Here is a 230,686-nt window from a genome sequence, read left to right on the forward strand (position 1 = left end):
GGGTTTTGATATGAGATCAAAAGTAGTAAAAGTAATTCTACTCATTACAATTGCATCTTTCTGTTTATTTGCATATGGCTTTGTTTCAGGTGTAAATGATGTATTAAATCCGAAAGCTTCAAATTTAATTAAAAAGACCGATGTAGTGGCAAAAGAGAAAAAGAAAACGGGAACGTTACAAATCGTTAGTTTAGGTGATTCATTAACGCGTGGCGTTGGTGATAAAGAAGGAATTGGCTATGTTGGGCGAATGAAAGAGGATTTACAAAAAGATTATAAGCAAAAAATTGCATTAACAAATTTAGCAGTTAGTGGTGCAAAAATGCCCGATTTATTAAAACAAATTGAAAGTAATGGCGCTCAATATTCAATTAAGCAAGCAGATGTAATTGTGTTAACGATTGGTGGAAATGATTTGTTCCCAGGCTGGGAATCACTTGGGAAAATAGATTTAGAGACGTATCGTCCTGACACAGAGACGTTTCAAAATGAAGCAAAGAAAATTATAGAAGAAATTCGTAAATTAAATACAGATAGTCCGATTTTTTGGCTTGGTTTATACAATCCTTTTGAAGATGTAGAAGATTTAAAAGGGTCTTCAAACATTGTTGTGGACTGGAATGCATCTTTAGAGAAATTAGCGCTAAACGATAAAAATGTGTATATTACACCGACATTTGATTTATTCCAAAACCGCGGGAAAGATTTATTATACTCTGATCATTTTCATCCGAACGAAGTAGGTTATACGTATATGGCAGAACGTTTAGTTCAAAATGTTGTAAGTAAATTAAAACTAGAACAAGGAGGGGTAAAATGACGACGATACTTTCCGTACGAGACTTGAAGAAGGTAATTGGAAAGAAGATTCTTGTAGAGAATATTTCCTTTGATGTAAAGCAAGGAGAAGTGTTCGGGTTCTTAGGACCAAATGGTGCTGGAAAGACGACTACCATTCGAATGTTAGTCGGATTGATTAAGGCGACAGAAGGTACGATTTCTATCGGTGGTTATTCGATTAAGGAAAATTTCAGAGAAGCGATGCGTCAAATTGGGAGTATCGTTGAAAACCCAGAGTTGTATACATATTTAACGGGATGGGAAAATTTAAAGCAATTTGCTCGTATGTTAGGTGATATATCAGATGAACGTATTATTGAAATTGCTGAAATGGTTCATTTAGATGAAAGAATTCATGACAAGGTAAAAACGTACTCACTTGGTATGAAACAACGCCTTGGAATTGCGCAGGCGCTCCTTGGAAATCCGAAATTGCTCATATTAGATGAACCAACGAATGGTTTAGATCCAGCAGGGATTAGAGAACTTAGGGAATTTATACATAAGCTTGTAAAAGAAGAAAATATGAGCGTGTTTATTTCAAGCCACTTGCTAAGTGAAGTGCAAATGATATGCGATCGCGTTGCTATTATTCATAAAGGAAAGATGATAACAGTTGCCAAGGTTGAAGAATTAATTAAAACAGCAAGTGATCGTGTAGAATGGATTGTTACACCGATTTCTAAGGCGAAAGATATGCTAGAAGCGGCCGAAGAAGTAAGGGAAGTGAGTGTAGAAGGCGATCGATTACTATGCCGCATGGATATTGCATCTATAAGTAGTTGGAATAAACACTTTGTCGCAAATGAAATAGATGTACATAGCGTTAAGGAGCTTGTATTTACGCTAGAAGATTTATTTATTGAACTCACAAGGGGTGAGCAGCATGCGTGAATTTGCGAATCTAGTTTTAAATGAATCAGAAAAGATTTACCGCAAGAAACGTATTTTTGTTGTCATGCTTATTTTAGCAATCTTGATCCCGCTTTTTGTGTATGCGCAGTATCGTGAAATAGAAACGACACAAAAAAGACTCGGTACAACTGATTGGAAGGTTTCATTGCAACAGCAAATTGTTGATTCTCAGAACCGGTTGAACAATTCTAGGTTGCCAGAAGAATGGCGTGATTGGTTAAAGGTAAGAGTTGAGCAACAACAATATTATTTAGATCATGATATTAATCCGATGGCACCGGGTGCACCGACTTTTGTCAGAGCATTTATTGAACAAGGAATTACATTATTTATTCCGCTTCTCGTAATGATTGTCGCCATTGATATCGTTTCAGGAGAACGAAGTGATGGGACGATGAAGATGTTACTTACGCGGCCGATTCGGCGCTGGAAAATACTCCTTAGTAAATACGTGACGATGTTATTTTTCATTTCGCTCATACTGTTTCTTGTAGGTTTGTTTGCTTACATATTATCAGGGCTTGTATTTGGGTACTCGGGATGGAATTTACCTGTTTTAACAGGATTCGTCATTGATAAGGAAACGTTAAATACGAACTTTGTGCATCTTATTCCGCAGTGGCAATACATCTTAATGGCGTATGGACTAGCCTGGTTTGTTGCTATCGTTGTCGGAACTATATCATTTATGGTCTCTGTTTTAATTCGTAATACACCAGCTGGTATGGGCGTTATGCTAGCTGCATTAATTGCAGGCGGTATTTTAAGCTCGTTCGCAACATCTTGGGAAGGCGCCAAATATATTTTTAGTGTGAATTTATCATTAACGGATTATTTATCAGGAAAATTACCTGCATTACAAGGTTTATCGATGGGATTTTCTTTGATGAATTTAACTGTTTGGGCAGTTGTTTCTCTTGTTATTTCGTTCGTAGTATTTACAAGACAGGATATGGTGAATTAATTAGACAGGAAGTGACAGTATGGAAAATGTTTTAAAGAATGATTGGGAGCCACTATTGGCACCAGAATTCGAGAAAGAGTATTATCTTACTCTATCCAGTTTTTTGACAGAAGAATACAGCACGCATGTTGTTTATCCGAAGGTAGAAGATATTTTTAACGCTCTTCAGTATACAAGTTATGAAAATACAAAGGTTGTCATTTTAGGGCAAGATCCATATCATGGACCGAATCAAGCGCATGGTTTAAGCTTTTCTGTGCAACCTGGTGTTAAAACACCACCGTCATTGTTAAATATGTATAAAGAACTTCGAGATGAATATGGTTATGAAATCCCGAATAACGGTTATTTAGTAAAATGGGCGGAACAAGGAGTATTATTACTAAATACCGTATTAACAGTTCGTCAAGGCGAAGCAAATTCTCATAAGGGAAAAGGATGGGAGCACTTCACAGATCGTGTAATTGAACTGTTGAACGAACGTGAAAAGCCAGTTATTTTCATATTGTGGGGGCGCCATGCGCAGGCGAAGAAGAAATTAATTACGAATCCGAATCATCATATTATCGAATCTGTACATCCAAGCCCATTATCGGCAAGACGTGGTTTCTTTGGTAGTAAGCCATATTCTAAAATAAATACGATTTTAGCTAATATGGGCGAAAGAGAAATTGATTGGGAAATTCCAAATTTATAAATAGAAAAGGTAGTTAACAGTTGTTAACTACCTTTTTATTATCATTGTTGCTCGTTCTTTAATTTTGCATCTAGTACAAAAGTACCAAATGGGATAACTGATGAAACGAATGCTCCAAGTGCCCATAAAATTGATTTACGGTGTACGATTGTTACTTGAATTACTGCAAAGATGAATAGAATAAATAGAACACCATGAGCCATGCCTGTAATTTTAACAGCTGTTGCAAATCCTGCGAAATATTTCAATGGCATTGCTACAAATAATAGTAATAGGAAAGAAATACCTTCAACTAGTCCAATTGCTCTTAATCGTCCGATTGGTGTAGATAACATAAAGTAGCCTCCTTTAACGTATGCTTGTATATAGTAAATTTGTATTCTTTTTCAAAATAAAATAGTCTATTTTGTTTCATTATATACAAAAAGAAAGTTTACACTACGAGAATAGTGCAAAGTTCAAAATATAGTCACAAAAGCATGAGAATTTAAATAAAAACCTATTTGAAGTATTTGACTTCAAATAGGTTTTGTGAATGAAAATATTAAACAAGTACATCCGTTTTTAAAACGAATTTCTCTACAACTTTTGCAACACCATCGTTCATATTTGTATCTGTTACGTAGTTTGCAATTTCTTTAATATCCTCAGGTGCATTTCCCATTGCAACGCCAAGACCAGCAAATTCAATCATTGCTTGGTCGTTATAGCTATCGCCCATTGCGATAACTTCTTCACGCTTAATGCCAAGCTTTTGAATCAGTTTGTTTAAGCTCGTTCCTTTTGTAACACCGGCTTCTGTAAATTCTAAGAAGAATGGTTTCGAACGCATCACGCTTAATTGGCCTTCTAGTTGTTTTTGTAGTTTCTTTTCAACTTCAACAAGGCGTTCAGCCTCTTTATTCATTAATACTTTTACTACAGGCTCTTTAACTGCGGCTTTAAAGTCATCTACTACAACAATTGGCATACCGGTAATATCGCCCTCAATTTCAGTATAAGGATTATTTTCTTCCGTTACGATATCATCGCCCATATAAGTATGAATCCATACATCTTCAGTTTGACTAATTTCAAATAGGTTGTGAACGATTTCAGGAGATAGCGTACTACTAAAGATTTCTTCGTTTGTTTTACAGTTAATAATTTTTGCACCATTAAAAGATAGAATGAAACTGCCGTATTCTTCTAAACGAAGTTCTTTGGCTACATTGCGCATACCAAACGTTGGACGTCCAGAAGCAAGTACAACCTTTACACCTTGCTCTTGTGCAGTCATTAACGCTTCTTTCGTACGAGGTGAAATAGTATGGTCATCACGTAATAAAGTATCATCTAAATCTAAAACAATCATTTTATAAGTCATATAGAAAATTCCTTTCTTTAATTGAAATCAAAATACATGTTCATGAAGATGTTGAGGAATAATAGTAAGACATCAAACCTCTTTGAAAAGAAGTAGATAAATTATTATGAGTTGTTGCTCATAATATTGGTTAATAATCATTGGGGAAGAATAAAACCCCAATGATTAAAGTTTGATTTTATCGTAACAACTCTAAAGGTAGAGTGCAATAATGGAAGTTTTCCAATTTAAGATATTTGTTTTGCAGCGGAACGAGAAAATAGTATTTCTAGCAAGATTGCCATTACAGATCCAAGAACGAGACCATTACTTAAAAACGATGCTAGAAATGGTGGAAGTGTGGAATATGCTCCTGCTGGAACAAACATAACTCCGACTCCTGTAAAGATTGAAAGACCGGCTACTTTAAATAATCGTTCTTTATCCTGGACAGTTTCGTATTCTCGAAAGGCGAGACCAATCATGCTTGCGAATACAGGATAAATAGCGGCATAACCAACTGCAACAGGGATTGCTGCAAAGAATGAAGTAATCTTTGGAAATATACTAACGACAATAATAAAGCTTGACCCTAATATAAACGGGAGACGTTTATAAATATTAGTCGTTGCAATAAAACCTGCTGATCCAGAAATAGCGACAGGCCCAATAGCTGAAAATAGGCCGCCTAGCAATTGGTTGATTCCTGTTATAATGCCAGCTTGTTTAAAACGATCTGATGCAGCGTTTTCTTCATATTTAGAGACAACCTTTTGTACAACGCGAATGCTTGCTAACATATTTGTTAGAAGTAAGAGTGTAACGAAAATGACCGTAATTACCATGTTCCATTCAACACGAGGCATTCCGAAAACAAATAAGGATGGAAAACGGATTATGTCTGTCACTGGTGTTATTGGATTAGATAATCCGAAACATGCGAATAATATCCAGCCGCATACGATACTGAAAAGAACGGAATATTGTCCAATAATAGGTAGCTTCATGATGAAAAAGGATAGTAAAATAACAATGAGTGAAAGAATAAATACGTTAGGTTGTACTTCTGTATGTTTTCCATCAAGGCCAAACATTCCCTTTAAGAAGGAGCCACTAAGCTGCGCGACAAGAAGAAATAAATACGTTCCAATGACTGTCGGTGTAAAATAGCGAACAAGTTTATCAATAAGTCCAAAAACGCTAAGAATAATACAAATAATACCGCTTAATAAGAAAGCATATTGAAGAACTTTAAGTGTCTCATTGCTTGATCCAAATAGCACGACGCCTAAACTTGCGTAAAGGGAGAAAATTCCCCACCAAAGGCCAGCAGGACCTTCTTGAATAGGAAGTTTATGCCCAAATATAGCTTGCAAGAGACCAGCAAAACCTAGAACAAATAACGTTCTTTGTACGAATGCGATAGCTTCAGCACCATCAAGACCATAACTAGTTGCGACACTAATTGGTACAATAAGGCTTCCAGCTAAAATAAATAGTGCCCATTGTAAGGCGGAAAGAAATGTCTTCATTATATCAACCTCTTTCATAGATTCCGTATCTAGTATATACGTATTTTATTTCCACTGGCAAAGATTGTAGATAGAGAAAAGAGTTGAAACACGGTATGAATGCACGTAAGCAATTATGGATAGCAGTTATATGTATGACTTTTGTTGTAATTCTAGGAACGATAGGATTTATGACGATTGAAGAGATTAGTTTGTTTCAAGCATTTTGGATGACAATGATTACTGTATTGACTGTTGGATACGGAGATGCCGTTCCTGTAACGCAAGCGGGGAAAGTATTTGCGCTTCTTATTATTCCTGTTGGCGTAGGTATTGTTACGTATGCAATTGGGGTAGTGGCAGCTATGATTATTGAAGGGAATTTATTTCATGCAGTACGGAGGAAGAAGATGGATAAACAAATAGCGCAGTTGAAAAATCATATTATAGTATGTGGTTGCGGTAGAGTGGGGCTTCAAGTTGTACATGAATTGCAAGAAAAGAATATTCCATTTGTCGTTGTTGATAAAGATGAAAGTATATTGGAGCAGGAAAAGCTTTTATTTGTACATGGAGATGCAACGGAAGATCAAGTATTACATAATGCCGGAATTTTAAAAGCGGCTGGTTTAGTTGCTATTGTTGCAAATGATGCCGAAAATGTATTTATTACATTAACAGCAAGAGGATTAAACGATACGATTAAAATTGTTGCGAGATCTGAAAAGCCAGAAACTGAAGAAAAATTAAGGCGCGCCGGTGCAAATAAGGTTATTAATCCATCTAGTATGGCAGGTATTCATATCGCAAAAGGTATTGCAAATCCATTAACCGTTCATTATATTGATACAGTGTTGTATGGAGTAGAACAGTCATTTGTCATTGAAGAAATTCTAGTTGGAAAAGATTCAATATTAGTTGGTAAATCGTTACTAGAGAGTAATGTAAGGAATCAGTTTGATGTAACAATATTAGCGATTTCAAGAAATGGGAATATTATACATAATCCGACAGGGCAGGAAAAATTGAAAGAACGTGATATGATAATAGTATTTGGTTCAGTAGAGAAATTGGGACAATTCGAGAAAGAATTACAAAGTACGAGGTGAGAAGGAATGCAAATATCTAGCGACAAGATTTTAAATAAAATGGCGAATGAAATTGCGAAGGCGAAAAGTAGTGAAGGACAAAAGTCAAAAGAACATTTATTAGTTGTGCGTGCTTTATGTGACTTATTATTAGATGAACAAGTTGAAACATCTACATATAGAGAACCGCAAATTCCATCGCAAGTAATTGGATCACAACCAGTAACAACTATGCAACCAATTGCACCTGTTTCTGGGGAGCCGGTATATATAAAAGAAAGTGATGCAAACGGTAATTCTTTATTTGATTTTTAGAAGATAAATCGTTTGGCTTATATGCAAAAATTGCTTATGATAAAGGTAAAAAAGGGGAATTAAGATGAAAATTTTCTTTTTACTAGGTTGTATTGCAGCGGGGCTATCTGTTGCATTAGGGGCCTTTGGAGCACACGGTTTAGAAAATAAAATTTCTGCAAAAATGTTAGAAGTGTGGAAAACAGGCGTTACATATCAAATGTTTCATGCAGGTGGACTATTCGTAGTTGCTTTATTGATGGATAAGGTTCAATCATCACTTTTAACTACTGCTGGTTGGCTAATGGTAGCTGGAATTATTATGTTCTCAGGTAGTTTGTATGCATTAAGTACGACAGGTATTAAGTTCTTTGGTCCAATTACACCTCTTGGTGGTGTAGCGTTTATTGTGGCGTGGATTCTAGTAGGGACTGCAGTTGTAAAAGGATTATAAAAAAACAAAAGCTGGCATTTGCCAGCTTTTTTTATGGTCTTGGAGTATAAGTTGCTTGTTGACTAGGTAAATACGTAATTTCTTCTGGAAATTCTACGTAATCTAAGTAGATCATTAGTAGTAAATAGCGTTTTCCTGATTGCGGTTCACTAATAACGATATGGTCACGGCCAGCTGCTTCAATAATACCTGTATAAGATTGTGTGCCAAGGGAACTGCCACGTTCATAGGTCATTACAACCGTAGCTTGCTTACCTTTGTTTAAACGAAGGATATTTTCAATATAGGATTGCTCTAGAGGTAACATGCCTTGAGAAATTGCATATTGAGCTTGCGCAGCTTGAGCTGTTTGTTGTTGCATCGCTTGCTGTTGTTGAGTCATTTGTTGCGGTTGTACATAAGTTCCAGATGGTTGATAAAAACCTGTTCCATAGTACGGATTTTGTTGCTGTGCCATTCAAAAATCCCTCCTCATTTTTATTCCTTAATATACGCTAGGGCAGTCTCCAGCAGATGGCTGGAAGAAGCAGTGCTTTTTAAAGCGACCAGAGTTTTGTTGGTTATACCAAGTTGGTGGACATGCACCTTCAGGTCTAAAGAACCATAAGGCAAAGTTGGCAGGCCAAAAACGTTGCCCTTGAATGGTCCGTCTCGCTAGGGCAATATCTTGTTCGCGTGCCCGTTGATAAAAATATCCTTTTTGCGTTGCTTCAAAACCGCCGGGGTTTTGATAAACCATTTGACGTAAATTACGAATGCTTTTAAAGTCTAAACAATTTCCGCGGACACGATTTACCCCAACGTTTCCGACCATTAACATTCCTTGTTGCCCTTCTCCTTCGGCTTCAGCACGCATCAGTCTAGCCAACAACTTTACATCTTCTTCGTTATAAGCAATAACGCCCATTATGTGTCACCTCTCTTTTTGTAATACCTTTTGGAAAGAGGTTTATCCCGCATTAACGGGCAGTGAGACTCCTGCCCTAAAATTTGGTTGAAGTAAAGAAATTAGATGGGAGATCAAACTGCCCGTAAACGCCCGATTAGTTCAACTAATAATCAGCGGGTGATTCCCCCACTGATTAAAGTTTCACTTTATCTCTAGATGAAGTGTGTAACAATTACTAGTTCATACGTATGAGGAAAAGGACTCAGATATGACAACCAAACGAAGTTTTACATTGAGAGTGGAAAATAAAAAAAGCTAGCGTGAGCCAGCTTTTTTATTAAAAAACTTTAGACCATAAGTTTGAGAAGAAATCACCAATAGAGCGCATTGTTAACACAAACCAATTTGCTTTTTCAACTTCCTCTGTCGTTTTTGCAGTAACTTTCATACTTTTACTACCGTCTAAGAAACCATATTTATCAGTTGATTCTAAAGTAATTGAGCCTACTTTGGTATCTTTCTTAATAGGAGCAACTAAATGTCCATCTTCAGAAAGAGATTTATCTAATTCAGTTCCAATTTTATAAGGCTCTTTGCTACCTTTTTTCGCAATTACTGTTATTTCTTTTTCGGGTGCAACAGTTACTTGGTCTTCTTTCCCTTTTACTACAGAGATTGTATTGTTTTTATTAACTTTTAGTTTTTGTTTTTCAAAGTTATTAAATCCATATTCGATTAATTCACGAGATTCCGTGAAACGTTCATCCATTGATTTTGTTTTAATAATAACCGAGATAAGACGTACATCACCACGTTTAGCAGTAATGGTAAATCCGTATCCAGCTGTATCAGAACTTCCGGTTTTTAAACCATCAGTACCTTCATAAGCGAAAGCAGCTCCTGGTAACATCCAATTCCAGTTTTCCATACGAATTGGTTTTGGGTGATTGTCTGGGAAGTTTCTAAATCTTTGTTTTGTATCCTCTAGCATTTCTGGATACTTTGTAATCATTGCTTTTGAAAGCATACCCATATCACGAGCTGACATAGAGTTTTCTGCATTTGGATCAGTACCCTCAGGATGTTTTCCTTTTAAGTCAGCGTTATTTAAGCCAGTAGCGTTTACAAATTTATATTTCTTTAATCCTAGCTTTTTAGCATGTTCATTTGCAAGATTTAAGAAGTTTTTCTCACTTCCTGCAAGAAGTTCTGCTAAAGCAATACTAGATCCATTTGCAGAGAATATAACAATAGAATGATATAATTCTTTTACAGTATATTGACGTCCTTTTTCGAACGGTACATTAGAGAATTCATTATTACGAGAGACTTCATAAGCGTAATCAGAAATATTTACTTTCGTATCCCATGTGATTTTTCCTTCTTTAATTGCTTCTAAAACAGCGTAAACAACAATTAATTTTGACATACTAGCAATAGCTAGCAATTCATCTGGATTTTGCTCGTGAAGTATTTTTCCTGTATCTGCATCAAATAAAAGTGCAGCCGCCGCCTCAATATGTATTTTTTCTTCCGCATGGGATGTTGTTACTCCTAAGGAAGAAATTGACAATACAAGCAATAGTAAAATAGACAAGATTTTTTTCATATAGATTATCACCTTCGCATCGTTATTTAGCATATAGCTCGTATCATTTTAGCATATCTTTACATATAAAAAGGTTACAATTTTACAAGAAATTTGAAAAAATGTTGGTTTTTCTTCAAAAGTGCAGAAAAAAGGAGATTTTTGAGGATAAATATAGAGAAGAATAAAAAAAGGAACGAATTTCGTTCCTTTTCACCATTTATATGTGTAAAAATTTCTCTACTTTTTCGTCTTGTAAAATGTTTCCAACGAAGAATGTTCCAAATTCACCATAACGAGCACTTACTTCATCGAAGCGCATTTCGTATATAAGTTTCTTAAATTGAAGAACATCGTCAGCGAATAATGTTACGCCCCATTCGAAATCATCGAATCCAACAGATCCTGAAATCACTTGGCGTACTTTACCTGCGTATTGACGACCAATTTTACTATGGCTGTACATCATTTTTTTACGTTCTTCCATAGGAAGCATGTACCAGTTGTCATCACCTTGGCGACGCTTATCCATTGGATAGAAGCAAATATGATTTGCTTTCGGTAATTCAGGATATAAACGAGCTAAAATTTGCGGGTTTTGGTATGGATCCTCATCAGCTGGAAGGTAGTTGCTTAATTCAACAACAGATACGTAAGAATATGCAGGAACCATATATTCAGCTAAAGTTGTTTTATTCAATTCTGTCTCAATTTCATTTAACTCTTCCATTGTTGGACGTAAAATCATAAGCATAATATCAGCTTTTTGGCCAACAACTGTATACATTGCGTGACTACCTTTTTTCGCAGTAGCTACTTCGTTCCATTTTTCAACGACATTTAAAAATTCAGACACTGCTTGTCCGCGTTCGTCGCTAGATAATGTTTTCCATGCAGCCCAATCAATAGAACGTAAATCATGTAAACAATACCAGCCATCTAACGTTGTTGTTGCTTCACTCATTCTATTCACCTCAGTTAATGATAGTTTTACACGTTAACTATAGCATATATAGTTTTAAAATCATCTATATAAAACCTTGGCGCATAAAATTGTCACATTTAAGTGTTTAAGCAAGGTGAATTTAACGGCTGAATTTTATGAAAATATAATCATTTTTATTTTATCTATTTTTTGGGAGCTATAAGTTTAAAATATAGAAGAAAAGCAGTATTCTTAAAGATAGAGTTTTTTTAACATATGTAGGAGGGTTTATTCGTGAGCAACTTATTTACAACAGTAAAAGAAAAAGTTCAAGGAAAAGGCATTTCTATCGTACTTCCTGAAGGAACTGATGAAAGAATTTTAGGCGCTGCAGAGCGTTTAGCAAAAGAAGAGTTAGTAAAACCAATCTTAGTTGGTAATAAGGAAGAAATTAGCGCAAAAGCTGCTAGCATGAATTTAACATTAGCAGGCATTGATATTTACGACCCAGCTACATACGAAGAAATGGATGCAATGGTAGCATCTTTCGTTGAACGCCGTAAAGGTAAAGCGACTGAAGAAGACGCTCGCAAAATCCTTAAAGACGAAAACTACTTCGGTACAATGCTTGTATACATGGGCAAAGCACACGGTTTAGTAAGTGGTGCAGCTCACTCTACAGCTGATACAGTTCGTCCAGCACTTCAAATTATTAAAACAAAACCAGGCGTTACAAAAACTTCTGGCGTATTCATCATGGTACGTGAAGAAGAGAAATATGTATTCGCTGATTGCGCAATTAACATTGCACCAAACAGCCAAGATTTAGCTGAAATCGGTATCGAAAGTGCGAAAACTGCTGAGTTATTCGGCATTGATCCACGTGTTGCTATGTTAAGCTTCTCTACAAAAGGTTCTGCGAAATCTCCAGAAACAGAAAAAGTTGTAGAAGCAACTCGTATTGCAAAAGAAATGGCTCCTGAGTTAACTTTAGATGGAGAATTCCAATTCGATGCTGCATTCGTACCATCTGTAGCTGAGAAAAAAGCTCCAGGTTCTACAATTAAAGGTGATGCTAACGTATTCGTATTCCCAAGCTTAGAAGCTGGCAATATCGGCTACAAAATCGCTCAACGTTTAGGTAACTTCGAAGCAGTAGGACCAATCTTACAAGGCTTAAACATGCCTGTAAATGATCTGTCTCGTGGATGTAACGAAGAAGAAGTGTACAAGTTAGCTTTAATTACAGCAGCTCAAGCACTTTAATTCTATAATGAATTGAAATAAAGACCGTCGCTATTATAGCGACGGTCTTTATTTTTCTAAGCCAAGTGCTTTATTATTACGATCAATAATACGTTGTAAATTCGTCTCATATAAAGGAATCTCGTCTATTGTTAATTGAGATGTTGTTAACTTTGGAGCGAATTGCTGCAATGTTTTTAAAAGACGCATCATTAAATCTTGTACTGTAATGGTTTCGCCAAGTAATTCTGAGAGTGAGGCCATCGTACTTGGTACAATTTCAGGGTACGTAAAGCGTGTTTCTTCCCCTTGAATTGCTAGGTTGTAGAAATCACGAACGAGTGCGGCACGCTCAGAGCCACTTCCGGTAGCACAGAGGTAAATTTGGACAGCGACACCCCCGCGAATACGACGTTGTGAAATACCAGCGAATTTTTGATCGCGAATACTTAAGTCATAACTACCAGGACAGTAAGAGCCAACAATTTCTTTTGCCTCGATAGTAACGTCGTAATCCTTTAACATCTCCTTAATCAAATGCCACATTGTATCGTATCCAAGATCGATATCGATACCTTTTTCTGTTTCTTGAAATAAAAGTGATACATTTAAAACACCTTCATCAAGCACGACCGCAAGCCCGCCAGAATTACGAACAATGACATTGAAGTTGTTTTGTTTTAAAAAAGAAATACCTTCTTCTAAATGCGGAAGGCGTGAATCTTGAATGCCAAGGACAATTGTATTGTGATGAACCCAAGAACGCATTGTTGCGGCTGACTTGCCATTTCCAATGCTTGTGCATAATGTGTCATCCATTGCGAATGACTGAAGTGCATGGAATGTTGGTCCTAAACTAGATTGATCTACAATGCGCCACTCTGGCTGAGATAAAATGGAACGGGAATTGCTCATATAACTAACCCCTTATCTTTAAAATGACAATCTCTATTATAGCAAAAAATGAAGAATGGAGTTTTCTCACATATAAAGGGGGAGCTTAGAGGTGAAATAATAAAAAGGATGCATTACATGCATCCTTCTTATTCTGCAATTTTTTCTAAATTACCGTTTCGGTCCATTCGGAAAGATGTTTGAGAACGTTCTTCGTCATCCATGACTGCCAATTTACGAGCACGGTTCATAATGTTCATAAGTGTTTCGTAATCTTCTTGTACAGTATGAGATTGCTTTTCTAATTTTTCTAGTTTCTTTTCTAGTTCCTCATTCCGAAGGATTTGTGCTTTAATTTCTTGTTTCAATCTCGTATTCTCGTTTTCAAGAGCTGTCACTTTTATATTTGAAGATCCGACTGTTTGTAAAAAATAAATAACATCTTGCATTGTCATAGAGCTTCTTGCAGCAGGAGCAGTAGATTCTTGATATGGAATAGCTTCTTTATATTGTACGATTGATTCTTCTTGTACTAATTCTTCATAATCAGTTATCGAATCTGAAGCTGGTGGTGTATAAAGTAAACGTTTTTTCGCTTGTTCACCGCTTGCAGCACGCATTTTATCTTTACGATGTTTTTTTGCTAGTTGAAGAGCTTGTTCATAGCTATAGCGAACAACGGCATTCCAGCGGAAACCACAAGCAGCAGATGTACGATTTAACTGATCCCCTACTTCCTCAAATGCATTTAATTGCGTACTTCCTTCTCTAACATGACGAAGTACCGTTTCAGCAAGTAATAAATCATCCTCATCTGTCCAAGCATCTTGTCTTACTTTCATAGATTCAACTCCCTTTCTTTTTATGAACTTCCTATTTTTATAATGGGCAAAAAAATAAACTTTTATACAAAGCTTTTAAAAATATGGTAGATTTCGATGAAAGGTAAAAATTTTCCCATGAATGGTGAGCGCTTCTGTAGGAGAGCATATAAATATGTAGCAATATGTAGAGAATAGGCTTTGTAGGGAAACTTGCAACGAGCTTCAAAGAGCGGTAAAATACCATTTAGTGTTTATTTTTAAATGTACTTGAGAAAAGTTTAAAATAGAGGAAGTGTTATATAATGGGAAACGAGTTTCGCGTGTGCGATGACTGTCAGGCAACGAACGTTAAAACGTTAGTTCCGAAGCTAAAAAAAGTAGATTCATGTGCAACGATTGAAGTTGGATGTCAGTCTTACTGTGGTCCTGGTCGTAAAAAATCATTCGCATTTGTAAATAACCGTCCAGTTGCGGCTCCAACAGAAGATGAGTTAATCGTGAAAATTGAAGCAAAGTTAAATAAGTAAGAAAAAGAAGAGTGAAAAGATTCCTCTTCTTTTTTTATGCCCATAAGAGGAATGGTTTATTCTGCGAAAGTAATCTTGTGTGGATGAACGTTTTCTAAAGGATGGACATAACTTTTGTATTAAAATTCCAGTTTATATAAATTTATATTTCAAAATAATGGTTGACAGTCTTTTAAAGCGATAGGTAGAATAGAAGTGTCTGATTCTGAGAATCATTATCAGGGAAATAACAATTCACCTAATTTTTTTATTACTATTTGAGAATAAATTTCATTTCAATAAATATATGTTGTTGGTTAGGATGGTTGAGGGATGGAAGCGAGCGCAAGCAGTATAGAACAGCAAGAAGAGAATGTTAAAGAGATTAAGAGCAGACCGCTCATCGCTTCTATTATTTTAGTAGCGGGTACAATTTTGTTAGCTTTAAGCATGGCAGTTTCTATTTCTTTTGGGGCTGCAGATATTAGTTTAAAGACTGTATGGCAAGCTGTATTTCAGTTTGATGGATCTATTACACATCATAACGTAATTCAAGAGCTTCGCATGCCTAGAGCAATAGGGGGCGTAGTTGCAGGTGCCTTTTTAGCGGTATCAGGAGCAATTATGCAAGGTATGACGCGAAATCCACTTGCTTCACCATCGTTAATGGGGATTACAGATGGAGCTGTATTTGGAATTGCAATTATGTATGCATTTTTCCCTAATTCACCTTATTTAATGTTTGTTATCGCATCTTTTATTGGAGCTGCGTTTGGTGCAAGCATTGTATATGGAATTGGATCTTCTTCACCAGGTGGATTAACACCTGTGAAATTAGCTTTAGCAGGTGCAGCTATTAGTGCTTTATTAGGGGCAATTTCATCTGGAATCGCATTGTATTTCAATCTTGCCCAAGAGGTGAGTATGTGGAATGCAGGCGGAGTCGCTGGAGTGAAATGGCAAAGTATTAATATGTTAGTGCCAATTGGCCTTGTTTGTCTTTTTATCGCAATTATGATGTCGAGATATATTACAATTTTGAGCTTCGGTGAAGAAATTGCAATTGGACTTGGTCAAAATACGACATTGATTAAATTTATCGGAACAGTACTTGTTCTTGTTTTAACGGGTTCCGCAGTTTCCATGGCAGGATCAGTTGGATTTGTTGGTCTTGTAATTCCGCATATGACTCGTTTCCTCGTAGGCTCGGACTATAGATGGGTTATTCCATGTTCTGCGGTCTTAGGTGGGCTGTTAATTGAATGTGCAGATATGTTATCTCGCGTTATTAACCCGCCATTTGAAACGCCAATTGGAGCAATTACAGCGCTAATTGGGGTTCCATTCTTCCTCTACTTAGCACGTAATGAAGGGAGAGGAAAGATGTGAGGACGAGTGTCTTAACAAAAAAGAACATTTCTATATTAACGATTTTAGTAGGACTAATCGTTTCTATATTTCTTATTAGTTTAAATACAGGAACTTTTAAAATCCCGCCAATGGACGTATTAAAGTCATTGGTTGGACTAGGGGCTGAAGATCAGTCTGTTATTTTATTTGAATTCCGTATGCCGCGTATGGTAATTGCTATACTAGTCGGATCTGCTTTAGCTATGTCAGGCGCGATTTTGCAAGGTTTATCACGAAATCCGCTTGCTGATCCAGGTATTATAGGTATTAATGCTGGAGCGGGATTAACAGTTGTTATATTCGTCTACTTCTTCTTCGGAAAAGTAGGGACTGGTACATTTTTATCTGTATTCATTCTTCCATTCTTCGCACTAGTTGGAGCGATATTAGCAGCGGTAATTATTTATTTACTAGCATGGAAAGACGGCGTTTCATCGACTCGATTAATACTAGTCGGTATTGCCGTTGCAGCTGGATTTGGAGCTGTTAGTTTAATTTTCTCTATGAAGATGACATCTAACGATTTTCGTTTTGCTACGATTTGGCTGGCGGGAAGTCTATGGGGGACAGATTGGAAATTCGTATTAAGTGTACTTCCATGGATGGTTATTTTCTTACCACTTGCTATAAGTAAAGCACACATATTAAATGTAATGAACCTAGGCGATTCTACAGCAGTTGGCCTTGGTGTAAACGTAGAAAAAGAAAGACGTAAATTATTATTTATTGCAGTTTGTTTAGCAGGTGCATCTGTTGCTGTTGCCGGCGGAATTGGCTTTATCGGTTTAATGGCCCCGCATTTAGCAAGACGCCTTGTTGGTGGTAAACATCAAATTATGTTGCCCACAGCTGCGCTAATAGGAACGTTTTTACTTTTATTCGCAGACGTAATTTCAAGAAGTGTACTAACAACTTCAGAAATACCAGTCGGTCTTGTTATTTCAGTAATTGGTGCACCGTATTTCATTTATTTACTTATGAGGACAAAATAAAGGGAGGCTTTTCGTATGGCAACTTTAGCGGTGGATGCGGTATCTGTTGGCTATAATGAAGGTTTAATTATTGATGGGTTAACAGTTGAAATTCCGGAAGGGAAAATTACAACAATTATTGGACCAAATGGTTGTGGGAAGTCCACATTATTAAAAACGGCGTCTCGTATTTTGAAGGCAAAGCAAGGTACTGTTTATCTTGACGGAAAAGCAATTGAGAAACAGCCAACGAAAGAAATTGCAAAGAAAATGGCGATTTTACCACAAACTGCAGAAGTGCCAACGGGTCTTACTGTATTTGAGCTTGTGTCATATGGAAGATTCCCTCATCAAAAAGGGTTTGGCACGTTGAAAGAAGAGGATTATCGCTACATTAACTGGGCACTTGAAGTGACAGGAATGAAAGAATTTGCGAATCGTCCAGCAGAAGCGCTATCAGGCGGTCAACGTCAACGTGTTTGGATTGCAATGGCTCTTGCACAAGGAACAGAATTACTTGTATTGGATGAACCAACGACGTACTTAGATATGGCTCATCAATTAGAAGTATTAAACTTATTGAAAAAGTTAAATGAAGAAGAAGGTAGAACGATTGTTATGGTTATCCATGACTTAAATCACGCTTCTCGTTTCTCAGATCATATGATTGCATTAAAAGCAGGTAAGTTAATGAAACAAGGAACGCCAGATGAAGTTATGACAAGTGAAACACTTCGTAACGTATTTGAGATTGAAGCTCAAATCGTTCCATGTCCAGTAAACTGTAAGCCAATTTGTTTAACATATGATTTAGCGATGATTAGTAATCAATTGCGTAAAAAAGCATAAGTAGAACCCCCTCGTGAAGAGGGGGACTTCTAATGGACGTTGAGCTTCTTATATAAGAATGGGAAGTTGAACGCCCGTTAGAATGGGTTATTAACAACAATTAATAAATATATATTAATTAATTGTTATCTTTGTTTCTTATAGTTCGTTGTAACTTATAAGATAAATACAGCTAGAAGGAGTGGGAACATGAAGAATTTTAAAATGGCACTATTAGCAATGGTACTAGTTGTGACTTCTGTACTATTTGCAGCTTGTTCTAACAAAGAAGAAGAAAAGAAAGCAGATGCAAAGACTGAAGAGCGCACTGTAAAACATGCAAAAGGGGAAATTAAAATTCCTGCAAACCCAAAGAAAATTGCTGACCTTAGTGGTTCAACAGAAGAATTATTAATTTTCGGTATGAAACCGGTTATTACTGCTAATACATCTCAAGAAAAAATTGATGCACATATTGAAAAGAAACTAAAAGACGTTAAACCAGTTGGTTCTGCTTGGGGCGATAAAATTAACATCGAAGCAGTAGCTGCTGCAAAACCAGATTTAATTCTTGTAAATAATCGTCAAGAAAAGATTTATGATCAATTATCTAAAATTGCACCAACAGTTATGTTAAATACTCCATTAGATCAATGGCGTCCAAAATTTGAAGAAGTAGGTCAAATCTTCGGTAAAGAAAAAGAAACAAAAGAATGGTTCAAAAAGTATGATGAAAAAGCAAGCAAATTACATGACAAAATCGTTGCTAAAACTGGTGAAGCAACATTTATGAAAATGGCTGCATATCCAAATGCTTTCCGCGTATACGGTGACTACGGTTACGGTAGCGTAATCTTTAATGATTTAAAACTACCAGCAGTTAAAGGTACACCAACTGATAAACCGTTAGTACAAGTACAAAAAGAAGCTTTAATCGATTACAACCCAGATTACTTATTCGTGTTTACAACTGGTGACGGTTCTCAGCGCTTGAAAGAATTCCAAGAAGAATCAATTTGGAAAAACATGAACGCTGTTAAAAACAACCACGTATTTACAATTAAAAATGAAGACTTAAACAAAGGTTACTTCCCACTTGGGAAAGATATGATCTTAGACGAAGTTGCTGAATTCGTTTTAGGTAAATAATGTATAAAGGAAATCACTTTTACTTCGGTAAAGGTGATTTTTTCTTTTTATAAAGGGAATTAATACAGTCTTTCATTTCTTTCTGTTTCTCATTTCGTTTATAATATAAAGTAAGAATGTAGTAAAGAAAGGGGGATGTCGGAAAGTGGTATATTTAAACGACAAACTCAGCGAAACAAAAGTGTTTAAAGACCCAGTACATAAATATGTGCACGTGCGTGATCGTGTTATTTGGGATTTAATCGGAACGAAAGAATTTCAACGCTTGCGCCGTATTAAGCAGCTTGGAACGACATTTTTTACATTTCACGGTGCAGAGCATAGTCGCTTTACTCATTCGTTAGGTGTATACGAAATTATTCGTCGTATGATTGATGATGTGTTTGATGGCAGACCAAATTGGAATGCTGAAGATAGATTGTTATGTTTATGTGCGGCATTACTTCATGATGTCGGCCACGGCCCATTTTCTCACTCGTTTGAAAAAGTATTTTCATTAGATCATGAGAAATTTACGCAAAAGATTATCGTTGGCGATACGGAGATTAATGATGTATTAAGTCGTGTTGATAAGGAGTTTCCACAAAAGGTAGCAGATGTAATTGCAAAAACGTCTACTAATAAATTAGCGATTAGTATGATTTCGAGTCAAATTGATGCGGATCGTATGGATTATTTATTAAGAGATGCTTATTTTACAGGCGTAAAGTACGGAAACTTCGATATGGAACGTATACTGCGTGTAATGCGTCCGTATGGGAATCAAGTAGTCATTAAAAATAGTGGTATGCATGCTGTTGAGCATTACATTATGAGTCGTTATCAAATGTATTGGCAAGTATATTTCCACCCGGTAACGCGAAGTGCAGAAGTTATTTTAACGAAGATTTTACACCGTGCGAAATCACTGCACGAGAAGTATTATACATTTAAAAATCATCCTGTTCATTTCTATTCTTTATTTGAAGAAGAAGTAACAGTAGAGGATTATTTAAAGTTAGACGAGAACGTTATGTATTACTACTTCCAAGTATGGCAGGAAGAAGAAGATCCAATTTTAAGCGATTTATGTCGCCGTTTTATGAATCGAAATCTATTTAAATATGTAGAGTTTACAGATAAACACGGTTTAGATAATTGGATGGAATTAAGTAGTTTATTTAAAAAGATTGGACTTGATCCGGAGTATTATTTAGTAGTTGATTCAACATCAGACTTACCGTATGACTTTTATCGTGCAGGAGAAGAAGAAGAGCGTCTACCAATCCTACTTCTTATGCCAAACGGAGAGCTTAGAGAGCTTTCACGTGAGTCGGATATTGTTGAGGCGATTACAGGTAAGAAAAGAACGGATCAAAAGCTATTCTATCCACATGATTTAATCTATGAAGATGGAAGAAAAGGAAAATATAAAGAGAGAATTATTGAGTTGTTAGAAGGAAAGAAATAAGAAGCAGCTAATGGCTGCTTCTTATGAAAAAACTTGAAATTATTTGTCGCTTAAGCGTTTTCCGCCAACTGCATAATGGTTTTTGGACATTTCTTCGATGAAAACAACGATGTTTTCTTCAGGAGCACCAGTTGTTTCGCTTACTGCTGCTGTTACTTTCTCAGCAAGAGCTTTCTTTTGTTCTTCTGTGCGTCCTTCTAGCATTTTCACTGTTACGTATGGCATGTACAATCGCTCCTTTTATGTAAGTTACACTCTTATTATAGCGGATTATGGGGAAGAACAATCGAAAAAACAAATAATTTCTTTTTTGACATATGGAAGAGGAGATGAAGTATGGATCAGTTATTTAGATATCCATTGCACGAAATTCCGTTAGTAGCAATGGCAATTATTATTGCACTATCCGTTCATGAATTTGCACATGCATATGTTGCATATAAATTTGGGGACGATACAGCAAAGAGACAAGGGCGTTTAACGTTATCACCGATGGCCCATTTAGACCCTATCGGTTTGATTGCAGTATTAATTCTTGGATTCGGTTGGGCAAGACCAGTTCCTGTTAACCCATATAACTTTAAAAGACCGCGTCTGGCAGGTATATTAGTTTCAATTGCAGGGCCGATTAGTAACTTAATTTTAAGTGCAATTGGTTTAATTATTTGGTATAGCTTATTAAAATTTGGTGTATTATACTCAATTCCATCTGCAGTGGCAGATACGTTAGCTCAATTTTTCCAGATTTTTATTATGCTGAATATCGTTTTACTTGTATTTAACTTATTACCAATCCCGCCACTTGATGGATATCGAGTTGTGGAAGATTTAGCGCCAGCAAATATTCGCGCGAAAATGACACAGTATGAAAAATACGGGGCAATTGCGTTATTAATTCTCGTTATTACACCGCTTAGTAATTATACAATTCAACCTATTTTTCAGGTAGTTATTCCGCATGTATTTGTATTTTTAGATAGCATCATTGCGCCTATTTTTGGCCTTTTATAATTTTTAAGTGAGGAGGATTTTACATATGACAGAGAAAAAGAAAAAAATCGGTTTTAATATCGTGAAAAATGATTCAACAGATGGACATGGTGGATTTGGTGTTGGGGCATTAAGCTTAGAAAACATTTCACCTGTATTTGTTGATGTACTAGAGAAGACTGCATTCGTTGATATCGGTGCGATGCATGCGCGTAGTACAGTAGAAAAAGGTATTAAGTTTTTAACAAATAAAGATGAAGTTCCAAATGGAAAACCATTTTGGCTTGTATGGGTAACAATTGAAAGAACTGCGACAGGTGCGTATTACGCAGGTGTAACAGCTTGTGAAATGACAGTTGACCGTGAGATTCGCCGCGGATATAAATCACTTCCAGAACACGTAAATAAAATGGATAAATCATTGAAGCGTCACATTATGGTTGACCATATGGATGAATCATCTAAAAAGGTACTTGGTACGTTCTTGAAAGAACATAATGAAGCGATTTGGAACGAATCTAGTGAAGAATTGCGCCGTGCATTATTAAGTGAATAAAAAATAGCTGACGGGTGCCCGTCAGCTATTTTTTTTACCAAGGAAGATATTTGTTCCACCAACTTGTTTTTTTCTTTTCTTCAGTCGTTTTTTCAAATTCTTCTTTATCATCGACGTGATCCATACAATATTCAGTCGGTTCGGTACCTTTAGCGAAATACATTTTCACAGAAATAGGACAATTTTTTGTAGCAATTTTACCGTTCTCTGGATTGATATTAACCGCTACGACGTCACTTGGTTGTTTAAATTCTTTTTTAGGCTGTCCATCTAAGCCTTTCTCCATCGTATCAGTCCATATTTTCTTCGCATATCCTTGTTCTGCGACGTTTGAAATAGATTTAGGTTGATCATATCCGACCCATACACCTGTTACGATTTGCGGAGTAAATCCAATCATCCAACTATCCGTTTCAGTAGAACCAGATTTGCCGGCATATGTTCTTGATAATTTTGATAACATCGATTGGCCAGTTACAGCAGCATAACTGCTTAGTTTCTTATTAAACATACCAGTCATCATTTCTTCCATTACAAACGCTTTGCTCTTGTCGAGAACTTGTTTACTCTCTAAATGAGCATCGTATAATATATTTCCTTCATGATCCATAATGCGGCGAATGAAAGTAGGTTTTACTTCTTTTCCACCGTTTGCGAACATGCTATAAGCGTTAACCATTTCAATTGGTTTTACTGGTGATGTACCGAGAGCTAGAGAAGGTACATCTTTTAATGCACTTGTAATTCCAAATTGTTTCGCTGTTTTTGCAAGCGCGTCATCTCCTAAAAACAAATTCGTTTTCACAGCATATATGTTATCAGAGACTGCGAGAGCTTGTGCCATCGTTACGAAATCATCGGCATAATAATCTTTATAGTTCTTCGGTTTATACTTTGAAACGCCGTCACCTAAGGTGAATACAGTATATTCGCTTTTTAAGCGCGTAGCAGGCGTGAATCCTCGTTCTAATGCCGCATAATATAGAAATGGCTTAAATGTAGAACCAGGCTGACGAATGGCCTGTGTAGCCCTGTTAAATTGACTCGTAGTATAATCGGTTCCGCCAACAAGAGCAGCCACTTCACCTGTCGTTGGATTCATAGAGACGAGAGCAGTTTGTATGTTTGTTGTGTCAGGTATATGATCCTTTACAGCTTGTTCTGCTACAGCTTGTAGTTTAGGGTCTAGCGTTGTATAAATTCGTAAGCCACCTCGTTGTAAAGCTTGTTCGTCTAATCCGACATCACGAAGAAGCGAAGCTTGTACAGCATCTTGGAAATATGGTGCGACCTCTGCTACTTTTTTCGTATCTAATGAGGCAAAAGTTAGTGTTTCTTTCTTCGCTAAGGCTGCTTGTTGCTTCGTAATATATCCTTGCTTTACCATTTCATCTAATATGAGAGCTTGTCGTCCTTTAGCACGATCCTCTTTCAAAAAGGGAGAATAGACACTTGGCCCTTTCGGGATACCTGCCAGCATACTAGCTTCTGCTAATGTTAACTCTTTTGCCGTTTTATCGAAATATAGACGGGACGCAGCTTCGATGCCATAAGCGCCATGTCCGTAATAAATTGTATTTAAATATCCTTCTAAAATATGATTTTTATTATAGTTTACTTCAAGGCGGATAGTGTACATTGCCTCTAACAATTTTCGTTTCCACGTTTTATCATGATCTAAATACAGATTACGCGCGTATTGTTGTGTAATTGTACTAGCTCCTTGTACCTTTGCCATCGCTTTTAAATCAGCAACAATTGCACCTGCAATCCGTTTCAAATCGAAGCCGTGATGTTTATAAAATCTTTGATCTTCAATAGAAAGGGTCGCTTCTTTTACATAAGGTGAAATTTCATTAAGAGAGACATTGTAACGTTTTTGAATTTCGTTACTTTGTCCAATAACAGTATCATCGTTTGCGTAAAAGACGCTTGTTTGCGGGACCGCAACAGGAGGAGGTCCCATAATTTTTGCAACTATAATAATAACAAAAAAAGAAAAAACGAAGAAAAGGACGCACGAAAACATTGCGGTGAAGAAAAGACGTTTATATTTTTTAAGTTTTGGATTCATAGTTTGATCCATCTTTTTTCAGCCCCTCATTAATACAAGCGTTATTGTATTAGTATTGAGGGTTTTCGTTTATTTTAAACAATGAAATTTCGAAAATAAAAAAGCCCTTTCCATTAAGAAAGGAGCTCAAAGGCACGTGCTGGCCAATCGGTAATGATGACATCTACACCATAATCAATCATAGTTTGCAAATCTTTGTATTCATTAATTGTATATGGACGGAAAACATATCCTTGCTCTTGTGCTAACTGCACATATTCTTTCGTTAATAACTGGAAGTTTGGATGTAATCCACTTGCTTCTCTATGTTTTGCTTCGGAAATTGGATCAGCAAGTGGTGTATCATATAAAATTGCTCTTGGGATTTCAGGAGCAATTTCTGCTAATAATGAAACAGAGTCATGGTTAAATGATGAAAATACAATTTGATTAGAAAGATGATATTCACGCACAAGTGCAACAGCTTTTTCCTCAATATTTGGGTAATGAATAACATCTGTCTTTAATTCAATATTTAGTTGTAAATTCGTTGTGGAAAGCCAAATGAAAACCTCACGCAACGTTGGGATTTTTGCTTCATGGAAAGAAGGGTCTTTATAGCTACCAGCGTCCAATAATTGTAGTTCCTCTACCGTTTTTTCAGAAACAGGTCCAACGCCATTTGTTGTACGATCGACGGTTTCATCGTGAATTACGACAAGTTCACCATCTTTTGATAAGTGGACATCGAGTTCAATTCCGTGAGCACCAATGCGTTCTGCTTCTTGGAAGGCAATCATCGTATTTTCGGGATGTGTTCCTTTTACTCCGCGGTGAGCGAAAATAAGTGGTTTACTCATGTGAAATTCTCCTTATTATCTCTTTTCTTTTATTATGAAACTGCTTTAGGGAAAATACAATTGAATATGACAAACATTTACAAAAGTCTAACAGTTGCAGAAAAGTTAACGTTAACGTAAAATGTAATAATCAAGTGAAGGGAGGAATAAACATGTATAAAATTGATGAAGTAACAAAGCAAGTCGGTTTAACAAAACGTACACTTCGTTATTATGAGGAAATTGGTTTAATTCATCCCCCAGAACGTAGTGAGGGAAATATCCGTCTGTATACGGATGAGGATATTGCCAGAATTAAAAGAATTGTAGAAGCGAAAGAAGTGCTAGGAATCACACTTCAAGAAATGCAGCATTTCTTATCACTAAAAGAAAGAATGGAGCAAAGAAGAAATAGCGAAAACCCTCGTGATCGTGAAGTGATTCAAGAAATTAAAGATATGCTTGAAAAACAAGTGCAAACGTTAGACGAAAAAATGGAGCAAATGCAACGTGTAAAGGCAGAACTAGAAGATAGTTTACATCGTGCAGTAACATTTTTAGAGAGCACAAAAGGAGAGTAATCAAAATGGAGAGCAAACAAAAACTAGGGAGATTGATTACAGTGGTGGCTACCTTCCTTGCCTTTTCGGGTATAGGAGTAGTCGACCCAATTTTGCCGATTATTGCAGAGAAAATTGGTGCATCGCATTGGCAAGTTGAAATGTTATTTACCGCTTATATTTTAACGATGGCAATTATGATGTTACCAGCTGGTATATTTGCATCGAGATTTGGTGATAAACGGATGATGACAATCGGTCTTGCGATTGTGACTGTATTTGCGTTTATATGTGGTATGTCGCAAACGATTGCTCAATTATCTCTTTTCCGCGCTGGATGGGGATTAGGGAATGCGATGTTCTTCGCGACGGCGATGACTTTATTGATTGCATTAAGTAAAGAAGTTCATGAAGCAGTAGGATTATACGAAGCAGCTATCGGCTTAGGTATGGCTGGTGGACCGTTATTAGGCGGAATATTAGGTGGTCATTCTTGGCGTTATCCGTTTTTCGCGACGAGTATTTTAATTTTCTTAGCATTTATTTTAGTATTCTTTTTTGTAAAAGAACCAGAACGAAAAGTGAAGCGTAAGGCTGCTGGCGTAGGGGAATTACTTAACCTGGTGAAGTATAAACCATTTATGCAAGGTGCCATTTCAGGGATGCTATACTACTACGGATTTTTTGTCGTGTTAGCATATTCACCACTTATTATGCATTTATCAGCTATTCAATTAGGCTTTGTATTTTGCGGATGGGGACTCGCGTTAGCTTACGGTTCTGCAATTTTAGCACATAAGCTAGAAGGGAAATATGAACCAAAAACATTATTGAAGGGTAGTTTACTCGTATTTGCGATTTTCTTAATTGCACTATTCTTTGTGAAAATTATGTGGTTACAAATTACTCTTATCGTTTTATCAGGGTTGGCATCTGGCTTAAACAATGCATTATATACAAGTTATGTAATGGATATTTCACCTTATGAAAGATCTGTTACGTCAGGTGTTTATAACTTTGTTCGTTGGTTAGGTGGTGCGATTGCTCCGATTTTATCAGGAATTATCGGTCATACTGTTTCACCACAAAGTCCGTTTTTAGTAGGTGGAATTGTTGTGTTAGTTGGTTGTATTATGATCCTAATTCCAATTCGTAAACCATTAGAAATAGAGACAAAAACCCTTTCTTAAGAAAGGGTTTTCTTTCCTTTTATGGTGCAAACCCTTTCCACACATATGTTAGAACCCTCTGACTAAAATATATTTTCGGTATTTTTGTACTTTTAACTATACATTTTGGATGTTTTGTTTTATTTTTGTTAGGGGACATTAATGATGTCCCTATTATAAATTTGCATTGAAAGGCGTGATTGTACGATGGAACTATGGTTCACTGAGAAACAAACAAAACATTTTGGGATTACGGCGCGTATTAACCGCACATTACATACGGAGCAAACAGAATTCCAAAAACTTGATATGGTCGAAACGGAAGAGTTCGGAAACATGCTTATTTTAGATGGCATGGTTATGACAACAGAAAAGGACGAGTTCGTTTATCACGAAATGGTAGCACACGTACCTTTATTTACACATCCAAACCCTGAAAACGTATTAGTTGTTGGTGGCGGTGATGGTGGTGTTATTCGTGAAGTGTTAAAACACCCAAGTGTAAAGAAAGCAACTCTTGTTGAAATCGATGGAAAAGTAATTGAGTACTCTAAACAATACTTACCATCAATTGCAGGCGCATTAGATAATGAGCGTGTAGAAGTAAAAGTAGGAGACGGTTTCCTACATATCGCAGAAAGCGAAAATGAATACGATGTAATTATGGTAGATTCTACTGAGCCAGTAGGACCAGCAGTAAACCTATTTACAAAAGGCTTCTACGCTGGAATTTCAAAAGCGTTAAAAGAAGATGGTATTTTCGTTGCACAAACGGACAACCCTTGGTTTACACCAGAACTAATTACAACTGTGTTTAAAGACGTAAAAGAGATCTTCCCAATCACTCGTTTATACACAGCAAACATTCCAACTTACCCAAGTGGTCTTTGGACGTTCACAATTGGATCTAAAAAACATGATCCATTAGAAGTAAGTGAAGAGCGTTTCCACGAAATCGAAACGAAATACTACACAAAAGAATTACACAATGCAGCATTCGCATTACCAAAATTTGTTGGCGATTTAATTAAGTAAGAGAATTGTATCAAACAAATAAAGTGTAAGTAGCTCATTTAAGGTGTTTGTCCAGAAGACTTGAACATGCTAGCTACTTACACTTCTGTAGAGAAAATCGTCTTCTTGTTGTTAAAAAGAAGACCCGGTAAATCGAGAAAGAGGAGCAATTCGCTCCAAATTTGAGAAATAGTGAAAGGTTGGGATACCTTAAGTTCCACATAAGGAGGAAAAGAATATGCGTTTTGATGAAGCTTATTCAGGTAAAGTATTTATTAAAAGTCATCCAAGTTTTGAAGAGTCAAAGGTAGTTATTTATGGGATGCCTATGGATTGGACAGTAAGTTACCGTCCGGGATCTCGTTTTGGCCCTGCACGTATTCGTGAAGTATCAATCGGTCTTGAAGAATATAGCCCGTATTTAGATCGTGAACTAGAAGAGGTAAAATATTTTGATGCGGGTGATATCCCATTACCATTCGGAAACGCACAACGCAGCTTAGACATGATTGAAGAGTATGTATCAAAACTTTTAGATGCCGATAAGTTTCCACTAGGTCTCGGCGGTGAGCACCTAGTGTCTTGGCCAATTTTTAAGGCAATGGCAAAAAAATATCCGGATTTAGCAATCATCCACATGGATGCTCATACTGATTTACGTGAATCGTATGAAGGGGAGCCTTTATCCCACTCTACACCAATTCGTAAAGTGTGTGATTTAATTGGTCCGGAAAACGTATATTCTTTCGGAATTCGTTCTGGAATGAAGGAAGAATTTGAATGGGCGAAAGAAGTAGGTATGAACTTATACAAATTTGACGTATTAGAACCGTTAAAAGAAGTATTACCGAAACTTGCTGGCCGCCCAGTCTATGTCACAATCGACATTGATGTATTAGACCCAGCTCACGCTCCAGGAACAGGAACGTTAGAAGCTGGCGGTATCACATCTAAAGAATTATTAGATTCCATCGTAGCAATTGCAAATTCAAATATAAATGTAGTTGGAGCAGACTTGGTAGAAGTAGCTCCAGTCTACGACCATAGTGATCAAACACCAGTCGCAGCAAGCAAATTCGTGCGGGAAATGCTACTCGGTTGGGTGAAGTAAAAGCGGAATCGGCTCGCCCAGAATGTGAGGGGGATGGAGCTTCAGACATAGAGGCGTTTTTTGCCTCGAAGGAAGAAGCGAAGCCATCGATCATTCTAGCCGCTGCAGCTAGATAAAATAAAAGTGAAGCCGACTGTTTAGGCCCGGTGGCTAAGGTTCTTTCCTGCAAAAGGCGCTTTTTGCCTCGAAGGAAGAAGCGAAGCCACCGATCATTCTAGCCGCTGCAGTTAGATAAAGTAAGAGCCCCCTATATGATTAGAGGGCTCTTATTTTGTCGTTATGTGCTGGTAAGTCGATATATTTAAAAAACTGCCGATATAATTTCATTTACCGTTACGCGATACAAAAAAGAGCTATTCCTAAACGATGGGAATAGCTCTTTTTCTTATGCAACCTTCTCTTCCGAAGTAACTCCGCGAATTTCATCAGCAGAGCGGATCGGATATTTACGGAACACAATAGATCCGATGTATCCGACAATAGTGGTAACGATTCCACATAATATAGCAGCAATTGTTACTTTTACAACGTCATTAAATCCGAATAAGACAAGAAGTCCTGGGATTGGTGATGCTGTTCCTGGTGCATTATTAACGAGCTGGAACAGAGAGGTAATAATACCAGCAAGTGCACCGCCAACGAAGTTTGTCGCATAAATTGGAATCGGATTTGCTGAAACAACATCGGCTTGTGTTAAAGGCTCGATTGCTACAGCAATTGTATCTTTCTTTGAACAAATTTTTAATCGTTTAAAGAAAATAAAGTTCATTGGGGCTGAAGCTGCTACAGCCAGACTACCAATTGCCATTGGTAAACCTGTTAATCCAAGCATTGCAGTTAGTGCCATAGAACTCAGTGGAGAGGTAGAAATGACTGTTATTAATCCACCAAGCATAATACCCATAATGATAGGACTTTCTGTAGTTGCAACTGAAATCATAGAACCGATTTTACCAAGTGTGGCGTTAACGAGCGGATCCATAAGCATTGCCATTCCGCGTGAGATTGGTGCAGCGATAAATAGGATTGCTAAAAATTCCACACCAGCTGGTAATTTCTTTTCGAGAAATTTCACGACGAAGGCACAAACGTATCCAGCGAAAAATCCTGGTAAAATACCGAATCCACTAGTAGCGATACCAATTAAAACAGCATATACGGGGGAAACACCGATTGCTAATGCGACTAAAATCGCTGCTGCGACACCGCTCATACTACCGGAAGCTTCTCCTACTGATTGTAAAAAGTCATTATGAAACATTTCTCCACCTATATAACGGTGAAATGCTTCAATAAGAAAACTTACAATTGCTGCATTAGCTAAAGCACCCATCGCCTTCATTCCGTAAGGCGCACGGTAACTGAAAAGTGTAAATAGACAAAGTACAACAAGTAATAGTGCTAAACCTTGCAAGATAGCCATTTGAAAACTGTCTCCTTTGATTTTTGTAATAAAAATTCGTATCATTCAATAATAATATAAAAGTGTATGAAACGGAAAAATTTTTTCTTGGGAACTGGCTGTAAGAAAAAATCCCTTACAATAATGTAAGGAAAGTGTAAGACTTTTAGATAGAGTATAGTATGCTCTTTTCCGTATAATACAAGTATAGATATAATACTAGCGAGAAAGAAGTGCAAACAGGAGGTTCATGTATGAAATTGGTAATTAAAGTTTTAGCTGTATTCGCCATTATTCTAGGTGGAACAGCGTATTATTTGAACACAAAAACAGAAGGTGTACATGCTTTTGTAGACAACTTCTTTTCAAATAAAGAAATACAAGATTATTATGCGGTTATAGATAAAGGTGAGAAAAAAGACGGAGAATACTTGTATACTTTTAAAGGGTATACAGAAGATGGAAAGTTACAGGTTATTAAAAGAATGATGAACCGTGAATTGCATACGGGGGCGTTTATAAAAATTTATGCAAAAGGTATGCAAGGAAAAGGATGGGCTGAAATCCCGAAAGAATCCATTCCGCAAAAAGCGTTGGAAAAAATAGAAAAACCATAAAAGGAGCGACTCATTCGCTCCTTTTTTAGTACGTTAAAATAGTGATAGATGTCTTCTCTTTGTGAGAAATAATTTTTGCACGTCCACCAATTGGAAAAGTGAAAATCGGGGTTGTATGCCCGAAACTTGCGTTTGCAATGATAGGGATATGTGCAAGTTCAGGTTTTGAAGCAATCATTTCTTGAATGTCTTCTATCGTACATTCTGCACCTTTTTGCATCTTTCCTATAACGATTCCCTTTATGTATTCAAAACCTTGCTGCTGCATAAGGGAATGTAAATAACGATCAAAAGTTTTAAGAGTAGATGTTCCAGTTAAACTATCTTCTTCAATAAATAAAATTTTCTCCTTTAAATTTGGCATATATGGTGTACCTTGCAGTAAGTTAAATGTGCTCATATTGCCACCGATAATATCTCCCGTAGCTTCTCCTTCTTGAATTGAAACATATCCTTCATTTTTAATAAATTCTCGATTTTCCTGATCTATATACCAAGAATCATCGCTCCATGTTTCAGATGGAAGGACTTCAATAGGCTCATTAGAAGTTAAGCACTTTAAAAAGTAATCGGTTGTATACCCGAGCCCTTTCTCCATTCCAAACGAAGAGAAATGGGGTCCTGAGTATGTAACAAGCCCTGTTTTTGCGTAAATTGCATTATTTAAGGCAGTAATATCAGAATAACCACAGAAAAATTTCGGGTTTTCACGAATTAAATCATAATCGAGATGTTTCAATAAACCATTTGAGTTGTATCCGCCAAGTGTAGTCAAAATAGCTTTTACATTAGGGTCTCGAAATGCTTCATGGAGGTCTTGAATGCGGGAAGAAATAGAGGAGGAAGCAAATCGATCTATCTCATCAGCATATTTTGAGAATGTAACTTGAAAGCCCATGTCAGTTAATCTTTTTATAGCAAGTTTTCTATTTTCATTTGAAACAATACTTAAACTACACGATGGTGAAATCACTCGTATTTCAGCACCCTTTTTTAACTTTGTTGGTATCACTACATTCACCTCTTTAATTGAAAGAATATTTAGATTTAAAAAATATTTTATCATATGAAATAAAGTAGAAGTGAATTATTTTTTGAAATGGAGTTTTCCTGATTTTTCAGCAGACAGACAGAGTCTTTTTTTGATATGATAGGAAAAGTGATTTATTATAAGTAGTATTTAATATCTATAACATTTGAAAGGTGTGCAAGACGTGGAGAAACAACTTGCAGGCTTGCCGGTACACGTTCATTTCGTAACAGAAATCCGTGAAGGGGCGAGGAAGGAAACCGTTGCTTTTGAAGCAAATGGTCAATACTATGTAAAAGGTCAAGGTACATATGTAACATTCCAGGAGCCGAACGAACAAGGCGAAGTGAAAACAATTATTAAAATTCAAGATGAACAAGTTCTCATTATGCGTTCAGGGGCTGTTTCTATGCGTCAGACGCATGCGAAAGGTGAATGGACAACTGGTACGTATACGAGTGAACTTGGTACGTTTGCATTGCAAACAAAGACTGATAACGTTCTTTTTAAATGGTCGGATGAAAAGAAAAAAGGACAACTCTTCTTAACGTACGCATTGCTTCTAAGTGAACAAGAAGCTGGCAGATATACTATTACAATTAATTTGAAGGAGGCAAAATAATGAATTCCTTAGAACAGGTAAAAGGATTGATTAAAGAAGAAATTCAGGCTGCTGTATTAAAGGCAGAATTAGCGACAGAAGAACAAATTCCAAACGTTGTATTAGAATCTCCAAAAGATAAAACAAATGGTGACTTCTCTACAAATATGGCAATGCAACTTGCACGCGTTGCGAAAAAAGCACCTCGTATGATTGCAGAAGAACTAGTTGCAAACTTCGATAAAGCAAAAGCTTCTATTGAAAAAATCGAAATCGCTGGTCCTGGTTTTATTAACTTCTATATGGATAATAGCTACTTAACAGATTTAATTCCAACAATCGTAAACGCTGGTGAAGCTTACGGTGAAACGAATACTGGTAAAGGTGAAAAAGTACAAGTTGAGTTCGTATCTGCGAATCCAACAGGTGACCTTCACTTAGGACATGCACGCGGTGCGGCAGTAGGTGACACTTTATGTAACCTATTAGCAAAAGCAGGATACGATGTATCTCGTGAGTACTACATTAATGACGCTGGTAACCAAATTCATAACTTAGCTCTTTCTGTTGAAGCTCGTTACATGCAAGCTTTAGGCTTAGAAAAAGAAATGCCAGAAGACGGATACCATGGTGCGGATATCATTGGAATTGGTAAACGTTTAGCAGAAGAATTCGGTGATCGTTATGCGAAAGCTGATGAAAAAGAAAGCTATGAATTCTACCGTGAGTACGGTTTAAAATATGAATTAGCAAAACTTCAAAAAGACTTAGAAAGCTTCCGTGTTAAATTTGATGTATGGTTCTCAGAAACATCATTATACAAAAACGGGAAAATTGATCAAGCACTTGCTGTATTAAAAGAGCGCGATGAGATCTTTGAAGAAGACGGTGCAACTTGGTTCCGTTCAATGACTTACGGTGACGATAAAAACCGTGTATTAATTAAAAATGATGGTTCTTACACATACTTAACGCCAGATATCGCGTATCATCGTGATAAATTAGAGCGTGGTTTCGATAAGTTAATTAACATTTGGGGTGCTGACCATCACGGTTATATTCCACGTATGAAAGCTGCTATTCAAGCACTTGGTTACGATAAAGACACGCTTGAAGTAGAAATCATCCAAATGGTACAACTATACCAAAATGGTGAAAAAATGAAGATGAGTAAGCGTACGGGTAAAGCAGTTACACTTCGTGAGCTTATGGAAGAAGTAGGCGTGGACGCAATGCGTTACTTCTTCGCAATGCGTAGCGGTGACTCTCATTTAGACTTCGATATGGACTTAGCTGTATCAAAATCTAATGAAAACCCAGTATACTATGCACAATACGCTCACGCTCGCGTATGCAGCATCCTTCGCCAAGGTGAAGAATTAGGATTAGCTACAGGCGGAGATGTGAACTACAAACTTGTTACTTCTGAAAAAGAAGTAGAGTTACTGAAAAAACTTGGTGAATTCCCAGCGGTAGTTGCGGATGCAGCACAAAAACGTCTACCACACCGTATTACAAACTATGCATTTGAATTAGCAGCAACATTACACAGCTTCTACAATGCAGAAAAAGTATTAAACCAAGATAATTTAGAATTAAGTAAAGCTCGTTACGAGTTAATGAAAGCAGTACGCACTACACTTCAAAATGCATTAGCAATCGTAGGAGTATCTGCACCAGAAAAAATGTAATTAAGAAAAGCGGAAGCGGCTCGTTTAGAATAGGAGGGGGATGGAGCTCCTGAGAGAGAGGCGTACTTTGCCTCGGAGGAAGGCGCGAAGCCACCGAGTATTCTAGCTGCTGGAGCTAGACAATAAAGAAAAGCGGAGCCGACTGTTTAGTCCCGAAGGCTAAGGTTCTTTCCCACAGAAGATGCATTTTATCTTCTAGTGGGGAAGGTTCTTAGACAGAAGGGGCTAGGAGGCAGAGCTGGACATAAAGAAAAGCGGAAGCGGACTTTCGTTTTTAAATAAAAGGCAATCACACGATGTTGTGATTGCCTTTTTATGTGGAGATAATAAAAAAATAAAATTTTATCAAACAAAAAGGGAATTTGCGTCGTCTTATATAAATGACAGGAGGCTTATGATGGAAGAAAAGGTAGAAGAATTAATTGATATATATATAAGAAGCAAATATATTCCTTATGCTATAAGTTAGCGAAAACGAAAGAAGATGCGGAAGATATTTTTCAAGAGACGTGGATAAAGGTTTTTTCATCAAGGCACCAACTTTCTTATGTGGATAAAGGAGTTAAAGGAAATCTGTGAATCGAAAAAAGGTAGTTTTACAGTTACTTTAAAAGCAAATGAAGAGTATGTATTGAATATAAGTGGATTAAAAGTGAAAGATGGATTCGTAAAAGTGAATTGGCAAGAGAAATAAAAGGGGCCCTATAAAGGACCTCTTTTTTATTGAATAGTATAAGTAACAGAAAAACTAACAGGACTATAGTAAACGTAAGGTGCATGAAATTGAACATACATATTTCCATCTGTTTTTGCAGTGAAAATTCGGCCGTAACCATCAGAATAACGTCCAATTAGGTTATGATTTGAGTCATAAACACTGTAACTAGGAGTTTTGCTGTTAGGATGAATTGTTAGTTCTTGTCCTTTTTGAAGGAAAATAGGTTCTTGTTCAGAACTACCTCCAGTTTGCAAGGAATAAAATTTTGTAAAGCTTTGTTCTTGAGCGGCAGCAGCGACTTTTGTTTCAGGAATAAACGCAGTAGCTCCAGTAATTCCTGCTAAAGTTAATGCACCTGCTAAAATCATTTTTTTCATAATAGAAAAAGCCTCCTTATTAGTTGTAATCGGTGTTGTTACAGTTAATATTGTATACGATAATGGGTAGGATAAAATATGCTTTTATGCATATATATTTTTTCTCAATAAAAGACCACTGATAAAATCAGTGGTCTTTTAAATGATTAAGCAGCTTTCTGTTCAGTTTGAGGAACAGGTTTTTGAAGCGAGTTATAAACTCCTGTTCCGATAACGTCTAATGCCATTCTCATTCGTTCAGGTGAAATGTTTTCTAATACGTTATCTTGAGGTGTATGGTATACCTTCTCAATATGATAGATTAATGGATTCCAACTATCCACACCCATCCAAATGAATAGAGCAGCAGGAATACCAGCTTCAGCAAATGGAACATGATCACTAGAACCGAATTTACCTTGTAGGACGAGGTCATTATTTAGTTGTTTACCTGCTTGCAAGGCAGCGTCTGTTACAAAGTTTGTAGAGCCATCAGGTGTCATAGCGTATAAATTCTTTGCTTTATCATAATTTGTTGCAACCATGTCGGCGTTAAAGACACCTAAAATACGGTCGCGTTCTTTTTGGGATAGACTATTCACGTAATAATCCGAACCAAGTAATCCAGTCTCTTCAGAACCAAAGGTAATAAAGCGAATTTCTTTATCAGTTTCTACATTTTGAAAAGCACGAGCTAGTTCTAATACTAATCCAGTTCCAGAAGCATTATCATTTGCGCCAGGTGCTCCGACAACACTATCATAGTGCGAGCTTACAACGACTGCTTTTTCATTACCTGTACTCTTTTTTGGTTTCTTTTTGGCGATAACATTTAGAGATGTTAATTTAGATTCATGTCTCGCTTTTAGGGAAAGAATTGTTGTCCCTTTTTTAGCGATTTCTTCTTTAAATGCATTTCCTTGCGCATAAGCAAGACCAAAGACAGGGATAGATTGCTTTTTCGTTAGGCGGGGATTGAAGGTTTGTCCATAATTTCCGCGTCCGCCAATTAAACTGTATAAAAGAACACCTTTTGCACCTTTGCTAACAGCATTTTCAACTTGTTTATTATAGTCTGTAACTGTCGTTCCTCTTTCAAATAAAACAATTTTACCGTTTACTTCATTTGGAATATCTTCTAATTTTGTCCCACCTTGAACAAAGATAAGGGGAGCTGTAACAGCTTCTGTAGAAATGAGTGAATTAGGAGCAGCACCAGCTTGCCAATTACGTTTTGTTGATAGTGGTGATTCAATGAATCCAACGTATTGATCGGGCACCTGAAATGGTTGATATTCTACGTCATAGCCCATTGATTTAAGCTGCATACCAATGTAACGAGAAGCCCATTCTTCGGATTTTGTTCCACCGGGGCGAGGACCAATTGTTTCAGATAAGAAACGAACATGTTCAATCGCGCGGTTTGGATCAATCTGTTTTGTAATAGATGGAGTTTGTGTAACCTCTGACGTGGAATCCGCTTTTGCTTGCCCAATTGGAGCTAAGCTAACAGCGAGTGATACAGCAAGCAAAGAGCTTACTATTTTTTGTTTCAATGATTTTCTCATTTTTTCCTCTCCTATTCTTCTATTCTCTCTGACTGACAAAAGAAGACGGATAATGACTTTATTTTACCTTTGCACCTTTTATTTTTCAATATTCAGACATTGAGAAATAAAAACGATATATGCATATTTGCATATTTTTGAGGGAGATATGTATGCTATCATTTTAAACGAAGGTTCGCTTTCTACTCTGAAAGCTCCTACATTGCATGAATCTAGTGTACCCAAACTTTAGATTATGTAGAGGAATGGAATCACTGTAGGGTTTCATTTCTCATGTTTGAATCAGTTGATGGTAATTATGTTTCCGCATTTCATAATTATTATCAGTGATATATGTAAGGCATCCATATGAAAATAAGAGGCTGTTCAAAGGTTTTCCGTACTTTTGGGCAGCCTCACCCCGTTAAAAGGACGATACTTTATGTATCGTCCTTTTTGTATAAAAAAAACATCCAATCAATTGGGAGATTGATTGGATGTGAAAAAATTATTAATAATTTTTTTTGCGTTTTGTAGCCAAAATACTTAATAATCCAGCTAGTAGAAGAAGGATACCTACTGTTTGTGTAGGGTCTTCTTTATGACCTGTATTTGGAAGGTGTTTATCCGTATTTCGATCATCTTGCTGTTTGTTATCTGTTTTATTCGATGTTTCTTCGGAAGTTCCGTTTTCGTGTTTCTCAGATATTTCATTGCCTTTGTTTTCTTCTTTATTTGGAGGAGTAACTGGCTTGTCATCTCCACCTGAAGAAGATTCAATTTTTTTATTTGAAACTGTAATTTGTAGTGGCGTAGCTTGGGCTTTATCAATTGTAAAGTTTATTGGTGATGCATCTAATTGATAGCCTTTAGGAGCCTTTGTTTCTACTAATTGATAAGTACCAGGTTTCAAATCATTTACGATTACTTTTCCGTGTTGATCTGTTTTTAAACCTTCTCGGATAACTTTTCCATCTTGGTCTAAAATATTGAAAATGGCACCTTCAAGTGTTCCATGGTGATCAATATCAACTTTAGTTAACTCAATTGAACCTGTTGTTAAACTATTTAAGGCTGTAACAGAGGTAACCTGAGATTGTCCTTTCGTAATTATGAAAGGAATTGGTTTAACGTTTAAATCATAGCCAGTTGGAGCTTTCGTTTCAATGAACTGATAGTCACCTGGACGTAAATTAGAAACAGAAATCTTACCATCTTTATCAGTAGTTAAGTCGGTGCGAACGTCTTTGCCGTTCATATCCAAAATTTTAAAGATAGCCCCTTTAAGAGTAGTGCCATCGATGTCATCAACTTTAATTAATTCAACTGCACCTTTCGTTAAGCTATTCGTAGCAGTAACAGAAGCTTTAGCAGTTTGACTCTTTTCAATAGTAAACTTGATAGGATTTTGATTTAAGTCATAATGCTTAGGAGCTTTCGTTTCAATGAACTGATAATCTCCCGGACGTAAATCAGAAACAGAAATCTTACCATCTTTATCAGTAGTTAGATCAGAACGAACATCCTTGCCGTCCATATCTACAATTTTAAAGATAGCCCCTTCAAGAGTAGTACCATCGATGTCATCAACTTTAGTTAATTCAACTGCGCCTTTAGTTAAGCTGTTAGTAGCAGTAACAGAGGCGATTTTTTCTTGGCCTTTTTTAACTGTGAACTTAATAGGTGTGTCGTTTAAGTCATAGTGTTCAGGAGCTTTTGTTTCAATAAACTCATACTCTCCTGGTGGTAATTCATCCACAACTAAACGGCCGTTTTTATCAGTAGTTAAATCGGTACGAACATCGTGTCCATCCTTATTAACAATTTTAAATACTGCACCTTCAAGTGTTGTGTTTTGCTTGGTATCATCAACTTTAATTAACTCCACACTACCTTTCGTTAAGCTATTAATAGCTGTAACGAAGACATGCTTTGTTTGACTTCTTTCGATTGTGAACTTAATTGGTTCTTCATTTAAGTCGTAATGTTTAGGAGCTTTCGTTTCAATAAATTGATAGTCTCCTGGTTGTAGGTCTTTCGCGATGATTTTACCATCTTTATTTGTAACTAAATTCGTACGAATGTCGTTACCATTCATATCAGTAATTTTAAATACCGCACCTTCTAGCATCTCTTTTTTATCTACAGAGTCAATTTTCGTTAATTCCACGCCACCTTTTGTTAGGCCGTTCTTAGCAGTAACAGAAACGTGAGTTAGTTGACTTCTCTCGATAGTGAAATCGATAGGTGTTTTATTTAAATCGTAATCTTTCGGAGCTTTCGTTTCAATGAACTGATAATCTCCCGGACGTAAATCAGAAACAGAAATCTTTCCATCTTTATCAGTAGTTAAATCAGAACGAACAATTTTACCCTTCGCATCGATGATGTTAAACACTGCATCAGAAAGTTTTGTATCTGGATTTATATCATCCACTTTTATTAATTCTACAGTACCCTCAGTTAAGCTATTTGTAGCAGTAACTTGGAGCTTTTCTTTTTGGCTTTTCTTAATTGTAAACTTAATAGGTGTACTATCTAATTTATAGTGTTCAGGAGCTTTCGTTTCAACAAACTGATAGTCCCCAGGACGTAAGTCAGAAACAGAAATTTTTCCATGTACATCTGTTGTAAGCTCAGTGCGAATGTCGTTACCATTCATATCAGTAATTTTAAATATCGCATCTTTAAGAGCAGTACCATCTACATCATCTACTTTAGAAAGTTCCACAGCGCTTTTCGTTAAGCTATTTGTAGCTGTAACGGAGATAGGATCAGCTTGGCTCTTTGTGATTGTGAATGGAATTGGCTCTTTGTTTAAATCATAGTGTTTCGGAGCCGTTGTCTCGATGAATTGATAATCACCAGGACGTAGGTCAGAAACGCTAATTTTACCTTGTTGATTCGTAACAAGATCTTTGCGAATTACAGTGCCATTCATATCCACAATTTTAAATACTGCGCCTTCAAGAGTAGTGCCATCGACTTCATCCACTTTAGAAAGTTCCACGCCGCCTTTTGTTAAACTATTTTCCATAGTAACGGTAGCAATATCTTTTTGGCTTTTTTCAATTGTAAATATAATTGGTTTTTTGTCTAAATCATAGTGTTCAGGAGCCGTTATTTCAACGAATTGATACGTACCAGGACGTAAGTTTTCGATAACGATTTTACCTTCACTGTTTGTTTTTAAATCTGTTTTAAGTACTTTGCCATCTTGATCTAGTAAATTAAATACCGCATCGGCAAGTTTTGTTTGAGTGTTTAAATCATCAACTTTAAGTAATTCGACACTACCTTGTTTTAAGCTATTTGTAGCAGTTAAAGAAATATCTTTCTTCTGTCCTTTTTCAATAGTGAATTTGATTGGTGTTTCATCTAAAACGTAATGCTTAGGAGCTTTCGTTTCGATGAATTGGTAATCACCAGGACGTAGGTCGTTAATTTCGATTATTCCTTGTTCATTTGTAACAAGGTTTTTATGAACTACATCACCGTTCATATTAACAATTTTAAATACTGCATCTTTAAGAACAGTGCCATCAACATCGTCTACTTTAGAAAGTTTAACTGCACCCTTTGTTAAAGCATTTGTAGCAGTGACATGAAGGGTTTCAGTTTGGCTCTTTTTAATTGTAAATACGATAGGTTTTTTATCTAAATCGTAATGTTCAGGAGCAATTGTTTCAACGAATTGATACGTACCAGGACGTAGATTTTCAACAACAATTTTACCTTCATCATTTGTTTTTAAGCCTTCTTCAACTAGCTCCCCGTCTGCATCTAATAAATTAAATACGGCGTTAGCAAGTTTTGTATTCATATCAATATCGTCAATCTTTGTTAGTTCAACGCTACCGTTTTTCAAAGCATTTTTGCTTGTAACATTGATCTCTTTCGTTTGACTTCTTTCAATTGTAAATGGAATCGTTGTTTCATCTAATACATAGTGCTCAGGAGCTTTTGTTTCAATGAACTGATAGTCTCCAGGGCGTAAATCAGAAACAGAAATTTTACCGTTTTTATCTGTAACGAGATTCGTATGAAATTCCTTACCATTCATATCAACAATCTTAAAAATTGCACCTTCGAGCATCGTACGATCGATGTCATCAATTTTTGTTAATGTTACTGCACCTTTCTTTAAACTGTTAGTAGCAGTAACAGTAATATTCTCTTTTTGACTTTTTTCGATAGTGAACGGAATAGGGTCTTTGCTTAAGGTATAGTCTTTTGGAGCTTTTACTTCAATAAATTGATAGTCTCCAGGACGTAAATCAGAAGCAGAAATTTTACCGTTTTTATCAGTCGTTAAACCTTTTCGAATTACCTTTTTAGTATCATGAGCGTCAACGATTATAAATTCTGCACCTTCAAGAGTAGTGCTATCAATATCATCAACTTTTGTTAAAGTGACGCCACCTGTAAGTAAACTATTTTTTACAGTAACAGGGATAGGAAGATCTTCCTTACTACCTTTTTTAATTGTGAACTTAATAGGTGTTTTGTCTAATTTATAATGTTCAGGGGCTTTTGTTTCGATAAATTGATAATCCCCTGGTGCTAAATCAGGAATAACTAATACTCCGTGATCATCTGTTGTTAAATCTTTCATAATTTCTTTGCCAGTTGCGTCTTGCAATGTGAATACAGCGCCGGCAAGAGCTTTACTACTTTCCACATCATCTTCTTTAATCAGTTTAACTTTTCCTTTCGTTAAACTATTTTTAAATGTAAGTGGAAGAAGTTTTTGTTGTCCTTTTTCGATTGTAAATTCAATTGGTTCTACATTTACATCGTAATAAGTTGGAGCCTTTGTTTCGATAAGTTTATAGTTACCAGGACGTAAGTCATCTACAACTAGCATTCCTTTACTATTCGTAACAAGGTCCGTACGAACATCTTCATTAGTATCTCTATTAACGATTTTAAATACTGCACCTTCAAGTGTTTCCTTTTCATCTGCAGCATTCACTTTTGTTAACTCAATACCGCCTTTTGTTAAGCTGTTTTTAGCGGTAACAGTAGCCTGAGTTGTTTGACTTTCTGTAATCGTAAATTTAATTGGTTTTGTATTTTTGTCGTAATACTTCGGTGCTGTTACTTCGATAAATTTATAATCGCCAGGGCGTAAGCCAGTAGCGATAGCTTTACCATCCGCACCAGTTTTTACATTTTCGCGAATAACTTTCTTTTCATCATTTGCATCAACAATTTTAAATACAGCACCTTCAAGAGCTGTACCATCGATATCATCAACTTTTGTTAATTCAACATCTCCTGGTTTTAAAGCATTTTCAGCTTTCACAAGTAGAGTTTCTTTCTGACTTCTATCGATTGTAAATTCAATAGGTTCTGCTCGTAAAACGTAATGTTCAGGAGCAGCTATTTCAATAAATTTATACGTACCAGGACGTAGGTTACTAACTTTAACTTTACCGTGTTTATCAGTAGTTAAGTTAGTGTGAGGGGAAACGTCATTATTATTTGTATCGACAAGTTTGAATACAGCACCTTCTAGTGGTTTTTTCTCACCAAACTCATCAACTTTTAATAATTCAACCTCGCCCGTTTTTAAGCTGTTATTTGCCGTAACAGTAGCAAGAGCTTGTTGGCTTTTATCAATTGTAAACTCGATAGGGTTTGTACTTAACGTATAATCCTTAGGAGCTTCTGTTTCGATAAATTTATAAACACCAGGCTCTAGATCTTTAACGGTAACTTTTCCATCTGAACCTGTTTTTATATTTTCACGAATTACTTGTTTCTCGTCATTCGCATCGACAATTTTAAATACAGCACCTTCAAGGGCAGTGCCATCGACATCATCGACTTTTGTTAAAGTGACACCACCTTTAATGAGGTGATTCGTCGCAGTAACAGTAACTGCTTTCTTTTGACTTTTTATAATTGTAAACTCAATTGGTTTTTTATCTATGTCGTAATCTTTAGGTGCTTTTTCTTCGACAAATTGATAGTCTCCAGGGCGTAAATCTTTTGCTTCGATTTGTCCTTGATCATTTGTCGTTAATTTTTCATATCCACGAATTACTTTGTTATATCGATCGCGTACACTGAACTCCGCACCTGCTAAAGTTTTTCCATCTTTATCGAATTTTGTTAAAATGGCCGATCCTGGAATCAAACTGTTTATTGCAGTTCGGTTTATTACTGTTGTTTGATCTTCTTTGATTGTGAATTGAATAGGTGTACTGTCTAATTTATAATGCTCAGGAGCAGTTGTTTCTTGTAAGTAGTAAGTTCCTGGTTTTAAATTATCTACAGTAATTTGTCCTTGATCATTTGTTGTTAATTTTTCGTGTTCTGAAATTATTTTTTTGTCTTTATCAAGTAGTGTGAAAACGGCACCTTGCAGTGTGACGTTTTTATTCAGGTCATCAGACTTTGTTAAAATTACTTTACCGACAAACTTCTTATTTGCAAGTTTATATGTTGTAGTCTCTTGTGTACCAAGTTCAACAATTTTCCCTTGTTTTAAATCCCAGCTAATTACATAGCCTTCAGGAGCCTTTGTTTCTTTTAATAAATATTTATCGCGTTTTAAATTATTAAATTTAGCGATACCGTCTTTGTCTGTTGTAATTTTACGGATAACAGTTTTACCTGTACGATCGTATAAAGTAAATTCTGCCCCAGCTAATAGTGCGTTCTTATTGTCGTTATCTACCTTTATAATTTCAAGGTTTCCACGGCCTTTAGTAGCAGATCCTCCGCCTGAACCAGAAGACATTCTCACTTCAATCGTTTCAGTAGTTTCTGTGTTTTTAACTGTCAACTTATTGCCTGTGATTTTCGCTTTATTACTTACTTTTTCTTTATCGTCTGCATTAATAAGTGAGCGATATTCTAAAATATAAGCTCGATCAATTTTTTTCAAGAAGGCAATTTCGAAATGTTGCTTTCCGGTATTATTGTCTGTTGTTATTTTGAGTTTATAGTCTGTTCCTTCTTTTAATTCGTTTACTGTATCTTTTGTTAAATTTCCATATGGATCAACAGTTGTAGGATATAAGTGGAATGAATCTTCCACAATTACCTGATTTTCGGTTGGGTCATCTGTTACAACGGCATCTGCAATGGTTGATTGGCTTTCGTTAATTGCGATACTCCAATTAATATAGTTGTCGTCTTGCACAGCTTTTTTAGTAACGAAGCTACCACCTTTATTTACTTGAGTGTCACCTGTAAGGGTGTTTACGATTTTAGAGCCATCTTTTAAATCTGCCTCGTTTTTGTAGGTGCCTTGGATAAGTTCACCATCAAGGCTTGTTTTAAAGATAATATAGTAAGGTGAATTAATTGATTGTTTGAAATGAACCTTTAGGGTGTTTTTATTTTTCTCTGTAGGTTCTTCAAGTTCATATTTCTCAGTTGGTACAGCATTACCAGGTTGTGCATTATCAGGATTTCCATTTAGAATCATATCGCGCACTTCAATGGATCCAGGCACTAATTTTTGTTTATCTTGTATTACGTCTATAACATAAGGATCTTTAATCTCAACATTATTATAGTTAAAGCCTATTATCCAAGTAATTTCCTTCGTTTGGGCGTTATAAGAACCGTATTTATAACCATTTGCCTTTGTGAAAGTATCAGGATCGAAATTAGCTTCAACTTTATTTGATTGTGGATTAGAATCCGTATCTATCCAAGAAAGGTTACCTGTATTTTTAAATGAAGTTTTACCACTTTCTAGCTTTGTATAATCAAAGTCTGTCGTATATTTTACGACTAATGTCTTTGTCATATTAGACTGATACGTACCTATAAGAGTAATTTTGAAGCCTTTATCTGTTACATCTAAAACATAGTCAGTCCCAGCTTGAAGGGTATAATTTCCGTCTTTAATTTCTAGTTTCTTATCTTTTAATTGTAATCCACCATGATCAAAGGTGTCCGTAATAATCGCGTTGCTTAATGGATAGTTGTTATTATTTACTATAATTGTCCAAGTTGTTGTTTTGTCTTTATAATTTGTTTCAGCTTTATTATTAGATTTAATAATATTTTGCTGCTTGAAGCTAGCTTCATTTTCTTTACTTGAATCATTATCAGCTGTAACTTTATTTTTTACTTTTCCATCTTCTATAACTTTATTAGTTGGCTTGGTTTTATAGGTAATCACATAAGCACTATTAATATCATCATTAAACTGTAAATCGAATCCATTCTTCTTGTTACTTACAGTGTAATTATTAACAGCGTCTCCTGTTACAAGCGTTCCTTTTTCATTATATGAAGCGTTTTTTACAACAATAGAATTTGCATCTAGTTCGTGTGTATCGTCAAAAATATCTTTTAAAATCGCATCTGCTTTTTTGATCTCTCTTTGATCACCATTGTAAGTAATTGTCCACTCAATTGTTTGCGTCTTTGGATCATATTTACTTGTTTTATTTAAGTGTGTACCACGAGAAACCGTTACAGTAGAACTTGCGTTTTGTTGCTTTTGATTATCACTCGTTATCGTAACGTTATTTCGGAAACTTTTAATATTTTCATCAGTAATTTTTGTGGCATATTCGATTTGATATGCTTTATTGATAGAATCTTTGAAAGCAATCTCCAATTTTGAGCCATCTGATGAAATAATATTGTAATCTGTTGGCTCAGCTTCTGCACCACGCGTTACATTCCCATTAACATCAACTTCTAAATAATAAACTTTAATAGAATCTTTATTTAAGCTTGTACCCTGTGGAATGTTATCTTTAAAAACAGCGTTTTTAAGGGTGTCTTTCGTTTTGTTCATCTCTACTTTCCAATTAATTTCATTTGTATTAATTGGTCTATCAGGTAAACCCTTTTTATTCGTAGCTGTTTGTACATTAGGCTTAAAGTCAACTGTAATAGAAACATCCTTATCTTTAATCGGGAAAGGAATTTCTTGTGTTGTTGTACCTTTAATTTCAGCTTTATTAAATTCTGTCTTTAATTGTAGGTTACCAGCAACATCTGGATGCTCTTCAACATAATCGTTGAATGTCATCGTGACTTTTCTATCTTTTGTAACAGTAAAATTACCAATTTGATGGTTTTCACTATCATATAAAGGACTGTTAATTGTATTGTAAATCTTAAAATGTTTAGGAAGATCAAAAATATAGTAATCTCCATTTTTCACATTCATTGATTTTAAAAGTTCCCATGTAAACTCAATATTGGCAGGGGAATCTGTACTTGGACGGTTATCCTCTGTAAATGGTTTTCCGTCTTTATCCGTCAATTTTACACTGGTTAAAATGTTTGTTGTTATTTGCTTTGGACCTGAATTTGTATTCTCAGCAGGGTCTCTTGATAGCTTTTGTTCTGGATTGTCAGTAGCAATTTTAGCTGCTGGGTTTTGTTCCGGATTATCAGTGGCAGTTTTAGCTGCTGGGTTTTGTTCCGGATTATCGGTAACAGTTTTAGTTGCTGGGTTTTGTTCCGGATTATCAGTGGCAGTTTTAGCTGCTGGGTTTTGTTCCGGATTATCAGTAACAGTTTTAGTTGCTGGATCTTGCTCCGGATTGTCAGTAACAGGTTTAGTTACTGGATCTTGCGCTTGTTTATTAGTATCCTGTTTGGTGCCATCTTCTTTAGAGTTTTCTACTTGAACAGGAACTGATATAGGCTGAACCATTGTTCCTAAAGGAAAAGCGATTTGAACTGATTTTTCCCCAGGTTTTAAAGTTGAGTTAAACACGGTATCAACTTTAATTTTTCCTTTAGCGTCTTTCAAATTTTCTACTTGATCATTAAATATTAATTTTAATTTATTATCTTTAGCTGTTATAAAATATTGACCAATATTTTTTTGATCTGTTACTAAATCCCCTTGCAAATCTTTAGATACTTTTAATGCAAGTGGTATTTGAACTACTGCTGTATCATTTGCGTGTGCAACTTGTTGATCTTTTATTGACCAAGCGTATTCTACTTGAATGGTTGATCCTATCTTTATTAAATTGTTAGGATTTTTTGATTCGTCAATAATATGATTCGTTGCATCTTTCATTTCAACAGTGTCAAATAAGGAATCTCCTGTTAAGGTTTCCGCTCTTACTTGATTGTATGGAAAACTAGCAAGTTGCGAAAATAGTACGAATACAATTAAACATACATTAAAAAGTTTTTTCATTTTTCCTCCTCTGAACATTCATTTGTCCATTGGGGACTTATTCCACATGAACAAATGGAATATTAAAAGTATTTGTTATAAGCTATTTATTTTTGTTATCCCTCCGTTTCTATACGCGTTCTCAGACAAACAGAATTATGTTCAAAGCAATATTATTTAACGTAAAACAAAATGTATATTTACACAGTTCTATGGAAATATACACAATTCGACAAAAAATGTCGAAAAAAATACTGATATAAATAATGATATCAGACCTTTATATGTGAGATAGTTTTCATGTATATCTAGTAAAAAAGAATGGTTATAAAGGTAAGTTTTACGATACATACTAACCAAGGTAGTGTATCCCTTTGTGAAGGCTTATTTTTGCCTTAAAGTTATGTGGAAATAAAAATCTAGATAGGGTTGGTTTTGGTCAGAATGAAGACAATATGTACTTTGAAAATAGTCATTTATTTTGTCTAAAGAGAGTTGTGCGACTAGTGGACCGAAGTTGAAAGGTGATAGTTTCTTACATTGTTAGAGAAATATAAGGATTACAGAATATTCGACTAACACGTTACTACGGTCATTTTTGAGCCTGTTTAAACAATAAGAAAGAAGGTGTTTTACTCCTTAGTTACAATATCTTTTTAGTAAAGATAAGCTTAAGTAACCTCCGCTAAAGATTATATACTTAAATGATAAAGAGTTCAACAATGGTTCACATATTTTCCCAAAAATAAAAACGGCTGTTTTATGTGGAATAAATCTACAAAACAGCCGTTTTTGGTATTAGATTTCTGTTAAGATTATTGGCTCGCCGCGTGTTACGACAACAGTATGTTCACATTGTGCAACAAGACTTTTATCAGGTGTAACGAATGTCCAACCGTCGTCACCACGTTCAATAATATGATCAGCTTTCATAGAGATGAACGGTTCTACAGCGATAACAAGACCGTCTTTTAGAAGCGCATTATCCATTGGATCATAGTAACTTAAAATGTGATTTGGTGCTTCATGTAAGCTAAGACCAATGCCGTGACCAGTTAAGTTTTGAATAACATTGTATCCACTTTTATGTGCGAAGTTTGAAACAGCACGACCAATTTGATTTTGTTTTGAGCCAGCTCTAACCTTTTTCATTGCTGCCCAAAATGCATCAACTGCTGCTTGGCAAAGTTTTTCTTTTGCCTCGTCTTCTCCAAGAACAAATGAAATGCCTGTATCTGCATAATAGCCATCAAGTGCAGCAGATACATCGACGTTTACTAAGTCGCCTTCTTTTAATACACGATCTCCTGGAATACCATGAGCAACTTCCTCATTTACACTAATGCAAGTTACACCTGGGAAATCATATTCTTTTTCAGGTGCAGAAATAGCACCATGCTCATCTAATATTTTTTTACCGATCAAATCAAGCTCTTTCGTTGTCATACCTGGCTTCGCTTGTTTTTTCATTTCTTCACGTGCAAGCGCAACGATGCGGCCGATTTTTCGTAAGCCTTCTAAATCTTGTTCATTACGAATAATCATGAAAACCACTGTCCTTCCTCGAATATATATCTTATCCGATTGTATCATGTTTATTTTCGTCCTGCTACTCGCTTGCGGTATGGGGGTTGATTCCTCTCATAAAGAATACATGACAATTGTCATATCGATGTCATGACGCATCATACTGTTTCCTAAGTTTTCCAAGTAATACAATGTAAATATAAGAAACAGCGGGGGTGGAGAGATGGAAAAGATTATTGAAGTAAATGGTGTTTCTAAAACATTTAAACATAAAAACGCAGTAAATAATGTTTCATTTCATGTAAATAAAGGGGAAATAGTAGCGTTACTTGGTCCGAATGGTGCGGGGAAAACAACGACGATGTCGATGATGCTTGGATTAAAGGACCCAACAGAAGGTAAGGTCTTTATATTTGGAAAGAGTCCAAAGCATAGAGATGTTCGTAATAGCCTCGGTGCGATGCTGCAAGAAGTAAGTGTCATTGATAGTATTACGGTGGAAGAGGCAATTGAGTTATTCCGTAGTTATTATACGAATCCTATAGCGAAAGAAACGTTACTGCAGTTATCAAATTTAGAATCAGAGCGAAAGCAAAGATGTGAGAAGTTATCAGGTGGGCAAAAAAGAAGGTTAAACTTTGCGCTTGCACTTGCGGGAAATCCAGATTTGTTATTTTTAGATGAGCCGACAGTCGGAATGGATATTACGTCTCGAAGAACGTTTTGGGAAACGATTCGAAAGTTAGCAAGTGAAGGGAAAACGATTATTTTAACGACGCATTATTTAGAAGAAGCAGATGCTTTAGCAAATCGTATCTTATTATTTGCGAACGGAAAGATTATCGCAGATGGTACACCAGACGAAATGAAAGCAACAATTTCGAGAAAAACAATCACATTTTACTCAAAGGAAAGCATTCCTACAAAATTACTAAAGGAATTACCAAATGTAACAGAAGTAAAGTCAAACGAAGGACGCTTCATTTTAACAACGGAGGATACGGATGCAACTTTAAAAGCCATTTATCAAAGGAGTTTACCTGTAACAGATGTTTCAGTTGAACGTGGAAGTCTTGATGAGGCATTTGAACAATTCGTTGCAAATCAGAAGGAGGAAATCGCATGAGAGCGTTATGGATGCAGTGCAAAATAGAAATTTTACGTACATTCCGCAATAAATTATTTATCTTTTTCTCATTATTAATGCCTGTTATGTTTTACTACATTTTCACAAATGTTGTTCAAGTACCACAAAACGGAGATGCGTGGAAAGCACACTATTTAATTTCGATGGCAACTTTCAGTATTGTAGGGACTGCACTCTTTAGTTTCGGTGTGAGACTTTCTCAGGAAAGAGGGCAAGGATGGACACATCTTCTAAAAATTACACCGCTTCCAGAGGGAGCATATTTAACAGCAAAAATTATCGCTCAAACAGTAGTAAATGCTTTTTCAATATTAGTTATCTTTATTGCAGGGATACTAATTAATCATGTTGAGTTAACGGTAGGGCAATGGATAGGTGCGGGGTTATGGTTATTGTTAGGGGTAACACCATTTTTAGCGTTAGGAACAGTAATAGGTTCCATTAAGAAGGCGGACGCAGCTGCTGGCTTAGCAAATATTTTAAATATGAGTTTAGCTATAGTTGGCGGGTTGTGGATGCCGATTGAAGTATTCCCAAAAATATTAAGAACGATTGGTGAATGGACACCGACATACCATTTCGGAAGTGGTGCGTGGGATATTGTAGCTGGAAAATCAATTGGATGGGAAAATATCGCGGTATTAGGAGGTTATTTCCTTATATTTGTTGTAGTATCAATATATATAAGAAAAAGACAGGAAGCGGTATAAATGATAGAGAAGAAGAGGATTGAGATTTTTCCGAAACATATGGGATTTTTTCCGTACATGTGGTTTGTTTATCTATTATTTCCAATTTATCACTTAGCACAAGCATCAGGATGGAAGCTTGTGCTAGGAAGCAGTATGTTGATACTTTTTATTATCACATACCGTCAGCTATATTTTGTTCAGAAGACGTTTATTTTATGGGCATGCATTCAAATGATAATCATCTTTTTATTTGCTTTATTTTATAATCCTTTTATGATATTTTTTGGCTTTTTCACAGCAAGTGCGATGGGATTTGCGCCAAATAAGAAAGTATTTCGAGTGCTGTTATGCTCGTTAGTTATAATGCTTGGAGCATTTTTATTTGTAAATATGAATCAACTAACAACTACAAGTTTAGTAAATATCGTTCCGATGTTTATCTTAATGCTTCTTACGCCATTTGGTATGCGTAATTTTAATCAGAAAAAGATGTTAAGAAATCAATTAGATGAGGCGAACGAGCAAATTAAAGATTTAGTAAAACGTGAAGAACGGCAGCGAATTGCAAGAGATCTTCATGACACATTAGGGCATACCTTATCTCTTATTACTTTAAAAAGCCAGCTCGTTGAGAAGTTAATTGTGAAAAATCCAGAGCGTGCAAGTGCGGAAGCGAAGGAAATTACACAAACTTCTCGTACCGCCTTAAAACAGCTTAGAGAATTAATTTCTGATATGCGTATGATTACGGTAGAAGAAGAGCTAGAGCAAATAAAAGCGATCTTACAAGCAGCTAATATTGAATTAGAAGTGAGGCAAGAAGCAAGATCGAGCTCGTTATCACCAATTGAACAAAATATTGTCGGGATGTGTTTACGTGAGGCCGTTACAAATGTTGTAAAACATAGTAAGGCAACGCGGTGCGCAGTTTCTGTATTAGAATCACAAGGTGAACTGATTTTGAAAGTAGAAGATAACGGAATCGGTTTAACAGATCAAAATCATGATGGAAATGGTATTCGCGGTATGAAAGAACGAATTGCTCTTATTGATGGATTTGTTGAACTAGGTACAATCAATCCAGGGACGTTATTAACGGTAAAAGTTCCAGTTGTTATTAGAACAGGAAAAGATGAGGTGAGGGCATGATTCGAATTATTATTGCAGAAGACCAGCGGATGCTTCGTGGTGCATTAGGGGCCCTGCTTGATCTAGAAGATGATATCGAAGTAATTGGGCAAGCTGCGAACGGGGAAGAGGCGTTAAAATTAATTGAATCGTTAAAGCCAGATGTAAGTATTATGGATATTGAAATGCCGATTCAAAGTGGATTGGATGTCGCTGAGACTTTAAAGAAAGAAAAATCATCATGCAAAGTAATGATTTTAACAACATTTGCACGGCCGGGATATTTTGAAAGAGCAATGAAAGCTGGTGTGCACGGCTATTTATTAAAGGATAGCCCAAGTGAAGATTTAGCGGCAGCAATTCGTAATGTAATGAAGGGGAAACGAGAGGTCTCCCAAGATTTAATGTTTGGCTTATGGCAGGAGCAAAATCCGTTGTCAGATCGCGAAAAGGAAGTACTGTTGCTTGCGAAAGAAGGAAAGACGGCAAACGAAATTGCGAAGGCACTTTATCTTTCGCCGGGTACAGTACGTAATTATATTTCTGAAGTATTAGCGAAGCTTGATGCGAAAAATAGAATTGAGGCAATTACAATTGCGGAAGAAAAGGGTTGGATATAAAAAGAAGGTTATCTATGAGAGGTAACCTTCTTTTTATAATTATTGTACTTCTATTACTTGATTTACTTTTTGTAACGGTTTGTAACCGTGTGCTTCAAATGCCTTTGCAAATTCATTTGATACGGCAGTGCCATATAAATCTTTTGAAGCTTGTACGATATGAGATTGAAGTGATTCAAAGTCTTCAGCGGAAGTTGCATAATTTTGCAATGCACGCATAACAACTTTACTTACTTTTTCATTTCCTTGTTTTTGAACAGCAATACCGTTATATGTTTTACCTTCAGCTAATTGATATAATACGTGACTGATAATACCAGAATTCACGTGTGATTCTTGATTATTACCATCGTTATAGAAATCTTGTAAATTTGTATATAGTTTATGACCGCCGTCACCAATTTCCCTTGGGATATCACGAATTGTTAGGCCACCTAATGTATCGCCCATAATCCAGTTTCCTTTATCTTTCTTTACGTAATATTCGATTTGTGTACCCCAGAAATCCGCTAATCCCTCGTTTAGTGCAGATGTTTCAGCGCTTGGATATCTCACAACTTTATTTTTCGTCGTGCCACTGAATACAGCATGTCCAAATTCATGAGCTGTTACATCAAGAGCGGATGTTAGTTTTCCGTCTAAACCATCACCAAATACCATTTGGTTCCAAGCGGGATGCCAAAATGCATTTACATAGTCTTCTTTTACACCATCACTAACTTCAGTAGAATCAAAACCGTGTACACTAGCAACAACTTTTGAATCTTTATTGTCGTAACTTTTTAGATTATGTTCTTTCTTAAAGTAATCGTAAATATCACTCATGTTCTTCATAGCGCCCGCGGCTTCTTTATCTGCAAAATTAGGAGTACTACTTGAAATTAGTGTCCCTGGATAACCAGCTTGACTATATCCTCCAAGGGAATCGGCGTAGTTTGCATTATAAATATAAATACCATTTCCGCGTGATAAATCCGCTAAATAAAATTTTCCATCAGTTCCTTTGGCAATATTGAAAGAGATGTTTTCTTGAAGTGCATTTTTCCCAGTTCCTTGCTCACTTGCAGGGGATAATCTAGGTGATGTTACTTGATTTATAGTCTTATTCTCTTTGTTTTTAATGAATTTTTCTTGAAAAAGTACTTCGCCAGTTTTTAAATCAACGATAGCATTGCCGTTTATAATTTGTTCATTGTTTTCATAAGTAAATGTAATAACAGTTGCGAATGTATAATAGCCATCTTTTTTCTTATAAACAACGGTTTCGCTAGAGAATTCAGTCTCAACTGCATCGCTTGGAATTTGAACTATATCGCGTAATTTAGATTTTACTTCATTTTTCGACAAAAAATTTGTTATAGTAAGATTAGGTTGTTGATTTAAATTTTGAATAACTTTACCACTAACAGTTGTGATCACTCCATTTTTATCTACTTTTACAATGAGATCTTGGCCATATACTTTATAGTTTTTATATGTTTGTGCAAGGCGAACTTCGGTTTGATTTTCTTTGGTTTCTTTATTGGTAGGTTGGAAATCTACATTTTTTTCAGTAGTGACTTGTTCTTGTTGAGCTTTCGCCCCATTTACCTCACCTTTTAAATACTTTTTAGCAATATTTTCTTTCGTATCATTTTGAGGTTGTGTTAATTTCCCGATTGTTAAACCAGGCTGAGCAATTTCAACTTTGACTGCACTTTTGTCTAATTCTTGAGCATGAATAGCTTCTGTTGATAAAGGGCAAAGAAGACCGAATGTAACGAAAGCACTAGCAAGTTTTCTATAATTCATCTATAACACTCCTAATCTATTATTGTATGTGAGATGAATTGTATGAAAAATTTGCCGAATTTTATATATATTATGCATTATTTCATATCAAAAATTGTCGAATTCACATTATTGTAGTGGTATGACAACTTAACAAATTAGATTGTTATAATGGGATGGTGAGTAAGTATGCACGCAGAGAAATTAGGAAGTGAAATTAAGAAAATTAGAGTGTTGAGAGGATTAACACAAAAACAGTTATCCGAGAACATATGTCATCAATCGGAAGTGAGCAGAATTGAATCGGGTGCGGTATACCCAAGTATGGATATATTGCAAGGTATTGCAGCAAAGTTACAAGTTCCCATTATTCATTTTTATGAGGTACTCATTTATTCCGATATTGAGAGGAAAAAGCAGTTAAAAGATCAAATCATTATGCTTTGTAAGCAAAAGAAATATAAAGAAATTTATAATAAAGTATGGAATGAGTTGAAAAAGGAAGAATATCATCCTGAGTTTCAGCAATTTCTTCAATGGCAATATCATGTAGCAGCGTATGTATTGAAGAAAAGTGATTATGAATATTGCATTTTAGAATTGAAAAAATTATTAAATCAACAATTAACTGGGATTGATGTGTACCAAAATCTTTATATAGAGAATGCAATTGCAAATATTTATGCTGAAAATGGTTACTTTAAGAAGGGCATGGAGTTATTTGAAGGTATATTAAAGCAATTAGAGGCATTACCTGAAAATAAAGAGTTTGATGTGAAGGTAAGACATAATTATGCGAAAACATTATACTTAGATAATCAATATGAAGAGGCTCTTTATCAAATAAATAAAGCTATTGAAATATCGTGTCGAATTAATAGTATGGCATTGATTGGGCAGCTATACTATCAAAAAGGTGAATGTTTAGAAAAGCTAGGCTACGATGAGGTAGAGAGTGAAGAAGCTTATGAAAAAGCTTATTTCTTTTTTGATATACTAGAAATGCATACGTATAAAGAAAAGTTTATGAAAAAAATGACGAAATAAAATAACGCAAAAACTAAATATGCATAATTGCATAATGTATGGATAAATTTTCATGATATATTAAAAGAAAAAATGTGGGTGATGGAATATGAAGAAACTACTTATCGGTAGTCTATTAACGTTAGCAATGACATGGGGTATTTCATTAGCGGATACAGCTTTAGAGAAAAGCCAAGTAATTTCTCATGATGATCAAGAGGTACAATTAGCTTCAGATATGCCTTTTGAGTTTTAAAAAAAAACAACCGTCTTACTTAGACGGTTGTTTTTTTATGTAGTAACATCCAAACGTCTTTACTAGAAACAGGTTTGCTAATAAAGAATCCTTGAATGTGATCACAATTTTGTTTATGTAAAAATTCCCATTCTTCTTCCGTTTCTACACCTTCTGCAATCACTTTTAAATTTAGTTGCTTTGATAGTGTAATAATGGAAGAGACAATTGCTTCTTCTAAAGGACTAGTTGTAATTCCACAAATAAACTCTCGAGCGATTTTTAATGTGTTGATTGGATATTTTGTTAAATAAGCTAAAGAACTATAACCAGTTCCAAAGTCGTCGATTGAAATTTGAATACCGAGATTTTGAAGTTGTTCGAGTTTTGCAACTACAGATTGATTTTGATTAATTGCGATGCTTTCCGTAATTTCAATATCTAGTGCTTCTGGTTTCAGTTCTGTTTCTTCCAATACCTTTGAAATAGTTGGGATTAAATCTGCATGGTTAAATTGAACAACAGATAGATTTACACCAACTTTTAAGTGAGAGAAACCTTGATTATGCCATCTTTTTGCCTCTAAACAAGCAGTACGTAAAATCCAATTGCCAAGTTCAATAATAAAACCAGTTTCCTCTGCTAGAGGGATAAATTGGGCAGGAGATACGATACCGAGTTTTGGATGCTTCCAACGTATTAATGCTTCAAAACCGATAATTTGTTTTGTTTTTGTGCTTACTTGTGGCTGGTATTCAAGGAAAAATTCATTTTGTTGTAATGCTTTTGAAAGTTCACCTTCTAAGAATTGAATTTCATTTTGAGCGATACTCATTTCTTTTGAGAAGAAAACAAATCTGTTTTTTCCATTTGCTTTCGCACGATACATAGCCATATCAGCATTTTTCATTAACTCATTTACATCAGTTCCATAATCAGGGTACATCGCAATTCCGATACTTGGTGTAATAGAGAGTTCTTCGCCTTGAATGAAGAATGGTTTGTTTAAAATAGTTAAAATCTGTTCAGCTATAAAAATTGCACTTTTTTCTGAGTACATTTCTGGCAATAGAATTGTAAACTCATCTCCACCTTGGCGAGCGACGATATCTTTTGAACGCAAGCAACCGCGTAATCTTTTTGCTACTTCAATTAATAATAAATCTCCAACGTCATGGCCAAGTCTATCGTTAATTTTTTTAAATCGATCTAAATCAAGGAATATGACGGCGACATCATTTGCGTTAGTTTGGGCTGTATTTAAAATGGCTTTTAAATCTTTTTCGAACTTTCGACGATTTGGTAATCCAGTAAGTGCATCGTGAAAGGCTAAATGTTCTACTTGTTTTTGTTTTTCATATAAGGTGGTAATATCACGTGCTATCCCAAACATTCCGACCACTTCTTTGTTTATAAAAGTAGGGATAAGTGTAATATGGAGATAATAATAATAGCCTTCTTGTTCTTTTGTACGAACTTCTAACGTTTGTGGCCTACCTTCCTTTGTAATTTGTAAAGCCTTCTTTAGTAGTTCGTGGTCTTTTGAATCAATGAAGTGTACCAGAGAATAGCTTGCCACTTCGCAATAATAGGCAGTAAATAAGCTTTCGCACGCCTTATTAGATTGTTGAAAAATGCCATTCATATTTAAAGAGAAAACGGCATCGGGATGGTCCTCGAATAAAGATTTATAACGTTGTTCACTTTTTGATAATGCAAATGCACCTTCTTCAACTTCGTCCTCTAGTTGTGTAGTCAACTGTTCATATGTATGAATTAGTGCTTGATTATCTTTCCACATGTAAAGTTGCCGCAAGAATAACAAAATAAGTGATAATACGAGACCGATTAACATGAATTTATCATCCCAAGGTTGAATGATAATAAAAGAAAAAGTAATAATTATACTAAAATAAGGTAGTATAAAACGTACATAATCGAATCGATAATATTTTGTTTTCGTTTCATGCTGCATTGGTTTATCTAAAATATATAGTATGGAAGAAAGTCCAATTAATAAAATAGAAGCAGTGTGTATTAAATAATTAATTTCAGCAGAAGTTTTCATCCCAAAATTCAATTGAAACAGATGAATATAACCGTATACGAGTATAATAGTGAAACCGATAATTAATGCAATTCTACTAGAAGAATATTGTTCTCTTCTATATAGGCTAATAACGGCGTAAATTACTAATGATTGTGCAATGAAATACCCAATTAAAATCCAAGTATCCTTTGTTAACATGCGGAAGCTTGAAAGGTCTAAGATAAAAGTTAAGGTGAAATAAATGTTCATAATAATAATAAAGATGCTATCGAATGAAAATTGAGAAAGCCCCTTAATAGAATAATTTTTTATAAACTTTATAGCAAATCCAACAAAGAGCAAAATATATTGTATGATAAAAAAAGGTAATGCTTTATATGAAAATATAGATTGATCATGTATAGAAAGTGAACTAAGAAATAGGGTTATCTCCATAACTAATCCACATAGGCAAGTGCATAGTAATAAAATCCAAAATAGTTTATCACTGCGTTTCATTCTCTTAATAGCTTTATATAAACAGTGACAAGAAAAAAGTGCAGCGAAACAGAATAAGAAAAGAATTCCAATCTCCTTTATATGCGACTCATTTGGAATAAAGAGTATCCAAAGAGCAAATATAGATATGTATATTATGACAAATTGTACATATTTTTTTTGATTAATCATATTATGACTCCGTTTCAATAAAGTTGAATCTCGAGGGAATGCTAATTTAAATAATAGCATATAAAATAGGATGTTTTTTACTATAAAAATTACTTTTTTGAAAAAATGGTGCAAAGTTACAATTTACCACTGTAACATTGCACCACTTATTCTTTTAATTCCTCTTATAGCAGAAAGTTCATCTATTAATTGGAATAATGCTAAGTCTTTTTGTTTACTTTCAATCATAATATCGAAATTATGATTGTGTTTTTTTGCAATGTGTAAGAAAGGCTTAATAAACTCTAAATCGATATATTCAGCATGAGCCCTAAATTCTTTTTCCGATCTCGGGGAGGAAATGTGAACTTTAGGAGAGATATTTGTATGTGACCAAGTTTCAAAAATTGCAGGAAGCAACTCTTCTAGTGGTTCCTCGCAAAGATTGGCCATATGATGATGATAATCAAATACAAATGGAATATTTTCTTTTTGGCAAATTGATAAAGTTTCAGCGGTTGTATAGGTTTTATCATCATTTTCAAGAGTCATTTGTTTTTTTATATGTGTAGGAAGTTTTTTTATGTTTTCATGGAAGCGCTCAATTGCCTTTTCTTTATTTCCATAGGCTCCACCTACATGAATATTAATGTAAGAAGAATCTGCAATGCCTATAGCATCCAATATTTTATAATGATAAGTCATATCCGTAATAGCGTTAGTAGTAATATGTGGCTTGTCGCTTGTAAATAGCGTAAATTGATTTGGATGAAAACTTATTCGTAAATTGTGTTCTTTAATTAAAGCCCCTATTTTACGCCAAAGTAGTGTGAATACCCCAATATAGTCAAACTCGACTTCGGGATGTGTTGCAAGTGGGACGATGGAAGACGATAGGCGATATAGTGGGATTTCATGCGCTATATTGTAATGAAGGATACGTATTGTGTGCTCTAAATTTTGCCTTATAACATGGTACAGTTTGTCTTCTCGCTCTTGCTTGCTGAGTTTCTTAAAGCTTGTAAACGTCATTGTTTTGGCAGGAGAACAGTCCCAGAGTGCCATTGCATGTGAGACATATCCAAACCGTATAAGCATATGAGATACACCTCTTTTATTCATTGTCTTTCCTATAAAAAGAAAGCAAACATTGTTCCAATCCATTCCTTTCCTCTATCGATAAGAGAAGGCGGGTTTACATCGCTATAGGAAAGTACAGATGCATTCTCTAGATCTTCATGGAATTTCTTTTTTACTGTTTGAATGAAATGTTTATTATATAACAGGCAGTTTATTTCATGGTTAATATATAAACTTCTCATATCAAAGTTTGCTGTTCCGATATCGCAAATATCATCGTCTACTATAATAATTTTGGCGTGAAAAAAACCTTGTTGAAATGCATAAATATTGCAACCAGCCTGTATTAATTTTCGGCAGTACGGAAATTTGGCTTCTCGAACAAGAGGGTGATCAGCTTTTTCTGGAACAAGAATTGTGATTTGAACCCCTCTTTCTCTTGCTTTTAATAAGGCATTCATAATTTTTTTTCCAGGAATGAAATATGGTGTACCGATACAGATTTCTTTTTTTGCCGCGTTAATTAAATGTAAAAAAGTATGCTGTAAATAAGCCCCATCAGTCGGAATAAATTGATGCAGGATGGTACCTGGATTTTGTTTTGGAAAATAAAGAGAAGCATCTAATAAATTTTGTTTCGTATCATCAAACCAGTCATGCAAAAATTGCTTTTGTAAATCTTGAACCCCTTCTCCTGTAAGACGTAAATGGTAGTCTCGCCATAATCCTAAATATTCATTATGCCCTAGATACTCTTCACCGATATTAAATCCCCCGATATAGCCGGTTTTCCCATCAATCACTGTAATTTTCCTATGATTTCGTTGATTGGCAGAAAAGAAAGGCAGAGGAAATTTTACCTTATGACAAAATGAAAAAGATACACCATGTTTTTGCAGGGAGCGAATAGCTTCGTTTGATAAAGAATGGCTGCCAAATCGATCAAGTAAAAGTCGTACTTCAATTCCTTCCTGAGCCTTATCAATCAGCAATTTTAAAAATTCACGACTGATTTTATCGTTTTTTACAATGAAGAATAAAATATGAATGTGATGCTGTGCTTGTTTTATATCAGTAAATAAAGCGTCATACAAATCTTTCCCGTATGTATAAAGGTGAAAATCACTTTGACGTAAAGGGAAAGTGCGAGAGCTTACTCGTTTTAAATGAAGAAGTCTCCCGTATGAAAGGTCAATTGTAATCCAAAGAGCAACGGATATTAACAAAAGAGATAAGTAGAGCATTAGTGAATTCCCTCCTTCGCATTCTTTTCACCTTCAGTGTGTTACAAATGATACGGGTAGCACGGCTGTTATTATAAATTTCTTTAGAGGATAGATCTTGTACTGGTTAAAGTGTCACTTTATCCCGCTTTAACGGGCAGTAAGCTTCCTATTTCAAAAATTGATGAATAAGCAGAAGCTAGTTTGGAAATCAACTGCCCGTAAAAGCCCGATTGGTTCAACTAATAATCAGCGGGGGATGAACCACCCCTGCTGATTAAAGTTTCACTTTATAGTTTCACCGAAATAAACAGCTTTATGAAAAAATGTGTTGTTCTATAACAAAAAACTGTTGACTGAATGCTCACTCATTATATAATGGGGATAGGGGATATAATTCAGAAAATTATATATTTTTGAAGATTCAAAAAAGAAAGAAGGCTTACAAAGAGAGGGGTAGCATAAAAATGAATAGCTTACTGATCATTAATTGGCTGGCTGCCATTGCTGTTATTGCTTATGCAGGATATTTGTTTGTATATCTTATACGGACGAGAATGGCCTACATACAGTTAGGGAAAAAGATTGAATTTGACCGTCGTTTTAAAGAGCGTTGGGATCTCCTTAAGGTCAATGTTTTCGGTCAGAAAAAGCTGCTGAAAGATAAGAAAAGCGGCATCATTCACGTTATGTTCTTTTACGGATTTATTCTTGTCCAATTTGGAGCAATTGACTTCGTTTGGAAAGGACTCGCACCAGGATCACATCTTCCACTTGGACCACTATACCCTGCATTTACATTCTTCCAGGAAATTGTCACACTTGTTATTTTAATTGCAGTATTTTGGGCTTTTCATAGACGTTATGTAGAAAAGCTTGTTCGTTTAAAACGTAACTTCAAATCAGGTCTTGTTCTTATTTTTATCGGTGGTTTAATGATTTCTGTGCTACTTGGTAACGGTATGGGACTTATATGGCATGGCGAGGAGCTTTCATGGAGTGAACCAATTGCTTCTGCAATCGCTTACGTTTTTAGCGGGATAAATGAAACCGTAGCCATTTCAGTGTTCTATTTTTCTTGGTGGGTGCATTTACTAATTTTGTTAACGTTTTTAGTGTATGTTCCACAATCAAAACATGCGCATTTAATTGCAGGACCAGCTAATGTATTCTTCGGTCGTCTTTCAAACCCAGGGAAGCTTGAAAAGATTGATTTTGAAGATGAAACGCAAGAAACATTTGGTGTTGGTAAAATTGAAGACTTTAGACAAAATCAACTTATTGACTTATACGCTTGTGTAGAGTGTGGCCGTTGTACAAATATGTGTCCGGCAACAGGAACAGGAAAAATGTTATCACCGATGGACTTAATTTTAAAACTTCGCGATCATTTAACTGATAAAGGAGCTGCGGTAACATCAAAAGCACCGTGGGTTCCAGTAGTTGCCTTCAATAATACACAAGGAAATCAGTTAGCGATGATGGCAGCTGGAAAAGGGCAACAAGAATCAGCGTCTACAACGCTCGCTTACGATCCGAGTTTAATCGGAGATGTTATTACAGAAGAAGAGATCTGGGCATGTACAACGTGCCGTAACTGTGAAGATCAATGCCCAGTTATGAATGAGCATGTTGACAAAATTATTGACTTACGTCGATATCTCGTTTTGACTGAAGGAAAAATGGACGCGGAAGCACAACGCGCGATGACAAATATCGAGCGTCAAGGAAATCCGTGGGGGCTGAACCGTAAAGAGCGTGAAACATGGCGCCAAGGTGATGACGAAGTAACAGTTCCAACTGTAAAAGAAAAATCAAAAGCTGGAGAGGAATTCGAGTATTTATTCTGGGTTGGTTCAATGGGATCATACGACAATCGTAGTCAGAAGATTGCGATATCGTTTGCGAAGTTAATGAACGAAGCAGGCATTTCATTCGCAATTCTCGGTAATAAAGAAAAGAATTCTGGAGATACACCACGCCGCCTTGGAAATGAATTTGTATTCCAAGAGATGGCGACAAAGAATATCGAAGAATTTGAAAAGGCAGGAGTGAAGAAAATCGTTACGATTGATCCTCATGCTTATAACACATTTAAAAATGAGTATCCGGACTTTGGCTTGCAAGCAGAAGTCTATCATCATACAGAATTGTTAGCTCAGTGGGTGAAAGAAGGGCGCTTAAAGCCTGTTCACGCTATTGAAGAAACAGTTACGTACCATGATTCCTGTTATTTAGGAAGATACAACGAAGTGTATGAAGCGCCACGTGACATTTTGAAAGCGATTCCTGGAGTGAATCTTGTAGAAATGGCACGTAACCGTGAAACGGGAATGTGCTGTGGCGCAGGTGGTGGCTTAATGTGGATGGAAGAAACAACAGGTTCACGTATTAACGTTGCTCGTACAGAACAAGCATTAGCTGTACAGCCATCCATTATCGGTACAGGTTGTCCATATTGCTTAACGATGATCAGTGATGGAACGAAAGCGAAAGAGGTAGAAGAGAAGGTTCAAACTCTTGATGTGACAGAGATTTTAGAACGATCTGTTATCGGACAGAAAAAAGAAGCGATGTAGTTTGTAAGAATGTATACAACTTTAGAAAGAGGTGCAATGATTGCACCTCTTCTCAACGTAGGGATACCGAGCGAGCGCTCAGTGTTAAAAAATGAAATGGGGGAAAGAAACATGAGTAAAACAGTTATTTTAAGTGCTGCAAGAACACCAGTTGGAAAATTTGGAGGATCTTTAAAAGATGTAAAAGCGGCGGAACTTGGAGGAATTGCAATTAAAGCAGCGCTTGAAAGAGCAAATGTTGCGGCTAGTGATGTTGAAGAAGTTATATTTGGAACGGTTATTCAAGGTGGACAGGGGCAAATTCCATCGCGCCAAGCTGCAAGGGCTGCTGGAATCCCATGGGAAGTGCAGACGGAAACAGTGAATAAAGTTTGTGCATCAGGACTTCGTGCGGTTACGTTGGCGGATCAGATTATTCGTACTGGCGATCAATCACTGATTGTAGCTGGCGGTATGGAGTCGATGAGTAACAGTCCTTACATTTTACGCGGAGCAAGATGGGGATACAGAATGGGCAATAACGAAGTTGTTGATTTAAACGTTGCTGACGGTTTAACATGCGCATTTTCAGGTACACACATGGGCGTTTATGGCGGAGAAGTTGCGAAGGAAGATGGAATTTCTCGCGAAGCGCAAGATGAATGGGCATATCGTAGCCATCAGCGTGCGGTTTCAGCGCATAAAGAAGGGCGTTTTGAAGAGGAAATCGTGCCAGTAACGATTCCGCAAAGAAAAGGCGATCCTATTGTCGTTGCAAAGGATGAGGCGCCACGTGAAGATACAACGATTGAAAAGTTAGCAAAGTTAAAACCTGTATTTGATAAGACAGCGACGGTGACAGCTGGTAATGCGCCGGGACTAAATGATGGTGGTGCCGCACTTGTATTAATGAGCGAAGACAGAGCGAAGCAAGAAGGAAGAAAGCCATTAGCGACAATTTTGGCGCATACAGCAATTGCAGTGGAATCTAAAGATTTCCCAAGAACGCCAGGTTATGCAATTAACGCATTGCTTGAAAAAACAGGCAAGAAAATTGAAGACATCGATTTATTCGAGATTAATGAAGCATTTGCAGCGGTAGCAATTGCAAGTACAGAAATCGCAGGAATTGATCCGGAAAAATTGAATGTAAATGGCGGCGCGGTAGCGATGGGACATCCAATTGGAGCAAGCGGAGCGCGCATTATCGTTACACTAATCCATGCACTTAAGCAGCGCGGCGGCGGAATTGGAATTGCTTCGATTTGTAGCGGTGGCGGTCAAGGGGACGCAGTGATGATTGAAGTCCACTAATTAAAGTTCGAGGGTATAAAATTTATTAACAATTAAGGGGGAAGAAAAAATGGGTGTACAAAACATTGTTGTAATTGGTGCAGGGCAAATGGGATCAGGAATTGCACAAGTATGTGCAATGGCAGGATATGACGTGAAGGTACAAGATTTAAAGCAAGAGCAATTAGATAGAGGAATGGCTATCATTACGAAAAACTTAGCGCGCCAAGTAGAAAAAGGACGCATGAAGGAAGAAGAGAAGGAAGCGACATTAAATCGTCTTACAGTAACGCTTGATTTAGATTGTGTGAAAGAAGCGGATCTTATTATTGAAGCAGCTGTTGAGAAAATGGATATTAAAAAGAAAATCTTTGCGAATCTAGATGAAATTGCTCCAGAACACGCAATTTTAGCGACGAATACGTCATCTCTGCCAATTACAGAAATTGCAGCGGTAACGAAGCGTCCGGAAAAAGTAATCGGTATGCACTTTATGAATCCAGTTCCAGTTATGAAGCTTGTTGAGATTATTCGTGGTTTGGCTACCGATGATGCGGTATATGAAGCAATTGAAGATATTACGAAAAAAATTGGGAAAGTACCAGTTGAAGTGAATGATTTCCCAGGTTTTGTATCAAACCGCATTTTACTACCGATGATTAACGAAGCAATTTATACGTTATATGAAGGTGTAGCGACGAAAGAAGCAATTGATGAAGTCATGAAGCTTGGTATGAACCATCCGATGGGGCCTTTGACACTCGCTGATTTTATCGGTTTAGATACGTGTTTATACATTATGGAAGTGTTGCATGAAGGATTAGGAGATAGTAAATATCGCCCATGTCCATTATTACGTAAGTATGTGAATGCAGGATGGTTAGGGCGTAAAACAGGTCGTGGATTCTACGTTTACGAATAAATGCCCCCTTTGTTACAACATAGTGGTCTTACCAAATTATTTAAAGGATATATAGCAAATGGAGGCGGAATATATGAACTTTCGTTTTAATGAAGAGCAGCAAATGATGAGGAAAATGGTTCGGGATTTTGCACAGAAGGAAATAGCTCCCTTTGTTCCTAGTATGGAACAAGGGGTGTTCCCGAAAGAGATTTTGCAAAAGATGGGTGAGCTTGGATTAATGGGTATTCCAGCGCCTGCAAAATACGGTGGGGCAGAAATGGACTTTATATCTTACATTCTAGCAATTGAGGAAATCTCAAAGGTAAGTGCAACAGTTGGTGTAATTTTAGCTGTACATACGTCAGTTGGAATGAATCCGATTTTATATTTCGGAACAGAAGAACAGAAGAAAAAATATGTTTCTAAACTTGCAACCGGGGAATATTTAGGTGCATTTGCTTTAACAGAGCCAAATGCAGGATCAGATGCAGGGAGTTTGAAATCAAGAGCTGTGAAAAAAGGTGATCATTATATTATTAATGGATCGAAAGTGTTTATTACAAATGGTGGTGAAGCAAGTACATACATTGTATTCGCTTCTACAAATCCAGAGGCAGGAAAAAGTGGTATTTCTGCATTTATAGTAGAGAAAGATACACCTGGTTTAATCATCGGAAAAGATGAACATAAGATGGGACTTCTCGGTTCTCGTACAGTACAACTTACTTTTGAAGATATGAAAGTGCCAGCTGAGAATTTACTTGGGGAAGAAGGACAAGGATTTAAGGTGGCGATGGCGAATTTAGATGTTGGGCGAATTGGAATCGGTGCGCAGGCGTTAGGAATTGCTGAAGCGGCGCTTGGCTGTGCAATTGATTATGCAAAAGAAAGAGAGCAATTCGGGAAGCCAATTGCGGCACAGCAAGGGATTGGCTTCAAGCTTGCAGATATGGCAACAAGTGTCGAAGCAGCAAGGTTACTCGTATATAGAGCGGCATCTCTTAGGGCACAGGGATTACCATGCGGTAAAGAAGCATCTATTGCGAAATTATTTGCTTCTAAGACAGCGGTTGAAGTCGCGATTGAGGCGGTGCAAGTGTTTGGTGGTTACGGTTATACGAAAGACTATCCAGTAGAACGATTTTTCCGTGATGCGAAAATCACGCAAATATATGAAGGAACAAGTGAAATACAGAAACTTGTTATTAGCCGTGCTTTATAAAAGGGCGAGGGGGAGACGGAGATGCATTTTAAACTATCAGAAGAACATGAAATGATAAGAAAAATGGTTCGAGATTTTGCTAAAAATGAAGTGGCACCAACAGCAGCTGAGCGTGATGAGGAAGAGCGATTTGATCGAGAATTATTTGATCAAATGGCAGAGCTTGGTTTAACCGGTATTCCGTGGCCTGAAGAGTACGGTGGAATTGGAAGCGATTACTTAGCGTACGTAATCGCTATTGAAGAATTATCCCGCGTTTGTGCTTCAACAGGCGTAACACTGTCCGCGCATACTTCACTTGCGGGATGGCCAATTTTTAAATTTGGGACGGAAGAGCAAAAGCAAAAGTTTTTACGGCCGATGGCTGAAGGGAAGAAAATTGGTGCATACGGCTTAACGGAACCAGGATCTGGATCGGATGCTGGTGGAATGAAGACAATCGCAAAGAGAGATGGCGATCATTATATTTTAAATGGATCAAAAATTTTCATTACAAATGGCGGTATTGCTGATATTTATGTTGTTTTTGCGCTAACTGATCCTGAATCGAAGCAGCGCGGTACGAGTGCATTTATTGTAGAAAGTGATACACCGGGATTTTCAGTTGGGAAGAAGGAGAGCAAGCTAGGGATTCGCTCTTCACCAACGACTGAAATTATGTTTGAAGATTGCCGTATTCCTGTAGAGAATCTACTTGGAGGAGAGGGGCAAGGGTTTAAAGTTGCGATGCAAACATTAGATGGAGGTCGTAACGGTATTGCGGCGCAAGCTGTTGGGATTGCACAAGGGGCTTTAGATGCTTCTGTAGAATATGCAAGGGAGCGCCATCAGTTTGGAAAACCAATTGCGGCGCAGCAAGGGATTGGCTTTAAACTTGCGGATATGGCAACAGATGTAGAAGCAGCACGCCTTTTAACATATCAAGCGGCTTGGCTTGAATCAGAAGGGCTTCCGTATGGAAAAGAATCAGCGATGTCAAAAGTATTTGCAGGCGATGCAGCGATGAAGGTGACGACTGAAGCGGTGCAAGTATTTGGTGGTTACGGTTATACGAAAGATTATCCAGTAGAGCGTTATATGCGAGATGCAAAGATTACACAAATATATGAAGGAACACAAGAGATTCAGAGGCTTGTAATTTCTCGTATGTTAACGAAGTAGGAACGAAAGCGTAGGTATTTTCCTACGCTTTTTCCTTCCAAAAAATAATAGAGAGAGGTGAAGGGAATGGTTAAACATAATGTGCATGCATCGGTGAAAGATGAAAAATTAGTTGCGTTAAGACGTGAACAAATGATTAAAGGTGCGGTGCAACTGTTTAAACAAAAAGGATTTCCGCGTACAACAACGAGAGAGATTGCAAAAGCGGCTGGGTTTAGTATAGGGACACTTTATGAGTACATTCGTACCAAAGATGATGTTTTATATTTAGTTTGTGATAGTATATATGAACATGTAAAAGAAAGATTAGAGGAAGTAGTTTGTACAGAAAAAGGGAGTGTAGAAAGTTTAAAGATAGCAATAACGAATTACTTTAAAGTGATGGACGAATTACAGGAAGAAGTATTGATAATGTATCAAGAGGTACGCTTTTTACCGAAAGAATCACTTCCGTATGTATTAGAAAAGGAGTTTCAAATGGTAGGAATGTTCGAGAATATTTTAGAACAGTGTACGGAAAATGGAACATTTACATTAAATAAAAAAGAAATACAGCTTCTTGCCCATAATATTTTTATACAAGGACAGATGTGGGGATTTAGACGCTGGGCGCTGCAAAAACTGTATACGCTCGAAGAATATACAGAAATGCAAATTAGGTATGTATTGCAAGGGGCCCATATGCTTCCGAAATAAGGAACAGACAAATTATAATTTTACTACCCTATAAAAGTTTCCCGTTTTTTTTGTAGCATATTTGTGCGACTTTTGTTTATAATGAATAGTATGGATTTTTTTAAGCAGGCCGTTATATATAAGGTTATATTTGATGAAAGGAAGTGCCGCATAAGTGGATTTTAAGCAATATTCACCAGAAGAGCTAAAAGAATGTTCAATGATTGAAGTTGTACATAGCGTTTTAGGGGATAAAAAACAAGCAACGACATTCAACGAGTTGGTTCAAGAAATCGCTCAAGTGCTGGGACTATCTCAAGAGCAAGTTAATGCGAAAATCGCACAATTTTATACAGACTTAAACATCGATGGACGTTTCATTAATTTAGGAGAAAATCGTTGGGGACTACGCAGCTGGTACCCATATGAGCAAATTGATGAAGAAATCTTGCCTCAACCAAAACCGAAGAAGAAACGTAAAGTTGAAGAAGACGGTTTTGACGACTACATTGAAGAAGACGAAGATGACTTCGACGATGCAGACGTAAGTGAAGATGAAGACGATGTAGAAGATTTGGACAAGGTTCTTGAAGAAGAAGACGGAGATGACGACGATCTTGATGATTTAGACGAAGATGACGACGACTTCGCTGAAGAAGAACTTGAGTATGATGAAACTGAAGAAGAAGAAGAGGAAGAACTGTAGTTCTTGACTTTTCATTATCGTCCATGTAGAATCATTTTTGGGCTCTTTAAAAAAGGACGATAATACTTTTAAAGTGTAAATATAAAAGAAAATTGCTCCCTACTTATTACTTTTTGTGATGAGGGGAGCAATTTTCTTTTTTGTTTTTTGTTTAGAAAATAAAAAGAGTCTAACAATAAGATGGATACAGTGTTATCTACATACGTTGCGCTTTGCAACGGTGATTATATAACAGCAAAATAGAAGGGAGCTTTTTCATGACTAAGTATATTTTTGTAACAGGCGGTGTAGTATCGTCTTTAGGAAAAGGTATTACAGCAGCATCTCTTGGAAGACTTTTAAAAAATCGTGGTTTAAACGTAACGATTCAAAAGTTTGATCCATACATTAACGTAGACCCAGGGACTATGAGCCCATACCAACACGGTGAGGTATTCGTAACAGATGATGGCGCTGAAACTGACTTAGACCTTGGTCACTATGAGCGTTTCATCGACATTAACTTAAACAAATACAGCAACGTAACAACAGGTAAAATTTACTCTTCAGTTCTTCAAAAAGAGCGTCGCGGTGAATATTTAGGAGGAACAGTTCAAGTTATTCCTCACATTACTAACGAAATTAAAGAGCGCGTATATCGTTCTGGCCGTGAAACAAATGCGGATGTTGTTATTACAGAAATCGGTGGAACTGTTGGTGATATCGAGTCTCTACCATTCTTAGAAGCAATCCGTCAAATTAAGAGCGACATCGGTCGTGACAATGTAATGTACATTCACTGTACGTTAATCCCGTACTTAAAAGCAGCGGGTGAAATGAAGACAAAACCAACACAACATAGTGTTAAAGAACTTCGTAGCTTAGGTATTCAACCAAACATTATCGTTGTTCGTACAGAAATGCCTGTTTCTCAAGATATGAAAGACAAGCTTGCATTATTCTGTGACATCGATACAAAAGCAGTTATCGAAGCTCGCGATGCAGATACTTTATATGCGGTTCCATTATCTCTTCAAGAACAAAACATGGACCAAATCGTTTGTGATCACTTAAAATTAGACAATCCAGCTGCAGATATGACAGAGTGGACTGCGCTAGTTAACAAAGTGCGTAATCTTTCTAAGAAAACAAAAATCGCTCTTGTTGGTAAATATGTAGAACTTCAAGATGCTTATATTTCTGTTGTAGAAGCACTTCGTCATGCTGGTTACTCATTCGACACAGATGTAGAAGTAAAATGGGTAAATGCTGAGCATGTAACAGCAGAAAACGTAAAAGAATTAGTTGGCGATACAGATGGTATCCTTGTACCAGGTGGCTTCGGCGATCGTGGTGTAGAAGGTAAAATCGTTGCGATTCAATATGCTCGTGAAAACAAAGTTCCATTCTTAGGAATTTGCTTAGGTATGCAACTTGCATCAATCGAATTCGCACGTAATGTATTAGGTTTAGAAGGTGCTAACTCTTCTGAAATCAACCCTGACACACCATATGCAATCATCGACTTATTACCAGAACAAAAAGATGTAGAGGACCTAGGTGGTACACTTCGTCTTGGTCTATACCCATGTAAGCTTGCTGAAGAAACAAATGCTTACAATGCTTATAATGAGCCGGTTGTATATGAGCGTCATCGTCATCGTTATGAGTTCAACAACCAGTTCCGTCCTGATATGGAAAAAGAAGGATTTGTATTCTCTGGTACAAGCCCAGACGGCCGTCTAGTTGAAATCATTGAATTAAAAGACCACCCTTGGTTCGTGGCAGCACAGTTCCACCCAGAACTTGTTTCTCGTCCAAACCGTCCACAACCATTGTTCCATGACTTCGTAAGAGCTTCTATTACGAATAAAGAGAGCAAGTAATAAAAAAAGCGCCTGAAATAAGGCGCTTTTTTTAATATTCATTTAACATTTCATCGATTGTAAATTTGATTCCGTGATAAGCAAATAAAGCTACTATTAAACTTGGGAATCCGTAGCGATTACCTTCATCGTCTGGAATAAGACCTTTTAACAGTTTTGTATCAATATGTACGTCTGTATATCGTTCGAGTGATTCCGTACCTTCTTGAAGAGCAGAAATGCCGACAATAGAGTGTCCCTCTTCTTGTAGTTTTTTTGCAATTTCTACAACCGCTTCATCTGTTGAAAAACGGCTAATAAGAAGTACACGATCTGCAGAAGTTACTTCTACTTCTTTACCATTTTCAAATAAGCGTTTTGCTTGCTTCATTGGTTCAGCACCGAATAGTGCCTCGGCAACAACGCCCTCCATTTCATTTGTACCATGTAAATAAATGAAACCATCGCCAACTAGTGCTTGAGCAAGTAAACGAGCGCTATCTTCTATATTCATTTCTTCTTTTTGAGAAACTCTGGAGAAATAACCACTTAATTGAGTTGAAAAAATTTTTAACATAATGTTACTCCCTTCGTACGTGTTTGCCGGCTTTCATTATAATTTATTTTTTTAGAAAGGTGAAATCGTAGGGTAGCATAACAAAATAGGAAACGGTAAAATAAGAAAGAATAGGAAGGAATTTGCCAAAGAATAGCGAAAATAAATCGTTAAGATATAAGAAGCTTTAAATCTTGTACTTACACAGAAAGGTTGGGAATTATGGAAGGTAAAATTTTAATCGTTGATGATCAATATGGGATTCGTGTGTTATTACATGAAGTGTTCCAAAAAGAAGGTTATCAGACATTCCAAGCAGCGAATGGATTTCAAGCTTTAGATATCGTGAAAAAAGATAATCCAGATTTAGTAGTGTTAGATATGAAAATTCCAGGCATGGATGGTATAGAGATTTTAAAGCATGTAAAAGAAATTGATGAGAGTATTAAAGTAATTTTAATGACTGCTTATGGAGAGCTTGATATGATCCAAGAAGCAAAAGATTTAGGAGCTTTAATGCATTTTGCTAAACCATTTGATATTGATGAAATTCGTCAAGCTGTGAGAAATGAGCTCGCTGTAGAGGCGTAAAAATGAATTTTTTATAAAAAATATGGAAAAAAGCGTTTACATGGACTATTGTGCAGGTGAATACGGTTGAGTTTTTGAGTACAAGTTGTTATCCTATTGAGTGTAGAAAAAAGTCCGGTATGTAGATATACATATTTTACCTTATTCTGGTCATACTACCAGCGATAAGAACTTATCGGATACAAAAAACGTTTTTTAGGAGGATTCACCATGCCTTTAGTTTCTATGAAAGAAATGCTAAACAAAGCACTAGAAGGAAAATACGCAGTTGGTCAATTCAACATGAACAACTTAGAGTGGACTCAAGCTATCTTAGCTGCTGCGGAAGAAGAAAAATCTCCTGTAATCCTAGGTGTATCTGAGGGTGCAGCTCGTCATATGACTGGTTTCAAAACAGTTGTAGCTATGGTTAAAGCTTTAATCGAAGAAATGAACATCACTGTTCCTGTAGCGATTCACCTTGACCATGGTTCAAGCTTCGAAAAATGTAAAGAAGCAATTGATGCAGGTTTCACATCTGTAATGATCGACGCTTCTCACCACCCATTCGAAGAAAACGTTGAAACTACTAAACAAGTAGTAGAATACGCACACGCTCGTAACGTATCTGTTGAAGCTGAGCTTGGAACAGTTGGCGGACAAGAAGACGACGTAATCGCTGAAGGCGTAATTTACGCTGACCCAGCAGAGTGTAAGCACCTTGTTGAAGCAACAGGTATCGATTGCCTAGCTCCAGCTTTAGGTTCTGTACACGGTCCTTACAAAGGTGAGCCTAACTTAGGATTCGCTGAAATGGAACAAGTTCGTGACTTCACTGGCGTACCTTTAGTATTACATGGTGGTACTGGTATCCCAACTGCTGATATCGAAAAAGCTATCTCTTTAGGTACTTCAAAAATCAACGTAAACACTGAGAACCAAATCGAGTTTACAAAAGCTGTTCGTGAAGTATTAAACAAAGACCAAGAAGTTTACGATCCTCGTAAATTTATCGGACCTGGCCGCGACGCTATCAAAGCAACTGTTATTGGTAAAATTCGCGAATTCGGTTCTAACGGTAAAGCGTAAGAATAAAATTCCGTTTTGGAAACCGTCTAGTCTTTTAGACGGTTTCCTTTCGTTGTATAATGAAAGCGTGAACAAGTCTAAAGATTTTATCATTTTTGGTTTTTAAATAGAAAATAATGTGCATAGTCCTATTAATAAATGTGATAACGTATCTAAATTGATAAAGTGAATTCGATGAATAGTTGATCTTTATCTATTCGTGCTACAGGAGAAATGAAGATAATGGTTTCCTATTTATTGAGTTTTGGGATGGAAAGAGTAATTGAGATTCTTAAGGGGAGCTTTCTATAAAAAGATAGAAAGTAAATACATTCACAAGAAGGGAGCTCAATATGGAAAAATTGCTAATTGAAGGCGGAAGAGCTTTAAATGGAACAATTCGAGTAAGTGGTGCAAAGAACAGTGCCGTTGCATTAATTCCAGCGACAATTTTAGCAGATACTCCAGTAACTATTGGTGGTGTCCCTAATATTTCGGACGTGAAAATGTTAGGAGACTTACTAGAGGAAATTGGAGGGAAAGTAACTTATGGACAGGAGGAAGAGATGGTAGTCGATCCTTCTAACATGGTTGCAATGCCTTTGCCAAATGGAAAAGTGAAAAAATTGCGCGCTTCTTATTATTTAATGGGTGCAATGCTTGGCCGTTTTAAAAAAGCTGTTATTGGGCTTCCGGGTGGATGTCATTTAGGACCGAGGCCGATTGATCAGCATATTAAAGGGTTTGAAGCGCTAGGTGCACATGTTACGAATGAACAAGGTGCCATCTATTTAAGAGCAGATGAGCTACGCGGGGCACGTATTTATTTAGATGTTGTTAGTGTAGGAGCTACGATTAATATTATGCTAGCAGCTGTACGAGCGAAAGGTAGAACTGTTATTGAAAATGCAGCGAAAGAGCCTGAGATCATTGATGTAGCTACATTGTTAACAAGCATGGGAGCACGTATTAAAGGTGCTGGTACTGATGTAATCCGAATAGATGGTGTTGACTCTTTACATGGTTGTCACCATACTATCATTCCAGATCGTATTGAAGCTGGTACGTATATGATTCTAGGAGCTGCATCAGGAGGAGAAGTAACGGTTGATAACGTTATTCCTCAGCATTTAGAATCAGTTACTGCAAAGCTAAGAGAAGCTGGTGTTCAAGTTGAAACGAACGATGATCAAATTACGGTGAACGGTAATAGAAAGTTAAAAGTAGTTGATATCAAAACGCTTGTATATCCAGGTTTTCCAACGGATTTACAACAGCCGTTTACGACGCTTTTAACAAAGGCACACGGGACGGGAGTTGTAACAGATACAATTTACGGTGCCCGTTTCAAACACATTGATGAACTACGTCGTATGAATGCTCAAATTAAAGTAGAGGGTCGTTCGGCAATTGTAACTGGTCCTGTGTTACTGCAAGGTGCAAAAGTGAAGGCGAGTGATTTACGAGCAGGAGCGGCACTTGTTATTGCAGGGTTAATGGCAGATGGAATTACAGAAGTAACAGGACTTGAGCATATTGATCGAGGTTATGAGAATATAGTGGACAAGCTTAAAGGGCTTGGTGCAAACATTTGGCGAGAACAAATGACAAAGCAAGAAATTGAAGAAATGAAGAACGCATAAGTGATACTTCCGCAAGGGGGAAGCGAAGCATCACTACTTGCGGAAGTACACTTTATAGAAAAACACGGTTCACAAAATACGGCAGAAATATAAAGGCTTAAAGGAGAGGGATTATCGTGGAAAGAAGTTTATCTATGGAGTTAGTACGTGTAACAGAGGCTGCAGCTTTATCATCAGCGCGTTGGATGGGGCGCGGGAAAAAGGATGAGGCAGACGGTGCAGCAACATCAGCTATGCGTGATGTATTTGATACAATTCCGATGAAAGGTACAGTTGTAATTGGTGAAGGTGAGATGGATGAAGCACCAATGCTATATATCGGAGAGAAATTAGGTACAGGATATGGACCACGTGTAGACGTTGCGGTTGATCCTTTAGAAGGGACAAACATCGTAGCAGCTGGTGGCTGGAATGCTCTTGCTGTCATTGCAATTGCAGACCACGGTAATTTGTTACATGCCCCTGACATGTACATGGATAAAATCGCGGTTGGCCCAGAAGCAGTTGGGGCGGTCGACATTGATGCGCCTATTATTGATAACTTACGTGCAGTTGCGAAAGCGAAAAATAAAGATATTGAAGATGTTGTAGCGACAGTTTTAAATCGTCCACGTCATCAAGAAATTATCGAAGAAATTCGTAAAGCTGGTGCGCGCATTAAATTGATTAATGATGGAGATGTAGCTGGAGCGATTAATACAGCGTTTGATCGTACAGGTGTAGATATTTTATTTGGGTCTGGTGGAGCACCTGAAGGTGTATTAGCAGCAGTTGCTTTAAAATGTTTAGGTGGAGAAATTCACGGAAAACTATTGCCACAAAACGAAGCTGAATTAGCACGTTGTAAAAAAATGGGCATAGAAGACATTAATCGTATCCTTCGCATGGAGGACTTAGTAAAAGGTGACGATGCAATCTTTGCAGCAACAGGCGTAACAGATGGAGAACTATTACGCGGTGTTCAATTTAAAGGTAGCGTAGGAACAACGCAATCCCTTGTTATGCGCGCAAAATCAGGCACAGTTCGCTTCGTGGATGGACGTCATAGCTTGAATAAAAAACCAAACTTGGTTATTAAATAAAAAGCGTAAGCAGCTCGTTCAGAATGGGAGGGGGATGGAGCTTCTGACGTAGAGGCGCTTTTTGCCTCGCAGGAAGAAGTGAAGCCACCGACCATTCTAGCTGCTGAAGCTGGATTAAATAAAAGGCGTAAGCAGCTTGTTCAGAATGGGAGGGGGATGGAGCTTCTGACGTAGAGGCGCTTTTTGCCTCGCAGGAAGAAGTGAAGCCACCGACCATTCTAGCTGCTGAAGCTAGATTAAATAAAAAGCGTAAGCAGCTCCTTCAGAAAGGTTAAAATGGTCGATCTTTCTAACTATCGGAGCTGGAACTAAATTAAATAAGAAGCGAAGACAAATTTTCTTGTCTTCGCTTCTTGTATTTGTGTTCCAACGTATTGATTAAAACTAGATAAAAGGGTTACAATAGTGAATATTACCCTACTTGAACTTATTGCCTTTCATTATTAATTATTTGCCTTCCGTATTTTTTCCCTTTACCCATGAAAAAAGAGAATAACGTTAAAGTGTGGTGTCTGAATGAATTTGTCAATTGCAGCATTAGAAAACATGAAATTAAAAGAGTTATACGAGCTTGCGAAAGAATTTAAGATTTCGTATTATAGCAAGTTAACGAAAAAAGAGCTGATTTTTTCTATTTTGAAAGCTCGAGCAGAAAAAGAAGGTTTCTTTTTCATGGAAGGCGTATTAGAAATTATTCAATCAGAAGGATTTGGATTCCTACGTCCTATCAACTATTCTCCAAGCTCAGAAGATATTTATATCTCAGCTTCGCAAATTCGTCGTTTCGATTTACGTAATGGAGATAAGGTTTCTGGTAAAGTACGACCTCCGAAAGAAAATGAACGCTATTTTGGGTTATTACAAGTTGAAGCTGTAAACGGAGATGATCCAGATTCAGCAAAAGAGCGTGTGCATTTCCCTGCATTAACACCATTATACCCAGATCGCCAAATGAAATTGGAAACGGAACCGAAAAAGTTACCGACACGCATCATGGATTTAATCGCACCAGTTGGATTTGGACAACGTGGTTTAATTGTTGCGCCTCCAAAGGCTGGTAAAACAAGTCTATTAAAAGAAATCGCGCACAGTGTTACAACAAATCATCCGGAAGCAGAACTAATTGTACTTTTAATTGATGAGCGTCCAGAGGAAGTAACAGACATTGAACGTTCTGTTAAAGGAGATGTTGTAAGTTCTACTTTTGATGAAGTACCAGAAAATCATATTAAAGTAGCTGAACTTGTGTTAGAACGTGCGATGCGTCTTGTAGAGCACAAGAAAGATGTTATCATTTTAATGGATAGTATTACCCGTTTAGCTCGAGCTTACAACCTCGTTATTCCACCAAGTGGTAGAACATTATCAGGTGGTATCGATCCAGCTGCCTTCCATAGACCGAAGCGTTTCTTTGGAGCTGCACGTAATATTGAAGAAGGCGGTAGCTTAACAATTTTAGCAACAGCCCTTGTTGATACAGGATCACGTATGGACGATGTTATTTACGAGGAATTTAAAGGAACTGGAAATATGGAACTTCACTTGGATCGTTCATTAGCTGAACGTCGTATCTTCCCAGCGATTGATATTCGTCGTTCTGGTACACGTAAAGAAGATCTATTAATTCCAAAAGAACATTTAGACAAGTTATGGGGCATTCGTAAGACAATGCGTGATACACCAGACTTTGTTGAAAGTTTCTTACGTAAGCTTCGTCAAACGAAGACAAATGAAGAGTTTTTACAAAACATTGTTGCAGACTCGAAAAGGTATGTAACAACTAAGTAAAGGGAAAAAAATCAGGACTCGCTTATTTTATAGTAAGCGAGTTTTTTATGCTGTTTAGGTGATATTAAAGAGAGAGATAAGTGAGAGAACCTTAGCCAGTCAGAGCTGGATGAGCTCCCTCCAGCGGCTAAAATCTCCGGTCATTTCACTCTCTCGCATGAAGCAAAAAGCGCTTCAAGGTTGAGAGTTCGAAGTGTCCTGGATTCTGAACGAGCCGCTTCTGCTTTTAAATGATATCCAGTTCCGGTGGCTAGCTCTTCGCATCTAAGAACCTTCCGCCCGAAAGGTAAAAAGCACCTTTAGGGCGAAAGAACCTTAACTGGTCAGAGCTGAGCGAGCCACCTCCACTTTTAAGATAATACCAGCTCCAGCGGCTAGAATGGTCGGTGGCTTCTGCTTTTAAATTGTATCTAGTTCCGACGGCTAGCTCTTCGTGTCTAAGAACCTCCCGCACTAAAGGTAAAAAGCACCTTTTGTGCGAGAGAACCTTAGCCAGTCAGAGCTAAACGAGCCGTCTACACTTTTAATTTCAAAAGACAAAAACAGGTAGTTGCAAAATGAAGTTAGCCTTGTTATAATTTCATCATATGTGTTTCATCAATATAGTTGTGTATGCAGCTGAAGATGAAAAACTCTGTTTCGAAAATGATTCAGGGCGGAAGGAGATGAAAAGAATGAAAGCAGGAATTCACCCAGATTACAAGAAAGTTGTATTCATGGACACAAACACAGGCTTCAAATTCTTAAGCGGATCTACTAAAGGATCTAACGAAACTGTTGAGTGGGAAGATGGTAACACTTATCCATTACTAAAAGTTGAGATCAGTTCTGATTCTCACCCATTCTACACTGGACGTCAGAAGTTTGCTACTGCAGACGGACGCGTTGACCGCTTCAATAAGAAATACGGTCTTAAGTAATAAAAACATAAAACAGGCAAGTGTATGTATTCGCTTGTCTGTTTTTTTTGCGAAAATATTATACCTTTACCCTACTTTTAACTGAAAAGTAGATGAAAGGAGAGCTTCATGTACTTAATAAATCAAAATGGCTGGATTGAAGTGATTTGCGGTAGTATGTTTTCTGGCAAGTCAGAAGAGCTAATCCGCCGTGTGCGCCGTACGCAATTTGCAAAACAACATGCAATTGTATTTAAACCATGTATTGATAATCGATATAGTGAAGAAGATGTTGTATCACATAACGGATTAAAGGTAAAAGCAGTTCCTGTTTCAGCTTCAAAGGATATATTTGAACATATTACAGAAGAGCTGGATGTTATTGCAATCGATGAGGTGCAATTTTTTGATGGGGACATTGTGGAAGTGGTGCAAGTATTGGCAAATCGTGGCTATCGTGTCATTGTAGCTGGTTTAGACCAAGATTTCCGTGGTCTACCATTTGGACAAGTTCCTCAGCTGATGGCGATTGCTGAACATGTGACAAAACTACAAGCAGTATGTTCTGTATGTGGATCTCCAGCAAGTCGTACACAACGATTAATTGATGGAGAACCAGCGGCATTTGATGATCCAATTATTTTAGTTGGAGCTTCAGAATCGTATGAACCACGTTGTCGTCATTGTCATGCAGTACCTGCAAACAAAGATAAGTAAAACTCGCTGCGCAAGGCGGGTTTTTTTCAAAATAGAGAGAATGAGCGGTTTGAGCCGCTTGCGCTTTTAAATATATCTAGTTCCGGTGGCTAGCTCTTCGCATCTAAGAACCTTCCGCCCGAAAGGTAAAAAGCACCTTTAGGTCGAAAGAACCTTAGTTGGTCAGAGCTGAAAGAGCCACCGCCACTTTTAAATATATTATCTAGCTCCAGCGGCTAGAATCTCCGGCCATTTCGCTCTCTCGCTCGAAGCAAAAAGCGCTTCAAGGTCGAGAGCTCCAATGGCCTGCGATTCTGAGCGAGCCGCTTGCGCTTTTAAATATAATTTGCGTTTTTTTGAGTAAGTACCATATACTATTTGTATTAGATACTAGGATGTAGAGGTGAATGATGTGTTAGATCGTTTGCAAGCTGTAGAAAATCGTTATGAGAAGTTAAATGAATTGTTAAGTGATCCAGCGATTATTAGTGATTCAAATAAGCTTCGTGAATATTCAAAGGAACAGTCTGATATACAGGAAACGGTAGAGGTGTATCGTGAGTATAAGGATGTTCGTGAGCAATTAAAAGATGCGAAAGCAATGTTAGAAGATAAGTTAGACGCAGAAATGCGTGAAATGGTAAAAGAAGAAGTTTCTGAGTTAGAATCACAAGATAAAACATTATCAGAGCGTCTGAAAATTTTACTTGTTCCAAAAGACCCTAATGATGATAAGAACGTTATCGTTGAGGTTCGTGGAGCTGCTGGTGGAGACGAGGCAGCTTTATTTGCTGGTGACTTATACCGTATGTATAGCCGTTACGCTGAGGTACAGGGCTGGAAAACGGAGATTATTGAGGCTAGCTATACAGAGTTAGGTGGATATAAAGAGATTATCTTTATGATTAATGGTAAAGGTGCTTTCGCGAAGCTGAAATTCGAGAATGGCGCTCACCGTGTACAACGTGTTCCTGAAACGGAATCTGGTGGACGTATTCATACATCTACAGCAACTGTAGCTGTATTACCAGAGGCAGAAGAAGTAGAAATTGATATTCATGAGAAAGATGTTCGTGTTGATACATTCGCTTCTAGTGGACCTGGTGGACAGAGCGTTAATACAACGATGTCAGCGGTGCGTTTAACGCATTTACCGACTGGTGTAGTTGTATCTTGTCAGGATGAGAAATCACAGATCAAGAATAAAGAAAAAGCGATGAAAGTATTACGCGCACGTGTTTATGATAAGTTTAGACAAGAAGCGCAAGCTGAGTATGATCAAAACCGTAAACAAGCTGTTGGTACGGGAGATCGTTCAGAGCGTATTCGTACGTATAACTTCCCGCAAAACCGTGTTACAGACCATCGAATCGGTTTAACGATTCAAAAGCTAGATCAAATCTTACAAGGTAAGTTAGATGATTTCATCAATGCCTTAGTGATGGAAGATCAGGCTCAAAAGATGGAGGCAGCTGAGTAATGCGTGTCTATGAAGCCCTGAAATGGGCTTCTTCTTTTTTACAGGAAAATGGACGAGATGAAAATGCGGGAGAAATTGTCCTTTGTCATGTATTAAAGGTGAACAGAACAGGATTACTTATGAATATGCGTGAAGAAATAACTGAGGAACAAGAGAAAAGCTTTACGGAGTTTATCCATAAGCATGTAGAAGGTATTCCTATTCAATATATGATTGGTTATGAAATGTTTTATGGACGGTCTTTCTTTGTGAATGAAGAAGTATTAATACCAAGGCCGGAAACAGAAGAGCTTATAGTGGGAGTATTAGAAAGAATCGAGCGCCATTTTGGTGATGAGAAACTACATGTAGCAGATATAGGTACAGGTAGTGGAGCGATTTCTATTACGCTTGCTTTAGAAAATAAAAATCTTCATGTGTATACAGTAGATATTGCACAAGAGTCGATTGAAGTTGCAAAAGAAAATGCAAAAGCTTTAGGTGCAGAAGTAACGTTCTATCACGGTGATTTATTGTCACCATTTCATAAAACGGGTCAAAAGCTAGATGTTGTTGTTTCAAATCCTCCATATATACCGGAAGAGGATTGGCGTGGTCTTTCTCCTGTTGTGAAAGAGCATGAGCCGAAGAGAGCACTTGTTGGTGGTGAAGACGGATTAGATTTCTATCGCCGTTTTATGGAAGAATTGCCGAATGTGTTGCAGAAGAAAGCGATTGTGGCGTTTGAAATTGGAGTAGGACAAGGTGAGGATGTAAAAAGATTGTTACAACAAGCTTTTCCACATGCTCATGTTGAGGTTGTTTTCGATATTAACGGAAAAGATCGTATGGTATTTGCAGAGATGGAGTAAGGTTCACACCTTACTCTATTTTTTTGTGGGAAAATTCATATAGATTTTGAATTTAATAGTTTAGAAAGATGAAAGTCTGTCCACACTGTTTGTAGAAGGGACGGTGGAGGAAATGAAAAAACAAGTTATTGCTTATCTTCTTATACTATTAATTGGTGCACAGTTACTTGTGCAGTTTGGATATATGAAAGCTGATGCGAAAGGGCCTTCAGTTATTCCGAAAGAGGCCGTTCGATTAAGAATTTTAGCAAATAGTGATTCAGATAAAGACCAGGCATTGAAGCGTAAAGTGCGTGATGAAGTAAAAGCACAAATTGATGGATGGGTAGCGGATTTAACTTCATTTGAAGAGGCACGCAAAGTAATTCAAAGTCATATTCCAGAAATCGAGAAAACGGTGGAAAATACGTTAAAAAGAGAAGGAAGTAAAGATTCATTTCAAGTGAAATTTAGTAAGAATGTAAAGTTTCCTACAAAGGTATATGGGAATTTTATTTATCCGGCAGGGGAATATGAAGCAGTCTTAATTACAATTGGGGAAGGTGAAGGGGCAAACTGGTGGTGTGTATTATTTCCACCGATGTGTTTCTTAGATTTTTCGAGCGGGACAGCTGTAAGAAAAGAAGAGCACGTTGTGAAGGCGGAATCTCCTGAAGAGGAGCAGGTACAACTAGATGAGGAAGTAGTAGATACAGAAGAGAATAAAGTGGATAAGGTAAAAGAAACGAAAGTTGTAAAGCGGGAAGCAGTAAAAAAAGTAACAGCTTCTGAAAAGAAAGTAGTGAAAAATGAAACAAAAGTCGAAGAGCAGCCTGTAAGTAAAGAAGAAACAAAAAATGTGGAAAAAGTGGAGAAACCTGTGGAGAAAAAACAAGAAAAGCAAAATGAGTATGTAAAAGTAGAAGAGGAAGAAAAAAAGCCAGAAGTTAAATTGTTTATTGTAGAAGCTTTTACATCTTTATTCTCTAAATAGTACTATTAATAAATCCCTCCTCATATATAAAAATGAGGAGGGATTTATTATGAAGAAAGTGTATTTTGCTACGAAAGCAGATGTGGAAAGATTACATTCTTTTTTCGGACAAGCTAATAAAAAAGATGATAAAATAAATGAGTTGTACGCACAATTTATGATTTTGGAAGAGGCGGAAGAAATACGAGCTGTAATTGGTTATGAACAAAGTGGGGAAGATGTACTTATTCGTTCTTGTTTATTCACACCTCATGTGGATAAACAGACTTTCTTATATTTTTTTGAAATGTTTTTGCAGTATATGAAAGAAAAAAGTGTTCAACAATTGTACTTACTAACAAATCATCCACAATCTGTACCGATCTTTCAGTTCTTTGACTTTTTTACTATAGAAAAGGATGAGGTTCCAGAGGGAATTCAACAGCTAGAACATTTTTGTAAAAATATAAAAGAGCAGAATGCAATAATACTAAATTGTCAGCTATTCACAAAGTTATCCACGGATTAATTAGGTTTATCCACATTTTGTGGATAAACCTTGTTTGTCTTTTGGATAAATCTCATAGTAAACTAAAAATAGACAAGTATTTAAGGCTAGAAAAGGACGTGGAAAAAAATGCATACAAATATGTGGGTTGTGGATAATGTTGTGGAAAGAAAAAAATATTATCCACAGTTACAAGAAGCAGCAAAATTATTAAGAGAAAATGAGGCGGTTGCTTTCCCTACGGAAACAGTATATGGGTTAGGGGCAAACGCGATGGATGATGAAGCAATCGCGAAAATTTTCGAAGCGAAAGGAAGACCGAGTGATAATCCACTCATTGTCCACATAGGTACAAAATCTCAGTTAGATGGGATTGTGAAAGAAATTCCACCAGTTGCAGAGAAGTTAATGGCGCATTTTTGGCCAGGACCATTAACAATTATTTTGCCGAGAAAAGAAGGAATTTCAGAGAAGGTGACGGCAGGACTTAATACGGTTGGAGTAAGAATGCCTGATCATCCAATTGCACTTGCTCTTATTGAAGAGGCGAATGTACCTGTTGCGGCACCAAGTGCGAATCGTTCAGGGCGTCCAAGTCCAACATTAGCTTCTCACGTATATGAAGATTTGAATGGGAAGATTGCAGGTATTGTTGATGGTGGTGCAACTGGAGTAGGCGTTGAATCAACTGTAATTGATTGTACAAGCACGGTTCCAACAATATTACGTCCAGGTGGGATTACGAAAGAACAATTAGAAGCGGTGATAGGTACTGTTTCTTTAGATCCAGCTTTAAAGGATGAGAAGGAAAAACCGAAATCGCCTGGAATGAAATACACACATTATGCGCCGAAAGCACCACTTAGTATTGTTGAGGGCTCACGTGAGTTTATTCAGCATCTTGTGGATGAGAAGAAGAAAGAAGGATTTAAAGTAGGCGTATTAACGACAGAAGAGTACCAGTATGTATATAGTGCAGATGTTATATTATCTTGTGGTGTTAGAAGTGACTTAGCTAGCGTTGCGACTAAATTATATGATGTACTTAGAACATTTGATGCAAGTGAAGTGGATGTTATTTTTAGTGAGTCATTCCCTAATGAAGGAATAGGGAATGCAATTATGAATCGTTTAACAAAAGCGGCAGGACATCATATTATTATTGAATGATAAGGTAAGATTAGCAAACAGAATATTTCTCCTTGGATAAGCATATTGTGAAGTAGCACGTCCAAGGAGGGGCATGAATGACGTTTGAACAGCTAATACCTTTAATAATTATGGCATTCGCCTTAGGGATGGATGCGTTCTCGGTGAGTCTTGGTATGGGGATGATGCCCCTAAAGTTAAGACAAATCCTGTATATTGGTATGACGATAGGGATATTTCATATTATTATGCCGTTTATAGGAATGGTACTAGGTCGTTTTTTATCAGAGAAATATGGAGATATCGCACATTTTGCGGGTGCTATTTTATTAATCGGACTAGGGTTTTATATTGTATATTCGACCATTTTACAAAATGAAGAGACTAGAACTGCCCCTATTGGAATTAGTTTATTCGTATTTGCATTTGGCGTCAGTATAGATAGTTTCTCAGTAGGGCTTAGTCTTGGTATTTATGGGGCACAGACAATTATTACGATTTTACTGTTTGGATTTGTTAGCATGTTATTAGCGTGGATTGGTTTATTAATTGGGAGACATGCGAAAGATATGCTCGGTACATACGGTGAGATAGTAGGTGGTATCATTTTGGTTGGGTTTGGATTATATATCCTTTTTCCTATATAATTTTATGTAGGAGGGAATTATGAACAAGCTATTGGAATGGTATGTTAAATTTTTAACCTTCTTTCCTCGATGGCTAAGAAGACTTATAATTTGGGGTATTATTTTGCAAATTTCGATGTTAGGTTGGATTAAGTTAATTCGTGAATGGTGAGATAGTTCCTTTCTGTGAATATTTTGTTTGTACTATATTTATTACGCTAAAAATTACAGATATAGAAAGGATGAGATGAATGACGAGATTGAAGCAAGTTTTTGGTATTATTATTAGTTTTTTTGTTTTTTGGTTTAGTATGCTCGGTGTACAAATGTTTGCTGAGTTTTTAGATATTGAGTCATTGAAATTTGTTGCGGGAAAGACTGAGGCGGCGCGTGCCTTTTACTCTCCGTACCCGTTTTTAATTGTTTTTCTTATTACATTGCTTTCCCTATACTTCTTCGTAATTAAGCTAGGGAAGCCGAAAAAAGAGAAAATGCCTACTTTAGAGGAAAAGAAGGAAGAATTACAATGATAAAATCCCCTGCTAAAAAGCAGGGGATTTTATATTTGAGTGATGGGAGGAATCTAGCCCCATTGCTTTTAAATATATCCAGTTCCAGCGGCTAGCTCTTCGCATGAAGCAAAAAGCGCTTCAAGGTCGAGAGCTCCAATGCCCTGCGATTCTGAGCGAGCCACTTCCGCTTTTAGATTGGCCTAACTAATTCAAATTGTTCTCCTAATTTTGCATAGTTGTGTCCTGCTAGGCGGCTTATTGGTTTGAGTCCTTCGGCGTGAATGCGCCCTTTTTCATATAGATGTTCGGCAACGTGGAAACGAACGACGCGTCCAATTAGTAGATCACAAGCTGGTGAGTCTTCCGTTCCGCCAAGTGGAATTGCACGTTCTAATACGCATTCCATTCGAATATTTGCTTCTTTTACACCTGGAACGGAGATGACTTCACTTTCAATTGGTGTTAGTTTTGCTAGTTCAATTTCACTTTCATTTGGCGGGAGGTTAGCTGCTGTTTCGTTAATTGCTGCTACATATGATTCGTCAGAAATATGTACGACAAATTCTCCTTTTTCAATTGCGTTTCGGGAAGTGTCCTTTCTTTCTCCTGCTTTTCGTTGTACAGATACTGAGATAAGTGGTGGATTAGCAGCGACAATATTGAAATAACTATATGGTGCTCCGTTTAGTACACCTTCTTTTGTTACAGAAGTAACGAATGCGACAGGACGAGGGATGATACTTCCAGTAAGTAATTTGTAATTATCTTTTTCAGTTTGTTCATTTGGATTAATGGATAACATGCTTGTAATCCCCTTTCTAAATATGAATACTTATTGTTTGTTTACAAGATAACGATGAGAAAATCCTGCTGGAAATAATATTTTGTTTCATAAAAAGAACTTACTTCAATTGTAATGAAGTAAGTTCTTTTTCAAGAATCTCAAATTTGAGATAAAAATTAAAGTAAAACGTATGCGCCAGGTCCGATTAAAGCTACACCAACAGCAACAGCGATTAACATTAAGTTATATTCATATCCGTTTTGTGTTACCCAGTAACCATTTTTTCCGTGAACAGTGAAGATAGCCATTAACATTGTTCCAACGATAAATAATGAACCAACTACAATGAAAATACCTGATGCGAATAAGAAACCACCTAGTAATTCAGTTGCGCCAGCCATAAATGCCATAAATACACCAGGACGTAAACCGATTGACTCCATCCAGCCACCTGTTCCTTTTAAACCGTAACCGCCGAACCAACCAAATAATTTTTGAGCGCCATGACCCATGAATGTAATTCCTATAATAAGACGAATAATAAGTAGACCGAAATCCATCATTTTAAAAACCTCCTAAAAGTTATTAACTTACCTTACGTAAGTAATAATAAAATAGTTACTTACTATAGTCAAGTGGATTTTGAAAAAAGTTTGAATTAAATTTTACAAATTAACAACAAAAAATAAAATGTAGTAAAGACCTCTAGACAAGTTGGGCAAAAAAAGAGAAAATATAAATAGAAGTTAACTTCTAATTGTTATTCAGACAATCAGAATTGACTGGAATTTTGTGAAGCGCTACAATAAGAGTCTATTAGTAATGACATAATTTATTTCGAAAGCGTTTTTACAGTATAATATTCGAAGTATGAAGTCTTACATGTATCCCGAGTTTTACTAGGGATTGCCCTATAAACTTTTAGGTAAATTATAAGGAGGACTATCCTATGTTTAAAAAATTATTCGGTCTTGGTTCAAAAACAAATGAAGAAACAATCGTAGCTCCATTAACTGGAGCAGTGAAAAATATTGAAGAAGTACCAGATCCAGTATTTGCTGGTCGTATGATGGGTGACGGTGTTGCAATTGATCCTACTGAAGGTGTAGTTGTATCTCCAGTTGATGGTGAAATCGTACAATTATTCCACACAAAACATGCTATCGGAATTAAAGCGAAAAACGGTACAGAAATTTTAATCCACGTTGGATTAGAAACTGTAAAAATGGAAGGTGAAGGTTTCGAAGCTCACGTTTCTGAAGGCCAAGCTGTAAAAGCTGGAGATAAATTAATCTCATTCGACTTAGAATTAATCCGTGAAAAAGCGAAAAGCACAATTACTCCAATTGTTATTACAAACACAGATGCAGCTGAGTCTATTAAGACAACTGTAGGCGTAGCAGCTACAAAAGGTTCAACAGAAGTAATGAAAGTTACAATGAAATAATTGCAATATAAGAGGAATCCGTTTCGTATGAAATGGATTCCTTATTTTTGTTGCGTGTTCAGTATGTATGTTAAAATACTCTAGGCACTTGGAAATAGGGTTTCACATATATGTGGATAAGGCGCATTTTTCTTAGAAAAAATATAAGAGAAATGCGCCTTTTGTATATTCACATTTCTTTTGTTCTATTCTAATGTAAGTTATGATGAATGATAAGAAATCGAATATAGGGGTGGGTTTGAATGAAACGAGTGTTATTTGTTTGTACTGGCAATACATGTCGTAGTCCAATGGCTGAGGCGTTGCTTCGTCATCACGGAGGAGATAAGTTTGAAGTGCAATCTGCTGGTGTTTTCGCCTATCCTGGGAGCGATGCATCGGTACATGCGAAGGAAGCTTTAGCTGAAAAAGGAATTTCAATTAATCATGCGGCGCAGCAAGTAAATGAAACTTTGCTTGATTGGGCTGATATTGTCGTAACGATGACAGAAAACCATAAGCAAATTGTACTTGGGCATTATCCGAGCGTTGAAAAGAAATTAAATACGTTATATGGATTAACTGAAGGTATAGGCAAGGACATTTTAGATCCATTTGGAGGCTCGCTTTCTATTTATAAAGAAACGTTAGATGAGATGGAAAAACTTGTACAAACTTTACTGAAAAAACATTCAGTAGGTTGATGTTTCGTGTATAATACGATATTGGAGATCACTTCTTCCTATATGAGGTAGCGAGTGTGAAATGAAGATAATTGATTGAAACTTTGGAGGGGTAAAAATGAAAGTAGTAATAGCATCTGATCACGGCGGTATGAATATCCGCAAAGAACTTGTAAGTTTATTAGAAGAGTTAAATATTGAATATATTGATTTAGGTTGTGAATGTGAAGCTGGTTCTGTTGATTACCCTGACTTTGCGTTTCCAGCAGCTGAAATGGTAGCGAATGGTGAAGTAGATCGTGGTATTTTAGTTTGTGGGACAGGCATTGGTATGTCAATCGCAGCAAACAAAGTAAATGGTATCCGTTGTGCGTTAGTTCATGATACTTTCAGCGCGAAAGCGACGAGAGAGCATAATGACACTAACATGCTAGCAATGGGCGAGCGTGTAATTGGTGCTGGTCTAGCGCGTGATATCGCGAAAATTTGGTTAACAACTGATTATGAAGGTGGTCGTCACGAAAACCGCGTAGGAAAAATTAAAACATACGAAACAAAGTAATAGATTCTAACTATCAGTAGTGTGAAATATAATTTGGTGAACCAACCTGTGAAAGGAAGAGGCGTAATGACAGAAATCGTAAAGGTAAGAGAACAGCTACAAATGTCGCTTTCTGATTTCCAAGAACAAGCTTCATTACAAAGCGGTCAAGTTTTTGTAGTGGGTTGTAGCACGAGCGAAGTGCTAGGCGAAAGAATTGGAACATCAGGAACGATGGAAGTAGCAGAGGCGATTTTCTCTGAGTTAAAACAATTTCAAGAGCAAACAGGTATTGAATTAGCGTTTCAATGTTGTGAGCATTTAAACCGTGCTTTAGTAGTTGAGAGAGAAGTAGCGATAAAATATCAATTTGAAATTGTAACAGTTACGCCTGTTAGATCAGCAGGTGGTGCATTGGGGACATACGCGTATCACAATTTGAAAGATCCGGTAGTAGTTGAGTTTATTAAAGCTGATGCAGGAATGGATATTGGTGATACATTTATCGGTATGCATTTAAAGCATGTAGCTGTTCCGGTTCGTACAAGTGTGAAGGAAATTGGAAGTGCGCATGTAACGATGGCCAAAACACGTGGAAAACTAATTGGTGGAGCACGTGCTGTCTATGCGGCAGTGGAAGAGACTACCACTTGCCGTTAAATATGAGAAATTAGGAAGTCATATAGTACCTGTTTATCATAAGATAAAAGGTATGTTGTCTGACTTTATAATAGAAGAAAGAAAAGACCGATTTTCGGTCTTTTTTTTCTTTTATGATATAGAAAGTCATGTTAGAATGTAGTTGAAAACATGAAGGTTCGAAAGAATTACAACCTGAATTTTCGTTTTTTCTGAATAAATAAGAAAAAACTGTTGGGAATCGATGTAATTCGTTCAGAAAAGGGGGATTTTGGTGGATCATTTAAAACGTCAAGATGAAAAGGTATTTGCTGCAATTGAGGCAGAACTAGGAAGACAGCGTTCAAAGATTGAGTTAATTGCTTCGGAAAACTTCGTAAGTGAAGCAGTAATGGAGGCACAAGGTTCTGTTTTAACGAATAAGTATGCTGAAGGATATCCTGGAAAACGTTACTATGGTGGCTGTGAACACGTAGACGTAGTAGAAGATATCGCACGTGATCGCGTGAAAGAAATTTTCGGCGCAGAGCACGTAAATGTTCAACCACACTCTGGTGCACAAGCGAACATGGCAGTATACTTCACGATTTTAGAGCAAGGCGATACAGTACTTGGTATGAACTTATCTCATGGTGGTCACTTAACACACGGAAGCCCTGTTAACTTCAGTGGAGTACAATATAATTTCGTAGAATATGGCGTGGATGCTGACTCTCACCGTATTAATTACGATGATGTATTAGCAAAAGCGAAAGAACATAAACCAAAATTAATCGTTGCAGGTGCAAGTGCATACCCTCGTGTTATCGATTTCAAGCGATTCCGTGAGATTGCAGATGAAGTGGGCGCTTATTTAATGGTTGATATGGCACATATCGCAGGTTTAGTAGCTGCTGGTTTACATCCAAATCCAGTACCACATGCACATTTCGTTACAACGACAACACATAAAACGTTACGTGGTCCGCGTGGTGGTATGATTTTATGTGAAGAGCAATTTGCAAAACAAATTGATAAATCAATCTTCCCTGGTATTCAAGGTGGTCCACTTATGCACGTAATCGCTGCAAAAGCTGTTGCATTTGGTGAAGCACTTCAAGATGATTTCAAAACATATGCACAAAATATCATTAACAATGCAAACCGCTTAGCTGAAGGTCTTCAAAAAGAAGGACTTACACTTGTTTCTGGCGGAACAGACAATCACTTAATCTTGATTGATGTTCGTAACTTAGAAATCACAGGTAAAGTAGCAGAGCACGTATTAGATGAAGTTGGTATTACAGTGAACAAAAATACAATTCCATTTGAAACAGCAAGCCCATTTGTAACAAGTGGTGTACGTATCGGTACAGCAGCTGTAACATCTCGTGGTTTTGGTTTAGAAGAAATGGATGAAATTGCGTCACTTATTGCTTATACATTAAAAAATCATGAAAATGAAGCTGCATTAGAAGAAGCACGTAAGCGTGTAGAAGCGTTAACTAGCAAATTCCCAATGTATCCAAATCTATAATAGATTGAAGAAGACTGCCGAGACTTAATTGTTTTGGCGGTCTTTTTTTTGGACATATATTATTTTTAAAGTATGTATACAAATGATGAATAAATTTTGGCGATATAATGAAGGATACAGCTCCCATAATTGGTAAAGATACTAGATAGATTCATTGTAAAATCATGATTTTGCCAAATTTGCCCTTGAATATTAGTAGCGTTTTCTTTACAATCGTAAATAGTGTAAAAAAGCGTGCAAACGCATGAATATCATCTAAAGGAGAGATTCACATGGGAAAACTGTATGTATTTGATCACCCGTTAATTCAACATAAGATTACATATATTCGCGATAAGAATACAGGTACGAAAGATTTTCGTGAATTAGTGGACGAAGTAGCAAGCTTAATGGCTTTCGAAATTACTCGCGACCTTCCACTTAAGGACATTGAAATTGAAACACCTGTAAGCAAAGCGACAACAAAAGTGATCGCTGGTAAAAAACTTGGTTTAATTCCGATTTTACGTGCAGGTTTAGGAATGGTTGATGGAATTCTGAAATTAATTCCAGCAGCAAAAGTAGGACACGTTGGTTTATACCGTGACCCTAAAACATTGCAACCGGTAGAATACTATGTGAAACTTCCAACGGATGTAGAAGAGCGTGACTTTATCGTACTAGATCCGATGCTAGCAACAGGTGGTTCTGCGGCTGAAGCAATTAACTCTCTGAAAAAGCGCGGTGCGAAACAAATTAAATTAATGTGTATCGTTGCAGCTCCAGAAGGGGTAAAAGTAGTACAAGAAGAACATCCTGATGTTGATATTTATGTAGCAGCATTAGATGAGAAATTAAATGACCACGGATATGTAGTACCAGGTCTTGGTGATGCTGGTGACCGTTTATTCGGAACGAAGTAAGACAACTGACGAGCAGGGGAGATTCCCCAGCTCGTCTTTTTTGCTGTAAGCAAGTAGAGGAGGGGAGAGGATAAATATACATCGTATATACAACATAAGTTGCATACACCTCACATATAATATAGAAGTCTTACGTCTGAGGAACACTATATTATGGAAGAAAAGCGTTATATCTCGAAAATATAATAGTGACAAACTTGTGAACATTTCCTTCTATTATAAAGAGAAAACTGTTAGAAATTGCATATATGTAACCAGTATTTAGAAGGGGAACGTTTTCATTTTTGGGAGGAAATGCCTAATACTCAAATTTTTAGATTTTTTACGATTTCTCGTTGACACTGTTAATACCCTATTGTATGCTAACAACGGGGATAGATGGTAGGGCTTTCAGTGACAAAATTACATCTATTCCGTGACGAAAATGTAAACTTTTTGTTTTGTATAGGATTTATGCAAAAAAATGAGTTATTATTAACACATCGTGAATGAGGGTTACATATTGGAGGGATGAATCCTTGCAAAAAAACGATCGCAGCCATATAAAAGCTTATGCTTTAATGTCAGGTATTCTTGCTCAATTAGTCGGTTCTATTCTTGTTGGAATCTTTGGTGGGCAGTGGATTGATAATAAGGTTGGAACGTTTCCGTTGTTTCTTATTATAGGGTTATTACTCGGACTAGGAACAGGGGTATACGCAATGATTCGACTCATTCGACATTACTATTCGGGAGAGCAATGATGATAGACGTACATGGACTTGTCCAAAGACAAAAGAAATATATGTACTACTTGCTTGCGCTTCTAGTGCTAGGATGGGGATTTACCTCTTACAAGGATGTATTTCTTGGACTGATTATCGGGACGATTTTCAGTTTTCTTAGTTTGCGCATCATTGCACGTAGAACAGACAAGCTGCTAGATCGCGTAACAAATGGAGAAAACGTGAAGTTCAAGGCAACAGCGGTAAGTACATATTCAAGATTCGCCACGATTGGGTTATTAATTTTATTTGCAGCCAAATATCAAGAGTTAATCGCGATGTGGGGCCTAGGTGTAGGATTGCTGACAGGATACCTTGTCATGATCATAGATTTTCTTTATTTAGAGTATAAGAGCAGGGAAGAGAGGTGAATTACTAGTGGAACACGGTAAATTAGTTGAATTTCTAGGTTTAACGTTCGATTTGTCATCAGTTATGATGGTTACTGTAGCAGCAGTTATTGTTTTCTTAATCGCTGTTATCGGAACTCGCAGCTTAGCTCTTCGCCCAACCGGGATGCAAAACTTCATGGAATGGGTGTTTGACTTCGTGAAAGGGATTATCAATAGTACGATGGACTGGAAAACAGGTGGACGTTTCTTAACGCTTGGCGTTACGCTTATCATGTTTATCATCGTATCGAACTTCCTTGGTTTACCATTCATGTATTCAGCAACTGAAGCTGGCGAACATATTGCATGGTGGAGATCACCAACGTCTGATCCAGCAGTTACATTAACATTAGCCGTGATGGTAGTTACCCTCACCCATTATTATGGAATTAAGATGAAGGGTACGAAAGAGTACGTAAAAGGTTATTTCCAACCTATGAAATTCTTATTCCCATTAAAGGTTATTGAGGAGTTTGCTAACACATTAACGTTAGGTCTTCGTTTATTTGGTAACATTTATGCAGGTGAGATCTTATTAGGATTACTTGCTAAGTTGGGCGGAGCATCAGTCCTTGGGGCATTAGGTGCGCTTGTACCAATGTTAGCATGGATGGGATTCAGTGTATTCGTTGGATCAATCCAAGCATTTATTTTCGTTATGTTAACGATGGTTTATATGGCTCATAAAGTAAGCCATGACCATTAATATAATTTAAGTAAGAAAAAATTTATTTTTTTATAATACAAAGGAGGACAAATTAAATGAGTTTAGGTGTAATCGCAGCTGCAATTGCAATTGGTTTATCAGCATTAGGTGCAGGTATTGGTAACGGTCTTATCGTATCACGTACAATCGAAGGTGTTGCTCGTCAACCAGAATTAAAAGGCGCACTTCAAACAATTATGTTCATCGGGGTTGCTTTAGTTGAGGCACTTCCAATCATCGGTGTAGTTATTGCATTCATCGTAATGAACAAATAAGGGAGACTCCCCTTACATAGATGGCGAAGAGTGTTTTTCCGAACTTTCTTCGCCATTGCTTTATGAATGAAACGTATGTCTTTTTTTTTCATATGATCAATTTAGATATTTTGAAGGGAGTGAATCCTTGTGCCAACTTTATTATTAGGTGCTGCCATTCCATTTGGAACGATTGCTTATACATTGTTCATTTTCTTACTTCTATTAGTAATGCTACGCAAATTTGCGTGGGGTCCTTTAATGGGAATTATGAAAGAACGTGAAGAGCATGTTACTAATGAAATCGACGCTGCAGAAAGAAGTAATGCTGAGGCGAAGAAGTTAGTAGAAGAACAACGTGAAATGTTAAAACAATCACGTGTTGAAGCACAAGAGTTAATCGAAAGAGCGAAAAAGCAAGCTGTAGATCAAAAAGATGTTATTGTTGCTGCTGCGAAAGAAGAAGCAGAATCAATTAAAGCATCTGCTGTACAAGAAATTCAACGCGAAAAAGAGCAAGCAATTGCTGCTTTACAAGAACAAGTTGCTTCTTTATCTGTTCAAATTGCTTCTAAAGTAATTGAAAAAGAATTAAAAGAAGAAGATCAAGTGAAGTTAATTCGCGATTATATTAAAGAAGTAGGAGAAGCGCGATGAGCAATGGGATTGTAGCAAAACGTTATGCTGTCGCTCTTTTTAAAATTGCTAAAGAAAAACACGTATTAGAAATGTTTGAAGAGGAATTACGCCTTGTACAAAACGTTTATGTAAAGAACGGAGAACTACATAGCTTTTTAACGCAACCGAACATTTCAAAGGAACAAAAGAAAACGTTTCTTGCAAACGTATTCGGATCTGTTTCTGAATCTATTTTAAATACGTTATATATTTTAATTGATAACAAACGCATTGATATCTTACCTGAAATTGCAGATGAATATGTTGTTCTTGCTAATGAAGAACGTAACGTAGCGGATGCAACTGTATATTCTACTCGTCTTCTATCAGAAGAAGAGAAGCTTAACATTGCTGAAGCATTTGCAAAGAGAACGGGAAAAGATGCAATTCGCGTGAAAAATGTTGTAGATGAAGATTTACTAGGCGGAATTAAAGTACGTATTGGAAATCGCATTTATGACGGAAGTTTACAAGGAAAATTAGCACGTATTCAGCGTGAATTAATGAAGAATAGATAGGGGTGAAGCACATGAGCATCAGAGCTGAAGAAATTAGCGCACTGATAAAGCAACAAATCGAGAACTATCAGTCTGAAATCGAAGTTAGTGATGTTGGTACAGTTATCCAAGTTGGTGACGGTATCGCGCGTGCTCATGGTCTTGATAACGTTATGGCTGGTGAACTTGTAGAGTTCTCTAACGGCGTTATGGGACTAGCACAAAACTTAGAGGAAAACAACGTAGGTATTATCATTTTAGGACCTTACACAGAAATTCGTGAAGGTGACGAAGTTCGTCGTACTGGTCGCATCATGCAAGTACCAGTAGGAAAAGAACTAATTGGTCGTGTTGTAAACCCATTAGGTCAACCAGTTGATGGTTTAGGCCCAATCAATACAACAAACACTCGTCCAATCGAAAGTCCAGCACCAGGTGTAATGGATCGTAAATCTGTTCATGAGCCACTTCAAACAGGTATTAAAGCGATCGATGCTCTTGTACCAATTGGCCGTGGTCAACGTGAGTTAATCATTGGTGACCGTCAAACTGGTAAAACAGCAGTTGCACTTGATACAATCATTAACCAAAAAGATGAAGACATGATTTGTATCTATGTAGCAATTGGACAAAAAGAATCAACTGTACGTAACGTAGTAGAAACACTACGTAAGCACGGTGCATTAGAGTACACAATTGTTGTAACTGCATCTGCTTCTCAACCAGCTCCATTATTATACCTAGCTCCTTACGCTGGTGTAACAATGGGTGAAGAGTTCATGTACAATGGTAAACACGTATTAGTAGTATATGATGACTTATCAAAACAAGCAGCGGCTTACCGTGAACTGTCATTACTATTACGTCGTCCTCCAGGTCGTGAAGCTTACCCAGGGGATGTATTCTACTTACATTCTCGCTTATTAGAGCGTGCAGCAAAATTAAGTGATGCAAAAGGCGGCGGTTCTTTAACTGCACTACCTTTCATCGAAACACAAGCAGGGGACGTATCAGCATACATCCCAACAAACGTAATTTCTATTACGGATGGACAAATCTTCTTACAATCTGACCTATTCTTCTCTGGCGTACGTCCAGCGATCGATGCGGGTACTTCTGTATCTCGTGTAGGTGGATCTGCTCAGATTAAAGCAATGAGTAAAGTATCAGGTACACTTCGTCTTGACCTTGCATCTTACCGTGAGTTAGAAGCGTTCGCTCAGTTCGGTTCTGACCTTGATAAAGCAACTCAAGCGAAATTAAACCGTGGTGCTCGTACTGTTGAGGTATTAAAACAAGGATTACACAAACCGTTACGTGTAGAGAAACAAGTTATCATTCTTTACGCTTTAACACGTGGATTCCTAGATGATATCCCAGTAGTAGATATCACTCGTTTTGAAGAAGAATTCCATGCTTGGTTAGATTCTAATGCGACTGACTTATTAGAAGAAATCCGCACAACTAAGAAACTTGCGGATGACGACAAATTTGCAGCAGCAATCAATGGATTTAAAAAAGTATTCGTAGCTTCTGAATAATAATAAAAAGTGAAGCCGACTGTTCAGCCCCATCGGCTAAGGTTCTTTCTCACAGAAGGTGCTTTTTACCTTCTTGTGGGGAAGGTTCTTAGACGAAAGGGGCTAGGAGGCGGAACTAGATTAATAAAAGCGGAAGCGGCTCGTTCTGAATGTGAGGGGGATGGAGCTTCTGACGAAGAGCCGGTGTTTGCCTCGTAGGAAGAAGTGAAGACACCGAGCATTCAAGCCGCTGGAGCTAGATAGTATATATAAAAGGCATCTCGGGCTCTGAGATTGCTAAAGGTCATGTAAAGGAAAAGAGTAGGTGCACCTATTCTTTTCCTTCAATCATGAGCAAGAATATCTTGCAACGTAGATTAGGAAGAGGATTCTTACTAATCGTGCCAACTTCCGGAAAAAAGGTGGTGAAAACCTGTGGCATCTTTACGCGATATAAAAGCGAAGATTAACTCGACAAAGAAAACGAGTCAAATTACGAAAGCGATGGAGATGGTATCTGCATCTAAGTTAAACCGTGCAGAGCAAAATGCTAAATCTTTCGTTCCGTATATGGAAAAGATTCAAGAAGTAGTAGCGAGCATTGCGCAAGGAAGCAAAGGGATTAATCATCCAATGCTAAATGCGCGTCCTGTAAAGCGTACAGGATACATCGTTATTACGTCTGATCGCGGACTAGCAGGTGGTTATAACAGTAACGTATTACGTACAGTAAGTAACGTAATTCGTGAACGGCATAATATGGATTCAAACCAATATTCTATTATTGTGCTTGGACGACTAGGACGTGATTATTTAAAACGTCGCGGCTTTAACATTATTGATGAAGTAGTTGGATTATCTGACCACCCATCATTTACTGATATTAAAGACCTTGCTTCTCGAGCAATTGCGATGTTCGCAGATGGTGCTTATGATGAGCTGTACATTTACTACAACCATTACGTAAGTAAAATTTCACAAGAGGTAACGGAAAATAAAATTTTACCGCTTACTGATGTGGCGTCTGACAAACCGACGACAGCTTATGAATTCGAACCTTCTGAAGAAGAAATTTTAAAAGTACTATTGCCACAATACGCAGAAAGCTTAGTGTACGGTGCATTACTAGACGGTAAAGCAAGTGAACACGCAGCGCGTATGACAGCAATGAAGAGTGCTACAGACAACGCAATGGAAGTTATCGATTCACTTACACTTTCATTCAACCGTGCGCGTCAGGCAGCGATTACGCAAGAAATTACGGAAATCGTTGGTGGAGCAGCAGCGTTAGAATAGTATTAAAAAGCGGAAGCGGCTCTGTCAAAAGAGTCGCGTAAGCTATAAACCAATAAAAAATTAAAAGCTAGCTGCTCGTAGAAAGTTGGCTAATTAAAAGAAAGCTAGGAGGGAACCCGATGAATAAAGGGCGCGTTACGCAAATCATGGGTCCGGTTGTAGACGTTAAGTTTGATGGCGGAAAGCTACCAGAAATCTACAACGCCCTTACGGTAAAACAAAGCAACGAAAACGGAAGTATTAACTTAACATTTGAAGTTGCACTTCATTTAGGTGATGATACAGTTCGTACAGTTGCAATGTCTTCCACAGATGGACTTGTTCGTGGCACAGAAGTAGAAGATACTGGTAAACCAATCTCTGTACCAGTTGGTGATGTAACACTTGGTCGCGTATTTAACGTATTAGGTGATGCAATTGACTTAGATGGTGAGGTTCCTGCAGATGTACATCGTGATCCAATTCACCGTCAAGCACCTGCATTCGAAGAATTATCTACTAAAGTAGAAATTCTTGAAACTGGTATTAAAGTAGTAGACTTACTTGCTCCTTACATTAAGGGTGGTAAGATCGGCCTATTCGGTGGTGCCGGCGTAGGTAAAACAGTATTAATTCAGGAGTTAATCAATAACATCGCACAAGAGCACGGTGGTATCTCTGTATTCGCTGGTGTAGGTGAGCGTACTCGTGAGGGTAATGACTTATACCACGAAATGAGCGATTCTGGCGTAATCAAGAAAACTGCGATGGTATTCGGACAAATGAACGAGCCACCTGGAGCACGTCAACGTGTTGCATTAACAGGTTTAACAATGGCTGAGCATTTCCGTGATGAGCAAGGACAAGACGTACTTCTGTTCATCGATAACATCTTCCGTTTCACGCAAGCGGGTTCTGAAGTATCTGCCCTTCTTGGTCGTATGCCATCTGCGGTAGGTTACCAACCAACACTTGCAACAGAAATGGGTCAATTACAAGAGCGTATTACATCTACAAATAAAGGGTCTATCACGTCTATCCAAGCGGTATATGTACCAGCCGATGACTATACTGACCCAGCACCAGCTACAACGTTCGCTCACTTAGATGCAACAACAAACTTAGAGCGTCGTTTAACGCAAATGGGTATTTACCCAGCCGTAGATCCATTAGCATCTACATCTCGTGCACTTTCTCCAGAAATCGTAGGAGAAGAGCATTATGAAGTAGCTCGTCAAGTACAGCAAACTTTACAACGTTATAAAGAACTTCAAGATATCATCGCTATCTTAGGTATGGATGAGTTATCTGAAGAAGATAAGTTAGTTGTACATCGTGCTCGTCGTATTCAATTCTTCTTATCTCAAAACTTCCACGTAGCTGAGCAGTTTACAGGTCAAAAAGGTTCTTACGTACCTGTAAAGAATACAGTTAGTGGTTTCAAAGAAATTCTAGAAGGAAAATATGATGACCTTCCAGAAGATGCATTCCGCTTAGTAGGTGGCATTGAAGAAGTTATTGAAAACGCGAAGAAAATGATGGCGTAAGGCCTTAGGAGGGACGAAGTATGAAGACATTTCCAGTCAGTATTGTAACTCCTGATGGACCGGTTTACGAAAAAGAAGTAGAAATGGTAAGTGTAAAAGCAGAGAGTGGGGAAATGGGGATCTTACCAGGTCACATTCCAACTGTTGCACCATTAAAAATTAGTGCAGTTCGTCTGAAAAATGGTGGACACACTGATTATGTAGCAGTAAGCGGTGGCTTTATCGAAGTTCGTCCAGATAAAGTGACTGTATTATCATCATCTGCTGAAGAAGCAAACCATATCGATATCCATCGTGCAAATGAAGCGAAGCGTCGCGCTGAGCAACGTCTGCAAGATAAACAAGCACATGTTGACTTTAAACGTGCAGAAATGGCATTACAACGTGCTGTGAACCGTTTGAACGTTTCCGATATGAAGTAAAAAAATCCGTAAGGGCTTTGCCTTTACGGATTTTTTTTGTGTATTTTATGGATAATTTTACAAAACTGGTATAATTATATTGATGCTTGTATAAGTAGAAGTGTACAACAATTTATATTTCATAAAGGGGATGGATCAATGATTGGTGAAATGAAGCGAGAAGCATTGTACTCTTTAAAGGGAAAATGGGGACTAGGTGTTGGATCAACGATTTTATATTTTATTTTAAGTTATGTCGTTTCGATAGCTGCAATGCTTATACTATTAATTCCAGGAATTATTATATTTCTCTCAGTTGTAAGCTTAACTGGATCATTTGAAGAGGAAACGATGTCAATTGGAGCAGGTATTACCTTTGGAATTTTTTATTGCATTATGATAATTTTGAGTAACGCATCGTATGGGATTACGTCATATGGTTATACAAATGTATTTTTACAGATTAGTAAACGAGAAGATGCTAAAGTAGATTACTTATTCGAAGGATTTCGTGGCTTTAAAAGAATGATGAAAACAATGTGGGCAATGCTTGCGATTTTGTTATATACAGGTACATGGATTCCGATGCTGTTAATAGGCTTATTTGCATTGTTAGGTGAAGAAGGGAATACGTCATTTGCAATAGCTTTCTTCGTACTATTAGCAATTTCAATTGTTGGTATGATTGTGATGTATTTTTCTTATGCACTGACGTACTATGTGATGATTGAAAATCCAGAATATAGTGTTTCGCAGGCGATGAAGGAAAGTAAGAATCTTATGAAGGATCATAAGTTAGATTTGTTTCTTTTATGGCTGAGCTTCATAGGATGGGCTATTTTAGCGCTGCTTACTTTTGGAATAGGATTTCTTTGGCTTAGTCCGTATATGAGTACGACGACAGCACACTTTTATCGCTACATTTCAAAAGGTGAATTTCAATAGGAACATGCTATACTAATAGAATTATTGTGTATAGGAGGCGAGGCTACGCATGATTAGTGATTTAAAAGGAGAAGCGCTAGATTCATTAGAAGGGAAATGGGGATTAGCTGTTGGAGCTACACTACTCATTTCAATTCTTATCACGGCTTTTAGTTTTAGTGTTGATTGGGGATTTTCTTTAATTTTCGGTTGGCAAAAAACAAATGGTTCACTTTCAACGAATATTCTTTCATTTTTTGTTACTGGACCGTTAACTTTAGGTGGATATTACCTTGGTTTAAATATCCTTCGTGAAAAGCAAGCTAGTATTGGTAATGTATTCATTTGGTTTTCAGAGGGAAAGAGATTTCTAAAATCATTTTTATTATATTTATTAGTAAATCTTTATCTTTTCTTATGGACGTTATTGTTCATTATTCCAGGTATTATTAAATCATTTTCTTATGCGATGACGTACTTTATTATAAACGATCATCCTGAGTATTCACTGAACCAAGCTATTACAGAAAGTCGTCGTATGATGGATGGACATAAGATGGAGTATTTCATTTTATGTTTAAGTTTTATTGGCTGGTTTATATTAAGTTGTATTACGTTAGGGATTGGATTCTTATGGTTAATTCCATATTTCTATACGACATCTGCAGCTTTTTACGAAGAGATTGCAGAAGAATATTATGAGAAAAAAATTTAGCACTATAAAACCCCCGGTATGAATTATTTGTTCATACTGGGGGTTTTTTGTAGAAATTTTATAAATTGATTACTAGTAAGTGGTTTACTGAAATAGTAACCTTGCATATATTTACAGTTATGTTTTTGCAGAAACTTAAGTTGTTTTTCGGTTTCAATTCCTTCGGCAACGACTGAAAGATTTAAAGTATTCGCGAGGGAAAGAATTGTAGAAACGATGGCTCGTTCTTCAGGACGATGATCAGCTAATTGTGTAAATTCTCTCGGTACTTTTAATGTGTCGATTGGAAAAATTGATAAATAAGCAAGAGAAGAGTACCCAGTACCGAAGTCATCAATGGAAGTTTGGATACCGTACTCTTTTAATTGCTTCAGTCTCAATAACGTTTCTTTCTCGTCAATCATTGCAATTCTTTCTGTTAACTCAAGTGTTACATATTTTGGATCGACTTGCACGTCGTTTAATATTTGTGAAATGTTTTCGATTAATTGATCTTGCCGGAATTCTTTTGCGGATAAATTAACACTTATTTTTAAATTTTGGTAGCCAAAGGTATGCCATATTTTTAATTGGAGACAAGCTTCTTGTAATACCCAATGTCCAAGTGGGACTACTTGTGGCGTCTCTTCTACAATTGGAATAAACTCACATGGTGAAATGTCACCTAATAGTGGGTGTTTCCAACGTATTAAAGCTTCAGCACCGATAATTTTATTTGTTGTCGTATCAATTTGTGGTTGATAAACGAGATAAAATTCTTTGTTTACTAAAGCGATTGGCAAATCTTTTTCAATTCGAGCTTTTCGTTCCATTTTTTTATATAGTTCTTTCGTGTAAAGAGAGCTACCGTTTTTTCCTTTATTCTTTGCTTCGTACATGGCCATATCAGCATGCTGCAAAATGGATAGCGCATCTTCACCTGCTTCAGGATATATTGCAATTCCGATGCTCGGTGAGATTTGTAAATGTTGATTTTCGATTTCAAATGGCTCATTCATGGCCGCTACAATCCTATCAGCTATTTTTTGGACATCTGGCTTTTTTTTGTAATTCTCGATAAGGATTGTGAACTCATCCCCAGCTAGCCGCGCGAGTTTCATATTTGATGTTGCTATTCTTTCGAGCCTTTTTGCTACTGCGATGAGCAATAGGTCTCCTACTCGATGACCGAGGGTATCATTAATAACTTTAAAACGGTCTAGGTCGAGAAACATAACAGCAAAAGGCTTTTTCGATATTTTTGCTCGTGCAATTGCCTGTTCTAAATGTTGATGAAATGCACGTCGATTTGCAAGCTCTGTTAAAGTATCATGGTATGCTAGGAAGTTGATTTGTTCTTGTTGTTGTTTGCTTTCCGTAATATCTTTAATCATTAAATAAACCCCAGAAATTTTCTCCTTTAAAAAGATCGGTACGGCGGTAACGTGCAAGTAGTAAATATCTCTGTTTTTATGGTAAGCCCGTATTTCTAAAGAAATAGAATATCCCTTTTTCACGCGATGAAAGGCGTTAATCATTTCTTCTAAATCTTCTTCGTATATGAGTGAATAGTAAGGCTGGTTTAATAATTCATTCGTTTGATAACCGAGTAAAGTAGTACCAGCGTTATTTACTTTGAGAAAATTACCGTACAAATCTAATGTGAAAATTGGATCTGGATGATGCTCGTATAAAGATTTAAACATTTGTTGATTATGATAGAGTTCATTTTTCTGTTCTACTAAATCTTCTGTACGTAGTTTAATTTGTTTCTCGAGTTCTGAGTTGAATTGCATTTGAGCGATCAATAATATTTTATTTTGTTTTCGAACTAAACTATGACGTATGAGAACGAAAGAAAAAGTTATTATAAGTCCGATTACTATAATAGGCGCAAAAACGTATTCAACTAATATAAAAACAATAAGCATTACTACCGAAATATACGGTAATGATAATCGGATTGATTCGCCAATTTTAGGTGTTAGTAGTACTTGTTCTTGTTTTTCAGGCTTTTTTGTATGGAGAATACAGGCGATTGCTATTAGTACTAAGGTTACTTGATAGAAAGGAGTAACTGTAAACATAGAATACTCTGGTATGAAGTATTTTATATAAGCATAAATCGCATCTGTAGTAGCATATAAAATTAAAGCACTGCCAAGAAGTGCACCGACCTTTTTAGGTAATAAGGATAGTGGTTTGAATAAAAGGTTGATTCCTATTAAGAGAAAGAGTAAATCAGCCATTGGATAGGTAAGTTGAACAAATATGTCGATATAGGATGTTGTAAAGATATGAATAGTTCGTTCAATAAGTAAGTAGTAACTTAAAGTAAATTGGGCTGTAACGATAATACAAATATCACATAGCATAAAAAGTTTTTCTAATAAATCTCGGTTATAAATGATTTCGTATAGAAAGGCAAACGTAAAGCTAACTAAAAAAAGTAAGTAAAAAAAGTCAGATGGATCAACGAACGTATAGAAGTCCTTTACAATTAAACGCTGATAGGCAACGACTATATCACCGATAAAATAAGAGAGAGCTCCAACAGATAATATGATCCAAAATAAACGAGATAGCCCTTCTTTCATGTTTGAAAAATAAAGTATATAACTACAAGCGATAATATCAATTAATAGGGTGCTCGTTCCAATTAATAGCTGAAAAGGAAATGAGTATTCATATACAAAAGGCATTGCTACATAGTGAAGCGTTATAGACAGCAATACAATGCTTATAAGAATACTTACATGTGTTTGTTTTTTCATTTATATCACCTACGGTTTCTTGAAAAGCATATATAAGTTTTATATTTATTTTGCACAATTATAGCAAGTTGTAAAGATAGATTTTAATAATTCTTGTTTCTGTCTCCCAACATATCGACATAGGAATTTGAAGTTTGCTATAATGATTAGAATAGTTGCATTATTTAGAAAAATTTAAAAATAATAATTACTGCAACTAGGACATATTGTTTACTATGTGAACTTGTTCTTAATTTAGGGGGGAGGGTTTCACAATGGCAAGTGTATATGAAAATAGTTATATGATCGTTTTGATTTTCTTGCTATTAGGTATATTGCTGCCGGTAGTGGCTCTTACATTAGGAAGGATGCTGCGCCCAAATAAACCAAGTGCAGCAAAGGCGACGACGTATGAGAGTGGAATTGAGCCTTTTCATGATGCAAATATTCGGTTTCATGCTCGTTATTATATTTTCGCTTTATTGTTTGTGATCTTTGATGTAGAAACTTTATTTTTATATCCTTGGGCTGTTGCGTATGACAAGCTAGGTTTATTTGCATTAATTGAAATGCTCATCTTTGTTGTAATGTTGCTAGTTGGATTAGCGTATGCTTGGAAAAAGAAGGTGTTACAATGGTTATAAATTTTGAGGAATTACATCCAAATGAGCGAGCAGAATTAGAACGAAATATCTTTTTTTCTACATTGGAACAGTTGAAAGGATGGGCGAGGAGCAACTCTTTATGGCCGATGACATTCGGACTGGCATGCTGTGCAATTGAAATGATGGGGGTAGGCTCATCACATTACGATTTAGATCGATTTGGGTCATTTTTTCGAACTTCACCAAGGCAATCGGACGTCATGATTGTATCGGGAACAGTAACGAAGAAGATGGCTCCTATTGTTCGGCGTTTATATGATCAAATGCCCGAACCGAAATGGGTTATTGCGATGGGATCTTGTGCGACAGCAGGTGGTCCGTATGTAAATTCATATGCTGTTGTGAAAGGTGTAGACCAAATCGTACCAGTTGACGTGTATATTCCTGGTTGTCCCCCAAATCCAGCTGCTTTAATCTATGGAATTAATAAATTAAAAGAGAAAATTCGTTACGAGGCAAAGACCGGAAAGCAGGTGACGAATAAATGAGTAATCCAAATAAAGATTTAGAGGATCTGAAAAAAGAAGCAGCTAGGCGTGCAAAAGAAGAAGCGAGAAAACGCCTTGTAGCGAAACACGAGGCGGAAATAAGTGAACTTGAGGAGGAAGATCAAGAAAAAGAGAAAGCGCTACCAAAAAATGATGATATTACTATAGAAGAAGCAAAACGACGTGCAGCAGCAGCCGCAAAAGCAAAAGCGGCGGCGTTAGCGAAGCAGAAAAGAGAAGGGACAGAAGAAGTAACGGAAGAAGAAAAAGCGAAAGCGAAGGCGAAGGCAGCAGCAGCTGCAAAGGCAAAAGCGGTGGCGTTAGCGAAACAGAAAAGAGAAGGAACCGAAGAAGTAACGGAAGAAGAAAAAGCGAAAGCGAAGGCGAAGGCAGCAGCAGCTGCAAAGGCAAAAGCGGTAGCATTAGCGAAGCAGAAAAGAGAAGGGACAGAAGAAGTAACGGAAGAAGAAAAAGCGAAAGCCAAGGCAAAAGCGGCAGCATTGGCGAAGCAGAAAGCCTCGCAAGGTGATGGGGATTCGGGAGATGAAAAGGCAAAGGCAATTGCAGCGGCAAAAGCGAAAGCAGCAGCGGCTGCCAGAGCGAAGACAAAGGGAGCTGAAGGTAAGAAAGAGGATGAGCCGAAGCAGGAAGAACCGTCCGTAAATCAGCCGTATTTAAATCAGTATGTTGAGGCTATTAGGGAGAAGTTAGGAGAGGGTGCATTAGTAGATTCCTACATTAATAAACTGTCAAAGGATGTGCCAACTCTTGTGGTGGATCCCGAAAAGTATTATGAAGTGATGGAGTCACTGCGATTCCATGAGGGACTTGCTTTTGATTATATGTCAGAGCTACATGCGACGGATTTTGTGACACATATGGAAGTGTATGTTCATTTGTTTTCATATGGCAAGAAACAATTGGTAGCGGTGAAGGTAAAGCTAGACCGGGAAGCGCCGCAAGTCGAATCTGTGACAGCACTTTGGAAAGGAGCTGACTGGCCGGAGCGAGAAGCATACGATTTGCTCGGCATTGTATTTAAAGGGCATCCGAATTTAACGCGTATTTTAATGCCAGATGATTGGGTAGGATATCCGCTTAGAAAAGACTATGAACCGTATGATGTGGAGGTGTAGCTATGATCCGCACGGAAGAGATGCTTTTGAATGTAGGACCTCAGCATCCGAGTACACATGGTGTGTTCAGGCTCGTAATTAAGATTGACGGGGAAATTATTAAAGAAGCTACACCTGTTATTGGATATTTGCATCGCGGGACGGAAAAGATCGCTGAGAGCTTACAGTATACGCAAATTATCCCTTATACAGATCGAATGGACTATTTATCAGCCATGACGAATAATTACGTCATTTGCCATGCTGTAGAGACGATGATGGGGCTTGAAATTCCAGAGCGTGCCGAATACTTGCGAGTACTTGCGATGGAGCTAGGAAGAATTGCGAGCCATCTCGTTTGGTGGGGGACGAATCTTCTTGATATAGGAGCGGTCAGCCCGTTTTTGTACGCGTTTCGTGAAAGAGAGATGATTATAAATTTATTAAATGAATTATGCGGGGCACGGCTTACTTTTAACTATATGAGAGTTGGCGGTGTGAAGTGGGATGCGCCAGATGGTTGGATTGAAAAGGTGGAAGAGTTTGTTCCGTATATGAGGGAGCAATTAGCAGGGTATCACGATCTTGTTAGCGGTAATGAGATTTTCTTAAATCGTGTGAAAGGCGTTGGTATATATAGCGCGGAAGAAGCAATCTCGTATTCTTTAAGCGGAGCAAATTTGCGGTGCACTGGAGTAAACTGGGATCTTCGCAAAGATGAGCCGTATTCGATTTATGATCGTTTTGATTTTGATATTCCTGTTGGAAGCGTGGGAGATGCTTGGGATCGCTACGTTTGCCGAATGCAAGAAATCGAGGAGTCTTTAAAGATTGTTGAGCAAGCGGTTCAGCAGTTCCCGAAAGATGGAGCTGTGCTGGCAAAAGTACCGAAAATTATTAAGGCACCTAAGGGAGAAGCATTTGTACGTATCGAATCGCCGCGCGGAGAGATTGGTTGTTATATCGCAAGTGACGGAAAGAAAGAGCCGTACCGTTTGAAGTTTCGTAGGCCATCTTTTTATAACTTGCAAATTTTACCGAAGTTATTGAAAGGTGAAAACATCGCTAATTTAATTACGATTTTAGGTGGAGTTGATATTGTACTTGGGGAGGTTGATGGCTAATGATTGAGACGCTCTTACAATCACCTTCAAGCTGGACGAATTTCTTCATTTTTTTCGGATTAGCGGTACTTCTACTATTTGCAGTCCTTGGCTTCGTTACATATGGAATCTTGGCAGAACGGAAAGTGATGGGATTTATGCAAGGGCGGATTGGACCAAACCAGGTTGGAGGCCGATTCGGTTTACTGCAAACGGTAGCTGATGTTTTAAAACTATTATTGAAAGAAGATAGTATTCCGAAAGCAGCAGATAAACCGCTGTTTATATTAGCGCCTGTCATTGCATTTGCACCAGCATTTATGGTGCTTGCGGTTATCCCGTTCACTGATAAATTTCAATTTGCAGATATTGGAGTCGGGCTACTTTATTATATTGCTGTTTCCGGTATTACGACGATAGGTGTTGTAACTGGGGGATGGGCATCGAATAATAAATATTCCCTTTTAGGAGGGATGCGTGCAGCGGCGCAAATGATTTCTTATGAGATTCCGCTCGTAATGAGTGTAATTGGTATCGTTTTGCTAGCTGGTAGCCTGAATTTAAATGAGATTGTAGCGGCGCAGGAGAAGGTTTGGTACATTTTCGTACAGCCAATTGGCTTCGTCGTTTTCTTAATCGCAGCAGTTGCAGAGTTAAATAGAACGCCATTCGATTTGCCAGAAGCGGAGTCAGAACTTGTTTCTGGATATCATACGGAATACTCAGGGTTTCGCTGGGCGTTTTTCATGCTTTCAGAGTACGTATATTTCTTCGGGATGGCATCGTTAATTACAGTGCTCTTTTTAGGCGGATGGAATCCAGTCATGTTTCTTGGATTTATCCCAGGTGCCGTATGGTTTGCTTTGAAATTTAGCAGTGTAGTCTTTCTATTAATTTGGTTCCGCGTTACGTTCCCGCGTATAAGAGGTGACCAGTTAATGGAGTTTGGATGGAAAGTATTATTGCCGATTGCACTTGCAAATATTTTCTTAACGGCATTGATTAAGGAGTTATTCTTCTAATCTATGAGGGGGGTGCCAGTAAGAGATGAAAGGACTATTTAAAGGGTTAAAATATACATTAAGTAATTTGAGCAAGAAGAAGGTAACGTATGATTATCCAAATCAACCGTTGCCGTTGCCAGACCGTTTTCGGGGGATTCAAAAATTTTATCCGGAGAAATGTATTGTTTGTAATCAGTGCTCTAACATTTGTCCGACAGACTGTATTCAGTTAACAGGAAAGAAACATCCGGATCCTACGAAAAAAGGAAAAATTATCGACACGTATGATATTAATTTTGAAATTTGTATTCTTTGTGATTTATGTACAGAAGTTTGTCCGACAGAGGCAATTGTCATGACAAATAACTTTGAACTCGCGGAATATTCACGTGATGACTTATTTAAAAATTTGCAGTGGCTTGACGAAAACGACGAAAACGTCAGGAAGGAGAATAAGGCATGAATGGCGAGTTTGTAGCATTCTTTATACTATCCTTGTCTGCAATTATCGGCGGTGTTCTTATGTTGAACTTAACGAAAGTTATGCACATGATGCTAGCTCTCGTTCTGACATTTCTCAGCATTGCAGGTTTGTATTTTCTTTTGTCAGCCGAATTTATAGGCGTTGCACAAATTTTACTTTACTCTGGTGCAATCACAATTATTATGATTTTCGGCATTATGTTAACGAAACATAACGCGGAAAATGAATCGCGTCTTACTCTTCGAAAATGGATTATCTCCTTTGCAGTTGTAGCATTTGGAGCGGTTATGTATTTCGCTGTTAATAATGTTGATTTTGCAAATGAAAGCACACAAGGAAGTTTACCTCTCCATGAAAACAACACACTTCAAATCGGTACGCTTCTCTATTCAAAATATATTATTCCATTTGAACTAACTTCAGTTATTTTACTTGTAGCGCTCGTTGGCGCAATTATACTTGCGAAAAAGGACGAGAAAGAGGAGGATTCCAATGAGTAGCGTTCCAGCTTCTGCATATTTAACACTTGCGATTATTTTGTTTTGCATCGGTCTATTTGGAGCTTTAACAAAGCGGAATACAGTAATCGTATTAGTTTGTATCGAATTAATGCTGAATGCTGCCAATTTAAACTTAGTGGCGTTTAGTAAATTAGGCTTATTTCCGAATTTAACAGGTCAAATTTTCTCACTGTTTACGATGGCTGTAGCGGCAGCGGAAGCGGCGGTAGGACTCGCTATTTTAATTGCTTTATATCGTAATCGTACGACAGTTCAGGTGGATGAAATGGATACGCTCAAAGGATAGCATTGTGACCGAAAAAGGGGGAAGGAAACAATGATCGATTATGCATGGCTCATACCGCTTTTCCCACTCGTTTCGTTTTTGTTACTTATTATATTCGGGAAGAAAATTAGAGAAGGAAGCAGCGTACTTAGTATTTTTTTCGTCTTTCTCTCCTTTATACTTGCGGTACTTGTGTTAATAGAAAGGTTTTCAGAAGCAAGCGTGAAGCATAAGTGGGTGTGGCTTAGAGCTGGAGATGTGGATATATCATTCGGCTTTGAAGTGACTGCATTAGGAGCTTTAATGTTATTTATCGTGACGCTTGTGAGTCTACTTGTACATGTGTATTCGAAAGGTTATATGAAAGGTGATGAACGATTACCGACCTTTTACGCATATTTAGGACTCTTTACATTTGCGATGTTAGGGCTTGTTATATCAACGAATTTATTACAACTTTATATATTTTGGGAATTAGTTGGCCTTGGCTCATTTTTACTTATCGGTTTTTATTTCTTTAAAGAAGAAGCGAAGGCTGCTGCAAAAAAGGCTTTTATTATGACCCGTATTGGGGATGTTGGTTTATTTATCGGGATGATTTTAATTTTTTGGTACGCAGGTAGTTTTGAATATGACGCAATATTTAGGGCGATTTATACAGGGGATCTACCTCCTTACATGATTACAATAACAGCGATATTAATTTTTATCGGGGCGATGGGGAAATCAGGTCAGTTCCCGCTTCATACGTGGTTGCCAGATGCAATGGAGGGGCCAACGCCCGTTTCGGCACTTATTCACGCGGCGACGATGGTCGCAGCTGGCGTATATTTAGTAGCGACGATGTTCCCTCTATTTTCAGCAAGTACAGTGGCGATGCAGACAGTGGCAATGGTTGGAGCTTTCACTGCAATCTTTGCGGCCTCTATCGGTCTTGTGCAAACAGATATAAAGAGGGTGCTTGCTTATTCTACAGTTAGCCAGCTCGGGTATATGATGCTCGCGTTAGGTTCTGCCGGTTATGTAGCTGGTATATTTCATTTAACGACACATGCTTTTTTTAAAGCACTACTATTTTTGGCGGCAGGAAGTGTAATTCATGCTGTGCATACGCAAAACATTAATAAAATGGGCGGTTTACAGAAGAAGATGAAAGTAACTGGTACGCTATTTTTAATAGGTACCTTTGCCATTAGCGGTGTTCCGCTGCTTTCCGGTTTTTTCAGCAAAGATGAAATTTTAGCGGCGACGTGGATGAATGGCAATTACGTTTTATTTACTTTAGCGGTAATTGCGGCGTTTTTAACAGCGTTTTATATGTTCCGCCTTTACTTTCTTGTCTTTACTGGAGAAACGAAGACGAGGGAAGAAGTGCATGAATCGCCTCGCGTTATGACGTATCCAATGATTGTTCTTGGCGTTCTCGCAGTAGTGGCAGGATATATAAATACACCATGGTTTGGGACGTTTCTCGGAGATTGGTTGACGAAAGATGTAGGGTTTAAGGTTGAAGAAACGCATGGACCAGTTTGGATTATGATTGTTGCGACACTCGTTTCATTTGCGGGAATCGCTCTTGCGTATTTCATATATAGGAAGAAATCAATTTCTAGGAATTGGGCTGGGGGTACGGAAACATCGCTTTATAATCTTTTGAAAGAAAAATATTATGTGGATGAACTATACAACATGACGGTGATCCCTATTACGAAAGGAATCGCTCATGTGCTTCGCTTATTTGAAGTGTATGTAGTCGAAGGAATTGCAGTTTTAATTGCAAGTGTAGTGAAAGGCACAAGTAACCTTGGATCGAAACTTCAAAACGGGAATGTACAAGTGTACGGGACTGTAACGGCGGTTTCGCTCGCTGTACTCGTCATTATTTTGCTCTATGCGGGAGGGGATTTACGATGAATGATTTGTTGTTAACGTTCTTCATTTTTTCCCCGCTTTTAGGAATTTTATTGCTTGTATTAACACCGAAAAAGGAATTGCGTACAGTGCGAGCGCTTGGCTTATTTGGGACGGCACTTCCATTTGGAATCGCTATCGTCCTCGCTTGTACATATGCTTCTGGAAAGAATTTGTCACTATTCGATGAAAAGATGAAATGGATTAAGTTCGGCGATTTTACAGCGGTAGATAAAAGGTGGTTTTCTATTTATTACGAGCTCGGTATTGATGGTTTGTCGCTTGTCATGATGGTACTGACGGCTCTTCTAGCAACGCTTGCAGCAATTGCAGCCTTTTCTATTAAAAGAAATTTAAAAGCATTTTATATGCTGTTACTCATGCTAGAAATAGGAATGCTCGGCGTCTTTGCTGCTCAAAACTTAATGTTGTTTTTTATTTTCTTTGAAATTACGTTGCCACCAATGTTCTTATTAATTGGAAAGTGGGGAAAATTGTCGAGTGAAAAGGCTGCGTATAGTTATTTAATATATAACGGTATTGGCTCAGCTATTTTGCTCATTGTTTTCTCAATTTTGTTCGCGAAAACAGGTACAACAAATATTGTGGAGCTGAAAGAGATATTAAGAAGCGTAAACGCAGAGGGAGCACTCGTCATCCCAAGTAGTTTGCAGCTTAGTGTATTTATTGCCATAATGATTGCTTTTGCAATTAAACTACCTGTTTTTCCGTTGCACCGCTGGATGGTCAATGTACACATAGAAGCGCATCCAGCTGTAGTTATGCTTCATGCGGGTGTTTTGCTGAAGATTGGAGCGTACGGTATTATTCGCTTCGGGAAAGGGCTATTCCCGGAATATTTTCACGATGTTGCAACACTAATTGCGATATTAGGCGTAATTAATTTATTATACGGTGCCTTTTTAGCGCTCATCCAAACGGACTTTAGGAAAGTACTGGCTTACTCTAGTATTTCGCATATGGGAATTGTTTTAATGGGGCTCGCGGCACTTAATGCACCGGGGACACAAGGAGCGTTATTCCAAGTTGTATCACATGGTTTAATTGCAGCCTTGCTCTTCTTCCTACTGGGTGTTATAGAACAACGATTTGGAACTTCAGACATTACAGCGCTTGGTGGACTCGCAAAAAGTGTCCCAGTACTTAGTGGCTTCTTCTTAGCAGGAGGAATGGCATCGCTCGGATTACCAGGGATGTCTGGGTTTGTTAGTGAATTTCTTGCCTTTCTCGGTTTATTTCAAGGAGAGCCCGTCATTGCTGCAGTCGGTGTGATTGGCATCATTTTAACCGCTGTATATGTATTAAGGGCGACACTTCAAGTAACATTTGGAAAGAAAGAGTGGGAAGCAAAATCTGATATACACGGATGGGAGTATGTCCCTGTTTTACTACTTATCTTTTGTATTATTGCAATTGGAGTTATGCCAGAAATACTAGGGGATCCGCTTCAAAATACATTGAAAACATTGGGGGTGAAGTAGGATGGATATGAATACGTTACTTAGCTTATCGTGGCATCTAATGGTGCCAGAATTTATTATTCTCGGCGCCGCCATCCTCCTTTCCATATGTGATTTGTTTTTTAAGCTGAACCATAGATATGTAGCTCTTGGTGCGATTGCTGCTATCGTATTAGCAATCGTGTCATTAATTACTCTATATAGCGAACCAGCAGGAGATATTTTAAATGGATCGTTTGTGTTAGATGGATTTTCAAAAGGGTTTAAAACGTTGCTATTAGGTGCCTCAGCTCTCATTTTATGCACCGCAATGAGCGATGATAAGAAGAATCCAATTGAAGATAAAGGTGAATATTATTACTTATTTTTAATGGCACTTCTTGGCGCGATGTTCATGGCTTCTAGTGTTGATTTTATTACCCTTTTCGTTGGTTTGGAGTTACTTTCACTTTCTTCCTATATCTTAGTAGGAATACGAAAAAAGAGCCGTGCATCAAATGAAGCGGCAATGAAATACGTCATTAGCGGAGGAATTGGAACGGCGATTACGCTCTTCGGAATGAGTTATTTATACGGTATTACAGGTTCAACTAACATTGTAGATATGCAAAAGGTACTCACTGGGGAACTCGCTAGTGGTATTCAGTTATTGTTAGCTCTCGCATTTCTTTTATTGCTAGTTGGTCTCTCATTTAAAATTGCCACAGTGCCGTTTCATATGTGGGCACCTGATGTGTATGAAGGAGCGGCTACACCAGTTACTGCTTTTCTTGGAACGATTTCTAAAATTGCCGGGTTCCTACTCATTATTCGTTTGTTCCTTATGATCTTTGCAAGTGTATTAATACAAGGAGATATGCAATCTTTATATGGGCATATGAGTATATATATTGCGGTGCTAGCAAGTATTACGATGATTGTTGGGAATGTAGTCGCATTAAAACAATACAATATAAAGCGTTTATTTGCTTATTCGGGCATTGCTCATGCAGGATATTTACTCGTTCCACTTGTGGCATTATCACCATTTACGATGGATAGCATGTGGTTTTATATGCTGGCATACATGCTTATGAATATAGGGGCATTTGCTATCATCCACGGCTTAATCTTACAAAATAATGAGGAAAATATAACAATTTTCACAGGTTTATATAAAAGGTCGCCATTTACAGCGATAATGATGACAATTTTTATTTTATCGTTGGCTGGGATACCAGGAACGGCTGGCTTCATTGGAAAGATTAATATCTTTTTAGGCGCACTTCATGTAGAGCCAGCACATTACGTACTAGCTTCGATTATGATGGGTACGACAGTTGTTTCATTCGTATATTATTTCCGTATTTTACAACAAATGTTTTTCCGCACCGGAGAGACAGAAGAGAGAATACGGTTACCGTTAAATATAAAGGTTGTTATGAGTCTTTGTGCAATTTCGATTGTAATACTAGGGATTATGCCGATGATTGGGTACAATTTCTTTTATGAATATTTTCCATTAATGAAAGATTTCTTCTTCTTAGGGAACGTGGTACAATAGTGAAAATAAAAGGTGTGGAGTCAGTACTCTGCGCTTTTTATTTTGTGTTAACTTGTAATGTAGATATACGTTTTTGGAAAGAAAATCACGATGTAAAATGTAAGATGTCTATGTGCATTTGAAAAAGTGTAGCTCCTACTTATTATGGTATCGTTTTTATATTCTTTCATAAGTAGTAGCTGAGTAAAAAGGGGTCGATTTTTTGGCACAACTTTTAGGGCAACAAGCACTGATTGCCATTGTTTCGCATTTATTGTTTATTACCATTACGTGGTGGGCCTTACAAGGCATTCACATTGAGCGTTTAATGAAGTCCGGAAAAGTGCTGCAGACGCGAGTATTACTCATCTTAATTACAATTGCAATTGGGACATCTGTAAGTAACTTTTTCCTTGATTATTTAGGCTATTCGAAGAGTTTAACGTATTTAGTAAAGTAAGTGTATAGAACCTCAAATCTCCGTTAACAATGGGGATAGGAGGGGATGAAATTGAAGCTTAAAGCCATTCTTATTGTTGCACTTAGTGTTGTTTTATTTTTGGTTGGATATAGAGAGATGAAACCGATAAGCGATGAACAGAAAATGGAGAGCATGATCAAGGCTTTAGAGAAAAATGATGCTAAAGTAGAAAAATGGTCATGGTTAGCGAGAGAAACAAAAACAATTTCTAACATACATACGTTTCAAAAGTTGTTAAACGATGTGAAGGAAAAGGCAAATATTCAAAAGTGGGAAGTAGAGCAATCTCCAGATGGATATAAAGCTACATCCTATAAAAAGCTTTCTTCTTATGAAGAACGAGTAGTAGTAACTTGGAGTAAAGAAAATACTAAAGAAAACACTTTCATTATCTTTGAAGTAAGTGGGGCGAAATGGGACCCGAAGTATGTTCAAAACATGAATAAAATTTTTAGTGAAAAACCTATAATTTACACTTGTGTTCAAGGTGTACTGAATGATAAGATTGAAGGTGTTTTGCAAAATAAAACCAATCAGGTTTTGAAAGATCTTTCAGCAAGAGCGATCGAACAAGTAGAAGAAAGAGCATTTGTGTCAGTCTCCGCATACAATAAAAAGTGGGATGACGCTCTTTCAACAAATAGAGAGAAAATAAATGTGCAAATAGCAATACGTTCTACAGACAACAAAGATACAATTGTGGTTGGCACACCGATCATAACTTCTGAGTATTGAGTGAATAGATACTGAAAAAAGGACACGGAGGGGAATAATTTGGAAAAGATCATCGTCCGTGGCGGAAAGCGGTTAAACGGCACAGTGCGTGTTGAGGGCGCAAAAAATGCTGTATTACCTATAATCGCTGCAGCCCTATTAGCGAGTGATGGAAAGAATGTACTATCTGAAGTACCAGTTTTGTCTGATGTATACACAATTAATGAGGTATTACGTCATTTAAATGCTGAAGTCGTATTTGAAAATAATCAAGTAACAATCGATTCTTCTAAAGAACTAAACATTGAAGCACCATTTGAATATGTACGTAAAATGCGTGCATCTGTTCAAGTAATGGGACCATTATTAGCACGTAACGGTCGTGCTCGTATTGCACTTCCTGGTGGATGTGCAATTGGTTCACGTCCAATTGACCAACATTTAAAAGGCTTCGAAGCAATGGGAGCAAAAGTACAGGTTGGTAACGGTTTTGTTGAGGCATATGTTGAGGGAGAACTAAAAGGAGCTAAAATCTACTTAGACTTCCCAAGCGTAGGCGCGACAGAAAACATTATGTCTGCAGCTACATTAGCAAAAGGGACAACAATTCTTGAAAACGCAGCGAAAGAACCAGAAATCGTTGACTTAGCTAACTTCTTAAATGCGATGGGAGCGAAAGTACGCGGAGCTGGAACTGGAACGATTCGTATCGAAGGCGTTGATAAATTATATGGTGCAAACCACTCTATTATTCCTGACCGTATTGAAGCGGGAACATTCATGGTTGCAGCAGCAATTACTGGTGGAGACATCTTAATTGAAAATGCTGTACCTGAACATTTACGCTCAATTACAGCGAAAATGGAAGAAATGGGTGTTAAAATTATTGAGGAAAACGAAGGTGTACGTGTTATCGGCCCAGATAAGTTAAAAGCGGTTGATATTAAAACTATGCCTCACCCAGGTTTCCCAACAGACATGCAATCACAAATGATGGCATTATTACTACAAGCTGATGGAACAAGCATGATTACAGAAACGGTATTCGAAAACCGCTTTATGCACGTTGAAGAATTCCGTCGTATGAATGCTGATATTAAAATTGAAGGTCGTTCTGTTATTATGAACGGTCCAAACAGCTTACAAGGTGCTGAAGTAGCAGCAACTGACTTACGTGCTGCAGCTGCATTAATCTTAGCTGGTTTAGTATCAGAAGGTTATACTCGTGTAACTGAGTTAAAACATCTTGACCGTGGCTATGTAAACTTCCATAAGAAATTAGCTGCATTAGGTGCAACTATTGAACGTGTAAACGAAAAAGTAGAAGAAGTGAAAGAACAAGAAGTTTCTGATCTTCACGCTTAATTGAAATAGTCTCTATGTCTTTTGACATAGGGGCTATTTTTTTGGGTTATTACTGTTATAGTCAATAAATTCTATACTTATGCACGTACCAGTAAAAATATTTAGAAAATTTCCGTTTTATACTCTTCCCCTTAAGTATGTTCTAAAAGAAAGAGTTGTTCCATAAGAATGAATGGAGTAAAGCTTTTATATTGGGGGAAAATAGGATGAAATTTTCAAAGCCACTTTTTATTACAGTAGCGCTCTTAATAGCGCTCGTTATCATTGTACCTGCAGCCCTTGTTATTCCATTTGCGAAAGCAAAAGTAGGGGAAGAAACGGCCTCTAAAACTCCTCCAGCGATAGAAAGCATACCAGCTCCAGGAAAAGTAGATACAGCTGTTCAAGTTGCTGTATATCGCGAAAAACAGAAGAAGGTAGAAACATTACCAGTGGAGGAGTATGTGACAGGTGTAGTAGCTTCTGAGATGAATGCCAGTTTTGAAATAGAGGCACTAAAGGCGCAGGCATTAGCAGCGAGAACATTTGTAGTACAACGTATGCTAAGCGGAGGAAAGAAAAATAATGCGGACGTGACAGATACGGTGAAAGATCAAGTGTACAAAAGTAAAGATGAATTGAAGAAGCAATGGGGTAATAACTACGAAAATAATTTGAAGAAAATCGAAGAAGCCGTTTCGAAAACAGCAGGACAAGTTTTAACGTATGATGGAAAACCAATTTCAGCATCCTTCTTTTCAACGAGTAATGGTCGAACAGAAAATGCAGCTGACTATTGGGGAAATGATTATCCGTACTTGAAAAGTGTAGATAGTCCGTGGGATCAAGCCTCTCCAAAGTTTACGAGCGAGCAAACATTTACAGTAGCTGATTTTCAAAAACGTCTCGGTGTGAAAGTGCTAGCAGACGGGAAGGTTGGAAATATTAAAGACCTTACGGAAGGAAAGCGCGTAAAGGATGTAGCTTTTCAAGGAAAAACATTAACTGGAAAAGAAGTCCGTGAAAAGTTAGATTTACGTTCTTCTGATTTTACGTGGAAACAACAAGGAGATAAAATCATCGTTACGACGAAAGGCTTCGGTCACGGCGTTGGTATGAGTCAATACGGGGCGAACGGCATGGCAGCGGAAGGAAAGAAATATACAGATATCGTCGCTCATTACTATAAAGGCGTTGAAATAAAGACGATGAATGATTATGAAGGAAAATTGATGGTGAAGAAATAGGTGTCAGAACTCTGGCACCTATTTTTTTCTGTTTAAAATATCATAATTTTCCATTAACTGTTTGATATAATAGGATAAAAAGGCATTTGGGGGAAATGAAATGGCGTTACTAGAGTTGAAACAATTAGGGAAGGCGAACCAGTTACCGGCAATTGAGCTAGAGGTGGAGAAGGGACAATGTATTGTTTTGCAATGCAATAATCATACAGCTAAAGTGTTACACCGCATCATTATTGGTGAAGAAGAGGCGTCGACTGGCAATGTACTGTTTGAAGGAGAAGCAATTGGAAAGAAAAATTATTCCCGCATCGGTTTTTGTTTTTTGAAAGATGAGGCATATGATCGTTTGAAGGTGAAAGAATACTTCAAATTTCTATTAGGGCTTTATGAATCAAAGATAAGTATAGAAGAAGTTGTGCAGTCTGTTGGTCTTCTAGATAAACTAAACGTTAAAATAGAAAAATTATCATTTTCAGAGAAACGCCGTCTTCATATCGGACGAGTGATGATTCATAATCCGGATTTAATCATTTTGGAAGAACCGGAGCAAAATGTAGATATAGAGAGTACGGTTATTATTCGAAAAGCAATCATGAAAATGAAAGAGCAAGGAAAGGCGATTTTTATTACGTCATCTTTCCTATCCGATGCCCTTTCGTTAACGGAAGATGTATACATACTAAACAATGATGGTGTGAAAAAAGTAGAAATTGAACAAGAGGAAGCAGAAAAAGTCGATGAAGAGAAGGTCGTTCAAATAATTCCGCAAATGAAGTTAGAAAGAATACCTGCGAAAGTGAACGATAAAATCATTTTACTTGATCCGATGGAAATCCATTTCATTGAAACACAAAACGGAGTGACACATATTCACGTTCGTGAAGGGGATTTCGTATGTGCATTAACATTAAGCGAACTAGAAGCAAGGTTAACAGGTTTTGGTTTCTTTAGATGTCATCGCTCGTATCTTGTGAATTTACAAAGAGTGCGAGAAGTGATTACTTGGACTCGTAACAGTTTTAGCTTAATTTTAGACGACGAAAGAAAAAGTTCAATCCCGCTTTCAAAAGGACGAATGGATGAATTAAAAGGTGTGATTGGGCTATAAAAAGTGCTCCAATAAGCTCAACATGCGATTCATTCACCGGTAAAAATACTCCTTTTACCGTTATTTTACTGCGTAGTCCCTTTGTTTTTCATATGATTGAGTCAAGAAAAGCGAAACAAACGAACGAAAAGCGCTAAAGCGACTTTCATCTATAAAGAAGAAAAACAAAGGGGATGAAGAAATGACATTGGCAATTGAAATGAAAGATGTAATGAAAAATTTCAGTGGAAAAACGGCACTTCGAAATGTAAATATTGAGGTGAAGCAAGGAGAGATATTCGGATTCCTCGGACCGAGTGGATCTGGTAAGACGACAACAGTAAAAATTTTAACTTCTCAATTGCTTCATAGTGTTGGAACGGTAAGAGTATTAGGGAAAGATATTACAGGACCAAGTAGCATCGATTACAAACGAATTGGTATTTTAACAGATAACAGCGGCTTATATGAAAGACTTAGCATTTATGATAACTTACTATTATTTTGTGACTTATACGATTGCAAAAAAGAACGAATCGATGAAGTACTAACACAAGTAAATTTATTAGATGATAAAAAAACACCAGTAAAGAAACTATCAAAGGGAATGAAACAACGCGTCACATTAGCTAGAGCAATCCTTCATAAACCAGATATCCTCTTCTTAGACGAACCAACATCTGCACTTGATCCAGTAAACGTACAAAACATTCATAAAATCTTAAAAGACTTAAATGAAGAAGGAACGACGATTTTCTTAACGACTCACAACATGGATGAAGCAGAAACGCTTTGTAACCGTATTGCCTTCCTTTGTGGCGGAGAAATTGTAGCACTCGATACGCCAGAGAACCTGCGCTTACAATACGCTAAGGATCAAATAGAGGTCGTATTAAAAGGTAAACGAAAAGAAGTAGTGCAAAAAGATGAATTAGGCGCAAATCGTATTTCAGAATGGATGAAAAAGGGCGAACTGTTATCTATTCATTCACACGAACCAACGCTAGGCGATATCTTTATTGAAGTTACTGGGAGGGGATTATAATGACATTTTCAATGAGACGTGTATCAGCTATTTTTAGAAAAGAAGTACAAGATTTTAAGACAAATTCACAAGTGTTGTTAATGGCATTTTTACCAATTATACTTTCATTTTTGTTTAGCAGATTTGGAGTGGGAAAGGAAATGTTAGGTATTACTACTATAACGGCCTTCCTATTTGTCGCAGGCTTTGTTCAATCTATGGTAATTGCAGAAGAAAAAGAAAAACATACATTGCGTGTATTAATGCTATCACCGGCATCTTCGGTTGAAGTTCTACTTGGAAAGAGTTTATTAACATCGGGTCTGACGATGGTCATTTGTATTGCAAATTTATTCATTTTAGATCAGTTAAATATTAACCTTCCATTGGTAGGATTGATATTCTTATGCGGAACTATTTTGTTTATCGTACTTGGAACAATGATCGGATTACTTGCATCTTCTGTACCACAAACATCAATAATTGGAATGCCGATATTAATGACGATGTATTTGGCTGTACAGTTTGAGCCAATGGTTGAAAATAAAGTAATTAAGACGATGATTGGATATCTTCCAACATCTCATATTGTGAAAGCACTTAAAAGCTTAGTAGGTGGGGCGGGATTTAGTAGTATTAGTGGGCATGTATTAAATGTTGCAGTTTGGCTTATTATATCGCTCGTTGTATGTTTAATCGTATATAAAAAGAAACAATTAGACTAAAAACTGAGCTAAAAGTGCTCAGTTTTTTCTTTTTTCTATCATTTCCTCGGAAATTTTACATTTCTTATACATATTTTTACAAATTTTGTCGAAAAGTAATTAGTTATACGTTGTATAGGATACGTGAATATTGTTCAAAATGATTGCTGAGGTGATGATGGAATGCGAGGAAGAAATAATAAAAAGTCGCAAAAGGTAGTACATTTATTTCAAAAAAGATGGGTGTTTCCGGCACTATACATTGCTTGTGCAGCGGTAATCTTAATGGTTGCGCTATGGTTCCAAGGAGCTAATCCGAAGAAGACTCCAAACCACGATCAAGCAACACCGTATACACAATCGGAAGATCCAGCAGTACCAGTAACGAAATCTTCAGAAGTAGTGAAAATGCCAGCTGCCGCGAATGCGGAAGTAGTCGTACAAAAGAAATTCTATGAAGATGCAGCAACTGAGGCGGAACAAGAAAAAGCACTTGTCTTTTATAACAACACATATTCCCCAAACAAAGGAATTGACATTGCTGCGAAGAATGGAAAAGAATTCAATGTTGCCGCTGCTTTAAGTGGTACAGTAACGAAAGCTGAAAAAGATTCACTTCTTGGTTATGTTGTAACAGTTGATAGTGGAAATGGTGTAGCGGTATCTTATCAAAGCTTAGGCAGTGTGAAAGTAGAAAAAGGTGCAAGAGTTGCACAAGGTGAAGTATTAGGAACATCCGGTCTAAGTGCAATGAATAAAGAGGCAGGCTCTCACGTTCACTTTGAAGTACGTAAAGACAATGTGGCTGTGAACCCTGAACGTTACTTAAATAAATCAGTAACAGAAATTAAAGCTGATGCAGGTGCTGCAAAGGCTACGAATGCTTCTGGTAAAAAAGCTGATGACAAATCTCAAAAAGAAGAGAAGTCAACGAGCACGAAACCAGAAAATAAAACAGAAGACAAGTCTCAAAAAGAAGAGAAATCAACAAGCGGTTCAACTAGTGACAAAAAAGAAGAACCGAAGAAAGAAGAAAAATCAACAAACGGTTCTACAGAATGATCTAACGATTCTTCTTCACAAGAATAATAAAGTGAAAAAATCAATTCTCATCAAGAGAATTGATTTTTTTATTTTTATATAAAAATAATCAATTTCGAGAAAAAAGTTGTAAAAACAAGGAAAAATGACGAGATTCTCGAATATATATTACAAAAGGGAGGGGATACTGTGTCATTTTTGTTTGTTCTGTCGACTGCTATTATTTTATTGTTTGTTTTATTCACTTTATATTATTATATTGCCGGTAAGAAAGAGGTTCCCCACCATCAGTTGTTAGAAGAAGAATTGGAACGAGAAGAATGACGCCTTTTATACAAGGTGTCATTTTTTTGGCCATAATAGTCAGTTTTAACGTATTTCTCACAAAAAAACGTAATTTTTCTTAACTTAGTCCGCAAAAATAGTGAACATGTAGCATATATCAGTAGTGCGGGCAATACAATGGTATAAACCAAAGCAAAGAGAGTGTTTGAGGTGAGAAATCGTGAATCATTTCATTATAAATCCAAGAATGTTTAACGCTTACAAACAGCACTCACACTTACTTCTTAGTCGTATGCAGCGAGGCTCATTTCACCCTTCTCACATCCAAATTAGGGAGGCGAGTGGTGTGCACGATTACATCAAAGAGAGAACTATCAAGATTGGTAAGTATATCGTGGAGACAAGAAAGACAGTGCGTGTCATTGCAAAGGAATTTGGGGTATCAAAGAGTACAGTCCATAAAGATTTAACAGAACGTCTACCAGAGATTAATCCAGAGCTCGCAAATGAAGTAAAAGAAATTCTTGATTATCATAAGTCTATTCGTCATTTAAGAGGTGGAGAAGCAACAAAACAAAAGTATAGAAAAGAAGATGTAGAGAAGCCTGTACGTCAATAATGTTACAGTAGCAAACATTCCGTTCACATTCGGTAATATTTTTCAGAAGAATTCTTTTTGCGAATATTACGTTTCTGTTAAATTTATGATAAAATCAGAAATTAGGTGAAAAGAATTCGGGTGTAACCTGATTTTGAATATCGAGGAGGAAAAAACGGGAATGTTTGCGCGAGATATCGGAATTGACCTAGGTACGGCTAACGTATTAATTCATGTTAAAGGTAAGGGTATTGTATTAAATGAGCCATCTGTTGTGGCCATTGATCGTAATAGTGGTAAAGTATTAGCAGTCGGTGAAGAAGCGAGAAGTATGGTGGGACGTACGCCTGGTAATATTGTAGCAATTCGTCCACTTAAAGATGGTGTAATCGCAGATTTCGAAATTACAGAAGCAATGTTAAAGTATTTCATTAACAAATTGGACGTAAAGAGCTTCTTTTCAAAACCTCGTATTTTAATTTGTTGTCCAACAAATATTACATCAGTAGAACAAAAAGCAATTCGTGAAGCTGCGGAACGTTCAGGTGGTAAAACAGTATTTTTAGAAGAAGAACCAAAAGTAGCCGCAGTTGGTGCTGGTATGGAAATCTTCCAACCAAGCGGTAACATGGTTGTTGATATTGGTGGAGGTACAACAGATATCGCTGTACTATCTATGGGTGATATTGTTACCTCTTCCTCTATCAAAATGGCTGGCGATAAGTTTGATATGGAGATCTTAAACTATATTAAACGTAAGTATAAGCTATTAATCGGAGAACGTACTTCAGAAGATATTAAAATTAAAGTTGGTACAGTATTCCCAGGTGCACGTAGCGAAGAGCTTGAAATTCGCGGACGTGACATGGTAACAGGCTTACCACGTACAATTACAGTATGCTCTGAAGAAATTACAGAAGCATTAAAAGAAAATGCAGCTGTTATTGTACAAGCTGCAAAAGGCGTATTAGAGCGCACACCACCAGAATTATCTGCAGATATCATTGACCGCGGTGTTATTCTAACAGGCGGTGGAGCTTTACTACACGGTATCGACATGCTTCTAGCAGAAGAACTAAAAGTACCAGTATTAATTGCTGAAAACCCAATGCACTGCGTTGCGGTTGGTACAGGCATTATGTTAGAGAATATCGACAGATTACCAAAGCGTGCTTTGAGATAATTTGAAAGAACTAAGGCTGACGCCTTAGTTCTTTTTTTTTCGTTTTTATATTTTTTTATTTTGATTTTTTGCGAAAATGGAAGGAAAATAGAGAAATGTGAAGGAAACAGGTAAAATATTCATATATATGGTTAAATTTAATATTTCCTTAATTGAAAACGTTTATAATATAATGAGTCGAATACGACATTAAGGCAAATAATGTTTCAATACATATTGCCTTTCCCTAATTTGGGCATACACTCTTTTCCACCTCCGTGTCAGTTGCAAAAATGTGCAACTATTTTAATGGAATAGAGTGTGTGCATTTTTTTTTAGGAAGTCGTGCTAAATATAAAATGTTACTTTGTAATGACAAACAATAAACAAAATGGGATAATAGCAATATGTCCAAGTGGTAAGACCAATATTACAAAAGGGGCGATTGTTACATGCTAAATATAGAACAAATTAAAGAAATCATTCCTCACCGCTATCCATTTTTACTTGTTGATAAAATATTAGAAGTAGATGAAGGCAAAAGAGCGGTTGGGATTAAAAATGTATCCGCAAACGAAGAATTCTTTAACGGACACTTCCCTGACTATGCAGTTATGCCTGGTGTACTTATTGTAGAAGCATTAGCACAAGTCGGAGCAGTTGCAGTATTAAAGAAAGAAGAAAACCGCGGAAGACTCGCTTTCTTTGCAGGTATCGACAATTGCCGTTTCAAAAAACAAGTACGCCCAGGTGATCAACTTCGTCTAGAAGTAGAAATGACACGCGTACGCGGCCCAATTGGAAAAGGAAAAGCAATCGCAACAGTAGATGGTGAAGTTGCATGTGAGGCAGAAATTACATTTGCGATTGGTGATAAAAAAGAATAGATAGTACTAAAAAATCTCCTTGTGAAAAGACAAGGGGATTTTTTAGTTTCTGCTATATAACGATGAAACGACAATATACAAACTAATCAGAAAATTACTTGTAAATAGATGGTAATTACCATATACTTACTTTATTATTTATCTAGAAAACAGGATAAGTGATAAAGGTAATAAAGAAATAAAGGCATTGTCATATTGTTAAGGTACTTAAGTAAGACAAAGTAGAATGTTATTGATTATGATGAGATATAGGGAAACCAGCAAAAATATTAATTAGACGTATGAAATCGAGCATAAGAGAGAGAAAAGGGAAATGTCGCATTTCACAAAAGGAGATTATGAATATGTTCGGGAGAAAGAAAAGAAAACCATTACGACAATTAATTACACATAAAGAGCCTAAATCGCGTATTACAGAACAATACCGTAACATTCGTACAAACATTGAGTTTACATCTGTAGATAATCATGTTCGTTCTATTATTGTTACTTCAGCCGATCCAGGTGATGGGAAAACAACAACAATCGCAAACTTAGCAGTTGTTTTCGGACAACAAGGAAAGAAAGTTTTATTAATTGGAGCTGACTTGCGTAAGCCGACGATACAAAACTTATTTGCTATTCATAGTTCAAATGGATTAACGAACTTATTATCAGGAAAAGCAAAACTTATGCAATGCATTCAAAAAACAGATATAGAGAACGTATACTTAATGGCAGCAGGTCCAATCCCGCCAAACCCAGCAGAACTATTAGGAAGCCGGGTAATGGACGAGACGTTGCTAGAAGCATATAACATGTTTGATATTATATTAATCGACACACCACCTGTCCTTGCGGTTACAGATGCACAAATACTAGCGAATAAATGTGATGGAATCGTACTCGTTGTACGAAGTGAAAAGACAGAAAAAGATAAAATCGTAAAAGCGAAACAAATATTAGATAAAGCATCAGGAAAACTACTAGGTGTTATTTTGAACGATAAAAGAGAAGAAAAAGAGCAGTATGGTTATTACTAAAATATGAAAAAGCCAACAAAAATTTGTTGGCTTTTTTGTTTTCTGAAAATTATTTATCAAGTTATACAGTGTAAAAAGCATGATATGATAAAATTTTTGGGAAATCATTGGAATGTGTTGTCATATTTAAGATTATTTTGTAAGATTAAACTTGTTTCTTGTGAACAAATATAGAACTGAATTATTAAAAATAAAAAATGTAAGATTTATATGTTATAATTTTTCCTATGTGTAAATTTTAGAAAGTTGGAGGAACCTATGGAAGAAACAATTAGTCTAAAAGAGTTATTTCATATCTTAAAAAAACGTTTAGCAATGATCCTCGTAATCGCCTTTGGTGCAGCTATTGTAAGTGCTATCATTAGCTTTTTCTTCATGACACCAATCTATCAATCTTCGACGCAAATTCTTGTGAATCAGAAGAAGCAAGAGGGTGCAGCAATTCAGTATAATGAAGTACAAACAAATATTCAATTAACAAATACATATAAGGTTATTATTAAAAGTCCTGTTATTTTGGATCAAGTGAAAGAAAAGCTAGGTTTAAATATAACAGTACAAGAGCTAAACAAGAAAATTGAAGTAGCTAACGAGAAAGACTCACAAGTAGTGGCGTTAACTGCGCAAGATAAAGACCCCAAACTAGCTCGTGATATTGCTAATACAACTGCAGAAGTGTTTCAGGGTGAAGTTGCTAAAATTATGAGTGTTGATAATGTAACAGTATTATCAAAAGCAGAAGTTGCAGAAAATCTTTCTCCAATTAAACCACGTCCAATGCTAAATGTAGCAATTGCTTTCGTTGTTGGTTTAATGGCTTCAATTGGTCTTGCATTCTTACTAGAATACTTAGATAACACAGTGAAAAAGGAAGAAGATGTAGAAAACTTACTTGGCTTACCGGTGTTAGGTATTGTCGCTCGTATGGATGAAGAAACATTGAACGTGAAATCACACGCTCCATCATCAAGAAAAGTGAGGGGACAAACAATTGGCTCTTAATTTATTTAAAAAGAAAAAGAATCATCGTCAACGCCGTCAATTAATTGCTCATCAACAACCGAAATCACCAATTTCAGAGCAATATCGTAATATTCGAACAAATGTTGAATTTGCAGCTGTTGATTTGAATTTACATTCATTAATGGTCACGTCTGCGAATCCGAGTGAAGGGAAAACGACAACGACAGCTAATATGGCAGTTGTTTTTGCTCAACAAGGAAAAAAAGTATTATTAATTGATGCGGATATGCGTAAGCCAGCGATGCATCAAATGTTCCAAGTAGATAACATTTTTGGACTAACGAATGTATTAACACATAGTGAACGTTTAGAGAAATGTGTACAAACGACATCTATAGATAATCTAAGCTTTTTAGCATGTGGTCCAATCCCACCAAATCCAGCAGAATTATTAGGTTCAAAATCAATGAAAGAACTTCTTGGACAAGTATACAGTATGTATGATCTAGTTATTTTTGATATGCCGCCAATTTTAGCTGTAACCGATGCGCAAATTATGGCAAATGTATGTGATGCTTCTATTCTTGTTGTTCGTAGTGAATCAACAGAGAAAGAAACAGCAGTAAAAGCAAAAGGATTGTTAGAATCGGCTAAAGGTAAATTATTAGGTGTCGTTCTAAATGACCGTGAACGTGAACAAGGCTTATATTATTATTACGGTGCAAACTAATTAAAAGAGTGAGATATGGTTGAAACCTATCTCCTTTTTTCCCTTGAATATGAGCGATATCTCATATTCAAGGGAAAAAAGATCTTTATAGGAGAGAGGGAGGATGAAACAAATGATAGATTTACATTGTCACATTTTACCTGGTATCGATGACGGTGCACAGACAGTAACCGATAGTTTAGCGATGGCACAACAAGCCGTTTCAGAAGGAATACATACCATTGTCGCAACGCCGCACCATCAAAATGGAAAATATATAAATGAACGTACTTCAATTATTCATCACATAAAACAATTAAATGATGAACTACAACAACATAATATTCCACTTACCATTTTACCCGGGCAAGAGGTCAGGTTATATGGCGATTTATTAGAAGACTATGAATCTGGCAAAATTGTTACTTTAAATGAAACAAATAAATATATATTCATTGAATTTCCATCGAATCACGTACCACGTTATGCCGAACAAGTATTATACGAATTACGTGTAAAGGGAATGATTCCAATTATCGTTCATCCGGAACGTAATGCCGAGTTAATCGAGCGGCCAGATAAGTTATATAACCTTGTAAATAAAGGCGCATTAACACAAGTGACAGCAGGTAGTTTGGTTGGGAAATTTGGCAAGAAAATTAAAAAATTCTCACTACAACTTGTCGAACATAATTTAACCCATATGGTCGCATCAGATGCACATAACACAACGTCAAGAGGATTTCATTTAGCGGAAAGCTATGAATTAATTGAGAAAGAATTCGGAATGAATGTTATGAGTGATTTGAAAGAAAATCCATATTTATTAATTAGCGGAAAGGCAATTTACAAAGAAGATCCAGGACAAATTCGTCGTAAAAAATTGTTCGGTATTTTTTAATTGAAGAGTTTGGGTGATGTCTCCTAACCGTTATCAACGGGGGCACTCGGTCGTGCTGTGGGTAGAAAATTTATTTTCGAACCTACCTTAGACGCTTGTCGTCGGGAGTATGACGTGAGGATGGGTTGGATGCCCATAATTTATTTGTAATAGAAACTCTACCTATGGAGTTATAAGTATGACTCTATAGGTAGGGTTTTTGTTATTGCTACATATAAATAAAAGGATGCAGGGGGACTACAATTGAAAAAAGTAAGAAAAGCAATTATTCCAGCAGCTGGCCTGGGAACAAGATTTTTACCAGCAACGAAAGCGATGCCGAAAGAAATGTTGCCTATCGTTGATAAACCAACAATTCAATACATAGTAGAAGAAGCAATAGAATCAGGAATTGAAGATATTATTATTGTTACTGGAAAAGGAAAACGCGCGATTGAAGATCATTTTGATCATTCCTTTGAATTAGAACAAAATCTTTTAGAAAAAGGAAAGCATGAAATACTTGAAAAAGTACAAGCTTCCTCAAAAATTAACATTCATTACATAAGACAAAAGGAACCAAAAGGGCTGGGACATGCAGTATGGTGCGCTCGTAAATTTATTGGAAATGAGCCATTTGCAGTATTACTTGGTGATGATATTGTCCAAGCAGAAACACCATGTTTACGACAATTAATGGATCAATATGAAGGTACACAGTCGTCAGTTATCGGTGTACAAACAGTGCCTGAAAACGAAACACATCGTTACGGTATTATCGATCCAATTGAACAAAATGACCGTCGTTATCAAGTGCGTCAATTTGTGGAAAAGCCAGCTCAAGGGACAGCACCATCAAATTTAGCAATTATGGGTCGTTACGTATTAACACCAGAAATTTTTATGTTCCTTGAAGATCAACAAACAGGTGCAGGTGGGGAAATTCAATTAACAGATGCGATTCAACGATTAAATGAAATTCAACGAGTATTCGCTTATGATTTTGAAGGTATTCGTTATGATGTTGGAGAGAAGTTTGGTTTTATTAAAACGATAATTGAGACGGCGCTTCAACATGGTGAATTAAAGGATCAATTAATGAAATATATGAATGAACTTGTAAAAAAAGAAAATGTACATTTGTAAAGTGAGGTGCAATAATTTTGACCTTGTTAAAATTATCTGATGGGGATGAAACGAAGCTAAATAGTAGAAAAATAGATGTGGGAACGGTAAATGCTCGTAGAGGATATTTAGTGATTAAACGTTGCATAGATTTTATAGGATCGTTATGTGGATTGTTGTTGTTATCTCCTCTTTTCTTAATTATAGGCTTAATTATTAAATATGAGGATCCGAAAGGACCAGTATTTTTTAAACAAGTTCGTATCGGGAAAGATGGAAAAGAGTTTTATATATATAAGTTCCGCTCAATGGTTACAGATGCTGAGGATAAATTGAAAGATTTATTGGAACATAATGAAGTTTCAGGTGCTATGTTTAAAATGAAAAAGGATCCTAGGGTAACAAATTTTGGTCACTTTATTCGTAAAACTAGTATTGATGAACTTCCTCAGTTAATTAATGTGCTAAAAGGTGAAATGAGCCTCGTTGGACCGAGGCCACCATTGCCACGTGAAGTAAAACAATATACAGATTATGATAAGCAAAGACTGCTTGTAATACCTGGATGCACTGGATTGTGGCAAGTAAGTGGGAGAAATGATATAGGTTTTGAAGAAATGGTTGAATTGGATTTAGAGTATATAAATAAAAGAAGTATTGGGACAGACATTCATATTATACTAAAAACAGTAACTATTCTTTTCACATCAAAAGGGGCTTATTAATATTAAAAAAATCAGTTCAAAGATAAGTATGTTTTGAATGTTATTTAAGAGGTCTAATTATGAAGTTAAATAGTATGGCAGTAAAAAACATTGCTCAAATGGGCATAATTCAATTGGTTAATTATCTATTTCCGTTAATAACAGTTCCTTATTTACTAAGGACAATTGGAATATCAAATTACGGTATACTTTCTGTTGAAATAGCAGTGGCACAAATATTATTGATTATTTCTGACTATGGATTTGCATTTACAGCAACACAAAAAATAGCGATAAAAGAAAAAGTGGATAATGATTTAGCAAGCGCAATCTATATTGTTAAATGCTTGATGGGGATAATTGTTTTTATAGCAGTTAGTATAATTATATATGTATTTTCAGCGGATACTAAGACAATCATACTTCACTTTGGATTCTTCGGCTTTTTCTTTTTCCAGTCATTAATACCCAACTGGTTATTTAGGGGTTTAAATAAACTCATGTATATATCGGTATTAACTGTGATTTCAAAACTCTTTACGTTAGTATTAATGCTGTTATTAATTAAAGGTGAGAGTGATTATTACTTACTAGGGATTGTATATGCTGTGCCAACCATTATTATATGCGTAATTGCTCAAATAGTGGTAATTAAATTAGGGATTAAAATTCAGAGAGTTAGTATTAGGAGAATACTTTCAGAAATAGAAGAAGGTAAAGATATATTTCTTTCTAATATCATTGGGGTATTATATACGACTATGAATACGATAGTGGTGGCATTCTTCGGTGGTAGTTACGCTGCGGGAATATATGCAACCTGTGAGAAAATAATAGGTTTAGTTAACAGTGTTACAAACGCAATTTCACAAGCGGTGTATCCAATTGTATGCAAAGAGATAACTAAGAAGAAAAATAAGATGGAGCAATTTAAAGTATCTTTAAAATACTTTGGATGGTGGCCAGTTTGTACTTTAATTGGTGGAATAGTATTAATTGTATTAGCTCCAATGATTCTGACTTTAATTACCGGAGAAAAGGTGACCGATAATCAAATCTTAACACTTCGAATTATGAGCTTTATTCCATTTTTAATTAGCATGGGTCATTTGTTAGGGATACAAACTTTAATCCCATTAAATGATAAAGTATCTGTTAGAGTTGCTGTAACTTATGGGGCGATAGTAAATTTATCACTGGGAATTATATTGTCTTGGTTATATAAAGCACCAGGAACAGCAATAGCAATACTTTTATGTGAACTAGTGGTTGTAATAAAAGAGTTTCAATCTATAAAGTCACATTTATACTCGGGTAAAGGAGAAAGATAATTTGAGTGAATTTAACTTATTTGCAATTATTGTTATTTACAATAGAAAAATTACAGATGCACCAACATATAATGAGATAAAAAAAATAGCAGCTATGCGTAAAGATTTATTTGAAAAGGTATTTATCTTTGATAATTCAATAGATGAAGAAGTAAGAGAGTGGAATAAAGAACTAGTGAATAGTCAAAATGATAAAACGATGCAATACATTACAGAAAATAAAAATATTGGGTTAGCTGAGGCCTATAATTCTATCTTGACAAGAATAAATAAGGAATCTCCAAAAGAGAATAATTGGTTTTTGGTGACTGATCAGGATACAGATATTACATTGGAATTTTTAGATGCTTTTTCAGAAAATATCCATGATAATCCTTCAATTGGAGCTTATGTACCAAGAATATTTGGTAAATCACATATGATTTCACCTTTAAAAGTAAATAGAACATTCTGGGGGGACAGTTTTGATTTACCAGAAGTAGAACCCAATGGACTTTTGAACGATCGGTACACTGCTATTAACAGTTGCTCAATTTTTAATGTAAATGCTTTAAATAAAATAGGTGGGTTTAGTGAGAAATTTCCTATAGATTATTTAGACCATTATACTTATCATCAATTATGGAAAAATCAATATTCTTGCTATTGTTTGGATGTAGAGATTAAGCATGATCTATCATTCGAGTCTTTTAGAGAAGTTAAATACGATCGATATAAGAACTTTTTAATTAGTCAAAGTAATTATATTACAGAGGTTGAACAAGATAATAAAATTAATCTTGTTAAAGCAAGTATACACTCTGGTCGAAGGCATACAGTTAGGACTTTAAGAAATGGGAGATTAATTTACTTTTCTAAAGGCTGGTATTTAAAGCTGAAGATGTTAGTACAAGCATTGACAAAATAAAGGAGATAGTAAGAAATGAAGTTAATCTCAAAGTCATCTGTGGATGTTGTGATAGTAACCTATGGTGAAAGATGGGGATTTTTAAAACCAATTTTAGCCAAGTTAGAAAGATTTGATGAAATTAATAGTATCATTTTAGTTGATAATGGGGTTCCTTATGATTTGAACGTTAAATTAAAGGAATTTAATAAAATTAAAACAATTCACTTTCAAAATAATGAAGGGTCTGCAACAGGATTTAATGCCGGAATTAAAAAGGCACTTCAAGAAGAAGGTAATTTTATATGGCTTTTAGATGATGATAATCTGCCAAATGATGATGCATTAGAAAAACTAAAGAAAATGCAAGTAGAGTTAGATGATGAAAAGATTATATTAAGCTCTTTTCGTAATGATAGATTAGAATTATTAAATTCAGGAGGACAAAGTTTTACACGCAACTCTTTTTTTGAATTTAATATATTAAAAAAGATGTTTAAAAAATCAAAAAAATACAGCAAAAAGGATACAGGATATCCCAATTTACTAGCGTGTGAAGCAGTTCCTTATGGTGGTTTATTTTTGAATAAAACTATTATGGAGCAAGTAGACTTACCTACGAAAGAATACTACTTATATTGTGACGATATTGATTTTACTTATAGAATGACTAATCAGGGTTATGCAATATATTGTGTTACCGATAGTGTAATTGTTGATTTAGAAAGCTCATGGTATAGAAAAGAGAAGGTACCAATGTTTCAAGGGATCTTTAGAACAAATGAATTAACTAGAGGATTATATTCAATTCGTAATAGAGTATACTTTGAAAAAAATTATATAGCAGATTCAATAGTAGCTTATTATGTAAATATATTTATATATATGTTTTTTGTGTTTATTAAATATATGCCTAAAAATGTTAATGGTCTAAAAAGATATATAATATTATTGAAAGCTATTAATAAAGGTAGAAAAGGAGTATTGGGGAAAGAGAAGAGTTGGTAATACTTTGTTTCCCAAAAAAGTATGAAAAAACTTGAAAAAAATTTCACATATTTATATGTTACTTTACTTTTAATTATTGCAGGAAATACAACTATTACACAATTGTTTTTACTTTCTGGCGAAAAGAAATTTGGAATTTTATCAAAAGAGCGCATAGTAATATTATTATATGTAATTACAATCACGGTGGGGGTATTAGTTTCTAAGAAGAGCTTACAAATTACTATCTCAAAAGTAAAAGCTTTTTATATTCTATTTGTATTTTTAATATCCATTTTTATATTATCTTTTGTAAATTTATCGGAAGGTTTTGAGAAGATGTTAGAAGTTTTCTTCTCATATTATTGGATTACTTTATTTGTAATTATATTGGGTATAAATATTAATTTTATGGAAGAGAAAAATATAAAAAAAGTTTTTTCTATATTTTTATTTGCCCAATGTTTACTAGGTATTATCCAATATATTTTTAATAAGCCTTTTGTGATAACTACCTTTAAGGGCGAACCAGTATTAAATACAATTTATTACTTAAATGGTATAAGTTCAGCGAGTGATATTTTATATTCAATGGGAGCACAAGTAAGGGCATTTGGCCTGACCGATAGTGGATTAACTTTAGGGCTACTTGCTTTAGCTTTATTTAGTAGTTATTTCTATAATTTATTTTCTTCGACTGGAAGAGAAAAAATAAAAGCTATCGGAGTAATATTAGTTACATTAGTTTGCGCATACATGACAATTACAAGAAATATTTATGTAACAGGGCTCTTCCTTTTAATTTTATTAATATCCTTATATAGAATTTCATTTACAAAGATTTTCCTAATGAAAATTTTATATGTGATTTTGCTTATAAGTAACTTTTTATATGTAATATTGGCAAAAGATTTGATGGGACTTGTTCCGGAAAGTTTTTTAAATATTAATATAGAAACTTTAATTAGTAGGTTAATTGGTTATCAAGAGGTATTTGAAAGAATTACTTTTAGTATTTCGCATATCCTGTTTGGATCAGGAGTAGTACCTTCACGTCAATTATATATAGATAACGATTTTTTATATACTTATGCCAATATCGGGATGGTGAATTATGTATTAATGCAGTTAATTTATATGTACATATTATTTAAAGGACTAAATGGGATTGGGACACAGAGATATAGCTCGAAATTTTTAAAAGGGTTAGTAGTGTTTTTAATTACATACCCATTTGCAAGTTGGATTAGTACTGTTATATATGTTTACTTCGTTATAGCGATACTGGTATATGTCATTATGAAAAATGAAGATAAGAATACTATTAAAGAGGAAAAAAAATGAAAGAGAATATTTTGAATGGTAAATATAAGAAGTTTAAGTATATTCCACTTATAATTATTGCCCTCTTAATAAATAAATTTTTTAAAAAGAAAAAAAAGATTATTTTAGTTGGTGGACACTGTGGAGAGAAATATAGTGATAATTCGGCAGTAATTCATAAATATCTATTAGAAAAATATCCGGGAGTTAGTGTTTACTGGGTAGCTAGCAATACATTTAAATCTAATCTTTCAATTATAGGGGGCGAGGTAGTCCAATTAGGGAGCTTAAAAAATTATCTCTTATATTTAAATTGTGATGTTTGTTACTTTAGTCATTCTTTAAGTACAGATATTGCTCCAGTTATTGATAGATTTTTATTTCAAAAGAGTAAGCCTATTAGAGTGCATCTTAGTCATGGGATAGAAGGGTTAAAAAAAAATATTTACTTTGATGGAATTGAAGACGTAGATTTTTATGTGTGTAGCTCTAACAATGAAAAGAGAATTAAGCATAAAGAGTGGGGCTTAGACCCCGATAAATTAATTATTACTGGAGTACCCAGGTATGATAGGTTGTTCCATGAAAAAAATACTATTCCTCAAAAAACCATTTTATATTTACCAACCTGGCGCGAATGGTTATATGAAATGGAAGAAGAAGAGTTTATGAAATCAGATTTTGTTAGTAATCTTCAGGAAGTAATTACTAACAATCATTTGAATAAAGTCTTAGAGCAAACTGGTTTTAAATTAGAAATTTTGCTTCATCCTTTTATGCAGAAAAAAATCCCATTTCTTCAAGAGTTTAAATGTAGTTCAAATGTAACAATTTTGAAGGAGGATGAAGATATTGCGAATAAAATTATTACATCTTCATTATTAATTACTGATTATTCAAGTGTAAGTTGGGATTTCTTTTATATGAGAAAAAATATTATTTTTTATCAATTTGATCAAGAAAAATATCTAACTGAGCGAGGAGCATACATTGATTTTAAAAAAGAGCTATTTGGTGAGGTAGTATTTTCAATTAATGAGTTAGTTTCTTGCATAGATAAACAGCTAGTAAACTATGGATTAGGTCACAAAAAAGATATTTATTCATATCAAAGAAAAAAGTATTTTGCATTTTTTGATGATAAGAATTGTGAACGTATAATTCAGCATACTTTAAAGGGTGATTAAAGAAGTTATACAAATAACTGTAAGGTTATTTTAGCAGTATTAAATAACAGGATTGAATCTAATGAAACATATGGAGGCATAAAAATGAAGGGTATTATTTTAGCAGGTGGAAGTGGAACAAGATTATATCCATTAACAATGGTTACAAGTAAACAACTATTACCGATATATGATAAACCAATGATTTATTATCCATTATCTACATTGATGTTAGCGGGAATTCGTGAAATTTTAATTATCTCCACACCTGAGGATACACCACGTTTTGAAGCTTTATTAGGAGATGGATCTCAATTTGGTATTTCTCTTCAATATAAAGTACAACCAAGTCCAGATGGACTAGCACAAGCATTTATTATTGGTGAAGAATTTATTGGTGATGATTCTGTAGCAATGGTGCTAGGGGACAACATTTATTATGGTAGCGGAATGAGAAAAATGTTACAGCGAGCCGCTCAGAAAGAAAGTGGAGCGACCGTATTTGGCTATCATGTACATGATCCAGAACGTTTTGGTGTGGTTGAATTTGATGAGAATGGAAAAGTATTGAGCGTAGAAGAAAAACCAGAAGAGCCAAAATCAAATTATGCAATTACTGGTTTATATTTCTATGATAATCGTGTAGTTGAAATTGCGAAAAATGTTAAACCATCGGCACGAGGTGAATTAGAAATTACATCTATAAATGAAGCGTATTTAGAGAACGGCGAATTAGAGGTTGAATTATTAGGTCGTGGCTATACATGGTTAGATACAGGTACACATCAAAGTCTAGTGGATGCAACAAACTTTGTGAAAACAGTTGAAGATCATCAAGGAATTAAAATCGCAGCACTTGAAGAAATTGGTTTTATTAATGGCTGGATTAATAAAGAAACTTTAATTGAATCGGGTGATCAATGCTCTAAAAATGGCTATGGTCAATATTTATTAAAAGTAGCAAACGGTGGTATTAAATACTAATTTGGAGTGAACATAATGAAAATTGTAGATACAAATTTGTTAGGTGTAAAGGTAATTGAACCAAAAGTATTTGGGGATCACCGTGGTTGGTTCATGGAAACTTTTAGTGATCAGGCAATGAGAGAAGCAGGTATTGATTTACAATTTGTACAAGATAATCAATCATTTTCTGCAACCAAAGGAACGCTTCGTGGTTTACACTATCAATTAAATCCTAAAGCACAAACTAAGCTTGTACGTTGTACACGTGGTTCAATATTTGATGTTGCAGTAGATATTCGTGAGGGAAGCCCTACATACGGTCAATGGTTCGGTATTGAGTTAAGTGCTGAGAATAAAAAACAGTTATTAATTCCAAAAGGATTTGCACATGGATTTATGACATTAACGGATGATGTTGAGGTGCAGTATAAAGTTGATGAATTGTATGCACCTGAATGTGATCGAGGAATCATTTGGAACGATGCTGAGGTTGGTATAGAATGGCCAATGGAAATTCAACCGGTGCTATCTGAAAAAGACGAAAAAGCACCTTCATTAAAAGAAGCAGAAAAAAACTTTGTATACGGGGAGTAAAAAAATGAAAATTTTAGTAACCGGTTATAATGGTCAGCTTGGATATGACGTAGTAAAACGTGGAGAAAAGCAAGGGCTAGAAATGCAAGGTATTGGAATAGAAGATTTAGATATTACAAACGAAGCTGCGGTTTATGAATTTGTAGATAAAGTAAAACCAGATGCAATTATTCATTGTGCAGCATATACGGCTGTTGATAAATCTGAAGATGATAAAGAACTTTGTTGGAATGTAAATGTAGAAGGTACAAAATATCTTGCTACAGCAGCAAAAAAGTTAAATGCTAAATTTGTTTATATTAGTACAGATTATGTATTTGATGGAGAAGGAACTCATGCATTTGTAGAAACTGATGCCCCTAATCCGGTTGGGTACTATGGTTTAACAAAGCATGAGGGTGAAAAAGTAGTTAGAAGTTTAATAGATAACAACTTTATTGTGCGTATTTCGTGGGTATTCGGTATTAATGGAAATAACTTTATTAAGACAATGCTTCGTTTAGGTGAAACACGTAATGAACTGAACGTTGTGGGAGATCAAATAGGATCACCAACTTATACGTATGATTTAGCTCGTTTGTTAGTTGATATGGTTGTAACAGAGAAATATGGTACATATCATGCTACAAATGAAGGTTTCTGTAGTTGGGCTGAATTTGCACAAGAAATTTTTGAGATTGCAGGACAAGATGTAAAAGTAAATAGTATTACAACGGAAGAATATCCTACTCGTGCAGTACGTCCTAAAAATTCACGTATGTCTAAGCAGAAATTAATTGATAATGGATTTGAGCCATTACAAGATTGGAAGAAAGCGACAAAACATTATATTACACAATTACAGCAAGAGGTGAAATAAGATGGAAAAAAAGAAAGTATTAGTAACAGGTGGCGCAGGTTTTATTGGAGGAAACTTTGTACAGTATATGGTAAATAAATATCCAGATTATCATATTGTAAATTTAGATGTATTGACATATGCGGGAGATTTAACAAAGCATAAAGATATTGAGAACAAAGATAACCATTCATTCGCTAAGGTTGATATCGTAGACCGTCAAGCGGTAAACCAACTATTTGAACAAGAAAAATTCGATTATGTTGTGCATTTTGCTGCAGAGAGTCATGTGGATCGTTCTATTACTGAACCTGAAGTATTTATTAGTACCAATGTATTAGGGACACAAGTATTATTAGATGCAGCAAAAGCGTTTGGTATTACTAAATTTGTTCATGTATCGACAGATGAAGTATACGGTGAATTAGATTTTGATCCAACTACATTCTTTACAGAAGATACACCTTTACAACCAAATAGCCCATATAGTGCAAGTAAAGCTTCTTCTGACCTATTAGTTCGAGCATATCATGAAACATTTGGATTACCAATTAACATTACACGTTGCTCAAACAACTATGGACCGTTCCATTTCCCAGAAAAATTAATTCCATTAACAATTTCACGTGTACTAAATGATGAGAAGGTTCCTGTATATGGAGACGGTAAAAACATTCGTGACTGGTTACATGTTATTGATCATTGTGCCGCAATTGATTTAGTTATGCATGAAGGTGTAAATGGTGAAGTATATAATGTTGGGGGACATAATGAGCGTACAAATTTAGAAGTAGTTCAAACGATTATTAGTACGCTTGGTAAATCAGAAGTCTTAATTGAGTTCGTTCAAGATCGCTTAGGTCATGATAAGCGTTACGCAATTGATCCAACAAAGCTAGAAAAGTTAGGTTGGAAACCAACTTATACATTTGAAACAGGAATTGCTCAAACAATCCAGTGGTATTTAGATAATGAGGAATGGTGGAAAGCAATTGTATCAGGTGAATATCAGGGGTATTTTGCTAAGCAATATTCATCATTGTAAAAATTTGAATTAAACCTTTATTAAATAAAAGAGATAAGTTTTTGAATAACTTATCTCTTTTATTTTTTTATTGTGTCAAAATTTATGTTAGTTTCTATTTTGGGATATTGATATTAAAAAATTAGAAATAAGAGGATTATAATTACGTATGATTTCACTTTTGAATTTTCTCATAAGTAAGTTAAAGAAAACAGAATATAAGTTGGATAGTAGTATAACAACTACTAATATACTAAGTATTGTTTCTTCTAGAACAATAAGCTTATGGCGCGGTTTTTTTAAACGTATTGGCTTAAAGAAGTGTGGAAAGGTGTTATTTATAGGAAGAAGGGTAATTTTAAAAAATAAAAATGCAATTGAGTTAGGGAATGGAGTAACCTTAGATAATTATGTATCTTTAGATGGTTTATCTAAAGAAGGACTTAAGGTTGGCAATAATGTGAAGGTTGGTTCTTATACCATTATTGCATGCTCAGGGAGCCTGAAACATCTTGGAAAAGGTATGACTATTGGAGATAATAGTGGTATTGGCGATTTTAGCTTTTTTGGAGCAGCCGGTGGAATTAGAATCGGAAAGAATGTTATTATGGGACAAAATGTGAGATTTCATTCGGAAAATCATAATTTTGACAGATTAGATATTCCTATTAAAGAACAGGGCGTTACCAATAAGGGTATAATCGTTGGAGATGATTGCTGGATAGGATCCGGAGCGGTTTTCTTAGATGGAGTTAAAGTCGGAAAGGGCTCTGTGATAGGTGCTAATACTTTAGTAAATAAAGATATTCCACCTTTTAGTATCGCTGTGGGAAATCCTGTAAAAATTGTAAAAAAACGAATGGGAAATGAGGAGAAAACAAATTGAAAATATTGCATATTTCACTGGGATTACCACCTTATCGCACAGGTGGGCTGACAAAATACTCAGTAGATCTAATGCATTCACAAGGACAAGAGCATCAAGTGTTTCTTTTGTATCCAGGGAAATTTACACTCTCGAAAAGGACAGCTGTTAAGAAAAACAAACCACATGGAAGTATATTGGTATATGAATTAATTAATCCTTTACCAATTCCTTTATTAAATGGAATTAATCAACCTGAACATTTTATGGAGGAAGTAGATCATAAGGTATATGAGGAATTTTTAATAGAATTAAAACCAGAAGTAATTCATGTGCATACCTTAATGGGGATACACAAAGAATTTTTTGAAACAGCAAAGAGATTGAACATAAAAATTGTATTTACTACACATGATTACTTTGGTCTTTGTCCAAAAGTAAATTTGATGGACTCAAAAGGTAACATTTGTAATAATTTTAATGATGGGAAAAGCTGTATAGAATGTAATGTGAATGCATTAAGTCTTCCGATGGTTCATGTGATGCAATCGTATCCATATCGTTATTTAAAAGATAGTAGTATAGTGAAATCGCTAAGGAAAATTAAAAAAAATCAAACTAAAAATAATAATGCAGCTCCTAGTGTGAAACAAGGGGTTGAAGAAATAGATGTGGATTTAGCGAAGCAGTATATAGAATTAAGAAATTATTATTTAAAAATGTTTAAGTTAGTAGATTACTTCCATTTCAATAGTTCTATAGCAAAAGAGCAGTTTGAAAAATATTTTGATGTAAGTGGAAAGGTAGTTTCTATTAGCCATCAAGATATTTTTGATTATCGTCAAGAGCGCAGTATTACAAAAAGAGAGAACTCGGTAGTTAAATTAGGATATTTAGGGCCTATAGATACCTATAAAGGGTTTTACTCTTTGAAAGATACATTGGAATCTTTAAAAGAAAAGGGATATACTAATTGGCACTTAGGAGTATATGGTGATTTTTTAAATGATCCAGACATATATAATCCAGAATATTATACATTTTATGGTCGATATAATTATAGCCAGTTAAAAGATATTTTTAATGAAGTTGATCTGTTAATTATCCCTAGCATTTGGAAGGAAACTTTTGGGTTTATTGGTTTAGAGGCACAATCGTATGGTGTTCCAATTATGGTCTCTGAATACGTTGGTTTTAAGGACTTGATACAAGATGGAGAAACTGGCTTTATTTATAAAGTAAATAAACATGATTTTATTGATAAACTATCAATGATTCTTGATGATATTTCATTATTAGAACGAGTAAGTGAAAATCTAATGGAATTAGATTTCCCTCATTTAATGAAACAACATACTAAAGAAATAATAAGCCTATATCAAGAGGTAAGAGCGGGAGTAGAAAATTAGATGAAACACGTATTTATTATTGGATCGAAAGGAATCCCAGCGAAGTATGGGGGATTTGAAACGTTTGTAGAGTATTTAACGGAACGAAAGCAAAGTGAAGATATTCAGTATCATGTATCTTGCTTAGCGGATAACAATGAAGAGTTTCAGCATAATAAAGCGAGATGCTTCAACGTGAAGACACCTGAAATTGGGAGTGCGAAAGCTGTTGCGTATGATATATTAAGTTTAAGAGAGTGTATTAGTTATATTAAAAAAAATAATCTTAAAAACTGTATTGTATATATACTCGCATGTCGTATTGGCCCATTTTTCTCTTTTTATAAAAAGAAGTTAGAAAAAATGGGTGTTCAAGTCTTTGTAAATCCAGATGGTCATGAATGGAAAAGAAGTAAATGGAGTCCAGCTATTAGAGCTTATTGGAAAATCTCTGAAAATCTAATGGTCAAGCATGCTGATTTACTGGTATGTGATTCTAAAGGTATTGAGTCATATATTCAAAAGGATTACAAAAAGCATGAACCAAAGACAACTTTTATTGCCTACGGTGCGGATGTTACAACCTCTCTTTTAAAAGAGGACGACAGAAAGTTAATTGAATGGTATAAGCAGTATGATGTGGCTGGGAATGAATATTATTTAGTAGTTGGTCGTTTCGTTCCAGAGAATAACTATGAATTAATGGTCCGTGAGTTTATGAAATCAAATTCTAAAAAAGATTTTGTTATCATTTCGAATGTTGAAGAAAATCAATTTTATCAAGAATTATTAACAAAAACGAATTTTAATAAAGATCCACGTATTAAATTTGTTGGCACTGTTTATGACCAAGACTTATTAAGAAAAATTCGTGAAGATGCATTTGCCTATTTCCATGGTCATGAAGTGGGTGGAACGAATCCATCATTATTAGAGGCGTTAGCATCGACGAAATTGAATATGCTTTTGGATGTAGTATTCAATAAAGAAGTCGGTGAAGAAGGTGCGGTTTATTTTTCTAAAGAAGAAGGCGATTTAGCTAATTTAATTCAAGAAGTAGAGGCTTATTCTGAAGATGAAATTGATAAGTTAAGTAACAAAGCTAAAGATCGAATTATTCATGAGTATTCTTGGGAGAAAATAGTGAATGATTATGAGAAGTTATTTTTAAATTCTTGATATATATATTTATGCTTTTTATTAATGGGATATTAGAGTAGCATTTAGTTTACAAGTCATTTACAATTTATATGTATATCCGTATAGTATTATATGAAATGAAATTTATAATGTTGAAATTGTTAACCGAAAGAAGGAAAAACGATGAAGAAAAAGATTCTATTTTGGATTCTAGGTATCATTGGTGTTCTTGTTATTGCTGGTGGAGTATATGCGTATACTGTTTACTCTAATGTATCTAATACATTAAATACAGTGCATAAGCCTTTGGATCGTGATAAGTCTGATAAACGAGATAAGAAAGTAGAAATTGCGGATAATAAACCTATCTCTATTTTACTGATGGGCGTAGATCAAGAAGGTAATGGAACAGGTAGATCCGATTCACTTATGTTATTTACCTTAAACCAAAAAACAAAATCTATGAAAATTACAAGTATCCCACGAGACTCTTATACGGAGATTGTAGGGAAAGGGAAAAAAGATAAAATCAACCATGCCTATGCTTTTGGCGGAATTGATATGGCTGTAAAAACAGTAGAGAATTTTCTTAATGTACCAGTCGATCATTACATTGAGGTAAACATGGCTGGATTCAAAGATATTGTAGACGCTGTTGGTGGTGTTGATGTAAATAATGATTTGGAGTTTACATCAAGGGAGCAACATTTTGCTAAAGGTAACATCCATTTAAATGGTGAAACAGCATTAAAGTATACTCGTATGCGTTATGAAGATCCACGTGGTGACTTCGGTCGTCAAATGCGCCAACGTCAAGTTATTCAAGCTGTAATTAAGAAGGGTGCAAGTGTATCTTCTCTAGCAAGCTACGGTGATGTATTAAAAGCAATTGAGAAAAACGTAAAAACAAGTTTAACGCAAGATCAAATGTTTGATATTCAAAAGAATTATAAAGACTGTATGGAGAACAGTGAAGAAATTCAAATTCCAGGTGACGGACACAAAGCCGCTGATGGTATTTGGTACTACTATGTTCCAGAGGCAGCAAAACAAGATATAACGAATAAGTTAAGAGCACATCTTGAATTAACTAAGTAATATGTAATAACCCAGCTCCTTTGGAAGGAGTTGGGTTTATTTTTGCATGGATTTATATTAGTATTATATATTGTGAGATTAATAGATGAGGTGAATCGATGAATAAGAAAGCGGTACTTGTCCTTGTTATTTTTGTATTGTTTGTTGCTTCGATTGTGAGCGGTAAATTGTACTGGAATAAGAAGATTGCGAATGCAACAGGACAAACGAGTGAAGTAACGAAAACAAAGACTGAAGTAAAAGATAGCGGAGCAAAGAAAGAAGAGAAAAAACAAGATGCGAAGTCATCTTTTAATGAAGCATACGCGAAGAATTTGCCAGATGCAGTGAAAGAGAAGTTAAAGAAAGCTGCTGAGGATAAAAAGGCAGTAAACCTTATTATTGTTGGTGATGAAGCTTCTTCATCTGAAAAAGGTGCTTGGGCAGCTAAGTTAACGTCTAATTTAGAAACTGCTTACGGTAAAGGTTTATGGAATGTGACTGTAAAGGAATATAAGGGTGAAAGCACAGAAGAGTTAATTGCGAATAAGCGTGATAAAGAGATTGCGAAAGAGAATCCAGATGTGATTTTATTTGAGCCACCATTTATTACTGATAACGGTAAAACTGGTAATGGGAACTCTGTTGCGAGTACACAGAAGTTCGTTCAAGCACTTTCTACTAGTGCAAAGGGCGCTACGATTATGATTCAACCATCAAATCCAGTGTATGGTGCGAAAAATTATCCGAAAGCGATTGAAGCATTAAAACAATTTGCGACGCAAAATAATTATACATATATTGATCATTGGGGAGCATGGCCGGATGCATCGACAAAGGCTATCCTACCATACTTAAAAGAAGAGTTTGGTTTCCCAACTGCTAAAGGTCATGAAGTTTGGGCACAATATGTAACGGATTATTTTGTAGCTAAATAATAAAAGGGGAGAGGGTATCGTCGACAAAATATGTTCGACAATACCCTCTCTTTTTTTATAGGATTTTTGCTATACTAAACTGTACTATAATACGTGGTGGAAGGAGGAGAATGATGAAAATACTTGTGGTTGATGATGAATCGAGTATTCGTAATTTGATTCGGATGCAGTTGGAGATGGAAGGTTATGAAGTATTGGCAGCGGCTGATGGGAGAGAAGCTTTAGAGAGATGGAATGAAGGGCCGGATGTATTGATTTTGGATGTTATGCTTCCGGATACGGATGGGTATGAGTTGCTTCGTTTGTTCCGTGAGAGGGATAGGGATATTCCGGTGCTTATGTTAACGGCAAAGAGTCAGATGAATGATAAGTTGCTTGGTTTGCAGCTTGGTGCTGATGATTATGTGACGAAGCCGTTTAATTATGCGGAGCTTATTCTTCGGATTAAGAATATGACGCGCCGTGTAAAGAAGGCGGAGGCGGCTGTAAGTCATGAAGTAATTGAGGCTGGAGAGATCGTGGTTTGTCCTAAGGAAAGAAAGGTACATGTGAGTGGACAAGAGATTCAGTTAACGTACCGAGAGTTTAATTTATGTCAGTTGTTTGTTTCAAATCCGCAGCGTGTGTTTATGAGGGATGAGTTACTTGAGAAAGTATGGGGATTTGAGTATATCGGAAATACGAGAGCCGTTGATATTATGGTGCAGAGACTTCGAAAGAAGCTCGGGACGAGCGGAGAATATATTAAGACAATTTATGGCGTTGGCTATAAACTGGATTGTTAAGTGGTGATGGTATGTCTTTAAAACGAAATATGGTGTTTGGAATAGTTGGGCTGTTAATTCCGATTTTTGTTCTTTTATATGCAGTTGTTTATATTACGTTAGAAAAGAATATGTATCATAACGCAGCAGATTCTTTAGAAAAGTTAAGTGTAGAAGCACAAATTTATACGATGAATTATTTAGAGAGGGAAGCAGAAGTGGATACGCTTGGTCCGAATTCACTTTTAATTGCGTCGTATTTAGCGAAGCGTATGGATGTCCGTGTGCAGATGATTGGGAAGAATGGCGATGTTGTTGCAGATACACAAAAAGGAGCATTGCTTCACCGTAACATCGACATTGAGAGTTCTTTGAAGGGAAAGAAGTCTTATGTTTTTGAAGAGGCGGATCCCGCTCCCATTCTTTTATTTTCAAGCCCAGTATATTATGGAAACGATGTCATCGGAAGCATTCGTTTTATAAATGAGTTAACGGGTGAGAAGGAAGTTTTAACAAATGTGAGTTGGACGTTCTTAATGACATCTCTTTGCCTAGTAGCTACCGGTATTTTCTTTGCGATTCGTTTGGCGAAGTCTCTTCATAAACCAATTGATCAGTTGAGACAAATGGCACAGAGGCTCGCGAATGGTGATTATAAGAGTAAGATTGAGTTAAATGAGTACGTAGAAATCGCTCAGCTTTCAGCATCTTTTAACGCGATGGCCGATGGAATTGAACTGCATATTAAGCAATTGCAGGAGGAGAAGGAGAAGCAGAAAGATTTCCTAGATCGCATTACGCATGAGTTAAAAACCCCGCTAACGGCAATTATCGGTTATGTTGATTTAATTCCGAAGTTACATTCGAAAGAAGATGTACAAGAAAGTCTTCGTTATGTGGCTGTGGAAAGTGAGCGTTTATTATCACTTGTAGAGGAATTGCTTAAGTCCTCGAAATATGGAACGAGTACGTTTGAAGTGTCTCCTACAGTTGTGAATATAAAGGAATTGGCAGAGGAAGCAGTTTCAATTGTGAAGCCTCGTCTAAATCAATTTGAAATTGAAGTGATAAATGAGTTAACAGATGTACATGTTGTTGCGGATTTTGATAAGACGAAGCAAATTTTCTTAAATGTGCTTGATAATGCAATTAAGTATAGTGATGCTTCGCACATTCGTATGAATGTAATTGTAAATGAGCATGAAGCGAAGGTTTTTGTTCATGATGATGGGATCGGTATAGATGAAGTGGTGCTTGCAGAGTGGAATGAGTCTCCGAAAGGAAAGGCACTTCCTTCTAGTTACGGGAATGGTTATGGTTTGTATATTTGTCAGGAGATTATGAGTAAGCAGGGCGGAGGCATGCGGATTGAGAGTAGTGAAGAAATAGGTACTACAATATTCATTACATTTTTGCTTCCGAGAAGGATGGAAGACATAAAAAACTTGAAAGCGGTTAAATGATACATTTATGAAACAATTATGCGGTATTTTCGAAACAACGTTTTTTTATCTTGGAGGTAGGCAGAAATGAAAAGGCTATCATTTCAAATTCTTATGTTTGTCATTTGTATGATTGTTTCTCTTGTTTTGTTTTATGTTATGGAGAAGCAAATCTATAATCGAATCAACATTGTAAATGATAAACAAGCCGTTTTACAAAGGGTGAATGAATCTCTTCCAATTGAAGTGAAAGTAAGACATGAAAAGTGGGGAGAAATTGTTGTAACGGATGAAGTTCGTTTGCATACGATTGTTTCATTCTTTGACCGAATTCGAATAGAGCCTGAGGGCGTTAAGAGCCAAGAACAAGTATTTACTGGAGAAGTAACGTACTTGAATGGACATAAGCGTACTTTTGCAGTAGGTGACTTGTTCCAGTATGGGGAAAATGTATACGGAAAGAATGGCATGGATCCGATGATTTCAGCACTTCAAACGTATTTATTAAGCCTGTATTACACGCCAGAGCGTATTAGTGATTTCTTTGCTTCAGCAAAGGATGTCGTAGTACGTCAAGGTGATGTGGTACGTACTATCAATCTTACGCACATACTTGATTCTATTCGATACGCAAAGCAAATTACAGATTACGGAGAAATTCAGAAGTTATTACAATCGCAGAATGAACCGATTGCTTATACTACAGCTTATAAAACAGGTAAGCGTGTAAAGAATGATCGTGAAGATATTCTTACGATTTCTGTGTATCCATCGTACTTTGTTGTGCAATATCTCGGTGATAATAACGGAAATGTCATGTATATGAAAAGCTCTCTAGCAGAGTTATTCGTAAAGGAGAATGCGTCATGAGAAAGATAGCCTTTTTCTTCTTTTTGCTAGTAATTGGAGGAGCGATGTCTAGTTGCTCTCGAGATACAACCTCTATTAAATATAGTAAAAATGGTCTCCCTATTTTGGATGATCGTCATATTGTTGCGTATGTGGCGGCTCGTGAGGAAGTTGGTGAAGCGTTACTTTCATCATTTTGTAAGCCGCGCGGATGTACGTATGAATTTATTCGTCTTTCAACAGAAGAACTTCTTCGTAGAGTGGAAGAAGAAGCCGGAAATCCGAAGGCGGATATTATTATTGGCGGTACAGTAGATGCGCATCAAATGATGAAGCAAAAAAACCTTTCTATTCCTGTGATAAGCCAACATGCAAATCGTATTTCAAAAACTGTTAAAGATAAAGATGGTTATTGGTACGGTTATGAAGTGGAGAAGCTGGCAATTGCGATTAATAAAGAGCGGTGGAACGAGGAAATAGCGCCGCTCGGTCTCTCGTATCCGTTAAGATGGAAAGATTTATTGAATCCAGTATATAAGGGAAAGATTGTCATGCCCGATCCAAATGTTTCAGGTACAGCATATACGTTTTTTCAATCACTGATTGATACGTTAGGTGAAGAGGAAGCGAAGGAATATGTGAAGAATCTGGCAGAACAAGTTGGAGAAGTAACAGTGAATGGTTACATTCCAGCAGAACTTGTTGCGAGCGGTGAATATATGATAGGCATCAACTTTATGGGAGATCAGAGAATGCTTCAAAAACAAGGCTTTCCGATTTTAAGTAACGAACCTGAGCAAACAGGGTTATCTGTTAATGCGATTTCGAAACTAAAACGTGCACCGAGTGGTATTATTGCGGATTTATTTATTGATTATTGTTTATCAGAAGAAGCGGGTCATATTTTAGAAAAAGTGTCGTTTGGCGTACCAACGATGTTTGCGAAGAATGAGAAAGAAATAGAAGGACAGCCGGTTAGAAGGACGAACCAAAATATATCAAATAGCGGAATAATCGAGATATGGAATAGACAGCGTCTCTCTCTGAAGTGAGAAAAGGAGACGAAAATATATGTTTAAATGGCTCAAGCCAGCACCTGCAATTGAAAGATTGCCAGCGGATATGATCGATCGTGTATATCGATTACTACGTATTCGTGTGTTAATCGGGATTTCAGTTGGATATGCTGCTTATTATTTAGTTCGTAGTAACTTTACGTTATCAAGTACGTATTTAGTACAAGAATATGGTTTTAGTACAGCTGAAATTGGTCTACTAGGCTCAGTAATGGCAATTGTTTATGGATTTAGTAAGTTCTTTATGGGTAATTTATCAGATAAAGCTTTCGCCCAGCGCTTTATCGCAGTCGGTTTATTCTTATCAGGGCTTGTAAATATTTGTTTCGGCTTTGCATCATCATTTGGGATGATTGTTACATTACTTGTTGTTAACGGTATTGTACAAGGTATGGGAGCACCACCTTGTAGTATTGTTATGACGAAATGGTTCTCGAAGAAAGAACGTGGTACGAAAACAGGCCTTTGGAATATTTCACATAACGTTGGTGGAATGCTTGTACCACCACTTGTCGGAATTGGTGTAGGTATTTTCGGTGAAAATCATTGGCAAGGCGGCGTGTTTATTTTCCCTGCGATTATCGCAATGGTAATTGCAGTACTTGTTTGGATCAATGCGAAGGATACACCAGAATCTGAAGGTCTTCCTCCAATTGATGAGTATCGTAATGACTATGAAAATCTTGAAAAAGCAGATAATGCTAACAAGATGTCACCAAAAGAAATTTTAATGAAGTATGTAGTGAAAAATAAATTTGTATGGTTCTTATGTATTGCGAATGCTTTTGTTTATTTAATTCGTTTCGGTGTTATTAACTGGGTTCCACTTTATTTAACGACAGTTAAAGGATTTTCAAAAGCAGAAGCGCATGCGGCATATGCAATCTTTGAAGGTATGGCAATTCCAAGTTCATTAATCGTTGGCTTTTTAAGTGATAAATTATTTAAAGGAAAACGTATGCCATTATGTATTATTAGTATGGTTGGAGTTGTTATTGGTACGTTTATATATTGGCAAGCAACTAGCGTACTTGTTGTAAGTATTGCAGTTTCTATTATCGGTTGTTTAATTTATGTACCACAGTTCTTAATCGGTTTAAGTGCGATGGAATTAGTACCGAAATTTGCAGTAGGTACGACAGTTGGTATGTGTGGTCTATTCGGTTATGTAGGCGGAAGTCTTGTAGCTAACGCAGCAATTGGTGTTATTGTTGATAGTTCTGGCTGGGATGGTTGTTTCATCTTACTATTAACAGGTGCGGTTTTATCAACAATCTTCTTATTTATTGTTCAACGTGGACATGAGAGAAAAGATCCTAAAGTAGCGTAATATTTTGTTTGAAAAAGCTATCCAATTATTATTTTGGATGGCTTTTTCTATATAATATAATCTTTCCTTAAATCTATCTTAAAAGATATAATGTCATATTTCTAATCATTGGAATTTTTGTTACAATATAAATGGATGTGTAAAACTTTGTAATAATATGTAATATATTTTCAGAAAGTTTTATACAATTTTTATATTAAACTATTAAGTTATAAAAAAGGAGCGGTAATATGTTACCAAATACGGTTCGTACTCCAAACAAGAAGAAGAAATGGATTATTATTGGGGTTATTGCACTAATTGTTATTGTAGCGGCAATTAATATTTTTGTTATGCAAGGTAAGAAGAAGGGCGCATCAACAAATGCTGATGCTGTAAGTTTTGAGAAAGTGACAGAGCGTAAGCTGAATAATACGAAGTTAATTTCTGGTCAGGTGAAGCCTGGTAATATTGAAAGCTTCTATGCAGATCCGGCCAAAGGGAAAGTGAAAGATATTGAGGTAAAAGAAGGGCAAGAGGTAGAGAAAGGCACGAAGTTATTCTCTTATGATAATGAAGAGATTAACCTTCAAATGAAGCAAGCTGAGCTTGATCAGAAGATGGCGGATATGCGTTATGATCAAGGAAAAAAGAAGATTAATTTGTTGAAGAAAGAAATTAAGAAGGCGAAAGATAGCGGAGCTGGGAAAGAAGTAACAGATCCGATGGACGAGCAAGTAAACGAGTTAGAGATAGGACAAAAAACAATTGACCTTGAGAAAGAAAAAGGAAAGTTGCAGAAAGAAGAGTTAAGTAAGAAGCAGAAAGAACTTACGATTTATAGCAATTTCGCTGGTGTTGTTCAAAAGTTAGATAAAGATGCGGCACAAAGTTCATCTCAAGCGTTAGGTGGTCAAGGAAAAGCGTTTTTACAAGTAGCTTCTAAAGATCCATTCCAAGTTCAAGGTACGTTAACTGAGCTTCAGAAGTCACAAATTCAAAAGGATCAAACATTCACTGTAACTGCGAAAGCAAATAATAAGAAGAAGTGGACAGGTAAAATTACAGAGGTAAGTGAGTTCCCAACAAGTGCAGAGATGGCGCAAGCTGGCGGCATGGGTGAAGCAACTCAAAATATGTCCCAATATACATATAAAGCTAGCCTTGATAGTCAAGATGGTTTATCTCCAGGTTATCACGTTTCATTGCAAGTAAACTTAGAGAATAAGAAGATGATTGCTGTCCCAAGTAAGAGCATTGTAGCAAAAGGCGATGATGCATTTGTTTATGTTGAGGAAAAAGGAAAGCTTCGTAAACAAAATGTGAAAAAAGGTTCTACTGATGGAGATTGGACAGAGGTTGTAGAAGGCGTAACAGTGGGGCAAAAGGTGGTTAAAAATCCTTCCGACGATGTGTATGACGGAATGGAAGTGAAAGAGAAATGATTACGTTAAATAATATTGCTAAAACGTATTATCAAGGAAAATTGGCGGTGCCGATTTTGCATGGTATTAGTTTAACAATTCAGAGCGGTGAGTTCGTTTCGATTATGGGACCGTCTGGTTCTGGTAAGTCGACGCTTATGAATATTATCGGTTGTTTAGATCGTCCAACAGAAGGCGAATATATGCTGAATGACGTGAATATCTTAACAGCAGACGAGTCAAAGCTTGCTTTAATTCGTAATGAATATATTGGCTTTGTATTCCAGCATTTTAATTTACTACCTCGTCTTTCCGCAGTGGAAAATGTTGAGCTTCCGCTCGTATATGGTGGCGTGAAGAAAGCGGAGCGTCGCAAGCGTGCTTTGGAGGCGTTAGGTAAAGTTGGATTGGCAGATCGCGTGCATCATTTACCAAATGAGTTATCAGGTGGACAGAAGCAGCGTGTAGCGATTGCAAGAGCGATTGCGAATAATCCAACGTTCATTATGGCCGATGAACCGACTGGTGCACTTGATACGAAGTCTGGTGAGCAAGTTATGAATATTTTCACGAAGCTTAATGCAGAAGGTACGACAATTGTTATGGTTACGCATGAAGAGGAAGTAGCAGCGTATTCTTCCCGCCGAATTGTACTGCGAGACGGGAAAGTTACAGAAGATAGAAGGTGTGCGGTATGAGTTTACTAGATAGTATAAAAATTGCCCTGTCTTCTATTTTAGCTCATAAACTGCGTTCAGCTCTTACGATGCTCGGTATTATTATTGGAGTAGGTTCGATTATTACTGTCGTTGCAATTGGGCAAGGCGGGGAAGCGATGCTGAAGTCGAAATTCGCGGGTTCTGGTGGTAATAACCTTATGCCAATTCAATTTAAAGCAGATATTAATGATGAATTTGCTATAGGTGGATTTGAGATACCGAAGTTAACGGAAGAGGATATTTTGGAAGTAAAACAAGTGAAAGATGTTTCACACGTTATTACAACAAATTCGACGACAGAGACACTTGATGTAAATGATAAAAAAGCAAGGCTGAATGTTATTGGTCTTGATAATGAATATTTTGCGGTTAATAAAGTAAAGGTCGTAAAGGGACGTACTTTAAACGAATCAGATATTTCTCATGCAAATAACGTTGTGATGATTAGTACAAAAACAGAGGAGACGTTATTTAAGGATGTAAACCCAGTTGGACAAATTATTGAGATGAAGGGACAGCCAATGCAAATTATTGGTGTGTATACATCTGATAATGAGTTTATGGGATTTGAAATGGAAGAAGCGTTAATCCCTCTTACATTATGGCCTGTTTTATACGGAACAGATGATATTCAAAATATCGCCATTCAAGCTAAAAATGTAGACAATTTAGAAGCAGCAGGGAAACGAGCTGTTGATGTATTAAATAGTCGTAAGCCAAGTGAAATCCCAGGTAAATATGAACTGGTGAATTTAAAAGAACTCCAAGAAAATGTTTCTAAAGTAACTAGCATCATGACGATGATTATCGGTGGTATCGCTGGTATTTCATTAGTCGTTGGTGGTATTGGTGTTATGAATATCATGCTTGTATCTGTAACGGAGCGTACGCGCGAAATTGGGATACGTAAAGCGCTTGGAGCAACGCGTAGTAAAATTTTATTACAGTTTTTAATTGAAGCCGTTATGTTAACACTTCTAGGTGGTTTGATCGGAATTGGCCTTGGGTATGGCGGAGCATATATCGTTTCTACATTCGCAAAATGGCCACCACTCGTTTCATGGGAAGTTGTCGTTGGAGGCGTACTGTTCTCGATGACACTCGGTATTATTTTCGGATTAATTCCAGCAAATAAAGCTGCGAAATTAGATCCAATTGAAGCATTACGTTATGAGTAATTAATAGTGTAGTAGAACTACACATTACCGTTCTAGTGGGCGGTTCGTAGCCTCTATATGAGGAAGTGAACCGCCCGTTAGAACGGGTTATATAAATAGAAGGAGGCGTTATAATGGAAGCTAATATTAATACGCAAGATGTAGGTGCGAAGAAGCCATCATTATTAGGAATGATTATTTCTCCAAGTGAGCAGTTTGAGAGAATGAAGACGAGTAATGCAGTTTGGGGTGCATTTTGGCTACTTGTTTTAATAGCTGGGCTTGTTGGGGGATTTGCTGCTTATGTATATTCTCTAACACCTGAAGCAATTAAGCTTAATAAGGAATTAGGTGTTACTGTTTCAGCTGCAATGACATATGGTATGGGATTTGGGATAATTGCTATTAGTATGGCATTTGTCTTTCTACTTAGTGCTGTGGTGTATAAAGTGTTAATGGTATTTATAAGCAATGATACTTCTTTTAAAAAGTTATTAGCGATTACTGTATATTCAAGTGTTATTTCATTACTAGGTTTATTAATAAATACGATTTTAGCATATATTTTAGGTGGATCAGGTCAAGAAATGTACACTGGCCTAGAGCCAATTTTTGCTTCAAGTAGTGGTGTTGTAAAAGGCATTGTAAGTAAATTTGAAGTGTTTACAATTTGGGGATATGCAGTTACATGGCTAGGTCTTCAAATTACAGCAGGTTTGACTAAAAAGCAGGCAACAATTATTACTATTGTTTTCTTTGTTTTAACTCTTGGAATCGGAGCTTTACAAGGTATGTTCCAATAAGGAAATAAGATAGAAAAGGTGGCTCTTCCAAGAGTCACCTTTTTTATTTTTACCCCTATATCAAATACCATCAACAAAATTTCAAATACTATCTAGTGTAATTTCAAATTCCGTCGGTAGTATTTGAAATGACTCACAGTGAAATCTTTTCTTTATTTTTATATTGTGAAGGTACCGCGGAATACTAGAAAGGTATACCTTTTAGAAACGGGTACTGTGTGAAGCCAGCGACTTTTAAAGAGGCAGTTGTTTTGTATGAAGGGATGATTGTAAATCAAATAAAGAAATTAGGTATTCGTAAAGATTATGAAGAGTATTATCAATGTGGTTTAATCGGTCTTTGGCATGCGTATGAAAGATTTGATGAAAAGAAGGGGTATTTCCCTGCATATGCAGTTGTAACGGTGCGAGGTTATATATTAGAGAGATTGAAGAAAGAGTTCGCAGTGCAGGAGAGATGTGTATGTGTAGGAGAGTATGAGGATATCTTTCATTTTGAGGATGTTGAAATAAGAGTGAAGGATTTTATGAGCGTGTTAGATGAGAAGGAGAAGTATATTATTTTTGAACGTTTTTTTGTAGGGAAGACGATGGGAGAAATCGCTTTAGAGACGGAAATGACATATTATCAAGTAAGATGGATGTATCGGCAAGCACTTGAGAAAATGCGAGATAGTGTAAAAGGATAAAAATAGAAAATAGAATGGAAGGTAAGGAAATACTACCTTCCATTCTATTTGTTATTAAGGTGATGAATCTTGCATGTTCATTTGGGATAATACATATCCAGCTTTCCATAATTGCTGGCTTAACTTATGGGGACTAATTTGTATCGTTACGGTAGCTCCGTTTGAAAAATGAATTTTAGCTCGTTTAGCTTTTTTGAAAAACTCTATTGTATGAACATGTTTGAAGAAAAGCCAAATACAATTTGGAGAAGCAGGAGATTCTGTTGGGAAAGCACAAATATATTCTCTATGATTGATTGGAATTGGAACGTTTTGTTTAAATTTAAATTTTGTTTTTACAGCATTACGTCTCCCTTGATAAGTAGAATGAATATTTGTTAGACAAGATTTCTGTATAAGTTGGAGAGCAGTTTGACAGGAGTAAAGATGGTTTCCGCTACTGTCAATAATTTTTGTACGGTAATAAGGGTGTTTACATGGTTCAAGCATCATTGTAGAACTAGAAATAAAAATGTTGTTTTCATTATCCATAATTCTATATCCTCCCTTATAATTTTCATTCCGAATATAATTATATATAAATTAAGTAAATTTACTGTTAATATTCTATTTCATATTGTAAATTTTGGCTATTCGTTTACAATCAATAGGTGATAGTCTTTCTAATTTGCATCGCTTGTACATATATATGAAAATAGAAAAGAGTAGGCGGTGATGTAGTATGAAGAAAAAGTATATTATTATGGCTTTAGTTGTCGTTCTCCTAGTATATTTAGCAAACAGTAATCCGAGTAAGGGCGAATATACAGAATGGGCAGCGAAGCAGTTTATGAAGCGTAATGATGTGAGTAAGAAGCTAGATGAAGTTCAAAAAGAGAATGAAGAGGGTCTCCTTGGCGACTTGGCATCGGCCGGTAAAAAGTTAGCGAAAAAGTATGTTGAGCCACAAGTTGGGTTATTAATTGATCATTATACGAAGCGAAATGATTATATATTCTTCTCAACATATACGACTGAGTTTGATATAGGTGAAGAACATTATAAGTACGTATGCGTCGGTTTCTCAAAGATTTTTATTCCGATTGAAATGCCGAAGAAAAAAGACGAATCTGCAAAATGATGCAGATTCGTCTTTTTCATTTTATAGAGTAATTGGAACTTCAGATACATTTTTTTCTACAAGGCGAGCTCCCTTTTTTCGTGTATTTTCATCAATGGATGAAAATACAGATGAGGCGAGGATTGTATCCATTACTTGATTTACGACTTGTGCATCGATTGGTGTGATGGGCGTATCGATAGAAAAAACGACTGTTTTTCCATCTTCTTTTGCGAAAATCAACTCTAGTACTTGCATGTGTTATTCCCTCCTTTGTATTTATCAAGCTATTTATGGGATTCGGGTCTGCCGGTTAAATTGCGGTCTAATAATCAGCGGGGATGAATAAAATCCCCACTGATCCGAGTTTTACTTTATAGTTTAGAAAGATCTGATGTGCTTACAAGTTGTACAGCGTGAAGTGGTGATGCTTGTAAGGAAGCTAGAGCATGAGCTACGTTGTGTACTTGATCTAAGCTCGCATTTGTTTTAACACGTTTAAATTGTTTGCTCTTGAAAACTGTTTTGCCGTTCTTATCTAATCCGTTGTTTAAGACAAGACGTAAAGTTAAATCCATTACGATTGTTTCAATTGCCATGTGTATCACCTCCTTTCACTTTATAAATAGGGTACAAATGTCATGTTTTGGCGTGAAATTTTTTCTTTTTTTTGGTACCCTTAAAAGATTAAGAGAGGAGAATTCTGGATAATGAATCGTAAATGGTTATTTTGGATTCCTGTATTACTATGGATGGGGCTGATTTTCTATTCTTCGGCACAACCATATAAAAAGCAGGATATGCGTTCAGATATTGAACAATATGTAAATGTTGAATTTGTGAAAGAGCATTTTTCATGGGTATCTATCGATTATGGTGGAGGAACCCCTGTTAGTATTGCGAATAAAGGTGTAGGCGGATTTATTGAGTTTTTCCTTCGTAAAGGTGCTCATTTTATGGTGTTCTTTATGCTAGGTTCATTGATTTATTACGCTTTTCATCGATCAGGTCATTCGAGGAAAAGATGTTTTATATATGCCCTTCTTTTCGTTGCGGGTTATGCAACATTTGATGAAATTCACCAATGGTATACGGGAGACCGCACACCAATGTGGCAAGATTCATTGCTTGATACGTGCGGCGGATTAACGGGAATTATAATAAGTAATTGGTTTTGGAATAGAAAAAAGCGCTAATCTCATTTGAGATTAGCGCCTTTTTTTGCGAGTAGTAAAACTCCACTTAACTGGCTTGATTCAAGTTTCACTTTATACACCAAGTAATTCTTTTAGTTCGTCTGTTGATAGTTCAGTCATCCAGCTATCGCTTGTGATGACCGCATTGTTTAGAGATTGTTTTCTTTCTAGCATTTCATCAATTTTTTCTTCTAATGTTCCTGTTGTAATAAGTTTGTGAACATGAACAAATCGTTTTTGACCAATGCGATATGCGCGGTCTGTTGCTTGATTTTCCACAGCTGGATTCCACCAACGATCGTAGTGAATAACATGGTTGGCAGCGGTTAAGTTTAATCCTGTTCCGCCAGCTTTTAAGGATAAGATGAAAATGTCATACGTTCCGTTTTGGAACTCCTCAATCATCTTGTCGCGATCTTTTTTCGGCACACTACCGTTTAAGAAGAGGACACGCTGGCCGAATTTTTCTTCTAGCACACGTTTTAGCATGTTCCCCATGCCGATATATTGAGTGAAGATGAGGCAACTTTCATTTTGATCTTTTATATTTTCGATGAGCTCCATTAACGTTTTTGTTTTCATAGAGCGTTCAACGACATTTTGTGGCTCTTCTTCTTTTAAATAAAGAGCTGGATGATTACAAATTTGTTTTAGCTTGTTCAGCATAAGTAATATAAAGCCGCGTCTTTCAATTCCACTTAATCCTTCGACATTTTGCAGTGTATCTTGAACAAGTTGTTCATATAAGGAAGCTTGTTCACCAGTAAGAGGACAGTAAGCTTTTTGTTCTTGTTTATCTGGTAAATTTAATGCGACTGTTTGATCTTTCTTCGTTCGGCGCAGTAAAAATGGTGAGATAAACCGTTGAACTTGCTGGATTTTTCCTTCATCACGATCTTTTTCAATCGGTGTGACGAAGCGACGTTGGAATTGCCCTAAGCTTCCGAGATATCCATGATTAATAAAGTCGAAAATGGACCAAAGTTCAGCAAGGCGATTTTCCATCGGCGTACCAGTTAAAGCGATTTTGTGATTTGCTTGTAAGTTTCGTACTGCTTTCGACTGTTTCGTATGTGGGTTCTTAATATTTTGTGCTTCATCCAAAATAACAGCATCCCAGCATAATGAAGTTAGTTCTTCCTCATCGAGTTGAGCCAATGCATAAGATGTTAATACAACATCTGCTGATTGAAGGAAATCTTCAAAAGAATTGCCCTTATCTCTATTACTTCCGTAATGTAATTGAACACGTAAATTCGGTGCGAAACGCTCAAATTCTTTTTGCCAATTTCCAAGAACAGATGTCGGCGCTACGATTAATGCAGGGCCTGTTTTGAGATTATTTTCTTTTATATATAGTAAGTAAGAGATTGTTTGAATACTTTTCCCGAGTCCCATATCGTCAGCTAGCAATGCTCCAAATCCAAGCTTTCGTAAATATAATAGCCATTCAATGCCGTGTTGTTGATACGGACGAAGTGTTGCGTTTAGTGAAGTAGGGACATCTACTTTTGGAATATCTCCAATATGAAGTAGCTTTTGGAATAGTTCCTCATAATATCCATCTAGTTCGATTTCAATATCAGTAAACGGACTATCATCTTCTACAATTTCTGTTTCAGCCGTATTTGATAAATGTTGTTGCAAAACATCTTTCATCTCTAGTCCGTATTTATCGGCACGGTTCATGAGTTTCCTTACTTCTTCGATAAAGGCTGGATCTAGTCGCATCCATTGACCGTTTATATTAAATAGACGTTTGTTTTGTTCAACGAGTTCAAAAAACTCGCTTTCTGATAAATCAATGCCGTTCGTCGAAATTCGCCAGTCAAAATTAACGAGCGTATTCATACCGAAGAACGATTGTGTTTGTACTGTATTTTGCTTCAGCTGGACACGTAATTTCGGTTTTGTTGCTTTTAAATTTTGCCACCATGATGGTAGTAAAATTGTAATGCCGGCTGCAAGTAATTCATTGCTTGCTTCTGTTAAGAAGTTCCACGCTTCGCTTTCAAAGAGCTCATTTCGGAACGTATCTCCTTCTTTTAACCACGGTATGAGCTTACTAAAACCTTCTTGTGTTTCTGTAATACGTTCTTCGTAATCGTGCCATCTTTTCGGTAAGGAATCGATGTTTTCGTATACATATATGCGATGCGCCCCGCGCTTTGGTGTCACGATTGTTTCAAGCTTCCACATTTCAAATTCTTCTTGTGGTTCTTGCAGTCTTAGTCCGATTGTAAACGGAAGATCATCTTCAATATAACCAATTTTTCGAAGCCAATCTTCTTCATGTAGTGCTGTTTCCAATTGTCTTTTCGTAAAGTCGTAATGTTCATATAGTCTTTTAGCATCTTCCCAGCCGTCATTTGAGCGATTATCTTGTAATATGCTTTCATTAACTGCTGCTGAGAAAAGAGATGCTAATGTGTCATCTTCAATTGGCGTATTTTGAACTTTCCAAGATGGTTGCTTAGGCCAGTGCTCCATATCTGGTACGAAGCTACCACTCGTAAAGGCATCCCATAATTCATTTGCATCTTTTGTAAGTGCTGTAATAGGGCCGTTCAGTTGAATATGTGCAAAGGAATTCATCGGTTTGTTTGCAATGTATTCAAAGGCTTGTGCATTTGTTAGTAGCACACCTTGTTTTCCTTCGAAGGTTGCTTCTTTTAGAAACGTACCGTAGAAAGAAGTGGAGTGCCATGTGAATGCATTTCGTTTCCAACTTGTTACGGATAATGGAGTACCGCTGTCATCTTCTCCCCAAAGGAACCAACCTTGACTAACATGCTGGAGCCTAATTGTTACTTCAGTTTGATTGATCATCGATTAATTTTCCTTTCCGTAATTCCTCTTGTAGTGCACGCAGACGTGAATGGAGATTGGCGATGTGAATAATGAAAGCATCCCATTCATCGGTGCGTTTTAATCGTTTATATAATGTACGTAATTTCTTTAAGTAACGAACTGCGCGTCTATATGATTTACGATTTCGTTCTTCAATTGCTTCTACAGCAGCAAGATGATAAAGAGGAAGTGCTGCTTCTGGCGCTTCTTTTTCAATATCTTTCAGTGGTTCTTTTAACAGTTCAATTGCTTCAAACCCATATAAGAGATGGAGCTCTGCCCATGTACGATACTGTTTTTTCGCGAGTACGTACTGTTCATAGTTTGTGAAACTATACGGTAATAGTTCCTGCAAGATCATTTCAAAACCAGCTTGTTCATTTGTATGTGTTGCGTATGTTTCATACATGATTACAAATAGCCGAACGATATCTTTTATAAAAATCGTATTTTCGTGATCTTGGATCGTTTTCTTTACTTGTTTATACGTAAAGGAAAGCCAGTTTTTTGCACGATCCCACTGCATGGCACTTAATAGTTCTTCTAACCAATAGAAGTATAGACTCACAACAGAAGCAGGTTGTTTCTTTAGTAAGTCCATCGCTAGTAGATCTTCTTCATTTAAAAAGAGAAGGTGAGAAGACGCTAACGCTTTAGATAGTGGATTAATTTTCGTATCGATTCGTTTTTCTTCCTCTTGTATTTTCTCTTTATTGTTTAAAAGTTCACTCCATATGTGGCGATAAATGAAAAATCGCTCTTGCGTATAAGCGTCGGTAGAGAAGAATACTTCATGAACGAGACGAGCTGTTTCTTGCAAAATTATTTCAGACTCTGAAGGAATCGCTTCTGATTGTAAGTCCCGAACGATGGATTCCACTTTGTCTACAAATAGGCGAACGACATTAACAGGTTGGTGATAAGAATATGTTTTGTTTGCTTCGAATGCCTGGATTTCTTCTAATAATTTTTGAAAGCAGTAAAGTGCTGCATGTAACCTGAATAATTCATGTATGGCGATTACGCGCGGAGCTTTGCGCTCAAGTTTCGTATAGAAATCTGTAAAGATACTCATAAGAAAATACATTTGTTTATAAGTAAGGCGAGCTTGTTCTTTTTTAAATGATTCATATTCTTTTTCAAAATACGATTCCCAACTTTTATAATCCGTTTCTTCAAAAGCTGATGATTGCAATACTTGTCTTGCAGTTCGAATAGGAGGAAGGGAAGGTTTCGTATTATTTTTAAATAAAGTTAATACATCTCCTACTTGCCCGAAACTAGACGCTGCAGATAGTAATACAGCGAGCATATGCTCACATTGTGTTGGTGCGAAGCAATCACAATAACTTTCAGCTACATTACGAATCGGAATATGAACGCTATATACGTTGCCTTCCGCATCTACAGTTCCTGATAGTGTATAACCATCAAAGTCAACGTTATAGACAACACCACTACGATATAGGTGCCGAGCTGTAGCGACATGTTCCTGATCAGCTGTTTGCTGTGGATCTAGTCCTTGAACGAACTCATTCGCAATCATCATAATTTCATCTTTCGTAATTGAGTGTTGCAGCATAATATTCCTCCGTACACATATTTCTTTCCTTTACCATTATAAACAAAAAATGCTCAAAACAGAAAAAATGAAATTTGGATTACATAACTTGAAAATCATGGTAATATATAAAATGTTAATTTCATATATGAATATATATGTATAGGAGGAGAAATGATTTGTCAGATTTACAGACGAAGTTAGGTAGTGGAATGAATAAGTTACAAGAAGGAATAGAACAAGGGAAAATGAAGTTGCAAGTTGCACAAGAAATTGCTCAATTGAAAAAGGGAATGCAAGTGCAAATGCAGAAAAAAGCAGAGGTTCTATTAGAGGTTGGACAGCAAGTGTATGTTCAATTAAGAGGAAGTGGAGTAAATGAAGCGAGCTTAAAAGAAATGATTGCTCCAGTTCAAGAATTTGATGTAGCTATTTATCAAGCAAGAAAGCGCATTGTTGAATTGCAAAAACAACAAGGTGAAAAAGCTACATGTGAATGTGGTGGACCTTTATCAATAAATGATAAGTTTTGTGGTTCGTGTGGAAAGCCTAACCCGATGTTAACAGTAGAAAATGAAGGTGAAACGGTAAATTGTATTTCATGTAATGAGCATATCGATAAAAACTCTACTTACTGTCCAGTTTGTGGAATTAAGCAAAGTGGGGAGTGAATTAAATGTATTGTCGCACATGTGGAAAACAACATGGTGAAGAAGTAAATTATTGCCCAAATGAAGGTAGTATGGAGATTGCAGGAGCTATAGATGCAGTAACATTAGAAAAAGATACTGCAAAATACTGCAGAGGTTGTGGCAGTGAAAATGCTCAAAAAAATTTATATTGTCAAAAGTGTGGGTATTCTTTATCTGTTGTGAAGAAAAAAGAACAAACTGTAAAATTGCCTACAATGGATGGTGCTCCTAAAGTTGAATTTAAAGCAGATAAAGCCGTTTTACAAAAAGGTTTTATTGGTGGGGCTGTTGCAAGTATTCTCATGTTAATTGCTGGTTGGATTGGTAGTTTATTATTTGCCTCTATGTTAAGTGAGATGTTTAGCAAATTTGCGAAAGAATTAGAAATGTTGCCAAGTTTTTATTCGAGTGCAACTTCTACGATGTTAAGTTACCATTTACTTGGTTTTACAGCTAACGATGATAGTGGATTGATATTTTCTTTATCTTGGCATACTCCATTTACATTATTATTAATCATTCCATTTATTATTTTCGCTGGTACAGGAATTTGGTTAGGGAAACAGCATGTTGCGAAAACGATTAAAGATCAAATCTTTATGGCAGCAACAGTTGGTATTATTTATGGAGTCTTTTTATTCATTATAAGTTTTATAGCATCACAATCTTTTGCAATCCCATTCTCAGAAGCAGGTAAGATTACGGTTGGCTATTCAGCGATGAAGAGTTTATTGAGTGGTTTTGTATGTGGGACATTATTTACCTTATTAGGATTTATTGCTCATACAAGCAAAAACAATATGGCAGCAGCATTTCAAGAGTTAATGCCATATGGAGCGTCTGTTTATTACGGTGTTTCGGCTATGATAAAAGGACTTTTAGTAACAGCAGTAGCGGTTTGTATTATGGCGTTAGTAAGTAAGGAAGACGGTATTGAACCATTAAAAGAAATAACAACTTTAAAATCTGAAAGTACATTATTAGCATTAGAGTTAACACCTCAATTATGGAGTATGGCTCATTTTGCGCCGTTAGAAGTATCAAGTCCAGCACTTAGTAAGGAATTTACTAGAATTGGTAAGAAATCAAATGCATATGAGAGCACACTATCGTTTTCATTTATATCAGGCGTCTCTGTAAATGGCGTAGAGCTTAGAGAGATATTGATTTCAAAAGGAGCAAATGAGGGAAGCCTTGCAGAATTTGATAAAGTGAATAACGTATTCCATTACGGTTTATTACTGCTTATTATTCCATTGTTCTTTATGTTTAGAGCGGGAAGAAAGTTAGCTAAATTACCGACTGCCAATATATATATTACATTAGCGGTATGCAGTGGTTCTTACACAATTATGATGATTGTAATGAATATGATTTCTAAGTTCCAAATTAATGTTTCAGGAACTGTAACAAGTTTATTTGGAACAAGCGGAACAGTACTATCTATGCAAAATTCATTTACATATTTAATTTTGTTTAGTTTTATTGTGACATATGTAGCAGCATTTGCTGGAATGAAATTAGCTAAAAAATAGGAGGAGAGCACGTTGAAGTTTTGTGGAACATGTAAAAAGAACGTTGCAGACCATTTGAACTTTTGTCCTGAGTGTGGGAGTAAAGTAGAAGTAATCGTTGATAACACTGCTGCTTCATATACAGAATTACAAAGTGAGACAAAATCAGTGAAAAGTAAGAGAAATTTATTTTTAATCATTGGTTTTGCCATTATTGCTGCATTATTATTTGGGGCGTATAAATTTGGAGCATATAAGTTTTCAAAAGAAAAGCAAGTAAATGTAATGATTGAAGCATTCCAAAAGAAAGATATTAATGCAATTGATGAGTTTGTAAAAGCAAATGATTCAAGCTTAAAGATTAAGACAGAGGATCTTAAAGCGTACATGCGTTATTTAAAAGAGAATCCTTCTTACAACAAACAATTACTGTCTTATTTACAGAAAGAGACAGTAGATCAAAAGTTAACAAAAGATAAATCTTCATTTAAGGACGGGGAAATAGTAGAAGAGGGAAAAGAGTGGTTCTTATATCCAAAGTATAAGTTCAGCATGAAATCTTATTATATGAGCGTTAGTACAACTGCAAAAAATGCAGAAATATATGTGAATGACAAAAAAGAAGCAGAGCTTTCTAGTGATAAAACTTCGAAAGAGTTGGGGCCATACTTCCCAGGTACATATGTTGTAAAGGCAACGGCGAAGACAGAACTTACTGAATTAGAAACAGAGAAAGAAGTAGATTTAGCGGATGAACAGAGCGAGAAGGTGAAAGTGGATTTATCGCTTGAAGGCAAGTATGTAAGCATTTCTTCTGATGAAAGTGATGCAACTGTATTTGTGAATGGGAAAAAACGTGGAAAATTAAATTATGGAAGTTATAAGCTTGGCCCTGTATCCACAGATGAAACAGTAGAAGTACATTTAGAGAAAACTACTGATCTTGGTGTGATGAAATCTGAAAGTGTTAAAATTGGAGACCAAAGCACATATTACTTAAAATTCCCGAAAGAAACATCAAGTTCAGCAGTGGGCGAATTTGTAAGAAATCATATTTATGATAACGTACGTGCAATTTCATTAAATGATTTTAGTTTAATTGAAAATAATTATGATAAGAGCGGGAAATCGTATAAGGAAGACCGTGATTATATACAGTATTTACACAAAAAAGGAATTACAGAAGACTTATTAACGATGGAAGTTCGTAATGTAGAGCGTCAAAGTGCTACGAAATATAAAGTAACGACATATGAAGAGTACCATATTCGTTACGGTGATGGATCTGTGAAGTTCAAAAGTTTTAATAACGAACATATTATAACTGTGAATGGAAATGGAAAGATGTTGTATCATTCTCTTGGTGCAAATAATACGTTGAAATCAGAAGATGTATCTGGTCCAACTCGTTAATATGAGAGAAGCTGTTCAATATTTGAACAGCTTCTTTTTTGTAGCTAAATCGATATTTCGTGTCGAACCGTTGATATATCGTAAGTTATGATAGATATAATCGAAAAATCGTTGATATATTTTTTTACAATTATGAGTGTGTTTCCTTTAATATTTCTTGTACATATGGATCATGTAATATCTGCTCTATAATTGGTAACATGTTTTGTTCAAATGGAATGTCGATAGGAAATGGCTTTTGAGAGCCTGGTTTTATTCCATATTGCACAATTTTGTAATGTGTATTGTTTTCAGAATTGAGCACAATTAACTTATAGCGGTTATCATCGCCAGTGAGTGAGAAATCAATAGACGTAGCGTTATATGTTACTTCATCTTTATATATGTACGGTTTTGGCGTACCAATCCAGTCTACTTTTGCTTGTACATTCATGGGCATAGCCTCCTTATATGTATTATAAATAAATAAAAGCCAGCTCTCAATAAAGAGAACCGGCTTGTAATTTAGCAGTCATTGGTTATTTTAAAATTTTCACTTTAACAGTTTTGCGTCCCCATTTTTGAGCAGCGCTATCTGATCCAAGTAAGATATCGATACGGTTACCTTTAATTGCACCACCAGTATCTCCAGCGATAGCTTCTCCGTAACCTTCTACCCATACTTTAGATCCTAATGGGATTACTTTCGGGTCAACAGCGATCATTTTCATGTTTGGATTCGCAGTTAAATCATGACCCATTGCAGTTAATACACGGCCGCCATATGTGCCACCGTTTTCGCTCGGGTGAGCTGTATATGCTGTAGCTACAACTGTTAACTCACGACCACCAGAAGGTGTGTTAGTTTCAGCAGCTTTTACAGCAGGCTTAGCAGCTGGTTTTGCTTGTGCTACAGGTGCTTGAGCCTTAGCTGGTGCTTCAGCTTTAGCAGGAGCAGTTGTTTCTTGTTTCTCAATTACAGGTGCTGTACCTGTTAAGAAAGGAACATGAACATAAGCTGTTTTCCCGTTATATTCAAATTGTAACCACTCATTTTGTACTTGGTTCGTTGTTTCGATTACATCGTCTTTCTTCAACTTTCCAAGAACCTCTGAGTTTGTGTTCGCTTCAGCACGTACGTTTAATACGTTAGCTGTTACGTAGTAGATGCTTTTTGTGAACTCTGCACTTACGAATGCGTCTTTACCGTTTAAAGTAACTTTTGACCATCCGTTCTCTGTATTTTGTACATCTATTTTATTACCGTTTAGTAATTTACCGACAACTTTTGATTCCGTAGTAGGGTTTTCGCGTACGTTTAGTACATCTGTTGTTACAACAGTTTCTGCATTAGCAGATGATGTGAAAATCCCAAGACCAAAAACTGCTGCTGTTGCTATACCAATTAATTTTTTCATGATAGCCTCCATTGCGTTTGTTTTCGTGTCCTCATTATAGCAACAGATTTTTTCGGATTTGGGGAAAACACACAATTACAAACCATTCGTAATAAGTCGTTAACATCCTGTAATATAACAAAAAATATAGGAAAGCGTTTTTCATTCTATATGACTCATAGGTTTCTAGTTATATTCAAAATATTTAATACAACATGTTTTTTTCGACGTAAATAAAAATATTACAGGAATGTTACATGATATTTACTAAACGATTACATTCCTTGAGTATTTTACCGTTTTATGGGTAATATAGTTATATAAACATAAACATTTTGTTTGTGAAGCTATAAACACGTGCTATATACTAGCAAAAAAACCGCATAATTGTTACAAAACGAAAGGGTTGTAAGGAAGAACTTTGCCCTTTTTTACATATGTAACACATCCTTTTTTAGGAAAATACATTCCTATCCGCGTTTTTCTCACACAATTTGACAGCAGTATTTCTAACTTGTAGCTCTTACAGAGTGAAAAGGTTATACGAAAGGTAAGGCTGTCCATAAGAATTCGAATTGGTGAAGGTGAAAGTAAGAAAATCACCGCAAAATTATAGTTTTCTATCCGATTTTACATATCGGAATTTATGTTATTTACAAAAGCGAAACCTACGAAGGGGGATTTGATGAGGAAACTGACAAAAACATTCATCGTTTCATTAACATTATGTATTGCATTTACAATTTGGGGGATTATTCCCGAATCTATTATTGGAAAAGGTAGCTTAGGAAATGTAACAACCGCAATTCAAACTGCATTAGTTAGTAAGTTCGGGTGGTTTTATATTATTTCCGTGTCTATTATTTTAGGTGTGTCTATCTTTTTAATTGTTTCGAAATACGGTTCTATTCGTTTAGGTAAAGATGATGATGAACCTGATTATAGTTATATGACATGGTTTGCTATGCTATTTAGTGCTGGTATGGGTATCGGCTTAGTTTTCTGGGGCGTTGCTGAACCATTAAACCATTTATACGCACCTCCGTTTGGAGAAGGTGCAACTGAGGAAAGTGCGCGTCTTGCACTGCGTTTTTCATTTTTCCATTGGGGATTACATCCTTGGGGACTATATGCGTTTGTAGCGTTATGTATTGCTTACTTTACCTTTAGAAAAGGAAAAGCAAGTACGATTAGTGCGACAGTAGGTCCGTTATTTAAGGGCGGGGAACACGGGCGTATTGCTCATTCATTTGATGTGTTAGCTGTTTTTGCAACTGTGTTTGGTGTTGCAACGTCATTAGGTCTCGGTGCAAAACAAATTGCGGGTGGTGTTAGTTATTTAACATCTATCCCGAACTCATTAACGACACAGTTAGTTATTATTGCAATCGTAACGGTTCTTTTCATGTTATCTGCGCAAACAGGTCTTGATAAAGGAATTAAATATTTAAGTAATACGAATATTATTTTTGCATTTGCACTTATGATCATTGTATTATTTGCAGGTCCAACAAACTTTATTATGAATTACTTCACTTCAACAATCGGTTCTTATATTCAGGAATTGCCAAGTATGAGTTTCCGTTTAAGTCCATTAGACGAAGGTGGGAATCAATGGATTCAGTCATGGACAATTTTCTATTGGGCATGGTGGATTGCGTGGTCACCGTTCGTAGGTACGTTTATTGCTCGTGTTTCACGAGGTCGTACGATTCGTGAGTTTGTTATCGGTGTGTTACTTGTGCCGACCGTAATTGGTGCACTTTGGTTCTCTGTGTTCGGCGGTACTGGTATTCATATGGAGCTGTTTGGTGATGCACATATCTTCGACAAAGTGAAAGAAATGGGAACAGAAGTAGGATTATTCGCTATGTTCGATCAGATGGGCAGCTTTGGATCAGCTTTATCAGTTTTAGGTATTTTACTTATTGCAACATTCTTTATTACATCTGCAGACTCTGCAACATTCGTTTTAGGGATGTTAACGACACATGGTAGTTTAAACCCACCAAATCGTATTAAAATGATTTGGGGTATCGTTCTAGCCGCGATAGCTTCTACGCTATTATATATTGGCGGATTAGAAGCCTTACAAACGGCAGCTATCATTGCAGCATTCCCGTTCGTCTTTGTTATTTTCTTTATGATGGCAGCATTATTTAAAGAGTTACAAAAAGAAGGACGTATGAAGCGTCATTAATAATAGAAGGAAAAGAGCTGATTTCATATCAGCTCTTTTTTATTTCTCTATTTGCCTGTAAAAGTACGATTGGTGATGGCTAATGAAAGTTTCACTTTATATAGAAGGAATTTGAAATGCGGGTAGGGGAAATAAAATACTTTACCATATAAGTAGTATGCCTTTTATACGAAGAAAAAACGATAGGTTTCGACAATATTCGATCCCTTGCGAATTCTATTCATATTTTTGACAAAAAATTGTCGGAAATGTGTTGTCACGTTTATATATATGTGCTATATTATTTCCTGTAAGCGATTTCAAATAGTTTTAAAGCGCATTCAAGGGGGACATCTAGAATAATGAAACGTTACGAAAGAAAGTGGAAGCATATTTGTTTGAAACGTGTGGCACATCGTAGTGTCCAAGAAAGCACGGAACCTAAGACTGAAACGCGCAAAGAACAGCAAGAGAAGCAATTGGTTCTACAAAAATAGCAATCACTTTTTCGTATATAAATGAAGGTCGATCGTTCGTTGGGGGATGGACGTGAAATTACTTTCAGCTAAGGGGTATTGTCTGATATATAATTTATACGGCAATAAATAAGCACAGAGCATACGGCGCTCTGTGCTTATTTTTATTATTTATCTTTTTTGAATCGAACTGTTTTATCCCAGCCAATGACTTGTTTCTTGCTCTTTGCACGTAAGTATAAGATTAAGCTACGAATAAATAAGTACGTAAAGAGCTGTGCGTACGTAAAGTACATAATAACGCTAATAAAAATATTAGTCGGTGTAAAGGTTCGTTCGACACTCTGGGCACTAAATAATTGAGAAACATATGTAATATATGCGACATACCACATAAATAGTAGCGGAATGCTATATTGAATTTGGAATATCCCGAGTAGCCCAATTACAAACCAAACGTTCGAAATGATTAGGAATAGCCAAAATACAACATACACTAGAACTTGTTGTAAGGAATGAACAAGCAGCTTTCCTTTAAAGAAACTTAATGATGAGAACATTTTTTCTAAAATATATAAATTTCCTTGGAGCCAACGTGTACGTTGTTTAATAAGAATTTTTAAATGCTCTGGTTCTTGTTCCCAAGTAACTGATTCTGGGACGATTGGTAAGAGATAACCTTTTTGTGTAATTCGTAATGTTAATTCAGCATCTTCTGCAATTGCGTAAGGGTCATAGCCACCAAGCTCTTCTAGTGCGGAGCGACGAAGAAGCATGTTTGTTCCTGTCAGCGAGCCTGTTTGGAATAGTAACCAGCGTCCAGATTGCATAAGGAGCTGGAAGATTTGGAATTCTAGCGAAATCATTCGCGTCAACCAGTTTCTGTTTTCGTTTACTGTACGAACGTGTCCAACAGCTCCAACAGCATCTTCAGTTGTTTCAGCGTGCTCTACAAGCATTCGCAGTGCGTGTGGTTCAGGTTGGTTATCTGCATCGTAAACACAGAAGTACTCACCATCTGAAATACTAAGCCCATAGTTTAGTACACGTGATTTACCCTTCGGTTCACCGGGAGGAACACGAATATGGCAAATATGAGCATAAGCTTTGTCGAAATCATCTCCGATTTCAGGTGTTTCATCTTGAGAGTTATCATTTAATAAATAAATAGTTAGCTTTCCTGGATATTCAATCTTTGCCATCGCCTCTAAAGTATCTTTAATAACGATGCCTTCATTATGGGCAGGTATGAAAATATCGACGCTCGGATAATGTTCTAGCGTACGATCTTTTCGTTTACTATTTCGGTGAATTAAGCCCGCGATTGTTAAGAAAGAGTAGTAAACGAGTAAGCCAGAGAATAGAAAGGCCGTAAAAATAAGTACATATTTAATTGAAAATGTGATACTAATCCAAAAAACGAGTACGCAAAACAGAAGGAATAAAAGAAGTATAACGAGAGTCATCATAACAGTGTCTGTCCTTTGTTTCCAATTTGCTCGCGTGAAATTTTTATATCTTTGATTGCTTCAGCAGCAAGCCATTGCTCCATTTTTGGTTTTAGGCGATTCATTACAATGTCAGCACCAGCTTCATTTGTGTTTTGTAATAAAATAACTAGCGTATTATTATCATATTCAGCAGCAAGGTCAAAATCATTCCTTACCGTTTCAACTAATAAAGAAGCTACACGGTCCATAACACTTTCCTTTGTATATTTACTAAAGGAAGTGAAATCAAAGTAAACAATAATGCCTGTTTCATTACGACGATTCATTGCAGTCGTTAATAACGCTTGGCGTCTCTCGAATTCTTGTCTTGTTAGTAATGTGGATTCTCCAATATATTGTTCCAATGTTCTCACACGCTCAGTTAAAGCTTTATTTTCATGAATCACTTTTTTCAATAGGTGAGTTGTTATATATACAATGAAGAAGTTAGCTGCCATCAGGAAGTGGGTAATCATATATTGCCATTGATCTGATGTACTCCATAAGTGAAGCCATGCTTGATAGAACAAATAAAATACGGAAATAATGGTTCCTAGTATGAAGAAAACAAATGCTGTTTTGTCAGCTAAAAATAAGAATAGTACATTTACGATTACGTATATTATTGTAAAAATGAGAGCATGCTCATATTTCGTCACATATACAGTAGTAAAATAAAATACAATTTGTAAAATCCACATAGAGAGGATTTTATAGAACTTATCTTTCACAAAACTTTCCTCCTTAAAGCTATTTCATCAATAGATACTTGTAGTATGCGCAATTATTAAGAAATTGACCATGTCGTTACATTCTTTTGAAGGGCAACAACAAGTAGTATCTCTATTTTCATAAGAAAAATAAACAGACTTAAACATTATTGTATCATAATGTGCTTATATTTAGGATAAATTGATTAATAGATACATAAAAGACGTTTGGATTGCATGAAAAAAGTCTCCTCTTGTAGAAAGAGAAGACTCTATATAAGTTTATAGGAACATCATACCTGCAACTGCTGCGTTTAAGAAGTTCGCTAATGTACCAGCGATAACTGCTTTAATCCCTAATTGTGCAATTTGTTTACGGCGAGTAGGAGCTAACGTTCCTGTTACACCTAATTGAATTGCGATAGAAGAGAAGTTTGCAAATCCACAGATTGCAAATGTTAAAATTAGATTTGTTTTGTCAGAGAACTCTGCCATGTGTGGTCCTAAGTTTGCGTATGCAACGAATTCGTTGATTGCAAGTTTTTGACCGATAAAGCTTGCTGCTTGTATCGCTTCACCAGGAGAAACCCCGATTAAGATTGCGAATGGTGATAATAAGTAACCAAAGATTAAATCAAGACTAAGTTTAATATCGAACAGAGAACCAACCCATCCTAATAATCCATTTAATAAAGCGATTAATGCGATGAAAGCCATTAACATTGCTGCTACGTTAATAACAAGTTGCATACCTTCAGATGCGCCGCGTGCAGCTGCATCAATAACATTTGCGTCTTCACGTTCTGTAGAAAGTTCAACGTTATTATCTACTTTTTCTGTCTCTGGCATGATTAGTTTCGCAATTAATAAGCTCGATGGAGCCGCCATAATTGCAGCTGCTAATAAGTGCTCTAACGGAATACCCATTGCTGCATAACCGACAAGAACGGATCCGGCAACAGCTGTCATACCGCTTACCATAATAGTGAAGAATTCACTATTTGTTAAGCGTGCTAAGTAAGGTTTAATTAAAATTGGAGCTTCAGTTTGCCCTAAAAATACAGTCGTTACTGAGTTTAGGCTTTCTGCTTTAGAAGTTCCAAGAAGTTTACTTAATGCACCACCAACGATGCTAACAAATTTCTGCATAATACCGAAATAATATAAGATTGCTACTAATGAACTAATAAATACGATTGGAAGTAGTGCTTGAATAAAGAATACAAATCCCCAAGGTCCCTTTGCGTTGACTAAATCCCCAGTAACGAACTTAATTCCCTCGTAAGAAAAATTAATTAATCCTTGAACACCGTCAGCAGCGTGTTTTAAACCTGCTTTACCAGCATCCCATCGTAATACGATAAATGAAAATGACATTTGTAATGCTAGCGCGATTAAAATTGTGCGCCAATTAATAGCTTTGCGGTTGGAAGATAGTAGAAAAGCAATTGCTAATACTCCAATCACGCCGCCAATTCCCCATAAAAGATTCATGCAGTGTATGCTCCTTCCTCATAGTAAAAACAGTGTATAAACCAGTTGTCTATACGTTTACGAATATAACATCTTAAGTAACTTATCATAATGGACATCGGAGGTCAAACGTCTAATGAAAAGTTTAAATAAAAAGAAAATTCTTCAAAAAAACACATATGAAATAAATAGACATGAAATAGGTTATGTTTTTTATGGGAATATATACATTATGATAACGTTATGCATTGTTTTTGCAGAATAAAGTGTATGAAATGGAAGAATGGATACATTATTTTTGTAGAGAGAAGGTAGGAGAAAGGGAGTAATATGTTGAACTCATAGCAAAAAAGCCTTCTAGTAAACTAGAAGGCTTTGAAACTATTAATTAAGGTGCTTTCGTGTATCCTAAGAAGTGGCTCTTCCAATAAGATTTACTTAATGAATCGATTGCTACACCGTTATCTCCAGCTTGGATAAATGATCCGCCCCCAAGGTAGATACCCATGTGAGAAGGACCAGATTTATAAGTGTTTTGGAAATAAATTAAGTCACCAGGTTGTGGACTTGAAGTTTTTGGTAGGCTACTCCAATATCCTGCAACACTTTGGCGGTTAATGTTATGACCAAATTTCTTAAATACGTGGTAGATGTAACCACTGCAGTCAACACCGTTAGCAGAACTTCCGCCCCAAACGTATGGTACACCTTGCATTGATTTTGCATATGCAAGTACGGAAGAACTGTCGCCGCTATTGTTGCCTGTATTATTATTGTTGTTATTGTTTTGATTGTTATTTTGGTTATTGTTAGGCTTATTATCTACTGCGCCTCCAACTGGTGTTTTAGATAGGTAACGTGTTCCGATATAACCAGTTTGACCGTTGTAGTTAATTTTGCTCCATCCAGAGTTTTCAGAGATTACTTGAACCTTCTGACCTTGTGGAAGTGCGCCTATGATTCTATAATTTGTACCTTCGCCGCTACGTACATTTAGTGCAGAAGCATTAATGTAGTAGTCACCAATTGCACCTTGGTTAGGCTGTTCAGGTTGTTTTGGTTGCTCAGGAGTAGTAGTGCCACCTTTAACGAATTTTACAAATTCGCTACTAACAAAGCCTGTTTTTCCTTGGTAATTTACCTTAAACCAACCGTTTTCAGATCCAACTACGTTTAATGTTGTACCGTTTAAAACGCCACCAATTACACTATGGTAAGCGGCAGGGCCTGTACGAACACGTAAAGATGTAGCGTTAACTACGTAAGAACCACCAGTTTGAATAGTTCCATTATTGTTTTGCTCTTGTTTGTTGCCTTCTGTAACGTTTTCGTTAGAACCGCCTTTTGTTACGTAGTCTTTGCTTATATAAGCAGTTTGTCCTGAGTAATTGATTTTGAACCAATCTTGAACTTCGCCAACAACTTGTACTACTTGTCCTTTTTTGACAGAACCTACAGTTGTGTGAGAAGTGCTAGGACCAGTACGAACACGAAGGGAAGATACATTTACTGTATAGTTTCCGCTTGCTGGTTTTACTTCTTGGTTGTTATTATTCGTATTGTTGTTTGAAGAACCTGCATTAGAAGAAACGCCAGATACGAATTCGCCACTTACATAACCTACTTGTCCATTATGGTTAATTTTCACCCAACCATTTTCTTGTCCAATTACGTTTAATGTTTGTCCTTCATATACACGTCCAGAAACAGAACTAGAAGTGTTAGGAGCTGTACGTACACGTAATACATCAGCGGTAACTTTATTATTTCCACCTGTGCTTACATTGTTGTTTGCTGCTCCACTTTTTGATACAAATTCGCCACTAACAAAGCCTGTTTTTCCGTTAATGTTAATTTTGAACCAACCATTTTCTTCGCCAATCACGTTTAGTGATTGACCGTTATAAACGCGTGAGATGATGTCGTGAGAAGTGCTTGATCCCGCACGAACATGTAATACGCTCGCGTTTACCGTATAAGATGAGTTGTTTGACGCAGAAGCTTGGACAGTTGTAGCAGCCTTTTGTGTATTTTGTTCAGGTGCAGCTTGAACACTATCAAGTGTAGGTGCTGCTCCTCCTGCTACAGACACTGCCGCAAGACCGGCAAGATACTTTTTCATAATTTGTCGATTCCTTTCTGTCTGTAATGTAGTGAAGAAATATTTACCAACTGTTAAAAATTCTAAAGAGCATGTCGATTACTGTCAAGGCTTATGTGGGAATCTGAATATGACAAAAAGATTACAAGAAAAAATCAAGGCATAAATTTACACCTTGATTTCCATTTAAATGCATATATTGAATGTGAAAGGACAGAAATTATTCGGGTTTAAGAAGATGCCATATTGGATTGTAACAAGATTTGATTAAATGATTTTTGCAGTTTTTTGGTGATAGGCCCAACTTGCCCATCTTGAATCGCGGTTCCATCAAGGTGGGTCATTGGTAAAATTTCAATCGTTGTGCCTGTAAAAAAGCATTCATCGGCTTGATAAACGTCACGAACGCTGAAAAGTTCTTCCTGTACAGGTATGTGAAGAGTATTCGCTAAAGAAAGGACATATTGACGAATAATGCCATTTAAAATAAGGTGATTGGCTGGATGTGTGTAAAGAGTTCCGTTTTTAATTAAAAAGAAGTTGGAATGGCTTCCTTCCGTTACAATACCATTCCTTACGAGAAGTGCCTCTTTACAGCCTTTTCGTTCAGCTTTCGTAGCAGCTAGTACGTTTGGTAATAAATTTAATGATTTAATGTCACAGCGTAGCCATCGAGTATCGGGTTCTGATATAGCGCGTATACCATATTCAATCCATAAGGCTGGTCTTTCTTTTTTTGTAATATAGGCATAAATTGTCGGAGGGGTGTCATATGAAAATACATGTGTGCGAGCTTGTACACCACGAGATACTTGCAAATAAATTGTGCCATCTTCGTGGAAATGGTTTCGTTCAATTAATTTGTAAAGTAAAGTGATGAGCTCAGCTTTTGAGAAAGGGAGCGATAATTCTACTTCTTCCATGGATCGATATAATCTCGTTATGTGCGGATCTAATAAGTGAAAGTTCCCTTTATATAGGCGAATAACCTCGTAGACACCATCTCCGAACTGCGAACCTCTCTCTTCAAGTTCTATGTACGTTTGTTGTTTTGTTGTATCAATAACTTCATCATTCCAAAGTACAAATTTTTCGTATGCCAATTTCCGTCCCATCCTTTCGTAAGTACGTAAGTAACGTGAAACTTTCATTCATGCGAGATAAAAATCACTATAGTAATTTTTATGTAAGCAATTCTCTACATATGACCGTATATGTATTTGTAAATCATAGAGAAGTAAGGATGGTTTACCCCGCATTAACGGGCAGTAAAACTCCTACTTAAAAATTCGGGTGGAGCAAAGAAGTGAATTGGGCGAATAACTGCCCGTAGCTGCCCGATTGGTGAGGGCTGATTAAAGTTTCACTTTACAGCATTTTGTATATACAAATTCGAAAATAAGAATGAGAATCCTGCTTTTAAATAAAAAAAAGCAACATTCTTATGGAATGCTGCACAAGGAGGGTAGCTATCTTTCATAGGGACATTGTCTCGTTGGATGTTTTGTGTATGGAAACAAAACATGTTGAAAGACAATTATAAGAAAGTAGAAACAAAAGATTTACACACTTCTTTAAGGGATCTTACGAAAGATGAGAGATAAGAAATATGTAGAACCTCGTTTACATATTTTATTATAGAGATTCTTCATTAACACTATGTGAATATTTGGTAAAGGTTATGTAATTTTAAAGTTAATGAATATAAGTAGTTGTATGGAAGAAAATAAAAAAAGAGGCTGAGATTACTCAGCACTCTTCTTTTCTTCTTTAATAACTGTTTTTACTTCACCAGTTTTGATCTTATTACTTTCAGAGAAGCGAAGTAAGTCACCTTCAATGATTTTATCAGACATGTTCAATTCATTTTGGGCGCGATCAATTAGTGGTTGGGATTCTTCTTTCGGTAATTGTACAACTTCGCCAGTAGCACGGTCATAGAATGTACTGTTTGTGTACATGTATTTATCTGTAACGAAGCTACCGTCACGAAGAACAACGAATCCTTTATTATCAGGTGAGAATACATCATGACCGAATCGAACGTCATTTGTAGAATCTACACCAAGTAAGTTTAGAATAGTTGGTTTAATGTCAATTTCACCAGTTGGTTTCGAAATTGTTTTACCTTCTTTTTGACCTGGAACGTGAATAAACATCGGTGTTTTTTGTAAGTTCATATGGTCAAATGCAGTGATTTCTTCTTTTCCTAAGAACTGTGCCATTGCACGGTTATGGTTTTCAGAAATACCGTAGTGGTCACCGTAGAATACGATTACTGAGTTGTCGTAAATACCTTCTGCTTTTAGACGCTCAATAAAGTGTTTCATTGCTTCGTCTAAGTAACGAGCAGTTACCATGTAACGGTCAAATACTCCATCACCAGAATTGTATTCATCGATTAATTTTGTACTGTCATCGTAAGTGAATGGGTAATGATTCGTTAAAGTAAGGAAGCGAGTATAGAATGGTTGCTTCACTTGTTTTAACATATCAATAGATTGATCGAAGTATTCGATATCTTTTAATCCCCAATTTAATTTTGTTTCTGGCGTAATCTTGTAATCAAGCTCGTTGTAGTAACGATCATAACCAAGTGCTGGATACATAATGTTACGGTTCCAGAATGTTGCGTTGTTTGCGTGGAATACCGACGTGTGATACCCTTGCTGACGTAAAATTTCTGGAGTTGCTGTATATTCATTGTTACCGTGTGTGAAGAATACAGCACCGCGGTCTAGTGGATATAACGAAGTATCTACTAGGAATTCAGCATCAGATGTTTTACCTTGACCAGTTTGATGGAAGAAGTTATCAAAGTAATAACTTTCTTTCGTAAATTGGTTTAAGAATGGTGTAACTTCTTGTCCGTTAACTGTTGCACCAATTAAGAATGTTTGTAATGACTCAAGAGAGACAACAATTACGTTTTTCCCTTTTGCAGTACCGAACATATTTGGATCTGGTTTACTTTGTGTTGTTTTTACGTAGTTCTCTGTTTCTTGTAATTTACTACCGTCAGCGAACGCTTTTTGTGAACTTGATTTTGCTTGTAAGCCAAGATCGTATACTTGGTGTACATATAATCCTAAGTTTTTAACAAGCATAACGCGGTCGAATGAACGTGTTAATAGTTCTGGGCGTTCAGCTTCTGCAAGTCCTAAGTTTGCGAAGAAAATAGCAACTGTTGATACGAAGTATAGAGAACGCATCGGGCGTGCTACACGCTCTGTAGGTGCAAAGTTCTTCATTTTCTTTAATAGAACGAAGAAAACGATAATGTCTGCAAATGCAAGGATAATTTTGTAGTTAAATAATTCTTTCACACTAGAACCTAAACTTCCGAAGTTAGATGTTTGTCCTAGCACCGGTAATGTAACGAAGTCATTGTAGAATCCGTAGAACATTACGTTACCAACAAGAACGATTGTTAAGACAAAATTAATTCCAAGTGCTATATAGTTACGTTTTTTCCCTTTTGCAAATAATGCAAGACCAACAAGCAGTAATGATGCTGCTAATGGGCTAAGGAATAAAATGAATTCTTGCATGAAAGATTCAAGTTTTAAGTCAAAGCTTGTGCGTGTAATAAGGTAAGTTTTCAGCCATAAGGCTAAAGCTACGAATACAGTGAAACGCACATTTTGAAATTGTGATTTCAAGGTTTCTTTCATTCATTTCCACCCTTTCTCTATCAGGCTTGGTCGATTTTGGAGCGAAAAATGCTAAAATAAAAAATACATAGTTTTCTTGGCCATAATTAAAGGTTCTATATTCACCCATATACGACTATAACTATGCATACCCTTTTGGTTTCTTTTGTTGCTCATAAGCATAACGTCATTTCTGTATTATACAACAAAATTCATTTCTGAGAAACACTATAACATTTTACATTTTTTGTATAAGATTTGTCACTACCAGAGAAAACTTTAACATTCGTTTATATGTCCGTCAACTAGAAAATATAACAAAGGTAGAGCAGAATGTTAAGTGGAAGTGAAAATTTTCTTTGTTGAGAAATAAGAAACGAAGATGGGTAAGGGTTATCTAGAAATCTATTATATGAAGGAAATCGTGTGAAAATTAACGAACACTTGTTCTTTTTTAGTTTGTTTGTTACAATGAAAGTTCATTGATAGGTTTTGTGTAATTTCCATGAACTTTTACTGATAACATATTGTAGCTTATTTCTTTTTAAAAATAGGGAGGCTTTTTACATGAAACAAAAATTTTCAGTTGAAGCGTTTTGGAAGAAAGTAAAACATGTTGCAAAGCAAGCAGGGCAGTCGGTCATTTATGCAAGTTTATTACTGTTTTACGTTTTGCAAAGACCCGATGTTCCAAAACGAGTGAAAATTATTGTAATTGGAGCACTTGCTTATTTTATTGCACCGATTGATGCGATTCCAGATTTCATTGCTGGAATTGGCTATACGGATGATTTAGGGGCGTTAACGGCCGCACTAATACAGGTGTCGTTATACGTCAATGAAGATGTGAAAGATAAGGCACGAGTGAAGTTGGCAGAATGGTTTGGTTCGGATATAGACACAACATTTATCGATCAGAAATTAGGTCAATAGGTGAAATCTGTCATGAGGTGACAGGACGAACGTAAGCGAGGAAGTGCATTATGCCATCAGGAAGAACGCATACGAAAATAAACTTAATATCCCTTCCGGTTGTTTTGTTTTTGCTCTTTTCGTATGGATTAACAAATTTTGATTTTTTATTAACTTTTGCAATTGGTTTTTTAGTAGGTACTTCATTTTTAACACCAGATTTAGATACGTACAGTAATGCTTATAACAAATGGGGTTTCTTACGTATATTTTGGTATCCTTATAAGAAAGTAATGCCACATCGATCTTTCTTTACGCATACGATTATACTTGGTGATGTGATTCGTATTGCGTACATGTTAATTGTCTTTTCTCCATTTTTATTACTATTAAATGTAATCGCATTGGATGGTAATTTAATAGAAATTGCGCAGAAACATGAGGTTGAAATTGTAACATTCTTAATGGGAATTGTTGTGGCAAGTACGCTCCACATTATAGCGGATAAAGTGAATACACGCCGAAAGAAAATGATGAGAAAAAAGAAGAAACGCAGAAGATAAAGTGAACGAATTAGGAAAAGGGCCCCTTGCAAATTGCAAGGGGCCCTTTTTAAACAAACATTTGTTTAAAATTAAGCTTTCAGCACTTTAATTCCTTTTACAATGTTCCAGATGAAGTAGTATAAGCTGATGATTCCGCAAATAGCTAAGACAATCATTGATCCAATTCCAAGTGTTACATCTGGTTGATCAGATCCAAGACCCATAATTCCTAAAATAGTTACGCCAATGAATGTAGCGATACTTGGAATGATGTGTGTCCATAGAGCACGTTTTGCATGTGGTTTTGTTTCAGCGTCTCCTACAATCCAAACGATAATAGGGAATAAGATAGGGGCAAATAGTACACTAAAGTATGATAACGCAGCTAATATTTTATTTCCGTTCATATATATCACCTCATAAATAATTTCTGTTGTTATACTATTATTATGCAATAATTTTGGCAAACTTCCTATCGATGAACATTACAAGAACGTGACGATTTTGTAAGATTTTCTGTTAAATAATAAAATTTTCAAAAAAATCTTTTTTAATAGAAATTGTTATGGTACAGTATAAATGAAAGTTGTTGAAAACGTTTTCTTAAACGTTTTTTATTTTAGACTTAAAGGTATGATGACCTGATAGTCTATTGATGAGGTTATTCTATTTAAAAGGGGATTCTTTAGGGGGAGAGAACAATGAACACATGGACACAAGTTTATGATCCATTCGGAAACATTTGGATTTCGGCAGCGATAGCACTTATTCCGATTATCTTTTTTTTCTTAGCTTTAGCAGTTTTCCGCATGAAAGGGTATGTGGCAGGATTTATTACAGTTGTACTTACAGTTTTAGTAGCGTTATTCGCTTATAAAATGCCGTTCACGATGGCAATGGCAGCGACCGGATATGGTTTCTTATACGGATTATGGCCAATTGCTTGGATTATCATTATGTCGGTATTTTTATATAAAATTTCTGTGAAAACAGGTCAATTCGATGTGATTCGTGCATCGGTATTATCGATTACGAACGATCATCGTCTACTCGTTATTTTAATTGGATTTTCATTTGGAGCATTTTTAGAAGGAGCGGCAGGATTTGGGGCACCAGTAGCGATTACAGCAGCACTTCTTGCGGGGCTTGGGTTAAATCCTTTATACGCAGCAGGTCTTTGTTTGATTGCAAATACTGCACCAGTGGCGTTCGGAGCGATGGGAATTCCGATTACAGTTGCTGGACAAGTAACAGGTATTGATCCACATAAAATTGGACAAATGGCTGGGCATCAATTACCGTTCCTATCATTATTTGTTCCATTCTTTATCGTATTTTTAATGGATGGGTTTAAAGGGATAAGACAAACGTGGCCTGCGTTACTTGTAGCGGGTAGTTCATTTGCGATTACGCAGTTCATTACAGCGACATTTTTAGGGCCGGAACTTCCGGATATTACATCGGCACTTGTAAGTTTAATTAGTTTAGCGCTGTTCTTAAAAGTTTGGCAGCCGAAAGAAACTTATCAATCCGGGCAAGTAAATAGTGAAGTAGCAGCAACAACGACAGTAGCATCGATGCCGAAATTAACGTTTGGAAAAGTAGTGAAGGCATGGTCCCCATTTATCGTATTAACGGTTATGGTAGTCATTTGGAGCCAAAGTTTCTTTAAGGCATTATTCACTCCAGGAGGAGCTTTAGAAAGTCTTGTATTTAAGTTTGAAATTCCAGGTCTGCATAATCTAGTAATGAAAGCAGAGCCAATTGTAAATAAACCAACGCCTTACGAGGCAATTCTGAAGTTTGATGTATTATCGGCAACCGGAACAGCGATTTTAATTGCTTGTATCATTTCCATGTTTATTTTGAAAATGAATGTAAAAGATGCAGTAGTGACATTTAAAGAAACGTTAAGCGAATTAAAAATGCCAATTCTATCTATCGGATTCGTACTAGGGTTTGCATTTATCGCAAACTATTCTGGTCTATCTTCCACGTTAGCGTTAGCATTAGCTGGAACTGGCGGACTATTCCCGTTCTTCTCACCATTCTTAGGCTGGATTGGCGTATTCTTAACAGGGTCTGATACGTCTGCGAATGCACTGTTCTCGAATTTACAAGCCATTACAGCGCAGCAAGTCGGCGTATCTGAAGTGCTTCTTGTTGCAGCAAATACAACAGGCGGTGTAACAGGTAAAATGATTTCTCCGCAGTCGATTGCGATTGCTTGTGCAGCAGTTGGTCTTGCTGGAAAAGAATCGGATTTGTTCCGTTTTACAGTGAAGCATAGTTTGTTCTTCGTAATTATTGTTGGTATTATGACTTATGTTCAGGCTTATTATTTAACGTGGATGATTCCATAAACAACAAAAGAAATAAACTTTTAATTTTCCAAATTATGGTGTATGATAGAAAGGTATTGAAAATTAAATCAGTGATAAACTAGGGGTGCCTAACGTATGCGTAGGCTGAGAGAGAAGCGCGTGAACTTCTTAACCCTTTGGACCTAATCTGGCTCGTACCAGCGTAGGGAAGTTAACGGCTTTACATAATGATGTCTTTATGAGCCAGGTCCTTATTTTTTTATGGACCTGGCTCTTTTTATGGAAGATGCGCAAATTGGGAATACCGACAGTAGTGGATAGGGTTGTTCAACAAGCAATCAGTCAAGTGCTTGGTTCAATATTTGAAAAACAATTTAGCGAATCTAGTTACGGCTTTAGACAAGGGCTCTTTTATGTTTGTATTTCGGAACTTCATCATATTTCTTTAAATAATAAGCACGGTAAGTAGCTTCACGAAATTGTACAGAGTTGGCAGCTTCAACCATGTAATAACGAAGATACTGGTTTCCCGTTCGTGTCATGGGTGTTCGTTCCGATTCAAAGTTTCCAGATTGCGATTTTTTCTAGTAAAGACCGGTGTATTTGGCCAATTGTGCTTCGTTCTCAAAGCGTTCAATTTGTCCAACTTCCGCAATGATTCCCGCGGCGTATACGACTCCAATGCCTGGAACACTTGTTAAATATCTCGCTTCTGGAATGGCTTAGAATAAAGCAGTAATGCTTTTTTCTATCTCTTTGATTTGTTTTTTCAATGTTTGAATCAATCGTGCATAAGTGGCTAATACAACGTCCACAGAGTCTTGAACGACCTTACCTAGTCGGTAGGAGTCACGTATGGCTTTCTTGATGGTTTTCGCTAAATCTTCCGGGTCGCTAAAGCGTCCTTTCCCCTTTTTCTGAAGAAGAGTAGCGAGTGCTTCTAGATCCATTTCTGCGATTTCATCCAACGAAAGGGAATCTGAGAGTATTTCCATCATCGTCGCACCAAAAACAGAGGTATTTAACTCTTTCGATAACGTATTACATTTGTAGTAAAGGTTCTTCAGAAAGTGTTGCTTACATTATGTTTGCTGGTGAACGAGTTGATATCTAGATCGTGTTAAACGTTGAAGGGCAACGTATTTTTCCTCCTTGATAAGAAACTTATTATACCGTCCGATTCGTAAAAAATCGGCAATACGGAAAGCATCTATTTTATCGGTCTTATCTTCTTCAAAGAGTTTTTTATACCGATGGATGGCTTTTGGATTTTGTACGACCACTTCCACGTCTAAAGCCCTCAAATCCTTATCTTCCGTTAGGAACATGGAAGGACGGAAACTATAGACGGAAGTAGATTCCATACCAATGACAATTTTTTTATAGTTGTACAACTGATGAAAATGGAGAACATCCTCCTTAATGGCGTTGGCACCATTCACATCGTTTGAAAGACAAATTTCTTTCAAAACAGTGTCATGACTGTCAAGAAAACATACATCAAGTTTTTCAGAGCTTACATCAATAGCTACGAATAATCTCAAAGAAAGGACCTCCTTTCTTTGAATAGTATTTGGAATGAGCTTGGATACTGTGGGATCTCCCTAGAGTCAAAAACATAGCCACAACCTCGCGTATGAGTATTCAATGATTGCCTTCATCTAAGCTGCTCCTCCCACCATTATGAGAGGTAAGTGAAGGAAACCGATACAGCTTGTGCGTATGCAGTGCATTTTGGTCTGGGTCACAGTCTTTTAACGTGGTCGAACTACAGGAGGAGTAAGCATATTCCCGATGGATCCATTTTCACACTTCCATTATCTGGGGGAATCCCCCAGTATCCAAGACTAAATTTTACCCATACATCATTTTTTTGATGTAGTTCTTGAAGATAAAAACTATTTAATTTTCAAGGAACAGTTATTAACTTAAAACTTATTATACGAGGAGGGTGTATCATGAAAAAAATATGCTTTGTATTAATTGTCGACGCTGGTATAAATTATGGTTCAATATTTTCTCTACCATTTTTAAGGAATCAGGATGATTTGAAGGAATATTTTTCTAAGTATTATGATGTTTCAATTAATTATATTAGGGATAAAAACTCAGTTGACTATTTGGTAGTTCCCAAACCGTGTCCAGCTTTTGATAATGAAAATAATCTTCCAATAATTGAAGTACCAGCAATCTTATTTATGGAAAAGAATTTTGAAAAAATAAAGACTTATATAGACAATTATTTTTCTAATAACTCATAAAGAAAATAAAAGTACAGTAAAAAGAAGTCCGATAAAAAACGAGTGGTGTAGAATATTTCTATTAATCATTCGTTTTTTATTATATTTACATATATTTTTTAAAAGAGGATTATAGACGTTCTGAAAAAAAATAATTATAACAAGAACAGTGTTCGTGCTACTATCTACGATTATTTTTTGTACTAAGTACCCCTTTAACTAACAAGACAACAAAAAATAATTAACATATTAAGGAAATTACGTTACGATAAATGTAAGAGATTTTTCTTTGAGTTTTAGCTCTGAATAATAAAGATAGTTAAATCACTAAATGGAGGAGCAGGTCAATTTTGTTCCTTGTATAGTAAATTGTTACCTATCTCTATTGCAGGTTGTATGGCAGGTAACAGTAGCAGTTGTAGCGAAATACAGCAGAGACAAAGGCTCTTTGGCAAACGGGACTGATGAATGTATTTGGCAAGTAAAAAATGGTTCTTCCCGGAGTTAGTTGAAAAGTTTCATTCTCTCCAAAAGTAGAATCTTTGTCCGCAATGTGGAGAATTTGCATCGACCATACATGATTCTTTTAATAAGCTTTAACTTGTTTATGCTCCCTTCGGTAAGACCATTATTATTCTCATAAGTTACCGCATTTCTGACAGCTTCAATATCCCGGGCTAATCCATTCGTAAAGCTCTTAAACTCTTGTATATTAGTATTCTTAATTTTCTTAATACAATGGTTGAGATTCTCAACACTCTTTGTGGTGAAGATGTTTTTAAACTCCCATGTTAAATCATAAACTATTTTTACAATAGGGTGTTCTTCGTAATTATTGTTGGTATTATAACGTATGTTCAAGCATATTATTTAACGTGGATGATTCCATAAAGAGAAAAAGAAATAACCTTTGCATTTTTCAGATTATCGTGTATGATGGGAAAGTATTGAAAATTAAATCAGTGATAAACTAGGGGTGCCTAACGTATGCGTAGGCTGAGAGAGAAGGGCGTGATCTTCTTAACCCTTTGGACCTGATCTGGCTCGTACCAGCGTAGGGAAGTTAACGGCTTTACATAATGATGTCTTTTATGAGCCAGGTCCTTATTTTTTTATGGACCTGGCTCTTTTTATTTTGGCATGCGCTGGCCATATCTCGTCCTTGTCACGAACAGGGGAGGCAACAAAGGTTATGAAACAGTCTGTTTCAGCTGAGCAAATTGAATTGAAATCGAGTTTACCAGGGAGTAAGAAAGTATATGTGGATGGACCACGAGAAGGCATGAAAGTACCGATGCGTGAGATTGAACAAAGCGAAACAAATGGCGTTCAAAATCCGCCAATTCGTGTGTATGATACGAGCGGCCCTTATACGGATCCTGAGTATAAAGTGGAGTTAGAAAAGGGGATTCCAACGCCGCGCCATTCTTGGATTATGGGGCGTGGTGATGTAGAAGCATACGAAGGGCGTGAAGTGAAACCAGAGGATGACGGTGTGAAAGTGGCTTCGAAACATACACCTGTTTTCCCGCAAATGGATCGCCAGCCGCTTAGAGCGAAGCAAGGTGCAAATGTTACGCAAATGCATTATGCGCGTAATGGTATTATTACGTCTGAGATGGAATACGTTGCAATTCGTGAAGGAGTAGAGCCGGAGTTTGTTCGTAAGGAAATCGCAGAAGGCCGCGCTATTTTACCAGCGAATATTAATCATCCAGAAGCAGAACCGATGATTATCGGGCGTAATTTCCACGTGAAGGTAAATGCAAATATCGGAAACTCTGCTGTATCTTCTTCTATTGCAGAAGAAGTAGAGAAGATGACGTGGGCAACGCGCTGGGGTGCAGATACGATTATGGATTTATCTACAGGTAAAAACATTCATACGACGCGTGAGTGGATTATTCGTAATGCGCCTGTACCAGTTGGAACTGTGCCGATTTATCAAGCGCTTGAAAAGGTAAATGGAATTGCAGAAGATTTAACATGGGAAGTGTACCGTGATACGTTAATTGAGCAAGCGGAGCAAGGCGTTGATTACTTTACGATTCACGCTGGTGTATTGCTTCGTTACATTCCAATTACTGCAAAGCGTACGACAGGTATCGTTTCGCGTGGTGGTTCGATTATGGCGCAGTGGTGTTTATTCCATCATAAAGAAAACTTCCTATATACTCATTTTGAAGAGATTTGTGAAATTATGAAGCAGTACGATGTTTCGTTCTCTCTTGGAGATGGATTACGTCCAGGATCGATTGCAGATGCAAATGACGAAGCACAATTCTCTGAGCTTGAAACACTTGGTGAATTAACCAAAATTGCTTGGAAACATGATGTGCAAGTTATGATTGAAGGACCTGGACACGTGCCGATGCACTTAATTAAAGAGAATATGGAGAAAGAGCTTGATATTTGTCAGGGCGCGCCGTTTTACACACTTGGGCCGCTAACGACAGATATTGCACCAGGTTATGACCATATTACATCGGCGATTGGAGCTGCTATGATTGGCTGGTTTGGAACAGCGATGCTTTGTTATGTAACGCCGAAAGAACATTTAGGTTTGCCAAACAAAGATGATGTACGCACGGGTGTTATTACGTATAAAATTGCAGCGCATGCGGCTGATCTTGCGAAAGGACATAAAACGGCTCATCAGCGTGATGATGCACTTTCAAAAGCACGCTTCGAATTCCGTTGGCGCGATCAATTTAATTTATCTTTAGATCCTGAACGTGCGATGGAATATCATGATGAAACGTTGCCTGCAGAAGGGGCAAAGACAGCTCACTTCTGTTCAATGTGTGGACCGAAGTTTTGTAGTATGAGAATTTCGCATGATATTCGTGAGTATGCAAAAGAAAATGATTTAGAAACGACAGAAGCAATTGAAAAAGGAATGAAAGAGAAAGCAGAAGAATTTAAAGAAGCTGGTAGTCATTTATATCAATAATATGTTACACCTCTTTACTTGATTGATCACACTGTAGTACCTAACTTTATTATAGAAGAAGCCCCATTTGCTAAGACGGTAGCAAATGGGGCTTCTGTTGTTTATAAGGCAAAGAAGAGATGTACCCAGTAGAATAAGAGGAATAGTGTGACGACTGTTGTGAGCGGGATAACGATAAGGGATACACTTAAATAGTCTTTCCATTTTACTTTAATTTTGTTTTGTTTCAGAATATACATCCAAATGAGTGAAGCTAGTGTACCAATTGGTAGTAATAGTGAACCGATGTCACTACCAATGATGTTTGCAAGATAGATTGTTTTTAATGTGACTGGATCTAGTCCCATTTCTGTTAATGTGATTGTACCAATCATAAGGGCAGGATGGTTATTGAAGACGTTAGAGAGGATGGATACAAGTCCGCCCATTGCAAAGCTAGCATAGAGTAGATGCTGATTCACAATTGGCTCGAGCCATTGTACAAGTGCAGCTGTTAATCCTGCGTTGTGGAGTCCGTAAATAATGACGTACATAGAGAAGGCGAAAATTAAAATGTGCCACGGTGTCTTTTTCAAAATGTCGACAGGGTTTGTTCGTAAGTAGTACCATCTCCAAATGAGAAGAACGAGTGAACCAAGTACTGCAACGATTTCAATTGGGATGGATAAGAAGGATGCAACGAATAGAAGACAGCGCATCAGGAAGACGAAACCTAATACTTTTAACATGAATCTTGTCCGTTTTTGTTTCGTATCAACAGAATTATTTCCTTTTAGTGGATGGAAGTTTTTCGTGAAGAAAATTTCTTCAATATCATATGAAGAAACAGGTAATTTTTTCGGAAGTTTTTTCTTCAAAACTGTATACATGAGCCATGACATAAATAATAAGCCTAATGTTGCAGGTACAAACATCATAGCAGTATGCATATAAAGAGTCATATTAACGATATTTAATGCAATTAAGTTTACGATATTACTTACACCAATTGGTGCACTAGATGCGGTAGCGATTAAAGCTCCGCTTAATAAATAAGGAATTTGTTGATGTGGTTTTAATTGAAGGTTTTTTAGAAGAAGAATTAAAATGGGAGTTGTAATTAAAATACTACCGTCGTTATTAAATAAAAGAGTCATAAGAAAACATAATAATTGAATATACCAGTATAGACGGCGTCCAGAACCTTTCGCTAGATTTGCCAGTTTCGCTGCGGACCAATGGAAGAAGCCGAAGCTTTCTAATATAACTGCCATGACGATGGTCGCTAATATTGTTATGGAAGCACCGCCAATTTTACTTATAATATCCATGACGTCTGGTTTTGATACAAGTCCAGTAATTATGATGATACCAGCTCCGATTGCTGCTGGCCACGCCTCATTCAAACCTCGAGGCCGCCAAAAGATAACGATCATCGTTAAGAAGAATACAATAATAGTAATCCATATTTCAATGCTCATATTTTGCCTACCTTTCTATTTTCCCTTGAACAGATGTAGCTTGTCTCAAGTTTATATTGGTAGTATATTCAGCAAAAAATAAGAAGAACTAGACGTATAACGAGATGAAGCGAATATGTGTTTTTCAAGCTAAAGGACAAGTGTCACGAATAGTGAAATAACTATTATGAGAGGCGTCTATAAATTATTGGGGCAGTAAAATAGTAAATGAAATTTATATGGGCAATTATGGAGATATATTGACGCAACTTAAAATATATCAGCGATTATTGAAATATATCGGCGCAACTTAAAATATATCAGCGATTATTGAAATATATCGGCGCAACTTAAAATATATCAGCGATTATGGAGATATATCGGCGCAACTCAAAATATATCAGCGATTTTTAAAATATATCGACTTATCGACAAAACATGACAAAAGGAGTCTATTCCAAAATGCCTTTTGGGACAGACTCCAAGACTATATTATTTTTCCTTCAAAAAAGTACGATCCTTCAAGAATAAATTCCAGAAGAAAATAAATCCTGGTAATAAAATTGCAATCCCAATTGCGTATAGAATGAGCAGTGCATAGAACGTTTCTGTCGTTGTGAAGCTTGTAAATACAGTTACGTCAGGATAAATAATATACGGTAAATGCGCGACGCCGTAAGCGTAGCTTGCAAATGCATATTGAGCGACGACAGCTAAAACGGCAATGCGAGGGTATCCTAGTGTATTGTATTTTTTGTTTGTCCACCAAAGGGACGAGTATCCGATAACGAATAAAACAATAGAAACTGTAAACCACGGGAATTGCTTTATTAATCCTTGCATAAGCCAATGTGTTTCTGGGTCCATTACAACGAGGGCGATGATTGCTGTAACGAGCGTTGCAGGACCAAGAATGATAGCATTTCTTCTATAAATTCTATACGTATCTTCTGAACTTTGTTCTCTCGCAAAATCAGCAAGAAAGAGAGAGGAGAGAAATAGTTCAGACGTTAGTCCGAAAAGCATATAACAGTAGATAACCGGGCTAGAAAGAAGTTTTCCATACAGGAGTACTTCTTTTCCTTCAGACATTGTAATATAGGCTCCCTCTGTAACGGGTAAAACGGTAATTAATAGTGCTGGAATTAAGAGACCAGTAATACCTGAAATAACCCGAAGAAGGTACTGATATTTTGGCAAGGAGTAAGCAAATACCATAAACGTACTACGTACTGCAACGAGCACTAAAATTAACATAACTGGTACGAACATTACTGTCGCAAGAGTAAAGGCCGCTTTCGGAAAGAAGCCGAGAAATGCGACAACGACGAAGACGAGAAACGTATTTGTTACCTCCCAAGTTGGTGATAAGTACCGATTCGCAAGTTTAGCAGCGAGCGTCGGATGTTTTGCGTATACCATGCCCCAAAAACCAGCTCCAAAATCGATGGACCCTAGTATACTGTATACGAAAATAAGGGCCCATAAGATGATGATTGCAATACTTTCCTCATGCATGAGAATCGCCTCCTTGGTGTTGTAAATCATTCTTTAATGGATGTCTTCTAAAGAATGTCCGTAGAACAATGACTGTTAAAATAGCGAGTCCAATATATAAAATGATGAACAAAACAAATAAAGGACCGACGAAATCGGCGCGTGTAGATGCATCGACGGTACGTTGCATACCATAAATTGTCCATGGTTGACGACCGCTACAACTGAAAATCCATCCGAATTCAATACCGAGCATCATAATTGGTCCGCATGCGGCAGCCCCCCAAAGTAGCCACTTCGGTAGTTCTGTTCCCTTTTTTCGGTAAACGAAGTACCAATATAAGAGCGCAATTGCTGCAACTGCAAAGGTAAACGCAGCGGTGCCGACCATTAAGTTGAATAGTGTATGTGTATAAAATGGTGGCCATGTTTCTTGGGGAAATTCCTTTAGACCTTTTACGACAGTGCTAGGGTCTAGTCCCACCAATAAGCTAAGCATGTTGGGAATTTCAAGTGCATAGTTTAGTTCAAGTGTATTGGGATCCACAACTCCGCCAATGGATAGCGGTGCGTGTGATGTCGTTTCAAATAAAGCTTCAGCAGATGCAAGTTTTTCAGGTGAGTGTTTATGTAAGGCGATCGCTGATTCATGTCCTGAAAGCCACATCGTAGCGCCTGTAATAAATGTAACGACAAGCCCTAATAGCAGCCCTTTTTTATGATAAGCAATTTCACGTGTACTTAAATTTTTCTTCAATAATTTAAATCCAGCGATAGAAGCAATGACAGCCGCACCAGTTGCATAAGCCGTAATAACGACATGGAATGCACTTGTACCAAAACTCGGATTAAAGAAAGCTTTCCAAGGATCAACGTTAAAAACAGATCCATCTGGATTCATTGAAAAGCCTGCTGGTGTATTCATCCATGTATTTGCTGATGTAATAAGCACGGCGGATGCCGTGGCACCAAGCATGACGAAAAATAGCGAGATTAATCTCATAAATGGAGGAAGTTTATCGGCTGCATATACGTAAATCGACATGAATAAAGCCTCCAAAAAGAAGGCGAAAATCTCAATTTGGAAGGGAACAGAAATAACTTGCCCAACAATTTTGGCGAAACCAGGCCAAAGAAGTGAGATTTGCACACCAACGATTGTTCCAGTTGGAATTGCTACACCGAGAAGAATAGCAAACGCCTTTGTCCATCTTTTCGCCATAATGGCATAGTCGGAGTCTTTCTTCCAGTGATAGAGTATTTCGCTTATAAAAATCATCAATGAAAGTCCGACCCCAAGTGTTGCAAAGATAATGTGGAATGCTAATGAAGAACCGAAAAATGCTCTTGCTAATGTTACCGTATCCATATGTAAACTCCTCTTCTTTTTTGCCATTATTTTCTGATTGAATTGGAAGATTTATTCAAAAAAACTACCAAAAATATATATGTATTTAAAAAGTGAATATGATAATATAATGTTGTAATATTTTGAATAGAAAGAAATAAATAGTTGGTCATGTTTTGTTTGTTTTTTGCTCAGGAATCTTTTATAATCTTTTATGCGAACATAAGTTCTGTTTTTGGAATGAAGAAGTTTATGTGAAATGGAGAGGGTGTTTTATGTATCCTGAAGTCATTAAAAAGATGGCATTTTCAAAAGAGCATAGAGATTTATTATTGAAGCTATATAATAAAGAAATTACACGTCGTGAATATGATCGACTTGTACAATCGCTATATAAACCTTCTAAAGAGGTTTGCGAGGGATAGAAATGGGGGGAGACAATCTAATAGATTGTCTTTTTTAAATTTATGTATGTTCTGATAAAATTAAGGTTAGCCTTACTAGGGAGGTGAAAAGATTGCGTAAACGTTTATATATAGGGATTGGAGTTATCTTCTTAATCGCTTTAGGTGGAATTGTATTTTGGTCAGCTTTACAAGGAAACCGTACAGAAAATTTTATTTTAAGACATATGGTGAATGACAATGGAACACTTGCCACGTATCGTTTAGTAGATACTAAGGCAGGTACGGGTGAAGCTAAGGGACGTGAAGCTTTATCAGAATCGGCGGGATTATGGTTACAGTATACACTTGATAAAGATGATCAGGCGTTATTTGATGAGCAAGTAAAGGTTATTCAAGATAATTTCATATATAAGAATCATATTGTTTTATGGAAACTCTCTGAAAAGGGAGAGAGGCAGTCAGCTACAAATGCACTTATAGATGATCTTCGTATTATAGAACAATTATATCGTGCTTATGAAATGTATAAGGAAGAGCGTTATAAAAACCTTGCCGATCAATTAAGTGATGCTGTACTTCGTTATAATAAAAAAGATAATTATTATGTTGATTATTATGATGCAGATGCAGGGAAACAAAATAATTTTGTAACAACATCATACATAAATCCGCGTGCATTCTCCTATATGAAGAAGTACGGCAAAGTTTCTGCTCAGCAATATCAGGAAGTCGTTCAATTTTTAGCAGATTATCCAAGGCATGGCTGGGCATTCCCAAAAGAGTATAAAGAAGATGGTACATTTACGTACGATAAAGAAGTGAATCTTATCGACCAATCATACGTTGCATATCATCGAAGTTTAGGTGGTCTTTCATCAGCTGCTTATTTGGAATTTATAAAGAAGAAGTTCCAGGAGGATGGAAAGCTATACGGTCGTTACAATTTAGAAACGGGAAAACAAACTGTGAATTATGAATCGCCGGCCGCGTATGGACTAACGATTTTGTACGTACTACAAACAGGTGATACAAAGTTTGCGAAGGAATTGTATGATCATATGGCCACATTCCGAAATGACAACGTATTTAGTAGATATTACGGTGGATATGTAACAGGTGAAAATAATAATACGCATATTTTTGATAACGTACTACCACTTTTAGCTGAAATGGAATTAAAAAAGAGTGAACAATAAAAGGTGCCACCATATGAGGGTGGCACCTTTTATTTGTTCATATAATTTTACGTCCTAATATTAGAGAAATAGTCAATCACGAATTCACGGAATTGCTGAGCTGTTTTTGATAAGTAGCGTTTTTTTGACCAACTTAATCCGATGGTTCGCTGACAAGTGGGTTCAATAATACGCAACTTGCTCGATGCTAAAGTAGAGTTTTTTAATAAAGTTAAACTTGGAACAAAAGCGATGCCGAGACCTTGCTTAATGAGGTCGCTAATCACGGTCGGTTCATCGACTTCAAAAGCAATATGTGGAGTGAAACCAGCTTCTTTACAAAATTCATCCGTTAAGTGCCGAAATCCATAACCAGTGTTCATACTAATGAACGGTTCGTCCTTTACTTCATGGAGGTGGATATTTTCTCGGCCTGATAAACGATGGCCTGAAGGGACGACTAAGAAAATTTCTTCTGTAATAAGTGGTTCCCAAACAATTTCTTCTCCTTCAATTGGCACAGAGGAGATACAAAAGTCAATTTCTATATTATCTAGTTGTCGTTTCATAGAAGGAGTGGATGCCAGAAATTGTTGGAACCGAACGTTAGGATGTTCTAGTAAAAAAGAGCCAAGTAGTTCTGGTAATATTCTCGGAATAGAAACGGCTAGTGTAATAGAGCTTTGTTGTAATTCGGCTAAATCTTTAATTTCTCGTTCCCCTTCGCTTAATTCATGAAAAATACGCTCTACTCGTTTTAAAAATACTTTTCCGAAAGAATTTAAAGTAATCTGTCGACCTTGGCGATCAAATAAAGGAACGCCTAAATCCTTTTCGAGTCTAGCTATTGTTTTGCTGAGTGAAGGTTGTGCGATATGCAATTCTTCAGCTGCCTTTGTCATATGTTCTAGTCGTGCGACTGTCTGAAAGTATTTTAACTGGAGCAGTTCCATTTCGAGTCTCCTTTCTATAGACCAAAAGGAATGAATTAATAATTAAAGATGTATTATACAGTATGGAAAGTGACGTGTATAGTAAATCTGTTAAACCATTCTAATGGTGTTAAATTCGGAGAAGGAGTATGTTTCATGAAGGGAATTCAACTTGTATTTAAAGATTGGAAAGCGATGTGGCACCATAAACATGGACGTATCGCTTTAATTTTTTTATTAATCGTTCCGTTAATTTATTCAGGATTCTTTTTAGCTGGATATTGGGATCCGTACGGAAAATTAGATAAATTACCTGTTGCGGTTGTGAATTTAGATAAAGGTGCTGCGATGGATGAGAAAACAATTCATGCAGGAGACGATTTTGTAAAAAATTTAAAGGAGAATAAAGAACTGGCTTTTCATTTTGTATCAGAAAAAAATGCTGATGAAGGGCTAAAAGAAGATAAGTACTATATGGTTGTTACGATTCCAGCTGATTTCTCTAAAAAGGTAAGTACACTTATGGATGAGAAACCAGAACCAGCACAATTGCAGTACAAAGTAAATCCGGGTAAAAACTTTGTAGCAGCGCAAATTGGAACGACAGCTGTTGAAAATATGAAAACAAAAATTTCAAATAGTATTACGAAATCTTATACAGAAGGTGTGTTTTCAAAGTTTCAAGACTTAGCACAAGGGTTGAGTGATGCAAGTAATGGTGCTGGGAAGTTACATGAAGGAACGACAGATGCAAGAAATGGGGCAGATCAGCTTGCAGATGGTATTCATCGTTTAAGTGACGGGACATCAAAAGTGAAAGAGGGAAGTGAAAAACTTGCTTCTAGCAAATCAGCCTTAACTGACGGAGCGAATGAGCTAAGTCAAGGAGCAACTTCACTTCATAGCGGTATGGAGTTATTAGCACAAGGTGAAAAAACGTTACAATCAGGGGTTAGTGAATTAAGTGCTGGTACAAATGAATGGGTGAGCGGAAGTGAGAAGCTTGCTGAAGGCCAAGTAAAAGCGGATGGTGCAGCTAATAGTATAAAACAACAATTAGAAGAGTACGTGAAAAATCATCCAGAAGTGCAGCAAGATCCCGCTTTTCAAAAAATTGTTGCTACGTCTGATGGACTAGCTAAAGCAACAAGTATTTTAAATAATAGCCAACAACAATTAACACAAGGTGCGCAGAAGCTTGCAAATGGTCAGCATAAGGTTGAAGAAGGTATGAATACATTCGGAGTTAAGTTAAATGAAGCTACTGCTGGAACGAAAAAAATAGCAGATGGTGCTACAAATTTAGCTAGTGGATTTACGAAATGGGGAGCTGGATTTACATCATTACAAGAAGGTGTAAATCAACTTGCGAGTGGCGGAACAGAGCTGAATCATGGTGCTGATCAGTTAACGAACGGACTTGTTAAACTTGATGATGGTGCGAAAGAACTTTCTAGGAAATTAGGAGAGGGCGCAGAGAAGATAGCGGATATTCGTAATGATGATGCACGCAATACGATGTTCTCAGAGCCAGTTCAGTTAGTGAAGTCAACAGTTTCTGACGTGCCTAATTACGGTTCAGGTATTGCACCATATTTCTTATCGCTTGCATTTTATGTTGGCGGAATTATGGCATCGAATATTTTACCGCTTGGTCGCAGACAAAATATGAAGGTAAGCGGAACGGTACATTTTATTAATAAACTAGGATTGGTATATTTAATTGGACTTATTCAAGCGCTACTCGTAGATGTAGTTGTGCTAGGTGTTATGAAATTAGAAGTCGCAAGTGTGCCACTTTTTGTTTTATCAAGTATTGTTATTTCCTTTACGTTCATGACATTTATTCTTATGCTAGTAACAGTATTTGGTCTTGTTGGAAAGTTCTTAGCGGTAACCCTTCTTGTCCTGCAATTAGCGACGAGCGGAGGTACTTTCCCAGGAGAATTAAATATAGCTGTTCTTAGTAAAATTGGACAATTTCTCCCAATGTCTCATTCTCTTAGAGGATTACAAGATGTTATTTCTTTAGGAGATTGGTCGCAATTACAAATGCAAATTTTAATATTGTTATGTTATCTCGTTGTTGCCGGTGGAATTGCTTGGATTACGAGTCATATACAGCATAGAGAAACGAATGTAGAACAAGTTTCTTAAGATGAAATAAGCTATCCGATTTTTTCGGATAGCTTATTTTTTATTTACGTTCCATTACTGCAAAGTAATTATTTTCATTATCAGCAAAGTTGAATGCTCTACCAGTAGGTAAATCTACAACCTGTCCAACTGTGACATTTTTCTCAGAAAGATCTTTATATAGACGGTCTAAGTCATTTGAGAAGAACATAAGTGAAGGTGTATTTAGGTTTAGTTCAGGTTGCATCTTCGCGATTAACGCTTTATCGTGAAGGACGATGCTTGTTCCTGCTTCTTTCGCCGGTGCAATTTCAATCCAGCGGAATCCGTTTCCGTTATTTTCTTCCGCAATGATTTGGAACCCTACTTTTTCTGTCCAAAATTGTACTGTTTCGTCTTGGTTATTTACATATAGCATAATTTGTCCAACTTGATTAATCATAGGTGTCTCTCGCTTTCTTTTTATATGCGTATTATTATATCAAATATATGGCTTGAATAGTTTTTTATGATTTTTTCGGAATACAACCTTCGTCCATTTCACCTTTGTTGTAGGAGAAGGCCCTGTAATCCAAATATGAAATGGTATTGTGCTACAAATGACCATTGTTGAAATAGAGATAATGGCCGTTAACACAAATAGTAATAGGGTATATAATATAGTATTTTCTTGCAGCGTGAATAAGGAAAGAAGTTTTGTACATAGTTGCAAGAAGAATAAATGAGCTAAATAAGCACCATACGTGTAATTTCCAATGAAACGTAACGTTTTATATAAGAAACCACGACGCTGTACTATCATAATAGATAACACATACAGTATGATAATTTCGCATACGATATATAAAAACATAGATGGTTTTAAATAGGTAGAAACAGTTAAATGAATAGAGTTTGCTCCGTAAAAACTAAACAACTCATAATTGATGAATAAAAATAAGATGAAAAATAATATTGTTATAAGCGGGATATGTTTCATGACGAATAGCCGCCAAGTTTTTAGTGCTACAGCGGCGATGCCGCCCATAACGAAATAGAATGAGTAGAATAGAAATGATCGATCTGTATAATGTAAAATTGTTGAACTTGTTAATTTTTCTCCATTAAAAATATAGTGAGAAGAGAACCACATTAATAGAAAATATAGGCAAGCGAAAAAGGTCATATATTTATATATGTCTTTTTTATTTTCTGTTCGTTTTTGAAACCAATAAAAAAGTGTGCATAGTAAAGGGAACAATAAGTGAATTTGGAACATCATAATAACGTACCAAAGATGGGGCGCGGCTGTTCCGAGTAATAAACTTTTTATTCCACTTTGTAACGTAATAAGATCATTTGTTGTTAATAAGTAAAGAATAGACCAAAAGAAATAAGGAATGAGTAAGTGTGTCGCTTTTTCAGAAATATATTCTTTATATACTAATTGCTTCGTATAGTGACGAATTAAGTGAAATCCAACGATAAATATGAATGCTGGTGCTGAGAATTTTGCAAGATTAAATAGCATGCCCATAATGAGGGATTGCTCAAGTAAGACATTTCCTTGCTTCATTGTATATAATAACGAACTTTGCAAAACGACAGCGAGAAATGCAATGCTTTGCAAAACTTTAAATTCAGGTGCGCTTTGTGTCATCGTGTTCATCTCCTTTTCCATACATGATTATAGTACGGAGAATGGATAATGGATGTGGAATATTTGTGAAGATTGTAACAAATTTGTGGCGAGAGGAGCTATCAACTTATCAACAAATAACGAAAGAAAGAGGATGCTCTAAACGAGCATCCTCTTTCTATTAAGCAAATTTGTTTTTGATCCAATTCTTACCTTCTACAAGGCGAGCTGTCATTACCGCACAAGCGTTATCTGCTGTTACGTTTAACATCGTTGCAGGTGGATCAATGATTGTACTAATTGCTGCGATAATTGGCAGTGCTTCTGGCGGGAAACCGTATAGAGATACAATTAACATTTCACCGATCATACCGCCGCCGGGAATAGCACCCATTACTGTTCCTACTAATAGAGAAACAACAAGTGCGATTGCTAATGTTTTCGGTCCTTCGAATTCCATGTTGAAAATACCGAATAAGAAAGCAATTTTTAATACGCCACCTAAAACAGAGCCGTCTTTATGAAGTGTAGAACCAAGAAGGACAACTGTTTCACGAACGTCTGAAGAAATACCCATTTTCTTCGTTGCTTCTAAGTTCGCTGGAATACTTGCGGCACTACTACAAGTTGCAAGTGATGTAACTGTAGGAGAGACCATGTTCTTCCAAAATACTTGTACACCTTGTTTGCGACCTGCAAGGTATGCATAGAATGTGAAGAATACAAAGAAATAAATTAGAGAAGCAGGATAGTATACCATTGCTGCTCGGAAGTAAGTTCCAAGAAGTTGTGGTCCGAATTCGCCAACTAATGCTGCAAAGTAAGCAGCAAGTCCGATTGGGGCGTAGTACATAATGAAAGATACAACCTTCATTGAAATCTCTGCACCAGCCTGTAGGAATGTAGCGAATGGCTTTCCTTTTTCGCCAACTGCTGAAGTTGCAATCCCCATTAAGATAGAGAAGAAAATAAGAGCTAACATATTTTCACGAGATAGTAACTTCGAGAAGTCAGATACTGTTAAAATACCGACGATTTGATCTGCAACACTAACAGCTTTGCCGGCTTTGTCAGGTTGTGTTAGTTCTAGTACAACACCTTGTGCTGGCGGGAATATTTTCACAACAATAATCATAAAAATAGCAGCTAAAATACTTGTAAATAAGAAAGTCCCAGCCATACTAGACATAATTTTACCGAAACGTTTTAATCCATCCATATTAGCAATAGACGATGCGATGCTAAAGAACACTAGAGGTACAACAATCGTAAACATTAAGTTTAAGAAAATGTCACCAAGCGGCTTTAAAGCAACTGCATCGGCACCCATGAAATAACCAATGAAACCACCAATTAGGATAGAAGATAATAAAATAAGTGGAAAGCGATATGCCTTCATAAATATATCCTCCTATCAATTAAAAAAAGTCATACTGAATCATTATAGCGAGTTAGAGTTCTCTTTACTAGGAGAATACGGATAAATGGAATAGCGCGAAAACCAAGAAATTTTTGTTTTTAAGCTCGGCATACAGCAGGAAATCTAGACATATATATTTGTAACCTAGTGGTGGCAAGGAGTGCACCATAATTTAGGTAGAGAAAAAAGGGGAGGGAAGCGGGATGAATATTTTACTTTGCTGTGCAGCGGGAATGTCTTCCAGTTTGATTGTTACAAAGATGGAGAAAGCAGCAGAGACAAGAGGGATAGAAGTAACAATCTGGGCAGTATCAGGTTCTGAAGTGAATAGTCATATTGATAAAGCTGATGTCCTTTTACTTGGACCGCAAGTACGTTATTTATTACCGAAAATGAAAGAATTATGTAAGGATAAAGGGATACCTGTTGATGTCATTCAATCTGTTCATTACGGACTTTGTAATGGAGAAGCTATCTTGCAAGCAGCTTTGTCAATGAAACCATGAGGAGAGTGGGATAGATGATACGGTTTTTAGAGAAGTATGTGATGCCGGTAGCAGGGAAGGTTGCAGAGCAGAGGCATTTACAAGCAATTCGAGATGGAATTATTTTAACGATGCCTTTCTTAATTATTGGATCGTTTTTCCTCATTATTAGTGCACTGCCGATACCCGGATATAACGAGTTTATGGCAGGTTTGTTTGGTGAGAATTGGCAGAGAGCTTTAGGGTATCCAGTTAGTGCAACTTTTAATATAATGGCTTTAATAGCTGTTTTTGGAATCGCTTACAGGCTTGGAGAGTATTATAAAGTGGATGCTTTAGCATCCGGGGCATTGTCGCTTGTGACGTTTTTACTTGCGACGCCATTTCAAGTTGCATATATTATACCAAGTACAAAAGAAAGTGTACTTGTAGAAGGCGCTATCCCAGCTGCATTAATGGGAAGCCAAGGGTTATTTGTAGCAATGATTATTGCACTTATATCTACTGAACTGTATCGATTTATTGTACAAAAAAAGATAATTATAAAGATGCCAGAGACAGTTCCACCAGCTGTCACGCGTTCATTTGCGGCACTTGTTCCAGGATTTATTGTTGTAACAGTTATTTGGATTTTACGCTTAATTATAGAAAATACTTCTTTTGGCAGTATCCATAATATTGTAGGACAAATTTTACAGGAACCACTTAGTGTACTTGGTGCTAGTCTTTGGGGCGCAATAATAGCAGTTATTCTCGTTCATGTTCTTTGGTCGTGTGGAATTCATGGTGCTACTATTGTTGGTGGTGTAATGAGCCCCGTTTGGTTGTCGTTAATGGATCAAAACCGAGTCGCTTTTCAAGCTGGGCAAGATGTACCAAATACGATTACGGCACAGTTTTTTGACTTATGGATTTATATGGGCGGTTCTGGTGCAACGCTTGCTCTAGTTGTCGGAATGTTACTATTTGCACGAAGTCAACAATTAAAAAGTTTAGGGAGATTGTCAATTGCACCTGGTATATTTAATATTAATGAGATGGTAACTTTTGGTATGCCGATTGTAATGAACCCACTTTTACTAATTCCATTCATATTAGTTCCAGTTGTGTTAACAATTGTTTCTTACTTTGCAATGGAATGGGGATGGGTCGCACGTCCGAGTGGGGCCGCTGTACCTTGGACGACACCTATTCTTTTTAGTGGATATTTAGGATCGGGCGGGAAAATTTCAGGTGTTATTTTGCAACTTGTTAACTTTGCGCTAGCATTCTTCATTTATTTACCGTTCTTAAAAATATGGGATAAACAAAAACTGGCGGAAGAAAAGGGGGAGTAAAGAACTAAAATGGATACGATAGAGACGAAAGCTTTTCATTTAATCTTGCATGGGGGAAACGCGAGAAGTTGTTCAATGGAAGCCATTGATTGTGCGAAGCGTGGGGAGTTTACAGAAGCTGAAGCTAAATTACAAGAAGCACTAGAGGAATTAAAAGAGGCGCACCGTGTACAAACGGAGCTTATCCAGAAAGAAGCTGGTGGCGAAAAGACCGAAGTTACTCTTTTAATGGTACACGCGCAAGATCATTTAATGAATGCAATTACGGTGAAAGAATTAGCGAGTGAGTTTGTAGAGTTATATAGGAAGATGTCGGTGGATGAATGAACCTTGCTTATGCAAGGTTTTTTTATCTTGAATTAACGGGCAGTAAAACACCCACTAATTAAAATTTCATTTTATGTATGTGCCTGTACCATCAGCGAAATGTTCATCCCACTGATGGTATTTTACAATCCTCCTTTTTTCGGATGAGTAAGAGTTATAATTAATCGGCAGTAACAATTTCTCCTATACCACGAATTAATCTTTTTATATGCATCCGCTCCGGTTTTAATATATTTACGATATAATCAATCGATATTTGTGGTTCAACGGTTGTACCGCAAGTATAACAGTCAATAGCTGCAAAATTTTGTTCCGGGTAAGTGTGAATGGAAAGATGGCTTTCTGATAATAACACTAATACAGTAACACCATATGGCTGGAACTCTTTTTTACTTACGTTTAAAACATGGGCACCAGAGTAATCTGCAGCTGTAACTAGATGATATTCTAAAAATTGCATATCATCTAATAGGGAAAAGTCCACTCCCCACAAATCTACTATTATATGCTTGCCAAAAGTAGAATATTCCATAGGGTAGCACTCCTTATTATAATATTGTCAAAACTTCATTTCCTGTTTGTAGCATTGATGTAAGATAAGATTTGATTCTGAATTTAAAAGAGCGAGGTTCCGTTGTTCTAAATGTTCTTCTTTAAATTGAAATAAAGGAAAAAGAAGAGCAGGCAATGTTCGAGGAGTTGGTACTACATATAATTGTTCAATTTGATCGAGTACATGTGCAGAATTAGTAGCAAGATGAAATCCCCAGTCAGTTCCGAAAGAAGGAACGATTGTATGATAACTCTTCACAGTTAATCCAGCGTGTTCAATTGTATTACCGATACTCCAATATACTAGAGGTGCATCAGCAGGTGAATTAGATTGACAGACGAAAGCACCATCTTCTGTTAAGAATGTAGCTATACGAGCAAATAGTTCGCTTGTATATAAAGTACTTAATAATTCTGTCGCTGGGTCTGGAAAATCAATAATGATTACATCGTATAAAGATGAAGGTGAATTTAGAAATTCTTTTGCATCGCATACGTGCACGTTCACACGATTATCAAAAAAAGCATTTTTGTTTAAAGATACTATTTCTGGAACATTACGTGCCATATTAATCATTGCCTCGTCTAAATCAACAAGGTCTACATGTAGCACAGTTTCATATTTCAAAACTTCTCGTAAGGCAAGGCCATCGCCACCACCTAATATGAGAACACGTTTTGGATCAATTACTTTTGCCATAATCGGATGTACAAGTGCTTCATGATAAATTTGCTCATCAACGGAACTGAATTGTAGTTGCTTGTCCAAGTATAAGCGAACATCGTTTACTTGGACTAAATTAATATTTTGATAATTACTCTTTTCTTCAAATAGGCTCGTATGTTCACCAGCTTGTATTTCCTTTAGAGAAATTTCATCCCACACATCTAAGCTGTGTGAATCTGTAGGTACTATAGTTACATTTTCCGATTGTACTTGCTTATCTTGCTTATTCTGCTCATCCTGTTTGTCCTGTTTGTCTTGTATATCATGCTTGTCCTGCTGTTCTAGTTCAAATTTGTCAGAGTCTAATTCAGAACGCTTGTCTTTTTTATAGCTTGTTATTCTATAAATCTTTATTTTGCTTTTTTTCTATGTTTTGGCATAGGAATCCCCTTTCGAATTGTGTTATTTTATTCTATTTTATTTTATTTTATGTAATCTAGTAGAGTTTGCTTGGACAATAGAATAGATAGAAGACTGAGCCCAAGAAAATGTTGTTTTTTACTAGATTCCTACGATAAAAAAGTTTTTTTAGTGTTTTTCCATATTAAACACAACTAGACAACTAAACACTAATCTATTTTCATACAGTTATGTGTTAAAAGCGTGTTGTTTTATAACACACTGTGTGTTTTTTGGACGACACACTAATTGAAAGCGTTAACACACAAAGAAAATAGTCGAAAAAGTGCTGATTTTAGTGGTTTTAAAAAGTTGGCACGCTAATTGCATTAATAAATAGCGTAAAGAAAAATAAATAAAACATAAATTTTTTATACTACACAAGGGGGATTTTCAAATGAATATTTTATTATGTTGCTCAGCAGGGATGTCTACAAGTTTACTAGTTACAAAAATGGAAGCGGCTGCAAAAGCTCGCGGTTTAGAAGGCAAGATTTGGGCTGTATCTGGGGATGCAGTAAAAACGAATATCGATCAAGCAGATGTATTATTACTAGGACCACAAGTTCGTTACATGCTTTCTTCAATGAAAACGCTTGCTGATGAGAGAAACGTTGGAATCGACGTTATCAATCCAATGCACTACGGCATGATGAATGGAGAAGCAGTTTTAGATCACGCATTAACACTTAAAAAATAATTAGGGGGGAAGCGAAATGCAAAAGTTTATTGCATTTATGGAGAAATATTTAGTTCCAGTCGCAGGAAGAATCGGATCGCAGCGTCACTTAGTTGCGATCCGTGATGGATTTATCGCAGTTATGCCTCTTATCTTAGTTGGATCATTTGCAGTACTTATAAATAATCTACCAGTTGATGCATTCCAAAAACTTATGAAGGGTGCATTTGGGGATGTTTGGAAAGATATCGGCGGTGGTATGTGGACAGGGTCCTTTGCAATATTAGCCCTCATAGCCGCAGTTGGGATAAGTTATAATTTAGCGAAATCTTACGGTGTAGACGCGTTGTCAGCAGCAATTATTACATTCGGTGCATTAATTATTATATCTCCGACAACGCCAAAAGAAGGCGGTATTGATTTAGCTTGGACAGGATCACAAGGTTTATTCGTTTCTATCATTGTAGCTCTTCTTGTAACCGAGGTATTCAGGTTCTTTGTTCAAAGGGATATTACAATTAAGATGCCAGATGGTGTTCCACCAGCAGTAATGAAATCATTCGCAGCATTAGTTCCAGCATTCGTTATTTTAATCGTAACAGCAAGTATTCAGTTAGCTGTGAAATTAGCGGGAACAAGTATTCATAAAATCGTATTTGAAACAATTCAATTACCATTACAAGGTTTAGCAGGTACGTTACCAAGTGCAATTATTATCGCATTACTTATTCACGTATTATGGTTCTTCGGATTACATGGTCCTAATATTATCGGTGGTATTATCGACCCAATTTATTTACCAGCACTAGAAAAGAACATTAAATTATTTAACGATGGTATGTCTGCATATGATGTACCGCACATTTTCACAAAGCCATTCTTTGATGTATACGTATACATCGGCGGATCAGGTGCAACATTAGCATTCTTAGTAGCGGTAATGCTTGTTGCAAAAAGTGCGCAACTTCGTGGTGTAGGTCGCGTATCTATCGGTCCTGGTTTCTTCAATATTAACGAACCAGTTATTTTCGGTACACCAATCGTATTAAATCCAGCGTTAATCATTCCATTCGTACTTACACCGGTTGTATTAGTTATTACTTCTTATACAGCGATTTCTTTAGGGTGGGTACCAAAAACAGTTGCTTTAGTTCCTTGGACAATGCCACCAATCTTTAGTGGTTATCTTGTAGCGGGCGGAAGCATCGCTGGTGCAGCACTACAAGTGGTAAACTTTGCAATCGCGGTAGTAATTTACTATCCATTCGTATTAATGTGTGACCGTACTTATGTACAGGCTGCAAAAGCTGAAACAAAAGGAAGCGACAATTCAGTATCACTTTAAAAAATATTATTCTGGCGAGTTCTTATAGCTCGTCAGAATAATTACCTTTATATCATGTTCAAAAAGATGAAAAACATCTATATGAACACTAAACTATCATTAATAAATTCATACTTTAATAGACATGTTCAAACTGAAGGGGTATTTAAATCGGTTGAACCTTATAGAGAGGGCGGTAATTATGATGACTACAGCAGAACAAATTCCATTCCAATTGATTTTAAATAGTGGTAACGCACGAAGCTTTGCGATGGAGGCACTTCAATTTGCCAAACAGGGGAAAATGGCAGAAGCAGATGAAGCGATGGTAAAGGCAAAAGAAGCGATTAATGAAGCGCATCATTTCCAAACAGAGCTCATACAATCAGAAGCAAGAGGAGAAAAAACAGAGGTTAGTGTTCTTTTAATTCACGCACAAGATCATTTAATGAATGCGATTACAGTGAAAGAATTAGCAGCAGAGTTTATCGATCTTTATAAAAAGCTTGAAGCGAAAGGGGAATAAAGCATGACTGGAATTAAAATTGCTACAATCGGCGGTGGATCTAGTTATACACCAGAGTTAATTGAAGGATTTATTAAGCGTTATGATGAGCTTCCTGTTCGTGAAATTTGGTTAGTAGATATTGAGGCAGGAAAAGAAAAGTTAGAAATCGTTGGTAACTTAGCGAAACGTATGGTGAAAAAATCAGGCTTACCAATCGAGGTACATTTAACACTTGATCGCCGTGAGGCATTAAAAGATGCTGACTTCGTAACAACACAACTTCGCGTTGGTTTATTAGAAGCACGTGCAAAAGATGAAGCAATTCCGTTAAAGTATGATGTAATCGGTCAGGAAACGAATGGTCCTGGTGGTTTATTCAAAGCATTGAGAACGATTCCTGTTATTTTAGATATTTGTAAGGATATGGAGGAGCTCTGTCCAAATGCATGGTTAATTAACTTTGCAAATCCAGCTGGTATGGTAACAGAGGCTGTCCTTCGTTATACAAATATTCAAAGAGTAGTTGGTCTATGTAACGTTCCAATCGGAATTCGTATGGGTCTTGCAAGATTACTTGAAGTAGATGCAAGTCGTGTTCACGTTGATTTCGCAGGTTTAAATCATATGGTATACGGACTAGATGTATACTTAGATGGCGTAAGTGTAATGGACCGTGTGTTAGAGCTTGTGACAGATCCAGAAAAACAAATTACGATGGAAAATATCGCAGCGCTTAACTGGGAGCCAGACTTTATTCGCGGACTTCGTGCGATTCCATGTCCATACCATCGTTATTACTACAAAACACGTGAAATGTTAGAAGAAGAGAAAGAAGCTTCTGTTGAAAAAGGTACACGTGCAGAAGTAGTAAAACAATTAGAAAATGATTTATTTGAGTTATATAAAGACCCGAACTTAGATATTAAACCACCACAATTAGAAAAACGTGGCGGAGCTTATTATAGTGATGCAGCATGTAGCTTAATTACGTCTATTTACAATAATAAAGGTGATATCCAGCCTGTTAATACACGAAACAACGGAACAATTGCAAGCTTACCACATGATTCAGCTGTTGAAGTGAACTGTATTATTACGAAAGAAGGCCCAAAACCAATTGCAGTTGGAGACCTTCCAGTACCAGTTCGCGGTTTAGTACAACAAATTAAATCATTCGAGCGCACAACAATTGAAGCTGCTGTTACAGGGGATTATCATAAGGCGCTGCTTGCTATGACAATCAATCCACTTGTACCATCAGATAAAGTTGCAAAACAAATTTTAGATGAAATGTTGGAAGCACATAAAGAGTATCTTCCACAGTTCTTTAAAAAGGTAGAGAAGTAAAAGCGGCGCTATTTAGCCCGCTTTTTTTATTCTATTAGGAGGTATTATGATGATTAAGTTAATTGTAAATGCAGATGATTTCGGTCTTACAGAAGGTACAAATTACGGCATTATTGATGGGCATATAAATGGACTTGTAAATTCAACGACGATGATGATGAATATGCCAGGAACAGAGCATGCGGTACGCTTAGCGAAAGAGTATAACCTACTCGGAGTAGGCGTACATCTCGTATTAACGGCAGGAGAACCACTGTTAAAGGATGTACCGTCACTCGTAGGGGAAAACGGATCGTTTCATAAACAAAGTGTTGTAAGGGAAGGGAATATAAATCCAGAAGAAGTTGAGAGAGAATGGACTGCTCAAATTGAGAAGTTTTTATCTTACGGATTAACACCAACTCATTTAGATAGTCATCATCATGTGCATGGTTTACCGATTTTACATGATGTTCTTGAGAGATTAGCGGCTAAATATAATGTTCCGATTCGTCGTTGTGAGGAAGATAGAGCGGTGCATCCATTTTCTGATGTGTTTTACAGTGACTTTTATGCGGATGGTGTGACGGAAGATTACTTTGTGAAGTTAAAAGAAAGAGTACAAGGTGAACAAACGGTAGAAATTATGGTTCATCCAGCTTATATTGATCCAGAGCTTGTGAAGCGTTCTTCTTACGTAATGGATCGTGTGAAGGAATTGCGTATTTTAACAGAGAGTAAGTTGCCAGAAGGCATAGAGCTTGTGAAGTTTTAATAGAAAAAACGACGGCTACATCATGCCGTCGTTTTTTCTATTTATAAAATGGACAGAATATATCCGCCAAAGGCTCCCAGTATAACGATAACCCAAGGTGGTGTTTTCCAAAAAGCTAGTAAGCAAAAAAGAAGCGAAGCGAAAACGAAATCTGAAGCATTTATAACTGTACTCGTCCAAATAGGATCATAAAAAGCGGCAATTAAAATACCAACAACTGCGGCGTTAACACCAAGTAGTGCGCCTTGTATGAATGATATTTTTCTCACACTGTTCCAAAATGGTAAAACACCAATAACGAGTAAGAAAGCAGGGAGGAAAATCGCAATTGTTGCGAGTGTTGCCCCAAGCGTCCCGTTTAATACTGCTCCTATATAAGAGGCGAATGTAAATAGTGGTCCTGGTACTGCTTGTGTTAATCCGTATCCAGCTAGGAACTGTTCTTTCGTCATCATTCCGTTTTGTAAGAACTCACCTTCAAGAAGGGGCAGCACGACGTGTCCTCCTCCAAATACAAGTGCGCCAGAGCGATAGAAACTATCAAATAAAGCGATGTAATAAGAAAACGGTCTTAATATCGGTAGCAGTAGTAATAGTCCAAAGAATAAGACGAGACAAGAAACTGCTATCTTTTTTGAAATAGGTACTTTTATATTTTGAGATTGGCTAATTGGTTGGTTGCGATATAAAAACCAACCGATAAAGCCACATATTATAATAAGGATGACTTGTGTCCAACTACTTGGCCATAATAAGGCAATTGCGGCAGTTACAATCGCAATCGTCGCACGGTTGCGATCTGGAGTTAACTTTCGCGCCATTCCCCATATGGCATGAGCGACAATAGCTACTGCTACAAGTTTTAGTCCATGAATCCAGCCAGCACTTCCAAGATCGAACTGATTAAGGAATGAGGCGAAGAAAACCAAAACAAGTACAGACGGTAAAGTGAATCCAATCCATGAAATAATAGCTCCTAATAGTCCGCCTCTTAATAATCCAACCCCCATACCGACTTGACTGCTGGCAGGACCAGGAAGGAATTGACATAGCGCTACTAAATCTCCATAGCTTCGTTCATCCATCCATTTTCTTTTTTGCACGTATTCGTGGTGAAAATAGCCGAGATGAGCGACAGGACCGCCGAATGAAGTAAGTCCTAATTTAAATGAGACGAGAAAAATCTCTAATAATGTGTGAAAGATGTGTTTGTTTTTTTTCAAAATAACCTCCTATAATGTTTTTCTATGTGCATTATACAAGAGACTTTCAATCTACAGGAACGATTTTAATGTAAAGATTTTGTGAATCTTTTCTTTGTAATTAAAATTGAAAAAGTCATAAATGATTATGTCTAAACCATAAAGTAGTAGAAGTAGTGCTGGGAAATTTATATAAGGAGAATGCCTTATGACAACACATTTCTTTGCCAGGTTAACAGGTAAGAGGGAAGTGCCTCCTGTAAATACAGAAGCTTTTGGGGTAGCAGAGTTTATTTTTAGTGATGATTTAACGAAATTGCATTACAGAGTAATACTAAAAAATATAGAAAAGGTTACATCGTGTCAAATTCATTTAGGGAAGTCTACTCAAATTGGTCCTGTTGTTTTATATTTGTATGGTCCACTGGAGCAAGGGATTAGTTTGAACGAGGGAAGTATTACTGGTGTAGTGAATGTAGAGGATTTTGAGGGACCTTTACAAGGGAAATCATTTGTACATTTACTTCAAGAAATTATTCAAGCAAATGTATATGTTAATGTCCATACGAAATCACAAAAAAGAGGAGAAATAAGAGGGAGAGTTAGAAAAGTAAAGAAGTAGAGGAAAAGGCTGTCCATATGTTGGAACAGCCTTTTCTCATTATATAAGGTGCTAGTTTTAGCGATTATTGTCGGTAAATCGACATGTTTTGAAAATCGCTGATATAATCTGAGTTGCGCCGATATAACTCACGTTACGGTCGATATTTTTAAAAACGGCCTCAATTAATTTTTAACAGGCTGATTTTTAATAAAGAAGTCCATAACGTAAAATACTTCGTCATCAGGTATTTGTATTTCAAATGTATTTTCAATCGGTTGCAATGCTTTTTTTACTTTCATATACATCCAGTATTCATCTTGTCTTCTTTTCTCTTTATCAGGGTGAGGAAGAAGGCTTTCTCCTTTTTGAAGACGGTCAACCATACAGCTCATATGCAGAATAACCCCCATTAAGCTATCAGGAGTTAGCTGTAAGGAAATTAATTCTTGAATTGTATTTAATGCGTAACGAATTGTTTTAATCAGTAATGCCCCATCGTTACGCTGCATTTGTTGTTCAAGAATATCCGCCATTTTTGCATATGTTTCTTCATACGTAATTAATTCTTGAATGGGCTGAATCGCTGTGTAGTTTACGATGTCTTGGAAATGATATGTTAAGCACGGCACTTGCACATCGAAATTCGTGACGATACAAATGATATTACGCTCTTTTTTTATGTTCTCGATCATTTTCGTTAAATCTTTTTCATGGACGATACTAATCGGAATAATTTCAATTAAGTCTTTATCAAATCGTAAATAGTTCTCTAACATTTTTTGAATAGCTAAAGCACTTCCTTCACCAGTTAAACAAGCTGTTAAAATAACAGATTTCATTGGAGAGAGAGGTTTTTTCTTTTCTTCTTGTACGTTTAAGTAAAACGGTGTTAAATTTTTTACTGTTTCATACAGCGCATCTAATGAATAACCGAGCTGAGCTTTTCGAGCTGCTTCTAGTGCATGTGGTGTGCTCGTCATCGAGAGAACACGTACAGGGATTTTGAACTCCGTTTCTAATATGTCACCGATATAAGCAAGTGACCCCATATCGACAAGTAAGAGAAGCCCATTTACATTTTGTAGTGTTTTCATATACACTTTCACACGTTCCAAGAAATCTTTCGGTGATTCGTGTAACGGCATATCAATACCGGTTACTTCCTCAATGCCGAGAAGTTCGTTTGCAACGTTTGCCATTTCAGTTGCGATACCATTACCGTGTGCTAATATTAATACTTTTACTTCTGTTTGTGAGGCAGGAATTGGATCAACAACGAAGAACATTGTTAAAAAGCCAGCTTCATCAATAGGCATTGTTATTTGTAATTCTTCCTCCAGTAGTTGAATGCATTGCATAGCTACGGAAAAAGCTTCTTTATATTTTGTACGAATTTGATTTAATTGTGGGTGATGTATTTGTTTTCCGCTTTGTAAACGTTGTAGAGTTGTCTGTACATGTAAACTTAAAGCAAGAAATACTTTTTCATCAAACGTCTTAGATAAATGCTTTTCAGCAAGTTCCGCTATTTTTTCACATACGGAAACGATATTACGATCCACAATTTTAAAAACATTTTCATGGCTTGTTTTTTTGGATATTTGGTTAAAATATTGTACGAAAAAGCTTTGAACATCATTTTCTATTAGTAATTCTAATTCTTCCTCTTCAATACCACGTGCTTGAAGTTCTTCGTATTTATAGTCAATATAATCGTAAATAGAAGAGCGTTTTTCATCTTCTGTTTTATGATTACTCCAACCTTCCTCACCTGTAAATACAAATGTTTCATTTGGTATTTGGTATAAGTGACGGCTCTTCCTTTCAATGAACAACCCTTCTTTCATATACCAAGGTAAATCTGTACTTGAAACATAGACAGAATCACGTTTCTTTGTGACCAAATCAGAATAGGCTTTCGCACAGGCAATTTGAACATCTGTTTTTAATTGACCGATGTTATTGGGACAATTGTAAAAGACGAAAGCACGCATTGCATTTGGGCTAACGTGAATGTCTTTTCGCAGACGAATTGCTTCATTTGTGAAAAATAGCTGTAGTAAAGCAAAGCGCTCTTTATGTGTACGCTCACGAAGTGGTGGCAGCGTAACAGTCATCGGTATACGTCTTGTAAATGTTTTTAATAAAAATGAATTTGGTTCTTCTGTTGTTGCAGTAATGATTAATACTTGTGCTTTACGTTCGTTCTCTGTTTCTCCAAGGCGGCGGTATACTCCGCGGTCAATAAAGGTGAAAAGCATTTCTTGTCCCTCTGGAGGCAGGCGATGTACTTCATCTAAGAAAAGAATTCCTTCATGTGCTTTTTCAATTAACCCTTTTTGATCACTTGCTCCTGTATAAGCTCCTTTTTTAATCCCAAATAATTGCCCGAGTAGTAACTGTGGATTATTTGCATAATCAGCACAGTTAAAGACGATAAATGGTGCATCTTTGGGAAGCTGTTCAACTTCAATTGCATATTCGTGCATTAAAGAAGCAAACATAGACTTTCCGACCCCTGTTTCTCCCAGTAGTAAAGTATGCATACCGTTTGGAGGATAGAGAATAGAAGCTTTCGCTTTTTCAATTGCAATTTTAAGGCTCGTATTTTCAATTGCAAATGTATCCAATGAAGTTATGTCTTTTGAATGCGTTTCCAACGAAGTGTTCGTTTCTATGTAAAAACGAACAGGTCGCGTATTTGTTTTTAATAAACGTTTATCTTTTACAAGTTTGTTTAAATCGCTACTTACATTGGCGCGATCTAGTTGCAGAAATGTAGCGAGTTCTGATGCGGTTACACCTTCTGTATAATTGCCTTTTTGTATTGCGTTAAAAATGAGATCTATTCGTTTCATTTCTATTCACCTCGAAACTTCATCACTATTTAAAATTTTACACAAAAATGGGAAGGGTGGGAAGAGAAAAATAAAACAGCTTTAGCACATAGGCACTAAAGCTGTTACAATCTTGTGTCTTTCCAAAAATTTACCTTGAGATGAGAAGAAGGATTATAGGGAAGAAGTTTGTATCCTTGTGACTGTAAATAATCAATTACTTTTGGCAGTATTTGTACGGTTACACTCGAATCATGCATTAAAATGACTTCGACTTGTTCATCACTTTGATTACGTACTCTTTCGAGTATGGCAGAAGGATTGTCATAGCTTTTCCAGTCGTATGTATCGATCGTCCAATCCCACATTTTATACTGGGCCGATACAAGTGCGTCACGGTAATTCTTTTTTAAGTAAGGCATACTACCATATGGAACGCGAACGAGATGTGTATTTAATTTCGTAACTTGCTGGACAATGCTTTGTGTTTGCTCCATTTCTGCAATTAAAGTGGAAGGGTCACCAGTGTAAAGGCGTTTTACATCGTGTGACATACTGTGAAGTCCGATATAATGTCCGTCTTTAATTAATCGTTGCATTGTCTTTTTATAATGTGGTACTTTTCCACCAATAACAAAGAAAGTTGCTTTTCCGTTCTTTTCTTTTAAGATGTTTAAAATTTGTGTAGTATATTTGTTTGGCCCGTCATCAAATGTTAAGTACGCAATTTTTTGTGTAGGAGAAGTTGTTTCAGTATTTGGATGATATTCAGCAGGAATAACAGTTGTTGCTTCAGTATTAGATGATACGTACATAGTAATCGTTAAAAATAAAATAATACATTGAAATACTCGCTTGATCATAACATTCACCCTCAGTTTGACAATCAAGATGTAAAAAAGAAAACTTGATACTTTTCTTATTATGTATATCTTTCTCCAATAGAGGAACTCTCAAACAATCTATATTTTGGAAATATAAAATGAGAATAAAAAATAGCATCCTCTTATAAGAAAGAGGATGCTATTTGAATATTTCATAATTGAAAAGGCTATACTACAATTAGTCTTCGCGTTTTTTCACTTTTTTATAAAAGGAAATGATTGGTTTGTAGCGTTCATGTACAAGCCCGATTATTTCAGCGATGATTTCTGTGAAGAAAATCAAAGCGAAAAGAAGAATAATGGATAACCATAACGTTGCAGTAGTAAAAATAATGGCATTTACACTAAAGAAAATACCGAATGCGTATATAATTAGTACCGTTTTGCGATGAGAGAATCCCATTGCAAGTAAGCGGTGATGTAAATGCGATTTATCTGGTGCTGAAATAGGTTTTTTATTTACGATACGACGGATGATTGCAAATATCGTATCAAATATAGGTACACCTAAAATGATAATTGGAACGATAAAACTGAATAACGTTACACTTTTGTATAATCCAAGTAACGATATAACAGAAATACAGTATCCTAAAAATAGTGCTCCTGTATCTCCCATGAAAATTTTTGCTGGATGGAAGTTGTAGAATAAAAATCCAATTGTACTTGCTAATATAATTAATGCAAGTGGCAAGATAATAGCTGTTCCAGTACCCCATGGGCTAGTGAAGGCCATATATGCTAGCGTTGCAAGTACGATAGATGAAATCCCAGCAGATAATCCATCTAAGCCGTCAATTAAGTTGATTGCATTCGTAATACCTACAAGCCAAAATACTGTAATTGGATAAGCAAGCCATCCAAGTTCAGTATCCCCAATGAATGGGATATATAATACTTGCACTAATAATCCACTTTTTACAATCATAATGGCAACTAACAGTTGTCCACCGAATTTTACTCTCGCAGATAACTCGTACATATCATCTAAAATTCCGATGATTACAATGATAATTGCACCTAGCGTTATCGATAACATTCTTTGCTCATATAAGCCACCGACAACAAATCCTACAGCTACACCAATAAATATTGCTAACCCGCCAAGACGTGGCATAATCTTTTGGTGCACTTTACGTGCGTTTGGCTTATCTGTCGCTCCTATTTTAAAAGCTAATTTAATAACTAAAGGAGTAACGACAAGTACAGTGATGAAAGATGCCAAAATGGCATAAATCACTTGTGAGTCCATTAATACCCCACCCTTTATAGTCTAACGTAATTTTTTTTTTGAAAATATATTTATCTGAAAATTATGATGTTTGTTTACAGGCTCATAACATATGGTATCACAAAAAGATTAGAATTCAATCTTTTTTTCTTTTTACGGTTAATGGAAGCGAATAAAATATATGACAATTGTATATAGAATGTTGAATCATATAAGAAGGTTAATCGTACTGGACTTCGGAATGTGACATTTTCTCTTTTTCTTCGATAGTGAATACTTTTATTTCAGTATTATAAGTGTTGCACGTAGAAATGAGTAAGTCTCGTGTTAAAATGTGGGAATTTATTACACGTGACCTGGCAGCCTCATTCTCACTGATTAAGTTTTACTTTATAGTGCATTTAATTTTACAAAAACTTTAAAAAAAGTAAGGGAAGTAATTCATATAATGAAAAAGGAAAAGGGTTTTCTCATTTTTAACGTGAGAGGGGGAAGCGCAGGGAGAGTTCTATAGTTCATATCTTTTCTATTGTAAATTCCTGTGCGAAAAGGAAATGAAAATTACGATAGTAGGTACTGGATATGTTGGGTTGATTACAGGAGTAGGATTGGCAAAATTAGGGCATTCAGTTACATGTTTTGATATAGATAATGAAAAAATTGAACGGATAAAACAAGGGGATTTACCTATTTATGAGGTTAGATTACATGAATTAATAAATTATGCATATGAGAATAATGCTTTAACTTTTACATCAAATAAAGAAGAGGCATTTGATGATGTAGAGTTTATATTTATTGCAGTTGGAACACCGCCTTTATTAGATGGGACGGCAGATTTAACGTATATTCAGAGTGCTTGTAACGATATTGGATTATATGCGACGAACGATATTATTGTTGTTACGAAAAGTACAGTTCCAGTAGGTACAAATGATGTAATGAAGGGATGGATTGAGGAGAAGTTAAAAGGGAGGCATACAGTACATATCGTATCGAATCCAGAGTTTTTGCGTGAAGGTTCAGGTATTTATGATTTCTTTCATGGAGATCGTATTGTAATTGGAGCGGATAGTGAGGAAGTAGCAAGAAGAGTAGAGAGTTTGTATAGTGAATTATGTTTAGAAACGTATGTTACAGATATTAAAAGTGCAGAGATGATTAAATACGCGTCGAATGCCTTTTTAGCTACAAAGATTAGTTTCATTAATGAAATTTCAAATATATGTGAGAAAGTAGGCGCGAATGTATTGGATGTTGCCAAAGGGATGGGAATGGATAAGAGAATTGGTGCATCTTTTTTAAATGCGGGCATTGGCTACGGAGGGTCGTGTTTTCCGAAAGATACGAAAGCACTGGTACAAATTGCGGGAAATGTTGCTCATGATTTTCGTTTGTTAAAAGCGGTTATTGAAGTAAATAATAAGCAGCAGCTGCTATTGATTGAAAAAGCCAAAAAAGTTATGAATATGAATAAAAAGCGGATTGCAGTTCTTGGCGCATCCTTTAAACCGAATACGGATGATATTAGAGAAGCATCATCTCTTATTATAATAGAAGCATTACTTAATATAGGTGCAGATATTGCTCTTTACGACCCAAAAGCAATTCAATATATGAAAAATATATTTGGAGATGCTATACAATATAGTAGATGTATAGATGAATCGATTAGAGATGCGAGTGCGGCTTTTATCGTAACAGAATGGAAAGATATTCAAACATATCCGTTAGAAAAGTACGTACAACTTATGAGGGAGCCTATTTTATTTGATGGGAGAAATTGTTATACTGATGAAGATGTTAAGAAACAAAAGATAGATTATTACTCGGTGGGAAGAAAAAGTATTTGTAATAGAAAAGTTTCTGTTATGCGTTAAAAAGGAAAGTACTCATGCATATTTTTATATGTCATAATAGAAGCTGTAATTAGTGAAAGAAAAGAGGCAATCACATGACTGAACGTTTAAAAGTAATGACAATTTTCGGGACACGTCCAGAAGCAATTAAAATGGCACCTCTTGTATTAGAGTTGCAAAAACACCCAGAAAAAATTGAATCGATTGTGACTGTAACAGCACAACATCGCCAAATGTTAGATCAAGTATTAAGTATCTTTGGAATTACGCCAGATTTCGATTTAAATATCATGAAAGACCGCCAAACTTTAATTGATGTTACAACGCGTGGTTTAGAAGGTTTGGATAAAGTAATGAAAGAAGCGAAGCCGGATATTGTACTTGTACATGGTGATACAACAACAACATTTATTGCAAGCTTAGCTGCTTTTTATAATCAAATTCCAGTAGGTCATGTTGAGGCGGGCCTTCGTACGTGGGATAAGTATTCTCCATATCCAGAAGAGATGAATCGTCAATTAACAGGTGTAATGGCGGATCTTCATTTCTCACCAACAGCAAAATCAGCAACGAACTTACAGAAGGAAAATAAAGATGAGTCACGTATTTTCATTACAGGAAATACAGCGATTGACGCGTTACAAACGACTGTAAAAGAAACATATAGTCATCCTGTACTAGAGAAACTTGGAAATGATCGTCTTGTACTTATGACAGCTCACCGTCGTGAAAACTTAGGTGAACCGATGCGTAATATGTTCCGTGCAATTAAGCGTCTTGTTGATAAGCATGAAGATGTACAAGTTGTGTACCCTGTTCATATGAACCCTGTTGTTCGTGAAATAGCAAATGAAATTTTAGGTGAACATAACCGTATTCATTTAATTGAGCCGCTAGATGTAATTGATTTCCACAATGTTGCAGCTCGTTCATACTTAATGTTAACGGATTCTGGTGGTGTACAAGAAGAAGCTCCATCACTTGGGGTACCAGTTCTTGTTCTTCGTGATACAACAGAGCGTCCTGAAGGTATTGAAGCAGGTACGCTGAAATTAGCAGGAACAGACGAAGAGACAATCTTTGGTCTTGCAGATGAGTTGTTATCAGATAAAGAAGCTCATGATAAGATGGCGAAAGCATCTAACCCTTACGGTGATGGTCGTGCATCAGAGCGTATTGTAGAAGCGATTTTACAACACTTTAATAAGTAAATAAAAAAGGCCCAATCGGATAGATTGGGCCTTTTTTTACGGCTGATTGCGCATAATCCACTCTGCATGAGCATTTGTAGAAGGTGGCGGATCAGTTGGTGTGTTATTTTGGTTTGTCTCTTTTTTTGTTTGTTCGTTAGAGGTAGAACTTGAATTTGAATCAGGATTTGAGTTGTTTTTTGTAGTTGGTTTTTTTGCTTTTTCTCCTAATTCTTTTTCAATTTCGTTACGCACCGTTTCTACACTGATTGGATCTGGAAGGAAGTAATAAATACCGCCTATCTTTTTGTCTTCGCCTTCAAGCTTTAACGTTTGCATTGTAGAAGGATCAAATCCAGAAAGTTTATTGTAAAGAGCAAGTCCGTCTGAAATAGGAATGTCGGTTTTTATATATTTTCCAACGACAGCTGTTAAATCTTTAATTTTAAATACAGTAGAGGTGGAGTTTAGTTTATGAGCAACAGCGGCCAGTAATTGTCTTTGTCTAGCAGCTCGACCATAATCGCCATTTGGATCTTGCTTTCGCATACGGACGTAAGCAAGTGCTTCTTCACCGTTTAAGTTTTGCTGTCCTTGCTTAAATTGAATTTTTTTGTAGTAATCCACGTCAGAGCGCTCCCAGAAATCGAAGGGTACGTCAACGGTAACGCCGCCAACAGCATTAACAATACCTTTAAAGCCTTGGAAATCAATTTTCAGATAATGGTCTACAGGAACTTTTAGAAAGCCTTCGACAGTTTTGATTGCCATTTCTTCTCCGCCGTAAGCATGGGCAGCGTTAATTTTGTCTTCCTTATTTTTGCCAACAATTTTAACTCGAGAATCACGAGGAATACTCATAAGTGAAATCTTTTGCGTTTTTGGATTGACTGTTGCAAACATTAATGAGTCTGTACGACCATTTTGACCATCTGTCGCATAATCTTCTATACCCATAATGAGAATTGTAAAAGGTTCTTTTGTAATTTCTACATCTTTGTTTCTTAAATCTGATTTTTCACGAGTAAAACCACTATACATCCCCATAAGAGAAGAGTAAGAATTTAACACATAAACTCCTATGCTGCCAAATAAAAATGCGAAAATAAGGAAGAAGAAAAGTTTCCTTCTTCGCTTCTTTTTTATTCTGCTATTTTGGAGATGATAATAACGTTCTTCCATATATAATCTCCTTAGTTCGTTAGTTCATTTGTAGGGAAGTAATTCACTACATTAATCTTTGAAGGTGATAAATGGGTTATGCTTAGATAACATCTTGTTCTAAGTACAACATATCTCCTTCTGTAATTGTACATTTCCCGTTTGTTAATTCAATCATCCAATCTGTAAATGCTTGTTTGCCGTCTTCTTCTACATACGTATCAAATGTGACATTTTCTAGATAATGAATATCTTTAATGGCATATTTTGAATTGCGTAATTCATTTTCCACTTTGCCAAGTAATGTGTAATCAATCTCGGTTTGCATCACACGCATTAGTTTTCGCTGGACAACACCGACATGATTAATGCCTTCGCTTGTACACTTTCCATATGCACGAATTAATCCACCTGCACCAAGTTTAATGCCACCAAAATAGCGTGTTACGACAACAACGGTATCTTTTAGTCCACGTTTTTTTAGTACTTCCAGCATTGGTACGCCAGCTGTACCGCTAGGCTCGCCGTCATCATTTGCTTTTTGAATATGATCTTGTTCGCCAATTAAATAAGCGGAACAATTATGTGTTGCATTCCAATGTTGTTTTTTTATTTTTTGTATAAATTCTTGAGCCTCTTCCTCAGTCGTTGCTCGGCTAATATAACAAATAAATCTTGATTTTTGAATGACGATTTCGTGTTCGCCGTAGTCTTTGATTGTTAAATATTGTAATAGCACTTGTGTACGCCCCTATCTATCAAAATGACTAGTACTTTCCATTTTAAAAGCGAGCCTTTTTATATTCAAACATTTTTTCTAAGTATGCTGAAGTTTTTGGTGAGTATTTTATCTTTTTGTTGTAATTTGTCGAGATGGTAGGTATAATTTCAACCGGCATTTTCATGTATGGATGCACCATTTGTAGTTTTCGTGTAAAATTAGGAAATAAAACTTTTTATAAGGCAGGTACGAAAATGAAAATAGCTATTGTTACTGATAGTACGGCATATATACCGAAGCAAATTCGTGATGAACTCAATATATATATGATTCCATTAAACGTTGTGTTTGGAACAGAATCTTATCAAGAAGAAGCTGAAATTTCAGCAGATGATTTTTATGTGAAAGTACGTGAACAAGAGGAACTTCCAAAAACTTCTCAACCAGCAATCGGAAAGTTTGTTGAGCTATATGAAGAACTAGCTAAAGATTATGATGCAGTTATTAGTATTCACCTATCAAGTGGAATTAGTGGTACATATCAAACATCAACGACAGCTGGACAGATGGTAGAGGGTATTGATGTATACACGTATGACTCTGAAATTAGTTGTGAAGTACAAGGATTTTATGTGCGTGAAGGTGCAAAGTTAGCAAGTGAAGGAAAGAACCCAAAAGAGATTATCGCTCGTTTTGATGAAATGAAGAAAACGATGGACGCCTATTTTGTAGTTGATGATTTACATCATTTACAACGTGGTGGTCGATTGAATAGCGCGCAAGCTTTCATCGGCAGTCTGTTACAAGTGAAGCCAGTTTTATATTTTAGAGATAAAATCATTATTCCGTTTGAAAAGATTCGTACACGTAAAAAAGCATTAAAACGTATCATTGAAATTTTTGATGAGCAAGCAAGTAAAGGTGTACCTATGGAAGCAGTTATCATTCATGCACAACGTGAAGAAGAAGCGAATGAATGGAAGAAAGAATTAGAAGCAAAATATCCTCACGTCACAATTCGTACAGGTTATTTTGGAGCTGTAATTGGTACGCACTTAGGTGAAGGTGCATTAGGTCTTGGATGGTATACGAAGTAATAAAGATATAAAAAGCTCTCTTTTTAAGAGGGTTTTTTTACGGGTATGTTACGTTTAGTTGACAAGTTAATATTTGGAAATGGTAAAATGTACGTAAAATAAAATAATGAGGAAAGTTTTATAACTTACTTTTTACAAGAAACTATATTATAATAGAAGAGAGGTGAAACATATGGAGCATAATTCTTGTTTATGTCCAAAGTTTGAGTCAGCTTTTACTCTGCTTAGTAAGAAGTGGACTGGCTTAATTATTAAATCTTTGCTTGAAGAGTCGAAACGTTTTAGAGAAATCGCAGATATTATCCCAAATATGAGCGATCGTATGTTGTCAGAGCGTTTGAAGGAATTGGAAAGCGAGGGCATTGTAGTTCGTAATGTCTATCCAGAAGTACCAGTTCGAATCGAGTATGGCTTAACTGACAAGGGGAAAGCGTTAGAAAGTGTTATGGATGAGGTCCAAAATTGGGCTGAGAAATGGATGAAGTAGCATTTCATTTGTATTCGTATATTTAATAAAACGTAAGGGATTCCTTACGTTTTTTCTTTGTTTATAGAAGTAAGAAAAGTATGTAAATTTCTACACATATATACAAAAATATACGAATTTTGCGCTAGAGCTACATATAATATTACATTTGTTTTACAAAAACGTAACATTAGCAAAAAAAATCCCGAATTATGGTATAAATTTTATAGGTTATATACGGAAAAAGAAAAAAGAAAGCGGTGTAAAAAATAAAATGAAAAAGCTAAAAATGGCATCTTGCGCATTAGTTGCAGGGTTAATGTTTTCTGGGCTAACACCAAATGTATTTGCAGAAGATAAAATTTCTGACGTGAAATCACAAATTAATACACAAAATGACACTTTACATAAACAACAACAAGAACGTGATGAATTACAAAAGCAAATGAATGACTTAAACAAAACAATTCAAGGTTTAGATAAATCTGTTCAAGAGAATGCTGCAAAGCTTGATGAAACAACGAAAAAAGTTGCTGATACTGAGCAATTAATTGAAAAGAAAAATAAAGATATTGCAGAATTACAAACAAAGATTGCAAAACGTGAAGAACTATTAAGAAAGCGTTTAGTTGCACTTCAAGAACAACCAAATACGAACGTTGTAACAGAAGTTCTTGTAAACTCTAAAAACATTGCAGATTTAGTTGATCGTTTAACTTCTGTTTCTAAAATTCTTGAGTCTGATGAAGATATCATGAAAACACAACAAGAAGATCAAGCTAGTGTGAAAAAAGATGTTGCAACGGTAAAAGAGAAACAAAAAGAATTAAAAGAAGCACAAGCTCAAATTGAAACTGCTAAGAAAGATCTTGACGCTGAAAAAGCGAAAAAAGAAACTGCAGTAAATGATTTAAGCGGTAAAATGGAAACAGTTGTAACTACAATGACAAGTACGGAAAGCCAATTAAAAGAGCTTGAACAACAGGCATTAAAATTACAACAAATTGCTGAAAAAGAAGCGCAAGAAAAAGCTGCACAAGAAGCTGCTGCTCAAAAGCAAGCAGAGCAAGCTGCTAAAGACGCGCAAGCTCAGCCAGCACAGCAACCAGCGGCGGCTCAACCAGCACAAACGCAAGCTCAACCAGCAGCTCCAGCAAATAATGCTGTACAAGCTCCAAAAGAAGAGTCTAAAAAAGAAGAACCTAAAAAAGAAGAAGCGAAAAAACCAGCACCAGTAGTAACAAATGATGGTGGCGGAAGACAAGATGTTGTTGAAAAAGCTAAAGGCTTAGTAGGTCTAAAATACGTATGGGGTAGTGCGTCAATTTCAAACGGTGGTTTTGACTGCAGTGGTTTAATCTCTTACGTTTACGGTTTAGGTCGTCAAGATACTAGAAGTCTATGGAGTTCTGTACAAAAAATCAGCCCATCTGAAGCAAAACCAGGAGACCTTATCTTCTTACAAGGCACATATAGAGCGGGCGTATCTCACGTTGGAATTTACATTGGTGGCGGTCAAATGATTCATGCTGCTGATGAGTCAACAGGCGTTGCTTATGGTAGCGTAAATAGCTCTTACAACCAAAAACATTTCTTAGGTTACGGAAGATTATAGAATTATAATTCAATAAAAAAAGTGTATAAAGTCGATAGCTTACTATTTTATAAGTAGGTTATCGGCTTTTTTGAGTTTTTACGAGATGATGAGAAAGGTTTATAGTAGTGCTGGAGGTGATTGTTGATGGTAGCGGGGAAACAGTTGCTATTAGAAGAACTTTCTTCAGATTTACAAAGGAAATTAAACGATTTGAAAAAGAAGGGAGAGATCGTATGTGTACAAGGTGTAAAAAAGAAGAATTCTAAATATATGTGCCAACGCTGTGGAAATGTAGATCGGCGGCTATTTGCGTCGTTTTTATGTAAAAGGTGCAGTAAAGTGTGCACATATTGCCGGAAGTGTATAACGATGGGGAGAGTAAGTGAATGTACTGTACTTGTTCGCGGGATTGCTGAAAGAAAGAGAGAAAAGAATTCAAATTTGTTACAGTGGAACGGGACGTTGTCTACTGGCCAGAATTTGGCGGCGCAAGGAGTTATAGAGGCTATTAAGCAAAAAGAATCATTTTTTATTTGGGCTGTATGCGGGGCTGGGAAAACAGAGATGTTGTTTTACGGTATTAACGAAGCGCTTCAAAAAGGAGAAAGAGTTTGTATCGCAACGCCAAGAACGGATGTTGTTTTGGAATTAGCACCGAGATTACAAGAAGTATTTCCATATATAAAGGTAGTGGCTTTATATGGAGGGAGTGTAGATAAAGAAAAAGATGCAGTATTAGTCGTTGCGACCACGCATCAATTATTACGTTATTATAGGGCGTTTCATGTCATAGTTGTAGATGAGATAGATGCTTTTCCATATTGTGCAGATCAAATGTTACAGTACGCGGTAAAACAAGCGATGAAAGAAAAAGCGGCGCGTATTTATTTAACTGCGACTCCAGATGAAACGTGGAAGCGAAAATTTAGAAAAGGTGAACAAAAAGGTGTTATTGTTTCTGGACGATATCACCGTCATCCGTTGCCAGTTCCTCTATTTTGCTGGTGCGGAAATTGGAAGAAAAGCCTCAACCGTGAAAGAATTCCTCGAGTTTTACTACAATGGTTAAAGATGCACTTAAACAAAAAGTATCCTGTTTTTTTATTCGTTCCCCATGTACGATATATAGAAGAAATAAGCTCGTTATTGAAATCATTGCATAATAAAGTTGAAGGGGTACATGCAGAAGATCCGATGAGAAAAGAGAAAGTCGCAGCGTTCAGAAAGGGAGAAATCCCATTATTAGTTACAACGACAATTTTAGAGCGAGGCGTAACGGTGAAAAATTTGCAAGTTGCAGTTTTAGGGGCGGAAGAAGAAATATTTTCAGAAAGTGCGCTCGTACAAATTGCGGGCCGAGCAGGGCGGAGCTTTGAAGCACCGTATGGAGAGGTCATTTATTTTCACTATGGCAAGACAAAGGCGATGGTGCGCGCGAAAAAACATATTCAAGGTATGAATAAAAATGCGAAAGAACAAGGATTGATCGATTAATGCATTGTTTACTTTGTGATGAGTGTTTTGTAGAAAAGGTTAGTTGGTACACTTTTTTTGTAAAGTGTCATAGAAAATATATATGTGATAGATGTGAGCAGAAACTTTCCTATATTATAGGAGAAATTTGCATGGAGTGCGGGCGACCTTTAGAATTTGTTCCTGCCTCATTTCAAGAAGACGGTATTTGTATAGATTGTATAAGGTGGATGAAAGAGGAGAAGTATCGTTCTTTTAAAAACCGTTCGTTATATATGTATGATGATGAGATGAAAGAAATAGTAGCGCAGTTTAAGTTTCGGGGGGATGCAGAGTTAGTGCACATTTTTTATCGTCCTTTTCGAAGTTTATTTCAAAAGTGTTTTGCCAATGTTTCAACTGTTATCGCTGTTCCGCTTAGTAAGGAAAGGGAAGTTGAACGTGGTTTTAATCAAGCTGAGTTATTAGCAACTCGTTTGCCTGTCAAAATTTCTTATCCATCATTAAGAAGAAGGGAAACAGAAAAGCAAAGTAAGAAGACACGTAAAGAAAGGGTGTCAGGAAGCAATCCTTTTTATTTTCAGGGAGAAGAGATGTTTTCTGGGCAACATATTTTACTCGTTGATGACGTGTATACGACAGGGATTACGGTCAGGCAAATCGGAAGTTTGTTATATGAAAGAGGGGCAAGGGAAGTATCTAGTTTGACACTTTGTAGAAGTTAATATGGCAGTGTCGAAAGGGATAAGAAAAAGGCGATAAGTCTTCTTTGACTTCATATGTTGTCATTCGTTATAGTCAAAATATGGGGCGAATACCCTGATTTTTAGAGTGAAGGGAATGGAATGAACATGCAAGGAAGAGTGAAATGGTTCAATGCAGAAAAGGGATTTGGGTTTATTGAGCGTGAAGATGGTGACGATGTATTTGTCCATTTTTCTGCTATTCAACAAGATGGGTATAAGTCATTGGAAGAAGGGCAACAAGTAGAGTTTGACATTGTAGATGGAGCACGTGGACCACAAGCAGCTAATGTTGTGAAACTGTAGGGTATATTGTTTTGGGAAGAGAAAGCTGCGTTTGTGGCAACGTTATATATATGTAGTAGAACCTCTTGTTTTTCGCAAGGGGTTTTTGTTATAGGGTAAGTTGTCAAAAAGTTGTTTCTTTTCTGTAACGAATTGTCCACAGAAATATTCGTTATTCACGATGTTAATAGGATAAAATAAAGATAGAAACGATGCATCTTTTCATTTCAACAAAAAACGATAAAAAAATCGCAATTCCACTAATTTTTTTAAAAAAGTTAGAAGGAGTTTTTAAGCCAATGTCGAAATTATAGTACATAGGCTTGAAAGGAGGAATTCATCTATGAAATTCAACATTCGTGGTGAAAATATTGAAGTAACTCCAGCATTAAAGGAATATGTAGAGAAAAAACTAAGTAAGTTAGAGCGTTATTTTGATACATTCCCAGAGATTAAAGTTAATTTAAAAGTATACTCTGACAAGCAACGTGTCGAGGTAACAATTCCATTTACTGATTTATTACTTCGTGCAGAAGAAACTAATAGCGATATGTACGCTGCTATCGATTTAGTAGTTGATAAAATTGAGCGACAAATTCGTAAACATAAAACAAAAGTAAATCGTAAGTTACGTGAGAAAGGTTCTATAAAAACGAACTTTATCCTTCCAGAAGCAGTAGCTGTTTTGGATGAGGTAGAAGAAGATGAATTAGAACTTGTACGTACAAAACGATTCGATTTAAAGCCGATGGACGTTGAAGAGGCAATCCTACAAATGGATATGCTAGGACATAATTTCTTCGTCTTCACAAATGCTGATACAAACGAAACTAATGTTGTATATGGTCGTAAAGATGGGAAATACGGTTTAATCGAAACTAAATAATAATTCGAAAGCGCAGCCAAATGAGGCTGCGCTTTTTTTGCTGAAAATAGATTTTTAAAAAACTTTTCTTAATTTAGAACGAGACAATCGGCCGATTGTTGTCATAGTTATAAGACAAGTGTTACAATTATCATTAGGTATATACATTTTAGTTTTTTTAATTAGGAGAAAAATTGGCATAACATACATTTGATTTTTATAACGACTGATTGTAATAGAGAAAAAGAAAAACAATCGGAAGTTTTATTTTAATAAAAAGAGGAGCGTATTTCCTATGATCGGTATTTTAAAAAAGGTGTTTGATGTAAATCAACGCCAAATTAAACGTATGCAAAAGACAGTTGAGCAAATTGATGCATTAGAGTCATCTATTAAGCCACTAACTGATGAACAATTAAAAGGAAAGACGCTTGAATTTAAAGAACGTCTAACAAAAGGTGAAACAGTAGATGATTTACTACCTGAAGCTTTTGCAGTTGTTCGCGAAGCGGCAACTCGTGTTCTTGGAATGCGTCCATATGGCGTACAGTTAATGGGTGGTATTGCCTTACATGAAGGGAATATTTCTGAGATGAAAACGGGTGAAGGTAAAACGTTAACATCTACATTACCTGTATATTTAAATGCTTTAACAGGAAAAGGTGTTCACGTTGTTACAGTCAATGAATATTTAGCACAACGTGATGCGAGCGAAATGGGACAACTTCATGAGTTCCTTGGCTTAACGGTAGGAATTAACTTAAATAGTATGTCACGCGAAGAGAAACAAGAGGCTTATGCTGCTGATATTACGTATAGCACAAATAATGAGCTTGGATTCGATTACTTACGTGATAACATGGTTTTATATAAAGAGCAGTGCGTTCAACGTCCACTTCACTTTGCTATTATCGATGAAGTCGATTCTATTTTAGTCGATGAAGCACGTACGCCGCTTATTATTTCAGGACAAGCTCAAAAATCAACAGAGCTATACATGTTTGCAAATGCATTTGTTCGTACGTTAGAAAATGAAAAAGATTATTCATTTGATGTGAAAACGAAAAATGTAATGCTAACAGAAGATGGTATTACGAAAGCAGAGAAAGCTTTCCATATTGAAAACTTATTCGATTTAAAACATGTAGCACTTCTTCACCATATTAATCAGGGGCTTCGTGCACACGTTGTTATGCATCGTGATACAGATTATGTTGTACAAGAAGGCGAAATCGTAATTGTAGACCAATTCACTGGTCGTCTTATGAAAGGTCGTCGTTATAGCGAAGGATTACACCAAGCGATTGAAGCAAAAGAAGGTGTAGAAATTCAAAATGAAAGCATGACGCTTGCAACAATTACATTCCAGAACTACTTCCGTATGTATGAAAAATTATCTGGTATGACTGGTACAGCGAAAACAGAGGAAGAGGAATTCCGTAACATTTACAATATGAACGTTATTGTAATTCCGACAAACAAACCGATTATTCGTGATGATCGTGCCGATTTAATCTTTAAATCAATGGAAGGTAAGTTCAATGCTGTTGTTGAGGATATTGTAAATCGTCATAAAAAAGGACAACCTGTTCTTGTAGGTACAGTTGCAATTGAAACTTCAGAGCTTATTTCAAAAATGTTAACGCGTAAAGGTGTACGTCATAACATCTTAAATGCGAAAAACCATGCTCGTGAAGCAGATATCATTGCAGAGGCTGGTATGAAAGGTGCTGTAACAATCGCGACGAACATGGCAGGTCGTGGTACAGATATTAAGCTTGGAGACGATGTGAAAAACGTTGGTTTAGCAGTTATCGGTACAGAGCGTCACGAAAGTCGTCGTATTGATAATCAGTTACGTGGTCGTGCTGGTCGTCAAGGGGACCCTGGTGTTACGCAATTCTACTTATCGATGGAAGATGAATTAATGCGCCGATTTGGTTCAGATAATATGAAAGCAATGATGGACCGCCTTGGTATGGATGATTCTCAGCCGATTGAAAGTAAAATGGTTTCTCGTGCGGTAGAATCTGCACAAAAACGTGTTGAAGGAAATAACTATGATGCACGTAAGCAGTTACTGCAATATGATGATGTACTTCGTCAGCAACGTGAAGTTATTTACAAACAGCGTCAAGAGGTAATGGAGTCTGACAACTTACGCGGCATTATTGAAGGTATGATGAAATCTACAGTAGAACGTGCTGTTGCTCTTCATACACAAGAGGAAATTGAAGAAGATTGGAACATTAAAGGTCTTGTTGACTACTTAAATACAAACCTTCTTCAAGACGGAGATGTAAAAGAAGAAGAATTACGTCGCCTTGCTCCTGAGGAAATGAGCGAGCCAATTATTGCGAAATTAATTGAGCGATACAATGAAAAAGAAAAGCTTATGCCAGAAGAGCAAATGCGTGAGTTTGAGAAGGTTGTTGTATTCCGCGTTGTAGATACGAAATGGACAGAGCATATTGATGCGATGGATCACCTTCGTGAAGGTATTCATTTACGTGCTTACGGTCAAATCGATCCACTTCGTGAGTACCAAATGGAAGGATTCGCGATGTTCGAGTCAATGGTTGCTTCTATTGAAGAGGAAATTTCTCGTTACATTATGAAAGCTGAAATTGAACAAAACTTAGAACGTCAAGAAGTTGTTCAAGGTGAAGCTGTTCATCCTTCTAGCGATGGCGAAGAAGCAAAGAAAAAGCCAGTTGTAAAAGGTGACCAAGTGGGCCGCAACGATTTATGTAAATGTGGTAGCGGTAAAAAATATAAAAACTGCTGTGGTATCGTTCAGTAATATAGGACGGTAGCTTAGGCTGTTTTGCAAACTTTTATATCAAAAATGTATAATTAAGAAGGATTAAACTCTCTCCGTAATAAGTGGAGAGAGTTTCCCTTGTTTTCATACGAAAGTAACAGCAATTACATAGAGGTGAAGGAAATGGAATTAGTAGAAATTAGACAGGAATTAGAGAAAATGGCTAAGCGATTAGCGGCTTTTAGGGGGTCTCTTTGACCTCCCTACTAAGGAGAAACAAATTGCAGAATTAGAAGAGAAAATGATGGGCGCAGGATTTTGGGATGACCAACAAGGCGCACAAGCTGTAATTAATGAAGCGAATGCGTTAAAAGATATGGTTGGAAAGTTCCGTCAGTTAGATGAGACGTTCGAAAATTTAGAAATCACGCATGAGCTTTTAAAAGAAGAGTATGATGAAGATTTACATGAGGAATTAGAATCAGAAGTAAAAGGCTTAATTCAAGAAATGAATGAGTATGAGCTTCAGTTACTATTAAGTGATCCTTATGATAAAAATAATGCGATTTTAGAATTACATCCAGGTGCAGGTGGAACTGAGTCACAAGACTGGGGTTCTATGCTATTACGTATGTACACACGCTGGGCTGAAAAACGCGGATTCAAAGTAGAAACGGTTGACTATTTACCAGGTGATGAAGCTGGTATTAAGAGTGTAACTTTATTAATTAAAGGTCATAACGCTTACGGTTACTTAAAAGCAGAGAAAGGTGTACATCGTCTTGTACGTATTTCACCATTCGATTCTTCAGGGCGTCGTCATACATCATTCGTATCTTGTGAAGTTGTACCAGAGTTCAATGATGAAGTTGAAATCGAAGTACGTACAGAAGATTTAAAAATTGATACGTACCGAGCAAGTGGAGCTGGTGGACAGCACGTAAATACGACAGATTCAGCAGTTCGTATTACACATACACCGACAAATACGGTTGTAACATGTCAGTCGGAGCGTTCTCAAATTAAAAACCGTGAGCATGCGATGAAAATGTTAAAAGCGAAATTATATCAAAAGAAACTAGAAGAGCAACAAGCAGAATTAGATGAAATTCGCGGAGAGCAAAAAGAAATCGGATGGGGTAGCCAAATCCGTTCTTACGTATTCCACCCGTATTCTCTTGTAAAAGACCATCGTACAAATACGGAGGTTGGTAACGTACAAGCTGTTATGGATGGAGAGATTGATCCATTTATTGATGCTTACTTACGTTCTCGCATCTAATAAGCGAAAAAAAGCCA

The 230,686-nt window shown here is 36.5% G+C and carries 216 protein-coding genes, 6 pseudogenes and 2 riboswitches (1 of these 224 only partly in view); of the genes and pseudogenes, 163 read left to right on the forward strand and 59 right to left on the reverse strand.

Going from position 1 to position 230,686, the window contains the following annotated elements; all coding sequences use genetic code 11:
- The 4 genes in view from HMAS_RS21110 to HMAS_RS21125 are tightly spaced (at most 19 nt apart) and all read left to right on the forward strand, a layout consistent with a single transcriptional unit that may run on beyond the window.
- On the forward strand, window positions 1-820 hold the 3' portion of the coding sequence (locus tag HMAS_RS21110; protein WP_002022849.1) for an SGNH/GDSL hydrolase family protein. The gene continues 62 nt to the left of window position 1, outside the view; the window shows 820 of its 882 coding nt (coding positions 63-882); its start codon lies off the left edge, out of view; it ends in the stop codon at window positions 818-820.
- Window positions 817-1,734, forward strand: a complete 918-nt coding sequence (locus HMAS_RS21115; protein ID WP_116345007.1) for an ABC transporter ATP-binding protein — start codon at window positions 817-819, stop codon at window positions 1,732-1,734. Before HMAS_RS21110 ends, HMAS_RS21115 begins: the two co-directional genes overlap by 4 nt.
- Window positions 1,727-2,719, forward strand: coding sequence for an ABC transporter permease subunit (locus HMAS_RS21120; protein ID WP_001206477.1), 993 nt, complete (start codon window positions 1,727-1,729; stop codon window positions 2,717-2,719). Before HMAS_RS21115 ends, HMAS_RS21120 begins: the two co-directional genes overlap by 8 nt.
- A gap of 19 nt (window positions 2,720-2,738) precedes the next feature.
- On the forward strand, window positions 2,739-3,416 hold the full coding sequence (locus HMAS_RS21125; RefSeq protein ID WP_000432519.1) for a uracil-DNA glycosylase: 678 nt from the start codon (window positions 2,739-2,741) through the stop codon (window positions 3,414-3,416).
- Between the two features lie 41 nt (window positions 3,417-3,457).
- Here HMAS_RS21125 and HMAS_RS21130 read toward each other — a convergent pair whose 3' ends face one another.
- The 3 genes from HMAS_RS21130 to HMAS_RS21140 form a co-directional block, all read right to left on the reverse strand.
- Window positions 3,458-3,751, reverse strand: coding sequence for a DUF3817 domain-containing protein (locus HMAS_RS21130; protein ID WP_000953396.1), 294 nt, complete (start codon window positions 3,749-3,751; stop codon window positions 3,458-3,460).
- A gap of 209 nt (window positions 3,752-3,960) precedes the next feature.
- The gene (locus HMAS_RS21135) at window positions 3,961-4,782 is read right to left on the reverse strand and encodes a Cof-type HAD-IIB family hydrolase (protein ID WP_000221397.1); all 822 of its coding nucleotides are present in this window, start codon (window positions 4,780-4,782) and stop codon (window positions 3,961-3,963) included.
- Between the two features lie 227 nt (window positions 4,783-5,009).
- A complete protein-coding gene (locus HMAS_RS21140) occupies window positions 5,010-6,293 on the reverse strand; it encodes a purine/pyrimidine permease (protein ID WP_000847034.1) in 1,284 nt (427 codons plus the stop codon).
- A 95-nt stretch (window positions 6,294-6,388) separates the two neighbouring features.
- Between HMAS_RS21140 and HMAS_RS21145 the strand changes: the two genes are divergently transcribed.
- From HMAS_RS21145 to HMAS_RS21155, 3 genes are all read left to right on the forward strand, one after another.
- Window positions 6,389-7,381, forward strand: a complete 993-nt coding sequence (locus tag HMAS_RS21145; protein ID WP_000993984.1) for a potassium channel family protein — start codon at window positions 6,389-6,391, stop codon at window positions 7,379-7,381.
- A gap of 6 nt (window positions 7,382-7,387) precedes the next feature.
- A complete protein-coding gene (locus tag HMAS_RS21150) occupies window positions 7,388-7,675 on the forward strand; it encodes a YwdI family protein (protein ID WP_001167352.1) in 288 nt (95 codons plus the stop codon).
- Between the two features lie 64 nt (window positions 7,676-7,739).
- Complete coding sequence (locus HMAS_RS21155) at window positions 7,740-8,108, forward strand: DUF423 domain-containing protein (protein ID WP_000688315.1); 369 nt, start codon at window positions 7,740-7,742, stop codon at window positions 8,106-8,108.
- Window positions 8,109-8,139: 31 nt separating this feature from the next.
- Here HMAS_RS21155 and gerQ read toward each other — a convergent pair whose 3' ends face one another.
- The 4 genes from gerQ to hemQ all read right to left on the reverse strand — a co-directional run bounded on the left by gerQ (window position 8,140) and on the right by hemQ (window position 11,549).
- Window positions 8,140-8,565 (reverse strand): spore coat protein GerQ, encoded by a 426-nt coding sequence (gene gerQ / locus HMAS_RS21160; RefSeq protein WP_098536841.1) that lies wholly within the window; start codon window positions 8,563-8,565, stop codon window positions 8,140-8,142.
- A 27-nt stretch (window positions 8,566-8,592) separates the two neighbouring features.
- Window positions 8,593-9,015 (reverse strand): cell wall hydrolase CwlJ, encoded by a 423-nt coding sequence (cwlJ, locus tag HMAS_RS21165; RefSeq protein ID WP_000538167.1) that lies wholly within the window; start codon window positions 9,013-9,015, stop codon window positions 8,593-8,595.
- Window positions 9,016-9,334: 319 nt separating this feature from the next.
- Window positions 9,335-10,606, reverse strand: a complete 1,272-nt coding sequence (locus tag HMAS_RS21170) for a serine hydrolase (RefSeq protein ID WP_000722870.1) — start codon at window positions 10,604-10,606, stop codon at window positions 9,335-9,337.
- Window positions 10,607-10,805: 199 nt separating this feature from the next.
- Entirely contained in the window at window positions 10,806-11,549 is a 744-nt protein-coding gene (hemQ, locus tag HMAS_RS21175; protein ID WP_001287598.1) for a hydrogen peroxide-dependent heme synthase, read from the reverse strand.
- Between the two features lie 255 nt (window positions 11,550-11,804).
- On the opposite strand from hemQ, the gene pta reads away from it, so the two are divergent.
- Window positions 11,805-12,776: a phosphate acetyltransferase gene (pta, locus tag HMAS_RS21180; protein ID WP_116345008.1), complete on the forward strand. Its 972-nt coding sequence runs from the start codon at window positions 11,805-11,807 to the stop codon at window positions 12,774-12,776.
- Window positions 12,777-12,824: 48 nt separating this feature from the next.
- On the opposite strand, the gene HMAS_RS21185 is transcribed toward pta, so the two are convergent.
- Window positions 12,825-13,670: a lipoate--protein ligase family protein gene (locus tag HMAS_RS21185; RefSeq protein WP_000071951.1), complete on the reverse strand. Its 846-nt coding sequence runs from the start codon at window positions 13,668-13,670 to the stop codon at window positions 12,825-12,827.
- 128 nt (window positions 13,671-13,798) lie between these two features.
- Window positions 13,799-14,491, reverse strand: a complete 693-nt coding sequence (locus HMAS_RS21190; protein WP_000868358.1) for an RsfA family transcriptional regulator — start codon at window positions 14,489-14,491, stop codon at window positions 13,799-13,801.
- Window positions 14,492-14,775: 284 nt separating this feature from the next.
- Between HMAS_RS21190 and HMAS_RS21195 the strand changes: the two genes are divergently transcribed.
- The 6 genes from HMAS_RS21195 (at window position 14,776) to HMAS_RS21220 (ending at window position 20,787) form a co-directional block, all read left to right on the forward strand.
- Window positions 14,776-15,000, forward strand: a complete 225-nt coding sequence (locus tag HMAS_RS21195; RefSeq protein ID WP_000526079.1) for a DUF1450 domain-containing protein — start codon at window positions 14,776-14,778, stop codon at window positions 14,998-15,000.
- 312 nt (window positions 15,001-15,312) lie between these two features.
- Complete coding sequence (locus HMAS_RS21200) at window positions 15,313-16,368, forward strand: FecCD family ABC transporter permease (RefSeq protein WP_000388294.1); 1,056 nt, start codon at window positions 15,313-15,315, stop codon at window positions 16,366-16,368.
- Window positions 16,365-17,381: a FecCD family ABC transporter permease gene (locus tag HMAS_RS21205; RefSeq protein ID WP_001260757.1), complete on the forward strand. Its 1,017-nt coding sequence runs from the start codon at window positions 16,365-16,367 to the stop codon at window positions 17,379-17,381. The genes HMAS_RS21200 and HMAS_RS21205 overlap by 4 nt, the downstream gene beginning before the upstream one ends.
- A 15-nt stretch (window positions 17,382-17,396) precedes the next feature.
- Window positions 17,397-18,209, forward strand: a complete 813-nt coding sequence (locus HMAS_RS21210) for an ABC transporter ATP-binding protein (RefSeq protein WP_000212068.1) — start codon at window positions 17,397-17,399, stop codon at window positions 18,207-18,209.
- Window positions 18,210-18,398: 189 nt separating this feature from the next.
- Entirely contained in the window at window positions 18,399-19,337 is a 939-nt protein-coding gene (locus HMAS_RS21215; protein ID WP_000787724.1) for an ABC transporter substrate-binding protein, read from the forward strand.
- Between the two features lie 145 nt (window positions 19,338-19,482).
- Window positions 19,483-20,787, forward strand: coding sequence for an HD domain-containing protein (locus HMAS_RS21220; RefSeq protein WP_000262730.1), 1,305 nt, complete (start codon window positions 19,483-19,485; stop codon window positions 20,785-20,787).
- Window positions 20,788-20,826: 39 nt separating this feature from the next.
- On the opposite strand, the gene HMAS_RS21225 is transcribed toward HMAS_RS21220, so the two are convergent.
- The gene (locus HMAS_RS21225) at window positions 20,827-21,012 is read right to left on the reverse strand and encodes a 2-hydroxymuconate tautomerase (protein ID WP_001147171.1); all 186 of its coding nucleotides are present in this window, start codon (window positions 21,010-21,012) and stop codon (window positions 20,827-20,829) included.
- A gap of 111 nt (window positions 21,013-21,123) precedes the next feature.
- On the opposite strand from HMAS_RS21225, the gene HMAS_RS21230 reads away from it, so the two are divergent.
- Both HMAS_RS21230 and HMAS_RS21235 read left to right on the forward strand, forming a co-directional pair.
- The gene (locus tag HMAS_RS21230) at window positions 21,124-21,798 is read left to right on the forward strand and encodes a site-2 protease family protein (RefSeq protein WP_000372445.1); all 675 of its coding nucleotides are present in this window, start codon (window positions 21,124-21,126) and stop codon (window positions 21,796-21,798) included.
- A 25-nt stretch (window positions 21,799-21,823) separates the two neighbouring features.
- Window positions 21,824-22,333 carry a YwhD family protein gene (locus HMAS_RS21235; RefSeq protein ID WP_000136678.1) on the forward strand — a complete coding sequence of 170 codons (510 nt, stop codon included), beginning with the start codon at window positions 21,824-21,826 and terminating at the stop codon, window positions 22,331-22,333.
- Between the two features lie 34 nt (window positions 22,334-22,367).
- Here the strand turns inward: HMAS_RS21235 and HMAS_RS21240 are convergent, their stop codons facing one another.
- Window positions 22,368-24,419 carry a transglycosylase domain-containing protein gene (locus HMAS_RS21240; RefSeq protein WP_000372950.1) on the reverse strand — a complete coding sequence of 684 codons (2,052 nt, stop codon included), beginning with the start codon at window positions 24,417-24,419 and terminating at the stop codon, window positions 22,368-22,370.
- 101 nt (window positions 24,420-24,520) lie between these two features.
- A complete protein-coding gene (locus tag HMAS_RS21245) occupies window positions 24,521-25,246 on the reverse strand; it encodes a glycerophosphodiester phosphodiesterase (protein WP_116345009.1) in 726 nt (241 codons plus the stop codon).
- Between the two features lie 152 nt (window positions 25,247-25,398).
- Here HMAS_RS21245 and HMAS_RS21250 point away from each other — a divergent pair, with 152 nt between their 5' ends.
- The 4 genes from HMAS_RS21250 to speB all read left to right on the forward strand — a co-directional run bounded on the left by HMAS_RS21250 (window position 25,399) and on the right by speB (window position 29,079).
- Window positions 25,399-25,806 (forward strand): MerR family transcriptional regulator, encoded by a 408-nt coding sequence (locus HMAS_RS21250; RefSeq protein ID WP_000276560.1) that lies wholly within the window; start codon window positions 25,399-25,401, stop codon window positions 25,804-25,806.
- Window positions 25,807-25,811: 5 nt separating this feature from the next.
- Complete coding sequence (locus HMAS_RS21255; RefSeq protein WP_000444227.1) at window positions 25,812-26,975, forward strand: MFS transporter; 1,164 nt, start codon at window positions 25,812-25,814, stop codon at window positions 26,973-26,975.
- A gap of 186 nt (window positions 26,976-27,161) precedes the next feature.
- Complete coding sequence (gene speE / locus HMAS_RS21260) at window positions 27,162-27,989, forward strand: polyamine aminopropyltransferase (protein WP_000424696.1); 828 nt, start codon at window positions 27,162-27,164, stop codon at window positions 27,987-27,989.
- Between the two features lie 217 nt (window positions 27,990-28,206).
- Window positions 28,207-29,079: an agmatinase gene (speB, locus tag HMAS_RS21265; protein ID WP_001209831.1), complete on the forward strand. Its 873-nt coding sequence runs from the start codon at window positions 28,207-28,209 to the stop codon at window positions 29,077-29,079.
- A 385-nt stretch (window positions 29,080-29,464) separates the two neighbouring features.
- Here speB and HMAS_RS21270 read toward each other — a convergent pair whose 3' ends face one another.
- On the reverse strand, window positions 29,465-30,502 hold the full coding sequence (locus tag HMAS_RS21270; protein WP_116345010.1) for a PTS sugar transporter subunit IIC: 1,038 nt from the start codon (window positions 30,500-30,502) through the stop codon (window positions 29,465-29,467).
- Window positions 30,503-30,735: 233 nt separating this feature from the next.
- Here HMAS_RS21270 and HMAS_RS21275 point away from each other — a divergent pair, with 233 nt between their 5' ends.
- Window positions 30,736-31,098: a YxeA family protein gene (locus HMAS_RS21275; RefSeq protein ID WP_000779921.1), complete on the forward strand. Its 363-nt coding sequence runs from the start codon at window positions 30,736-30,738 to the stop codon at window positions 31,096-31,098.
- Window positions 31,099-31,123: 25 nt separating this feature from the next.
- Here the strand turns inward: HMAS_RS21275 and HMAS_RS21280 are convergent, their stop codons facing one another.
- Window positions 31,124-32,110 carry a S66 family peptidase gene (locus HMAS_RS21280; RefSeq protein WP_006922030.1) on the reverse strand — a complete coding sequence of 329 codons (987 nt, stop codon included), beginning with the start codon at window positions 32,108-32,110 and terminating at the stop codon, window positions 31,124-31,126.
- Window positions 32,111-32,312: 202 nt separating this feature from the next.
- On the opposite strand from HMAS_RS21280, the gene HMAS_RS21285 reads away from it, so the two are divergent.
- The 4 genes and pseudogenes from HMAS_RS21285 to HMAS_RS21300 form a co-directional block, all read left to right on the forward strand.
- On the forward strand, window positions 32,313-32,750 hold the full coding sequence (locus HMAS_RS21285; protein ID WP_000414865.1) for a DUF1934 domain-containing protein: 438 nt from the start codon (window positions 32,313-32,315) through the stop codon (window positions 32,748-32,750).
- Window positions 32,750-34,420 carry an arginine--tRNA ligase gene (argS, locus tag HMAS_RS21290; protein WP_001086454.1) on the forward strand — a complete coding sequence of 557 codons (1,671 nt, stop codon included), beginning with the start codon at window positions 32,750-32,752 and terminating at the stop codon, window positions 34,418-34,420. Before HMAS_RS21285 ends, argS begins: the two co-directional genes overlap by 1 nt.
- Before the next feature lie 334 nt (window positions 34,421-34,754).
- A pseudogene (locus HMAS_RS21295) lies at window positions 34,755-34,975 on the forward strand (sigma factor); the annotation flags it as partial.
- Window positions 34,974-35,114, forward strand: a pseudogene (locus tag HMAS_RS21300) (anti-sigma factor); the annotation flags it as partial. The pseudogenes HMAS_RS21295 and HMAS_RS21300, both read left to right, overlap by 2 nt.
- Window positions 35,115-35,140: 26 nt before the next feature.
- Here the strand turns inward: HMAS_RS21300 and HMAS_RS21305 are convergent.
- The 4 genes from HMAS_RS21305 to map all read right to left on the reverse strand — a co-directional run bounded on the left by HMAS_RS21305 (window position 35,141) and on the right by map (window position 48,757).
- Entirely contained in the window at window positions 35,141-35,515 is a 375-nt protein-coding gene (locus HMAS_RS21305; RefSeq protein ID WP_000738221.1) for a hypothetical protein, read from the reverse strand.
- A 146-nt stretch (window positions 35,516-35,661) separates the two neighbouring features.
- Complete coding sequence (locus tag HMAS_RS21310; RefSeq protein ID WP_116345011.1) at window positions 35,662-37,062, reverse strand: M28 family metallopeptidase; 1,401 nt, start codon at window positions 37,060-37,062, stop codon at window positions 35,662-35,664.
- Between the two features lie 490 nt (window positions 37,063-37,552).
- Window positions 37,553-47,185, reverse strand: coding sequence for a SpaA isopeptide-forming pilin-related protein (locus HMAS_RS21315; protein ID WP_116345012.1), 9,633 nt, complete (start codon window positions 47,183-47,185; stop codon window positions 37,553-37,555).
- A 777-nt stretch (window positions 47,186-47,962) separates the two neighbouring features.
- Window positions 47,963-48,757 (reverse strand): type I methionyl aminopeptidase, encoded by a 795-nt coding sequence (map, locus tag HMAS_RS21320; RefSeq protein WP_100617878.1) that lies wholly within the window; start codon window positions 48,755-48,757, stop codon window positions 47,963-47,965.
- A 157-nt stretch (window positions 48,758-48,914) separates the two neighbouring features.
- On the opposite strand from map, the gene HMAS_RS21325 reads away from it, so the two are divergent.
- The 4 genes from HMAS_RS21325 to HMAS_RS21340 are packed head-to-tail and all read left to right on the forward strand — an operon-like array spanning window position 48,915 to window position 52,278.
- Window positions 48,915-49,817: an ABC transporter ATP-binding protein gene (locus HMAS_RS21325; RefSeq protein ID WP_000411129.1), complete on the forward strand. Its 903-nt coding sequence runs from the start codon at window positions 48,915-48,917 to the stop codon at window positions 49,815-49,817.
- Window positions 49,814-50,548: an ABC transporter permease gene (locus tag HMAS_RS21330; RefSeq protein ID WP_001202431.1), complete on the forward strand. Its 735-nt coding sequence runs from the start codon at window positions 49,814-49,816 to the stop codon at window positions 50,546-50,548. The genes HMAS_RS21325 and HMAS_RS21330 overlap by 4 nt, the downstream gene beginning before the upstream one ends.
- On the forward strand, window positions 50,549-51,679 hold the full coding sequence (locus HMAS_RS21335) for a sensor histidine kinase (RefSeq protein ID WP_061113769.1): 1,131 nt from the start codon (window positions 50,549-50,551) through the stop codon (window positions 51,677-51,679).
- Window positions 51,676-52,278 carry a response regulator transcription factor gene (locus HMAS_RS21340; protein ID WP_000619259.1) on the forward strand — a complete coding sequence of 201 codons (603 nt, stop codon included), beginning with the start codon at window positions 51,676-51,678 and terminating at the stop codon, window positions 52,276-52,278. The genes HMAS_RS21335 and HMAS_RS21340 overlap by 4 nt, the downstream gene beginning before the upstream one ends.
- 39 nt (window positions 52,279-52,317) lie before the next feature.
- Here the strand turns inward: HMAS_RS21340 and HMAS_RS21345 are convergent, their stop codons facing one another.
- Window positions 52,318-54,069 carry a M4 family metallopeptidase gene (locus HMAS_RS21345; RefSeq protein WP_016123892.1) on the reverse strand — a complete coding sequence of 584 codons (1,752 nt, stop codon included), beginning with the start codon at window positions 54,067-54,069 and terminating at the stop codon, window positions 52,318-52,320.
- A 168-nt stretch (window positions 54,070-54,237) separates the two neighbouring features.
- Here HMAS_RS21345 and HMAS_RS21350 point away from each other — a divergent pair, with 168 nt between their 5' ends.
- Complete coding sequence (locus HMAS_RS21350; RefSeq protein WP_000542908.1) at window positions 54,238-55,095, forward strand: helix-turn-helix domain-containing protein; 858 nt, start codon at window positions 54,238-54,240, stop codon at window positions 55,093-55,095.
- 88 nt (window positions 55,096-55,183) lie between these two features.
- On the forward strand, window positions 55,184-55,330 hold the full coding sequence (locus HMAS_RS21355; RefSeq protein WP_000734744.1) for a quorum-sensing peptide PapR: 147 nt from the start codon (window positions 55,184-55,186) through the stop codon (window positions 55,328-55,330).
- A 19-nt stretch (window positions 55,331-55,349) separates the two neighbouring features.
- Here the strand turns inward: HMAS_RS21355 and HMAS_RS21360 are convergent, their stop codons facing one another.
- From HMAS_RS21360 to cls, 3 genes are all read right to left on the reverse strand, one after another.
- A complete protein-coding gene (locus HMAS_RS21360; protein WP_016123891.1) occupies window positions 55,350-58,028 on the reverse strand; it encodes a DUF4084 domain-containing protein in 2,679 nt (892 codons plus the stop codon).
- Between the two features lie 123 nt (window positions 58,029-58,151).
- Window positions 58,152-59,105, reverse strand: a complete 954-nt coding sequence (gene uvsE / locus HMAS_RS21365) for a UV DNA damage repair endonuclease UvsE (protein WP_046393175.1) — start codon at window positions 59,103-59,105, stop codon at window positions 58,152-58,154.
- Window positions 59,106-59,137: 32 nt separating this feature from the next.
- Window positions 59,138-60,331 (reverse strand): cardiolipin synthase, encoded by a 1,194-nt coding sequence (gene cls / locus HMAS_RS21370; RefSeq protein ID WP_000966423.1) that lies wholly within the window; start codon window positions 60,329-60,331, stop codon window positions 59,138-59,140.
- Between the two features lie 446 nt (window positions 60,332-60,777).
- On the opposite strand from cls, the gene HMAS_RS21375 reads away from it, so the two are divergent.
- The 8 genes from HMAS_RS21375 (at window position 60,778) to pyrG (ending at window position 70,694) form a co-directional block, all read left to right on the forward strand.
- Window positions 60,778-62,889, forward strand: coding sequence for a heterodisulfide reductase-related iron-sulfur binding cluster (locus tag HMAS_RS21375; RefSeq protein WP_001086776.1), 2,112 nt, complete (start codon window positions 60,778-60,780; stop codon window positions 62,887-62,889).
- 9 nt (window positions 62,890-62,898) lie between these two features.
- On the forward strand, window positions 62,899-64,182 hold the full coding sequence (locus HMAS_RS21380) for an acetyl-CoA C-acetyltransferase (protein ID WP_002025101.1): 1,284 nt from the start codon (window positions 62,899-62,901) through the stop codon (window positions 64,180-64,182).
- A gap of 49 nt (window positions 64,183-64,231) precedes the next feature.
- Window positions 64,232-65,083, forward strand: a complete 852-nt coding sequence (locus tag HMAS_RS21385; protein WP_000538880.1) for a 3-hydroxybutyryl-CoA dehydrogenase — start codon at window positions 64,232-64,234, stop codon at window positions 65,081-65,083.
- A 73-nt stretch (window positions 65,084-65,156) separates the two neighbouring features.
- Entirely contained in the window at window positions 65,157-66,287 is a 1,131-nt protein-coding gene (locus tag HMAS_RS21390; RefSeq protein WP_001011179.1) for an acyl-CoA dehydrogenase, read from the forward strand.
- Window positions 66,288-66,308: 21 nt separating this feature from the next.
- Window positions 66,309-67,448 (forward strand): acyl-CoA dehydrogenase AcdA, encoded by a 1,140-nt coding sequence (gene acdA, locus HMAS_RS21395; RefSeq protein WP_000545545.1) that lies wholly within the window; start codon window positions 66,309-66,311, stop codon window positions 67,446-67,448.
- Window positions 67,449-67,514: 66 nt separating this feature from the next.
- Window positions 67,515-68,144, forward strand: a complete 630-nt coding sequence (locus tag HMAS_RS21400) for a TetR/AcrR family transcriptional regulator (RefSeq protein ID WP_000238605.1) — start codon at window positions 67,515-67,517, stop codon at window positions 68,142-68,144.
- A 154-nt stretch (window positions 68,145-68,298) separates the two neighbouring features.
- A complete protein-coding gene (rpoE, locus tag HMAS_RS21405; RefSeq protein WP_000346280.1) occupies window positions 68,299-68,829 on the forward strand; it encodes a DNA-directed RNA polymerase subunit delta in 531 nt (176 codons plus the stop codon).
- 257 nt (window positions 68,830-69,086) lie between these two features.
- Window positions 69,087-70,694, forward strand: coding sequence for a CTP synthase (gene pyrG / locus HMAS_RS21410; protein ID WP_000170460.1), 1,608 nt, complete (start codon window positions 69,087-69,089; stop codon window positions 70,692-70,694).
- Window positions 70,695-70,725: 31 nt separating this feature from the next.
- Here the strand turns inward: pyrG and HMAS_RS21415 are convergent, their stop codons facing one another.
- Window positions 70,726-71,250, reverse strand: a complete 525-nt coding sequence (locus HMAS_RS21415) for a DUF2529 domain-containing protein (protein WP_000912404.1) — start codon at window positions 71,248-71,250, stop codon at window positions 70,726-70,728.
- 201 nt (window positions 71,251-71,451) lie between these two features.
- Here HMAS_RS21415 and spo0F point away from each other — a divergent pair, with 201 nt between their 5' ends.
- The 15 genes from spo0F (at window position 71,452) to HMAS_RS21495 (ending at window position 85,071) form a co-directional block, all read left to right on the forward strand.
- Entirely contained in the window at window positions 71,452-71,820 is a 369-nt protein-coding gene (gene spo0F, locus HMAS_RS21420; RefSeq protein WP_000398594.1) for a sporulation initiation phosphotransferase Spo0F, read from the forward strand.
- A 210-nt stretch (window positions 71,821-72,030) separates the two neighbouring features.
- Window positions 72,031-72,888 carry a class II fructose-bisphosphate aldolase gene (locus tag HMAS_RS21425; protein ID WP_001131855.1) on the forward strand — a complete coding sequence of 286 codons (858 nt, stop codon included), beginning with the start codon at window positions 72,031-72,033 and terminating at the stop codon, window positions 72,886-72,888.
- Window positions 72,889-73,220: 332 nt separating this feature from the next.
- Complete coding sequence (murA, locus tag HMAS_RS21430) at window positions 73,221-74,510, forward strand: UDP-N-acetylglucosamine 1-carboxyvinyltransferase (protein WP_000413254.1); 1,290 nt, start codon at window positions 73,221-73,223, stop codon at window positions 74,508-74,510.
- A 116-nt stretch (window positions 74,511-74,626) separates the two neighbouring features.
- Window positions 74,627-75,592 (forward strand): class II fructose-bisphosphatase, encoded by a 966-nt coding sequence (glpX, locus tag HMAS_RS21435; protein ID WP_000442340.1) that lies wholly within the window; start codon window positions 74,627-74,629, stop codon window positions 75,590-75,592.
- 516 nt (window positions 75,593-76,108) lie between these two features.
- A complete protein-coding gene (gene rho / locus HMAS_RS21445) occupies window positions 76,109-77,380 on the forward strand; it encodes a transcription termination factor Rho (RefSeq protein WP_001053903.1) in 1,272 nt (423 codons plus the stop codon).
- A 674-nt stretch (window positions 77,381-78,054) separates the two neighbouring features.
- On the forward strand, window positions 78,055-78,300 hold the full coding sequence (locus HMAS_RS21455) for a type B 50S ribosomal protein L31 (RefSeq protein ID WP_000643433.1): 246 nt from the start codon (window positions 78,055-78,057) through the stop codon (window positions 78,298-78,300).
- A gap of 108 nt (window positions 78,301-78,408) precedes the next feature.
- The gene (locus HMAS_RS21460) at window positions 78,409-78,996 is read left to right on the forward strand and encodes a thymidine kinase (RefSeq protein ID WP_000280859.1); all 588 of its coding nucleotides are present in this window, start codon (window positions 78,409-78,411) and stop codon (window positions 78,994-78,996) included.
- A gap of 391 nt (window positions 78,997-79,387) precedes the next feature.
- The gene (prfA, locus tag HMAS_RS21465; protein WP_000887064.1) at window positions 79,388-80,455 is read left to right on the forward strand and encodes a peptide chain release factor 1; all 1,068 of its coding nucleotides are present in this window, start codon (window positions 79,388-79,390) and stop codon (window positions 80,453-80,455) included.
- The gene (gene prmC / locus HMAS_RS21470; protein ID WP_001267065.1) at window positions 80,455-81,306 is read left to right on the forward strand and encodes a peptide chain release factor N(5)-glutamine methyltransferase; all 852 of its coding nucleotides are present in this window, start codon (window positions 80,455-80,457) and stop codon (window positions 81,304-81,306) included. The genes prfA and prmC overlap by 1 nt, the downstream gene beginning before the upstream one ends.
- 112 nt (window positions 81,307-81,418) lie before the next feature.
- On the forward strand, window positions 81,419-82,279 hold the full coding sequence (gene spoIIR / locus HMAS_RS21475; protein WP_048534681.1) for a stage II sporulation protein R: 861 nt from the start codon (window positions 81,419-81,421) through the stop codon (window positions 82,277-82,279).
- Window positions 82,280-82,328: 49 nt separating this feature from the next.
- Complete coding sequence (locus HMAS_RS21480; RefSeq protein ID WP_000758437.1) at window positions 82,329-82,787, forward strand: mechanosensitive ion channel protein; 459 nt, start codon at window positions 82,329-82,331, stop codon at window positions 82,785-82,787.
- Window positions 82,788-82,895: 108 nt separating this feature from the next.
- Window positions 82,896-83,936 (forward strand): L-threonylcarbamoyladenylate synthase, encoded by a 1,041-nt coding sequence (locus HMAS_RS21485; RefSeq protein WP_000557354.1) that lies wholly within the window; start codon window positions 82,896-82,898, stop codon window positions 83,934-83,936.
- A gap of 77 nt (window positions 83,937-84,013) precedes the next feature.
- The gene (locus HMAS_RS21490) at window positions 84,014-84,562 is read left to right on the forward strand and encodes a manganese efflux pump MntP family protein (protein WP_000142475.1); all 549 of its coding nucleotides are present in this window, start codon (window positions 84,014-84,016) and stop codon (window positions 84,560-84,562) included.
- A gap of 19 nt (window positions 84,563-84,581) precedes the next feature.
- A complete protein-coding gene (locus HMAS_RS28280) occupies window positions 84,582-84,713 on the forward strand; it encodes a hypothetical protein (protein ID WP_001037634.1) in 132 nt (43 codons plus the stop codon).
- A gap of 79 nt (window positions 84,714-84,792) precedes the next feature.
- On the forward strand, window positions 84,793-85,071 hold the full coding sequence (locus tag HMAS_RS21495; protein WP_000197472.1) for a DUF3935 domain-containing protein: 279 nt from the start codon (window positions 84,793-84,795) through the stop codon (window positions 85,069-85,071).
- 172 nt (window positions 85,072-85,243) lie between these two features.
- On the opposite strand, the gene HMAS_RS21500 is transcribed toward HMAS_RS21495, so the two are convergent.
- Window positions 85,244-85,855, reverse strand: a complete 612-nt coding sequence (locus tag HMAS_RS21500) for a flavin reductase family protein (RefSeq protein ID WP_000949054.1) — start codon at window positions 85,853-85,855, stop codon at window positions 85,244-85,246.
- A 158-nt stretch (window positions 85,856-86,013) separates the two neighbouring features.
- Window positions 86,014-86,400 carry a DoxX family protein gene (locus tag HMAS_RS21505; RefSeq protein ID WP_000968616.1) on the reverse strand — a complete coding sequence of 129 codons (387 nt, stop codon included), beginning with the start codon at window positions 86,398-86,400 and terminating at the stop codon, window positions 86,014-86,016.
- A 386-nt stretch (window positions 86,401-86,786) separates the two neighbouring features.
- Between HMAS_RS21505 and HMAS_RS21510 the strand changes: the two genes are divergently transcribed.
- The 20 genes from HMAS_RS21510 to HMAS_RS21600 all read left to right on the forward strand — a co-directional run bounded on the left by HMAS_RS21510 (window position 86,787) and on the right by HMAS_RS21600 (window position 101,217).
- The gene (locus HMAS_RS21510; protein ID WP_000473665.1) at window positions 86,787-87,284 is read left to right on the forward strand and encodes a PTS sugar transporter subunit IIA; all 498 of its coding nucleotides are present in this window, start codon (window positions 86,787-86,789) and stop codon (window positions 87,282-87,284) included.
- A gap of 242 nt (window positions 87,285-87,526) precedes the next feature.
- Window positions 87,527-87,967 carry a low molecular weight protein arginine phosphatase gene (locus HMAS_RS21515; RefSeq protein ID WP_116345013.1) on the forward strand — a complete coding sequence of 147 codons (441 nt, stop codon included), beginning with the start codon at window positions 87,527-87,529 and terminating at the stop codon, window positions 87,965-87,967.
- Between the two features lie 97 nt (window positions 87,968-88,064).
- A complete protein-coding gene (gene rpiB, locus HMAS_RS21520; RefSeq protein WP_000869542.1) occupies window positions 88,065-88,508 on the forward strand; it encodes a ribose 5-phosphate isomerase B in 444 nt (147 codons plus the stop codon).
- Window positions 88,509-88,574: 66 nt separating this feature from the next.
- Window positions 88,575-89,147, forward strand: a complete 573-nt coding sequence (locus HMAS_RS21525; protein WP_000136386.1) for a TIGR01440 family protein — start codon at window positions 88,575-88,577, stop codon at window positions 89,145-89,147.
- 253 nt (window positions 89,148-89,400) lie between these two features.
- On the forward strand, window positions 89,401-90,642 hold the full coding sequence (gene glyA, locus HMAS_RS21530; RefSeq protein ID WP_000349805.1) for a serine hydroxymethyltransferase: 1,242 nt from the start codon (window positions 89,401-89,403) through the stop codon (window positions 90,640-90,642).
- Window positions 90,643-90,914: 272 nt separating this feature from the next.
- Window positions 90,915-91,544 (forward strand): uracil phosphoribosyltransferase, encoded by a 630-nt coding sequence (gene upp / locus HMAS_RS21535; RefSeq protein WP_000517539.1) that lies wholly within the window; start codon window positions 90,915-90,917, stop codon window positions 91,542-91,544.
- A gap of 378 nt (window positions 91,545-91,922) precedes the next feature.
- Window positions 91,923-92,036, forward strand: a complete 114-nt coding sequence (locus tag HMAS_RS21540) for a DUF4024 domain-containing protein (RefSeq protein ID WP_000232962.1) — start codon at window positions 91,923-91,925, stop codon at window positions 92,034-92,036.
- A gap of 26 nt (window positions 92,037-92,062) precedes the next feature.
- Window positions 92,063-92,287: an AtpZ/AtpI family protein gene (locus HMAS_RS21545; RefSeq protein ID WP_001171223.1), complete on the forward strand. Its 225-nt coding sequence runs from the start codon at window positions 92,063-92,065 to the stop codon at window positions 92,285-92,287.
- Entirely contained in the window at window positions 92,287-92,679 is a 393-nt protein-coding gene (locus tag HMAS_RS21550) for an ATP synthase subunit I (RefSeq protein WP_000567600.1), read from the forward strand. The genes HMAS_RS21545 and HMAS_RS21550 overlap by 1 nt, the downstream gene beginning before the upstream one ends.
- A 7-nt stretch (window positions 92,680-92,686) precedes the next feature.
- Window positions 92,687-93,406, forward strand: a complete 720-nt coding sequence (atpB, locus tag HMAS_RS21555; RefSeq protein WP_000399871.1) for a F0F1 ATP synthase subunit A — start codon at window positions 92,687-92,689, stop codon at window positions 93,404-93,406.
- Between the two features lie 56 nt (window positions 93,407-93,462).
- Window positions 93,463-93,681: a F0F1 ATP synthase subunit C gene (gene atpE / locus HMAS_RS21560; RefSeq protein ID WP_000052064.1), complete on the forward strand. Its 219-nt coding sequence runs from the start codon at window positions 93,463-93,465 to the stop codon at window positions 93,679-93,681.
- A gap of 129 nt (window positions 93,682-93,810) precedes the next feature.
- A complete protein-coding gene (gene atpF / locus HMAS_RS21565; RefSeq protein WP_001142618.1) occupies window positions 93,811-94,317 on the forward strand; it encodes a F0F1 ATP synthase subunit B in 507 nt (168 codons plus the stop codon).
- A complete protein-coding gene (atpH, locus tag HMAS_RS21570; RefSeq protein ID WP_000064683.1) occupies window positions 94,314-94,856 on the forward strand; it encodes a F0F1 ATP synthase subunit delta in 543 nt (180 codons plus the stop codon). Before atpF ends, atpH begins: the two co-directional genes overlap by 4 nt.
- An 11-nt stretch (window positions 94,857-94,867) precedes the next feature.
- Window positions 94,868-96,376, forward strand: a complete 1,509-nt coding sequence (gene atpA / locus HMAS_RS21575) for a F0F1 ATP synthase subunit alpha (RefSeq protein ID WP_000027518.1) — start codon at window positions 94,868-94,870, stop codon at window positions 96,374-96,376.
- Window positions 96,377-96,451: 75 nt separating this feature from the next.
- A complete protein-coding gene (locus tag HMAS_RS28285; RefSeq protein ID WP_000521151.1) occupies window positions 96,452-96,574 on the forward strand; it encodes a hypothetical protein in 123 nt (40 codons plus the stop codon).
- Window positions 96,575-96,790: 216 nt separating this feature from the next.
- On the forward strand, window positions 96,791-97,651 hold the full coding sequence (gene atpG, locus HMAS_RS21580; protein ID WP_000157696.1) for a F0F1 ATP synthase subunit gamma: 861 nt from the start codon (window positions 96,791-96,793) through the stop codon (window positions 97,649-97,651).
- Between the two features lie 119 nt (window positions 97,652-97,770).
- Window positions 97,771-99,177: a F0F1 ATP synthase subunit beta gene (gene atpD, locus HMAS_RS21585; RefSeq protein ID WP_001032593.1), complete on the forward strand. Its 1,407-nt coding sequence runs from the start codon at window positions 97,771-97,773 to the stop codon at window positions 99,175-99,177.
- 20 nt (window positions 99,178-99,197) lie between these two features.
- Window positions 99,198-99,599, forward strand: a complete 402-nt coding sequence (atpC, locus tag HMAS_RS21590; protein ID WP_000847211.1) for a F0F1 ATP synthase subunit epsilon — start codon at window positions 99,198-99,200, stop codon at window positions 99,597-99,599.
- Between the two features lie 138 nt (window positions 99,600-99,737).
- Window positions 99,738-100,523 (forward strand): DUF975 family protein, encoded by a 786-nt coding sequence (locus tag HMAS_RS21595; RefSeq protein WP_000578819.1) that lies wholly within the window; start codon window positions 99,738-99,740, stop codon window positions 100,521-100,523.
- Window positions 100,524-100,572: 49 nt separating this feature from the next.
- Window positions 100,573-101,217: a DUF975 family protein gene (locus HMAS_RS21600; protein ID WP_000622462.1), complete on the forward strand. Its 645-nt coding sequence runs from the start codon at window positions 100,573-100,575 to the stop codon at window positions 101,215-101,217.
- Window positions 101,218-101,240: 23 nt separating this feature from the next.
- Here HMAS_RS21600 and HMAS_RS21605 read toward each other — a convergent pair whose 3' ends face one another.
- A complete protein-coding gene (locus HMAS_RS21605) occupies window positions 101,241-103,970 on the reverse strand; it encodes an EAL domain-containing protein (protein ID WP_116345014.1) in 2,730 nt (909 codons plus the stop codon).
- A 254-nt stretch (window positions 103,971-104,224) separates the two neighbouring features.
- On the opposite strand from HMAS_RS21605, the gene nuoA reads away from it, so the two are divergent.
- The 53 genes from nuoA (at window position 104,225) to HMAS_RS21870 (ending at window position 155,240) form a co-directional block, all read left to right on the forward strand.
- Entirely contained in the window at window positions 104,225-104,593 is a 369-nt protein-coding gene (nuoA, locus tag HMAS_RS21610) for an NADH-quinone oxidoreductase subunit NuoA (RefSeq protein WP_000179273.1), read from the forward strand.
- Entirely contained in the window at window positions 104,584-105,102 is a 519-nt protein-coding gene (gene nuoB, locus HMAS_RS21615) for an NADH-quinone oxidoreductase subunit NuoB (RefSeq protein WP_000236331.1), read from the forward strand. Before nuoA ends, nuoB begins: the two co-directional genes overlap by 10 nt.
- Complete coding sequence (locus tag HMAS_RS21620; RefSeq protein WP_116345015.1) at window positions 105,099-106,238, forward strand: NADH-quinone oxidoreductase subunit C; 1,140 nt, start codon at window positions 105,099-105,101, stop codon at window positions 106,236-106,238. The genes nuoB and HMAS_RS21620 overlap by 4 nt, the downstream gene beginning before the upstream one ends.
- Before the next feature lie 2 nt (window positions 106,239-106,240).
- Window positions 106,241-107,341 (forward strand): NADH-quinone oxidoreductase subunit NuoD, encoded by a 1,101-nt coding sequence (gene nuoD, locus HMAS_RS21625; RefSeq protein ID WP_000621434.1) that lies wholly within the window; start codon window positions 106,241-106,243, stop codon window positions 107,339-107,341.
- Entirely contained in the window at window positions 107,341-108,342 is a 1,002-nt protein-coding gene (gene nuoH / locus HMAS_RS21630) for an NADH-quinone oxidoreductase subunit NuoH (protein ID WP_000573426.1), read from the forward strand. The genes nuoD and nuoH overlap by 1 nt, the downstream gene beginning before the upstream one ends.
- A 25-nt stretch (window positions 108,343-108,367) precedes the next feature.
- Window positions 108,368-108,787, forward strand: coding sequence for an NADH-quinone oxidoreductase subunit NuoI (gene nuoI / locus HMAS_RS21635; protein ID WP_000677191.1), 420 nt, complete (start codon window positions 108,368-108,370; stop codon window positions 108,785-108,787).
- Window positions 108,784-109,308, forward strand: a complete 525-nt coding sequence (locus HMAS_RS21640; protein WP_116345016.1) for an NADH-quinone oxidoreductase subunit J — start codon at window positions 108,784-108,786, stop codon at window positions 109,306-109,308. The genes nuoI and HMAS_RS21640 overlap by 4 nt, the downstream gene beginning before the upstream one ends.
- Complete coding sequence (nuoK, locus tag HMAS_RS21645; RefSeq protein ID WP_000100079.1) at window positions 109,301-109,615, forward strand: NADH-quinone oxidoreductase subunit NuoK; 315 nt, start codon at window positions 109,301-109,303, stop codon at window positions 109,613-109,615. Before HMAS_RS21640 ends, nuoK begins: the two co-directional genes overlap by 8 nt.
- 30 nt (window positions 109,616-109,645) lie before the next feature.
- Window positions 109,646-111,508 carry an NADH-quinone oxidoreductase subunit L gene (gene nuoL, locus HMAS_RS21650; RefSeq protein ID WP_116345017.1) on the forward strand — a complete coding sequence of 621 codons (1,863 nt, stop codon included), beginning with the start codon at window positions 109,646-109,648 and terminating at the stop codon, window positions 111,506-111,508.
- Window positions 111,505-113,007 (forward strand): NADH-quinone oxidoreductase subunit M, encoded by a 1,503-nt coding sequence (locus HMAS_RS21655; protein ID WP_016123878.1) that lies wholly within the window; start codon window positions 111,505-111,507, stop codon window positions 113,005-113,007. Before nuoL ends, HMAS_RS21655 begins: the two co-directional genes overlap by 4 nt.
- A gap of 7 nt (window positions 113,008-113,014) precedes the next feature.
- The gene (gene nuoN / locus HMAS_RS21660) at window positions 113,015-114,529 is read left to right on the forward strand and encodes an NADH-quinone oxidoreductase subunit NuoN (RefSeq protein WP_002180561.1); all 1,515 of its coding nucleotides are present in this window, start codon (window positions 113,015-113,017) and stop codon (window positions 114,527-114,529) included.
- Between the two features lie 202 nt (window positions 114,530-114,731).
- Window positions 114,732-114,968: a DUF1146 family protein gene (locus HMAS_RS21665; protein ID WP_000057889.1), complete on the forward strand. Its 237-nt coding sequence runs from the start codon at window positions 114,732-114,734 to the stop codon at window positions 114,966-114,968.
- A gap of 51 nt (window positions 114,969-115,019) precedes the next feature.
- Window positions 115,020-115,724: a YwmB family TATA-box binding protein gene (locus HMAS_RS21670; protein WP_000767916.1), complete on the forward strand. Its 705-nt coding sequence runs from the start codon at window positions 115,020-115,022 to the stop codon at window positions 115,722-115,724.
- A 39-nt stretch (window positions 115,725-115,763) separates the two neighbouring features.
- Window positions 115,764-117,068 (forward strand): UDP-N-acetylglucosamine 1-carboxyvinyltransferase, encoded by a 1,305-nt coding sequence (murA, locus tag HMAS_RS21675; protein WP_000411274.1) that lies wholly within the window; start codon window positions 115,764-115,766, stop codon window positions 117,066-117,068.
- Window positions 117,069-117,274: 206 nt separating this feature from the next.
- Complete coding sequence (gene spoIID, locus HMAS_RS21680) at window positions 117,275-118,294, forward strand: stage II sporulation protein D (protein WP_000672663.1); 1,020 nt, start codon at window positions 117,275-117,277, stop codon at window positions 118,292-118,294.
- A gap of 100 nt (window positions 118,295-118,394) precedes the next feature.
- The gene (locus tag HMAS_RS21685; protein WP_078404968.1) at window positions 118,395-119,402 is read left to right on the forward strand and encodes a LytTR family transcriptional regulator DNA-binding domain-containing protein; all 1,008 of its coding nucleotides are present in this window, start codon (window positions 118,395-118,397) and stop codon (window positions 119,400-119,402) included.
- Between the two features lie 181 nt (window positions 119,403-119,583).
- Window positions 119,584-120,426, forward strand: coding sequence for an ABC transporter ATP-binding protein (locus HMAS_RS21690; protein WP_116345018.1), 843 nt, complete (start codon window positions 119,584-119,586; stop codon window positions 120,424-120,426).
- Window positions 120,426-121,130, forward strand: coding sequence for an ABC transporter permease (locus HMAS_RS21695; RefSeq protein ID WP_000144450.1), 705 nt, complete (start codon window positions 120,426-120,428; stop codon window positions 121,128-121,130). The genes HMAS_RS21690 and HMAS_RS21695 overlap by 1 nt, the downstream gene beginning before the upstream one ends.
- 162 nt (window positions 121,131-121,292) lie before the next feature.
- On the forward strand, window positions 121,293-122,171 hold the full coding sequence (locus tag HMAS_RS21700; RefSeq protein WP_116345019.1) for a peptidoglycan DD-metalloendopeptidase family protein: 879 nt from the start codon (window positions 121,293-121,295) through the stop codon (window positions 122,169-122,171).
- Window positions 122,172-122,339: 168 nt separating this feature from the next.
- Entirely contained in the window at window positions 122,340-122,474 is a 135-nt protein-coding gene (locus tag HMAS_RS21705) for a hypothetical protein (RefSeq protein WP_000008903.1), read from the forward strand.
- Between the two features lie 307 nt (window positions 122,475-122,781).
- Entirely contained in the window at window positions 122,782-123,054 is a 273-nt protein-coding gene (gene spoIIID / locus HMAS_RS21710) for a sporulation transcriptional regulator SpoIIID (RefSeq protein WP_000544012.1), read from the forward strand.
- A 160-nt stretch (window positions 123,055-123,214) separates the two neighbouring features.
- Window positions 123,215-124,216, forward strand: coding sequence for a rod shape-determining protein (locus tag HMAS_RS21715; protein WP_000457978.1), 1,002 nt, complete (start codon window positions 123,215-123,217; stop codon window positions 124,214-124,216).
- A gap of 431 nt (window positions 124,217-124,647) precedes the next feature.
- Window positions 124,648-125,082, forward strand: a complete 435-nt coding sequence (gene fabZ, locus HMAS_RS21720) for a 3-hydroxyacyl-ACP dehydratase FabZ (RefSeq protein WP_000931959.1) — start codon at window positions 124,648-124,650, stop codon at window positions 125,080-125,082.
- A gap of 344 nt (window positions 125,083-125,426) precedes the next feature.
- On the forward strand, window positions 125,427-126,104 hold the full coding sequence (locus HMAS_RS21725) for a CpsD/CapB family tyrosine-protein kinase (RefSeq protein WP_048568650.1): 678 nt from the start codon (window positions 125,427-125,429) through the stop codon (window positions 126,102-126,104).
- Between the two features lie 258 nt (window positions 126,105-126,362).
- Window positions 126,363-127,106, forward strand: a complete 744-nt coding sequence (locus tag HMAS_RS21730) for a YveK family protein (protein ID WP_048568649.1) — start codon at window positions 126,363-126,365, stop codon at window positions 127,104-127,106.
- The gene (locus HMAS_RS21735) at window positions 127,096-127,797 is read left to right on the forward strand and encodes a CpsD/CapB family tyrosine-protein kinase (RefSeq protein ID WP_116345020.1); all 702 of its coding nucleotides are present in this window, start codon (window positions 127,096-127,098) and stop codon (window positions 127,795-127,797) included. The genes HMAS_RS21730 and HMAS_RS21735 overlap by 11 nt, the downstream gene beginning before the upstream one ends.
- A gap of 112 nt (window positions 127,798-127,909) precedes the next feature.
- A complete protein-coding gene (locus HMAS_RS21740; RefSeq protein ID WP_048568689.1) occupies window positions 127,910-128,677 on the forward strand; it encodes a tyrosine-protein phosphatase in 768 nt (255 codons plus the stop codon).
- A 243-nt stretch (window positions 128,678-128,920) separates the two neighbouring features.
- Window positions 128,921-129,802 carry a UTP--glucose-1-phosphate uridylyltransferase GalU gene (gene galU / locus HMAS_RS21745; protein ID WP_048568647.1) on the forward strand — a complete coding sequence of 294 codons (882 nt, stop codon included), beginning with the start codon at window positions 128,921-128,923 and terminating at the stop codon, window positions 129,800-129,802.
- Between the two features lie 17 nt (window positions 129,803-129,819).
- Complete coding sequence (locus HMAS_RS21750) at window positions 129,820-130,506, forward strand: sugar transferase (RefSeq protein ID WP_048568646.1); 687 nt, start codon at window positions 129,820-129,822, stop codon at window positions 130,504-130,506.
- Between the two features lie 59 nt (window positions 130,507-130,565).
- Window positions 130,566-131,816, forward strand: coding sequence for an oligosaccharide flippase family protein (locus tag HMAS_RS21755; protein WP_048568645.1), 1,251 nt, complete (start codon window positions 130,566-130,568; stop codon window positions 131,814-131,816).
- Window position 131,817: 1 nt separating this feature from the next.
- Window positions 131,818-132,723 (forward strand): glycosyltransferase, encoded by a 906-nt coding sequence (locus HMAS_RS21760; protein WP_048568644.1) that lies wholly within the window; start codon window positions 131,818-131,820, stop codon window positions 132,721-132,723.
- A gap of 15 nt (window positions 132,724-132,738) precedes the next feature.
- Window positions 132,739-133,710 carry a glycosyltransferase gene (locus tag HMAS_RS21765; protein WP_048568643.1) on the forward strand — a complete coding sequence of 324 codons (972 nt, stop codon included), beginning with the start codon at window positions 132,739-132,741 and terminating at the stop codon, window positions 133,708-133,710.
- Window positions 133,711-133,731: 21 nt separating this feature from the next.
- Window positions 133,732-135,033: a hypothetical protein gene (locus HMAS_RS21770; protein ID WP_048568642.1), complete on the forward strand. Its 1,302-nt coding sequence runs from the start codon at window positions 133,732-133,734 to the stop codon at window positions 135,031-135,033.
- The gene (locus HMAS_RS21775) at window positions 135,030-136,199 is read left to right on the forward strand and encodes a CDP-glycerol glycerophosphotransferase family protein (RefSeq protein WP_048568641.1); all 1,170 of its coding nucleotides are present in this window, start codon (window positions 135,030-135,032) and stop codon (window positions 136,197-136,199) included. Before HMAS_RS21770 ends, HMAS_RS21775 begins: the two co-directional genes overlap by 4 nt.
- A gap of 84 nt (window positions 136,200-136,283) precedes the next feature.
- The gene (gene rfbA / locus HMAS_RS21780; RefSeq protein WP_048568640.1) at window positions 136,284-137,162 is read left to right on the forward strand and encodes a glucose-1-phosphate thymidylyltransferase RfbA; all 879 of its coding nucleotides are present in this window, start codon (window positions 136,284-136,286) and stop codon (window positions 137,160-137,162) included.
- A 15-nt stretch (window positions 137,163-137,177) separates the two neighbouring features.
- A complete protein-coding gene (gene rfbC, locus HMAS_RS21785; protein ID WP_048568639.1) occupies window positions 137,178-137,738 on the forward strand; it encodes a dTDP-4-dehydrorhamnose 3,5-epimerase in 561 nt (186 codons plus the stop codon).
- 4 nt (window positions 137,739-137,742) lie between these two features.
- Window positions 137,743-138,597 carry a dTDP-4-dehydrorhamnose reductase gene (gene rfbD, locus HMAS_RS21790; protein ID WP_048568638.1) on the forward strand — a complete coding sequence of 285 codons (855 nt, stop codon included), beginning with the start codon at window positions 137,743-137,745 and terminating at the stop codon, window positions 138,595-138,597.
- Between the two features lies 1 nt (window position 138,598).
- Window positions 138,599-139,621, forward strand: a complete 1,023-nt coding sequence (gene rfbB / locus HMAS_RS21795) for a dTDP-glucose 4,6-dehydratase (protein WP_048568637.1) — start codon at window positions 138,599-138,601, stop codon at window positions 139,619-139,621.
- 148 nt (window positions 139,622-139,769) lie between these two features.
- On the forward strand, window positions 139,770-140,486 hold the full coding sequence (locus HMAS_RS21800; RefSeq protein ID WP_048568636.1) for an acyltransferase: 717 nt from the start codon (window positions 139,770-139,772) through the stop codon (window positions 140,484-140,486).
- Window positions 140,483-141,874, forward strand: coding sequence for a glycosyltransferase (locus tag HMAS_RS21805; protein ID WP_048568635.1), 1,392 nt, complete (start codon window positions 140,483-140,485; stop codon window positions 141,872-141,874). The genes HMAS_RS21800 and HMAS_RS21805 overlap by 4 nt, the downstream gene beginning before the upstream one ends.
- Window positions 141,875-143,032 (forward strand): beta 1-4 rhamnosyltransferase Cps2T, encoded by a 1,158-nt coding sequence (gene cps2T / locus HMAS_RS21810; protein ID WP_116345021.1) that lies wholly within the window; start codon window positions 141,875-141,877, stop codon window positions 143,030-143,032.
- A gap of 144 nt (window positions 143,033-143,176) precedes the next feature.
- Entirely contained in the window at window positions 143,177-144,091 is a 915-nt protein-coding gene (locus HMAS_RS21815) for a LytR family transcriptional regulator (protein WP_000727065.1), read from the forward strand.
- Window positions 144,092-144,189: 98 nt separating this feature from the next.
- Window positions 144,190-145,008: an SGNH/GDSL hydrolase family protein gene (locus HMAS_RS21820; RefSeq protein ID WP_116345022.1), complete on the forward strand. Its 819-nt coding sequence runs from the start codon at window positions 144,190-144,192 to the stop codon at window positions 145,006-145,008.
- 113 nt (window positions 145,009-145,121) lie between these two features.
- On the forward strand, window positions 145,122-145,793 hold the full coding sequence (locus HMAS_RS21825) for a response regulator transcription factor (RefSeq protein WP_098293298.1): 672 nt from the start codon (window positions 145,122-145,124) through the stop codon (window positions 145,791-145,793).
- A gap of 11 nt (window positions 145,794-145,804) precedes the next feature.
- A complete protein-coding gene (locus tag HMAS_RS21830; protein ID WP_116345023.1) occupies window positions 145,805-147,235 on the forward strand; it encodes a HAMP domain-containing sensor histidine kinase in 1,431 nt (476 codons plus the stop codon).
- Between the two features lie 66 nt (window positions 147,236-147,301).
- The gene (locus HMAS_RS21835; protein WP_116345024.1) at window positions 147,302-148,084 is read left to right on the forward strand and encodes a DUF3919 family protein; all 783 of its coding nucleotides are present in this window, start codon (window positions 147,302-147,304) and stop codon (window positions 148,082-148,084) included.
- Window positions 148,081-149,115, forward strand: a complete 1,035-nt coding sequence (locus HMAS_RS21840) for an ABC transporter substrate-binding protein (protein ID WP_001225641.1) — start codon at window positions 148,081-148,083, stop codon at window positions 149,113-149,115. Before HMAS_RS21835 ends, HMAS_RS21840 begins: the two co-directional genes overlap by 4 nt.
- A 19-nt stretch (window positions 149,116-149,134) precedes the next feature.
- On the forward strand, window positions 149,135-150,469 hold the full coding sequence (locus HMAS_RS21845; RefSeq protein WP_000477602.1) for an MFS transporter: 1,335 nt from the start codon (window positions 149,135-149,137) through the stop codon (window positions 150,467-150,469).
- Window positions 150,470-150,699: 230 nt separating this feature from the next.
- On the forward strand, window positions 150,700-151,893 hold the full coding sequence (locus tag HMAS_RS21850) for an efflux RND transporter periplasmic adaptor subunit (RefSeq protein ID WP_116345025.1): 1,194 nt from the start codon (window positions 150,700-150,702) through the stop codon (window positions 151,891-151,893).
- Entirely contained in the window at window positions 151,890-152,570 is a 681-nt protein-coding gene (locus HMAS_RS21855; RefSeq protein ID WP_000631626.1) for an ABC transporter ATP-binding protein, read from the forward strand. The genes HMAS_RS21850 and HMAS_RS21855 overlap by 4 nt, the downstream gene beginning before the upstream one ends.
- On the forward strand, window positions 152,567-153,769 hold the full coding sequence (locus tag HMAS_RS21860; protein WP_061113496.1) for an ABC transporter permease: 1,203 nt from the start codon (window positions 152,567-152,569) through the stop codon (window positions 153,767-153,769). The genes HMAS_RS21855 and HMAS_RS21860 overlap by 4 nt, the downstream gene beginning before the upstream one ends.
- Before the next feature lie 113 nt (window positions 153,770-153,882).
- Window positions 153,883-154,551 (forward strand): Yip1 family protein, encoded by a 669-nt coding sequence (locus HMAS_RS21865; protein WP_061113495.1) that lies wholly within the window; start codon window positions 153,883-153,885, stop codon window positions 154,549-154,551.
- A gap of 218 nt (window positions 154,552-154,769) precedes the next feature.
- Entirely contained in the window at window positions 154,770-155,240 is a 471-nt protein-coding gene (locus HMAS_RS21870; protein ID WP_002025078.1) for a sigma-70 family RNA polymerase sigma factor, read from the forward strand.
- A 54-nt stretch (window positions 155,241-155,294) separates the two neighbouring features.
- Here the strand turns inward: HMAS_RS21870 and HMAS_RS21875 are convergent, their stop codons facing one another.
- Window positions 155,295-155,771: a competence protein ComK gene (locus HMAS_RS21875; protein ID WP_000368312.1), complete on the reverse strand. Its 477-nt coding sequence runs from the start codon at window positions 155,769-155,771 to the stop codon at window positions 155,295-155,297.
- A gap of 190 nt (window positions 155,772-155,961) precedes the next feature.
- On the opposite strand from HMAS_RS21875, the gene HMAS_RS21880 reads away from it, so the two are divergent.
- Window positions 155,962-156,360, forward strand: a complete 399-nt coding sequence (locus HMAS_RS21880) for a DUF4359 domain-containing protein (protein ID WP_000731405.1) — start codon at window positions 155,962-155,964, stop codon at window positions 156,358-156,360.
- A gap of 21 nt (window positions 156,361-156,381) precedes the next feature.
- Here the strand turns inward: HMAS_RS21880 and HMAS_RS21885 are convergent, their stop codons facing one another.
- Both HMAS_RS21885 and HMAS_RS21890 read right to left on the reverse strand, forming a co-directional pair.
- Entirely contained in the window at window positions 156,382-156,597 is a 216-nt protein-coding gene (locus tag HMAS_RS21885; RefSeq protein WP_001197593.1) for a DUF2922 domain-containing protein, read from the reverse strand.
- A 116-nt stretch (window positions 156,598-156,713) separates the two neighbouring features.
- Window positions 156,714-156,938: a DUF1659 domain-containing protein gene (locus tag HMAS_RS21890; protein ID WP_000963861.1), complete on the reverse strand. Its 225-nt coding sequence runs from the start codon at window positions 156,936-156,938 to the stop codon at window positions 156,714-156,716.
- A 111-nt stretch (window positions 156,939-157,049) separates the two neighbouring features.
- Between HMAS_RS21890 and HMAS_RS21895 the strand changes: the two genes are divergently transcribed.
- The gene (locus tag HMAS_RS21895; RefSeq protein ID WP_001080707.1) at window positions 157,050-157,535 is read left to right on the forward strand and encodes a VanZ family protein; all 486 of its coding nucleotides are present in this window, start codon (window positions 157,050-157,052) and stop codon (window positions 157,533-157,535) included.
- Window positions 157,536-157,607: 72 nt separating this feature from the next.
- Here the strand turns inward: HMAS_RS21895 and HMAS_RS21900 are convergent, their stop codons facing one another.
- Window positions 157,608-160,364: a DEAD/DEAH box helicase gene (locus tag HMAS_RS21900; RefSeq protein ID WP_000610115.1), complete on the reverse strand. Its 2,757-nt coding sequence runs from the start codon at window positions 160,362-160,364 to the stop codon at window positions 157,608-157,610.
- Window positions 160,348-161,967 (reverse strand): SWIM zinc finger family protein, encoded by a 1,620-nt coding sequence (locus HMAS_RS21905; RefSeq protein WP_000939139.1) that lies wholly within the window; start codon window positions 161,965-161,967, stop codon window positions 160,348-160,350. Before HMAS_RS21905 ends, HMAS_RS21900 begins: the two co-directional genes overlap by 17 nt.
- Window positions 161,968-162,125: 158 nt before the next feature.
- Here HMAS_RS21905 and HMAS_RS21910 point away from each other — a divergent pair, with 158 nt between their 5' ends.
- The 3 genes from HMAS_RS21910 to HMAS_RS21920 are packed head-to-tail and all read left to right on the forward strand — an operon-like array spanning window position 162,126 to window position 165,565.
- Complete coding sequence (locus tag HMAS_RS21910) at window positions 162,126-162,617, forward strand: zinc ribbon domain-containing protein (RefSeq protein WP_001281754.1); 492 nt, start codon at window positions 162,126-162,128, stop codon at window positions 162,615-162,617.
- A 5-nt stretch (window positions 162,618-162,622) separates the two neighbouring features.
- Window positions 162,623-164,173, forward strand: a complete 1,551-nt coding sequence (locus HMAS_RS21915) for a zinc ribbon domain-containing protein (protein WP_000271649.1) — start codon at window positions 162,623-162,625, stop codon at window positions 164,171-164,173.
- Window positions 164,174-164,185: 12 nt separating this feature from the next.
- Window positions 164,186-165,565, forward strand: coding sequence for a zinc ribbon domain-containing protein (locus HMAS_RS21920; RefSeq protein ID WP_116345026.1), 1,380 nt, complete (start codon window positions 164,186-164,188; stop codon window positions 165,563-165,565).
- 130 nt (window positions 165,566-165,695) lie between these two features.
- Here the strand turns inward: HMAS_RS21920 and HMAS_RS21925 are convergent, their stop codons facing one another.
- Both HMAS_RS21925 and HMAS_RS21930 read right to left on the reverse strand, forming a co-directional pair.
- Window positions 165,696-165,998 (reverse strand): DUF3910 family protein, encoded by a 303-nt coding sequence (locus HMAS_RS21925; protein ID WP_116345027.1) that lies wholly within the window; start codon window positions 165,996-165,998, stop codon window positions 165,696-165,698.
- 85 nt (window positions 165,999-166,083) lie between these two features.
- Window positions 166,084-166,962, reverse strand: a complete 879-nt coding sequence (locus HMAS_RS21930; protein WP_000733352.1) for a cell wall-binding protein EntA — start codon at window positions 166,960-166,962, stop codon at window positions 166,084-166,086.
- Between the two features lie 664 nt (window positions 166,963-167,626).
- Here HMAS_RS21930 and opuD point away from each other — a divergent pair.
- On the forward strand, window positions 167,627-169,141 hold the full coding sequence (gene opuD / locus HMAS_RS21940; protein ID WP_001230115.1) for a glycine betaine transporter OpuD: 1,515 nt from the start codon (window positions 167,627-167,629) through the stop codon (window positions 169,139-169,141).
- A gap of 622 nt (window positions 169,142-169,763) precedes the next feature.
- Here opuD and HMAS_RS21945 read toward each other — a convergent pair.
- From HMAS_RS21945 to HMAS_RS21970, 6 genes are all read right to left on the reverse strand, one after another.
- Window positions 169,764-171,065: a glycosyltransferase family 2 protein gene (locus tag HMAS_RS21945; protein ID WP_000988747.1), complete on the reverse strand. Its 1,302-nt coding sequence runs from the start codon at window positions 171,063-171,065 to the stop codon at window positions 169,764-169,766.
- Window positions 171,062-171,817, reverse strand: coding sequence for a diguanylate cyclase (locus HMAS_RS21950; RefSeq protein WP_116345028.1), 756 nt, complete (start codon window positions 171,815-171,817; stop codon window positions 171,062-171,064). The genes HMAS_RS21945 and HMAS_RS21950 overlap by 4 nt, the downstream gene beginning before the upstream one ends.
- Window positions 171,818-172,078: 261 nt before the next feature.
- Entirely contained in the window at window positions 172,079-173,290 is a 1,212-nt protein-coding gene (locus HMAS_RS21955; protein ID WP_001051029.1) for a NupC/NupG family nucleoside CNT transporter, read from the reverse strand.
- A gap of 367 nt (window positions 173,291-173,657) precedes the next feature.
- Window positions 173,658-175,391, reverse strand: coding sequence for an SH3 domain-containing protein (locus tag HMAS_RS21960; protein WP_116345029.1), 1,734 nt, complete (start codon window positions 175,389-175,391; stop codon window positions 173,658-173,660).
- Between the two features lie 209 nt (window positions 175,392-175,600).
- Window positions 175,601-176,485, reverse strand: a complete 885-nt coding sequence (locus HMAS_RS21965; RefSeq protein ID WP_080120341.1) for a D-amino-acid transaminase — start codon at window positions 176,483-176,485, stop codon at window positions 175,601-175,603.
- 630 nt (window positions 176,486-177,115) lie between these two features.
- A complete protein-coding gene (locus HMAS_RS21970; protein WP_000665358.1) occupies window positions 177,116-179,044 on the reverse strand; it encodes an LTA synthase family protein in 1,929 nt (642 codons plus the stop codon).
- Between the two features lie 546 nt (window positions 179,045-179,590).
- Here HMAS_RS21970 and HMAS_RS21980 point away from each other — a divergent pair.
- A complete protein-coding gene (locus HMAS_RS21980; RefSeq protein WP_000810369.1) occupies window positions 179,591-179,956 on the forward strand; it encodes a YkvA family protein in 366 nt (121 codons plus the stop codon).
- Window positions 179,957-180,006: 50 nt separating this feature from the next.
- The gene (locus HMAS_RS21985) at window positions 180,007-180,498 is read left to right on the forward strand and encodes a metal-binding protein (protein ID WP_001139061.1); all 492 of its coding nucleotides are present in this window, start codon (window positions 180,007-180,009) and stop codon (window positions 180,496-180,498) included.
- A 71-nt stretch (window positions 180,499-180,569) separates the two neighbouring features.
- Here HMAS_RS21985 and HMAS_RS21990 read toward each other — a convergent pair whose 3' ends face one another.
- On the reverse strand, window positions 180,570-180,887 hold the full coding sequence (locus HMAS_RS21990) for a DUF4870 domain-containing protein (protein ID WP_001014099.1): 318 nt from the start codon (window positions 180,885-180,887) through the stop codon (window positions 180,570-180,572).
- 294 nt (window positions 180,888-181,181) lie between these two features.
- Here HMAS_RS21990 and lldP point away from each other — a divergent pair, with 294 nt between their 5' ends.
- Window positions 181,182-182,843 (forward strand): L-lactate permease, encoded by a 1,662-nt coding sequence (gene lldP / locus HMAS_RS21995; RefSeq protein ID WP_044307192.1) that lies wholly within the window; start codon window positions 181,182-181,184, stop codon window positions 182,841-182,843.
- A 71-nt stretch (window positions 182,844-182,914) separates the two neighbouring features.
- A riboswitch (TPP riboswitch) is annotated at window positions 182,915-183,030 on the forward strand.
- A 57-nt stretch (window positions 183,031-183,087) separates the two neighbouring features.
- A pseudogene (locus HMAS_RS28155) lies at window positions 183,088-183,204 on the forward strand (Retron-type RNA-directed DNA polymerase); the annotation flags it as partial.
- Here the strand turns inward: HMAS_RS28155 and HMAS_RS28445 are convergent.
- The 3 genes and pseudogenes from HMAS_RS28445 to HMAS_RS28455 form a co-directional block, all read right to left on the reverse strand.
- Window positions 183,200-183,523 (reverse strand): annotated as a pseudogene (locus HMAS_RS28445) (transposase). The pseudogenes HMAS_RS28155 and HMAS_RS28445 overlap by 5 nt on opposite strands.
- A 3-nt stretch (window positions 183,524-183,526) precedes the next feature.
- On the reverse strand, window positions 183,527-183,802 hold the full coding sequence (locus HMAS_RS28450; protein ID WP_377827336.1) for a hypothetical protein: 276 nt from the start codon (window positions 183,800-183,802) through the stop codon (window positions 183,527-183,529).
- 84 nt (window positions 183,803-183,886) lie between these two features.
- Window positions 183,887-184,348 carry an IS110 family transposase gene (locus tag HMAS_RS28455; protein ID WP_375825643.1) on the reverse strand — a complete coding sequence of 154 codons (462 nt, stop codon included), beginning with the start codon at window positions 184,346-184,348 and terminating at the stop codon, window positions 183,887-183,889.
- A gap of 414 nt (window positions 184,349-184,762) precedes the next feature.
- On the opposite strand from HMAS_RS28455, the gene HMAS_RS22010 reads away from it, so the two are divergent.
- The gene (locus HMAS_RS22010; protein ID WP_000717611.1) at window positions 184,763-185,065 is read left to right on the forward strand and encodes a hypothetical protein; all 303 of its coding nucleotides are present in this window, start codon (window positions 184,763-184,765) and stop codon (window positions 185,063-185,065) included.
- Between the two features lie 483 nt (window positions 185,066-185,548).
- Here the strand turns inward: HMAS_RS22010 and HMAS_RS28460 are convergent, their stop codons facing one another.
- Complete coding sequence (locus tag HMAS_RS28460) at window positions 185,549-185,860, reverse strand: transposase (RefSeq protein WP_394852806.1); 312 nt, start codon at window positions 185,858-185,860, stop codon at window positions 185,549-185,551.
- Window positions 185,861-185,863: 3 nt separating this feature from the next.
- Here HMAS_RS28460 and HMAS_RS28465 point away from each other — a divergent pair.
- Both HMAS_RS28465 and thiC read left to right on the forward strand, forming a co-directional pair.
- Window positions 185,864-185,935: pseudogene (locus tag HMAS_RS28465) on the forward strand (L-lactate permease); the annotation flags it as partial.
- A gap of 71 nt (window positions 185,936-186,006) precedes the next feature.
- Window positions 186,007-186,122, forward strand: a riboswitch (TPP riboswitch).
- 114 nt (window positions 186,123-186,236) lie between these two features.
- Window positions 186,237-187,997, forward strand: coding sequence for a phosphomethylpyrimidine synthase ThiC (gene thiC / locus HMAS_RS22025; protein ID WP_116345030.1), 1,761 nt, complete (start codon window positions 186,237-186,239; stop codon window positions 187,995-187,997).
- A gap of 101 nt (window positions 187,998-188,098) precedes the next feature.
- On the opposite strand, the gene HMAS_RS22030 is transcribed toward thiC, so the two are convergent.
- From HMAS_RS22030 to cydA, 3 genes are all read right to left on the reverse strand, one after another.
- Window positions 188,099-189,457, reverse strand: a complete 1,359-nt coding sequence (locus HMAS_RS22030; RefSeq protein WP_000021123.1) for an arsenic transporter — start codon at window positions 189,455-189,457, stop codon at window positions 188,099-188,101.
- 471 nt (window positions 189,458-189,928) lie between these two features.
- A complete protein-coding gene (locus HMAS_RS22035; RefSeq protein WP_000544187.1) occupies window positions 189,929-190,954 on the reverse strand; it encodes a cytochrome d ubiquinol oxidase subunit II in 1,026 nt (341 codons plus the stop codon).
- Window positions 190,947-192,302, reverse strand: a complete 1,356-nt coding sequence (cydA, locus tag HMAS_RS22040; RefSeq protein ID WP_000381978.1) for a cytochrome ubiquinol oxidase subunit I — start codon at window positions 192,300-192,302, stop codon at window positions 190,947-190,949. Before cydA ends, HMAS_RS22035 begins: the two co-directional genes overlap by 8 nt.
- Window positions 192,303-192,556: 254 nt before the next feature.
- On the opposite strand from cydA, the gene HMAS_RS27815 reads away from it, so the two are divergent.
- Complete coding sequence (locus HMAS_RS27815) at window positions 192,557-192,706, forward strand: hypothetical protein (RefSeq protein WP_000283179.1); 150 nt, start codon at window positions 192,557-192,559, stop codon at window positions 192,704-192,706.
- Window positions 192,707-192,798: 92 nt separating this feature from the next.
- Window positions 192,799-193,884: a hypothetical protein gene (locus HMAS_RS22045; RefSeq protein ID WP_001231662.1), complete on the forward strand. Its 1,086-nt coding sequence runs from the start codon at window positions 192,799-192,801 to the stop codon at window positions 193,882-193,884.
- A gap of 47 nt (window positions 193,885-193,931) precedes the next feature.
- On the opposite strand, the gene HMAS_RS22050 is transcribed toward HMAS_RS22045, so the two are convergent.
- A complete protein-coding gene (locus tag HMAS_RS22050; RefSeq protein ID WP_000421926.1) occupies window positions 193,932-194,816 on the reverse strand; it encodes a LysR family transcriptional regulator in 885 nt (294 codons plus the stop codon).
- Window positions 194,817-194,951: 135 nt separating this feature from the next.
- On the opposite strand from HMAS_RS22050, the gene HMAS_RS22055 reads away from it, so the two are divergent.
- On the forward strand, window positions 194,952-196,952 hold the full coding sequence (locus tag HMAS_RS22055; protein WP_000676364.1) for a YhgE/Pip domain-containing protein: 2,001 nt from the start codon (window positions 194,952-194,954) through the stop codon (window positions 196,950-196,952).
- Between the two features lie 40 nt (window positions 196,953-196,992).
- On the opposite strand, the gene HMAS_RS22060 is transcribed toward HMAS_RS22055, so the two are convergent.
- From HMAS_RS22060 to HMAS_RS22070, 3 genes are all read right to left on the reverse strand, one after another.
- Complete coding sequence (locus HMAS_RS22060) at window positions 196,993-197,373, reverse strand: VOC family protein (protein WP_000610162.1); 381 nt, start codon at window positions 197,371-197,373, stop codon at window positions 196,993-196,995.
- Window positions 197,374-197,412: 39 nt separating this feature from the next.
- Window positions 197,413-198,570 carry an acyltransferase gene (locus HMAS_RS22065; RefSeq protein ID WP_000194290.1) on the reverse strand — a complete coding sequence of 386 codons (1,158 nt, stop codon included), beginning with the start codon at window positions 198,568-198,570 and terminating at the stop codon, window positions 197,413-197,415.
- 160 nt (window positions 198,571-198,730) lie between these two features.
- Window positions 198,731-199,948 carry a dicarboxylate/amino acid:cation symporter gene (locus tag HMAS_RS22070; RefSeq protein ID WP_000649362.1) on the reverse strand — a complete coding sequence of 406 codons (1,218 nt, stop codon included), beginning with the start codon at window positions 199,946-199,948 and terminating at the stop codon, window positions 198,731-198,733.
- A gap of 224 nt (window positions 199,949-200,172) precedes the next feature.
- Between HMAS_RS22070 and HMAS_RS22075 the strand changes: the two genes are divergently transcribed.
- The 3 genes from HMAS_RS22075 to HMAS_RS22085 are packed head-to-tail and all read left to right on the forward strand — an operon-like array spanning window position 200,173 to window position 202,118.
- Window positions 200,173-200,475, forward strand: coding sequence for a PTS sugar transporter subunit IIB (locus HMAS_RS22075; RefSeq protein WP_001023557.1), 303 nt, complete (start codon window positions 200,173-200,175; stop codon window positions 200,473-200,475).
- A 14-nt stretch (window positions 200,476-200,489) separates the two neighbouring features.
- Window positions 200,490-201,791, forward strand: coding sequence for a PTS cellobiose transporter subunit IIC (gene celB / locus HMAS_RS22080; RefSeq protein ID WP_000617789.1), 1,302 nt, complete (start codon window positions 200,490-200,492; stop codon window positions 201,789-201,791).
- A 9-nt stretch (window positions 201,792-201,800) separates the two neighbouring features.
- The gene (locus HMAS_RS22085) at window positions 201,801-202,118 is read left to right on the forward strand and encodes a PTS lactose/cellobiose transporter subunit IIA (RefSeq protein WP_000379645.1); all 318 of its coding nucleotides are present in this window, start codon (window positions 201,801-201,803) and stop codon (window positions 202,116-202,118) included.
- A 160-nt stretch (window positions 202,119-202,278) separates the two neighbouring features.
- On the opposite strand, the gene speD is transcribed toward HMAS_RS22085, so the two are convergent.
- Together speD and HMAS_RS22095 are read right to left on the reverse strand one after the other, a co-directional pair.
- Window positions 202,279-202,650 carry an adenosylmethionine decarboxylase gene (gene speD, locus HMAS_RS22090; protein ID WP_000456823.1) on the reverse strand — a complete coding sequence of 124 codons (372 nt, stop codon included), beginning with the start codon at window positions 202,648-202,650 and terminating at the stop codon, window positions 202,279-202,281.
- Window positions 202,651-202,677: 27 nt separating this feature from the next.
- Window positions 202,678-203,777: pseudogene (locus HMAS_RS22095) on the reverse strand (polyamine aminopropyltransferase).
- Window positions 203,778-204,193: 416 nt separating this feature from the next.
- On the opposite strand from HMAS_RS22095, the gene HMAS_RS22100 reads away from it, so the two are divergent.
- From HMAS_RS22100 to chbG, 5 genes are all read left to right on the forward strand, one after another.
- Complete coding sequence (locus HMAS_RS22100; protein ID WP_001023569.1) at window positions 204,194-204,496, forward strand: PTS sugar transporter subunit IIB; 303 nt, start codon at window positions 204,194-204,196, stop codon at window positions 204,494-204,496.
- 16 nt (window positions 204,497-204,512) lie between these two features.
- Complete coding sequence (celB, locus tag HMAS_RS22105; protein WP_001168854.1) at window positions 204,513-205,820, forward strand: PTS cellobiose transporter subunit IIC; 1,308 nt, start codon at window positions 204,513-204,515, stop codon at window positions 205,818-205,820.
- Between the two features lie 181 nt (window positions 205,821-206,001).
- The gene (locus HMAS_RS22110) at window positions 206,002-206,325 is read left to right on the forward strand and encodes a PTS lactose/cellobiose transporter subunit IIA (protein WP_000989055.1); all 324 of its coding nucleotides are present in this window, start codon (window positions 206,002-206,004) and stop codon (window positions 206,323-206,325) included.
- A 3-nt stretch (window positions 206,326-206,328) separates the two neighbouring features.
- On the forward strand, window positions 206,329-207,654 hold the full coding sequence (gene celF, locus HMAS_RS22115) for a 6-phospho-beta-glucosidase (protein ID WP_000145762.1): 1,326 nt from the start codon (window positions 206,329-206,331) through the stop codon (window positions 207,652-207,654).
- Between the two features lie 49 nt (window positions 207,655-207,703).
- The gene (gene chbG, locus HMAS_RS22120) at window positions 207,704-208,408 is read left to right on the forward strand and encodes a chitin disaccharide deacetylase (protein ID WP_061113757.1); all 705 of its coding nucleotides are present in this window, start codon (window positions 207,704-207,706) and stop codon (window positions 208,406-208,408) included.
- Between the two features lie 41 nt (window positions 208,409-208,449).
- On the opposite strand, the gene HMAS_RS22125 is transcribed toward chbG, so the two are convergent.
- Entirely contained in the window at window positions 208,450-209,631 is a 1,182-nt protein-coding gene (locus tag HMAS_RS22125) for a chromate transporter (RefSeq protein ID WP_061113756.1), read from the reverse strand.
- A 187-nt stretch (window positions 209,632-209,818) separates the two neighbouring features.
- Between HMAS_RS22125 and exsM the strand changes: the two genes are divergently transcribed.
- A complete protein-coding gene (exsM, locus tag HMAS_RS22130) occupies window positions 209,819-210,232 on the forward strand; it encodes an exosporium regulatory protein ExsM (protein ID WP_000207046.1) in 414 nt (137 codons plus the stop codon).
- A gap of 164 nt (window positions 210,233-210,396) precedes the next feature.
- Here exsM and HMAS_RS22135 read toward each other — a convergent pair whose 3' ends face one another.
- From HMAS_RS22135 to HMAS_RS22145, 3 genes are all read right to left on the reverse strand, one after another.
- Window positions 210,397-213,072: a PRD domain-containing protein gene (locus HMAS_RS22135; protein ID WP_000820967.1), complete on the reverse strand. Its 2,676-nt coding sequence runs from the start codon at window positions 213,070-213,072 to the stop codon at window positions 210,397-210,399.
- A gap of 104 nt (window positions 213,073-213,176) precedes the next feature.
- The gene (locus tag HMAS_RS22140) at window positions 213,177-213,914 is read right to left on the reverse strand and encodes a polysaccharide deacetylase family protein (protein WP_000597149.1); all 738 of its coding nucleotides are present in this window, start codon (window positions 213,912-213,914) and stop codon (window positions 213,177-213,179) included.
- 199 nt (window positions 213,915-214,113) lie between these two features.
- On the reverse strand, window positions 214,114-215,187 hold the full coding sequence (locus HMAS_RS22145; protein ID WP_000378318.1) for a glycosyltransferase family 4 protein: 1,074 nt from the start codon (window positions 215,185-215,187) through the stop codon (window positions 214,114-214,116).
- Between the two features lie 533 nt (window positions 215,188-215,720).
- On the opposite strand from HMAS_RS22145, the gene HMAS_RS22150 reads away from it, so the two are divergent.
- On the forward strand, window positions 215,721-217,046 hold the full coding sequence (locus HMAS_RS22150; RefSeq protein WP_116345032.1) for a UDP-glucose dehydrogenase family protein: 1,326 nt from the start codon (window positions 215,721-215,723) through the stop codon (window positions 217,044-217,046).
- Window positions 217,047-217,120: 74 nt separating this feature from the next.
- The gene (gene wecB / locus HMAS_RS22155; protein ID WP_000140145.1) at window positions 217,121-218,236 is read left to right on the forward strand and encodes a non-hydrolyzing UDP-N-acetylglucosamine 2-epimerase; all 1,116 of its coding nucleotides are present in this window, start codon (window positions 217,121-217,123) and stop codon (window positions 218,234-218,236) included.
- Window positions 218,237-218,272: 36 nt separating this feature from the next.
- Here the strand turns inward: wecB and HMAS_RS22160 are convergent, their stop codons facing one another.
- Both HMAS_RS22160 and HMAS_RS22165 read right to left on the reverse strand, forming a co-directional pair.
- A complete protein-coding gene (locus HMAS_RS22160) occupies window positions 218,273-219,397 on the reverse strand; it encodes an LCP family protein (RefSeq protein ID WP_116345033.1) in 1,125 nt (374 codons plus the stop codon).
- Between the two features lie 82 nt (window positions 219,398-219,479).
- A complete protein-coding gene (locus tag HMAS_RS22165; protein ID WP_000926669.1) occupies window positions 219,480-220,115 on the reverse strand; it encodes a YigZ family protein in 636 nt (211 codons plus the stop codon).
- A 236-nt stretch (window positions 220,116-220,351) separates the two neighbouring features.
- Between HMAS_RS22165 and HMAS_RS22170 the strand changes: the two genes are divergently transcribed.
- From HMAS_RS22170 to prfB, 9 genes are all read left to right on the forward strand, one after another.
- Window positions 220,352-221,194, forward strand: a complete 843-nt coding sequence (locus tag HMAS_RS22170; protein WP_000684725.1) for a DegV family protein — start codon at window positions 220,352-220,354, stop codon at window positions 221,192-221,194.
- A gap of 172 nt (window positions 221,195-221,366) precedes the next feature.
- The gene (locus HMAS_RS22175; RefSeq protein WP_000400857.1) at window positions 221,367-221,681 is read left to right on the forward strand and encodes a winged helix-turn-helix transcriptional regulator; all 315 of its coding nucleotides are present in this window, start codon (window positions 221,367-221,369) and stop codon (window positions 221,679-221,681) included.
- Between the two features lie 148 nt (window positions 221,682-221,829).
- On the forward strand, window positions 221,830-223,275 hold the full coding sequence (locus HMAS_RS22180) for an NlpC/P60 family protein (RefSeq protein WP_000499476.1): 1,446 nt from the start codon (window positions 221,830-221,832) through the stop codon (window positions 223,273-223,275).
- 126 nt (window positions 223,276-223,401) lie between these two features.
- Window positions 223,402-224,751 (forward strand): ATP-dependent helicase ComFA, encoded by a 1,350-nt coding sequence (gene comFA / locus HMAS_RS22185; protein ID WP_000225361.1) that lies wholly within the window; start codon window positions 223,402-223,404, stop codon window positions 224,749-224,751.
- The gene (locus HMAS_RS22190; RefSeq protein WP_116345034.1) at window positions 224,751-225,455 is read left to right on the forward strand and encodes a ComF family protein; all 705 of its coding nucleotides are present in this window, start codon (window positions 224,751-224,753) and stop codon (window positions 225,453-225,455) included. Before comFA ends, HMAS_RS22190 begins: the two co-directional genes overlap by 1 nt.
- Window positions 225,456-225,581: 126 nt before the next feature.
- Window positions 225,582-225,779, forward strand: a complete 198-nt coding sequence (gene cspC, locus HMAS_RS22195) for a cold shock protein CspC (RefSeq protein WP_001990088.1) — start codon at window positions 225,582-225,584, stop codon at window positions 225,777-225,779.
- 322 nt (window positions 225,780-226,101) lie between these two features.
- Entirely contained in the window at window positions 226,102-226,644 is a 543-nt protein-coding gene (hpf, locus tag HMAS_RS22200; protein WP_000671185.1) for a ribosome hibernation-promoting factor, HPF/YfiA family, read from the forward strand.
- Window positions 226,645-226,918: 274 nt separating this feature from the next.
- Entirely contained in the window at window positions 226,919-229,426 is a 2,508-nt protein-coding gene (secA, locus tag HMAS_RS22205; RefSeq protein ID WP_000579387.1) for a preprotein translocase subunit SecA, read from the forward strand.
- A 144-nt stretch (window positions 229,427-229,570) separates the two neighbouring features.
- A protein-coding gene (gene prfB, locus HMAS_RS22210) for a peptide chain release factor 2 (RefSeq protein WP_096001716.1) occupies window positions 229,571-230,669 on the forward strand; the annotation gives its coding sequence in 2 pieces (ribosomal slippage) (window positions 229,571-229,642 and window positions 229,644-230,669; 1,098 coding nt in all).
- The last annotated feature ends 17 nt before the right edge of the window (window positions 230,670-230,686 follow it).

The sequence above is a fragment of the Bacillus sp. HMA207 genome (assembly GCF_003402455.1).
GTDB classification, from domain to species: domain Bacteria; phylum Bacillota; class Bacilli; order Bacillales; family Bacillaceae_G; genus Bacillus_A; species Bacillus_A cereus.

Coding starts and splice junctions, on each gene's coding strand:
- rpiB (WP_000869542.1), top strand. CDS start 88,065: ATGAAAGTAGTAATAGCATCTGATCACGGCGGTATGAATATCCGCAAA.
- acdA (WP_000545545.1), top strand. CDS start 66,309: ATGCATTTTAAACTATCAGAAGAACATGAAATGATAAGAAAAATGGTT.
- HMAS_RS21895 (WP_001080707.1), top strand. CDS start 157,050: ATGAATCGTAAATGGTTATTTTGGATTCCTGTATTACTATGGATGGGG.
- HMAS_RS21885 (WP_001197593.1), bottom strand. CDS start 156,597: ATGCAAGTACTAGAGTTGATTTTCGCAAAAGAAGATGGAAAAACAGTC.
- HMAS_RS21485 (WP_000557354.1), top strand. CDS start 82,896: ATGCATACAAATATGTGGGTTGTGGATAATGTTGTGGAAAGAAAAAAA.
- HMAS_RS21860 (WP_061113496.1), top strand. CDS start 152,567: ATGAGTTTACTAGATAGTATAAAAATTGCCCTGTCTTCTATTTTAGCT.
- argS (WP_001086454.1), top strand. CDS start 32,750: ATGAATTCCTTAGAACAGGTAAAAGGATTGATTAAAGAAGAAATTCAG.
- HMAS_RS22145 (WP_000378318.1), bottom strand. CDS start 215,187: ATGGACTCACAAGTGATTTATGCCATTTTGGCATCTTTCATCACTGTA.
- atpA (WP_000027518.1), top strand. CDS start 94,868: ATGAGCATCAGAGCTGAAGAAATTAGCGCACTGATAAAGCAACAAATC.
- HMAS_RS21115 (WP_116345007.1), top strand. CDS start 817: ATGACGACGATACTTTCCGTACGAGACTTGAAGAAGGTAATTGGAAAG.
- spo0F (WP_000398594.1), top strand. CDS start 71,452: ATGGAAGGTAAAATTTTAATCGTTGATGATCAATATGGGATTCGTGTG.
- HMAS_RS22100 (WP_001023569.1), top strand. CDS start 204,194: ATGAATATTTTATTATGTTGCTCAGCAGGGATGTCTACAAGTTTACTA.
- HMAS_RS22190 (WP_116345034.1), top strand. CDS start 224,751: ATGCATTGTTTACTTTGTGATGAGTGTTTTGTAGAAAAGGTTAGTTGG.
- murA (WP_000413254.1), top strand. CDS start 73,221: ATGGAAAAATTGCTAATTGAAGGCGGAAGAGCTTTAAATGGAACAATT.
- HMAS_RS21330 (WP_001202431.1), top strand. CDS start 49,814: ATGAGAGCGTTATGGATGCAGTGCAAAATAGAAATTTTACGTACATTC.
- HMAS_RS21865 (WP_061113495.1), top strand. CDS start 153,883: ATGGAAGCTAATATTAATACGCAAGATGTAGGTGCGAAGAAGCCATCA.
- HMAS_RS22070 (WP_000649362.1), bottom strand. CDS start 199,948: ATGAAGGCATATCGCTTTCCACTTATTTTATTATCTTCTATCCTAATT.
- HMAS_RS21845 (WP_000477602.1), top strand. CDS start 149,135: ATGTTTAAATGGCTCAAGCCAGCACCTGCAATTGAAAGATTGCCAGCG.
- celF (WP_000145762.1), top strand. CDS start 206,329: ATGACTGGAATTAAAATTGCTACAATCGGCGGTGGATCTAGTTATACA.
- HMAS_RS21275 (WP_000779921.1), top strand. CDS start 30,736: ATGAAATTGGTAATTAAAGTTTTAGCTGTATTCGCCATTATTCTAGGT.
- HMAS_RS21775 (WP_048568641.1), top strand. CDS start 135,030: ATGAAAGAGAATATTTTGAATGGTAAATATAAGAAGTTTAAGTATATT.
- HMAS_RS21960 (WP_116345029.1), bottom strand. CDS start 175,391: ATGAAAAAGTATCTTGCCGGTCTTGCGGCAGTGTCTGTAGCAGGAGGA.
- HMAS_RS21990 (WP_001014099.1), bottom strand. CDS start 180,887: ATGAACGGAAATAAAATATTAGCTGCGTTATCATACTTTAGTGTACTA.
- HMAS_RS22030 (WP_000021123.1), bottom strand. CDS start 189,457: ATGAGCATTGAAATATGGATTACTATTATTGTATTCTTCTTAACGATG.
- HMAS_RS21240 (WP_000372950.1), bottom strand. CDS start 24,419: ATGGATCAAACTATGAATCCAAAACTTAAAAAATATAAACGTCTTTTC.
- opuD (WP_001230115.1), top strand. CDS start 167,627: ATGAGGAAACTGACAAAAACATTCATCGTTTCATTAACATTATGTATT.
- HMAS_RS21245 (WP_116345009.1), bottom strand. CDS start 25,246: ATGAGTAAACCACTTATTTTCGCTCACCGCGGAGTAAAAGGAACACAT.
- HMAS_RS21125 (WP_000432519.1), top strand. CDS start 2,739: ATGGAAAATGTTTTAAAGAATGATTGGGAGCCACTATTGGCACCAGAA.
- HMAS_RS21740 (WP_048568689.1), top strand. CDS start 127,910: ATGATAGATTTACATTGTCACATTTTACCTGGTATCGATGACGGTGCA.
- atpC (WP_000847211.1), top strand. CDS start 99,198: ATGAAGACATTTCCAGTCAGTATTGTAACTCCTGATGGACCGGTTTAC.
- HMAS_RS21335 (WP_061113769.1), top strand. CDS start 50,549: ATGATAGAGAAGAAGAGGATTGAGATTTTTCCGAAACATATGGGATTT.
- HMAS_RS21840 (WP_001225641.1), top strand. CDS start 148,081: ATGAGAAAGATAGCCTTTTTCTTCTTTTTGCTAGTAATTGGAGGAGCG.
- HMAS_RS21225 (WP_001147171.1), bottom strand. CDS start 21,012: ATGCCATACGTAACAGTGAAAATGCTAGAAGGACGCACAGAAGAACAA.
- HMAS_RS21835 (WP_116345024.1), top strand. CDS start 147,302: ATGAAAAGGCTATCATTTCAAATTCTTATGTTTGTCATTTGTATGATT.
- spoIIR (WP_048534681.1), top strand. CDS start 81,419: ATGAAAAAACAAGTTATTGCTTATCTTCTTATACTATTAATTGGTGCA.
- atpD (WP_001032593.1), top strand. CDS start 97,771: ATGAATAAAGGGCGCGTTACGCAAATCATGGGTCCGGTTGTAGACGTT.
- HMAS_RS21135 (WP_000221397.1), bottom strand. CDS start 4,782: ATGACTTATAAAATGATTGTTTTAGATTTAGATGATACTTTATTACGT.
- HMAS_RS21515 (WP_116345013.1), top strand. CDS start 87,527: ATGAAACGAGTGTTATTTGTTTGTACTGGCAATACATGTCGTAGTCCA.
- HMAS_RS21250 (WP_000276560.1), top strand. CDS start 25,399: ATGTATAAAATTGATGAAGTAACAAAGCAAGTCGGTTTAACAAAACGT.
- HMAS_RS22135 (WP_000820967.1), bottom strand. CDS start 213,072: ATGAAACGAATAGATCTCATTTTTAACGCAATACAAAAAGGCAATTAT.
- HMAS_RS21525 (WP_000136386.1), top strand. CDS start 88,575: ATGACAGAAATCGTAAAGGTAAGAGAACAGCTACAAATGTCGCTTTCT.
- HMAS_RS21550 (WP_000567600.1), top strand. CDS start 92,287: ATGATAGACGTACATGGACTTGTCCAAAGACAAAAGAAATATATGTAC.
- HMAS_RS21800 (WP_048568636.1), top strand. CDS start 139,770: ATGATTTCACTTTTGAATTTTCTCATAAGTAAGTTAAAGAAAACAGAA.
- HMAS_RS22010 (WP_000717611.1), top strand. CDS start 184,763: ATGAAAAAAATATGCTTTGTATTAATTGTCGACGCTGGTATAAATTAT.
- wecB (WP_000140145.1), top strand. CDS start 217,121: ATGACTGAACGTTTAAAAGTAATGACAATTTTCGGGACACGTCCAGAA.
- HMAS_RS21890 (WP_000963861.1), bottom strand. CDS start 156,938: ATGGCAATTGAAACAATCGTAATGGATTTAACTTTACGTCTTGTCTTA.
- HMAS_RS22150 (WP_116345032.1), top strand. CDS start 215,721: ATGAAAATTACGATAGTAGGTACTGGATATGTTGGGTTGATTACAGGA.
- HMAS_RS21690 (WP_116345018.1), top strand. CDS start 119,584: ATGACATTGGCAATTGAAATGAAAGATGTAATGAAAAATTTCAGTGGA.
- nuoN (WP_002180561.1), top strand. CDS start 113,015: ATGAATACGTTACTTAGCTTATCGTGGCATCTAATGGTGCCAGAATTT.
- HMAS_RS21480 (WP_000758437.1), top strand. CDS start 82,329: ATGAAGAAAGTGTATTTTGCTACGAAAGCAGATGTGGAAAGATTACAT.
- hpf (WP_000671185.1), top strand. CDS start 226,102: ATGAAATTCAACATTCGTGGTGAAAATATTGAAGTAACTCCAGCATTA.
- cydA (WP_000381978.1), bottom strand. CDS start 192,302: ATGGATACGGTAACATTAGCAAGAGCATTTTTCGGTTCTTCATTAGCA.
- rfbD (WP_048568638.1), top strand. CDS start 137,743: ATGAAAATTTTAGTAACCGGTTATAATGGTCAGCTTGGATATGACGTA.
- HMAS_RS21875 (WP_000368312.1), bottom strand. CDS start 155,771: ATGGATAATGAAAACAACATTTTTATTTCTAGTTCTACAATGATGCTT.
- HMAS_RS22170 (WP_000684725.1), top strand. CDS start 220,352: ATGAAAATAGCTATTGTTACTGATAGTACGGCATATATACCGAAGCAA.
- HMAS_RS21325 (WP_000411129.1), top strand. CDS start 48,915: ATGGAAAAGATTATTGAAGTAAATGGTGTTTCTAAAACATTTAAACAT.
- HMAS_RS21600 (WP_000622462.1), top strand. CDS start 100,573: ATGATTAGTGATTTAAAAGGAGAAGCGCTAGATTCATTAGAAGGGAAA.
- HMAS_RS21850 (WP_116345025.1), top strand. CDS start 150,700: ATGTTACCAAATACGGTTCGTACTCCAAACAAGAAGAAGAAATGGATT.
- HMAS_RS21345 (WP_016123892.1), bottom strand. CDS start 54,069: ATGAATTATAGAAAACTTGCTAGTGCTTTCGTTACATTCGGTCTTCTT.
- prmC (WP_001267065.1), top strand. CDS start 80,455: ATGCGTGTCTATGAAGCCCTGAAATGGGCTTCTTCTTTTTTACAGGAA.
- HMAS_RS22035 (WP_000544187.1), bottom strand. CDS start 190,954: ATGCATGAGGAAAGTATTGCAATCATCATCTTATGGGCCCTTATTTTC.
- lldP (WP_044307192.1), top strand. CDS start 181,182: ATGAACACATGGACACAAGTTTATGATCCATTCGGAAACATTTGGATT.
- HMAS_RS21725 (WP_048568650.1), top strand. CDS start 125,427: ATGTTCGGGAGAAAGAAAAGAAAACCATTACGACAATTAATTACACAT.
- speE (WP_000424696.1), top strand. CDS start 27,162: ATGGAACTATGGTTCACTGAGAAACAAACAAAACATTTTGGGATTACG.
- HMAS_RS21730 (WP_048568649.1), top strand. CDS start 126,363: ATGGAAGAAACAATTAGTCTAAAAGAGTTATTTCATATCTTAAAAAAA.
- pyrG (WP_000170460.1), top strand. CDS start 69,087: ATGACTAAGTATATTTTTGTAACAGGCGGTGTAGTATCGTCTTTAGGA.
- HMAS_RS21695 (WP_000144450.1), top strand. CDS start 120,426: ATGACATTTTCAATGAGACGTGTATCAGCTATTTTTAGAAAAGAAGTA.
- chbG (WP_061113757.1), top strand. CDS start 207,704: ATGATTAAGTTAATTGTAAATGCAGATGATTTCGGTCTTACAGAAGGT.
- comFA (WP_000225361.1), top strand. CDS start 223,402: ATGGTAGCGGGGAAACAGTTGCTATTAGAAGAACTTTCTTCAGATTTA.
- HMAS_RS22160 (WP_116345033.1), bottom strand. CDS start 219,397: ATGGAAGAACGTTATTATCATCTCCAAAATAGCAGAATAAAAAAGAAG.
- HMAS_RS21425 (WP_001131855.1), top strand. CDS start 72,031: ATGCCTTTAGTTTCTATGAAAGAAATGCTAAACAAAGCACTAGAAGGA.
- HMAS_RS21715 (WP_000457978.1), top strand. CDS start 123,215: ATGTTTGCGCGAGATATCGGAATTGACCTAGGTACGGCTAACGTATTA.
- HMAS_RS21905 (WP_000939139.1), bottom strand. CDS start 161,967: ATGCTGCAACACTCAATTACGAAAGATGAAATTATGATGATTGCGAAT.
- HMAS_RS21385 (WP_000538880.1), top strand. CDS start 64,232: ATGGGTGTACAAAACATTGTTGTAATTGGTGCAGGGCAAATGGGATCA.
- HMAS_RS28280 (WP_001037634.1), top strand. CDS start 84,582: ATGAACAAGCTATTGGAATGGTATGTTAAATTTTTAACCTTCTTTCCT.
- HMAS_RS21595 (WP_000578819.1), top strand. CDS start 99,738: ATGATTGGTGAAATGAAGCGAGAAGCATTGTACTCTTTAAAGGGAAAA.
- HMAS_RS27815 (WP_000283179.1), top strand. CDS start 192,557: ATGTATCCTGAAGTCATTAAAAAGATGGCATTTTCAAAAGAGCATAGA.
- HMAS_RS21185 (WP_000071951.1), bottom strand. CDS start 13,670: ATGAGCAATTCCCGTTCCATTTTATCTCAGCCAGAGTGGCGCATTGTA.
- HMAS_RS21970 (WP_000665358.1), bottom strand. CDS start 179,044: ATGAAAGAAACCTTGAAATCACAATTTCAAAATGTGCGTTTCACTGTA.
- HMAS_RS21390 (WP_001011179.1), top strand. CDS start 65,157: ATGAACTTTCGTTTTAATGAAGAGCAGCAAATGATGAGGAAAATGGTT.
- HMAS_RS21455 (WP_000643433.1), top strand. CDS start 78,055: ATGAAAGCAGGAATTCACCCAGATTACAAGAAAGTTGTATTCATGGAC.
- HMAS_RS21415 (WP_000912404.1), bottom strand. CDS start 71,250: ATGTTAAAAATTTTTTCAACTCAATTAAGTGGTTATTTCTCCAGAGTT.
- HMAS_RS21355 (WP_000734744.1), top strand. CDS start 55,184: ATGAAGAAACTACTTATCGGTAGTCTATTAACGTTAGCAATGACATGG.
- atpE (WP_000052064.1), top strand. CDS start 93,463: ATGAGTTTAGGTGTAATCGCAGCTGCAATTGCAATTGGTTTATCAGCA.
- thiC (WP_116345030.1), top strand. CDS start 186,237: ATGAAACAGTCTGTTTCAGCTGAGCAAATTGAATTGAAATCGAGTTTA.
- HMAS_RS21820 (WP_116345022.1), top strand. CDS start 144,190: ATGAATAAGAAAGCGGTACTTGTCCTTGTTATTTTTGTATTGTTTGTT.
- nuoL (WP_116345017.1), top strand. CDS start 109,646: ATGATCGATTATGCATGGCTCATACCGCTTTTCCCACTCGTTTCGTTT.
- HMAS_RS21360 (WP_016123891.1), bottom strand. CDS start 58,028: ATGATTAATCAAAAAAAATATGTACAATTTGTCATAATATACATATCT.
- nuoA (WP_000179273.1), top strand. CDS start 104,225: ATGGCAAGTGTATATGAAAATAGTTATATGATCGTTTTGATTTTCTTG.
- HMAS_RS21640 (WP_116345016.1), top strand. CDS start 108,784: ATGAATGGCGAGTTTGTAGCATTCTTTATACTATCCTTGTCTGCAATT.
- HMAS_RS21505 (WP_000968616.1), bottom strand. CDS start 86,400: ATGATGGATTTCGGTCTACTTATTATTCGTCTTATTATAGGAATTACA.
- nuoI (WP_000677191.1), top strand. CDS start 108,368: ATGAAAGGACTATTTAAAGGGTTAAAATATACATTAAGTAATTTGAGC.
- HMAS_RS21230 (WP_000372445.1), top strand. CDS start 21,124: ATGGATCAGTTATTTAGATATCCATTGCACGAAATTCCGTTAGTAGCA.
- atpH (WP_000064683.1), top strand. CDS start 94,314: ATGAGCAATGGGATTGTAGCAAAACGTTATGCTGTCGCTCTTTTTAAA.
- celB (WP_001168854.1), top strand. CDS start 204,513: ATGCAAAAGTTTATTGCATTTATGGAGAAATATTTAGTTCCAGTCGCA.
- HMAS_RS21490 (WP_000142475.1), top strand. CDS start 84,014: ATGACGTTTGAACAGCTAATACCTTTAATAATTATGGCATTCGCCTTA.
- HMAS_RS21880 (WP_000731405.1), top strand. CDS start 155,962: ATGAAGAAAAAGTATATTATTATGGCTTTAGTTGTCGTTCTCCTAGTA.
- HMAS_RS21200 (WP_000388294.1), top strand. CDS start 15,313: ATGGAAGCGAGCGCAAGCAGTATAGAACAGCAAGAAGAGAATGTTAAA.
- HMAS_RS21965 (WP_080120341.1), bottom strand. CDS start 176,485: ATGGGACGGAAATTGGCATACGAAAAATTTGTACTTTGGAATGATGAA.
- HMAS_RS21930 (WP_000733352.1), bottom strand. CDS start 166,962: ATGAAAAAATTAATTGGTATAGCAACAGCAGCAGTTTTTGGTCTTGGG.
- HMAS_RS21270 (WP_116345010.1), bottom strand. CDS start 30,502: ATGGCTATCTTGCAAGGTTTAGCACTATTACTTGTTGTACTTTGTCTA.
- HMAS_RS21540 (WP_000232962.1), top strand. CDS start 91,923: ATGGTAGGGCTTTCAGTGACAAAATTACATCTATTCCGTGACGAAAAT.
- cwlJ (WP_000538167.1), bottom strand. CDS start 9,015: ATGGGCGTTATTGCTTATAACGAAGAAGATGTAAAGTTGTTGGCTAGA.
- HMAS_RS21315 (WP_116345012.1), bottom strand. CDS start 47,185: ATGAAAAAACTTTTTAATGTATGTTTAATTGTATTCGTACTATTTTCG.
- rfbA (WP_048568640.1), top strand. CDS start 136,284: ATGAAGGGTATTATTTTAGCAGGTGGAAGTGGAACAAGATTATATCCA.
- HMAS_RS28450 (WP_377827336.1), bottom strand. CDS start 183,802: ATGATGGAAATACTCTCAGATTCCCTTTCGTTGGATGAAATCGCAGAA.
- HMAS_RS21375 (WP_001086776.1), top strand. CDS start 60,778: ATGAATAGCTTACTGATCATTAATTGGCTGGCTGCCATTGCTGTTATT.
- nuoB (WP_000236331.1), top strand. CDS start 104,584: ATGGTTATAAATTTTGAGGAATTACATCCAAATGAGCGAGCAGAATTA.
- secA (WP_000579387.1), top strand. CDS start 226,919: ATGATCGGTATTTTAAAAAAGGTGTTTGATGTAAATCAACGCCAAATT.
- spoIID (WP_000672663.1), top strand. CDS start 117,275: ATGAAATTTTCAAAGCCACTTTTTATTACAGTAGCGCTCTTAATAGCG.
- HMAS_RS21925 (WP_116345027.1), bottom strand. CDS start 165,998: ATGAATGTACAAGCAAAAGTAGACTGGATTGGTACGCCAAAACCGTAC.
- HMAS_RS21150 (WP_001167352.1), top strand. CDS start 7,388: ATGCAAATATCTAGCGACAAGATTTTAAATAAAATGGCGAATGAAATT.
- HMAS_RS21500 (WP_000949054.1), bottom strand. CDS start 85,855: ATGTTATCCATTAATCCAAATGAACAAACTGAAAAAGATAATTACAAA.
- HMAS_RS21310 (WP_116345011.1), bottom strand. CDS start 37,062: ATGAGAAAATCATTGAAACAAAAAATAGTAAGCTCTTTGCTTGCTGTA.
- HMAS_RS21855 (WP_000631626.1), top strand. CDS start 151,890: ATGATTACGTTAAATAATATTGCTAAAACGTATTATCAAGGAAAATTG.
- upp (WP_000517539.1), top strand. CDS start 90,915: ATGGGAAAACTGTATGTATTTGATCACCCGTTAATTCAACATAAGATT.
- nuoH (WP_000573426.1), top strand. CDS start 107,341: ATGATTGAGACGCTCTTACAATCACCTTCAAGCTGGACGAATTTCTTC.
- HMAS_RS22065 (WP_000194290.1), bottom strand. CDS start 198,570: ATGACACAAAGCGCACCTGAATTTAAAGTTTTGCAAAGCATTGCATTT.
- HMAS_RS21305 (WP_000738221.1), bottom strand. CDS start 35,515: ATGAAAAAAATGATTTTAGCAGGTGCATTAACTTTAGCAGGAATTACT.
- HMAS_RS21210 (WP_000212068.1), top strand. CDS start 17,397: ATGGCAACTTTAGCGGTGGATGCGGTATCTGTTGGCTATAATGAAGGT.
- nuoK (WP_000100079.1), top strand. CDS start 109,301: ATGAGTAGCGTTCCAGCTTCTGCATATTTAACACTTGCGATTATTTTG.
- HMAS_RS21900 (WP_000610115.1), bottom strand. CDS start 160,364: ATGATCAATCAAACTGAAGTAACAATTAGGCTCCAGCATGTTAGTCAA.
- rho (WP_001053903.1), top strand. CDS start 76,109: ATGAATTTGTCAATTGCAGCATTAGAAAACATGAAATTAAAAGAGTTA.
- speB (WP_001209831.1), top strand. CDS start 28,207: ATGCGTTTTGATGAAGCTTATTCAGGTAAAGTATTTATTAAAAGTCAT.
- HMAS_RS21460 (WP_000280859.1), top strand. CDS start 78,409: ATGTACTTAATAAATCAAAATGGCTGGATTGAAGTGATTTGCGGTAGT.
- HMAS_RS21605 (WP_116345014.1), bottom strand. CDS start 103,970: ATGAAAAAACAAACACATGTAAGTATTCTTATAAGCATTGTATTGCTG.
- HMAS_RS22140 (WP_000597149.1), bottom strand. CDS start 213,914: ATGATCAAGCGAGTATTTCAATGTATTATTTTATTTTTAACGATTACT.
- cspC (WP_001990088.1), top strand. CDS start 225,582: ATGCAAGGAAGAGTGAAATGGTTCAATGCAGAAAAGGGATTTGGGTTT.
- HMAS_RS22055 (WP_000676364.1), top strand. CDS start 194,952: ATGAAGGGAATTCAACTTGTATTTAAAGATTGGAAAGCGATGTGGCAC.
- map (WP_100617878.1), bottom strand. CDS start 48,757: ATGATACAATCGGATAAGATATATATTCGAGGAAGGACAGTGGTTTTC.
- hemQ (WP_001287598.1), bottom strand. CDS start 11,549: ATGAGTGAAGCAACAACAACGTTAGATGGCTGGTATTGTTTACATGAT.
- HMAS_RS21235 (WP_000136678.1), top strand. CDS start 21,824: ATGACAGAGAAAAAGAAAAAAATCGGTTTTAATATCGTGAAAAATGAT.
- HMAS_RS21915 (WP_000271649.1), top strand. CDS start 162,623: ATGTATTGTCGCACATGTGGAAAACAACATGGTGAAGAAGTAAATTAT.
- HMAS_RS21380 (WP_002025101.1), top strand. CDS start 62,899: ATGTATACAACTTTAGAAAGAGGTGCAATGATTGCACCTCTTCTCAAC.
- HMAS_RS21190 (WP_000868358.1), bottom strand. CDS start 14,491: ATGAAAGTAAGACAAGATGCTTGGACAGATGAGGATGATTTATTACTT.
- HMAS_RS21685 (WP_078404968.1), top strand. CDS start 118,395: ATGGCGTTACTAGAGTTGAAACAATTAGGGAAGGCGAACCAGTTACCG.
- celB (WP_000617789.1), top strand. CDS start 200,490: ATGATACGGTTTTTAGAGAAGTATGTGATGCCGGTAGCAGGGAAGGTT.
- HMAS_RS22075 (WP_001023557.1), top strand. CDS start 200,173: ATGAATATTTTACTTTGCTGTGCAGCGGGAATGTCTTCCAGTTTGATT.
- gerQ (WP_098536841.1), bottom strand. CDS start 8,565: ATGGCACAGCAACAAAATCCGTACTATGGAACAGGTTTTTATCAACCA.
- HMAS_RS21130 (WP_000953396.1), bottom strand. CDS start 3,751: ATGTTATCTACACCAATCGGACGATTAAGAGCAATTGGACTAGTTGAA.
- HMAS_RS21195 (WP_000526079.1), top strand. CDS start 14,776: ATGGGAAACGAGTTTCGCGTGTGCGATGACTGTCAGGCAACGAACGTT.
- nuoD (WP_000621434.1), top strand. CDS start 106,241: ATGATCCGCACGGAAGAGATGCTTTTGAATGTAGGACCTCAGCATCCG.
- HMAS_RS21255 (WP_000444227.1), top strand. CDS start 25,812: ATGGAGAGCAAACAAAAACTAGGGAGATTGATTACAGTGGTGGCTACC.
- HMAS_RS21340 (WP_000619259.1), top strand. CDS start 51,676: ATGATTCGAATTATTATTGCAGAAGACCAGCGGATGCTTCGTGGTGCA.
- HMAS_RS21655 (WP_016123878.1), top strand. CDS start 111,505: ATGAATGATTTGTTGTTAACGTTCTTCATTTTTTCCCCGCTTTTAGGA.
- HMAS_RS21510 (WP_000473665.1), top strand. CDS start 86,787: ATGTTTAAAAAATTATTCGGTCTTGGTTCAAAAACAAATGAAGAAACA.
- HMAS_RS21155 (WP_000688315.1), top strand. CDS start 7,740: ATGAAAATTTTCTTTTTACTAGGTTGTATTGCAGCGGGGCTATCTGTT.
- HMAS_RS22060 (WP_000610162.1), bottom strand. CDS start 197,373: ATGATTAATCAAGTTGGACAAATTATGCTATATGTAAATAACCAAGAC.
- HMAS_RS21945 (WP_000988747.1), bottom strand. CDS start 171,065: ATGATGACTCTCGTTATACTTCTTTTATTCCTTCTGTTTTGCGTACTC.
- HMAS_RS21145 (WP_000993984.1), top strand. CDS start 6,389: ATGAATGCACGTAAGCAATTATGGATAGCAGTTATATGTATGACTTTT.
- HMAS_RS21825 (WP_098293298.1), top strand. CDS start 145,122: ATGAAAATACTTGTGGTTGATGATGAATCGAGTATTCGTAATTTGATT.
- HMAS_RS22110 (WP_000989055.1), top strand. CDS start 206,002: ATGATGACTACAGCAGAACAAATTCCATTCCAATTGATTTTAAATAGT.
- HMAS_RS21755 (WP_048568645.1), top strand. CDS start 130,566: ATGAAGTTAAATAGTATGGCAGTAAAAAACATTGCTCAAATGGGCATA.
- rfbB (WP_048568637.1), top strand. CDS start 138,599: ATGGAAAAAAAGAAAGTATTAGTAACAGGTGGCGCAGGTTTTATTGGA.
- HMAS_RS21765 (WP_048568643.1), top strand. CDS start 132,739: ATGAAGTTAATCTCAAAGTCATCTGTGGATGTTGTGATAGTAACCTAT.
- rfbC (WP_048568639.1), top strand. CDS start 137,178: ATGAAAATTGTAGATACAAATTTGTTAGGTGTAAAGGTAATTGAACCA.
- HMAS_RS21350 (WP_000542908.1), top strand. CDS start 54,238: ATGCACGCAGAGAAATTAGGAAGTGAAATTAAGAAAATTAGAGTGTTG.
- cls (WP_000966423.1), bottom strand. CDS start 60,331: ATGCTCTACTTATCTCTTTTGTTAATATCCGTTGCTCTTTGGATTACA.
- HMAS_RS21215 (WP_000787724.1), top strand. CDS start 18,399: ATGAAGAATTTTAAAATGGCACTATTAGCAATGGTACTAGTTGTGACT.
- HMAS_RS22175 (WP_000400857.1), top strand. CDS start 221,367: ATGGAGCATAATTCTTGTTTATGTCCAAAGTTTGAGTCAGCTTTTACT.
- HMAS_RS21830 (WP_116345023.1), top strand. CDS start 145,805: ATGTCTTTAAAACGAAATATGGTGTTTGGAATAGTTGGGCTGTTAATT.
- HMAS_RS21980 (WP_000810369.1), top strand. CDS start 179,591: ATGAAACAAAAATTTTCAGTTGAAGCGTTTTGGAAGAAAGTAAAACAT.
- HMAS_RS21985 (WP_001139061.1), top strand. CDS start 180,007: ATGCCATCAGGAAGAACGCATACGAAAATAAACTTAATATCCCTTCCG.
- HMAS_RS21770 (WP_048568642.1), top strand. CDS start 133,732: ATGAAAAAACTTGAAAAAAATTTCACATATTTATATGTTACTTTACTT.
- HMAS_RS21170 (WP_000722870.1), bottom strand. CDS start 10,606: ATGAAAAAAATCTTGTCTATTTTACTATTGCTTGTATTGTCAATTTCT.
- HMAS_RS21955 (WP_001051029.1), bottom strand. CDS start 173,290: ATGAATCTTTTATGGGGAATTGGCGGCGTGATTGGAGTATTAGCAATT.
- HMAS_RS21400 (WP_000238605.1), top strand. CDS start 67,515: ATGGTTAAACATAATGTGCATGCATCGGTGAAAGATGAAAAATTAGTT.
- HMAS_RS21700 (WP_116345019.1), top strand. CDS start 121,293: ATGCGAGGAAGAAATAATAAAAAGTCGCAAAAGGTAGTACATTTATTT.
- speD (WP_000456823.1), bottom strand. CDS start 202,650: ATGGAATATTCTACTTTTGGCAAGCATATAATAGTAGATTTGTGGGGA.
- HMAS_RS22050 (WP_000421926.1), bottom strand. CDS start 194,816: ATGGAACTGCTCCAGTTAAAATACTTTCAGACAGTCGCACGACTAGAA.
- HMAS_RS21120 (WP_001206477.1), top strand. CDS start 1,727: ATGCGTGAATTTGCGAATCTAGTTTTAAATGAATCAGAAAAGATTTAC.
- HMAS_RS21495 (WP_000197472.1), top strand. CDS start 84,793: ATGACGAGATTGAAGCAAGTTTTTGGTATTATTATTAGTTTTTTTGTT.
- fabZ (WP_000931959.1), top strand. CDS start 124,648: ATGCTAAATATAGAACAAATTAAAGAAATCATTCCTCACCGCTATCCA.
- HMAS_RS21620 (WP_116345015.1), top strand. CDS start 105,099: ATGAGTAATCCAAATAAAGATTTAGAGGATCTGAAAAAAGAAGCAGCT.
- HMAS_RS21815 (WP_000727065.1), top strand. CDS start 143,177: ATGAAGAAAAAGATTCTATTTTGGATTCTAGGTATCATTGGTGTTCTT.
- uvsE (WP_046393175.1), bottom strand. CDS start 59,105: ATGCTTATACGGTTTGGATATGTCTCACATGCAATGGCACTCTGGGAC.
- exsM (WP_000207046.1), top strand. CDS start 209,819: ATGACAACACATTTCTTTGCCAGGTTAACAGGTAAGAGGGAAGTGCCT.
- cps2T (WP_116345021.1), top strand. CDS start 141,875: ATGAAACACGTATTTATTATTGGATCGAAAGGAATCCCAGCGAAGTAT.
- HMAS_RS22085 (WP_000379645.1), top strand. CDS start 201,801: ATGGATACGATAGAGACGAAAGCTTTTCATTTAATCTTGCATGGGGGA.
- HMAS_RS21140 (WP_000847034.1), bottom strand. CDS start 6,293: ATGAAGACATTTCTTTCCGCCTTACAATGGGCACTATTTATTTTAGCT.